This is a genomic window from Adhaeribacter arboris (genome assembly GCF_003023845.1).
Taxonomy (GTDB): domain Bacteria; phylum Bacteroidota; class Bacteroidia; order Cytophagales; family Hymenobacteraceae; genus Adhaeribacter; species Adhaeribacter arboris.
Genome location: NZ_PYFT01000001.1, coordinates 2,016,856 through 2,247,541 on the forward strand (window position 1 = coordinate 2,016,856; position 230,686 = coordinate 2,247,541).

The following is a 230,686-nucleotide window of genomic DNA, read 5'->3' on the forward strand; positions in this document are numbered from 1 at the left end:
GGTTTTCATGGAAAAAACGGGCCGCTCCAATGGTTTGTACTTTGATAAAAAAGGCAATTTACTGGCTTGCGCCGACGAAAATAATCAGTTGTGGTCGATTAGTCCCCAAGGAAAAGTTACGGTGCTGGTGAAAGATTTAAAAGGGCAAAAACTAAATGGCCCGAACGATTTATGGGTACATCCGCAGAGTGGCGGTATTTACTTTACCGATCCGTATTACCAACGCGATTACTGGACCCGCAAAACGCCCGAAATAACCGGTCAAAAAGTTTACTTCCTGCCCAAAGGTAAATCCGAGCCCCTGGTAGCCGACGAAAATCTGGAACAACCCAACGGCATTATTGGCTCGGGTGATGGTAAAACCCTTTACGTAGCGGATATTAAAGCCAACAAAACGTATAAATACCAAATTGCCCCGGATGGCAAATTAACGAACCGCCAATTATTTGTAGAACAAGGCTCCGACGGCATGACGATAGATAACCAAGGCAACGTATACCTGACAGGTAAAGGTGTAACGGTTTACTCTCCTGCCGGCGAAAAAATAACCAACATTCCCGTACCCGCTGGCTGGACGGCCAACGTTACCTTTGGCGGTAAAGACCGCAGCCTGTTATTTATTACGGCTTCTGAGGCAGTTTTTAAATTACCCATGTTGGTAAAAGGAGTGCAGTAAAAAAACAAAATCGCGTAAAACTTATTTCCTTGTAATTTAATTAAAGCCTCCTCTTAAACTTTTTTGTCTGATTAATAGCACTTGGTTTATAAAATAGGGCTTAATAAAAAAGCGGGTTAGCATTTCTGCTAACCCGCTTTTTTATTAAGCCCTCGCGTGTATTTAATCGAGCGGTGAGCGGGAATTTTTTGTTAATTTAGCTTATTTCACCCGCAGCTTTAATTGATTTCCTTTCTTGTCGTTAATAGAAATTAAGATATCATCGCCGTTGCGGGTTATTTTAATATCTTCGGCCGCGAGCGGCAGATTAGGATGATCCCGGATAATAAAGGCTTTAATTTGCTCATCCGTCATGGTTTTAAAATCCGGCGAGGCCGGGTCGTTGCGGAACTTTACCTGCTCTTTTAGGCGGGTGTGGCGTTGCCCATCTTTCAGGGTTAAATCAAAACCGTAATTTCGGCCGGGTTTTTCGGGTAATTTAGTGGTAATCATACGTTGGCCGCTGGCATCACGAATAATATTAATGTCTATGCCGGTAAGACCTTGCTCCTGAAATTTGGCTTCCACCGTTTTCTTCAGGTCGGCATCCGAGATATGGGTAGCGTCCATTTCTATTCGCAGCAAATTTTCTAAGGCAGTTTCGTACAAAGGCTGTGAAGTTTGGTGGGTGATGGGCAAAACGGCCAGGTTCCGAACTCCGGAGATTTGCGCCAGGTTTTGTTGGTAATTTTGTACTACTTCTTTCTTTAAGGCGGGCAGAGTATAGGTATATTCCAGCGCAGGGTGACCATTTTGTTTCATTTTCTTTACTACCAATTGGTCTTCCTGCAACCAAGGCAGTTGATTAATGGCCGTAACTGTTGCTTCGTTCGGATCGTTTACTTCCCAGCGTAATACGGTTCCTATTGGTTCGTTTACTTCTACGGGGTAATTGCAGGCGCCCACCAGGCTTACTAAAAACAGAACGGTATAAGCTACCCGGAAAGTTGAACCAAATAAGAATAGCCTCAAAGCTAACCACCACGGTATGGCAGCTACCTTAGAATAATGCCGCTGACGCACCCAGGCCGCCGTTTGGGGAAAGGAGGCGGTGTAATCTACTTCCTGTAAGGTCTTAAAGTAAGTTTCCAATTCAGAGTTATTATCGGCGGCCGGAGAAAGCGGCGGCCAGCTTTTTGGTTTCATCGGTTAAATCTCCTGTATAATTTTGAGGGTTTACATTATTTTTTTCGGCGGCCAGAATCAATTCCTTTAACTTCTGGCGGGTACGGCTTAGCCGCGATTTAATTGCCGAAAGGCTATTTTCTTCCTGGATTTCGGCAATGTCGGGGATGGAAAAATTACCTAACTCAAACAACAGCAAGGCCGCTCGTTCTTTCGGTTTTAATTGTGCCAAGCCATGTAAAAGGCGGTTTTTTCGTTCGTTCGCGGGTTCGTCATTTTCCGGAAAAACCGGCGGCAGTTCCAATTGGGTTTCCGGCACGGTAGCCGGCAAGGGCAAGAAACGACGCCAAAACTTTTGGCGGCATTGCCGGTAAAAAGTGCGGGTAATAATTTTAAAATACCACGACTTAAACTTAGCCGGCTCGCGCAAGCCCGGCAGTTTTTCCAGAGCCTGCACCAGCGATTGCTGCAGCAAATCCTGGGCTTCGTCGGGATGGTGGCAGAGGGCACGGCAATACTGCAGGGCATCGCAGTAATGCGGCTGCAGCAAGTTTAAGAATTCATCCGGAGTTTGGGGCATAATTCTTTTCTTTTTATTTGCCTATTAGAGCCCGGAGTAATGGAAAAGTCGCAGAAGTTAGGAAGAATTTTTATGCTTGTTAGCGCTATATAAAAAACTTCTTTATTTCTGTATAATGCGTACATTTTGCGAAAGTGGTCTTCACCCCAGCCTAGCTGTTACACTAAGGCAGACTAAAGCAATGCTTTATGAATTCTAATCACGTCAATCCAAAGATTGGCTATCTTGTTAGTCATAAACTAGTAATGCTGCACCTAGCAGAGCTTACAAAATACAGCAACTGCTTTTAAATATTACCGCGTCGGTTGCAATTATTCCTTACCTTAGTCGGAAAGGATAGTTGGCTTTGCATGGAACAACCGAACATTGATTTACAAAATCGTTGGCAGCGTTTTTCTTTAATTTTGGCCGTGCTCACCCTGAGCATTGCTTGTATAGGATTGGCCGGCTGGTTTTTTCATTCACCTACCTTACGTCGGGGTTTTGGCACCAGCGGAACCATGAAATTTAACACCGGTCTTTGCCTTTTTCTGGCAGGGTTAACTTTAATTCTTCTCCATCTTCGGAAATTTACCTTTACCCGCCTGTTTGCTTTAAGCATTCTATTCCTTACCGTTATAACAATCCTGGAATATGCACTTAATCTGAACTTGGGCATAGACGAATTATTTTTACTGGATCCGGACACCGACCCCAAACTAGAGCCACCGGGTCGCATGTCGCTTCTAACAGCGGTAAATTTATTTGGTGTAGCTCTGTCGCTTTTGGCCCTATCTTACCGGAAATTTGGTCTGGCGCAACTAGTAACCGCCTTTTTGTTTATTCTATCTTACGCTACTTTTCTGGGGCATATTTTTGATATTACCCGTTTTTACAGCTTCGGCCGTTTCGCAACTATTGCGGGCCACACGGCGCTGGCTTTACTTTTTATCAACCTGAGTGTTTTACTATACCGTTCCGATTCGGGTTGGATGAAGACGTTTTCGAGCCCCTTTATGGGAGGTAAATTAGCCCGGCTTTCCTATAGTTATTTTATGTTGACAGTACCCGTATTTATGGGCATTTACCTGTACGGGTTAAAACAATGGCAATTTACTCCTGCGTTAGGTATTATTAATTCGTTTTTAATTATTTGCCTGATTACTATTCCTATTGCCTATATTTTCCTGCATCGCCTAAATAATTTAGATGCGGCCTTACAGCAAGCGAACCAAAACCTGCAAAAAACCAACGCTGATTTAGCCGGCCGTAATATTGAATTAAACCAAGCTTTAGAGGAAGTAAAAGCCGGTAACCAGGAACTCGCGACCTTGGCGCAGGAAATAAAGGTAAAAAGTCTGGCTCTGGAGAAGCGTAACCAGGAATTAACCCACCTTAACCAAGGCCTCGACGATGTGGTTTACATGACGAGTCACGACCTAAAAACCCCCATCCATAACCTGCAGGTCATCTTTGAAGAACTGCGGCAAGTAACCGCTAATCATTTACCTCCCGACGATCAGCAATTAATTACTATGGGCATAGATTCCGTGAGCCGACTAAAACGTACCATTAACGATTTAACGCAGATTATTCGGTCGCAGCAAACGAACACGGCGGCGGCCGAACTCGTTCTGATCGACCAGGTACTGCAGGAAATTCACCAGGAGTTAGATCGCGAAATTACGGCTACAAGTGCCCTAATAGAGTGGCAGTTATACACGAAAGAGATTGTATTTTCGCGCATTCATCTGCGCAGTATTTTGTTTAATTTACTCTCGAATGCTATAAAATACCGTTCCCCGGAGCGGGTACCCACCATAAAAATTCGCGTGGAAGCAATACCTGATGGCGTACAAATACAAATAACCGACAATGGATTAGGCCTTACCGAAGACCAGCAAGCTAAATTATTTTCCATTTTTAAACGCTTCCATAGCCACGTAGAAGGCAGCGGCGTGGGCTTGTACATTGTAAAACGGATCCTCGAAAATTACGGCGGAAGCATCCAGGTGAGTAGCAAAGCGGGTGTAGGCACTAGTTTTATCATTTTTATTCCGCAAAATAGTTAAGCTTTAAAATAAATAACCTACTTTTATTTCTTCTGCTTTTTACCAGTGTCTTACCTGTTTTTCCGCAAAAAAAAGCCTCCCTCCTTACCTTATTAAAGCCGGCAAATGGTACGATGCCGAGCAAAACGCCTTTTTATCTAATCAGGAAATTTTAATAAAGGGCAATATAATTCAGGCAGTAGGCCTTCATTTACAAGTACTTAAAAATACCCCAATACCGGAGGCGGGTTAGGCTACTGTAGTACCTGGGTTAATAGATGCCCATGCGCATTTATTAGCTTAGAAAAACTACAGATAAGATATATTAAGCGTTCAATTAAATATAAAACAACGGCTTGCCTTATGGCAGATTAAAAAACTGAATTAACCTTGCTACGCTAATCGGGAGCGCAATGTCGTTAAGTTAAGGAATGGTACTCTTCAGAAATTTTAACCAGCTACCGATTATCATTCCCAATCCCCTTCGAAGCTAACCTTGTAGGGAAAGAATTAAAAGTGTTTTTCAATTAAATGAAACCACTTTTTTCCTGTTTAACCAATTGTCAAAATCGGCTTTATTTTCATCTAATAGCAGATTAGAAACTTTTTCTTACAAGATTACTCCGAAGGGGTAGGGCCGTTAAGTTCTAAAAAATACTACTTCCGCGAGCGTCTACGCTCGTGAAGATTATCTGAAAGGCCGCTGGCCAGGCGAACAGATTGTCTCTTGAACGAGGCCCTGTACCTATTCCCACCGGCCAGAGGCCGGACGATGCGCAACACGAGCGAGGACACTCGCATTATACCAACTTTTACCAGTAGAACTTAACGACTCTACCTTCGAAGGAAACTTTTTTCACCTAATTTGCTTAACTTACTGGCATTGATCCGGAGATTGACTTTCCGGTAAATACATATAGCGCTTTGCTTACTCTACGTACCACAGAAAATAGAAAGAGAATCTAGTCTTATTTCTTCTGAAGTTTAGAATACAGCCAGGGATTGGTTTTTTCGTATTGTTCGGGATAGGTCCAATGGCCGGTTTCTAAGGCCAGGTATAATTCTTTGGGCGCTTTGATTACGTTATAGGCAGCGTACATAGAAGTAGGCGGACAAGTTTCGTCGTTGAAGCCCCAGGAATAACAACCCGGCACTTTCAGTAAGCGGGCAAAGTTTACCACGTCGTAATACTTAGAAGTTTCAATTTTATCTTTTTTACCGTTAAAGGCGTAATTTTCTTTACTGAACAAATGCGGCCAGCCGCCAGCCCGATCGTGTAAGTAACCGGTTAAGTCGCTCAAGGCCGGATAATAGGCTACCAGGTATTTTACGCGGTTATCTAAAGCGGCGGTAACAATGCTTAAAGCGCCTCCCTGGCTGCCGCCGGTTACTCCCAGGTTTTGCCCATCGAACTGCGGTAAAGTAAATATAAAATCATTGGCCCGCACGCAGCCCAAATACACGCGTTTATAATAATACTGATCTTTGTCGTCGAGGCCGTGGGTCCAGTAATTACGAAGGGCGCCCGCCATTAAATTATTGTACACGCTTGCCTCCATGGTAACCGGCACGCCGTGAATGCCAATTTCCAAGGTAATAAAGCCTTTTTCGGCCGCGGCCACATCACCGTTATACGGACGGGCACCCGCTCCCGGAACTTTCAAAATTGCCGGGTATTTTCCTTCTTTTTTTGGTACGCACAAGATGCCGTATACCCGGGTATTAAGCGCAAAATTTTGAATATTTACGTGGTACACATTTACCGTTTCGATGCAACGCTCGGGTAGCAAAGTCATGCGGGCATCCAGCGGAATTGCAGCAGCCTCAGCTTTGGCTTTGTCCCAAAACGCCTGAAAATCGGCGGGCACATTAGTCGTAGGTTCTATTTTCAAAGGGTCAAACCCGGCAGTAGCTAAACCAATGTATTCTTTCCCTTCTACGGTGGCAGTAGCCATACACCTTAGAAAGCCGGGCTTTTTTAAAGTTCCCCCCGCAACTACTTTGCTGCCGTTAGCCAGCGTTAAGGTTTCGGTTTTAGTGGCGGACATTTTTTCCGGCATAACCTCGTATTTTACTTTTACATTAGGCAAAGGATGGCCGTATTGTAACACGGTAATGGTAAATTTTACCGGTTCCCCGGTTTTATATTCCCAATTGGCGTGGTCAGGCGCCACTACTACTTTAACAATTTTTTCGGTAGGCTGCCCGGCGACACGCACGCACCAGAGCAGCAGCAAACAAAAACAGAGGTATTTAGAAAAGAAAGTCGAACGAGGTAATGTTTGGATCATAGATTTTTGAAGGTTAGCCAAATAAATTTCACAAATTAGGGGGCTTAATTTTCGTATTTTTCCCGGAAAGTTTTCCACCGGCATAAGATTACAACTATCGTTTACAATTAAAAGTAATTCCAAAAAATTTTCTTTTTAGCGATTAAGCGGCTATAGTTAAGAGAAACATATAACCGTAAATAGTAAAAATGGGATAAGATGAAGAATTACCCGGTTATGGTATAACTAAATAAAAGATTTGCCATACAATACCTAACTAAGTTAAAATTAGTTTCACTAGCCTCTTTTACCTAATTGGCGCCTGCGTTATTTTATCTATTCTGGCAAAAATTTCAAATTCTAAACTAAAATTATATTATTGCGGGTAAAATTTTAAACTAGCTAACCGGTAATGCTTGGCTGTGTCAACTTAACTGGCTTCTGATAGGATAATTCCCCAAAAGGCTCGTATATTTCCTCCTTTAATTTAAAGCCGGAAAATAAATTAGATAAATAGGAAATCTCCCTGGGTACTATGAACGCCGAATCAGAAAACATTTCTATTTCACCGCCCAAGAACATCTCGCATGAACAGTACCGCTTACTGGTGGATAGTATCACCGATTACGCTATCTTTTTACTAGATCCTACGGGCCGGGTAGTTTCCTGGAACCCAGGAGCGCAGCAAATTAAACAATACCAGCCCGAAGAAATTATCGGGAAACATTTCTCTACTTTTTATACGGCCGAGGCAAAAGCCAGCGATTACCCGGCGATGGAGCTAAGAGAAGCCCAGCGCTTAGGTAAGTTTGAAGACGAAGGTTGGCGCGTCCGAAAAGATGGCTCCGTTTTTTGGGCGAACGTTATTATCACGCCCATTTACAACGAGCAAAAAACCTTAATCGGCTTTTCGAAAATTACCCGCAACTTATCCGAAAGAAAAAAAGCAGAAGATGATTTATTTAAAGCCTACGAAGAATTAAAAAACAGCGAAGAACGCTTTCGGCTTTTAATAGAAGGCGTAACCGATTACGCCATATTTATGCTTGACCCGGCCGGTAACGTAGCCACCTGGAACGAAGGCGCCCGACGGCTGAAAGGTTACGAAGCGGCCGAAATTATCGGTAAGTTTTTTTCTAAATTTTATAGCCAGGAAGCCGTGCAAAGCGGTTATCCGGAGTACGAACTTAGTCGGGCAAAAGCCGAAGGCCGGTTTGAAGACGAAGGCTGGCGATTCCGGAAAGATGGCTCGGCCTTTTGGGCAAATACCGTATTAACCGCCATTTACAACCCGCACCACGAACTAATTGGTTTTTCAAAAATTACCCGCGACTTAACCGAGAAGAAGAGACTCGAACAGCAATTATTCCGGATTAACGAAGAACTAAAAGAAAGTGAAGAAAAAAGCCGCTTATTAATTAACAGCGTGCAGGATTACGCTATTTTAATGTTAAACCCCGAGGGCATAATCGTGAGCTGGAACGCCGGGGCCGAGCGACTGAAAGGGTACAAAGTTCAGGAAATTATAGGCAAACATTTTTCAATTTTTTATCCCCGCGAAGCCATTCAACAAGGATTTCCTAAATTTGAAATAGCCAGAGCCTTAGAATACGGTCATTTCGAGGACGAGGGCTGGCGCATCAAGAAAGACGGCACGGCGTTTTGGGCAAATGTAGTTCTTACGCCTATTTATAATTCGGCTAACCGGTTATTAGGCTTCGCTAAAATTACCCGCGATTTAACCGAACGCCGCCGCAATGAGGATTTAATGCAGAAAAACAAGGAATTAGCGCGAATTAATAACGACCTCGACAATTTTGTTTATACCGCTTCGCACGACCTGAAAACACCGATTACTAACCTGGAAGGTTTACTGGATGCCTTAACGGAAGAAATGGGTCCGGAAAAAGATATACACCAGGAAATATTAACTTTAATGCAAGGTTCTATTGTTAGTCTGAAAAAAGTAATAGACGATTTAGGAGACATTACGAAACTTCAGCAAGAAAAAGAAGCTCCGGAAACGGTAAACTTGGTGGAGCTAATCGAAGAAACCAAAGATAACTTACGTGAAATAATCAACACGAGTAAATCCGAAATAAAAGTTACGGATTTAGCTTTTGAAACCCTGGAATACTCCCGGAAAAATTTGCGGAGTATTTTGTATAATCTGGTGATAAACGCCATTAAATACGCCGACCCGCAAAGAACCCCGGCAATACTAATTCAAACATATTTTTCCAGCACCGGCGAATACGTGCTTTCGGTCGCCGATAATGGATTAGGTATTGCCGACACCCAACTCGATAAAATATTTTCTATTTATAAACGGGCGCATACCCACGTAGAAGGTTCCGGATTGGGCCTTTACTTAGTTAAAAAAATTCTGGATAACTCCGGCGACCGAATTACGGTGGAAAGCGAAGTGGGCAAAGGCTCGGTCTTTCAAGTGTACTTTAAACAAGAAATCTCCTAGTAGTAAAAATACCACTAGCAGGTATATAAGTAGCTTGCAACCATTTAAGGAGCCAAGGGGTCATATTAAAGAAAGGAAGGCGGAGCAGTAAAGTACTTGGCTTTTCCTAAGGAAGTATTAAAACTATACTTATATGAACCTGCATTTAATAAAAGTTTGCTTTTTAGGTGTAGCCGGAGCTATTTGTTTACTTAGCTCCTGCCAAAAAGATATGGTAGCTCCTGACCAAAACAATAATCCTAAAGTACGTCCGCTGGCTACCCAGGAAGTTAAAACTATTAGCAGCTCCAACGATTTTGCCTTCCGGGCCTTCGCTGCTCTTCGCGCGGTCGAAAGCGAGCAGAATTTGTTTATATCGCCCTTAAGTATTTCTTCGGCCCTGACCATGACCTACAATGGGGCCGATGGTACCACGAAAGAAGCCATGCGCCAGACCCTGGGCTTTGAACCCCAAACCGATGTTGAAATCAACCAAGCCTACAAAAGCTTAACGGAACTTTTGATAAACATGGATAAGAAAGTAACGCTTACCACGGCTAATTCTATCTGGTACGCGCAGCAATTTCAGTTGCAGGCTCCTTTTGTTCAAAATAATAAAACTTACTTTAACGCCACCGTACAGGGATTGGACTTTGCTTCGCCCAGCGCTAAAAATACTATTAACAATTGGGTAAAAGACTATACGCAAGGTAAAATCGCAAGCATTGTGCAAGAAATACGGCCGGAACACGTCCTGTTTCTGGTAAATGCGATTTACTTTAAAGGCACCTGGACGTACCCCTTTACTAAAAATTTAACGAAACCCGCTCCTTTCCGGAAAGAAGATGGCAGTACCGTTAATGTGGACTTTATGACCATGGAAAAAGGCCGCTACTTAGTCTACGAAGATGCCCAAAAACAAGTAATTGACCTGCCCTACGGTAACCGCCAGTTTAGCATGACCTTAATTGTTCCGAAAGAGCAAAATACCGTGCGGGATATTGCCGCTAACCTGAGCAGTTCTCAATTGGCTACCTGGTTAAGTAACGCCGACAGCACTAGCCTGGAGCTGCATCTGCCAAAGTTTAAGCTGGAATACAAAAAAGAACTAAGCGAAACCTTAACGCAACTAGGCATGGGCGAAGCCTTTAGCAACCAAGCTAATTTTAGCCGCATGTTAAGCAATTCTAATCAAGGCTTAGCCATTAGCGAAGTAATGCACAAAGCTTTTGTAGAAGTAAACGAAGAAGGTACAGAAGCAGCAGCGGCTACTTCCGTGGGTATTGTGGTTACCTCGCTACCGTCTATTATTCAGGTTAACCGGCCGTTTGTTTTCTTAATCCGCGAAAAATCTACGAATGCTATTCTCTTTATCGGCCAGCTAATGAATCCGCAATAACAGTTACCAATTAACATGTAAAAAAGTATAAACCTTAACATTAAGTGAGGTAGTTTATACAGATTATACTTATAAATATCATTCTCCTAACTATATTTAAATCTATTAGTCAGTCATAATACATTGATTATTGACTGGTAATTGGTAAATGATGTTTTATGAAAAAGTTTTTCGGTTGTTTTGCCGTACTATTATTTTTATCAAATTTAGGTAACCGGTCATTATTCGCCCAGAAGCGCCAAGTGCCGCTGTTTGCCAAACAAAACCTGGTAGCCTGGTGCATTGTACCCTACGACAGCGTTAAACGCACGCCCGAACAACGGGCGCAAATGCTGCAAGAGCTCGGCATTAAAAAGTTTGCCTACGATTGGCGCGACCAGCACTTACCCACCATGGCCCACGAAATTGCCACGATGCGCCAGGCTGGCATTGCGTTAAAATCGATTTGGTTTTGGGTAAACGGCAGCCCGGATCAGGTACTGGACAAAACAAATGAATTTATTTTAGAAACGCTTAAGCAGCAAAATGCCCGTACCGAACTCTGGCTATCTTTCAACGAAAAATACTTTGCCGGTTTAACCAACGAAGCAAAATTAAAAAAAGCCGTAGCTGCCGTAGGTTATATAAACAAAAGGGCGCAAGCCATTGGCTGTACGGTAATGCTGTACAACCACGGCGATTGGTTCGGGGAGCCGGAAAATCAGATTAAAATTATAAAAGCTTTGAGGACCAAAAATTTAGGCATGGTGTATAACTTTCATCACGCGCACGAACAGGTAAAAAACTTTCCTAATCTGCTAAAGCAGATGAAGCCTTACGTAACTACCATTAATATCAATGGCATGCGCACCGGCGGGCCTAAAATTTTACCTCTGGGAAAAGGCGATTTAGAAGAACAAATGCTAAAAGAAGTAAAAGCTTCGGGATTCTCCGGTTCATTGGGTATTATTGGCCACACCGAAAACGAAGACGTGAAACAAGTACTATTGGGGAACCTGGAAGGCTTAAAACAAATTTTACAAAACCTGGGCGAAACGGCTGCTTTACAAACGTATTAAAACCGCTCCGGCATCAATATTACTAAGACAAAATGCAGCATCTGCTGCTTGGCAAAAATTAAATTTTGTTAAGAAAATCTTTGTTTCCAGAATGCTGCTTTCAGAAATAAAGCTATTTATCTGCTGTTTTTCATTCCTCTGGGTGCAGGAAGTATTTTTCATTCATTTTCTTTGCCCTCCAATCTGCTAGTATTCCGGAAGGATAAAAAATTAACTTGGATTAATAAAAATTTAATTATACCTTAGTTTTACCCTAAGTGATTACCTGTATAGTACCAATTCTGCGGGTACTTTACAGGCTATTTTTAGCTTATTGAGCAACAGGCAATAAGATTTTACCAGCTTTTTTAGTATTAAACTGTTACAAACTAACATTCATCTTACTTAAAGCATGACGTAAAATAAACACTTATTTCAACAGCTTTTCCAGGAGGCATAAACCTTATTTCTGCTAAGTTTTACTGCTTTTTGGCGTATTCAAGCTGTTACCTGTTAGACCAAAACTAGCTATTTGTAAGTTACCAGAGCAGCTCTGGCTTACATGCTTTCCGCCCCTTTTACTTGATCTTCTTCCCGTTTCTGTCTGGTGCAGCAAGGCAGGTATTTGTTCGTGTACGGTTACCCAGTTAAACTTCCGGTTTTATATTTTATTGCTTAAGAATGTATTCCCTTTAGGCCGCAACACTGGTTATTTACTTAGTTAACCCCGTGAACAAGCTAAATTATCGGAGAAACACAGGCAGCGCCTAGCCGCTTATCTGAAAAGTATTTTTACTTCTATTTAAAAAAATTTAGTATTCATGAAAAAAGTAATTCAAAAAATTAGCCGTACTCCTCTGGCTGGAGTAGTCATTTTTTTGCTGGCATTTTTTTTAGTAATTTCTGGTTGCGACCGTACTCTGGACGAACTGGATAGTCAAGTTAAAAAACAAGGTTCGGGGTCGGATAAACAATTAGCCGAAGAGCCGGAAGGTTTAAAAGATTTTGCGTTAGTAAACCTAGTTGCCAATACCGATGGCGATGAATACAAAGCCAAACGCGTTGAACCTAAGCTGCAGAATGCCTGGGGCATTGCCTTTGGCGCTACCGGGGTACCTTGGGTAAATGCCACCAATACCGGCTTAAGTTTTATCTTTAATGCCGAAGGCGAGGAATTAAGAGCTCCCGTAGATGTTCCGTCCCCTACAAAATCGACGGGTGGTTTACCTACGGGCATTGTATTTAATGGTACAACTGATTTTAAACTGCCAAATGACGAGTCGGCGCGTTTTATTTTCTGCGGTTTAGACGGCGTGATATCCGGTTGGAACCAAGGAGGATCCGTTGAAGTAGTGGACCGCTCCAAAGAGGCCGGTTATAAAGGTGCCGTTTATACAGGTATTGCCAAAGCGGTGGCAGGAGGGAAAAATTACCTTTACGTGGCTAATTTTAGCATTAATAAAATAGACATATTTAATGCGGCGTTTAAACAAGGAAAAACAATCAATTTTAAAGATCCCAAATTACCGGCGGGTTATGCTCCTTTTAATATCCGGAACTTAGGTAATAAACTGTACGTGACGTACGCCAAAGTGGGAAAAGATGGCCGGTCTGAAAAAGGTAAAGGCAAAGGTTATGTTAGTGTTTACGAACCAAATGGTACCTTTATTAAGCGTTTTGCTTCCGGCGGAACTTTAAATGCTCCCTGGGGAATTGCCCGCGCTCCTAAAGGTTTCTTCGACGATGATCCTAAATACAGCTACCTGAAAGATGCCATTTTAATCGGAAACTTCGGGGATGGTTATATTAACGTGTATACTACCGATGGCACGTATGCCGGCCAATTAATGGACGACGATAAAAAACCAATTTCTATTGATGGATTATGGGAAATAACCTTCCCGCCCCGTACTGCTGCGGCCAATGTGGACCTGACTCGCCTTTACTATGCCGCTGGTCCGGATGAGGAAACGAACGGCGTATTTGGCTACATAACCCGGAAAAAAAGCGATGATATAGTGGCTAAGCGGTAGCCAAGTTTCATTACCTAAAGACTTAGCTGCTCCTGACTTAGAGCAGTATGATTTGATTAGCTGTTATATTTGATTTATTTAAGAGCCGATTCACATAAAATCTACCTTAATTTTACTGTTCCTCTTAATAGCACAAGCAAAAGCTTGTGCTATTTTTTTACCTTAACCTCAAATAAACCGGTAGTTTAACTCTTTGCTTTTTATTTCTCTTTTCAATCTTTTTTCTTCTTGACCTATCTCAAATCCGGACAGTAAACTGTTCGTAACCGCACACTTTTATTTTCTTGTTTAAGCCAAAAAGTGCTTCTAGTAAGTCAAATCAGCCTTTTTGGCAAATGGTAAAGTATTTGCTCAGCAAAAATAGATTTTATTGAAAGCTTACATATAATTGCATGAAACGAACGTACTTAGGCGAGTTTGAAGAAATTGTTCTGTTAACCGTAGTATTACTCGAAGGAAAAGCTTACGGGGTAGCCATTACCCATCAGATTATCGAACAAACCGGTCGTGCGGTGCGGCTGAACCAGGTGCACGCTGCCTTGCACCGTTTAGAAGAAAAAGGTATGGTAATTTCCCGCATGGGCGAAGCTACGGCCGAGCGGGGCGGGCGGCGCAAGCGCTTATTTACCATTACAGCCTACGGCGAACAAACTTTACTCGACATTCAAGCCATCCGCTCCCAATTAATAAGCTTACTGCCCCGGGCCCTTAAACCCAGTATCTCGCTATGAAAAAAAACCTACCTCCCGCTCCCCCGCAACCTCCCCGCTGGGCCGATAAATTACTCGCGTGGTTTTGTGCGCCGCACTTATTAGAAGAGTTACAAGGCGACCTGCACGAAGAATTTTATTTTCAGGCAGAACGCCTGGGTTACCGACGAGCTCGCTGGTTATACGTTCGGGAAGTACTCGGTTTTATGCGTCCGTTCGTGGTTAAACGCCAGCCTAATGCCTATACATCTATTTCTTATTCTTCCACCTCTTTCCTTCCATTGAGCATGATTAAAAACTACTTCACCATTGCCTGGCGCAACCTTTGGCGCAACAAAGGTTACACTACCATTAACGTTGCCGGCCTCTCCGTTGCCTTCTGTATTTGCGTATTTTTATTTCTAACGGCTTATTTGCAACTAACTTTCGATGCTTTTCATCAGGATAAAGACCGCATTTTTCAAACGTATTTCTTTGCCAATAATCCTGATAGAATTACGCGCACCGGTAATATGCCGTTACCACTTGCTCCGGCTTTAAAATCAGAATACGAAGAAGTAGAAGCGGCGACCCGCGTTTTAACGAGCCGGCGAAGTTTAATAACCTACCAAGGCAAGCATTTTGACAAGGACGTAGTTTTTACTGATCCGGATTTTTTAAAAATATTTTCTTTTCCGCTAATCCAGGGTAACCGGCAAAATGCTTTAAATAATAACAGTAGTATTCTGATCAGCCAAAGTGTGGCTCAGGCCATCTTCGGGACCGAAGATCCGATTGGTAAACTTTTACAAATTACCACGGAAGGTAAACAAAAAGGATATTTAGTAAGCGGCATTCTGGCAGATGCTCCTTATAATTCTTCCATCCGGTTCGATGCCCTCGTCCGAATCGAAAATTCTCCCCATTACCTTTCCAACCAAACCAACTGGACAGCAAACTCCCACCAGGTATTTGTAAAATTAATTCCGCAGGTAAATCAGGCCACGTTTGAAAAACGGCTAAAACTATTTACTCAAAAGTACTTAGCGGAATATCTGCAGAGTTTGCAAAAAAAAGGCGCCAAACCCGATAGTAGAGGCGATATTTTTACCGTACGGTTACAACAACTTTCCCAGGTGCATTTTGATACCGCCATCTCCAACGGGCCGCCCATTGCTATTATTTACGCGCTGCTGGGCATGGCTTTTTTCATTTTATTAATTGCCTGCATCAACTTCATTAATTTAAGTATTGCCCGTTCTTTTACCCGGGCCAAAGAAGTAGGCGTACGCAAGTACCTGGGAGCTTTAAAAAGCCAGCTTTTTGTGCAGATATGGAGCGAATCGGCCTTAATTTGTTTCATGGGGTTTGCTATTGGGGGCATTTTGGCTCATTTACTTTTACCGGAATTCAACGCCACCTTCGATACCCGGCTCCAGTTAGCTCATTTGCACCAACCCGGATTTTTAGCTTGGCTGCTGGGCATATTTATTTTAATAACTTTTATAGCGGGTGGGTATCCGGCCTGGTTAATGGCCCGGTTTAACGCTGTAGCCGTTTTAAAAGGAAAAATATCGCTTAAAAAGCCCGGGTTCTTACGTAATTCTTTGCTGGTTTCGCAGTTTGTCATGTCTTGCCTTTTAACCTGCTGTACCATCATCGCGCTGCAACAAGTAAAACACCTCCGGACTAAGCCGCTTGGTTTTGAAAAAGAACAGGTAATTAGCATCCCGGTAGGCACCCTGGCCGATGGCCGGCAAGTTTTGCAGCGGATGCGCAATAAACTGGCAAATGATCCTACTATTCTGGCCGTAACGGGTACGAGCGTAAACCTGGGAAGGGGCAAAGACCACGTTAGTTCCCGTTCCACCATGGGCCTAACCTATAAAGGCAAAGAAATTTCCTCGGACATGCTCCTGATTGATTATGATTATTTAAAAACTTTACAAATTCCGCTTTTAGCTGGCCGGGATTTTAATCGGTCTTATCCCGCCGATTCGCTGGACCGGGTAATTATCACCCAAAGTATGGTTGAAATGCTCGGCGAGAAGCAACCCGTAGGTACTTTTATTAAAGATGATGCCGACACCACGGGCGGCAAAATGCAGGTTATTGGCGTAGTGCCCGATTTTCATTTATATTCTGCCGCCGAAGAAAAAAGACCAATCATGATGCATTTCTCTCAATCAGAACCAATCAATTACCTATTTGTGCGGGTATCGCCGCAAAGTTTAAAGAAAGCCATGAACAAGCTGCAGGAAATATGGCGGGAAGTAGCGCCCGGTTCGGAGTTTACCGGCTCGTTCCTCGACGAAAATATTGATGCCTGGTATCAGAGCGAAGAAAAATTAGCCCAGATCTGCAGTTTAGCTTCGGTTATTGCCATTATTTTATCTTGTTCCGGATTATTTGCCGTGGCCTTGCTGCTAATGGAACAGCGTACCAAAGAAATAGGTATCCGCAAAGTACTGGGCGCCAGCGTAACCGACATTTTATTTATCTTGTCCCGGGATTTTGTAAAAATGGTACTGATAGCCTTAACTATTGCTATACCCTTGGCTTGGTTTGGGATGCACCAATGGTTGAATAATTATACGTACCGAATTGAAATCAGCGCCTGGGTATTTGTAGGCGTTGGTTCGGCCGCAATTATTCTGGCCTTACTTACGGTTAGTTTCCAGAGCATAAAAGCCGCGTTAATGAATCCGGTGAAAAGTTTAAAAACGGAATAATCCAGGTAAATACTTTTCTATCCCGATAGCTACAGCATACTTCCGGAGACCGGCTTTTGGTAAGCCGGTCTCCGTTTATTTTCTAACTATTATCTTCGGTATCCTCGTCGGTATCGTTGGTGATTCCATCTATGGAATCGTCTACTCTATCGCCCCCGGCCACCTGGTCGCTTTCAGGATCAGCGTCGGTTGCAGAGGTGGTATTGCTGTTGCGCAAATCTTCATCATCCCGGTTATAAGTTACATCGGTCTCAGCGGTACTTTGCTTTCGCTGATCAGATTTAGTGTCTTTTTCTTTATTTTCTTCCATAGTTTTATTTAGTTGTTAGTTTGTCTCATTTCGCCGGAGGGCTTATCTCCTTACGATATTAAAAACGGCTGGTTGAAGGAAGAAGGTAATTAAAAGAAAAATGACGGTGAGAGCTGTAGTGCTATTTGTTGCTTTCAATCTAATAAATACGGAAGAAATGAAAAATGGCTGTTGCAGTATCCGGTGGTTACGTAAATAACTTTCCGGTAATCAAAGAATTTCTTGCGTTTCGAGCCAGAATCTACGTAAAGCATCAATCTCTTCAAATTCCAATGATTCTTCCGCCTCCGTTCTGGTTCTTCCGTCGTCCACGTAGGTAAATCGGCGACTGGAGCCCTCCTCTGGTTTTATGTTAAAGTCATAAGTGGTAGAACCCGTTTTAGTCACGGAAACATGACTACCATTTTCTAAGGTAAATTCGAGCGGAAAGTGTTTTGTCATAAAAATTAGAATTTAAAATAGTTTGGATAAACGCAATGAAAATTCAGTGGATTCACTATAACGGTAGTGCCAAAAGGTAGAATTGGACAAGGAAAACAAATTAAATCCATGCTTACCCTTACGTATTATACGTATTTAACCCCGCTTAGATACTTGATTACCCATTCAAAACAACTTGCTTACCCAACCTGACGCATTAAAACAAATGGAATTTACTTGTTTGAGCCGGAACCCGCTAAATTGTTTTACTAAAAACCTCCATTCTGATTTATTAAATTATTAAAAAACCAAACCTTGCTTTCACCTCCAATTTTGCTCAAGTAAAATAAACTTATGCTGAAATTCCGTTCCGGTATTTGCGGCATTCTGGCTACATTTACTTAACCCCGGTACTATACCATATTTGAAGTAATTGAGGTATTATTAGAATACGTTTAACTAAACAACTATTTACAACCGATTAGAGAACATGAAAAACAATTTTTTGCGTTACTGCTGCCTGATTTTATTTTTTATAATTGTAACCCTATTTTCGGCGCAGGCCCAAACATCAGAACCGGGCAAGTACATCCTAGAACACGATGCCCAGGTAGCCAATGAACAACCTGGACCACACGATGGCGGTGGAAAAAGCATTGGTTACAGCTTTTTTGACGATGTAAAAGATTACAAAACTGCTTTTAAGAAAAGAACCTTAAAACCCGGCTCCTCTATAGGTTACCATCTGCAGCAAGAAGACGAAATTTATTATATTCTGAGTGGTACCGGCGAAATGAAAATGAACGAAAAAACTTTTGCGGTGAAACCCGGCGATGCTATTCTAACCCGTCCCGGCAGCTCCCACGGTCTAACGCCTGATAAAAATTCAGAATTGACTCTGATAATTGTTTACCCGAAAAAATAAAATTAACTGGTTCGCCCTTAATTGCTGGTGCTTGAGCTAAAATGTAAGGCGGGTAAATATTAAACGGAAGCTGTAAATAAACCAAATATTATAAAGAATAAGCGAGTGATTTTTTACCCATACTAGGTGAGTAACCAAACTTCTTTTTATAAGCGGCCGAAAAATGGCTAATATGGCTATACCCCACAAAATCGGCTACTTCGGAAATATTCATTATGTTGTTTTGCAATAAATCAGCGGCCGTTTGCATGCGTAAATGGTGAATGGCTTGGTAAACCGGGGTGCCGAATAACTTTTTGTAGCCATTTTTCAACTTAAACTCATTTAAACCAAACTGTTTGGCTAACTCGGCTAAGGTAATAGGCTTTAAATAGTTTTTCTGAATAAAAGCCTGAACCAGCTGCAACTTTTCCCGGTCCGCTTTAGGCAAACCGGCATCGGGTTTTAAATTACTAGTGGCCAAAACCTGTTCTATTTGCCAGGTAAACAGCTCCATAGCTTTCGCCTCCAGGTATAAGTGGCGGGTAGCTCCCTGCAAGGCACAGTGCTGAATATCCCGCAGCACCTGCTGAATACCAGTGGGCAAAGGAAGATCGGCTGGAGCTACTAAAAGCGGTTTTTTCATTTCGATGGCTTCTAATACCGGCCCAAAACGAGGATCTGTTGCATCGAGCAATGATTTAAAAAATCTCATTTCATAGTTCAAGTGCACCGCCCGGAAAACTCCCTGGTTAAAATAATGATTAGAAGAAGCATTGGGCGTGTACAGTAAATTATGCCTTTGGTGCCCAGGAGCCGTATTTTGATAAATCCCGGTAAAATGCGAACTAAAACTGCCTTCCAGCACAAAAACGGAACTAACTTCTTCCTGGGCTGTCTGGTTGGTTATCCGAAGGTCATTTTTAAGTTCAAAAACCATATCCAGTAAAGTAATATGCGGCATCCGGACTTCCTTAAAAGTGCAGGTACCATTATTAACTTCCGAAAAATGCGTTTCCTTAACTACGTACCGCGGCGATTGCTGCCGGTACTGATGGACCGGCTCAGAGAAATGCTCCAGAAAATTATCAATATCGGTTACCGTTACTTTATCCATTTTGCATAAATATGAATCCGTTTATCGTAAACCTTCCCGGGCAGATGCTCTTTAATTTTGTAAACAGTTAAACAGATACAAAATGACAACTCTACCCACTACTTCACTCAACCTAAAAACTACCACCCCCAGCTTCCTGGCGCAGCTAGGTTTACTCGTAATCTGCTATCCGGCAGGAGGTTACCTGTTATGGAAAAGTAATACTAAATTATGGAAAAAAGCAATTGCTTTCACCCTGACCTTACCTATTTTTCTGCTGTTATTCAGTTACTTCGGTATTTTGCTTTTTGCTTCCTTTCTGCCGGACTTAGATACTTCTCCCGTTAACCGGCCTGACCGCACCATTACCAACACCATGGGCGATTACACGGTTACTTTTTTAAAAACCAACCTGGAAACTAAAGGCGCTTACGAATTAGTAAAAGTAAATTTAGCTCCGAAAGGGGGCAACGATTGGCACTACCATAAAGCCTTTGTCGAAAAATTTCACGTGCTAGAGGGTGAACTTAAAATTGGGATGGAAGGAAATGAATTAACCTTACGAGCGGGTCAACGCGCCGAAGCGCCGGCGGAAGCCATGCATAAGTTTTATAACACTTCTAGTAAACCGGTAATTTTTACCGTAGAAATTAACCCGGGTCGTAGTTTCGAAAAAACGTTGCGGATTGGGTATGGCCTGGGCAATACCGGCCAGTCGGATAAAGACGGCATGCCTAACAATCCCTGGCACTTGCTGCTGCTACTGGGTTACAGCGAAAGTTTTTTACCTATTTTACCCGGCTTTATTCAGGAACCTTTATTTCCGGCTCTGGCTAAAATTGCCCAATGGAAAGGGGAAGGTAAAGCCTTGGAAAAATTTTATAAGTAACAGACGTATTTCCACTTAAACCAAAGTTTTTCTTGAGGAGTGAGAACCCTTACGTTCTTTAATATAAAAGCCGGCGCGAGGCTACTATCTGGTAGGCTTCCATCTTGGCAAAGTGGTAAGCTCTTGCTTTTCATGTTCATAAATCAAAGATCCATTTGCTTTGACTTCAAAATTTTCAGCTCTACTTGTTTAATAATCGCTGGCTGTAAATTTTTTTGATTAAACAAGTAATTAACTGATTGTCAGAAATAAAAAGTAAAAATTAAGCAATACTACCTATATAAATGAGTAATAGCCCTTATTCTGGCTCGCTCCTTAACCTGCTACCTTTGTGTTGTTCTAAATGCTAAAAATTATTTCTTAAATCATAAAAAAGAAAACCCTATTCTCCTTCTTCAAAAACTTAAAAACCATGAAAAATAAAAATCTGCAAAATTTAGTAAACAAAGCTATTTTATCGGCTTTATTGGTGGTAGTAACTTTTATGCTGCCTTCTTGTTTTCTTTTCGGTAACGACGACGACGAGGAGGATCCTAAACCGGATACTCCTCGCTCGGAAGTGCCCACCATTCTAGCTAAAAAATGGCTCGCCGGCCAATTCTCCATGACGGAGTTCTGGCAGTACGACGGCACATATTCCGGTAATGCTTTTGAGGCGGGCTTGGCTTTCGACTTTCAACCGAACGGCGATTGCGAGTTTTACCTGGTTGCCGGCGGCACTACGTACGGCTGCCGTACCGAACTTTTGGTGTACAAGAAAGGTACCGTGCAGTTTAACCAGGATAACCAGTCTTTTACTTTTTACCCTACCGAAGGCAGAAGCCGGGGATTTTACCGCGGTTGTGCTTCTTCTTTTAAGAACTACGATCAGAAGACCGAACAGAAAGATCTTAAGCCCGAAATTTATTACTATACTTTACAGAAAGACAGCAACGGCCAGGATCAACTCGTAACGCGTTTTGAGCCGAATAGTACTTCTACCACTACCTTCCGGACGGTTAACTGGTAATAAATTTAATTGTCGGTTATTCTTGCTGGAAGCAACCGGCTTTTTAGAGAAGATATTAGTAAGCCAAACTCTGGCGGGATGAACCAATGAATTAAGTTCCTTCCGCCAGAGTTTGGCTTACTATTTTTTACCTTGTGTTACTACTTGAGCTCTTAAGGTTAGTGCGAACGAAAATTCGTTTTAAGATATAAAATGCGGCAACTTAGTTTTGTCAGGAAAACGGAAAGGTTTATCAAAAGTGATGAAAAAAGCCACTGGCTACGTGTACAGTTTGGTCGAGCGTAAATACGTGTATTTTATTCTAAATGGAAAGGCGCTCTTAAAAATTGTTTTACTATCTAAGCTTTAAACTCTTCTTTTTTAGAAGCGAAGAATTTATGCCGCAGTGTTGGACACATTTTACGGATTATGAATGGCTTTTTTTGGAAAGTAAACTTTAAAGGTCGACCCTTCTCCAACTTTACTTTGTACTTCAATTGTACCTCCGGCATTATCTATGATTTTTTTAACCATGTATAACCCAATACCAGCACCTTCTACGTGATCGTGTAAGCGCATAAACATGGTAAAGAGTTTATGCTCCTGCGCTAAATTAAATCCTAAACCATTATCTTGAACGGTAAGTACTTTAAATTCAGTGGTTTCAGAAAAATCAATCCGTACGCGCGGAGCCCGGTCGGGAGCGTGGTATTTAAGGGCATTAGAAAGTAAATTATAAATAATACTGCGCAGGTTCTTTTCCGAAAATTGAAGGGTAGCCTCAGGAACTACCTCTACTCTAATCTGCGCCTGGGTGGCCTGAATGTCGGGGTAAAGATCTAGTTGCACATCTTTAATCAGGTCCACCAAGTTTATTTGCGAAGCTTCCAGGAGGCTTTCCTTCTGTAGTTTGGTAATATCCGTTAAATGGTGAATGGTGTGTTTAAAGCGCTGAACAGATTCTAAAACCAGATGCACAATTTCCTGGATTAGCTCTGACCAAGAATTTTCCTTGGACAACTGCCGCCGCAAAAGGCCAATTAATCCTTCAATGTTGAGAATAGGAGCTTTCAGATCATGGGAGGCGGTATAAATAAAATTATCTAAATCTACGTTGGTACGCGATAGCTGCCGGTTAATCTTTTGCAAACCTTCGTTCGCCAGCGCTAATTCCTGGGCCAGAGATTTAGCTTGCTGCTCACTTTCCTGCAAGGCTTTCCTAGCCTCTACCTGCGACGTTATATCGGTTACCATGGTATAAAAGCCGGCTACTTTTCCCTCCTGAATATCCGGCACATAATCCACACGAATATGCTTAACAAAATCATCCCGGTAAGGCATTTTGGCTTCAAAGGTTAGCCGCTCGCCCTGTAAAGCGCGTATAATTTTATCTTTCACTGTCTGGTAAGCCTTCTCTCCAACTACTTCGCGCACCGGCCGGCCCAGCAGTTCTTCGGGGTTTTGCAAAAACCAATCTTTGTACGCCTGATTCGCAAACCGGTATTTTTCTTCTTTATCTAAGTATCCCACTAAAACCGGCAAGGCATCGGTTACCAGTCGTAATTGGTGAGCGCTTGCTTCAGCGGCTTTCCGGGATTTGATTTGATCCGTAACATCAAAAGCAAAAATTAAAAGACCATCCACCTGGTTTTGCACGGAGTAACGCGCCTGCACGATGTAGTTAAAGTAATGATTTTCCAGCCTGCCGTCGGGCTCGCGTAATAAAGGAATAAGTAAGCCCCGCTCTTCGTAGGATTGGCCGGTTTCGTATACTTCCCGAATCCGGCGGTAAAGGGGATGTTTTTCCTTTTCGGCAAAATTTCCCATAAAAGGTTTGCCTAATTGCTGAAACCCCATGGCCAATTGCTGGTAAGTAGGATTTATGAACTCATAAACGAGGTCCGGCCCATCCAGAATACAAATGGCAACGGGTGCCTGCCTGAATAAACTTTCCAACCGATGTCTAATCTGCTCGGCTCCGCGGAGAGCCTCCTGTTCCCGTCTTAAACTGTCGCGTAGTTGTTCTTCCACTTGTAGCTTTGGAGTTACATTAATTACCGAGTGGATGAGGTAGCGTACCTGTCCGTTGGTACCGAGTACCGGCGTGTGGCGGATTTGCCAGTAATGGGTTATAAACGCACCTGGCTGATGCGGGTCCGGGGCATCAAAACTTACCCGTTCCATTTCGTGCGGTTGTCCGGTGGCTAGTACTTGTTCCAGAGAGGCTTGCAAATTATTTATCGCATTCACCTCGCGAGTGGCCGGACTGTTAGCCAGAGCTTCCAAAAAGTGATTACCTAGTAAACACTCTTTTTGCGCTTGGGTAGCCGTATAATAATCGTTGCTGATAGCCTCCACCACCAAGTCGGGGGATAGCAATACGTTAGCCCCCGGCAGGGCAATAAAAACGGACTCAAGATCATGGAACAGTCCATCCGTAGACCCTCCCCCCGGCGTAACCGACCCAATAGGTTTTGCGTCCTTGTTCAACATTCCAATAAGTGTAGATTAAAAGCGCGAAGTTAAATATAGGTAGTGGTAACGGATTTTTAGGAATTGCGGCTGATTATTCTGAAATATTTAAGTATTTAACCTCCAAAACCTTATAATGCGAATCTGATACTTTGGGTAAGCCGAAAGTACTCTTCTGAAAAATTTTTTTCATTGTTCACAAGCTGATTTCAGTTTCTACTTTGGATACCAACAGAAGGTCAGGTTTTAATTAAAATATCGGAAATTTTTTTTAAAAACTCAGGATTGCTGGAGTACCGAAACCCGGAATAGTATTTTTTTACCGCTTTTCTAATTACCGTTCTACCGACACAAACCAGCCAGAAATTCCCTTTCCGGTAAGGCAACAGTATAACCAAAATGATCTTTAAGGGAAATAAAAGCGGCTGTATTTGAGCAGTAGTACCTATAAAAATGAGCAGTTGCGCTTATTTTCCTCCGCGCTATTACCCGCTACTTTTGTACCGTTTTAAGACTTAATTACTTAACCAACCAAAAATAGAAACAAATCCATACATCTTATTTTAGAACTGCCTTCTACATTCACCCGACCTTAACCTGCTTACTACTATGAACAGTACCAGAAAACAAATGGTACCCACGAAACAATTATTTATCTTGCTGTTGCTGCTCTGCCTGTTGTTACAAGCAGGCTACAAAGCCCTCCATAATTCTGCCGCCCCCGCCAAAGTACCAAAGTCACTAGCTAAAGTTTGGCGGACAGGGCAATTTCCTCTGACTGAGTTTTGGGAATACCAAGGTAAGTTTCCAGGAAAAGCCTTCACCGCTTTTCAATTCAAGCCGGATGGAGAATGCGAGTTTTACCAGGTTACTGTAAATGATTCTCACGGTTACCGGCTGGAAACATTAGTTTACCAGAAAGGAACCGTACAATTTCACCACAATCATACTTTCACCTTCTATCCTACCGAAGGCAACTTAAGAGAATTTTACCATTTTTGTGATAATACGATTCAGAACTATAGCCAAAAAATCTCACCAAAGGACCTTATCACACAAACGTATAATTATTCAATTGAACCTAATGCTAAAGGCCAGGATGAATTGGTAATTAGAGGAGAGTTAGCGGATGGTAATAGTACTACTTTTCAGGCTTTTGCTTGGTAAGTAATTTGACTTTGGTTAGACCAAAAAGAAACTGTATTTTGACAATACATTATCTTACTGTCATTGATTGAATGCGTTTATATTGGCTTATACTTACAAATACGCATTCTAAAAACAATTTCCAGGGTTAAAATATATAATTAACCAGCCAAAACTTTAAATATAAAAAATAAGTCTCCAACTATTCTTTAGCCACAAACATAATTCTAAACCTTGTTTACCTTATAACTTCTCTACAGGATGAATAACCTTTGTAAAAGGCTTCTCCTCCCCTTCTACGTACCACTCCGCCAAAATACTCGATTGTTCATCCACGGTAAGAGAAAGCCAGTTACGGGTGCCTAGCAGGTGGCGCGAAGTACCGGGGAAATCTAACAAGCGGGCGGTAATGTTAGGGTTAACTTGTTCTATTCTACCGGCTAATAGCTTTTCCATCATGTACAGCACCAAAGTAGGCGGGGGCAGGTTTACCATGGCCGAGGAAGTGAGTTGGTGAATGACATTAGCCTCGGAGGTAGTTGCGGTGCCGGAATCAGATTCTAAATAACCCATAAAAGCTACGTGGGCATCGCCGGAAACAATGGTGACCCGGCAACCGGCTGCCTGGGAAAACCGAAACAAAGAATGAATGAAGCGGAGTCTTTCTTCCTGGTGCGCCAAACTGAGCCATTGGTCTTTTAAATCATCTTCCATCCGCTGTTGCCCTGGTTCCAGATCTAAAGCGGCTTCCAGTAAGGTTAAATCAGCATTTACAATCGGGATTCCGGACATTACCAGCAAGTGTTTGCATTTGGTAATTCCGGGTTGGTTGGGTGCGGACGACTGCTGCAAATTGTCCAGCCAGGCTTGCAATTGCGTCCAGGTTCCGGGACTCATTACTTGATTTTGGGTGCGTTCGGAGCGGAGGTCCAGCGCTACTATGGCCAAATTACCCAACCGATGCGCATACGAATAGCCTTCTGTCCCCATAAAAGTGGCGCCGCTTAGATCCTGATTATCTTTTGCCTGCAACTGAAACAACCGGAAATGTTTGCGGGCTTGCGCAAAAATTCCTTGAAATACCGCGCAGGCCTGCTGCTCCGGCGTGTACGAGCCCCAGCCATCAAAAATATCATGGTCGTCCCACATCATTAAAGTCGGAATCTGACTGAGCATGGCTGCGGGCTGTTTCTGGCTCCACATGTGCAGGTACAAGTGAAAATAAAAATGCTCTACCTGCTGCTGCATTGCTTCGGTAAAAGGAGCCGGCAAGCGTTTTTTTAAGGATTTGCTTAACCATTCCCGCAAGGGTTGAACATGATCCCAGACCTGGTCGGAATAAATCTGGTCGCCGCCGAGAAAAAACAAATGATACGGTTTTATCTGGTGTTGCTGTTGCAGCACTTTCCACATGGCATTCTTTTTCCGGACTTTGTTTAAGTCTTTCAGGTTGTACACCCCAAAACAAGAACCATAACAAATGCGCAACGTGGTATTTTGAGCCGGAATGAAATAGCGGTAAGTCGCGCCATTGTTCACCGTGTAATCAATGGCTTGCTCTATATTTGTTTGTGCTACCCACCAGTCTAAACGCCACACAAAATGATCGGCATAGGTTTTTAATAAAACAGCTTCTGCTTTAATAGAATGGGTGGAACTTGTTATAACCGTGAGTTCTGGCGGGGTGGCTTCGCCCTGAAGTACGAGTAAAGCCGAGGTATCCCAACGTCCTTCTTTTACTCCCCGAAACCCCAATACCGGACCAACAATTATTTTACTGGACATACACTTTGTTTTTCCGGTATAGGCATTTTCCGGCGGTTTGTTTCAAAAGGATAGAAAAAAGTGGAAATTACAAATTAGAAAAATGAGTCGTTACAGGCCAAACAGGGAAATTAAATAATAGCGAGAAAACTAGAAGAACCAGATAAGAATGGCCGGGAATTCATGCTGAAGCAAGCTTTTCCGGCCGCGAGCGTTTTTGCTCGTGGCTAAAATGTGGCAGGCCGCTGACCGGACGAACAAATAAGCTTTTCTGAATAGCAAATCAATCCATTTTCCATCGGCCAGAGGCCGGACAATGGGGCATCACGAGTGAGGACGCTCGCGATAGAGGCTATTTTTCTCTAAAACAAACTTAATGAACTTGCTTAAAGAGGCTTAAAATTAGAGGGAAGGCGTTTACTGATTCTACTATTATCCAGTAGAATCAGTAGGAAAGAGCCAAACGAGGTTCGCCGGCCACGAGGCAATTAGAGAGTGTTCAAACGCATCCGCACCGCCAAATGGAGACGGAGACCGGCTCCACTAAATACCAGGAATAACTTATTCGTTTAGTTCTACAAAAATTCAATCTAAATCAAATGCAAAAAAAAAAGCCGGCTACTTAAAAAGCAGCCGGCTTTTACTTGTTGGATATAAAAAATCAGGAATTCCCTTTTTTGCTGTTCACCCCGAAGGTAGTGGCGCCGCTACCCGGTTGACCATCATCCGAAATACCTTCGGCTAAGACCTGGTAAGTGGTAGTACGGTCGGCGGTGTAGAATGTAACAGTAGCTTTTCCTTGGGCATCGGTTTTTACGCGGGGGTTCCAGTATAAGGTAGTGCGCAGGTCGGGCTCGTTGCTGGCCGGAGTGGCCCCATCGTATTTCGGGCTATAAAATTCCCGTACCTTGCTGTAACCTTTGGCTTGGTGGATAATAATGTAAGTGCCTGGTTTCACCTCGGCTGGCTCGTCGTTGGTGCGGTTGGTAAATAAGGCAATTACGCCACCCGAAGCCCGGCCGCCGTAAATAGCCGAATTGGCCGCACTTTTTAAAATTTCAACCCGGCTCACGTCGAACTGGCTAATGCTGGAAAGAGTACTTTCGGATACAGGCATGCCATCCAGCAGGTACAAAGGCGCATTCATCTGGCCGCGAATACGCGCCCGGAATTGATTTTGACCGGTACGGTACACCTGCAAACCGGCTACCCGACCCTGCAAACTTTCAATAATATTACCCGAAGGCGCAATGGCTAACTCGTTGCGCTTAATCACTACGTCGGCTTTATCGTGCAGTTGAAACGGTTGCACCATGTCCTTCTCCCCTTTTACTTCTACGGCAGAAAGCAAAATGCCCCGCAAGGTATAATTATTTAAGTTTTGATCTACCGAGGCTAATTGATGATTGCTAGCCAGTAAGAAATCTTTACTGGTACTCGCCAGCAAGCCATCGGTCCAGTTTGGTACTGTGAACGTTGGAGTTTGCGGCACAAAGTTTTTCTCGTCCATTTTTACCCGCAAACGGTCGCGACGGCCATCAGCATCGGTACCTTGTACCACTACGTCAATTGTACCCGTAAAATCAAAACCATTGAACGCGAAGGCACCTTGTTGATCGGTTTCGGTGGTAATAAAAGCTTGGTGCTGGTCTTGCAGGTACAACAACGCTTCGCCACCTTCTACGGGCTTGTTTTTATTCGTTACTAACTTACCGGTAATAGATAAGTCCGTTTCGTTCGGATATTTAATGGTCGGGAAAGTACCCGCTATTGTTTCCTGCCAGTTGAACCGCCGCCATCCCTGGGTTAAAAGTAAATAATCCAACGCTTGTTTCCGGGACGGATTACTTTCGGCAAAATAATAACCCGGTTGCTCCACGTACCCGCGTAAATCGGAGGTTAAAAGCAAATGCGCTTTTAAGCTAAGTCCGTTTTTATGGTATTTTACCAGTTCGGTTTCGGTTATGGCCAGGGCAAAATCAGTAGCTACCGGCCGGCCTTTTTTATCTTGCGCTACTAACTGCATGGTTACTTTGTCGCGGCCGGCATAGGTTTTCTTATCGGTGGTAAGCGTTACGTTCAAGTCGTCCTGGTTATCGGCAAAAATTAAACGTTCGGCCAAAGGTTCACCGTTGGCCCGAGCTAAGTTAAAACGAACAATTCCCGTCGGAAACTTTGCTTTGGCTACGGTAAACTTGAATGTATGACCGGGTTGGATTCTAATATTTTCGGAATAGTGCAGGGCGTCGCGGCTAATGCCGGTTACTACTAACGATTCGGGCTGTGTTATTTTACCCGCTACCGAAATTTGCCAGTAAGTATTCTCATTGGTTTCATCTACCCGCAAAGTATAGCCAGCCGGCTTAGCAGCAGGCAGAGCATATTGACCTATTTTACCCTCTTTGGTTCTAACCTGAGCCACGTACCGGCGGCCAGCTTGTGGTTGTAGTTCAAAACCACCCATGCCCAAATGAGCGTCGGCGAAATCTACTACTTTTTGGCCTTTGTCATCGAAAACCGAACCATTAACCGCAACGCCGCCGCTGGAATTTACGGCTTTAAAAGCTACCCGGCTAGTTAATCCTTCCACTAAATCACCGCCCTCCGGGAAAAATTGAAAATCTATTTTACCGGCAACTCCGGTTGTATTGGTAGCAGCGGTATTCGCGCCTAAAATTTTAATTTCTTTGTTAAAAAACGTTTCCTCGCCAAAATTACGCAGCCATTGGGTATAGGCAACCAAACGGTAATTTCCCGCGGACAGGTCAGTAGGCAATTGAATATCGCCGGCAGCTTTTCCTTTTTCCGCTTTTAAAGTAAGTTGTTCTACAGGTTGGTTATCGGCATTCATTAAATCTACGTACAAAACGTTGCTTTTAGCGGAAGGGTGTAGACTGGCCGCATCCAGCACAAAGCCTTTCAGCCAAATGGTTTGGCCCGGGGCATAGTACGGCTTATCAAGAATCAGGTACACTTTTTCCGGGGCGTATTGGGTCCGGTAGGTATCTAAATTTGCTTTTAATTTTTGCAGCCAATCCGCGGGCGGACGGACAAACGCCAGCATTGCCAGGAGTAAAACCGGCAAAATATATTTGATATAATTAAGCTTTCTATTATTCATAAAATCCTGTATTAAGCTACTCTAGTGGCTTCTTTTTCTTCTATTATCTAAACAATAAAACGGGATCTATCATTCCCCAGTACAATTTTTAATGTATTTATTTTTATTCATTTAATCGATTTTTTTACCTTTCTGCAACTGACCAGGAGGTTAAATAAACTCTGGTTAAATACTATTTTGGAAAGGTTGAATGAAAGTAGTTGAGGGAAAAAGAAAAGTCATTTTTGCTGGTCAGATGTGAGGTCTCCTAAACCATATTACCAATTTTATTTAATCTTAAAGAGTCTTTTGTCCGTACAACGTAATCCCTGGCTTAACCGCCGGAGCGATTCTTAAATTTTTATCAAACCATAAAATAGAAAAGCATGTCTGACAAAGTAAATAATCAGGAAGGTGACAGCCAGGCCAAACACGACAGTACCGGTAAAGGAGTAGGCATAAGCGGACAGCAACCGGGCCAACACGAAGGTCCGGTAGCGGGTGGAGCGGATAATACCCGCGGTGAAAATAAACCCAGCCGGGAAGGACACAGCGCCGGCGCAAAAAAAGGCAAGAATAATCCGGAACATAACAGTCCCCAAGGTTCCCACGCTAACCCTTCGGATACCCGCGGCTCTGACAGCACGGAAAAAGAATTCCGGAATAATCAGCCTAACGCGAGTACGCTAAAAGGTTATAAAAATAACGAAGGTTCGTCGGGCAGCGAGCAAAGCGGCCAGGAGTAAGTAGTTATTAATTGCTCGTTGTTCGTTTCTGGATTCTTAAGAATCCAGAAACGAACAACGAGCAATTTGTTTTGCGGAAATTAATTTTTTTGAGGTACAAGCAGCCAAAATTTAAAAAATCAAACTTTTCCACTCCTTTCCTTTCCGAAATGCCTTTCTTCAACAAATCAGCCAACTAACTACCAGCAACGAACAACCATCAACTAAATTGGGTTGATTCTCGCACGATTAATTCACCGGTTAAGTTAATGTCCGCGGCTACGGAGTGTTGGCTGGAAAGTCGGCTAAGCATCATCTCATAACTGCTGGTTACAATTTCAAAAAGTGGTTGCTGATAAGTAGTAAGCGTGGGTTGTAAAACTTTACCATACTTCATATCGTCGTAGCCGGCTACCAAAACCTGCTTGGATACAACGGTACCCGTCTGCTTAAAGCTGGACATAATAACGGCGGCCGTAGAATCATTGGCGCACAATACCCCCGTTTTACCGGGCACAATCTTCATCCGGCCCACCAGGTGGGTATCCGAGGGGTCGCCGACGATAATATGTTGTTTGCTAAAAGGAATGTTGGCATCAAAACAAGCGCTGCTGCAACCGGCAATCCGTTTATAAATGCTGTTGGCCGAATTTTTCCGGTAAAAAAAGAAGATCTTTTCACACCCTGCATCAATTAAATGCTTGGTCATTACGTAACCGGCCTGAAAGTTATCTAAGCCAATTACGGGGTACTTGCTGCGGTTAGGAAAGGAGTATATATCTCTATCAATTAAAATGACCGGAATATTTTCTCTATCCAAAAGTTCGCAAACACTTTTGTTTACCAAACTTGCATTTTCGGTTCTTTCTAAAGGAGCAAAGAAAACGCCGCTTACCTTCTCTTCTAGGTATCTTTCGCATATTTTGGTTATGGTGTTCTGCCTAACCTGAGCATTATTGGCAATGGCTCCATCCCACAAAAATTTCAATTCTTTTTCTTTTTCAATGGCCAGAAAATAATCATGGATTGCCCCGAAAATTTCGGATTCCCCGGCACCCGGCAAAAGTAAGCCAAAGGTGTACCTTTTTCTTTCGCCATTAAAAACCACCGTGGTGCCTTGACCGGGTGTCTTTTTCAGCAAACCTTCTTTCTGTAAAGCATTGTATACTTTCGCTACTGTAGGGCGGGAAACCTGCATTTCTGCCGCCAGTTCCTTTTCTGTGGGGAGCAAACTACCGTATGGTAATTTTCCGTTTAATATATTCTCTCTAAATCTGCTAACAGTGTCACTAATCTTCTTGGCACTCATCCTACAATAGTTTTTATACAAATGTAAAGTAAATGCTAAAACATGCAAATACAAATCTTCTTTACATATCCTTTACATTTAACATAAACCTCTAAAAATAATTTAATTTAACCCTATTAAAAATAATATTTTTTAAGAAATTTAAAAATAAACGATTATATTATTGCTAATGTAAATCAAAATATTACTTTAGAACACCTAAATGTAAGCATCTATCTTTATAAATGTAAACTAAATGTAAAAATATAAATTACTATTAATTATCTACTTCCAAATAAAACATAACCAATATGAAAAGGAAAGTTTTACTTACTCACAGGCCTATGCTCAGAAAGTTATTGGTGGTATACCTGCTTTTTCTGGTACAAGTGAGCCTGGCACAACAAAAAATAATTACCGGTACCATTAAGGACGAACAAGGCAATCCGTTACCAGGAGCAAGCATTGTGGTAAAAGGTACTACTTCCGGAACGATCACGGATGCCAAAGGCGGGTTCTCCCTTCCGGTTTCTTCTGCCCAGGATGTTTTAGTAGCTTCTTTTATTGGGTATCTGGGCAAAGAAGTAGTAGTAGGCAACCAGGTAACGGTGGAAGTGGTACTACCGGCGGATGTACGCGCTTTATCGGAAATAGTAGTTACAGGATACAGCAGAGAAAAAAAATCGGATTTAATTGGGGCGGTAGCCGTAGTTAATTTGGCGCAAGTGCGGGATATACCCCGGGCTAATGTCCTGCAAACCTTACAAGGCCGGGTACCGGGCTTATACGTGGAATCTACCGGGCAACCCAGCGGCCAAACCGGGCAAGTGTTAATCAGAGGATTGAATACGTTGGGCGATAACTCGCCGCTGTACATTATTGATGGGGTTCCGGCTACCGCCAATAATGTTATTTCGGGCCGCGGCGCGGCGAATGGGTCTACAACCAAAAACATATCGCCGCTGCAAAACATCGACCCTAATTCCATCGAATCCATTCAGGTGCTGAAGGATGCCTCCGCGGCTTCTATTTACGGCGCCCGAGCTTCTAATGGCGTTATTATTATTACCACCAAGCAAGGGAAAGGCAAATTGAGAGTACAACTCAGTTCCTCGGGCTCTTTTCAAAAACGGTTCGGAAAAATAGATGCGGCCAATACCTTAGAACGAGGCCGGGCGCTTTGGCAGGCTTCTATCAACGATGGCACCGATCCAGCCATTCACAGTGCCTTATACGCTTTTGATTATACCGGAACCGGCGCTAACGCGGTATTAAATAAAGTGACGCCGGTACAATGGGTGGGCGGCGATCCTGCCTCCTTAACCCCCGCTCAGGTTCCGGGTACCGATTGGCAAGATGTCGTCTACCGCACTGGTTTTGTTACCAACAATAGCCTAACTTTATCCGGGGGCAGTGAGACCACTTCGGCTTTGTTGCAGTTTGGCTATCTGCAAAACCAAGGAGTAAAAAAATATTCCGATTTTTCAAAAATGAACTTGCGGCTGAACACCTCGCACAAAATGTTCAACAACCGGTTCCGGATAGGCCAAAACCTGAACCTTGCCCGGACCCGGGAAACCCCGGAACCCACCGACTTGGGCGGGGCCGGAATTGATTACTTGGCCACGTATCAGAACCCCATTCTGCCGGTATACCGCACCGACGGAGAATGGGCGGGCCCTTTGGGTTCCGGCATGAGCGACCGAAATAATCCGTTGCACATGTTGTACATCAACCGCAATAACAAAGACAAAAATTTAATTTTATTTGGAAATATCTATGCTGAATTGGTGCCTTTCGACAATTTTACTCTCCGGTCGAGTATTGGTTTAGATTATACTTTCTCTAACAACTCCTGGATCCAAGAAAAGTATACCGAAGGCTTTCTGACGCAGAGTGTGAACCGGCTCAGCATTTTTCATGGCGAGCGGACCAACTTAACCTGGACCAATACGGCCGAATACAGCCTGCAAAAAGGAACCAACTTGCTCAATTTTCTGGTAGGGGTAGAAACCGTGAAAGAAGATTATCAAACCATGGTGGCCCGGAAAGAAGATTTTGCCACTCAGGATTTTGACTTTTTTCAATTAGATGCCGGCACCGGTACCGCTAGTTCGGGAGGAGGAAGAACCGGCTACCAATTATTATCCTACTTCGGAAAAGTTAATTACAACTTAGCGGATAAATACCTGGCATCGGTTACGCTCCGGTACGATGGTTCTTCCCGGTTCGGTAAAAACGAACAATTCGGCTTATTCCCGGCGGCTAACTTCGGCTGGCGAATTAGTAACGAGAAGTTCATGCAGTCCATTAATTTCATCTCTAATTTAAAAGTTAGAGTGGGTGTTGGCCGGGTAGGAAATCAGAAAATAGGCAATTTGGCCCGGTTTGGCTTATATGCCCCTAACTACGGCACCATGGACTTCCGAGATTGGTACGGCGCCTGGCGAACCATCGGCACGGCTTATGATATTAACGGGAACAACAGCGGCAATCTGGCTTCGGGCTACGTGGCGCTGCAGCAAGGAAATAATAATTTAAAATGGGAAACGACCGATGAAGCCAATATTGGATTAGACTTTGGCTTTGTGAAAGATCGCTTAACCGGTTCCATCGACTTCTTTAAACGCAATACCAAAGATATTTTAATACAACCGCCGTATGCCGCGGTAATTGGCGAAGGAGGAAACCAATGGGTGAACGGGGCTACCGCCAAAAATAATGGCTTTGAGATATCCCTGGCTTACCAAAATACTACCGGCCCGATTGGCTATACTATTTACGGAAACGCGGCCCACTTCCAGGACAAAATCACCGATTTGCCGGAATCTGTTATCCGGTCTTACCCGGGAAATGTGGAGCAAACCATTTTGGGGCATTCACAGCGGGCAATTTTTGGCTATGTTACCGACGGACTTTTCCAGAATCAGGAAGAAGTAAATACGCACGCGGCTCAGCCCGGTAAAGGTATTGGCCGGATTCGCTACAAAGACCTTAATAACGATGGAAAAGTTGACGCCCTGGACCAAACCTGGCTGGGAACCACTTTACCCGATGTAGAATATGGACTTGGATTTGACATCAGCTACAAAAACTTTACGCTCTCGGCTTTCTTTCAAGGCGTATTAGGGAAACTAACGAACGACGGCATAAAAGGTGATTTTACCCGGGTAAACAACGGGATGAATTTTGGTACGGGCGTTTTTGATGCTTGGTCTCCCCAAAATACCGGTTCCTCTCTGCCGGCTTTGAGTTTGGTAAATGCCAATGATGAGTTCCGGACTTCGGATTATTTGTACGTGAATGGCAGCTACGCAAAACTAAGAACCTTACAATTGTCCTACGCTTTCCCGAAAGGTGTTCTGGAATCATTAAAGGTGGGAACCTTCCGGGTTTTTGCCATGGGTGAAAACTTGTTTGCTATTAAAGACAATAAAGGAGTAAACAAGCTGTATGCTCCCGACCCGGAAAATCCATTCTTAACCTATCCGCTCACCCGGAATTTCACTTTTGGCATCGACCTATCTTTTTAAATTATTTTTAATTTCTGAATCATGAAACGGACTATCGTAGTTTTAGTAACCCTCTTTTTACTAGTGGCCCAATCGTGCAAAGATTACCTGGATTTTGAGCCCAAAGGAGTGTTAAGTACGGACCAACTCAATACTCCCGAGGAAGTGGACAAAATGGTGATTGCGGCTTATGCCTCCTTAAGTAATGATTTCTTCTTATCGCAAATGGCCTCGGTACCCTGGATTTGGGGTAGCGTGCGGAGTGATGATGCCTACAAAGGCGGCGGCGGAACCGGTGATAATTTTGACCAGCACATCATGGAAACCTTTAACCTGCTGGCGCCCACCAACGGGCAAATAAACGATATCTGGATTTACCTGTATGAAAATCTAGGCCGCGCCAATGATGCTCTCCGGCGCATGGAAAGCCTAACCGAAGCCGAATACCCGGCATTAAAAATGCGGCAAGCCGAATGTCGGTTTCTACGGGCCCATTGGCATTTCATCTTAAAAATTTTGTATAAAAATCCGGTTTGGGTAGATGCTTCTTTGCCGAAAACGCAATTAAATACGTTAACCAATGTTACTTTAACCGATGAAGAGTTATGGAATAAAATTGTCGAAGATTTTCAGTTTGTCGTCGATAATCTTCCCTTAACGCAGCAACAAGTGGGCAGAGCGAGCAAAGTGGCCGCTTGGGCTTATCTGGCTAAAACGCGTTTGTACCAGGCCTATGAACAAGACGAGAACAACAATGTAACGAATATTAATCAGGCCCGATTACAAGAGGTAGTTACCTTATGTCAGAACATTATTAATTCGGGTGGTAAAAGTCTGGCCCCTGACTTTGCGGAGAATTTCTTATGTGGGTTCGAAAACGGGCCGGAATCTATCTTCTCCGTCCAATATTCGCAGGACGATGGTACCCAGAACGGCAAAATTCAACTCGCTACCGGTGTGGCTTATAATATGGCGCCTCAGTTTGGCTGCTGCGATTTTCTCAATCCGAGTTATACTATGCTCAACGCCTTTAAAACCGATCCGGCCACTGGTTTGCCCATGATGGAAACCTACAACAATGATTTCTTATTCAAAATTAATACCTGGGCCAACGTAAACGATTTGAGTACGATTGATTTTATGAGTCAGACCGTGGATCCCCGGATGGATCATACCATTGGCATTCCGACCCATCCCTGGAAATACGACCCGGATTTTGTTGCCAACAAGAGCTGGCGAAGGGTACCTGAAGTATACGGGTATTTAACCAGTATGAAAGCTCTGGAGCATTATAACAGCTCTTGTTTTGTGAAACTAGGGCCTTTTATGGGAACCTCCCGCAACGCCGACCTTATTCGCTACGACGATGTATTATTGTGGTTAGCCGAATCTTATATTGAACTGGGTCAACAAAACCTGGCATTACCTTTAATCAACCAAATCCGGGAACGAGCGGCCAATAGTGCGGGCAGATTGGTTCGTAAAAATGGCAGCCCCATCTCTAACTACAAGGTCAGTCCTTATATTAACGGAGTGAACTGCAACTGGACCCAGGATTTTGCCCGGAAAGCCTTACAATGGGAAAGAAGACTGGAATTTTCTACGGAAGGAGTTCGTTTTTTTGATTTGGTTCGCTGGGGCATTGCCGCCGAAACCCTAAACGCCTATTTTGCCAAGGAGAAAACCACCTTCGGATTTTTGAAGGATGCTTTCTTCAAAAAAAATCGGGACGAATATTTTCCCATTCCGCAAGCGCAGATTAACTTTTCCCAGGGATTGTACAAGCAAAACAAAGGCTGGTAATGAACGCCGAACCTTACTGCGTTAGGGTGGAGCTTAGGAATTGGAACTTTCCGGTTCCTAAGATTCCGTTCTTTTCTAAGCAATGCAACTTAACCCGCAATGAGTTTTCATTTTAAGCAAGTGCGTTTAAAATATGGAAAAGACTTACACAAACTATAGGAGAGCAGCTTGGTTGGCGCTATTTATCCTGCTTAGTTGTAGCAAGCTAAATACCGCGTCTATAACAGATGAGAAGATAATAACGCTTTCGGGATTGCTGGACGAAATGGTGTCAGTCGAATCCGGCACGATTTTTCCAAAACCCTACTATTCATCCAAGCAATTGACAAGCTATGATCGAAGGTCAATTCCGGGCCACAACGCCTGGCACAGTAATGACGACTGGTCTGGTTTTATACGCTACGAGGAGAATAATGGCAGGTTGGAAAAAGTGCTTTTCGATGAAGAAGGGCCGGGAGCTATTACGCGCATTATTACTACCGGAGGTGCGGCAAACGCCCGACTTCGCATTTACTTTGATGAGGCCAAGGAAGCACAGATTGTCATACCAAGTTTTGATATTTCAAAAATGCCCATTCAAATACCGCCGGGAATGATCTACCGGCACGAACATTATAAGACGCATCAAGGCTCGTCGTTTTATTATCCCATTCCTTATGCCAAACGATGTAAGATTACGGTTGACAATGTGAGTAAGTGGTACGTGTATCATGTGAATTTTCGCCAATATGACCCGGCCACAAAAGTGGAAACTTTCAGTATCCAGAATGCTTTGGCTTTGCACTCGAAGGCAGATAGTATCGGAAAAATCTTACAGGCTCCTCCCCAGTATGCCGGTAAAGAGTTCGTTTCTAAGTCTCGGCTTTTGCCCGGAAAGACGGTTGAACTCTTCCTGCCCGGTGCGTTCCAAGCTATCCGAAGTTTGAATTTCCACATCACCGATTACAACAAAACTACTTATGGTCAGTTAATGCGCGGTTTGATCGTGTCTATTTCCTTCGATGGCGTAGAGACGGTGCGGGCTCCCTTCAGTGATTTTTCCGGCGCCGGTATGGGCGCTCCTAAAGTTGACAGTTGGTTCTTATGTGCAGACGGTGTTGGTAATGTTACGCTGCGCTTTACCATGCCCTACAAAAAGGAGGCGAAGATACAACTTCTCAATATAACGGAAGTTGAAACGTCCGCTCAAATCAAGGCCCGTATCTCGGACTGGACCTGGAAAGAGAACACCCTCTATTTCCACGCTTCCTGGCGACAGGAAAATGGATTAGAAACCAATAAAGGTTTTGACTATAACATGGCGACTCTTACCGGCCGGGGTATATTCAAAGGGGATGTACTTTCGCTTTATAATCATAGCACTCGCTGGTATGGTGAGGGAGATGAACATATTTGGGTGGACCAGGAAAGTTTCCCGTCGCACTTCGGATGTGGCACCGAAGATTACTATAATACGACATACGCGCCCATCCATGTCTATCACAACGCGTTTGGCGGAGCACCCCGTGAAGATGATGAAGCATCAAGAGGCTTCAACACGTTCGTGCGGACGAGGAACCTGGATGTAATACCCTTCCATGAATCGCTAAAGTTCGAGTTTGAACTTATCAGTTGGGATGGCGGCAAGGTTGACTATTCGTCAACGGTCTATTGGTACGGGGACCTAGATTCAAAATCGACGAATGCCTCACCAGATGCTGCTGCCTTATACGTGCTGCCTACGCCCATATACACTTCCAAAATCGAATAACTATCCGGCTGGCTAGTTCCCGTTTTGAATTAGGGTTAAGGATCACAAATACCTAGAAAAACAATTTCAATGTAAAGACATAAAAAAAGGAAATGAGAAGAATACTAGTAACCGCATTACTTGCCATGTGCTTTAAGACCGTTGTAGGCCAGTTCAAGGTAGATTACAAGCCCAATATTCAGCCCGTAACTAATATGCAGTATTTTGCACCCAAAGGAGATAATCTATTTGTGGGCGATTGCATTCCTTTTAGCCACAACGGCACTTATTATTTGTATTGGTTATTAGACGCCGGTCACCACTCGGCATTAAACGGTTTAGGTGGTCATCAATGGGCCGTAAGTACTACTAAGGATTTAAAAACCTGGAAACATTACCCGGTAGCGCTGGGCATTGATGAAGATTGGGAAAAATCGATTTGTACCGGATCCGTGGTGTACCATAATAACAAGTTCTATGCTTTTTACGCTACCCGGTTGCTCGTAGACGGGAAAGTAAATGAACAACTCAGCTACGCGATTAGTGACGATGGCATCCATTTTAAAAAACAAACACCCAATCCTTTCTACACCTCGGCCCCCGGCTACAGCACCCGGGATTTTAGAGACCCGAAGGTATTTGTAGATAAGCAGGGTATTTTCCACTTGTTTGTTTCCAGCCGATCAAATCAATCGGCCATTAATCATTGGGACGGTAGTTTGGTGCACATGACTTCGAAAGATTTGAAAAAGTGGGACGTAAAAGCCCCCGTATTAACCGGCCAAAGATCCGTACCGGAATGCCCCGACTACTTTAAATGGAATGACTGGTATTATTTAATTTACGGCGATGCGGGAGACACGTATTACGTAAAATCCAAAAATCCGTACGGCCCTTGGGAGCAACCCGATGACCAGGCCTTAATCGAAGAATGGTCGAATGTGGCTAAAACGGCGGAATTTAAAAATAACCGGCGAATTGTGGCGGCCTGGATTCCTTCCCGGAAAGAAAATAAAGACCATACGAATGAAATGTTTGGCGGCAATGCCGTTTTCCGGGAACTGGTACAGCACCCCAATGGAACCTTAGGCACAAAGTTTCCGCCCGAAATGCTGCCGGAAAACAACTCGCTGGTAACCTTAAAACTAGCCAAAGATTCGCTGGTACAATCTAGCTCCGAAAATAGTTTTGTGATTAAAGCGCCCAACGGGGTGGGAACTGCCCACTACGAAAATATCCCGGCCGATTGCCGCATAACCTTCGAAATAGAACCTACCGGCACCAATGAGGAATACGGCTTACTGTTACGCTCCAACGAAAAAGGCGCCGACGGGTATAAGCTTTCCTTTTCCGCCAGCCAGCAGATCGTGCGGCTTCATGATACCGAAATATATTCCGTAGAAGGGTTGGACAAACCTATAAAAGTAGATATTATTATGAAAGATGGAATTATTGATGTGGATGTAAACAACCAAAGATGTTTGGTGAACCGTTTACCGGAGCAAAAAGGCAATGTGCTGTGGTTTTTCGCTAAGCATGGTCAGGTAAAATTTAAGTCCATTAAAGTTTTGCCCCTCGCGCTCAATAATTAGAAATGTTCGACGAAATAGATACAAAATACAGATTTTATAATCCTAATGCTACCAACCACTTATTAGTCGGACAACGAACAGAGAATAACTAACTACTACTACTATGCTACTAGGTTTTGATATTGGCGGAACTAAATGTGCGGTGGTTCTGGGTACAAAAAATGCCGACAACGATCTGCAAATCATCGACAAGCAAGTCTTACCTACCAATCGGCTGGTTTATCCGATGATAGAGCAGTTATTTACTACCGCGGATGATCTATTACTGAAACATGGTATACCCACCGAAAATATTGAAGGGATTGGCATAAGTTGCGGCGGACCTTTAAGCAGTAAAAAGGGATTGATTTTATCGCCGCCTAACTTGCCCGGCTGGGACAACATTCCCATTGTTTCCCTGGCCGAGAAAAAGTTTGGCAGAAAAACCTTCTTGCAGAACGACGCCAACGCCTGCGCGATGGCGGAATGGAAGCATGGCGCCGGTAGAGGCTACAACAATATTATTTTTCTCACCTTTGGGACGGGAATGGGCGCCGGCCTTATTCTGGATGGGAAACTATATTCCGGCACTTCGGATTTGGCCGGGGAAGTAGGTCATATCCGCTTAGCGGACCGAGGACCGGTTGGTTTCGGCAAAGAAGGTTCTTTTGAAGGGTTTTGCAGCGGCGGCGGTATTGCCCAAATTGCCCAGGTAAAAGTGCGGCAAAAATTACAAATGGGGCAACCGGTTTCTTTCTGTAAATCCCTCGAAGAATTGCCTTTTCTAACCGCCAAAATGGTAGCGGAAGCCGCTTATCAACATGATCCGGTGGCGTTAGATATTTACCGAACCTGCGGGCATTATCTAGGGATTGGGCTTTCCCTCTTCATTGATATTCTAAACCCGGAAATTATTATTATGGGCAGTATTTACGGCCGGGCGCAAGAACTTTTGGAACCTTATATGCGAGAAGTAATCCAGGCAGAAGCGATTGAAGAGTCTCGGAAAGCTTGCCGCATTGTGCCGGCTCTGCTTTCCGAAAACATCGGCGACATAGCCGCCCTTTGCCTCGCCGAAACGATTGCCACGGAGTATTCTGATCATACCATACCTACCAGAAATTAAGTTTTACTGGTTAGTAGTTGTTCAATTAATAAATTTTGTTAACCAGTAGTTTACCCCAATTGTAGTCTAAATTCATTTCTTCGGAGTACTAAATCTAGATGCGTTTATGAATAATTCTCTACCTAATAAAGCCTATCAGGTAACCGGACCTTTAATTCGGGCAGCCATTGTTTCTTCCCTGGGTGGTTTACTGTTTGGGTTTGATACGGCGGTAATTGCCGGCACAACTTCCTCGGTAAAAACGCTTTTTCAGCTTTCGGAGTGGGCCATGGGATTTGTGGTTTCGTCGGCTTTAATCGGCACCATTGCGGGCACCTTAATCAGCTCCAAACCCGGTGATATTTGGGGCAGAAAGAATTATTTAAAAGTACTGGCGGCGCTTTTCTTAATTTCAGCTATAGGTTGTGCCTTATCCTGGGATTTCTGGTCCTTATCCATATTCCGGTTTATTGGCGGTATTGCCATTGGCGGCTCGTCGGTTATTATTCCCATGTATTTAGCGGAAATTGCCCCGGCTAAATTACGCGGCCGGCTGGTTATCTTGTTTCAATTTAACGTGTGTCTGGGTATTCTGGTGGCTTATTTTTCCAATGCGATGATAGAGCTAATGAATACGGACGTATTAACGGTACAATGGCGGATTATGTTCGCTACCGGTGGAGTTCCCGCCCTTTTGTTCTTCCTCATGCTATTTACTATTCCGGATAGTCCGCGGTGGCTCATGGCTATTGGCAAGCAGGAAGAAGCCAAACAGGTATTTTTAAAAATGGGGGAATTGCAAGTAAACGAGGCGATGATTGAAATTCAAAATTCTCTCCAAACCACTTCTGGCCACGCCAGTGAAACTCTTTTTCAGCGAAAATACCTGTATCCTATTTTTTTGGGGGTAAGTGTGGCGGCCTTTAACCAGCTTTCTTTTGTCAATGGATTTTTGTATTATCTTAATGATACGCTCCGGGAGATTGGCGCCTCGTTCGGCGGCAAGTTTCAACCTATCTTAATTGGGGCGGCCAACGTTATAGCCGTTACCGTTGCTCTATTAACCATTGATAAAATCGGCCGGAAAAAACTTTTACTCATCGGTTCCTGGGGTTCGGCTATTCCCCTAGGCCTCTGCGCTTATATTGCCTGGACCAGAAATATGACGGAATTATTTCCTTGGGGAGTAGCTTTATTTATTCTGTTTTTCTCTTTCTCGCAGGGGGCCGTTATTTGGGTGTACATCAGCGAAGTATTTCCGAATAAAGTCCGGAGTAAAGGCCAGGCTTTGGGCAGTTTTACCCATTGGGGTTTATGCGCCATAGCGGCCCAGGTATATCCGCCCATTGTAGCGAGTTCCAGCATTGGCTTAGCCATTCCCTTCTTATTTGGCGGCATCATGATGGTTTTGCAATTCTTTGTGGTTTGGTTCTTTTTTGTAGAAACCAAAGGTGTACCGCTCGAACAATTAGAAATTCAGTTAGGCGTTAAGCAGAAAAACGTGGAAGAACTCACGGCTCATAAATAATAATTGGCTCAAAGAGCATACCCGGCAGTTTGAGCCAATGAGCGCGATATTTTTGGGAGCATTAAACCAATTAGGTACTGCTATTAGCCAATATAACTTTAGCTAGCGGTTGAATAAGCTTCGGTTAAAACCTTTACAATTTTATCTGCCTGAGTTTCCCAATCAAGATTATAATTCATAGAAATTGTATTCAGCCCGCTTTGCTTTCCATTACTTGGCCGAAAATCGTATCCGGTACTTTTTACTGAATTAGAATCCGTAAGTAATTTAGATTCATCTAAACAAATAACCTTTTCCGGTGCAAGAGGATAAGCCGCTTCAATGCAGTCGGCAATAATAGCATCAGAAGTAAAAATGTGGTTAGACCGTTCAATAACCATTTTTTCGAGCTCGTACCGCCAACCTTGGTTATTCAAGTCTCTATGGTCGTGGCTCAAAGTATTTATTTGTATGGCTAAAGGTTTCCCGGTTATTAAATGAAGCTCGTTTCCCGCCAGATAAGTTAACCAGTTAGAAGCAAAAATAAAGTCATAGGAACGATTAACCGCATACCGGGTGGCAAAGCGGGCATAATAAATAATTTTAGAATCAACACTTAAATCATTCCAATTTACCTCATTAAAATAGCTACAACTTCGTGAGATTTATTACTCGAACCATTCGACGCTGATTTATCATTATCAGAAATAATAGGGGTTTTACTTCTATCCGAGGAGTAGGATCGTTGATTTTCCGGTACGTTAGGTGCGCCACAAAGAGGTATCTCCGGCCAGATATAATTTACCTCCACTTTTTGACAAATAAAAATAAGTTTAAAGTAGAATCAGGGGTTAAGCGCAAAATCAACTGTCCCTATTTATTTGAGCATCTCAACTTGCGGGGGCAATTAAAATTGAGATTCATTCAAGCGAGAAACCTGTACTCCAGGTAATTATTATGACAAATTTTAAATTTTTATAAAGTTTATAGAACTAAGAATTTACTACAGACAGCTGAACAACCAAAGCTTTTAATGGGCGTACCGTATAACAAAATTTATCCGGTAACAGAAATTAAAAAAATTAGGGTAGCTATTATAACAGGGCATCGGGCGGGCATCGGCCCTGGAGTTTGCCCGGCGAGGAATAAGCGTAGTGGTAGCCGCTCGTTCCGGCGAAGCGCTCGATGATTTAGTAGAAAAATGCACCCAATGGGACCCAGCCGTAAATGCCGCAAAAAACAAGGTATTTAGACTTGCAAATATTTATCTTTGCCGCAATATTTAAATTTTAGCTCTGCTATTTTCGCGCTAAGCTCACTTATATAACCGGCATGCCTCATCACCACTTTATGTTGCACAAACCTTACGGCTATTTAAGTCAGTTTGTAGGAGAAGCCAAAAAGAAAAAACGACTAGGTGAATTGTATCCGTTCCCAACAGGCACCATGGCGATTGGCCGCTTAGACGAAGACAGCGAAGGTTTGCTGTTACTTACAACTAATGGTAAAGTAAGCACCTTTTTCACGAGCAGTAAATTAGAAAAAGAATACTACGCCCAGGTGGATGGTATTATAACTCCGGAGGCAATCGAAAAACTACAACAAGGTGTAGAAATTGGTTTACGGAACGAAAAATACCAGACGAAGCCCTGCCAAGCGCGTAGGTTAGAACCTGGCCCTCCGTTTAAAGAACGCGCACGAAAAATACGCGACGACCGACACGGCCCCACCAGTTGGGTAGCCATCACGATCACCGAAGGCAAAAACCGCCAAGTACGAAAAATGACCGCCGCCGTTGGTTTTCCCACTTTGCGTCTGATACGGGTCCGGATTGGTGCTATTGAGCTGGGTGATTTGGCAATTGGGGAAGTGAAGGAAATAACGGAAGTAGTAAACAACTTGCTTCCTGAAAGTAAGCTAGTATCGTAAATAAAATTCTTTATCTGAATTAAATTCTTTCAAAACAAGCTTTTGGCTATTTCCTTTTAACTTTCAGCTAAATCGTTCGTTCTGAAGATATACTTACGCCTAGTTAGGTACTATGCAGACACTTTACTTTTTTAAAAAATCCAGTAGAATAAAGAATATCTTATTCATAAGCGTTCTTTTGTTAATTGGCAGTTTCGGTAAGCTTCAGGCGCAGGAAGCGCCTTTCCGGAAAGGAATTAATTTAACAAATTGGTTTCAGGCAGCCAGCGTTCGGGAAGTCCAGATTAATAAATATACCCGAAAAGATTTTGAGCAAATTAAAAGCTTAGGCTGCGATGTGATCCGGCTGCCGATTAATCTGCACTACATGACCAGCGGAGCTCCAAATTATACCCTGGAACCACTCTTCTTCCAGTTTTTAGACCAGCCGGTACAATGGGCCGAAGAATTAAACCTGCACCTGATTTTAGATAATCATACCTTCGACCCAATTGCGAACACCCCGCCCGACATTGAGCAAATTCTGAAAAAAGTGTGGCCGCAAGTGGCCCAGCATTACCGAAACCGCTCCAACTTACTCTACTACGAAGTTCTGAATGAGCCGCACGGCATTAGCGCTACTCAATGGAATGCTATTCAGCAAAAAGTTATCAACGCTATTCGGGCCGTGGATACCCAACATACTATAATTGTGGGCGCTACTAATTTTAACAGTTATCAAAGCATGGCCGAAATGCCGGTTTATCCGGATACGAACTTAATTTATACCTTCCATTTTTACGATCCGTTTTTGTTCACCCACCAAGGCGCTAGCTGGGTAGAACCTTCGATGGAGCCATTAGCTCAAATGCCTTTTCCGTACCAAGCTACCAATATGCCCGCTTTACCCGCCACCTTAAAGAATACCTGGCTCGAAAGCGCTTATAACCAATATTCCACTGATGGCACCGTAGCCAAAGTAAAAGAATGGATTGATGTAGCGGCTAATTTTAAAAACACCCACGGAGTAAAAGTGTTTTGCGGCGAGTTTGGGGTGCTGGCTACGAATAGTCCGTCCACCGACCGGGTAAACTGGTATCAAACTGTGCGGAGTTATTTAGAAGAAAAAAATATTGCCTGGACTACCTGGGATTACCACGGCGGCTTTGGTTTATTTAAACCCGGTGGCAATGATTTGTTTCACCACGATTTAAACATTCCGCTATTAACTGCTTTGGGTTTTAACCTGCCGCCACAAACCGATTTTACCATAAAACCCGATACGGTTGGTTTTTTAATTTACGATGATTATCTGGGGGCGGGCTTAAGCAATGAAAGTTACGGCAGCGGCAATGTAAACTTTTACTCACCCGACTTGCCCAACAACGGCAACTATAGCATTTCCTGGGCTAAAGCCGAGCAGTACAACAGTATTAGTTTAAATTTTAAACCAGATAAAGATTTATCAGAATTACGGAAAAAAGCTTACGCGCTGGATTTTTTCGTGCGAGGCACTGCGCCCGGCGTAAACTTCGACCTCCGGTTTATTGATACTAAAACCACAGCTCCCAACGACCATCCCTGGCGGGCGGTTATTACTTTAGATGCGCAAAAAGTATCTTTCGACGGGCGCTGGCATCATCTCCATATCCCGCTGACGGACTTTGCAGAACAAGGAGCCTGGGACAACAACCAATGGTATAACCCGGAAGGTAAATTTGATTGGAGGCGGATTGACCGCCTGGAAATTACCAGTGAACATGCCGCTTTTAACAATAATCAACTGTGGTTCGATAATGTTTACCTGACTGATCAAGATACCGCGCAGGTGCGGCAGCCAGGAACGGTTACGGGCACTAAAAAAAATCAAAATAAATCGGCAGTACATGTTTACCCCAATCCGGCGCGTAACCATTTAACAATTAAAGCGGAAACAAACGGCAAATTAACCTACGAAATACTGGATAATCTGGGTCGGGTTCTTTTAAGAAACAGCTTCCAGAGCCAAACGGAAGTAAATATACTTACCTTCCCCGCCGGAGTTTATTTGGTTAAATTAACGCAAACCGATCATTCGTATACTATCCACCGAATGGTTAAAGTTGATTAATTCGGTAATTAACCAGTCAAGCCGGTTTGTTTACAAGCGCAACGGAATTCTAGATTGTACCCCGAAATTCTAAACTATTAAACCAGCCGAACGTAGGTAAGCGGCCAGGTAAATCGTTCCTGGTTATTTAATTCTGCTATCTTTGCCGCTTATTTTTACCCCATGACTCGTCAGAAATATTTTTCCCTTATCCTGATTTTAGGTACCCTTACCGCGCTTGGCCCTTTTTCCATTGATATGTATTTGCCCGGCTTCCCGGCCATCGCGAAAGATTTACGTACTACAGTGGCCGATGTAGCGCTTTCTTTATCCAGTTTTTTCATTGGCATTTCGGCGGGTCAGTTGTTGTATGGTCCGTTACTAGACCGGTTCGGCCGCAAAAATCCGCTTTACGCCGGCTTAATGGTGTATGTTATTTCTTCGGTGGCTTGTGCTTTTGCTACTTCCATTGAAACTTTGGTGGCGCTGCGCTTTGTGCAGGCCATTGGTAGTTGCGCCGCGGCAGTTGCCTCGGTAGCCATGGTGCGCGACTTGTTCCCGATTGAAGATAACGCTAAAGTATTTTCGCTGCTGATGCTGGTAGTGGGCGTATCGCCGATGGTAGCGCCCACTGTAGGGGGTTACGTTACCGCTGATTTTGGCTGGCAAACCGTGTTTTTAATTTTAGCGGGCATGGGTGCCGCCATTTTAGCGGCCGTTTATTTTGGTTTACCCGAAAGCAGTAAACCCGATCCCTCTTACTCCTTAAAACCTAAACCTATTTTAACCAATTTCTTTGGCGTATTAAGAGTGCCGCAATTTTACACGTATGCCTTTTCGGGAGCTATTTCGTTTGCCGGTTTGCTGGCGTATGTATCGGGTTCGCCTTTGCTCTTTATGGAAATTTTTAAAGTGGGTGAAAAACAGTACGGCTGGATCTTCGCTTTTCTTTCCGTTGGCTTAATCGGCGCTAGTCAGGTAAATAGTATTTTACTTAAGAAATACCGCAGCGAACAAATTATACTCACGGCACTTTTTTGCCAATCGTTCACGGCTCTATTATTTGTAATTGCCACCACGATGGGCTGGCTGGGATTGTTTGCCACCATTGCTTTTATTTTTGTTTACTTGTGCTGCCTGGGTTTAACTTTCCCGAATGCGTCGGCTTTATCCATGCGGCCTTTTTCTAAAAATGCCGGTAGCGCCTCCGCCTTAATGGGAGCATCGCAAATGGGTTTTGGGGCAATGGCTACGGTATTGTTAAGTTTATTTGAAGCCCGTTCGGCCTTGCCCATGACCGCTATTATGCTCGGCTCGGCTTTGTTGGCTTTCATTATATTAGTATGGGGTCGTAAAGCTATTCCGGCTACCGAAGATGAACCCCAGATAGAAGCACCCGCCGGTATGCTGCATTAAAAATTAAGATAACATCCAGTAAAGATTCAAAGTAAATTCTATAGATTAAAACAGGAACTCGCCTCCGTTGAGGAGGTGCTAAGAACAGCTTTAAACACCTAAATTCTACTTTATGATTGTAAAAGCCGGACCCGTACAGGCCCTTTATGATAAAGGTTTTCTGCGGTACATCCAAACTGCGGGGCACGAAGTGGTACGTATGATTTACTTTGCCGTCCGCGATCAGGATTGGGAAACCATTCTCGGCACTTTAACCGATGAACACATTCATACTTCCGAAGATACTTTTTCTATCAGCTATACCTACCACCTAAACCACCAAGATATTAAAATGAAGTGGCAGGCCAAAATAAAAGGTCAGGCGGACGGCACTATTACGTTTGATTTAAAGGGCTTCGCTCAAAGTAATTTTTTAAGAAACCGGGCGGGTTTTTGCGTGCTGCACCCCATAACGGGTATAACTGGGCAATCATGTCGCCTGGAACACCCGGATGGCAGTTTTACCTACGGCACCTTCCCTATTCGTATCAGCCCGCACCAGCCTTTTCTTAATTTAAAAGCCATGGAATGGCCGGTTGCCGAACAAGGAGTAGCCCGCCTGGAATTTAGCGGGGATATTTTTGAATCTGAAGACCAACGCAACTGGTCCGATGCATCTTATAAAACGTACTGTACTCCTTTAAGTAAGCCTATTCCGGCTCAGGTACATTCCGGCGATGAAATACAACAACAGGTAGTTTTCCGGTTGGTAAAGCCGGTACCAGTGGTAACTACTACCCCCACTACTCTCCTTTCGCGCATTCACGTACATCCGCAGCCGATAGCCTTCCCGGAACTAGGGCTAGGAATGAATTCTTTTGGCTCAGATCCTAACGCAAATGAAGTCCATTTTCTGCAAAGTCTCGGTTTAAAACACCTCCGGGCAGATGTTTTCTTAAATCAGGCGCACTGGCGGGAACCGCTAAAAAGGTCCTTACACCAAAGCACCATCCTGACTATTCCTTTAGAACTGGCCTTGTTTTTTGGCGAGGATGCTTCAGAGCAGGTTCATTCGTTCGTAAATTTTATTCAAGCACAAGCTGTACCACTACAAAGTATTTTAATTTTTGATGCCGCTAAGAGTTACACTACCGATGCCTTACTGCAGAAAGTAGTTCCGGCTTTACGCACTACTTTTCCGGGAGTACCATTAGGAGGGGGCAGCGATGCCAACTTTACTGAATTTAACCGGCATCCTTTTACCCTTACCTCCACTGATTTTGTAGTTTATGCCATTAACCCGCAAGTGCACGCCTTTGATGATCTAACGTTAATAGAAAATACCGCTTCCCAGGCCGACACCGTTGAGAGTGCCCGGCATATAGCAGGTAAGCGACCCATTCATCTATCGCCGGTTACTTTAAAACCGCGGTTTAACGCCATTGTTTCTTCCGACCAAAATACTTCTACGATCCCAACCGATCCACGTCAGCCAACCAGTTTTATCTCCGGCTGGACCTTGGCCAGCCTGAAATACTTAACCGAAGCGGGCGCTGCCTCCATTACTTATTTTGAAACCACGGGCCCAAATGGCATTTACCACCAAGATCAACCTTATGCGGTGGGTTACTTGCTGGCCTATATTCTGGCGTTTAAACCAATCCACGTTTTACCTACTAATCACCCGGAACCTTTGAAAATAACTTCTTTTTTGCTGCGTAATGATATCGGTAGCTGTTTATTGATAGCTAATCACACTTCTGAACCGCAGGTAGTAGAGCTGCCGGAAAATTTTATTATTCATACGCACACTATCATCGGAACAGCCACTGGCAAAGCTACCTACCCCAATTACTTACCTGGTTCTCAGCTCACCCTTTCGGCTTTTCAAACTGTTGCCCTGGACGGAGCTTTACTTTAAAATTTATAAAATAAAAAGAACCTTTTGACACAGGTGCGCGGCAAAACACAAGACAAAAATAAAATAATAAAAGGTTATCTATCTGTGTTGCCAACCATTAACAGGGCTTATTTTAAATTTTAAACGGGGATGACCATCCATAACCTGAAACCAAACGAACGCGAGGTAATTAAACTAGCTAACCACTTCGGTAAACGGGCGGAGAAACTAATAAAACTAGGTAAACTTAGTCCGGAGCACCAGCAAGTTTCCGAATCGTGTACAAAATTAACGGAGCAGATTTACGCGCACGCGGCTGCCCGCGAAGTTGTTTTAGAAAGGCGCGAGAAGCTGGGTAAAATTGTGCAAGACCATGCTACCTGCCCACAATGCCACAAAAATTCGCATCTAAAAATAACCGGCATTGCTCGCCACGAGAAAGGTTGGCAATCGAATAAATATAAATGCCGCCGTTGCAACGTGCAGTTTACCTGGAACCGCCCGAACAATCCCTGGGATATGCTGCTTTTTATGCAGGATTACGTGGCAAAATTAAACGCAAATATTGATAACGAGGCTTTAGACCCTGAAGTCCGGCAACATTCCGAAATAGTAGTAGAACAAATAAAGCAAAACATTTTGCAGCTTGAACCGGTTTTAAACCAGTCGGATGAAGAATTTACGCAAATGAACCAGCGCGACGAGGAAATGACCCGGCTCCTGCAAAGCTTCAAGAGCTATCTTCAAATAGAGAAAATAAAAATGGATTCCTGGCAAATAGATTAACTACTTTTACGTATTAGTTTTAATCAAGCCTTCCGTTACGAACGAAGGCTTTTATTTTTTAGAATTAGAGTTTGCTTTTTGTATGATTTTAGAAGCTTTAAAAGCTAAAACTGCCGCCTGCCACCGTAACGTAGAAGCCAGCCCTCTAATGCAGCCCATTGCTACCCGCCAACTTACTCCGGAAAATTACACGCAAATTCTACGCAAATTCTACGGTTTTTTTCAGCCCCTGGAAAGTTCAATTCACCTTGTACCTAGCTTAGAATATTACCTGCCCGACTTACCTACCCGCCGAAAAGCCGCCAGTATTTTGCAGGATTTACGCGCCATTAACCAAGAAAACATTGCACTGGCTACGTTACCCCTTTGCCCAGATTTGCCGCGTATTTCGGAAATAAGCGAAGCCTTGGGGCTTTGTATGTAATGGAAGGATCTACTTTAGGCGGAAAGGTAATTTCGAAGATTGTTTACGAAACTTTAGGGTATACTCCGGAAAACGGCATTGCTTTTTTTAACGGCTATGGTACTCAGACCGGCCCCAAGTGGAAAGCTTTTCAGGAAGCTTTAACGCGATTTGCCTTAACTCCGGCGCAGGAGGAAGCCATTGTTACTACGGCTACCCGTACCTTTCAGAAGTTAGAAGTTTGGTTTAATACTTAAACGCTAATAAGTAGGTAGTACGTTTTACGTCTTTAATGTTTAGTGCGTAAATGCCTTATAATTAATTTAATTCTGTCCGAGCACTTAAAAAATCCGCTATAATTAAAATTTAAGTTAAATCTAGTATAGCATATTCATATACAAAGCTTTGAAAACGTACAACGTAAACCTACTACCTATTTAAATGGATATTCCTACCAATAAAAATTACGATTCGGAGTTTTGCGGCAGTTTGCCCCTGCACTTTATTAATTTAGTACAGCCTCACGGCTTTATCATGGTGGTGCAAAAAGAAACCTTTCTGATCCGGCAAATCAGCGAAAATGTAACGGATTTTCTAGGGGTTACTCCCGCCGATATCCTTAACCGGAATTTAACTGAATTTATATTAGCCGAGCAAATAGAGGTAATCCGACGCAAAACCCAGCAATGGAATATCGAAGACCGCATTCCCGAAAATGTTTCTTTTACCATCAACAGCGTCGAGAAGAATTTTAGTGCGGTTATTCATAGCAAAGAAAACTACATTTTACTGGAACTGGAACCCATTCAGCCGCTGGCGCCTGGCCAACTGGATTTTGTGCACATCTACCAGGAAATCATGTTTATTTTGGCGGCCTTTAAAAAAGCCGATACCATTGAGAAGCTGGGCCAGATTGCCGTTACGGAAATTAAAAAGTTATCTGGTTTTGACCGGGTAATGATTTATAGGTTTGATAAAAACTGGAACGGCAGTGTACTCGCCGAAGCTTTGGAGCCCGACTTGCAGCCTTATTTAAATTTATGTTTCCCGGCTTCGGATGTACCACGCAATGCCCGCGATTTATATTTTAAAAATCCGTACCGTTTCCTTCCGAACCGGGAGTATACGCCCGCCCGGCTCGTACCGGTTTTAAATCCTATTTCTTCCAATTTTACCGATTTATCGGATTGTAATTTACGCAGTGTGGCCAACGTTCACTTGCAATATTTAAAAAATATGGGGGTACAGGCTTCTATGTCGACTCCTATTATTAAAGACAACCTGCTTTGGGGATTAATTTCCTGCCATCATAAAACGGCTAAAAACTTGTCTTTCGAAATGCGTTCGGCCTTTGTTTTATTATCTTCCATTATTTCGGCGCAGGTAGTAGCCAAAGAAAACGAGCAAAGCTTAGGTCAGATTAATAACCTGAACGAAGTTTTCACGAAACTATTGGCCCAAATGTACCAAGAACCGGATTTCAGGCAAGGTTTAATTCAAGGAGCTTATACCCTGAACCATTTATTCACGAGTACGGGTGCCGCCATTGTGCTGGATGGCGAAATCAAAAAAGTGGGTAAAACCCCGACGAACGACGAGATAAAGAGTATTGTGCATTGGTTACAGCGCTCCCGGATAAATAAAATATATATTACCGAAAACCTGACGCAATTTCTGGAACCTGCCATTCATTATAAAGAAGTGGCGAGTGGTTTAATTGCTTTACCTATTGCCCTGGAAAGAGGTGACTATATCTTAGGTTTCCGGGAAGAAAGAGCGCAAACGATTGACTGGGGGGGTAACCCGAATCAAGCTATTACTATAGAACCAGATGGTAAAACCTATCACCCCCGAAATTCCTTTGCTGTTTGGCAAGAACAAGTGAAAAACATGTCCTTACCTTGGTCGGAGCAAGACGTGCAAATGGCGGAACAGTTACGGATTGCGGTATTAGAACGAATAGTAAGAGATAGCCATTAATGCTTCGGAAAGGTTAGAGTTGGATAATGATGCTGGTTTGTTAATTTTAGATAGAAATAGTAAATAGATAATAAATAAGTAGGCGGGTAGTTTATTCTAAATAGTCGTATAATCCGCGTTTAAATGATAATTTTAGGTCATCTTACATCTTCCGCAAGAAAGTAGTGCATTTAGCCACTAAAACAACCGGAAATTATTCCTTGATAAAAGGCAAACCCGATCTTTGCCGCGTTAAGATGGAAAGCTGATGGCTTCGGCAAAATAGAATGGAAACACAATCAACATCCGATAGCTTTTTCACGGAATCGCTTTACCAGCCGCAAAAATTAAGCTCGCGGGTACCGGCAGCTAATTTTTTTGTGGTCGCCATTGGCGCCTCTGCCGGAGGTTTAGAAGCGATTAATGAATTTTTTGACCATTTACCCGCCAACACCGATGCTTCCTTTGTGGTTATTCAGCATCTCTCGCCTACTCATAAAAGTTTAATGCCGGAATTGCTGACTAAGCACACCACCATGACCATTATGGAAGCGCGGGATGGCTTAATGCTACAGCCTAATTGCATTTACCTGATTCCGAATAAAAATACGCTTACCATACAACAAGGCAAGTTGCGGTTAGCCGATAAAAATCAATCTTCGGTTCCTAACATGGCCATTGATACGTTTTTGCACTCTCTGGCCACCGATACGGGTAAAAGAAGTATAGCGGTTATTTTATCGGGAACCGGCAGCGATGGTACCCGCGGCCTGGAAGCAATAAAAGCAGCGGGCGGCGTAGTAGTGGTACAAGATCCGGCTACCGCTCACTTTGATGGAATGCCGAATAGCGCCATTGCCACCGGCTTAGCGGACGCCGTGCTGGCCCCGAAGAAGATTGCCACCTACCTGGTTAATTACATTAATAATTACCATAGCGCGCCGGAAACGGCGGCCGTAGATACTTCGCTGCAAAACAACGCGGTGCTGGAAGAAATTCTGGAATTTGCGAAAGAAACCTGTGAGCTCGATTTTACCTCCTACAAACGCCCTACTCTGGCCCGCCGGGTAGCCAAGCGAATGCTCGAAATTAATTTTGACTCCTACGAAAAGTACTTGCAATTTTTAAAAGAAACGCCCTCCGAAATTAAACATCTGTGCGGCGATTTCCTGATAAATGTTACCCGTTTTTTTCGCGATGAACGCGCTTTTGCTCTTTTAGAAGAAAAAATTATTCCGGAAATCGTCCGCTCGAAGCAGCAGGACGAGAGCATTAAAATTTGGGTAGCAGGCTGTAGCACCGGCGAAGAACCGTATTCCTTAGCCATGTTATTGGACACGTATTTAAACCGCCATCAAATTTACTTGCCGGTAAAAATATTTGCGACCGATGTAGATAAAGAGGCTATTCAGGTGGCATCCCGGGGGGTGTATCCCGAAACTATAACCCAGGTATTGCCGCCACCCATGTTAGCCCGGTATTTTGTCCGGCGGAGCGATGATTATATTGTGTGCGAACCTATCCGGAAAATGATTATTTTTGCGCACCACGATGTGGGCAAAGATGCGCCCTTTAGTAAGGTAGATTTAATTAGTTGCCGCAACATGCTTATTTACATGGACGGCAATTTGCAGCATAAAGTATTACAAGCCTTTCACTTTGCTCTAAATATTGGGGGATTTTTATTTTTAGGTCCTAGTGAAAACCTGGGCGCCTTTAAGCAGTACTTTGCTGAAATCAGCCGGAAATGGAAAATCTACAAAAACCTGGAGGCCTCCCGTAAAACTTTACCTCCTAATTTATTAGTGCGCAAGCTACAAGTTGACGCGCGGGTACCCGCTGAGCCTACCCGGATAAAAAAGAACAAACAAAGCCTGCAACACCAAATAAGTGATATTTTTAATGCCACCCTGGTAGAAGAATTTAACTACGCCGGCGTTTGCATTGACGAAAATTACCGCCTGTTACATGCTATTGGCGATTACAAAAAATACTTAGACCTGCCTGATTGGCAACTACATTTTAGTTTAATTAAAATGGTGCCCGAAGACCTGGCGGTAGCTTTGGGTTCTTCCATTAGAAAAGTAGCCAAAACCAAGCAAAAAACTATTCTGCAAAATGTAAAGCTTACCCGTAATGGTTCTTCCCGGCTAATAAATATTATTATAAAACCGTATTTGTCCGGCGAGTTCAGCGAACGGTTTCTGTTTGTTTTATTTTGTGAAGCTAGCCGGCCTAAAAATCAAAAATTGGAAACGCGGCTTTTATCGGCCAGTAACCAAAATGAACAAATTGCGGCTTTAGAACTAGAATTAAGCGAAACGAAAGAAAATCTCTATTCCACTTTCGAAGAATTGGAAGTATCCAACGAAGAACTCCAGTCCAACAACGAAGAACTTCTCTCGGCCAATGAAGAACTGCAAAGCACCAACGAAGAACTGCAATCGTTAAACGAAGAGCTGCATACGGTTAATACGGAACACCAGCAAAAAATTAAAGAACTTATTGAGTTAAACGAAGACCTGGATAATTATTTTAGAAACGCTGATATCGGTCAGATGTTTGTGGATCAGCAACTAACCATCCGGAAATTTACTCCGGCCATTGTTAACCAAATCAATTTAATTCCGAGCGACATTGGCCGACCCCTGGCTCATTTTTCCAATAACTTATTGTATGATCATCTGCTCGATGATATTCAAACGGTAATCGATACGGGTAAGCCCCTCGAAAAAGAAATTCAAATCAGAAATGGCCGTTACTTTCTGATGCGTTTGGTTCCTTATTTAAAGCAAACAAACAAATTAGATGGGGTAGTGATCACCTTCGTAGATATTACGCTGCTTAAAGATTTGAATAACACCCTCCAAGGTATTTTAAATAGTTCTATCAATGGTATTACCGCTTTAAAAGCCTTACGAGGCTCTAGTAACCAAATTGTAGATTTTGAGTGGACCATGGCCAACGAAGCTATTGGCCGGATATTTAAAAAGGATCCAATGGAGTTACCCGGTAAAAGTTTACTAACTGAGTTGCCGGGCATGAAAACCAGCCGCTTATTTAATCGTTTTGTGCAGGTGGTAAATACCGGCGAATTATTAAACTTAGAACATTATTACGACTACGATGGCCTGCAGAGCTGGTTTCAGACAGTAGCTACTAAAGTAGAAGACGGACTTACCATAACCTTCGCCGACATTACCGAGAAAAAAATTGCCGAGCAAAAATTATTATCGGCCTACCAAGAATTACAATCAGCGGAAGAAAATCTAAAAAAACTGAATAACCAATTAGAAGCACGTATTGCCGAACGTACCCGGGAGTTATCGGCGAGTGAAGAGCGTTTCCGGCTTATTTCTTTAACTACCAACGATGTAATCTGGGATTGGACCATGATGAACAATAAGCTTTGGTGGAACGAAGGTTTTAAAACCATGTTCGATTACACTACCGAACAAATAGAGCCCGGCGTAGAATCATGGTTTGAACGCATTCACCCCGAAGACAAAGACCAGATTATTACTAGTTTAAACCAGGCCATTAATAACAGTCAGGAGCAATGGTCGGCCGAATACCGCTTTCGCAAAGCCGATGGTTCGTACGCGTACGTGTTTAATCGTGCCTACATTATTTTAAACGAAAATCGAATTCCGTACCGGATGCTCGGTTCGCTGATTGATTTAACGGATTTAAAATTAGCCCAAGAAGAACTACGTAAAACTAACGCTAATTTAGTCCGAATAAATAACGACTTAGATAATTTTGTTTATACCGCCTCGCACGACTTAAAATCACCCATTTCTAATATTGAAGGCTTATTGTACCATTTGGAGATGGAATTAGAAAATGCGGACGACCGTATTCTGGAAATTTTAAGTCATATTAAGAAATCCGTCGACCGGTTCCAAACCACTATCAAAGACTTGGCGGAAATTACGAAAGCGGAAAAACAGGAAGAAGATGATATTACCGAAGTAACCATAGAAGATTTACTGGACGACATTAAACTTAGTATTAATAATTTAATGGAAGAATCAGCGGCCGTTATCGAAACCAATTGCCAGGAGTGCCCCGCCATTAAATTTTCTAAAACCAACCTTAAAAGTATTTTGTACAACTTAATTAGTAATTCTATCAAATACCGGGCGGCGGAACGTCCTTTACAGATAAAAGTCTCCACCGAAAAAGTGCCGGGCTACGCTGTTCTTATTGTACAGGATAATGGTTTAGGCATTGAAGAATCGCAGCAATCCAAATTATTCGGTATGTTTAAACGATTTCATAACCACGTCGAAGGCTCGGGAGTGGGCTTGTATATTGTAAACAAGATTGTTCAAAATGCCGGCGGCCGGATTGAGGTAGCCAGTAAACTGAACGAAGGCACTACTTTTAAAATATTCTTGCGCAGTGAGTGAGCTAGGCTCTTAAATAAAAAGGCGCTTGTGTAAGCGCCTTTTTATTTACGTTTTATGTAACTTCTATTTTTATTTAGTTACTTCCCGTTCTTCCAGGTAAGCCCACATGGCATCTTCATCGGCTCCAATAAATAAAGCATAAACCATCATAATGGTATAAACTCCCGCCATAAGAATACTCAACGGAATACTAAAAATAAAGGAAAACAAGGTAGTAACCATTGGGTTTAATTTTGTTTCCATTTTGGTAGAAGCATATAGAAAGAACAGTAAATTGAAAGCAACCGAAACAGCCACAAGATTGATTAATTCCAACATAGATTAAGAATATTTGATATTGAAGTATTCTTTAAGCAATTTTATAATTCTGTAAACCAATAGTAAACTATTACCTTGATTCCTTTCGAAATTTAAAAATAAATTTTAAAAAACAGAAACAAATAAAACCGCTTTACGTAAAGTGCAACTTTTTTATCAAAATAATTACTTCTTCTTACCTTCTCTTTAAAGATTTATGATTTACAAAAAATCCGATTCTATCATCAACTAAGTGGAAGTCTTAGTAAAATTAGTTATAGGTTATTTGTCGTTCATTGCTCAGCTTGTAAACTCCTATAATAGCCCATTTGAATAGAAAAAATACTCTGATTAATTTCGTAGAAGTACTAAAAATTAAATCAGTCGGTCATTTATTCAAACAAGTACTTACAACCGCAACAAAACTAATTTTTATAGCAAACTAAACACTATAAAGCTATTTTAAAGTATTTAGCTAAATACTTTAGCTAAATACTTTAAAAATTAGCCAAAACTAGTATTTTAGCTTTATGGAAGAGCTAGAATACTTAAAAGGTCGGGGAGCCCAGTTAAATCCGGCTAACCGTTTCCGGAAAAACGAGTATGTTACGGAACATTTGGAAGGTTTAGACGAGCCTTTCTGGCAAAATTCAAAAACAGAATTCTTTTCCGAAGCTCCTAAAAAAATTATCAACAAAGTAGAAAGTCCGGACCTGGGACTCTCCTACTCAATGAATCCGTATCAAGGCTGCGAACACGGTTGTATTTATTGTTATGCCCGCAATACCCACGAGTATTGGGGTTACAGCGCCGGATTAGATTTCGAAAGAAAAATTATTATTAAACATAATGCTCCCGAAGCATTAGCGGCGCAACTCGAAAATCCTAAATGGCGGGTACTACCGCTTATGCTAGCCGGCAATACCGACTGCTACCAACCCATAGAACAAAAAATGCAGCTTACTCGCCGGATGCTTCAGGTACTTTTAGAATACCGGCACCCCGTGAGCATTATTACTAAAAACGCGCTTATTCTGCGCGATTTAGATATTTTAACTCAGCTAGACAAGTTAAATCTGCTGCACGTAAATATCTCACTTACTACTTTAAACGAAGAACTCCGGTCGCGCTTGGAGCCTCGTACTGCTGCCGCTACTAAGCGTTTAGCCGTAATAAAAAAGCTAAGCAGTGCCGGAATTTCGGTAAATGTTATGCTGGCTCCCATAATTCCTGGGCTCAATGATCATGAAATACCCGAACTAATGCGGCAAGCCGCTGAACATGGCGCTGTATCGGCGGCATACAATATTGTGCGTTTAAATGGTTCTATTGGGGAAATATTCCGGGATTGGCTCGCGAAAAATTATCCGGACCGGGCAGAGAAAGTACTCAATCAGATTGCTGCCTGCCACGGCGGAAAAATCAACGACAGTACTTTTGGCCGCCGAATGACCGGCGAAGGAAAATGGGCCGAAACCATTGGCAATTTGTTCCGGATGGCAAAACAGAAGTACTTAAAAGATAAGCAAATGAAGCCTTATAATTACCACCTGTTTTGTACGAAAGCGGGCAAGCAACTCGGTTTATTCTAGCTAAAAAAAACCTAATTGCTTGTAAATACTGCACGCAAAATTTAGAACGTAATAATTAGTGGCCTTTTGCTGATTTAAGTTTTACTTAATCTTCTACCCTACTAATGATCAACGTTTATTTACTTACTTATAAAAAGATTTAATCCGGCATTAAACCTTTTCATGAGGCTACCCTCTAAGTAATAAATGAATGTTTTTAATTACTTATTATGAAAAAGTTAGTATTTGTTTTTGCTTTAGGTTTATTTGCTGTTTCTGCTACTTACGCGCAAACAGGTAACCAGACAAACACCGAACAACAATCGTTACGACGGGAACGGGCCACCCCCGAGGAACGGGCAGCACGCCAAACAAAAATGATGGCCAAATCTTTAGGTTTAACGGCCGATCAGGAAACTCAATTGCAAGCTTTAAATTTAAAGCGCATGCAGGAAATGCAGGCCTTACGCGGAAAGTATAAGGACAGCGGCGCTACGCAAAACAACAACATTGGTAAGGAGTCCAAAACTCTGCGCGAGAATTGGGAAACCCAGCTAAAAGCTATTTTAACTCCGGAACAATTTACCAAATACCAAGCGCAGCAAGGAGAAATGCGAGACCGTCGGCATAGAAATACGCCGGACACTAAATAATCGTAATATTTTAGAAACCCGAGTGGTTCTTAAACAAAAAAGCAAGCGCTAATGCTTGCTTTTTTGCTTTTCTTTTGTAATCAAATTCAAGTCCCGTTCGGTTCTATATTCCTTTCACCTTCTTCTAGATTACTAGCTACTATTTAACTTTCAGCAAGCCGTTGCGCTTAAGAAGAGCTAAAGGCGAAGGTTCTTTACCCCGAAAACGTTTGTACAGAATCATGGGAGGTTCGCTGCCTCCCGCCGACAATATGTGTTGCCGGAACAAAGTGGCTGTTTGCTTATTAAATACGCCTTTTTCCTGAAAAAACTCAAAAGCATCCGCATCCAGCACTTCGGCCCATTTATAACTGTAATAACCCGAAGAATAACCGCCTTGAAAAATATGCGAAAAAGAACAACTGGTATTAGCGCCTTTTACAAAAGGTAAAATTTCGGTTTCGGCTAAAATTTTATTTTCAAAAGTAAAAACATCTTCCCACAAATCCGTTTGAGTAGTATGCCAGGCCAAATCCAATCGAGCTAAACCTATTTGCCGCAAAGTAGCATAACCAGCCATAAAATTGGTACTTTCTTTAATGCGCTGAATAAGTTCATCCGGAATGGGCTCACCGGTTTGGTAATGGCGGGCAAATAAATCCAGGCTTTCTTTTTCGGTAGTCCAGTTTTCAAAAACCTGCGAGGGAAGCTCCACAAAATCCCAATACACATGCGTACCCGAAAGGCTGGAATAAGTGCTGTTCGCGAGTAAACCGTGTAAAGCATGGCCAAACTCATGGAATAAAGTACGCACTTCGTTAAAGGTAAGTAAGGCGGGTTTACTGGGAGTAGGTTGGGTAAAATTACATACTATAGCCACGTGCGGCCGATGATCATGGCCATGTTCTTTTTTTTGCGACCGATAAGAAGTCATCCAGGCACCATTGCGTTTACCCGGCCGGGGAAAGAAATCGCAGTAGAAAATACCAATATGCTGCCCTTCTTCATCCTGCACCTCGTAAACTTTTACATCCGGATGGTACGTTTCAATTTCCGTATTTTCTTTATACACCAAACCATATAATTTACCGGAAACCGCAAAGACGCCTTCAATAACCTTTTCCAGTTGAAAATAAGGTTTCAGAATTTCATCGTCAATGGAGTACTTTTCCTTTTTTAATTTTTCGGAGTAAAAAGATAAATCCCAACGCTGTAAATTTTCCGGTCCACTTATTTGCCGGGCATAATTCGTTAGTTCCTGTACTTCGTGTTCCGCTACGGGTTTGGCATGAATTAACAAGTCCTGCAAAAACCGACTAACTTTACCGGGTGTCTCGGCCATTCTTTCTTGCAAAACAAAATGGGCATGTGTCTCAAAACCTAATAACTGCGCCCGTTCCTGCCTTAACTTAACTATATCTAATACCACCGATTCATTATTATAAGCATTATCCTGGCAGCCGCGTGAGGCATAAGCCCGGTAAAGTTGCTGGCGAAGCTCCCGGTTTTCAGCGTACATCATAAAAGGGATATAGCTCGGTAAATGGAGGGTAAACAGCCACGAATTTTCTTTACCCGCTTCCGCGGCTGCCTGAGCGGCGGCTTCCCGCAAGAATTCCGGTAATCCTTTTAAATCTTCGAGATTGGTTATTTCCAGCGAATAACTATTGGTTTCGTGGAGTACATTTTCGCCAAACACCAACGACAAACGGGCTAATTGATTATCTATTTCGCGTAGGCGAGCTTTGCCGCTTTCGGGTAATTGCGCTCCGTTCCGAATAAAGCTTTTATAGGTTTTATCCAACAAGGTTGCTTCTTCCGCATTTAATTGAAGATTCTTTTTTGTTTCATAAACCTGATTAATCCGCTGGAAAAGCGCTTCATCTAATATAATGTCGTTCCCATAGGCCGCCAGTAAAGGTGATATTTCCTTGGCTAGTTGCTGCATTTCAGAGTTGGTTTCAGCCGCATTCAGGTTGAAGAAAATACTGGAAACTCTATCCAGTAATTCACCGCTCCGTTCCAGAGGTACAATAGTATTTTCGAAAGTGGCAGGAGCAGGATTATGGGTTATTTGATTTATTTCTTGTTTACCTAAACGAATAGCCTCTTGAATAGCGGGCAAATAGTGTTCATTTTTTAGGGATGAAAAGGGAGCTGTATCAAAAGGAGTAGCAAAATTGATTAATAACGGGTTCATGAGCTACAATTATATTATTTAATTTAAGTAAAAATAAGGTAAAGCTACAAATTTAACGCACCAATAAGATTGTAAAATCTAGAGTTGCTAGTACGTTCAGGTAAACTTAAGCCCTTATTGCCACCAAATTAATTATATAATTCAGAGAAGTCGCTCAATCGGTAAACTATTATTACTCTAATTTCAATTTAAATAGGCCAATCTAATACTATTATAATTTTGTTTATACTATCATTTGCTTCTGCAAAATTTATTCAAATAACTGCGGTACGTGCAGATCGGCTAAGTACGGGTCCAGGCAAGTTGCTTTGGTGTAGGTTCGAATTAATCCGACATCTTTAAGATTATATAAAAACCAAACTTCCGCGTAAAAACTGCCTAACCAATAAATATTTATTTTACACCAGCCTTTTATTCTATAATGCAAATAATGTCCCTCCGAATGAATATACTGCATCTGTTCGGTTACGGGCAGCGATTCAAAACTTTTTACATTCAGCATATCATTTAGTGGCATTGCTTAACGGCAAGTTGGCAAGCTAGTTTATCAATAGTTAAAATATATGTAGCCTCTAACGAAAATTATTTAATTTCGCTGCTCTTCTAACCTTATAACTTTTTAATTCACTAAAGAACAAAAATCTCCTTTTTAAATTTCTATAATTGAAATAAAAAGTATAAGGCCGTAATGCCAATGAATGTGGTAATTAAACCGGCTAAAAGTTCGGGTTTACTCCGGGATAAAGAGCAATTGGTACAAGTTTCTTGGTTGGAGATATAAGAAAGTCCGCATTTAGCACAAACTCTCCATTCGATTTTGTTAAGTAAAAGTTCTGGTTGCATATAAATTTGTTTACGGTTTAACACAAACTACAAAGCTATTCTTCATTTACTGCATTACTTAAATATACAGCTAATCTTATAACTTTCAAGCGTTTACCTTAATAATTTACTTAAAGGCAGTTTATCAATAGGTTAAGCATAAAACCCTGAATCTATTTGCTTCTTTAACACTTTAATCAATTATAAATTAGAATACTCCAAAAAAATATTAAATAGTAAATATTATGGCAGCAAAATTGCGGATATACGATGAGCAAAATAATAGCATTCTTATTGGAGTTAGATATAACTATTATGAAAAAGGAACGTAATATACCTTTATTATAATATATAAAAGTTGTACTATAAATAAAATTATTTTGATTGTTTTGATTTACCTTATCTTTTTTTAACTTTATATTTATGAGAAAAGTAGTTTTAAGTTTAATAATAGCGGCATTCTTTAGCACTTTTACGCAGGCGCAAAATATTCCTTCTTCTGCCGAAAAAAGAATTACCTTATTAACCCGGGTAATGGCCACTGAACTGCAGTTGAACGAAGCAGAATATATAAAATTAAGAGCCCTTAATCGGGAAAGAATTTTGAAATCGGATGAAATTGCGGCCATGTACAGCGATAACCCCGCTATTTTAGCTTCAAAATTAAAAGAAGTAGAAACTGACTTTGATAAGAAATTTACGGCGCTACTTAACCCAGTGCAATTAGCTGCTTACAAAACTTACCAAGAAACTACTGATTCAAAACTTACCGCTTTACAAGAAGATAAAACAGAAACGAAAAAGCCGAACAGCTCTGCTGCCAGTAAAAAATAAAAATTATTAAAAAAAACCTCCCTACTAAAAAGGCCACTCCTGTGAGAGTGGCCTTTTTAGTATAGGATAATTTGCCTCTAATTACCAGATTTTAATTTGCTCACCGGCAGGTTTTACCATTTTGTCGCCGGGTTGGCAGCCAAAGGCTTCGTAAAACTGAGGCATGTTCATGAGAGGTCCATTCGTGCGGAAGCGGCCCGGCGAGTGCGGATCAGTTTGCACCTGCTGATTAAAGAACTGCTCGGTACCGTTTACCCGCCAGATTTGCGCCCAGGCTAAAAAGAACCGCTGTTCGGGCGTAAAACCGGCAATTTTTTCTTTACTCTTACCCGCTAAGGCTTTCTGCAAAGCTGTGTAGGCAATATTTAAGCCACCAATATCCGCCAGATTTTCGCCTAAGGTAAGATTACCATTTACTTTTACGGATGGTAAAACTTCGTAAGCGCCGTATTGATTCACCACCATGTTAGCGCGTTTGGTAAATTGCTCGGCATCCGCTTTCGTCCACCAATCTTTTAAATTACCTTCGGCATCGTACTGGCGGCCTTGGTCGTCGAAGCCGTGGGTAATTTCGTGGCCTATAACCGCACCCATACCGCCGTAATTTACCGCGTCATCGGCCTTAGGGTCGAAGAAAGGCGGCTGCATAATACCGGCGGGAAATACAATCTCGTTCATGGGAGGATTATAATAGGCGTTTACGGTGGGCGGTGTCATTATCCACTCTGCCCGGTCGATGGGTTTACCGAGTTTATTTACGTTGTAATTAAAATCAAACTCGTTGGCCCGCAGCACATTGGTAACGTAAGATTCCCGGCCTATGGTTAAAGCTGAATAATCTTTCCATTTATCGGGGTAGCCAATTTTTACCGCAAAAGCATCCAGTTTAATTAGCGCCTGCTTTTTGGTAGTTTCGCTCATCCAATCCAGGTTTTGTACGTGCTCCTGAAATGCATCGCGCAAGTTCTTTACCATTTCCAAGGCGCGGGCTTTGGCTTCGGGGGTAAAAGTTTTTTCTACGTACAATTGCCCCATGGCTTCGCCAATAGCAGCATCCGTAGTACGTAACACTCGCTTCCAGCGCGGCTGTAAAGCTTTGGTGCCGCTCAGCACTTTGCCGTAGAAGTTAAAATTTTCCTGCACGTAGGCCTGGTTCAGGTAAGGAGCCGTAGAATGAATCAAATGCCAGCGTAAATACGCCTTCCAATCAGTAACCGACCCGGATTTTACCAAAGTATTTAACTCTTTAAAAAAAGCCGGCTGTCCTAAAATTACTTCATTTACGCCTTTTGCGTCTAATTGCGTTAAAAGCAAATTCCAGTCGATAGCCGGCGTTTGTTTTTGCAATTGATCAATAGTCATTTTATTATAGTTCGCCTGCGGGTCGCGCAACTCTACGCGGGTGCGGGAGGCTTTAGCTAGCCGGGTTTCCAGTTCCATTACTTTTGCCGCATTCTTTTGGGCCGTAGGGGCATTCTCGCCGAGGAGCGTAAACATGTTTTGTACATGCTTCATGTACTCCGCGCGGATGTTTTTGGAACGATCGTCTTCTTTCAGGTAATAATCGCGATCGGGTAAGCCCAAACCACCTTGGTTTAAAGAAATGGCGTATTCGGTACTTTTCTTTTCATCCTGGCCAACGTAAAAACTAAACATACCGCTAATGCCCAATTTTTTTAATTGCGCCACCGTAGTGAGCAGACCTTTTACATCTTTCACGGCAGTTACCTTATCAAAATAAGGCTTTAAAGGAATAATACCCGACTGCTCAATAGCGACCGAATCCATACCGGAACCAAAGAAATCGCCTACTTTCTGGGTGTTACTTCCTTTAGACGCCGCAGAATTGGCCGCGGCTTCCGTTAAAATAGCACGCTGAACCGCATAATTCTTATCGGCCAATTCGTTAAAACTGCCCCAACGGCTCTCCGCGGCTGGCACCGGGTTATTTTTAATCCAGCCACCATTGGCGTATTGAAAAAAATCTTCGCAAGGAGATTGCGTAGTATCCAGGTTAGCTCTATCCAAACCCACTCCCCTATTCATTTTGGGATCGTTGGCAATAGTGGAATTAACCGTTGTTTCGGTAGTAACTTTTTGGGTAGGTGCGGTGCTGCTGCAACTAGCCAGGTAAAATCCGGCCAAGGTTAAGGCACCCAGCCGGGAAAACTGTAACGTCATAAGGTTTTGAAAGTAAGATTAAAAAAATAATTATACAGCAAGATAGGAAGGAAAAATTAATCTACGGAAATCCATGGGGAGTATGGAGAGTGTAAAACAAAGAAAGCTTCATGGGTGCATTTTCTTATTTACATAAATTCTCTGATGGGTAAAATATATTAGAGGGGAATACCCTATTTTATAAATCTTATAATACGTGCGAGGGATGTTGTTTCTTTTACAGCAATTCTTTAGCTGGATCCCAAAATAGCTTATCAAAATCTACCACCCGGTCGTTTTTTACCCTTATACCTTCTTGTTCCAGGCTGGCCTGCATGGCATCCGGCGATTCAAAATGCTGTTTACCAGTAAGCAAACCATTCCGGTTTACTACCCGGTAAGCCGGAATGTTGCTTGTGGCGTGCGAGGCAATAAGAGCCCATCCTACCATCCGGGCCGAGCCTTTACTGCCCAAATAACTGGCAATAGCGCCGTAAGAAGTAACCCTGCCCGCCGGAATGAGTTTTACCACTTCGTATACGTTTTGAAAAAAATTCTCGTCTTTGGATTTAGCCATGTTGCCTGAAGATTAAAATACTTTGCGAATACTGTTTGTTGTTATCCCGATTTAATATTGTTTTTACAAAGTTTAAACTTCAGAATTGAAACAGAATCAAAAGCTAATTTGCGATTATTTTAGAAAACTTCTGCGTGTTCCGTTGGTTAATGCCGTGTTAGCTGGCCGCACCAAACAGTTTTATTAAAATATGGACTTTCTTTGAATCACTAGTTGCTAAAAACAAGTAGTTAAGTTAGCGAAAGCCAGGTTACTGATTAACCTATTAAAATTTATATACCGTAATCCAAGTAGTATTTTCGCTCATTCGCGAGTAACGTTTCTAAAACACCCATGAAAATTAAGTATTTTGTTTATGCTCTATTAGTTATTGGATTTGCTTCGCTGATAGTTTACCGCATCTCGGCAAATAAAAAACAAGCAAGTGCCGGCGGTGGTCCAGGTGGGGCGGGCGGTAATGCCGGCGCTGCTCGGGGACCCGGTGGACCCGGTGGGGCAAGAGGCGGTATGATGCAGGTAGATGGTATAGTGGTACAACCGCGCGAATTTGCCAATAATCTGGCTGTTACCGGTTCCATTGAAGCTAATGAGCAGGTACAAATCCGGGGACAGGTTTCCGGTTTAATCCGGAGTATCAGTTTTAAGGAAGGCAGTAACGTAAAAGCCGGTCAGGTTTTACTAAAAATTGATGATGCGGAATTGCGGGCCCAATTGGCCCAGGCCCAAACCCGACAAAATCTGGCTTCCGAAAATGCAGAACGCGCCGCACAGTTATTTAAAAAAGAAGCAATTAGTAGAGAGGAATTTGATATTGCTACCGCCGACTATAAAACTTTACAAGCGCAAACCCAGTTAATTCAGGCGCAATTAGCTAAAACCACTATTACCGCTCCTTTCTCCGGCCGGATTGGTTTGCGTAATGTATCCGTGGGTGGTTATTTAACTCCCGAAACCATTGTGGCGAACCTTATCAGCACCGACCCGGTTAAAATAGCTTTTTCGGTACCGGAAAAATACGCCAGCCAGGTTAAACTAAATACGAAGTTGCAACTAACCGTAGCCGGCACTACAAAAAAATACACCGGCACCGTATATGCAATTGAACCGGCCATAGAAGCTACTACTCGTACCTTACAATTAAGAGCGCGTGCCGCCAATCCCAACGGCGAATTGCTGCCGGGTTCTTTCGCTAACATAGAATTTCCTTTGGCTTCTATTCCGGATGCTTTATTGGTGCCTACCCAAGCAATTGTACCCATTCAGAACGGCAAAAAAGTGTTTGTGGTTAAAAACGGGAAAGCCCAAGAAGTAAAAGTAAATGCTACTACCCGCACCGAAAAAGAAATTCTGATCACCTCCGGCCTGCAACCAGGCGATACGGTGTTAACTACCGGTATTATGACGTTAAAACAAGATGCCCCCGTTAAAGTAAGAATTACGAGAAGCTAGCCATGATAACTTAAACCCGACCAGCTTTACAACCCAGTCGGGTAAATGAAATATCTAGAATTTATTACCTAAAACTTATTACCTAGTTATATGAGTTTATCGACCACCAGTATTAAAAGACCGGTTTTTACCATTGTAATTAACCTGATTCTGATCTTATTCGGGGTAATTGGTTATACCTTTTTAGGTATCCGGGAATATCCCTCCATCGACCCGGCCATTGTATCGGTAAGTACCAGCTATACGGGAGCCAACGCCGACATTATTGAATCGCAGATAACCGAACCTTTGGAAAAATCTATTAACTCCATTGATGGTATCCGCAATATTTCTTCGTCGAGTAACCAAGGTAGGAGCAACATTAACATTGAGTTTAACCTGGAAAAAAACCTGGAAGAAGCGGCGAACGATGTACGTGATAAAGTTTCGCAGGCTATCCGTTCTTTACCCCAGGATATTGATGCTCCTCCAGTAGTCGCTAAGGCTGATGCCGACTCAGAACCCATTGTAACCATGACAGTGCGGAGTAAGACCCGCAGCCAGTTGGAACTGAGTGATTACGCCGAAAATGTACTCTCTCAGCGCTTACAGACCATTCCGGGCATTAGTAGTGTGCAAATCTGGGGTCAGAAAAGATATGCCATGCGCCTATGGCTCGATCCCAGGAAACTGGCTTCTTATGGTCTGACGGTTGCCGATGTACGGGAAGCCCTTAACCGGCAAAACGTGGAATTACCCTCCGGCAAGGTAACGGGTACCAATACTGAGTTAATGGTAAAAACCTTAGGTAATCTTTCCAACGAAGAACAGTTTAATGATTTAATTGTAAAATCGGAAGGCGACCGCATTATCCGGTTTAGTGATTTAGGGAAAGCAGAATTAGGTCCCGAGAACCTGGAAACCAAAATGACCGAATCCGGTGTACCAATGGTTGGCTTGGCTATTGTACCCCAACCGGGCTCTAATTACCTCGAAATTGCTGGTAACTTTTATGATCAGTTAGACAAACTGAAGAGCGATTTACCTAAAGATTTGCAACTGGATATTGTCATGGACAATACTTTGTTCATTAAAAAATCGGTAATTGAAGTAGCCGAAACCATTCTGATCGCCTTAGTGCTGGTAATTTTAATTATATACCTGTTTTTCCGGGATTGGAGCATTGCTTTCCGGCCCTTGATTGATATTCCGGTTTCGCTGATTGCCACTTTCTTTGTTATGTACCTGGCTGGCTTTTCGGTTAACGTATTAACCTTACTTGCCATTGTACTGGCAACCGGTTTGGTTGTGGATGATGGAATTGTAGTAACAGAAAACATTTTCAAGAAAGTAGAGGAAGGCATGTCGCCGATTGAAGCAGCAATTAAAGGCTCCAATGAGATATTTCTGGCGGTTATTTCTATCTCTATTACCCTAGCAGCCGTATTTTTGCCAGTTATCTTCCTCGAAGGTTTTGTTGGCCGGTTATTCCGGGAATTTGGGGTAGTAATTGGAGCAGCGGTACTTATTTCGGCCTTTGTGTCCTTGACGCTTACTCCTATGCTCAATGCCTACCTCATGAAAAAAGGCGGACACAAAAAAACCCGGTTCTATAATTTTACCGAACCTTATTTCGAGAAGCTCAATTCCGGATATGCCGATTCTCTGAGCCGGTTTATGAAAAGAAAATGGCTGAGTTTTCCCATTATTGGGGTTTGTTTAGGGCTGATTGTATTGTTCTATATAACCTTGCAAAAAGAAACCGCTCCTTACGACGACCGCAGCATGTTAAGGGTACAGGTTTCAGCGCCGGAGGGAGCTTCTTTCGAATACACCGACCGATTTATGGAAGAATTAACGCAGTTGGTTAATGACTCCATTCCGGAAAAGAAAATTGCTTTAGTAATTACCTCTCCGGGCTTTGGCGGTGCTGGTTCCGTTAACAACGGCATGATGCGGATGACTCTAGTGGACCCTAGCCAAAGAGAGCGCTCCCAGAAAGAAGTTGCCGAGAAACTAACGCAACTTACCCGGAAATATCCGGAAGCTCGTACAATCGTATCGCAACAACCTACTATCTCCGTTAACCGCCGGGGCGGTCAGCCCATTCAATACATTATTCAGGCACAAAACTTCCAGAAACTGGAAGAGAAAATACCTCAGTTTATGGAGGAGGCCAGTAAAGACCCTACTCTATCTAACCCTGATGTTAATTTAAAATTTAATAAGCCCGAAATTAATATTACCATCGACCGGGAAAAAGCCCAAAGTTTAGGTGTATCCGTGATTGATGTGGCACAAACACTGCAGTTATCCTTAAGTGGCCAGCGTTTCGGTTATTTTATTATGAATGGTCGTCAGTACCAGGTGATTGGCCAGTTCGACCAGGTAGACCGGGACGATCCTTTAGATTTAACTTCTTTGTTTGTTAGAAGCAGTACCGGTCAATTAATTCAGTTAGATAATTTAGTAACCTTAGAAGAACGCAGCAGCCCACCGCAATTATTCCATAATAACCGTTATATGGCGGCCACTATATCAGCAGGTTTGGCGCCGGGTAAAAGTATCGGCGATGGTATTGAGGCTATGGACCGGATTGCGGCCAAAGTATTAGAACCAACTTTTACTACCGATTTAGGCGGCGAATCACGCGACTTCGTGGAAAGTGGTTCGAATACCGCTTTTGCCTTTGGCTTGGCTCTGCTCCTGATTTATTTAATTCTGGCCGCACAGTTTGAAAGCTTTATTGATCCTTTAATTATTATTATAACGGTACCTTTAGCGGTGGCCGGGGCTATGTTGTCGTTGTGGCTATTTGGCCAAACCTGGAATATTTTCAGCCAGATAGGTACCATTATGCTTATTGGGCTGGTAACGAAAAACGGTATTTTAATTGTGGAATTTGCTAACCAGTTAAAAGAAGAAGGCAAATCAAAAGCCGAGGCCATTCTGGAAGCGGCTGAAGCCCGCTTACGTCCTATTTTAATGACCAGTTTAGCCATTGCCTTGGGAGCTTTACCCATTGCTTTAGCTTTAGGAGCCGCAGCGCAAAGCCGGATGGGCATGGGTATTGTAATTGTGGGCGGTACGCTGTTTTCTTTAGTATTAACTTTATTTGTAATTCCGGCCATCTATGCCATGTGGTCGCGGGAATACAAACCAAATCCCGAACTGCAACGCGCCAAAGAGATAGAAAGAGAAGTGTTAGAAAGCGTTCATTAAATACATTGTTCCGGTTACCTCAGAATGTAAACATCTTCTTTCGAGCAGCTATTTTTTATTCTCCTAGGGTAACCGGAACTTTCCCTGTTCTTGTAAAACAACTAAACTATTTTTCGCTACAGACTAAACATTGCTAGGTAAAACTTATAACCTGCAACCTGTAACTTATAACCATTTACTATGAAGTCAATTTTTGTTTTCCTGGTTACTTTGCTTTTCACTTTTAATTCTATACCAGGAAAGGCGCAGGAAATTTTAACATTAGAAAACGCGGTTCGGATTGCCCTTGAAAAAAATTATGATATTAAATTAGTAACCAACGATTTAGTTATCGACCGGAACAATGTAAGCCGGGCTAATGCCGGTATGCTGCCAACCTTAGGTGCTAATATTACCAATAACAATAATATTCAGACGGGCCGGCAAACCCGCCAAACCGGATTGCAGGAATTTAACAACGTTAAAAGCTCTAATACCAGCTACGGCACCGATTTAAACTGGACTATTTTTGACGGTTTCCGGATGTTTGCCCGCTACGAACAATTAAAAGAATTAGAAAAATTAGGCGATGCGGAATTAAAGCAAACTATTCTTACTACTCTAGGCAATGTTATTAGTACGTTTTATGAGTTAGTAAATCAGCAACAGCAATTACGAGCCTACGATTCGGCGATCATTATTTCGAGGTTGCGGGTACAAACCGCGCAAAACCGGTTTACCATTGGTAAAGCCGCTCGTTTAGAAGTGTTAAATGCCCGCGTGGATTTAAGCACCGACACTACTAACCTGGTGCAGCAACAGGCGCTTTACCGGAACACCCAAATCCGGCTAAATGAAATTTTAGGCCGCGATGTAAATATTGTTTTTAGCGTACCCAATGACTTATTCATCGATAATAAATTAGCCTTAGGTTCTTTATCTGACTTAGCACATCAGCAAAATCCGGCTTTAAAAGTAGCGCTGGTAAATAAAAAAATTGCCGAATTAGATTTAAAACAAGTACGGGCTAACCGCTACCCTACCATTGGCGTAACCAGCGGTTATACTTTCAACCGTTCCCAATCGGCTTTAGGGTTTGCTACGCAGGCGAATAACCGGGGATTTAACTATGGCCTATCGGCGTCGGTAAACATTTTTAATGGTTTTTTGCAACGGCGCAACGAACAAAATGCCGAAACTTTAATTCAGAGCGCCCAACTGCAATTCGAAAAGGCGGATCTGGCCATTAAGTCTCAATTAGCTTCGGCTTACCAAACTTACGTTACCAGTTTAACCTTAGTAACTCTGGAAGAAAACAATCAAAAAATAGCCAAGCAAAATCTTAATATCACTCTCGATAAATACCGCTTAGGCAGTATTGCCCCGGTAGAATTTAGGGATGCGCAGTTAAATTACCTCAATGCCCGGGTTCGTTTTAACAATGCGCAGTACGTGGCTAAACTGGCCGAGATTTCTTTAAAAGAAATCGCCGGCGATTTAAATTTATAAATCTGTAACTGTTTCTGTTTTTTATACATTCCTGTTTAAGAAAAAAGCCTGCTTTGTTAAAGTAGGCTTTTTTAATCTAATTTTACTTTTGTTTCTTTATCCGGTTCCAGAAATAGGCTAACGAATCCGTCATTTGCACTTTATACGGTTGTTCTTTTATCAATTTCTGAATATGATGGATCCGGGAAGTTAGAGGCGGGTGCGTACTTAAAAACTCCTCCGGATTTGTATTGTTGGAAGCTTTCTCCTCTTGCTTTAATCGCTGGAACAACAAAAGCATTCCCTGGGGATTGATGCGGTTTTGCCGGAGTATTTTAAACCCGTATGCATCGGCTTCTTCTTCTAATTTACGACTATACTCCAGGCGTTTCAGCATATCGGCATTTTGAACCACTACGCCAACAATCCCCGATATATCGCCCAAAACAAGAGAAATAAATAAATAACTAGCTAAACCCCGGAATAAGGCACGAGTAGTATGTCGGTTTTGAACGTGGCCCGCTTCGTGGCCCAGTAGGGCCGCCAATTCCTCGGGCTTTTGCATTCGATTTAATAAGCTACTATGCACTACCAAAAAACCACCCGGTAAAGCAAAGGCGTTCGGGTTAGATTCGTCGATTACGGTAACTTGAAACCGGTAGTTACTATTTACACGCAATTGCCGCATAAAGCCCCGTACTTCGCGGGTAAGTTCTGGCTTAGCATTTTCTGTTTGAACTACTTGCTGGTACAACTGCTTACCTAAATACTCATCCGTTGCCTGGGGCATGATACGGGCTACCTTATCTGCTAAGCGGGGTAAGCCCCAAAAATAAAAGCTCAATGCCGAAACCAACAAAATAGCGGCAGTTATCCAGAACCAGGGTCGTATCTTACTGCTTGGTAAAATTACTGGCGCTTGATTGTACGGAATTGGCTGATATTGCTTTTCAAAATTTTCTTTAAACTCGGGATCATTAATTTCTAATCTCTGAACCGGATAGTTGCCGTAACACAGAGAAGTAAATTCCTGGTCCCCCAATATTTCTTTCTGAATCCGGGAGGGTTGCCAGTAAACTATAACCGGTACGGCTTGATCGGGAGCTTGGTACATAATCTGTAACTGCCCCGAACCCAGAGTTATTTGTGCAGAATGAGGCCGGGAAGAGTTGCCATCGAAATAAGTACCGGCAAAAACAGATTTCATACAACAATTATCTAATATCTAAACTAGATTCACATCCAGCCTATCGGCTACATTTTTGTAAGAAGCATTTTAATATTGCTCTTCGGTTTGTATCAGATTATCCGGATCAAAGAAACCAACAAGTTCTATATTTAAAGTAATATAAGTAGTTGTGGGTTATTCGTTGTTCGTTGTTCGACTAATTATTTTATGAGAATGCGTAAGTTACCTCAAATGGTAGTCGAAACTAAGCTCGTTGAAGTACTTAACATAGAATTTGTTTGGATATCAACGAAGCTATAAAACTTGAGATTAAAAAAATTAACCACCTGAAGTACCCAAAATACATTTAAACAGGTGAAAAATTATTTTTTATTCCTTGAATCTAATACTTTTTAAATTTTTATAGAATTGATTAGAATAGGGCAAATACAACAAAAAAGCCACCGTATTTTACCGGTGGCTTTTTTGTTGTATTTGTACCGACTAAACTACATCGCAACAGCTTTAGCTCTTTTTTTGGCTTTACTTTTTTTAGAACCTTTCGCTTTAAACGCGGTTTTCTCTTGAATTATGTTTTGAATAAAAGCTACTTCTTCCGCTTTATACGGTTCACCGTTGGGCCGGTAAATATCATGAAACCAAAGCTCGGGCTCAGCCGGATAAACTTTTTGCCAGGAGTTCCAAGGATAGATGGTGTTAGATTTACCAGCCACAAAACCCCAATTAATCATAGCTACGTTGTATTTGCTGGCTACCGGCAAAGAGCGTTCAAACACACTTTTATTGCCGCGCGACATATATTCGGTGCAGATTAAGGGTTTGCCGTATTGCTGCAGGTACACAATGCGTTTTTCCAGTTCCGGGGCATCGTCGTAATTATGAAAAGAAATAACATCGGAATTTTCGACCTGAATTTTTTCGATCGGTTTTAATTTTTCCGGGGTAGACCAATCGCCCGCCCAGATACCGCAGGTAAGCGGTTGGGAAGGGTTGGCTGAACGTGCCCAGGTAAATACTTGGGGCAGCAGATTAGTTACTAATTCTACTTTGTTTGCTGGTTCCCACCGGCCATAACTGGAATTATTTGTATTATCCGGCTCGTTCCATACATCCCAACCTAAAATGCGGGCATCATCTTTAAACTGACTTACTACTCCCGTCACGTATTTTTGCAGTTGCGGGTATTGTTGCGAATCTTTTAAAACGTCGGCTCCGGGTCCTTGTACCCAACCCGAGTTATGTAAGCCTTGAACCGGTTCGTGTTGCTTGCCCAAATGCGGAAAAGGATCCCAACAAGAATCAAACAAGACGAACAAAGGCCGGATTTTATGTTTGGCGCAAATGTCTAAAAACTGGTTAATGCGCTGAGTAAAACCGGCTTGGTCTGAGTTCCAAAGTTGATCGTGCAAAAAAACCCGCATGGTATTAAAACCTAAGTTTTCGGCCATGCCCATTTCTTTATCCAGCGTAGCCGGGTCAAAAGTTTCGGCCTGCCACATTTCTATTTGGTTAATGGCGTTTACGGGCAGGTAATTAGCTCCGAGCAACCAGGGTTGTTGGGCATACCAGGCATTGGCTTGTTCTTTCGTCCAGACGGCGCGCTGGGCAAACAAGTTAAAGGATACAAAAAGGTAAACGAAAAACAGTAAGTATTTTACGGATCGCATCGGGTAAAAAGTTTAGTTAAAACCAGTTTTGAATAACGAAGCAGACTTTGCTTTTTGCGGATTTAATATTACTAAATTCTGGTTTACCGAAGCAGATTTATTTTAAAAACTATACAACTAAGTTAATTACAATAACGAGTTAGCAAAGCCTAAGCAACGGTATAAATTGTGTTGGAAGTTAATTACCTTTGGTCTGGTTGGTACAACTTATATAACCCGCTGTCCGATTACTAAAGTAAGTTTGGCCGAAAGTATTTTTTGGCCTAAGATTATGAATAGGTATTTACAAGAGAATTTAATTTGCTTCCTGCAAAATTAGACACTCGCACAGAAGTAGATTAGAAATAAATTTATTTTTACAGGCGTGAGAAAGAAATATTTGTAGAGGAATAAACAGTATTTACCTGTTCTCCCGAAAGATTTACCCGCCAATTTCCTAAAACATCTATCTTCTATTTAATTCTATTCGAGTACTTAAATTAATAGATAGAAAAACTTAGATTCGTTATTCAATTATGAAAATTCTTTTTTTTATTCCGCTTTTGTGCTGGATAGTAGATGTTGGCCCTAAGGTAAAACCGGAAACCAATACCCCATTGAATAGTAGCATAAAAGGAAAATGGACCAACGAGCGAACTCACCTACAGTTTATTGTAGATAGCCACTTGGTTCATGAAGAGGAAATTACCGACGAAAAAGGTAAAGAGTATAATTTTGATGGTACAACCGTCCAGGTTATTTATCCGGATGGAACTACCGCGCAGGGTACTTATTCCGTATTTATAGAAGAAGAAAAAAAGAAGCTTTTTATGCAATTACGCGGCACAACCAATACCTATACCCTTATTGCGGTAACGCCAACCAGTATGGCCTGGCAAAAAGATTTGGAAGACACCTACTATTACGAAGGTTTTACCCGCAAATCAGCTGAGCGCGCCATTTATACCGAAGAGTTAAAGCGGAAGCAATAAAATTATTACGCAAAGACAAAATTAATTAGCCTCTTTATTTACCAATTAAAACAAAAGGAGCCCAGTAATAAGGCTGACTGTACTTTTTTTGGCGTACTAATTTACGTTTCGCTATTTGCAAAGCAATGGTTTTACTTTTGCCGGAAAGTAATTCTTTATAAAAATATTTCATTAAGTCGGCGGTAGAAGCATCATTTACCTTCCATAAGGAAACGATTACATTCTTGGCTCCGGCATAAAGTAATGCTCTGGTTAAACCGATTACGCCTTCCCCGTATGCCAGTTTTCCTAAACCAGTTTCACAAGCCGAAAGCGTAACTAATTCCGCCTTTAAACGCAGGTTGTAAATTTCTCCGGTATATAACGATCCGTCCTCTTGATTTACATTCTCTTGGCTAAACAGTAAACCGGATAGTTCCGGGAACTTCTCATTAACAAAACCATGAGTAGCTAAATGGATGTAGTTATAGCCGGAAACTTCCTCGTTTTTAATCTGGCGTTCACTGGCTTTATTATGCAGATATACTTTGGCTACTTCTCCCTTGTCCTGAAACAAGCGAGCAATAGTATTCACTTCCTGCTCCGAAGCAAATAAAGGAGGGATGCCTTGCTCCATAAATATCTGGCTGCTCCGGGTACTTTCTTGTCCATTAGTAGAGCTAGCTTTATGTCTGCCGGATTCAACTTGTAGAATGGGGGGATTGGTTATTTTAGAGAATTCTCGTCTAGCATTGGTAACAGCTCTTGAACTGCTCTCCAGGCTTGATTTAGATGATAAAGAATGCGGCGTATTGGCTGATGCCTTACTATTATTTATGGAATCAACGAATACGGGAGCCATGGCCAGTAAATTTCTGGTTGTTGTTTCTTTTTCTGAATTTAATCGCTGGTAAAGCAGCCAGGCAGAATAGGCATAACTAATGGTGTATTTGTTTAATAAGTAAGAAGACGGTTTTCTCAAGTTCTCACGGGCAGGTTTGGAAAGTAGCGCTTCAAACGGAAAGGCAGTTAACTCGCCGGACGGAATAATAAGTAACGACTTTATAGATTTTGGCAGGTTAAATGGCATTAATACTTTAAAAAGCTGGTAGGCAACCTGTTGGTACAAATCCTGGTCCTGAAGCAGAATTCCTTCTCTGAAAGCGGTTAACTGTCTTCGAAAAAGGTTATCTAACGGAATGGATTCTACCTGAAAAAAATGATGACCAATTATAAATACTTGAAGAAGAGAATCCGTCAGCACGTATTCTAACAGAACGGTTTTCTTATCAAGTTTATCTTGCAGCTGCTTAGGAGTAACAATAGAAGATTGGTATTTAAGAGAATAATACTGCGGATAAAATTCTTCAAATTGCTTTATCAGGCTTTTTTGCTGACGGTGAGCCGTAAATAAGTAATTTTCGTAGCTTTGTATTTTACTGCTGTCTGCCTCCTTTCTTTTTGTAAGTTCTTTGGCTAATCGCTGGGAGTATTGCGCAATTTGCGTTCGGATAGTTTGGTCCTGTTTTAACAATGAATCTGGAATACCGGCAAACATTTTGGCCTTTGATTCGGCCAGTGAAGTTTTAAGAACACTGGCTTTACCTTGTTCGGCAAAGTAGAAGGCTTTATCTAAATAGTTTTGCTCTTTGGTTAAATGAAATAATTTTAGGCATAAAGGCAGCGCTTGTTGATATAACTCCACCGAACTGGAAGTAAATGCCACCTTATCGCTTTCTTTCTCAAAATTCTGCTGAATTTTATTTGCCAAAGAATCCGCTGCACAAGAGGTTTGGTAAGCCAATTGCAAATCCGTAATGTTATGAGATTGGTTAAATAGTATTTCCAAAACTTTAGCTTTAGACCGCAGAGAGGTTAGTAAAGGTTTGGCAAAGAAAAAAGGATTGGTCTGGCCTTTCAATACAGGATTGTAGGCAACCGTTGAATCTTGAAAGTCAGGCAAATTGGCTATAATAGCCTGCTGGTATTGTTGCAAGGATTTCTTATACTCCCTTTTATTTAAATAGACATTACCAATTTGGATATAAGCGTCCGCTACACTAGGATGCGTTTTACCAAAAGCTCCCAGATAACCCTGTAATGCTTTTTGGTGATATTCCAAAGCCTTACCGTATTCGCCTTTACTTTGGTACAGCATTCCTATTTTATTATAAGATTCGGATACGTCCGGGTGCGTTTTGTTTAAAGCCGAAAGTCTAATTTCCAAACCTTTCTGGTAGTATTTCAAGGCATTATCGTACTCGCCTTTCGCCGAGAATACATTCCCTATATCGTTGTACGAATTAGCAACTCTAAGATGGGTTTCGCCTAAAGAGAAACGCCTGATTTGCAATGCTTTTTGATGGTATTCTAAGGCTTTCTCGTATTCTCCTTTTTCGTAGTAAGTATTTCCTATGTTGTTATAAGAAAAAGCAACATTGGGATGGTTTTCCCCCAGAACCACTCGCCGGATGCGCAATGATTGTTGGTGGTATTCTAAGGCTTGATCGTACTCGCCTTTTGTATTGTATATTTTGCCAATTGTTTGATAAGAATTAGCTACCCCTTGGTGAGTTTCTCCAAATATAGTGCGCCGGATCTCTAAAGCTTTCTGGTAGTACTCTAAAGCTTTCTCGTATTCCCCTTTATCAAAGTATACGTTGCCGAGTTGGTTGAAGGTGTCCGCTACACCTCCATTCGCCTCACCGTAAGCTGAACGCCGGATGTGTAAGGCCATTTGGTGGTATTCTAATGCTTTCTCGTACTCGCTTATAGCTTGGTATATAATTCCCATGTAATTATAAGACTCCGCTACATCCGGGTGCGTATTACCATAGGCAGAGCGCCGAATATACAAAGCCTTTTGATGGTATTCTAAACTCTTATCGAACTCGCCTTTTACTTGCAGTACGTTTCCGATATTATTATAAGAGGCGGCTACCCTCGGATGAAAATCGCCGAAGATAGTACGCCGGATATGCAAAGCCTTCAAATGACATTGCAAAGCTTTGTCGTACTGTCCTTTCAGGTGATAAATATTGCCTAAATTATTATACGAATCCGCTACCTCTCTATGCGTATTGCCTAAGTTAGTAAGTCTGATCTGAAGGGACTTATTGAAATATTCCAGGGCTCTATTATACTCACTCTTAAATAAGTATATACCTCCTAAATAGTGGTAAGAAGTAGCAATTTTTAAATTTGTTTCATTAAAAAAGATGCGCTTCATTTTTAATGATTTTAGGTGAAGTTCTAAGGCCTTATCGTACTCACCTTTATCGGAGTAAATATTACCCACTAGATCATACGAATCGGCTACATTTGGGTGTCCTTCGCCTAGTACTTTTCGGCGCATTTGCAAAGCCTTTTCCTGAAATTGCAAAGCTTTCTTGTACTCGCCTCTCATCCGAAGTATTTCGCCGAGGTTAATATAACATCTAATGGCTTTGGTCGAATCTCCTTTAAATTTTTCTAAACCTTCCTGTAACGTTTGGGTAGCCGTTTGCAAAGCTTCCTGGTACCTGCCCATTATAAATAAACTATAGGAAAACTCATTATCACAGTCTAGTTGCTTATCCCATAGCTGATACTTTTTATATAATCCGGCCGCTTTGCCCAAAAGCGCCATGGAGCTGTCATAAACCCCTTTCTGCTGCAAACGCAAAGCCTTATTATACCAGGCGCGGGCCTGAATAGTATCTCTTCTTATCTGCTTAACTTGGGCATGGGCAAACGGTATATTAAAAGAAAACAGAACAAGAGCAATTAACAGGTAAGTCTTCATTTTAATTTATGATACTACACAAAACGGAGGCCTTCTATTTGGACTAATACCCTCAATTAATATTTATTATTGTTATTTTAAATATAAAATAATACTTTAAATTTACTTATATTATATTGAAATTTACCATTACTAAGCTTATTTAAAAGTAAAGTATTTATCATACTTTACCTTTATTTCTGGTTACTTAAAGAAGAGATACGTTAGTACCTAATGAGGTCTTTTTACAAGACAAATTTCTAAGATGGAAACTACATTTAATCTGGCATATCGAGTAAGCTTCCGTTCTAAAAGATATGCTCGTATTTGTATAATAGCTATTCTTCTGTTAGGAAAAATAAATAGCGGTCATGCACAAACTCTTTTACCGGCAACTTCCTACAAATACAAGGTAATGCACCAGATATTCGACCGGTTAACGTATGCGTATGCCAACGGCCGGCCGCAACCTGAATTAGAGATTATTGGGCGCAGTAAAAATAAAACCAAGGTAATAGCCATGTATAAACCTGGTAATCATCCAGTTATTCAATTTGATGAAGAGGTTTATGATTTGTGCGCTAAATTACAGAAGGATTCACTTAACGCCTTAGCCGTTTTACTTAGTCATGAATTAGCTCACCATTACGAAAAACACGATTGGTACTTCACTTTTGGCATTGGCCAGCCGAATACCAGTATGTCCAAGGCAAACATTCAACAATTTGAATCAGCGGCTGACTTTTACGGGTGCTTCTACGGTGAGCTATCCGGCTACGCTACGGGTCGGGTTTTTCCTCGGGTTTTAGATATGATTTATGAATATTTTAATCTATCGGAAAGCTTAAACGGTTATCTAACCAAAGAAGAACGAAAAGCAATTTATGCCAAGCGGCAAAAAGAGGCCATGCAAATGGTGGCGGTATTTAAAGCCGGTTTTTTTCTTTACCTGATTCAGGAATTTGAATCCGCCGCCCAGTGCTTCGATTTTCTGGTAAATAAGTTTCCCAGCAGAGAAATTTATAACAACTTAGCGGCCGCCAGACTGCAGCAGGCCTTAGTGCTTTCTTCGGGCCAGGAAAACACAAAATTTGCCTATCCCGTTGAAATGGATGCACAAAGCCGGTTAGTAACCCGCAACCGGGCTCTCTCGCCTGAGTTTAACGAGCAACCCTATCTGCAATTATTAAGTGAAGCCCGCAAATATTCCGAGCAAGCCCAGAAAGTAGACCCTAATTATGTACCCGCTTATATAAACCTGGCCTGCATTTATTCCCTCCAGGGAAATCAACCTGCCGCTATTGGAATTATTAATGAATTAAGTCCGGCTTTAATTACCGGCAATGCTCATTCTATTAGAGCCATTGCTTATTTTAAAGATAATCAGTTTAATAAAGCTCAGAAAGATTTTGAAATAGCTAACCAGAAAGGGGCTTATATGGGCCGGTATAACCTGGAACTAGCTAATAAAATGAACGAATCGTTAACCGCAAGTTTAGCGATGTGGGTGATGAGTTGGTTTGAGGAAGAAGAATCTTCCGTTATTCCGGACCGACCTGTGAGTATTATACCCGAACTAATTGGCGGAAAAAGGAACAATGCTGCTTTGCTCACACCCTCTCCCCAAATAAAAGTAAGCAAAAACCCTAACCTTACTATTCAATGGAGTGAGTTCCATGACCATCTGCAATTAAGTATTCAAAATAGCACCCGCAACTACTTGGCCCTTTTAACCCTCGATAACTATCCTCAGCAAACCGCCAGAAAAATAAAGCGAGGCACTCATTCCAACATTTTAGTTAAGAACTATGGTAAACCAACTTATACTTTTACAGGAACTTCCGGTGAGTATTGGGTTTATACGAACCAAAAAATAGCCTTTCACCTAGATAAAAACAGTCGCGTTAACAGCTGGGTAATTTATACCCGCACCTTATAAGGCAACAAAATAGTTTCTCCTCTTTATACTGTTACTTTCTATCACTTAATTTTCTGAGGCTAACTTTCATTCTAGTAAAAATTAGGCTGCTTTGATCAATTAGCTATTTGGTTTTATAAAGGATACATCCGAATAACTTTGGTTTGTAGTTTTGCTTCTCTACCTATACAGTAACAAGCAACTGGTTATAAGTTAGCATTTTATTAAAGTTACATTCATTTTTATCCTTCAGCGCTAACTATCTTGATTTAGGAGAAGCCGAAAATGCATTTGGCCCCACTTACATTTTATATTTCTTCCCATGTTCCCACTACTCGACTTCTATGAAGAAATTAAAAAATCATTCATTTCAATAGCCTCTATTTTTTACTTAATAGATATGATAAAACAAATATTTAAGCAAATTTTTTAATTTTTTGCAAAGTAACCGGTAACAATCCCTCAGTAACCTGTATTTAAGAGTGAATATGTTTAATTTAGTTAAAATTCGGTAAACTATTTAAAAATAAATTATGGTGCTAAAGGTTTGTATCCACCCGGCAAAGTAAGTTATGACAAGACTATTAATCAGGCAAAAGTATATCTTTCCGAATAGTGGTACTGGTTAAAACGGTACTATTATTCTTGAGTGACCAATTAAATGAATGGTAATAAGTAATATAAGATCAACTGGCAGGTTATGCCAAATTTAAGTTTCAGATAGCAAGCAGTTAAATAAGGGCAACGATTTTCATTCAATCCAAACCTGATTCTTATCCATTACTTAGCTACTATTTAAAGGCAGTAAATTCTAATTATAACCCAACAGTAACAACACCCACCAACCCAAAGAATAAAGCTATATGGCTACCATTTACACCGAAATTCAGTTTATTAGCCCGCAGCAAATTGTATCCATTCATCTTCCGGAAGAAAGTAATTTTGGTTTATCGAATCATTACCGCATGCACGTGCGCTTTAACATTCGGCCAATATCGGTTTGGGGCATCACTATTCAGCTGCGGGCAATAATTGTTAATAACCGTTTGTTCAGTTTTGAAGACGGAAATAATTTAATGGATTGCCGGTTTGATAATGTGCTGGATGGCGAAGTGCGGATGACGCTGCCTTTCCGGGTGAAAAATATTGCCCCGCTAACGGGCATGCAGTTGGTTTTAGCTACCGAAGCTTACGATGTAGCCGACCCCAAGAACAAAGATTTTGACTCGGAAACGTACGATGTTACTTGCAGTTCCCAGAGCCATATAGCTGCGCGTTTTTTCCTGGCTTCCTGAATTAAGTACCTGTTTAGCACTCCGTTACCGGAAAGAAGTAGCGAGATGATAAACAGGGCCGATTCAAGAACGAACCAGAAAAGTATAAATTTCTTGATTTTCTCAGGAGATAAATTATCTCCAGGTTAAATCAAGAAATAAAAAAAACGACCCAGTTCCATGAAAACTTTACTTTTTTAAAGAGAAAACTTTAATTATTTTGGCCGGAATGAAACATTCTGATCAAAAATATATTGAAGCCTTATTAAACAATAACAGAGTCTTGCTTGATGAGTTATATCGTAAGTTTTCTGGTAAAATTAAAAGAATGATTCTGAGTAATAATGGCACAGAAGCAGATGCTGCCGATATTTTTAATGAGGCCTTGTTAACGTTATATCATAAAGCAAGTACGCAGAATTTTGAATTATCGTGTCCTTTGGATGCTTTTCTCTATATCGTTTGTAAAAACAAATGGTTAAACGAGTTAAACAAAAGAAAAAACAAAAGGGTAATACTAGAGGATGACGAAATTAATTTAGAAGAGGATAGCTTTAAAATGGCAGAAGACCTTATTTTACAAGAGCAACGCTATAAATTACTTACAGAAAAAGTGGCGGAGTTAGGTAATACTTGTCAGCAATTATTACAATTAAGCTGGAGCGGTAACTCGATGGAAGAAGTAGCCCAAATCCTACGGGTAACCTATGGCTATGCCCGAAAGAAAAAGTCAGAATGTATGGCCAGATTAATTACGTTAATTAAACAGTCAACCCAGTTTAACTCCTTAAAATGGTAAAATCATGGATTCTACTTACTACGAGCAAATAGAGGATTACCTCAACGGAGAAATGAGCCATGAAGAAAAAGCGCATTTTGAGGCGGCCTTATCGGCCGATAAAGAATTGGCTGGTACCTTCTCCGTGTACCGGACCATTGAAACAGAAATGCGAGGAACTGCAAAATATAAAATGCAGGAAAAGGATTTACGTAACACTTTACTTGCATTAAATAAGCGTTATTTTGAAAACGAACCACAACCAACCACAAAAATAATCCCGCTTTACTCTGGTAAAATTTTTAAAACAATTTTTGCTATAGCAGCTACTATACTCTTATTGCTGGTTACCTGTTTTTATTTTTTCAAACCGCATAATACTACTCAGCTTCTGGCTGATACTTACTTTAAAGAAAATTTGCTGCATATAAATCAAACCATAAGTGATCCGGAAGATACCCTGGAGTTTGGCATAGCCGGTGATAAATTAAAGCAAAAAAATACTATTCAAGACAGTCTCGAAACGGGTATTACCGCTTATAATAATCAAGAGTATCCTAATGCCTTAATGTATTTTCAAAGCGTCTATAAAAATCACCCGGAATACAGGGAAGCTAAAAAGTATACGGGGCTGGTTTTCCTGGCATCAAAAGAGTACGATAAAGCATTGCAGGTTTTTGATGAACTGGCAAAAGAAAATGTACCGGGTAATTCCGGCCTTTTCCTGAAAGCCCTAACCTACCTGCAACGGAACCAGAAAGGAGATAAAAAAAGAGCCAAGTTGTTATTACAACAAGTTGTGAAAAATAGGACGGAAAACAATAAAGAGGCAGAGGACTTGTTGAAAAAACTTTAAGAGCTAAATTAATTAGAAACTGTTTCTTTTAAATAAAGAAAAAAAATAAATTGAAACATTAAGTATTATGACGTATGACCTAAGATAGTTAAGATTTAATCAAACAGTTTGAATAAATTATATGTGCCGCATTTAACTTACTTAAACCCGATTATACCAGGACTATCTCAATTTATCTTAGCGTTCTCTTTAGTATTTTCTCCTGCTTTACAATATCTTATAAATTTAAACCTGCTCTTATATTACTTACCTACTAAAATAAAAGGAGCCCAGTAAAATGGTTGGTCATACTTCCCTTGTCGGATCAAGCTGCGTTTTGCTAATTGTAAAGCGGTTGACTTGTCTTTTCCCGAAAGAAGCTCCTGGTAAAAATATTCCATTAAATCTGATGTAGACTTATCAGACACCTTCCACATAGAAACCATTATATTCTTAGCTCCGGCATATAATAAAGCTCTGGTAAGGTTAATTACACCTTCACCCTGAACTATTTTACCTAAGCCTGTTTCGCAAGCAGAAAGAGTTACTAAATCAGCGTTTAAATGGAGGTTATATATTTCTCCAAAATACAGAATTCCATCTTCTTGATTAGTCTGGTTTTGGGTAAGTACTAAACCAGAAAGTTCGGGGTAATTTTTATTTACAAAGCCGTGGGTAGCTAAATGAATATAGTTAAACTTAATAAGTTCCGGACGCTTAATCTGATTTTCACTAGCATTTTGATGTAGCAATACCCTGGAGGAGAATCCCTTTGCTTGAAACAGTTTAGAAATTTTTATGACTTCCTGCTCCGAACCAGGCAATGGGGGAAGTTCCTGACCATCTATTGATGAAAGTCGAGTTTTTGTGTAGTCAATTTTTGCATTTAGATTTTCCTTAATTACAAGATCAGAATTATGCAATGGCACGTTCATCAATGGTGGCTGTATACTACTTTCGTCATAGTCCCTTTCATCCTCAACAAAAAGCTCCTGATGGAGTAACGTGTTTTGAAAAGTTACCTCCTGATTGCTACTTTGGATTTCGGTAAATACAGGTGCCATAGCAAGTAGTTTCTTGGTAGGTGTTTCCTGGGGTTGAATTAATCGTTCGTAGAGCAATCTTGCCGAATAGGCATAACTTACATTATATTTGTTTAATAAGTAGGGGTTTCGTTTACCCTTCACAACTTCTGCCGGTTTTGTCAGCAATGCCTCAAATGGCAAAGTAGTTAATTCTCCGGCCGGAATAATAATTAATGATTTAATTGATTTGGAAAGTGACTGAGGTATTAACGTTTTATATAAATTGTAAGCGACTTGCTGATACAAATCCTGGTCTTTCAAAAGAATACCTTCCCTAAAAGCAACTAATCGCCGATGGAAGAGACTATCCAAGAATACAGTTTCAACTTTATAAAATTTATGACTTATAATAAATACCTGAAGGAAATTATCCGTCAGGGTATACTCTAACAGAGCTGTTTTTTTATCTAAGACGTCTTGGAGTTGCTTTGGAGTAACCGATTTTAATTGATATTTGAGGGCGTAAAATTTAGGATAGCTTTTTTCAAATTCATTTACTAGACTATCCTGTTGCAGATGTGCGGTAAACAATTGATTTTGATAATGTATTAGAATACTGCTATCTGCCTTATTTCCCTTGGCCAGTTCTTTAGCCAACCGCTGAGAAAACTGGGCAATCTGATTACGGTAATTTTGTTCTTGTTTTAGCAAGGAATCTGGAATATCGGCAAAAGCCTTGGCCTTTGATTCCGTAAGCGAAGCTGTGAGCACACTTGCTTTTCCCCGTTCGGCAAAATAGAAAGCCTTATCTAAGTAGTGAGAATCTTTTGTTATGCGGTATAACTTTAAACACAAAGACTGAGTCTGCTGATATAATTCCATGACATCGGCAGAGAAAGCTACTTTATCATTCTCTTCGGTGTAATTTTGTTGAATTTTATACGCCAAAGAATCAGCAGAACAAGAGGTTTGCAAAGCCAGAATTAAGTCTTCAGTTGTATTAGACTGGCTATATAACCTCTCCAATATACCTGCTTTGGCTCGCAAGGAGAAAAGTAAATCTTTGGGAGTTAAGTGAGGTTTACCATGTCCGGCGACAATAGGATTATGGGCAATGAGAGTATCCTGAAAAGTAGGCGTATTAGCAATAATAGCCTTTTGGTATTGTTGTAAAGATTTTTTTAATTCACCTGTTAGGCGGTATACATTTCCTAAGTTGTTATAAGTATCCGCAACAGCAGGATGTGATTTACCAAAAGTTTTAAGGTAGCTTTGTAAAGCTTTATAATGGTATTGAGCGGCTTCCTTGTACCCCCCTGTAGCCTGGTAAACATTACCTAAGTAGTTATAAGATTCCGCTGTACCAGGATGCGACTCCCCTAAAGTTTTATGATAATTTTGCAAAGCCATCTGGTGGTATTCTAAAGCCTTGTCATAATCTCCACTACTATAATATACCTTACCTAGGTTGTTGTAAGACTCTGCCACTTTCGAATGAGATACACCAAAAATAATTCGCCTAATTCTTAAAGCTTTTTGATAATACTCCAAAGCCCTTCTGTGCTCTTCTTTTACTTGGTAAATATTTCCTATTTCATTATAAGAATCAGCTACATTATGCTGTGTTTCGCCATGAGCAGCCAACCGGATTTGTAATGATTTATGGAAATACTCTAAAGCTTTATCGTATTCGCCTTTAGCGGAAAAAACTTTACCAATAACGTAATACGAATTAGCCACACTTGTATGAGCTTCGCCTGAAACAGTGCGACGGATTTCTAATGTTTGCTGATAATTTCCTAGAGCTTCCTCATACTCACCTTTTTCAAAATAAGTGTTACCTAATTCTTTATAAGCATCTGCCACACCTGGATGCATTCTACCAAAGGCACTTAGAAAACATTGCAGTGCTTTTTGGTGAAACTGCAAAGCCTTCTCGTAATCTCCCTTTGCTTGATATGTTTTACCTAAATTATTATATAAATCAGCCACTTTCGGATGAGATTTCCCTAAGGTGGTCCGTCGGATTTCTAATGACTTAAATAGGTAAGATAGTGCCTTCTTGTACTCTCCTTTAACTTGAAGAATCTTTCCTAAATTGTTATAAGAATCCGCCACTTTCACATGAGATACACCAAAAACAGACTGTCGGATCAAGAAAGCCCTTTGATGGTATTCAAAAGCTTTTTCATAATTTCCTTTGTTGTAATATACATCACCGAGATTGAAATAAGAATCAGCTACATCGGGGTGAGTTTGACCAAGAGCAGTAAGTTGAATCTTTAATGCCTTTTGTTGGTATTCCAGAGCTTGTTTGGACTCCCTTTTAGCTATATATATATTTACAAAAGCTTGATAAGAATTAGCTATAACAGGATGCGTTTCTTTAAAGAATTTATGACGGATAAACAAAGCTTTTTGATAAAACCCCAATGCTTTAGCGTACTCTGCTTTTTCGAAATATACCTTACCTAGGTTAATGTAAGTGCTTGCTACTTTAGGATGAGTCTCACCAAATTTGGTGCGTTGATATTGTAATACTTTCTGAAAATACGCTAAAGCTTTATCGTATTGGCCTTTTTCGTAATATACATTACCGAGGTTAATATAAGCCCCTGTAGGATCTCCTTTTGCCCTAGATAAGCTTTCCTTAAGGGTTTGGTTGGCCTTATGCAATGCTTCATTGTATCTACCCAGTAAAATTAAATTTTGAATAAATTCATTGTCACAATCTAATTTTTTCGCCCATAGCCGATGCTCTTTGTACTCTTGAGATGCCTTCTTAAACATCATCAAAGAACTATGATACTCGCCTTCTTGCTGTAATCTTAATGCTTGCTGATACAGATTTTGAGCATGCCTGAAATCGACTATTATTTGGGGTTGCCGGGCAAAGGCTATTTTATTAAAACTTGATAACAGGAAAATAGCACCTAGAAGTAAAGATTTCATCATTAAATAAACAAGGTTAGACAGAAATCTTTGTGTTGAGTTAATTATTACCCACCATTAAAATGCAGTTATAATAGCTCCTGCAAGAAATTACATTTAATGTAGCTAAATTATATGTAATAATATATAAACTTAAATAATTACATAAAAAGCTTTTTTAAATATCATTTCTATTATTCACCCTTTTGCAGGTTCATTACCTATTATAAGCAACTTCTTTGTCGTTAATTTCAGTATTTTTTAAAGCAGAAAAGATATTGGAGACAAGGTAGTCACCTAATAAAGCATCATGAAGGATTAAGGTAAAAGATAAAGGTGCTAGACTCTGAAACAAGCAGTTAGTGTCAGTAATAGTATAAGTAACTACTTATGAACTATTTAACAGCAAATACCAGGCACTCGTTGGCAAATCGTTCTGAGTTAAGAGCAAATGGTGATACAATTCAACGCTATCAGAGCTAGCGCAATTTTTAGATAGTGCGTGCTTGAGGGCACGAAGCAGTGGAATAAGCGCTTCGGAAACTTCTTCTACGAAGAAATACTAATAGCTTTACAAACCCTAAAGAGCGGTTACTTTACATCAATTAACAAAGTCAAATGGACTACACTCTCCCAGACAGCATCGAATAATGGCTGGTGAAAGTAGCTCCCGAGACAATGCCGTTAGTAGCAGAATAGTATCTTTGCTTTAAACTTAAGAGTATGTTTAAATTTTTAAGGTTGTGAAATTAAATAACGGATTAGGTTGATTGTCTTGCATAAGCCTTTTTCGCTAGTTTTGCTATCGTATATTTAAAATACTTCAAGAAAGTAGTGGCATCAGAACTTGCTTCAATTTCAGTAAGAAGCCTACTGAACCCGTCTGATCAGAAACAAGAAAGTTTAATAATTTAATAATCATTCCTTTATGTTTTACATTCTTTTTAAAAGCTGCTTTTAAAAAGAATGTAAAACATACTCTAAGATATATCGATTGTTACTTTAGATACATTAAGCATACATAAAATAAAAATGCCTCTTAGAATGATCTAAGAGGCATTTAAGTGGGCCCACCTGGAATCGAACCAGGCACCTACTGATTATGAGTCAGTTGCTCTAACCGAATGAGCTATAGGCCCGGCAAAAAGAGTTTTACTTCTTTTTGATTTTGGGAGTGCAATTTTACATATTTGCACCGCATTTTCCAAATACTATCAAAAAAATTCCTGTGGATTTACAGCAAGTAAAAAATATAATTTTTGATTTAGGTGGCGTCATTATCAATTTAGCTTACCAAAAATCAGTGGATGCTTTGCGCTCGATGAGCAAAAGACAACAACGCATTGACTTTACGCAACAAGCCCAATCCGAGCTTTTTGATTTGTATGAAACCGGCCAGATTACTTCGGAAGTTTTCCGACAAGGTTTACGTGACACCTATGGAATAGAAGGGGAAGACAGCGCTTTGGATGAAGCTTGGAACGCCATGCTGCTCGACATCCCCCCCGAACGGATTCAACTTCTTCAGGCCTTGGGTAAAAAATACCGCTTGTTTCTGCTCAGCAATACCAATGCAATTCACGCCGAACGGTTTAACAGAACGGTACGAGAGGTGTCAGGTTTACCCGGCTTGGATAGTTTATTTGAGAAAACGTATTACTCGCATTTAGTAGGTATGCGCAAACCTAGTGCTGCCATATTCGAGCATATTTTAATTAAAAACGATTTAAAAGCTACCGAAACCTTATTTATTGACGATAGCTTGCAGCACATTGAAGGTGCCCGGAAACTGGGTTTGCAAACGCTGCACTTGCAGCCACCGCTTACCATTAACGAATTTTTTGAACATGCGCGGTAGCTCTACAGTAAAAAATTACACTTTTCATTTGTTTTTATTTTGTCTGGCATTGGTTACAACTACTTTGGCGGGTGCTGAGTGGATGGCTGCTAAACCTTTGCTGGTAGTTACTACCCAATGGCGTATCATTCGCCTGCTCACAGACCAACAAGTGCTAAACGGGCTTTATTACTCACTTCCGTTTTTAGGCGTATTAACGGCGCATGAATTTGGGCATTACTTTACAGCCCGATATTATCGTATTCGAGTAACCCTGCCTTATTACATTCCGTTTTGGTTTCCTTTACTCCCAACCATTGGCACTATGGGGGCCGTTATTAAAATTAAAGACCGCATTTTTTCAAAAAAAGAGTTTTTCGACGTAGGAATTGCTGGCCCTTTAGCTGGCTTTATAGTAGCTATTCCCTTACTCTGGTACGGATTTACGCATTTGCCTGCTCCAGAACATATTTTTACCATTCATCCTGAATATAAAAAGTATGGTCTTGATTACGCTAGTAAAGTCTACCAGGACACAGGCAACTCCACGGCTTTAGGAAAAAATCTATTATTTATATTCTTTGAAAAGTTTGTAGCTCCGGATCCTGTCCTGGTACCCAATCACTATGAACTAATGCATTACCCGTATTTATTCGCTGGTTTTCTTTCTTTATTTTTTACCGCGATGAATTTATTACCTATTGGGCAGTTAGATGGAGGTCATATTTTATATGGCTTAATTGGATTTCGAAACTTTAACCGTATCTCTCCTATTTTCTTTATCATTTTTATTTTTTATGCGGGCCTTGGAATAGTAGGTCCGCATACCCCACCCGACGAAAGATACTGGCAATTTTCGTTGTACGCGGCTTACTTATACGTAGTGTTTGAGAAAATTACACCTAACACCCAATTAGCCTTAATGCTAACAGCTACTATGTTTTGCCTGCATATGGGCTTAGCATTTGTATTCCCCGGTACAAAAGGTTATCCGGGCTGGTTAGTCTTCGGATTACTGTTATCCAGGTTATTAGGTATTTTTCATCCACCCGCTCCCGACGAAGCACCCCTTAGCACGGGCCGTAAAGTATTAGGATGGTTCGCAGTACTTATTTTTCTGCTTAGTTTCAGCCCTGCCCCATTTCTATACGAATAAGAATATTCTATTTAACAATCAGGTGACTAAGTACTAAATAATTAACTTACAAATGATTTACTTAGTTTACTATTCAATCTTCACCTCTAAAAGTTTGTATTCCAGATAAAAGGTTGGGTTAGCTTTCCAACCAGCTGAATTTAATAGTTATAAATTTTTACAAGTTGAACTAAACAGAAGCTACCTTTAATAGTTAAGTACAAACTCCTTAAAAGACAATATAATCTTTCGATTGAACTTTTTGTTTATTTAACGAATTAGGATACATGAAAGAGCAAACCCTACTTTAGCTAATATTAAACAGCTACTCAAACCTTTTTATCGTCCATAACAGGAATTCTAATTAGCAATAAATATAATGTGCGCCAATACTTTTCAACTAAAATCATTATTTTTCTGATATTTATTATAATAATGGTACACTAATTGCGGGCAGTCTGACCTTCAAACACATACATATACAGGTTGCAAAAACACTATATATAATTTCTAATGTATTAAAATTGAAAATACCTTGCCCTATATCTTTTTAAGTAGTACCTTTGAATAAATGAATAAATTATAATAAAAATGCTATTCAATTCATTTGAATTTCTCCTCTTTTTTCCAGTAGTTACTATTCTTTATTTTCTACTGCCTCATCGTTTCCGATGGTTCCTTCTTTTAGCGGCTAGTTGCTTCTTTTACATGTTCTTCAAGCCGATTTATATTTTAATCCTGTTTTTTACTATTGTAATCGACTATTACGCCGGGATTCTTATTGAAAACAGTGAGACCAAAAAGAAGAAGAAATTCTACCTATTATGGAGTTTAGTAGCTAACATTGGTGTGCTTGCTATTTTTAAATACTATAATTTCTTTAACGATAATATTACCTCGCTTAGCGAAGCTTTAGGTTACCAAAACCACATACCCTATTTAACAATACTATTACCAATCGGACTTTCTTTCCATACTTTTCAGGCCATGAGCTATACCATTGAGGTATACCGGGGTCATCAAAAAGCAGAACGGCACTTTGGAATATACGCCTTATACGTAATGTTTTATCCGCAATTGGTAGCCGGACCAATTGAAAGACCGCAGAATGTTTTACATCAATTTCATGAAAAACATTACTTTGACTACGACCGGGTTACTTCCGGTTTAAAACTAATGGCTTGGGGTTTATTTAAAAAAGTAGTAATTGCCGATAGACTAGCCATCATGGTGAATGAAGTTTACAATAATCCTACCCATTATGAAGGCATTCCTTTGATTTTGGCAACCGTATTTTTTGCTATTCAAATTTATTGCGACTTTTCCGGATATTCCGATATCGCTATTGGTTCTGCTCAGGTAATGGGCTTTACTTTAATGAGAAACTTTAATCGTCCTTATTTCTCTAAAAATATTAAAGAATTCTGGGGTCGTTGGCACATCTCCCTTTCTACCTGGTTCAGAGATTACCTGTACATTCCTTTGGGTGGTAACCGGGTTCCCAAATGGCGTTGGTACTACAATATTTTCATAGTATTCTTAGTAAGCGGTTTTTGGCATGGAGCCAGCTGGACCTTTATTATCTGGGGTTCGTTACATGGCTTTTACCAGGTATTTGGTCAGATAACGGGTAAATCACGGGATCGCATTGTAGATGCTATAGGCCTGAAGAAGCTCCCAGGTTTATATAAAATTATTCAAATAGGTACTACTTTTGTTCTGGTATGTCTGGCTTGGGTTTTCTTCCGGGCGAACTCTTTAAGCGATGCTTGGTATATTACCACTCATATGTTTACTGGCTTCTCACAAAGTTTAGATTTAATTGTTCATAATGGCTTTGTTCGGCAACGCTACCTTTTCTTAGATCAAACAAAAGAAATATTCTTATTGTCCTTTGTAGTAATTTCTATACTTATTTTAATTGAATTATTCCAGAGAAACAGAAGCCTTCGCCTGGAAGTTAAAAAATATCCCTTTCCAATGCGATTGGTGTTTTATAACATCATTATTTTATCTATCTTATTACTAGGCAGTTTTTCAGAAGCAGAATTCATTTATTTTCAATTTTAAAAAATGAAAAAATTATTATTTAGAATATCGGCTGTTCTGGTTACGTGTGCCATTGCGTACTTTGTTATTATTTACGTTGCCAGCTTAACGGGTTTTGCCAATTGGCTGCCTAATGGCAAATACACGACAGGGAAAGGGTATTATACTCTCTCCAGATTTAGAGAAATTGACAAATTTTCCAACATTGATGTTTTATTTTTAGGTTCTTCGCAGGTTTACCGGGGTTTTGATACCAGACAATTTGAACAAAAAGGATTAAAGGCCTTTAACCTAGGAACCTCTGCTCAAAGCCCTTATAACTCTTATTTCTTACTGCAAGAGTATTTGCCCAAGTTAAAACCAAAATACATTGTTTTAGACTTGTATTGGCATATGATGACCAAAGAAGATGTTACAGAGTCGACGGTTGATCTAGTATCGAATCATGAATTAACGGATAACATTGTAGATATGGCTTTAACTACTCATGACTACACTATAATTTCCAGTTTAATCTCTAATTTTGTTTCCCGGGTGCATACACCTTTAACCAAAGTACGTGAAAAGAAGCTACCTAAAGAAGTTTATATCTCTGGCGGATTTGTGGAATCTACTGTACCAGAAGCCGAGCTAGCCATGACAAATCCTAAAAAAGCGTATCAGTTCCGGAACTTAGATTCTAAATTAAAAGAACCTTCCGAATTTCAGTTGAACTATTTAGAAAAGATTATTGCTCTGTGCAAGCAAAACAATACCAAACTTGTTCTTGTTTTGTTACCGGTTACCAAAGAGTACAAAAATAATCTGACAAATTATAACGATTATACTAATTACATCTCAACAATATCCAAGAAGAACAATGTTCCTTTTATAGATTATAATACGCGTAAAGGCTTATCTTTGTCTTCATCCGAAGATTTCTTAGATAAAAACCATTTAAGCCCAAGTGGAGCATCCAAGTTAGATCAATTTGTTTACGAAGATTTAACCTCTTTAGGCATTAAAGAAAGCAGCATATCTTCATTATGATAAATTACTAAAAAGAGACGTAATTGAATAAATATTTATAGAAATACAGTATATAAAGCACAAGAGCCTGGAAGTCTTAATTTTCAGGCTCTTGTGCTTTATACAGGTCAAAAAATTCACTCTTTTTTATAACTCACCTTTTAAGCTTATTTTTAGCAAATAAGCTTAAAAGGTGAGTCAGATTATCAGGATAAAATATTCTGATATTTCTTTCAATTAATGCTTCAACGTTTGGCATTACTAGAATTTTATTCTTTATAGAAAGTGATACTTCTACTTGTATAAGGATATTTTATACGCGATTTAAAACAAACTACTCTTTCCTTTATTCTTATCCATTTAAATTATTTTCCTACCATCTAGGTATTTTAGATAATAATTTTTTATCTCTTCTACAATTTTCTAAAATTTCAAGAGTATCAAAAAACAGGACTGATTTTTGAACCTAAAGAATTAATTAATCTTAATATTTGTATACTTAAATAAACCTAAATTAGATAGTTTAACTTTTACTATATGCATAAACGACTACTCTTATTATTGTGTATTATTCCTTTTTTTATAAAAGCTCAAGACCATGGTTTTAAGTTAGGCAACACGAATATTTTAGAGTTGCAAATGACCACTTATAAGCATGACACGACTGCTCATGCTGTTATTCTAAATGAATTTGGGGATAGTTGGATTAGTGACGAAGGTGATTTAGAACTTCAGCATGAATACAAAGTCCGCATAAAAATATTAGATGAACAAGGCTTAAGACAAGCTAATATTTCTATTCCCATCCATAAAGTACCTGGTAAATCGGAACGGGTAAGCCAAATTATAGCTAGTACTTTTAATCTGGAGAATGGAAAAATAACCGAATCAAAATTTAACGGCAAAACCTACCTCGAAAGTAAAAATAAATACTACGATTTAGTAAAGTTTACGCTGCCTAATGTAAAAGTTGGTAGTGTAATAGAGGTAAAATACCTCTTACAATCTCCGTTTAAATACAATTTTAGACGTTGGGAATTTCAGGCTGATATTCCTAAAATTTATACGGAATATTGGGCTAAAATTCCGGGCAACTACGTCTATAATATGACTTTAATAAGCTTTTATCCTTTAGCTAAGCAGGAAAATGAAATCGTAAAAGATTGCTTTATGGTAGGTGGCGGTAAAGCGGATTGTGCCCGGTATAAGTACGCTATGAAAGACGTGCCTGCCTTTATAGAAGAAGAATTTATGACGGCTCGGAGTAACTACTTGGCAGCTCTTAATTTTGAACTATCCGAAGTACAAAGCTTTAATGGTTCCCGGGATCGCTTCACCAAAGAATGGAAAGATGCAGATCAGGAAATGCCTCAGGAACCTAAATTTGGATTACAACTTAAACGCGGTAAAGAAGTATTTAAAGAACACTTAGATCCGCTGTTGGCGACCACTCCCGATTCTTTACAACGAGCTCAACTGGTTTATAATTTTGTAAAGAACTGGTTCAAGTGGAATGAGTATTATGGTTGCTTTAGTGAAATCGGCATTAAAAAAGCGTATGATGCCAAATCAGGTAACGTTGCGGATATTAATCTGGCTTTAATTGCTGCTTTGCAGTACGCTGGTTTGCCTGCTCTTCCGGTTATTCTTTCCACCCGTGAAAATGGCCACCCAATTGAAGTACACCCGGTAATTAGCGATTTTAATTATGTAATTGCTCAGGTAAAAACTAAAGGCATTGTATACCAATTAGATGCTACAGATTCTTACCTACCTTTCGGCATGCTGCCGCTACGTTGTTTAAACGGCAAAGGACGAGCTATTCCGGCCAAAGGTTCTTCTTACTGGTCCGAACTAAAACCAATTGACAAGAAACGTCAAATTGCCCTATTAAATTTAACTCTTCATCCAGACGGGCACTTTTCTGGCAGTATAAATAATACTTCTACCGGATACGCAGCCATTCGCGACCGAAAACAAATTGATTCCTATAATAATCAGGAAGAGTACATAGAAGCCTTAGATGAAAAATGGAACAAAGTAAAAATTAATAAATACGAGATACAGAACCTTCCGGACGTAGATAAATCTCTTACCCGTATTATGCACGTAGCTATAGAAGGATTTGACGGATTAAATAAAAACCGGTTTATGCTCGATCCTTATTTCATTGATCGTTGGGAGAAAAATCCGTTTACTTCAACCGATCGCTTGTATCCCGTAGACTTAGGTACAGCTTTAGAGCAACAACTTACCATAACTATTGATTACCCGCAGGAGTATGAAACTGTTAATTTACCACCTGCCGTAGCTATTGCATTACCCAATGGCGGTGGGAAATATTTGTTCCAGGTAACTGATACCAACAATCGTTTATCGCTTACTAGTCTGGTAGCTCTGAGCAAACCGCTATACAGTCCACAAGAATACCAGTACCTAAAAGCATTCTTCGATAAAATCATTCAATCCTACCAGCAGCAAATCTTCTTTCAAAAGAAAGCAAAAGTCTGATGAGAACTTCTATTATTGTTTTACTTTTAATTGCAAGCACACTTTTTAAGGCCCGGGGGCAAGAAGCTTACCGCTCTGATCTTATTCCAAAAAACCTTCGTTCCTACGCCAACGCTGTTATTCGCTCTAATGAAACCACCGTAGAGGTTAAAGCCCTAGATGAGGTAAGCTACAAGGTAAAACAAGCCATCACTATTCTGAACAATAACGGCGAAGAATACGGATACGTAACTGTATATTATAACAAATCACGGCAAGTAAAATCTTTGAAGGCCTGTATCTACGATGCTCAGGGCAACTTAATTAAAAAAACAAGCAACAACGATTTTCAAGATGTAAGTGCCATTAGTAGCTTCTCGTTATTTGAAGATGAGCGCGTGAAATACTTTAAACCGCAAGTACCGCAGTTGCCTTACACGGTGGTGTATGAATACGAGTTAAAGCTTAAACAAACCTTACATTTGCCCGAATGGCACCCACAACCATCCGGCGATATTGCGGTGGAAAGCAGTTCCTTTACTTTTTTAACTAAACCAGGTTTTAAAATCCGTATTCGTGAGTTAAATCTCACCACCCCTAAGCAGGAAATAAACGAAAAAGAAGGTAAGAGGACCACGTGGACCGTACAAAACCTGGCTGCTCTGAAAATGGAACCGTATAGCCCACCCGCCGATGCCTATTTACCTAGTGTAGAATTAGCCGCCGTCAATTTTAAATATGAAGGTTTAACGGGTCAGATAACCAATTGGCAGGATTATGGGCAATGGGTTTACCAGAACTTGTTGAAAGGTAGAGATATTTTGCCTGCTGCCACCGTAACTAAAGTTAAGGAGTTAATTAAAGATTGCCCAACAACCCGGGATAAAGTTCAGAAAATCTACGAATACGCGCAGCAGAAAAACCGCTACATCAGTATTCAGATTGGAATCGGTGGCTTACAGCCTATGCGGGCGGAAGAAGTGGATCAACTGGCTTACGGCGATTGCAAAGCTTTAACTAATTACACCAAAGCTTTACTGCAAGTAGCGGGCATTCCTGCTATTTACACCGAAGTACACGCAGGAAATTTTAAACGCAGCTACACACCTGATTTTACGAGCTTACAAGGGAACCACGTTATACTTTGTGTGCCCTTACCTCAGCAACCCGATACTATCTGGCTGGAGTGCACGAGTAAAAATGCGCCAGTCGGATTTTTAGGTACCTTCACCGATGATCGCTACGTGTTACTTTGCACCGAAAAGGGCGGGGTTATTACCCGAACCCCACGTTACGAGGCACAGCAAAATCGACAAATACGGCAAGGAAATTTTAACTTAGAAGCAAATGGCACTTTAAGTGGGAAGGTAGAAACCCGTTTTGAAGGTACTCAGTACGATAATCGCGAGCACTTACGCGAAAAATCCCCAAAAGAAAAATTATATGAAATTCGGGAAACATACAACATACCCAATCTGGATATTATTTATTACAATCTTACTCAGCAAAAAAATAATACTCCGGCCACAATCGAGAAAATGGAATTAACTGCTCATCAGGCTGGTACGGTAAATGGCAGCTTGCTCCTGTTAAAATTAAACCAATTAAACCATGAAATAAGTGTACCGAAAGAAGTTCGTCAGCGTAAAAACAAGGTATATATTAACCGGGGATTTATGGATGAAGATGTTATTACTTACCAATTACCGCCTGGATATCAATTAGATTATGTTCCAGCTGCTGTAGATCTGCAAACATTTTTTGGCCATTACCAAGCAAAAGTGGAAGTAAAAAATAACATACTTATTTATACCAGGCAGCTTACATTACAGCAAGGAGAACATAATTCGGAAGTTTACGAGCAATTAGTAAAATTTTTTCAAAAAGTGGTAGATAGTGACCACGAAAAAATAATATTAAAGAAGCAAGAAATCTTAGGTTACAAGTAACTCACCTTTACGTAGTAAAATTTTCTAGCTGTTCTCTAGTTACTAGTATAAAGTTTAAACGAAGCTAAAATTCTTGCATACAGCTTTTCAAAATTTAAATTAAACAGAATTCTCTACCTATTCAAAAAGGATTTTTGGCAGGAAAATTGCTAATATTTAAAGTGTAAATTTTACTTCCTGTTTTTTTTACATCTACCAATTAATGCAAGAGGCGACCTCATATAGGTTGCCTTTTTGTTTTATCGCTAATTAAGTATTTATACCGTTACCAGCTTCATTTCAAAATAAGGCAAACTTAGATAAAAGCTTGAACGGCTCTTTATAACCCTTTAATTAAGTCGTTCTTAATACTATAAACTGCCCATACAGTCTTACACAATTTAATTCTTTTCTTAGCTAAATAGACTTAAATGCAATTAATACCCTCTCGCTAAATCTACTTGAAATAAAATTTCTTCTTCTTTTAAAAAACGGGCAAGATTAACCAGCACTTGTTTAACCTTTCCTTCTTCTTCGCCGCGGTAGCCACCTCCCGTATGTTGGGTAAGCAGGACATTTTTCATTTCCCACAAAGGATTACTTTCCGGTAAGGGTTCTTGCTCTGTAACATCTAATACAGCCCCGATTAATTTACCTGATTGCAAAACCGCAATTAAAGCGGACTCATCAGTGGTAGTGCCCCGTCCTACACTGGCGTACAAACTGCCCGTTTTCATAGCTTGTAAAAAGGTTTGCGAAACGTATTTATCTGCGCCACCCGGTAAAGTATTTATTACAACGTCCGTTTCTGGTAAAACTTCCAGTAAAGCTTCAAAAGAATGAATATCGGCAACCGAATTTTGCCGAGCAGTCAATTTTATCTGGCAGCCGAAACCCAATAACATTTGCTTACAAGTTTGTCCAATAGTGCCGGCCCCCAAAATAACCACTTTCTTATTACCTAATAAATCCAGATGAGGCCGAACGTGGCTGCCTTGCCATTCTTTCTGTTCTTGGAGTTTTACTAATTCCGGAATGCCGCGGTAAAAAGCCAATATACCTCCTACCATAGTTTCGGCGCAGGGGCGAGCAAAGAAATCACCCATATTCGCCACCGAAGCGTTTAACTTTACCGATTGGTATTGTTCAAACCCGGCCGAGTCTAACTGCCAAAAAAGTAATTTGGGCAATGTTGCCTCGAACCAAGATACGGGTGGGTTCCCCATTATTATTTCAGCTGACTGAAAGGCATTTAAAATCTCAATCTCAGGTAATTCATTTCTAAAAACAGGAGTTATAGTAGGCGGTAATTCTTGTCGTAAATAACTTCGATTTGCTTCATTTAAAGAAGTATATACAAATAGCTTCATTTCTTTCTGTTAAAATATATATTGGTCGTGTTTCCTTAAGTCTAATAATTACTTAATACCAGCAAAGAAGAACGTACTACTGCTTTTATCCCGCAAGTATAAAAGTTATCAGCCATTATTATAACAGAAGAAATGAATTATCTTTCATAAATTTTAAAAACCCACCAACCGAAATGAAGAGACTTGATGTTAAAGCTATTAATACGACATAATAACAGTTTAGAACATGGATGCTTAATAACAAAATATAACAGCAGAATACAGGAATTTATAATGGACATAGCCCTAATCTGCTACTAATTAAAATTATTACAACTACCTACCTCACTTTTTGTAGTACCAGTTGTAAAGAATCTCTTCCCATGTAGCCGGCAATAGAAATTTCTTTACCGGAATCAAAGCGGGTAATAATCGCTTGTAAGGTATCGGTTTTGCCGCGGGGCATGTAGTCGCCAACGGGGTCACTTGCAAAGTTAAAGATACTTTTAAAAGTTTTTCGCTGAGAATCATAATCGTAATGGCCAAAGAGCCGGCGTTTGTGGCTATTAAACTGCAAAATGCAAGCGTTACCATCGTCGAAATATACCCGGTTAAGGATGGAATCTTGCGCCAGTACTTTTAAAGACGTTGGCTGATGGTTGATTTGCAAACTTTTTACATCGTAGACGCCGTATAATTCCGATTCGTGGGCAGCTTGGCTTCTCCAATAAAACAAATAAATGTACCCAAAGGCTAACACCATTACGCACAGGCGAATAGCATTTTTTAGTTTACTGCCTCCTAAATGAATAGTGGGTAAAGATTCCTGGGCACTTAAGAAAAACAAAACCAACCGGTGGTATTCTGAAAGAAGTAAATACATCAACCCTAAACTCAGGACGAGAGATTGGTACAGAGGCCCAATGCCTAAGCGGTAAAAATAATTGATACATACAATGTTGATCATTACCGGCAACAGCACCATTATACCTAGCAAGCGGGTTCGCCGGAATAGCAGCAGGAAAGAACCTATAATTTGAGCACTCGCTACAATCATCCCGAATGTGTGCGAGTAGCCATAAAAATGCCACATTAGCCAGGAGGGCACTTGCTCACCCGTTGGAATATCAGCAATAGACAAAGGCACCGGCCGGAACTGCAAGCCGAACACTTTTTTCCACCCAAAACTAACAATATCAAAAGCCAGACAGTAACTAATAACTCCTCGCCAAAAGGCCAATATCCGCGGCGATCTTTCGGGTTGCTGTTTCTCGCTACGCTGCCAGAAAAATACGTACCCTAAAGGTAACACCAAAGGCAGAAGAGTTACCAGGTAAATAATTCTTTCGGCAGGACGCAATAAATTGAGGGTTACCATCATAATAACCGCCGAAATAGAGGCTCCGGCAATTAACAAGGTTACTATTTTGTGCGGAATGGAATAAGACAGTTTCATGGTAGCGAGGGTTTAGAAGTTTATTTTCTAGAAGATGTACCCTCCCGGTAAAATCCATAAAACCAGTTTAAACCAATTAAATAATTGTAATAAAAAATTATGAAAAATCTATCTCTTTACTTAATGGTGTTGTTGTACGTAGGAGCAGGCATTGTCCATTTCCTTCGACCAAAGATGTACCTGACCATAATGCCTCCTTGGTTGCCTTTTCCCCGATTTTTGATTCTTATGAGCGGCATCTGTGAAGTAGTATTTGGTTTATTATTAATTCCGGCTCAAACCCGCCCCTTAGGCGCTTGGCTGATTATTGCCTTATTGATTGCCGTGTTTCCAGCCAATGTTCAAATGACCTTGCAGTATACTGAACTTCATCGCGCTGGTTGGCAGCTGACCTGGTTGCGTTTACCCCTGCAAGCCGTACTCATCTGGTGGGCATATTCATTTACCAGTTATCATTAATAATTATTTATCCACTCATCAACCCTAATTTATAATGGATAAATAGTAAGTTGTAACTAAAAAATGGTAAATAGCAGCTGATTTAACCTTATTGAGGATGAATACGTTATTGTTTATAAATTTAATAATTGCATTGCTCGAATACTGAACTAATACCTTAACCTTTAAACAAAAAGATAAAGTTATGGAATCAATTTTAGGAAAGTACGCTCCCTATTTTTACGCGCTGCTACGAATTGTAGCGGGGCTAATGTTTGCAATGCACGGTAGCCAGAAGTTACTGGGAATACCCGGTGACCAACCCGGCATGCCAATAGCTTCTATGATGGGTTTTGCGGGAATAGTGGAATTAGTTGGCGGCTTACTAATTGCTTTTGGATTATTCACCAGTATTGCCGCCTTTATTGCCAGTGGTGAAATGGCCGTAGCTTTTTTTATGGCTCACTTTCCGAAGGGACCATTACCTATTCTGAACCAAGGCGAGTTAGCTGTTCTGTACTGCTTTTTATTTTTATACATTGCCGCACACGGGGCCGGCATTTGGAGTATCGACGCTATTAGAAAGCCTAGAACGGCCGTAACGTATTAATCTATCTTATATTATTTAAATTAAGTTAGTGTCCGTATCTAGACCTGGAATTAAATGGGTATGCCGTTTAATTCCAGGTCTATTATATAGTCCTAATTTCGGTTATTTTGCAATTAGTGAGTTAAAAACGGGCAATATTCGTTTGGTAGAAAGTTCTTAAGATAATCAGCACATTATGATCCTGTTGCCCGGAAGGTTGCTTCAGGAGAGTTTTGTTGTTTACATTTTGATAACCCGCCAGTTGGGCAAACTCCGGAGCCGATATCGTTCTAAATCCCATGGACCAATCCGGAAAGTTGCGCTGTTCTAATTGTCCTTCGCTTAATTTAATAATGCCCCGATGCCGGGAATCGCGTTCGATTTTTGTATATAGCGCTTTTACCGTTTGCTCCTCACCTTCTATTACCTGAACAATACTGCCTTCATGGTAAAGTAACATACCCGTTACATTTAAAGCTCGGTTATTGGCATTACTCACAACCAAAATCTCTTTCAACTCTTCATCGCTCATTAACTGAGCAGCCGTACTTAAATAAACAATGTAATACATGGCAGGGCTCCTGTCTTAAATGAAAATAAGATAGAATCAATGCCGATTAAAACGTTACTATTTAGAGAAAGTTCAGTAAAAAGAACAATTTGCTACTAACCCGCCAATCAAGCTCTAAATATTCTAGCTTATAAAAGCGCGTATACCATTAAATAATCTCACGAAAGAATATTTTTCAACCTTTAATGTATGAGTCGATAAAAGTCACTCAAATAAAACTTACTTACCTAATGGCTTTTTTTATTTGCTGAATGAAAGCGGATCACACATAAACAGTTGTATATTAAGTAGTCTTGTTAAAAGAGATTATAAGCAAGAGTAAGCAGGATTCAAATTTAAGAAACTGTAAATGCAAATTTATTCTTGCCATATTATTTACTAATCAGTCTACTTTTAAAAAGAAATCATGGTATCAAATACGTTAGGTTATTTAGAGCTAAATTTAGTACAGGTTAATATCAGGCGTTGGTTTTTTCAATTTTCTTAACTTCTTGCCGTGTAAACCACCAGTAGAGGGGTACCCCGGTTAACATCAGTACCAAACCAATTGCAGCTTCGCGGGGCCGGTTAAAGAAAGTATTCATTACCAGTAAGGCACAAAAAATAATCATAATGGCGGGCACTACCGGGTAACCCCATACGCGATAAGGCCGGTGGGCATCCGGCATTTTTTTTCTTAAGATAAATACCCCCAAAGTAGTGGCGCCGTAATAAATAAAAACGGCAAAAATAATCATATCGGTTAATTGATCGAAGGAACCGGAAAGTACCAGTAAACAAGCCCAAAATCCCTGGTACCACAAGGAATTAGCCGGTGTATTTACCTGATTTAACTCGGCAACCGGTTTAAAAAATAATCCTTCGCGGGCCATAGCAAAATACGTGCGGCAACTGGCTAAGATAGTAGCGTTGGTGCAACCCAGCGTGGTAACCAAAATTAAGCCAGAAATAAATACCGCACCTTTACTGCCCCAGAAACTTCGCACGGCCTCTACTGCCGCAATTTGATTACCCGATCGGTGAATTTGCTCCAGTTCCGGAACCGATAACACCGCCAAATAGGTGGCATTTACTAACAGGTAAATAGTAATAATAAGAAGTACCCCAATGGCAATTCCCCGGGGAATCATGCGATTCGCATCTTTAATTTCTCCTCCTACGTAGCCAATGGCTGCCCAACCCTGGTAAGCCCAGAAAGCCGACAACATAGCCGTAAAAATACTGCTCATCGTAATAGCTTTACCCGTCGTAGTACTTATCTGGAATGGCTGTACCAGTTGAGCCGAACTACTACTGATGCCAAAAAGAATAATGGTGAAAATACCCGTAAAAACCAGAATCAAAATACCCGTACTTACGTTCGCCCCGGTTTTAATACCCCGGGTATTCAGCCAGGTAAGTAACAGAATAAGTACAATAGCCAAACACTTCACATTAAAATCGGCGAAAGGGTAAAAGATTCCCCCAATGTTTACTTCGGCTAAACTAGGTAGTAAGGGTGGCAAAGCAATCAAACTGCTGAGCGATTGCGCAAAAACATACGCCAACGACGAAATAGAAGCCGTTTGAATAACGGTAAACAAGGACCAACCGAAAATAAAAGCAAAAAACCGGTTGTATATTTTTTTGTAATAAGAATACTCGCCCCCGGTATCGGCGAGTAAGCCGGCCACTTCGGCGTTACTTAAGGCTCCAAATAAGGTAATAATACCACCTAATAGCCAACACAGCAAAATCCATCCCGAGGAATGTAATTCATCGGCCATAGGCGCCACTTTCTTGTAAACGCCCGACCCAATTATATTGCCGATGACGACTACAATTACTAACCGCAGGCCCAACGACCGCTGGAGTTGTTTGGTGGTACTCATAAAATTTAAAAGGTATACTCCGGAAATATAAGGTATTTCACCAGAAATATATACTCTCGAAAGAAGAAACTCCTAAATTTAAAGGGTGCATGAATCAAAAACATTAAGAAACTAGCTCCAAGCATTCCTTAGGAAACGTACCCAATTGCCCTGCATTACGTTCTGAATATCTTCTTCGGAGTAGCCCCGGTGAGATAATAAATCGGGGATCTTTTGTAAATCGGCAATGGTTTCTAAATCAAAAGGACTTTGTTCTTGGCCAAAAGCGCCATCTAAGTCGGAACCAATGCCGATGTGCCGGGTATTACCGGCCAATTGGCAAATATGATCTAAGTGATCGATTACGGTTTCCAGCGAACAATTCATTTCTTGAGGAGTAGATTCGCCCCGTTTCCAGTTGGGTACCAGCATCCAGGCATCGAAAGCCCCGCCAATAACCGCTCCCCGTTTAATTAGTTCTTTTAATTGTTCATCGCTGAACTGCCGGTTGTGGTTTACCAAACTCCGGCAATTATTATGGCTGGCCCACACCGGCCCGTGAAAACAATCTAAGGCATCCCAGAAGGCATCATCGCATAAATGAGTAGCATCTAAAATAATGTTGAGTCGTTCCATTTCGCGCAGCAGTTCTTTGCCTTGAGAATTTAAATTACCCGTCGCATCAGTGCCGTTGGCGTATCGGCCCGGACCGTAGTGCGCCGGCCCAACGGCTCTTAATCCATTTTGCCAGGCTCTTTCCAGATGCCCAATGGTAACGAGTGAATCGGCGCCTTCCAAACTTAAAATATATCCGATGGGTAGATTTTCTGAGTTTGCTTCTGGGGCTGTCCAGCGTTGTAAATGATTTTCCAAAGAAGCTTTATCGGTAATAGCCGTCAACTCTCCCACTTCTTCCATGCTGCGGTACCAGGCTAATTGGCCCTGCGTTTGGGCCCAAGCTTGTTCCGGCGAATGCCAACCCGGTAAGGGATTACTTGGAGCAACGTATCGGGCAATTTGCGTAGCTACTACTAATCCCACATTCCCCCGTCGAAGTTCCGGAAACGCAACGATTCCTTTTCCCCGGTCCGGCAAATCCGTTTTATGCTTTTCGCGTTCGCGGAGGTTGTGAACGGGTTGACGTAAATCCCGGTTCCACTCCAGGGCATTCATGGCAAGGTCGAGGTGGGCATCTATAGTAAGCATTTTAATATTTTTAATTTCTTCTGTTTTCTGGTATTACTTGAAGTCTTTTCAAGTCTCCATACTGCGGCGCTGATGCGGTTTGATCAGTAACCTGGTTGCCTCATGGCCGACGGGCCTCATTTGGCTCTTCCGGGCCGGTCTGAGCTTCCGTTCCTCGGAATGCTAAAGCACCGGAATCTTCGAAGGCCCTCCACCGCCAAACTGATGTCGTTTATTCTTGGCTCCGGTCTTTCGCTATAGATGGAATTTAATTATACTAAAGTTTATCTACATATTTCAGAAATAACATGAGCGTAAGTTTATAGCTACTGTTTGTACCTAATTACTAACCGAAAGAGGAATTGTCTTACCCAAGCGTAAGCTTAAAACGTATATCTTACAACTTAAAACATACAACTTACGAGGCTCAGACAGTAATAAACCGGTTACGGGAAACTACGGCCCATTGGGTTTTAATGGTATTATCTTCGGCTACGTAGGCTTTATCGTAAAGGGCACACGTAGGGCATATATGGATGGGGATACCGTAAAAAACATCTCCTACCTGGTACGTATTACCAAAGGTTACTTTCACAACCAAATGTTCTTCGCTTTGCGAAATGGGTTGCGCATCAGGGGCATTCAGAAATATTACGCGGGGTAAAGGACTTTCGGCGGCAATGGCTTTATGGCCTAAATCGAGACAAAGCGTTTCGGCATCCATTTTAGAAATAACACGGGTTGCTACTAAAGCCGCAAACTGAAAAGACTGCTCAGACAAAGTGGTGCTGTACCCATAATCCCAAAAGATAAAAGTACCAGGGCTACACTCCACTCCGGGTCGCTGAGCATGAAGGGGGAAAGTAGGCGAACCACCCGCTACAATAATAGGTTTTACATAACCCTTAGCCATTATTTCGGCGGCCATAGCAGCTACCGGTTCAAAGGCGGCATCACAGGCAATTTTTCGTAAATTTATATCCGGGTCACGCAAATGGCCATCGTAGGCGTGTAAACCAATTGGTTGTATTCCGTTTAAGCGGTAACAAGTCTGGTATAGCTCCAAGGCTTCCGGACCAGGCACAATGCCCGTCCGGTTCATGCCTACGTTTAAATCTAAAAAAATAGGTAAGGTTAAATTTGCCGGGGCAAATAGAGCGGCAATGCTTTGTGCTACGGGTAAATTATCTACTAAACAGGAAAAAGTCGTATTCGGGTACTTTTGTACTAATTGCAATAATCGATTTATCTTAGGACCAACCGGTTGATACGCTAAAAGCACGTCGGGCGCTCCCGCCTGAGCCAGCATTTCGGCCTCCGCAATGGTGGCACATTTAAATTTAGTAATACCGGCCTCCAACAAAAGATTGGTTACTTCGGCCATTTTGTGCGTTTTTACGTGCGGCCGCAACCATTCTAACCCCGATACCATAGAGGTAAGCAACTGAATATTTTGTTTTACTCGCTCCGGATAAACAATCAGCGCCGGTGTATCAATGGTATCTATATTGGTGATCGTATACCAGGCAAGAGCATCGGTTTCAATCATACTTTGTACCTACTAGTTGTTAGTTATTTGTTGCTGGTTGTTTGTAAATAAGATAGGCTGTTTTTGATTTTATCTTTTAAGGGGAGAAATCAACTTAAATGAGTTAGGATATAAATTTATTCATTATATCAGCTCAAACAAAGCTTCGATTTCTACCGGAATATTATCGGGCAGCGAACCCATACCTACGGCGCTTCTTACGCCAATGCCGTTTTCTTCTCCCCAAATCTGAGCAAATAATTCGCTGCAGCCATTAATGATAAAGGGATGCTTTTCAAAAGTTGGTACACAATTTACCATACCAAATACTTTAATCACTCTTTTTACGCGGTTTAAGCTGCCTAAATTAGCTTTTAAGGTGGCTAAAATGGCTAACCCTACTTGGCGGGCCGCTATTTTGCCGTCTTCGGGTGTCATATCCTGGCCAATACGGCCAATGATAAGGGAGCCGTCGGATTTTACGGTGCCGTGCCCTGATACGTAACAATATTTGCCATCTAACAATAAGGGTTTGTAAACTCCCAAAGGTGTAGGAGCAGGCGGTAACTCTAAACCTAATTTTTCAAAGTGCGCTTCTGGTGTCATAGCCGGAATGTTGTTTTTGCAAATATAGAAGTTGGTAACGTTGTTCGGCTTTTTTACGAAAGTTAATCTTTAATAAAATAAAACCCGGCCATCTGAAAAAATGCTTTTCGGACTGCCGGGTTGAAATAAAAGTTCTCAGTTATGCTAAAGACCGTTAACTTTTATATGGCTGATTCATACTTTACCGTTTCGGCGGTACGCTGCATTTCAGAGATTAACTGGTACGAGCGAACCCGGGCTGCGTGGTCGTAAATAGGCGAGGAAAGTATAAGCTCATTGGCTTGGGTGCTATCCAAAAAAGCCTGTAAATTTTCTTTTACCTGCTGCGGATTGCCAATAAATGTATAGCGAAGCATATGGTAGACGGAATATTCTTCCGAATCGTTCCAGGAATCTTCCAGGTTTTCTACCGGTGGCTGCAAGGGCTGCGATTTTCCCCGGATAACGTTTAAAAACGAAGCGTACAAACTGGTAGCTAAGAGATGGGCTTCGTCTTCGGTATCGGCTACTATGGCGTTTGCGGCTACCATTACGTAAGGTTCTTTAAGCGATTCGGAAGGCCGGAAACTTTCGCGGTATACTTGTAAAGCGGCGTGCAAATAGGTAGGAGCAAAATGGCTGGCAAATGCATAAGGTAACCCTAAAATACCCGCTAGTTGGGCCCCGAAAGTACTCGAGCCTAAAATCCAGATGGGTATATTCAATCCTTCGCCGGGTATGGCGCGCACCGGGGAAGTAGAATTTTCAATCGAGAAATAAGTCAGCAGTTCTTCTACGTTTTCCGGAAAATCGTTTACTGAACCTTGCAAGCTCCGCCGGAGCGCCATGGCCGTTAATTGGTCGGAACCGGGAGCCCGGCCCAATCCCAGGTCAATCCGGTCGGGGTAAAGCGAGGCCAAAGTTCCAAACTGCTCGGCAATGACTAGGGGCGCGTGATTAGGCAGCATAATTCCCCCAGAACCTACCCGGATAGTAGACGTACCGCCGGCAATATAACCAATTAATACGGCCGTAGCAGAACTGGCAATTCCTACCATATTGTGGTGTTCGGCCATCCAGTAACGTTTATAACCCAGGCGTTCGGCTTGTTGGGCTAAATTTAAGCTGTTATGAAAAGAATCGGCGGGAGTTTTTCCGGCTAAAACGGGTACTAAATCCAAAACGGAAATAGGTATATCAGATAGCTTTCTAGGCTGTATCGTATTCATGTTAGGGCATTAAATGATGAATGACTTTTCTCCTCCAACCGCTATTTAGGCCTCTCCCTTTTTGATATTTAATTTTCTGAAGATTATTAGTTAGCAGCTAAGTGTAGGACTTAAAAATGCTTATACGTTTATTTGTTTAGTAAGTAACAGGTTTTAGAAGGTTGGTTATGCTATCAATCTCCCTAATCACGCGAAAACTAGAAAAATCCAGGGTTCACAAAATCTTAAGCCTGAAACTTATCTCAACGAATAAATTATAACTTATGCAAAACAAAAGAAGGAGCGTAAAGTTTAACTCTCCCGAAACAAGGAAAAGACAGGACCTTGCAGAATTGTTTTCTAGATGAATAAAGGAGAAAGTAAATAGACGAATATTTAATTAATTACCAGGTAAAGTACCCCGGCTGATAACGCGGCAAATAAAGTATTCAGCAAATTAACTGCATCGTTCGATAAATATCCTGGGTTCTCCAAAGCGGCGCCTAAAATAGAATCGAATAAGTTTCCGAGAACACCAGCTATAATTATCACTCCTATGGCCCAGCTCCACCCAAAACCCAGGCCGAATACAAAGCCGATTAATCCACTCCCAATAAAGCCAAAAGCTGTTCCTTCCAGACTAATTACCCCGTTTAAACCGCGAGTACCTTTCCGGAAGGTAAGAACATGATAAAACTGGCGCCCGTACACAATACCTAATTCGGAAGAGAGCGTATCGGAAGTGGCCGAAGCAAAACTAGCGGCCAGCATTACCCGGAATAAATCTGCTTTAACTGGAAAAAAATACGCTAAAAGGCCCAGAATAGCCGCTATTCCCGCGTTAGCAAAGGCCTGACTAGCCGTGCGCCGACCTTTATTTATTTCGGCCAGACCTAAGTCTTGTTTGTATTGAAGTTTCCAGGAAGTGGCCGCAGTTCCTAAAATAAAAAACAAGCCGAGTAAAACCATTCCGGTATATCCTGCTCCCAGGTAAATCGCCATCCCTAGCAAGCCGCCGGTAATAGCACCCGTAACCGTTAACTTACCAGCCGCTACGCTCATAAACATACCCAGCCCAAGTAAGAGCAGAACAAACCAAAAATGAATACCCATCTTTTTAATCAGCTTTACAGTTGCAATGAATAATACCCCAAGAACCTTTTTGCTTTAAGCAACTGGTCGGCGTTAAATTACCCTATTATTTTACTCAACTTGCAAAAATACAACTTACCACCTTTCTGGCCGTTATTAGAAACTCCTGTACTTTTTAATAAGAAACCTTTAGGGTAACTACTAAACGTAATTACTTACCTGACCTTTAAAAATTTAAAAACTTCCCTATGTGGATTCTCTTTGCTTTATTAGCCGCCCTTACTTCTGCCATTGTGGTAACTTTATCTAAAGCCGCCATTAAAGATGTGGATTCTAACTTGGTTTTTGCTATCCAGGCTATCGTTATTTTATTAGTTTCGTGGGGAGTAGTAACCTGGCAAGGCAATGTTTCAGACGTGGGGCAGATTGAGCGGCGCACTTGGATATTTTTGGGTCTGGCTGGCTTTTTAACCTGCGTTTCGTCGTTGCTGGCTTTTTATGCGCTTAAAATGGGCGATGCCTCTCGCGTATCGCCGCTCGAAAGATTATCGCTGGTATTCGCTATTATTTTCGCGGTTATTTTTTTAAAGGAAAAAATAGAATGGCCGGTAGTTTTAGGAGCCGTGCTCATGGCAATCGGAGCTATTATAATTGCCGTTTCCGGTTATTCATCTAAATAATCATTGCCTTTTTTTTTTGATCTAACAAGACGAAATAATTATTGACAGCCACTAATCAAATAACAACGCCTTTTTGATTCTTGTTTTGTGAATTAACCTTCCGGTTAGTTTACTTTTCAATCACTATTGTACCTTTCTCTACTTTATTATTTCTGCAAAAGTTATTTTCTTCTAACAGCAGGGTAAACACTTATAAAATTCTTAAAAAGAATGTGCAACTACTTTAAACCAGGGAATAAAGTCTATTTCTTGAAGTTGCTACATTCAACCAAGAACCTAAGGTTAAGCACTCGTGTCTCTAGTTTATTGCCACCTAGACTGGAACTATCAAAAATTTTTAGTATATTATAGTGTTATTACTAAGATGTAGATAGGTAAATATGCAATACTTATATAGAATTCATCGAAAAGCAAAACCAGCGCTACTTTTACTGGTAGTGGTGGCTATTATATTAGGCAGCAGTTTTATAGAGAAGAGTTTGATCAAGGATATGAATACTTCGGTTTCCTCTATTTATAAAGACCGCTTGATTCCGGCTTCCGAGCTTTTTCACCTCAACGATTTAATGTATAATAAACGGCTCATCCTGGAAAAATATTTAGAGCAGCCTTCCCCCGAAAACACCTTACCTACTGAACAACAACTGGCTATTTATACTTCCCAGATTCATTCTTTAATTCAAAAGTTTGAAACCACCTATTTAGTAGATGAGGAAAACAAAACCTTTCAGGAGTTTAAAGAAAACATGAACCGGTATAATACCTTAGAGAAAAAGCTTTTAACTCATACTGATTTAGCTACTTCTGCTCCAGCCTCAGAAAAGGAAATTGCCGGAGTATTTACGCAAATCCATCAGAAGTTGGTAGCACTCAGCGATATCCAGGTAAAAGTGGGGGAAGAACTAGTTAACAGTTCCGAAGCGGCAAACGGTAGTGCCCGTATTTTAAGTAATCTGCAAATCGCTATCGTTCTTATTATTACTTTGGTTATCCAACAAGCCTTGCTAATGGATTCTAACCCACTCATTCCAAAAAATTTAAAAAACTTTAGACTGAATTAAAACAACCTTGATTTAAATTTTTGAAAATTTAGCAGTTTAACTTAAATAATTACCAACTTATTTATTACTCTAAATAAAACAAAGAGAGTTATTTTGTGCCTTAAAATATAATAACACAAAATAACTCTCTCCGTTAAAAAATAGAAATCTAGTTTTAAGACCTAAGAAATCGATTTAAAAGTTATTGGCAATCATAGCTAAGAGTAGTTGTTTCAGGCGTACTATTTGTTTCGGTGGCGGTTTGTTTAGTCGGATAGCCTTCGGTGTTGTATTCGTAAACAATTGTGGTAGTATTGGTTGTGGTACCTGACTTTTCTTTCTCCACCTTAGTAGTAATATTATTTGCCGAAAGAGTAGAAACATCCTCTATCACAAAATTTATAAAACTTAACGCTTTCAGCGGGTTCTTTTTATCATCGTACTGGTACTCGGTAGTAGACCAAAGTTCCATGTGTTTCATAAATTCGGATTGAGGCGGCAAATTATTCGAATCTAATCCTGCCAACCAATTTTCATCTAGGGTATAATGCGTTGTTTTGGTAATATTACCGGCAGCAACCGTGTAATCGGTATAATCAACCGGGGCAACGGCATCGATACCCATATAATTTAAATTAGCCAGGGTAGTTGATCTGGTTAAAACTTTATTGGTGTATTCAGACGTAATGGAAACCTCATTTTCGAAGGTAGTACCATTTGCATCCTTGTAGAAGTAATTCGTCTTACTTACCAGTCCATCGGTATTGTACTCATACGTTATATATAAATCCGAGCTGTTATCTGAATTCAATACCTGGGTTTTAGTAACTTGCTGATTAGCGTTGTATTCTAAATTATAATTTTCGTTATCGGCCGCATTGATACTAATGGTCTTTATTTGCGTTAATAAATTACTGGTATAAACAAAACTGATCGTCTCGTCCTCTAGCTTCATTTCAGTTACGAGGCAATCCTTGTTGTTGCCACCTCCCGGCGAAGGATCGTCGTTATTATCTTTACAAGCACTCACGAAAAAAAGCAAGGCCAGAAAGGAGAGGGTAAGCTTGTTTAAATTCTTTCGCATCGTTTTATTTTTACTGATTATTCCAATTATTCAGGTACGTCTGGTATTAAACTTATCAGTTGACTACCTCTTTTATTTTAGCAACCGGGTTAAAATTTCATTCTTAACGGCAATTTCGGGCAAGTATTTCTTCCTTAACCGGAAATGTTTTCCCGGGAACCATAAATTTCAGCCTATCGCTCATTTCTGAAAGATTAATGGCAGCTATTTTTAAATCTTAGATTTAATTGATTAAATGGTAGGAGTGCCGTAGGTAGCTGTTTCTACTTTTGCTTTTTTGCCGGGTCGGAGCGTTAGCTTAAAAATATAATCGTACTTCGAATCGGCAATGGCAGGTACCGGTTTAGGTGCTCCAAAAGTTTCAATTATATCCAGCAAAGTATTACTATGCCCGGCTACTACAACAGTTTTACCGGCGTATTTTTGCGTTATCATTTGTTGCAAAGCTTTATAACCGTGGGCTTGGTACGTAACTATTTCGTGACCTGCCGCCGTCGGTTCCAGGGTAAGTCGGGTGCGTTTGTAAGGCGAGGCTAAAAATGCATCTACCGGAATGTTCTGCAAATAACGTTGTAAAGCCTGGGCCCGCGCGTAACCGGCGGGGGTTAAATCGGGGTCTTTATCTTCGGGATTGGCCGTGTTTTTTTCGGCATGCCGTACCAGGTATATCACCGTAGTTTTAGATTTGCTTGCTTGAACCGGGTTAATTGTTTCAGCTTGAGAAAAAAGGTAAAAGCTAAGCAGACTTATTAAAACGGCAAAGGTGAAGGCAATTGTTTTCATAGGGATAAAGATTACGGATTGAATTTACCTTTATTAGGAATCATTTTTTTAATTACCCGCCTGAATAGAAAAGCTTGCGTCCTTAACCAAATAACTATAAAATCAGTAAGAGAAACTAAATCAGGAAGCAATAATAAATCATGTATTTCAAATTTTAACCATTTAAACCTATGGCTAAAAAATCGTTTCAAGAACTAATTAGCGCCCCGGGCATGCCGGTTTTAGTAGATTTTTACGCCGACTGGTGCGGCCCCTGTAAAACCATGGCTCCCGTAATTGAACAAGTGGCCAAAACTCACGCCGGCAAATTAAAAGTAATTAAAATTAATGTAGATAATAACCAGGCCGTATCACAGCAATACAGAATCCAAGGTATTCCCACCCTGATTTTATTTCACCAGGGCCGAATTCTCTGGCGTCAATCGGGAGTAGTGCCGGCGCACCAGCTTAACCAGATTATTGGGCAGCAAGTGGCCAACGTAGTGTAAGGTATTCAAAAATTTAAAAATAAGCGCTATTTCTATTCTATAACTTACTTATGCCAGAAATAAAAATTTTTATTTTACAGTAGCTCTAACCGGTTACACGATTAGCTCAAAGCATTATTTACTGAACACTGACTATTTCCATTAACAAAAATGCAGGAACTTTAGTGATAAATATTATTTTACGTTTTTTAGCATCTGTCCTTTACTTTGGTCAGAATGGATTAGTAATGCCTCATTATAGTTCATAAGGTAGTGAAGCGCTCTTACCCGCTGCTTATATTTTCATCCAACCAGAGTTATCAAATATTTTTACTTATGCTCTTTGTTTGCCCAACTTATTCTTAAATTTCCTTTATCTTATTCCCGCCAATAACTTCAAGCGTATGTTCCAGAGATATTCTTTCGCAAAGATTTTAATAATTCCATTGCTATTGATTTTTTCAACGCTTCCCAGCAAAGCACAGGAAAAAGGAAGTAAAATCTCTTTGTGGCCGAAAGGAGCCCCTGGTTTTGAAAGTCGCCGCAATGAGCCGGAACAAGCCAAAGATTGGTGGGTGAAAAATATACATAATCCATCTATCACCGTTTTTTTGCCGCCGAAAGAAAAAGCTACCGGAGCGGCGGTAATTATTTGTCCGGGTGGCGGTCATCGGGAGCTGGTTTACAATGCGGAAGGAGTAGAACCGGCGGCATTTTTAAATAATTTGGGAGTAGCGGCTATTGTGCTTAAATACCGCTTAGGCCGGGAAGAAAATTCACCTTATAACGTCGAAAAACATCCCCGCCAAGATGCCGAGCGCGCCATGCGTTTGGTTCGCAGCCATGCCACTGAGTGGGACATAGATTCAAAACGCATTGGACTAATGGGATTTTCGGCGGGTGGTGAAGTGGCCAATATGGTGGCCTACGGACCAGGAACCGGCGACCCAAAAGCTTCCGACCCGATTGATCGCTTGAATAGTAAACCCAATTTTCTGGTATTAATCTATCCTGGTCCGGGTTATATACCGGCAACAATCCCGACCGATGCACCACCGGCTTTTTTATTAGCGGCGAACAATGATCCGTGCTGCGGTGGTTCTACAGTTGAACTGTTGCAGAAATATCGCGCCGCTAAAGTCCCCGTGGAAGCGCACATTTTAGCGCAAGGTAGTCATGGTTTTAACATGGGCCAGCGGTCGAAGTTAAACTCGGTTGCTACCTGGCCGCAACGCCTTGCCGATTGGCTTTCGGATAATAATTTTTTACTCCCCGCGGGCAGTACTCAAGTCAAGAAGCCGGAATAATCATTTTTGATAGAAAGTATTGGCAAAATAAAATTAGCCAGCTTGACCTAAAAAGTAGAGCACCAAAATTAAAGCCAGCAGCAGAAAAGTCCATTTAATTATTGCTTTAAAAACGGGTTTAGGCCCCTCGGAAATAATCTTTATTCCTAATGGCACGAGGGCTACGACAAGTCCCGTAGTGGCAATAACCGAAGTAAAGGAACTGCCTTTTAAAACCCCAATCATTAATATGGTCATTAAACTCAAAGCTAATGCTGGCACTAAGCGCAACACTCCCGAAATATAAGCTCCAATAGCCAGTACAATCCACCCCAAAAGAATAAAAGGCGAGAGTCCGGAAACAATATGGTAAGCGCCATAAGAACTGGCTATTGTTTTCGTGGCTTCTTCCAGATTATAAATTTGCACTAATTGAAAAGCTAAATGATCCACTCCCGCGTGAAAAGCCCGGGCAAAAAGCCCCAGTACTACCATAATACCTCCGCCAATCGCCCAGTTAGGTTTTCTAAGACCAATTAACTGAACGAGCGTTAAAACAGCTAAGCTTAACAAGATATTACCCGCCAGAAAAAAACTATACGAAGAAAAAATTAAGGTAGGATGTTCTTTATACGCCGCTAATTGCTGCGGAAAAAAGAAATGATACGGAATCCGAAGCAGCACTCCCGTAAGCAAAAATAAAGGGCTAATAATTAAGGTTATTCCTCCTACCCAACGACCAGGAAACCAAAACCTGCTTTCATTATATTTCCTATTTTCGTTTATTCCTGAAAGATTTTCCATAAAATTTAGTTGTTTTCGTTTATTGCATTCAACCAAATTCCAATAAAGATACCACTTGTTTAAATGTTGCTTTAACTGCTGTAATTGCCGTTCCAGTTAAAAAGAAGTTAAAAGGAGTATTCCATATCGAACAATAAGTGCCTGATTTCGAACACTTGATTTTGATAGTACCAGCTAAGAACTTGCTAATTTTATGGCTTTAAATCCATAAATAAATGGTACTGCTTTAAGTTGTAATATTTACTTTGGTTTAACTATCTCAACTATTAGGATACTAACCTTTCGAAACAACGAGATGTTAAAATGGCAGCATCCAGTCTGAATAGCTTGAGCAAAACACTTCATTCATCTTCCGGACTTTGCTTACAGGTGGATTCACTGTATTTAAGCTCACCGCTACTACCTGTTTCTACCGGATAAATTAATTAAATTTAATGGAAACTTTTCTACAATATTTTACTATTAATTTAGCGCTATTCGAAAGGCTTGCATTTTTATAAATAAGATTTAAATGAGTTATTGGCGGCAATACAGGCAATTCACGGAAAAAAATTTACTAGGCAAGAATAAACCAGAGATAGAAGATTTGGCTTATTGGCGCGATAAAGTTTTTACGAATGCCATTGTATTTTTTTTACCGGTAAGTTTAGTGGCTTTAATCCCGGGCGTATGGGTGTCGTTAAAAGAAGGCTTATTATTTTTAGCTTTCGTTGATATTGTAACCGTTCTTTCTTTTGTTCTGATTGCTTTTCATACCCGTTTAAGTTTAGCTTTCCGGAAAGTTTTAGCTATGGCCATGCTCTATCTGTTGGCCGTGATATTGCTTCTTTTTTTGGGTTCTTTCGGGCCAGGCTTATTATATCTGTTAACCATCACTATTTTTACAGCTCTAATTTTTCCGGTAGCCGTTGCGTACAAAAGTATTGGCCTTAACATAGTTATCTGCGTGGTTATTGCGCTCATTATTCATCTTAAGCTGCTAAACTCGTCTTTAACGCAGTTATATAATGCAGAAGCCTGGATAGCGGTTTCTTCTAATCTTATTTGTTTGAATGTGGTTTGTGTAGCGCTGTTGGATATGCTGGTGAAGGGTTTACAAAAGACGATAACCCAGGAAGCGCACTTACAGATGCAATTAAAGGAAGAAAGCACAAAACTGGAGCACCTAATTGAAACCTTAAAGCTCAAGAATCAAGAATTAGAACAATTTGCCTTTATCACTTCTCACGACCTCCAGGAGCCTTTGCGTACCATTACCACCGTGGTTGATAATCTGGAACAACAAAATAAAGGGGAACTGAACGAAATGACCTCTGTTTACCTCGGCTTTATAGCGCAATCAGCGGTAAGAATGCGCACTTTAATAACGGGTTTACTGGAATACTCCCGGCTGGGAAAAGATAAATTGCTGGAGAAAGTGGATTGTAATAAGGTTCTGCACGAATGTTTAACCGATTTAAGGGCGTACATCCAGGAAAACCAGGCCACTATTACGAGTAGCTCCCTACCTGAACTACAGGCCTACGGATTAGAATTAAAATTATTGTTTCAGAATCTCATTAGTAATGCCATCAAATTTCGTCAGAAAAATATTTCCCCGCAGATTAGAATAACTGCCGTACAAGAGGCTAATTACTGGGTATTTTCGGTAGCCGATAACGGCATTGGGATTGAGGAACGATTCCGGGAAAAGATATTTGTTATTTTTCACCGGTTACATTCCCGAACTGCTTACGAAGGTACGGGTATCGGACTGGCCCATTGCCGGAAAATTGCGGAATTACACCGGGGTAAAATTTGGGTGGAAGCCAACCCGGAAGGAGGCAGTATATTTCGTTTTAAGATACTTATTATTTAGATTCGATAACTATGAGTAGAAGATTAAACGTTTTGTTAATTGATGATGATCCGACAACTAATTTTTTACATAAACGGACGCTGAATAGAACCCAATTAACCCGAACGATCCAGGTGGCCGAAACGGTACAAGAAGCTTTAGACCTTTTACAAAGCCCGGACTGGGCAGAACAGGAAAAACCAGAACTTATTTTTCTGGATTTGAATCTGCCCGGCCTGACTGGCTGGGACTTTATCGATGAGTATAAAAAAATAGAGTCCGATAATCATAATCCCCCCATCATTATTATCCTGTCCGCATCGGTAAATTACGACGACGAAAAAAAAGCAAAAGAAATTGCCGAAGTGGCTGAATTCCGGCGCAAACCTTTAACCGTAGAAATGCTTCATGAAATTATTGACCACTACTTTTCTGCCTAGTCATAGCTAGTAACTATAACAAAACCAGGCGCTCCTTAACAAGCTTTAAAAAGTATTTTACTTGTGTTGAAATAAGGGTCTTACTACTCGTAAACAAATCAGAATAACAACGAGAAAACCGTTTGCTTGCCCGACTGGCTGCTTACCCGCAAAGTGCCGCGGTGCAAACGCATAATTTGCCGCGATAAACTTAAACCAATGCCGGAACCTTCTTTTTTGGTAGTGTAAAACGGAATAAAAATTTTGTCAATAATATCATCCGGAATACCCGGTCCGTTGTCCTTTACATCAATTCGCACCCGGTTATTTTCCATGGGGTCGCAATAAGCAAATACTTCTACCTGCGGATTTTCGCAACCCACGCAGGCCTCCATGGCATTTTTAATCAGGTTTATTAATACTTGGCTAATCAACTCAACGTCGGCGGAAATTTCCATATCATCTTTGGGTACGTACAAAGCAAATTTTACTTTATGATACCCCATTTCGGTGCGCATTAAAGCATCGATTTGCTCAAATAAAGTTTTTAGTTTCACTGACTTCAAGACGGGTTTCGGTACCCGGGCCAATTTGCGGTAATCGTGCACAAAGTGCAGTAAACCTTCGCTCCGTTTTTCAATGGTTAGTAAACCGGTTTGCACATCCGCCATTACGTCTTCGTCTATAGCCACCTGACCGCCAGCCGTTTGAGTAATTAAATCCTGCGCCACCAAATCGTGGATGCTCGACGCCAGCGAAACTACCGGCGTAATGGAATTCATAATTTCGTGCGATAATACCCGAATCAATTTCTGCCAGGCCTCTAGTTCCTGTTCTTCCATTTCCGAGCGAATGTTTTGCAGCGAAATAATTTTTAACTGCTCTCCTTGTAATTGCAATTGCGTGGCCCGCAAAGCCAGCGATAAAGAATCCTCTTCCCGGTTAATGGTCACCATTTTACTGTCGCCAGTTTCCAGACTATATAGAGTAGTCAACAACTCCAGGCTGGTGCGCTCTAAAGCCTGGATGTTTTTTAAATAAGGTAACCGGAGTATTTCTTTAGCTGCTTTATTAAACAATTTGACTTCTCCTTCGGCATCAAAAACTAAAATGCCGATGCTCATGTGTTCCACAATGGTTTGGAGGTACAAATGATTGGCTTCTTTCTCGGCTTTAATCCGCTGAAAAGCTATTATTACTTCGTTAAACTCGTGGTACAACGATTGAAAAGTGGTGTTTTTACCTTCCGGGGCAAAGCGTTGCGTAAAATCGGAGTACCGAATAGCCGAAAAAAATCGGGTAAGTTCCCGGTTGGTTTGCTCTACGTACTCGAGCAGAAAATAAACTTGGGCAATAATAACCAGCAACAAGCAAAAGGCCGATACATACCAATGCTGATAAATCAAGACGAAAGCCAAAAGGCTAATGGTTAATACCAGTTTGAGTATTTTGAGCAGCAGGCGGACGCGAAAATTATTATAGACCATGCTTCTCAATTCGGCGGTAAAGGGCGGTGCGGGTAATGCCTAGTTCGCGGGCGGCGTGGGTAATGTTACCGGCATATTTGGCCAGCATTTTCTGCACCATTAATTTTTCGAGCGCATCCAGCGTTAAATCCGCCTCTAGGTTTGTTTCGTTTTTGTGAGGAGACGGAGCAAAGCCAAAATCAGAAACCCGCAAAGCTTTTTCATCGCTCATAATTACGGCGCGTTCAATGGCGTGGTCGAGTTCGCGAATGTTGCCGGGCCAATGGTATTCGGCTAATTTTTTTAACGTTTCAGTTTCCAGTTCCAGATTCGGTTTCTGATACTTACGCCGGTAATTATTCAGAAAATGTTCGGCTAATAATTTTATATCTTCTTTCCGTTCCCGCAAGGGTGGCAGATGAATTTCTACGGTATTAATCCGGTACAGCAAATCTTGCCGAAAACGCCCTTGACTTACCATTTCGTGCAGCGGCATGTTAGTAGCGCTCACTAACCGAATATTAATCGGAATAGGTTTATTCGTTCCTAAACGAATAATCTGGCGACTTTGTAAAGCAGTGAGTAATTTTGCCTGCAGCGGCAAAGTAAGATTCCCAATTTCGTCGAGGAAAAGGGTTCCGCCCGAAGCAGTTTCAAAACGGCCGGCGCGGTCTTCTTTGGCATCGGTGTAAGCTCCCTTGGCATGCCCGAATAATTCACTTTCGAACAAAGTTTCGCTTACCGCTCCTAAATCCACGTTTATAAAAGCTTCGGCGCTTCGCGGTGATTGCCGGTGCAAAGCGCGCGCGGCTAATTCTTTACCCGTACCATTTTCTCCTAAAATTAAAACGTTCGCATCGGTGGGTCCAACTTTCTCAATGGTTTGGTAAACCTTCTGCATGGCGGGGGAAACCCCAATAAACTCGCCGTAGTTTTTCTCAATGGTTTGCGTAATGTGCTGCTGCCGCGCCATTAAGTGGCGCACCTGCGTTTTAGACTTACTAAGTTGCGTGGCGGAAAGCAAAGTAGCCAGCAGTTTTTCGTTTTGCCAGGGCTTTAGCACGAAATCCGTGGCTCCTTCTTTTAAGGCTTTAACGGCAATTTCTACGTCGCCGTAAGCGGTAATTAAAATAACTACGGCATTGGGGTCGCGTTCCAGAATTTCTTTCAGCCAATCAAAACCTTCCCGACTGGAAGTAGCGCCGATGGAATAATTCATGTCGAGCATTATTACGTCAAAATGCTCATTTTGCATCAGGTACGGTATCCGGTTGGGATTAGACTCCGTGCGGACGTAGGTAAAATGCTGTTTTAAAAAAATCCGGCCCGCTGTCAGGATATCTTCCTGGTCATCCACAATTAAAATTTTCGCGTCGGTTTTAGCCATATGCAGGCGCGTCTGGAAAGAATTAAAATTTGATTATTTGTAAGATACGGTTTTTACCTTATTGCTCTTACCCCTGGGATGCACAACTAAAATGCCATTATAGGTACAAAGCCATCACTCTGCTCGTTATCAAGGCCTTACCTATTGCCTCCTGTCCAAATTTAATAAAATATTCAAGCAAGTGTTCGATTTCAGGCATAATATGTTCGTTATCGTACACTAATCCTTTACAAGCTATTCCGCTATTATTTTAAACCACTGACTTACAACTAATTAACAAACATGGCATTCTTATTGGATTTCCCGATGCCTAAATAATAACAAGTAAATCGTTAAAATTAAGGATAGAAAATACTTTAAATAACGGAATCATTTAAGTTTTTATAAATTGTTGCTAATGAATAAATTGCCTATAGCTGAAGCAAGAAGTTACATTACGGTTCATGATTCAAACCATTAATCTGCAAAAGAAATACACTACCGATGAAGTCGAAACAACGGCTTTGAACCGGGTTAACCTGGAGATTAACGATGGTGAATTTGTCGCTATTATGGGGCCATCGGGTTGCGGAAAATCTACCCTCCTGAATATTTTAGGTTTACTTGATAATCCTACGGCCGGTGAATTTTATTTTCAAGGGCAGAATGTGGCGCAATACAACGAAAGGCAGCGGGCCGATTTACGAAAAACCAGCATTGGATTTGTATTTCAGAGCTTTAATTTAATTGAAGAACTAACGGTGTACGAAAATATTGAATTGCCCCTGATTTACCAGAAGTTATCGTCAACGGAAATTAACTACCGGGTAACAACCGCTTTGGAAAGATTACAGATAGCGCACCGGGGCCAGCATTTTCCGCAGCAACTATCGGGTGGTCAGCAGCAGCGGGTGGCTATTGCCCGATCAATTGTTTGTTCGCCGCAGATAATTTTGGCCGATGAACCCACGGGTAATTTAGATTCTGCTACGGGTCAGGAAGTAATGAACCTGCTCGCCGAATTAAATGAGTCGGGCACCACTATTATTATGGTAACGCATTCTCCCACCGATGCCGAGTACAGCCGCCGGATAATCCGGCTGTTTGATGGAGAAGTAATAACCGAAAATACGAAGAAACCTGCCTATGCTAAAGAACTACTTTAAAATAGCCTGGCGTAATTTATTACGCAACAAAGCATATTCGGCCATTAACATTGCGGGTTTAGCTACCGGTATTTCAGCGTGTATTCTTATATTTTTCTATGTAAAGCACGAGCTTACCTACGAACAGCAATTTGATAAATACGACCGCATTTACCGGGTTGTGACGGACATAAATTTGGAAGGTCAGCAAGATAAATTTGCGCGTTCACCGGCGCCTTTGGCCGCGGCTATGCAAAAAGATTACCCCGCAATAGAAAAAGTTGCCCGCTTATTACCGCTGAACAAACAAACGGTTTGGCTCGAGGATAAGGCTTACAACGAAGAAGGCCTTTTTTTTGCCGACAGTACGTTCTTTGACATATTTTCTTACGAATTCTTGGTGGGCAACCCGCGTACGGCGCTGCAAATAGCCCGAACGGTAGTTATTTCCGACCGATTAGCTGAAAAATACTTTGATTCGGTAGACAATGCCATGGGCCAGGTATTACAATTCAGCAACAATGCCTACGTGGTAACCGGAGTTTTTAAAGACGATCATCATTCGCACATTGAAGCAAACATGTTTCTGTCGGAGCGAACTTTAAAATACTCTTACGCTGATTCGGCAAATTATACCTGGTTCCCGATGGCTTGGTTCACTTATATTTTACTTCCTGAATCGGCCCAGGAGAGTTCCATTCAGCAAGAATTAGATCACTTATATAATCAGAAAGTAGCTCCCTGGTTAGAAAAATACGAGGTAAGTGCCCGGTTAAGATTTTCGCTGCAACCCATTTCGGCCATTCATTTAACTTCCGACCGCACCTATGATATTTCACCGGCCGGCAATAAATCGTACGTGTATATTTTTAGTTTTGTCGCCGTATTTATTCTCCTCATTGCCTGTATCAATTACATGAATTTGGCGACGGCCCGCTCCTCGAAGCGGGCACGCGAAGTAGGTTTACGCAAAGTAGTAGGCGCTCATCGAGCGCAGTTGGTCTGGCAGTTTGTGGGCGAATCAGTCCTGATTACTTTAATGGCCATTCTTTTGGCGGTAGCATCCGTAGAAATAATGCTGCCTTTCTTTAACGCGCTTACCGGTAAAGATTTTACGCACGCATCGTTTACCGAACCTTCCTTTATCGGCACCCTGGCTCTAATTGTGTTGTTTGTAGGTTTAATAGCTGGCAGTTATCCCGCGTTCTTTTTATCGAAATTTAAACCCGCCGAAGTACTGAAGAACGATAAAAATCCGCGTAGCAATGCTTTTTTCCGGAAAGGATTAGTGGTAGTGCAGTTTACTATTTCGCTTATCTTAATCAGCGGTACGCTCATTGTATACCGGCAAATGCAATTTTTAAAAAATTCAGAACTCGGTTTTCAAAAAGAACAATTACTGGTAATTGAAGTCCCGCTCGGCGATTCTAGCTTAACCAACAGCCTGCCCAAAATAAAAGCGAAAATGTTACAGCAACCCAACGTGGAGAAAGTGTCCACGAGTGTTCAGATTCCGGGTGAACGTACGGTACGAGTATTAGTGCAGACCCAAGTTAAAGAGCAGGTGGTAGAAAAAACCATGGCCGCTATGTTCGTCGACCACGATTTCATTGATTTAATGGGTATTAAACTTTTAAAAGGAAGAAATTTTTCGAAAAATGATCCCACTGATTTAAAAGGAGCTTATTTAATAAACGAAGCAGCGGCACGAGACCTAGGCTGGAAAGATCCGCTCGGCAAGAAATTAGCCATGGGCGACTATGATTCCAGTACGGTAGTAGGAGTGATTAAAGACTTCCATTATACTTCGTTACATCATAAAATAGAACCTTTAGTAATAGCCTTATCCCCTACTCCGCCGGCTTATTTATTAGTTCGATTAAAACCAAATCATTTGCCGTTAACCCTTCGTAAGGTTGAAGCTATCTGGAAAACTTTTGATCCTAAGCACCCAATGGAGTACTTCTTTCTGGACGCTAATTTTGCCAAGCAATACCGTTCCGAAGAAAAAATGCTCACTGTTTTCGGGTACTTTGCCGGACTTACTATATTGATTGCGTGTTTGGGATTATTTGGGCTAACTTCTTTCACGGCCGAGCAACGCACCAAAGAAATTGGCATTCGTAAAGTTTTAGGCAGTTCCGTTACCGATATTGTTATTCTGCTATCGAAAGATTTTGCCTTACTCGTTTTAATCTCCATTATACTGGCTTGCCCGGTGGCCTGGTACAGCATGCATTATTGGCTCAAAGATTTCGCTTATCAATTACCGATTCAGTGGTGGGTATTTGTGGTAGCGGGTGTAGCAGCCTTATTTATTGCCATGTTAACGGTTAGTTTTCAGGCCGCAAAAGCTGCCTGGTTAAATCCGGTAAAAGCTTTGCGATCGGAATAAATTATTTGATTTGATTCCCTGGTTTTCACCTAAAACCAGGGTTATACATAAAGATTGTTTGTTTTTGTTAAGAACCCCACTGATTTGCACAAGCCTTCTGGGCTTGTGTAATCACCGGGAAAAATGTAGACACCCTCTCCAAGAGGGCTTTTTTTTGCCTAAAAATTAAATTTTGCTACTTTTTTTCATCCCAAAGAAAATTTATTTATTAGCTAACACCTTGCTTTTTTGTTACTAATTAAGCTTTTGTAACTATTTTTAAACCAAAAAAACTGATCTATACTTAATTTGAGGGATTTTTCAATATTTTCCTGCGTTCAAAATTCATGTTACTTTTTAAGCGTTATTTTCCTTTTTTTCGGGGCCTTGTCCTGTTAAGTTTATAACGTCAAAATAAATAATACCGGAAACAACCACAAGGTAATGCGGGAAGTGATAGAAAAATCTTTAGTTGGACTATACAACAAACACAAGGGAAATCATACCGAGATGGCAGATATAACCCAGTTTGTTAAGTCCTTAGGTTTGTCTACTCCCAACCCGCCTTCTGAGTTGGAATCAACGAATAGTAACAACTGGGCTACCCAATCAAACTTTCGGAAGAGCACCAAGTTATCCGTTAACCGTCCACAAGCAAGCGTTGCGGGCGAAGTAATGAGTTTAGCTGTAAAAGTATTAGCATTTTTGAAAATTTCAAAAAATGAGTTTTCTGATTTAGAACCTATTCCTGCTTTACAAACCAAGGATTGGCAGCAGTTAGGGAACTTAATAAAATATTTACTAGATAAAAAGTTTGTGATAATTAGAGGGATAGACACAAAAGTTTATGCCCAAATTACACCGTTTGGTTTGCAGTATTTGCATGCCTGCGAAGCGACCGCCTGTTAGGCAGCATTTTAAGCTCAAGAAGCATTAAAATAGCTTCTTTTAAAATATGCCTGAGTAGTTAATGTGTTAGGATGTGCATGGGTTTATTAGGAAAAAAATGATCAAAAATGAACATGCCCTTTCCGAAAATTCGCTTTTTACTACTAGCGTTTATGCTTTTGTCTAATGTTAATGGATTGAAAAACAGTTTTAATCCGGATGTTGAAAGCCAGCCCATTTTACGAGAGCAGGATATAATAACACCAGGTTTAGTTGCTGATAGTTCCCAGAAACAAACTCCGGAACAGGAAGTTAAAATTAAAACTTTGGCGAAAGCACTGGCTCAGGTGAATCAAACAACGACAGAATAACTGTTTAAAAAGAGATGGTAACTGCTTAACCGCAGAAATAAATAGAATAAAAATTTACTCTTCTGTTTATGGAAGTAAGTTTTAGAAAGATTTTAGTAAGTATACTTTATTAGTTGGTTGGTGTTTATCGTAAGGTCGTGTTTTGCACGACCTTACTTTTTCAGAAAATTATGAGTAAGTAAAAATAAATGACCCGGAGGTAAATGTAAGAACCTCAAAAACACAAGTAGGAACAGATGTAAAAAAGAAAGCACTGCTAAAAACAGTGCTTTTTTGTTATATATAGTTATTTTTTCAATCCTTACTGTTTTAAACCCAAATAAATTTTCTAAATTCAGAATTATCAAGTAACGGGACAAAATTACTTAGATCTAATTGATATCGAGATTGTGGTAATTAGGACTTGCTAATGAATAGACTAATTCCTAAAAAGTCTACCATCTACTATCTGGATACTTGTATCTTATTAATTACCACTTACTTTTTGAGGCTTGTAAAGCAACTTGGAAGTAAAGTAAAATTTATTTATTATTTAATTGATTAATAAAATCATCGAGTATTTCCCGGCTATAACCTATCCGGCGGGCATAATCCAGACATAAATTATATTCTCTTTCTTCAATTCTACCATCCTGTACTACCATCATTACCAGGGTCTGCAACTCCATGGTTTTTTGTAAGCCATCTTCCGGTATAATAAAACTTAATAGAGGCAGGTTATCGGCAATAGGTCGGGTATCTTCTTCCGATAAATTTAAACGCTGGCCGATAGTTACCAGAAAATCGCTTTCTTGCTTATCTAAGTGCCGGTCGGCCACTGCTACTAACACTAGATTTTGAAAAAAGGCAAGCTTTTTTTGCTTGGTATTTAATAATTCGTCGAACGAAGTGCTGGTTGTCATATTTAGTAAAAATAGAGTGGTTTGAAATTTATTTTACCTTGTTTGGCGCGATAAAGTTTTACATAATTCAACTGCTTACTAGTTCTTAAAATAAAAGGCTGGCAGATTAAAGGTAATCCACCCGCCTTCTGAAAACAACTATTGATAACTTAATTCTAAATTTAATCTTTGAACCTCTTGAACCAGCCCCCGGATTTTTCTTCTTCTTTATCTTTTTTCCGAAACCAGCCCCTCGAATTTTCGTCTTTATCTTTCCGCCGCTTGCGGTTACGGCGGTTATCTTCCTTCCGGTTAAAAATTCCGAAGAGTTTTTTCTTTTCCTTTTTCTCTTTAATTAAAATATACCGGATAGATAAAGCCCCATTTACGGTACCCCATTCTTCGTGGTTAACATGAAAAGCTGGTTTTAAATCCAGCGACAACACAATAGGAACAATAGGCAACTTTAACTCGGCTCCGCCCAATAAATCGCCCCCGTAAAATCCGCCGTGATCTTTTAAATGCCCGATGTGGGCGCCAGCTCCCAAATAAACATTAAAACCTTGGCCCAGCACCGGAAAATGCTGCTCTACTAAACCAGTCGCGCTTACTTCCCGTCCGCTCACCAACCCAATGGCTTCAAGGGTAGTTTGTTTATAAATTTTCTGTTGACCAGTTATGCCAAAATCGTTACGCCCGATCCGGACGCCTAAGGTAGTCTTGTATTTTTGAGCGTTCGCCGAAAAATTTAAAATGAAAAGTAAAAAAAGCAGTGCAAGGCAAAACTTATTCATAAATCTAATTTTTATAACCACTTTAAACAGACAAAATCCCGGCCAAGTCTAAAGCGCTAATTCTCACAAAATCGTATCTTTATACTTTGCCGTTGCGTTGTATTTGTATCCGGTTTTCTACCTTGTTCTTTCAAATAAAACTTACTGTTGTATCTGAAACAAAATAAATTCTGGCTTTACCTGTACGTTCAACCTTTGAGAAAGTAAACTCTTTATTGTATAACTTATTATTTTATTGGATGAAGAAATTTTGTGTCGTAATTGCTTTTACTCTTTTTACTGTAACTTCCCTCTTCGCTGCTGCTCCCACCTATCGCTTCACGTTGGATTTACAAAACATACAGAACGACAAAGTTCAGGTAACTTTGCAAACACCACCTATTACCACGCTCGAAACGGTCTATAATATTCCCAAAATGGTACCTGGCACGTATTCAGTCGATAATTTTGGACGCTACCTTTCTGATTTTAAAGCTTACGCCAAAAATGGCCAATTACTGGAAACTGAAAAACTGGATGATAATCGCTGGAGAATAAAAAATGCTTCTTCTTTAGCCAAAATCACTTATTGGATCGACGATACTTTCCAGGACACAGCAGCCACCCACCCTATTTTTGAACCTTCGGGCACCAACATTGAGGCAAACCAAAACTTTCTGCTCAATACCCACGGTTTTATGGGTTATTTTGATAACCTGAAACGCTTACCTTATGAGTTTACCGTATTGAAACCGCAAAATTTTTACGGTTCCACCGCTTTAAAAGCAGTTAAAACCACTCCCACCTCTGACATCTATGTTGTACCCACTTACATGGAATTGGTAGATTCGCCGGTAATGTACAGCGTACCCGATACTACTGTTTTACATATTGGCGGAGCAGATGTTCTGGTATCTATTTATTCGCCGGGCAAAAAAGTAAAAGCTAATTACGTTGGTGCTATTATTCGTTCGACGCTGGAAGCCCAAAAAAACTACTTAGGAGGCAAATTACCCGTACCCCGCTACGCTTTTTTAATTTATCTCTCGGATAAGCCCAACAAAACCGGGGCTTACGGGGCTTTAGAACATTCCTATTCTTCGGTTTACTACATGCCCGAGGCCGATCCGGAACGAATTGCCCAGCAGATTGTGAGCATTGCGGCTCACGAATTTTTTCATATTGTAACGCCTCTCAGCATTCACGCCGAGCAAATCCACGATTTTGATTATAACAACCCCAAAATGTCGGAGCATTTGTGGCTTTACGAAGGAGTTACGGAATACGCGGCCACCCACGTACAGGTAAATCAGAAAATACTTACCCCAGAGGCTTATTTAGGTAAATTACGCAACTACATTATTGGAGCCAGTCGGTACAACGATACGCTACCTTTTACGGCGATGAGCAAAGGAGCCTTAGATAAACACGCTAACCAATACGGCAATGTGTACCAGAAAGGAGCTTTAATTGGTTTAGGCTTGGATATAAAGTTGCGCGAATTATCGAATGGAAACTATGGTATTCGGCGGCTGATGCAGGATTTGGCCTTAACTTACGGTAAAAATAAAGCTTTTAAAGACGAAGAACTTTTTGACAAAATCACGGCCTTAACTTTTCCAGAGATTCGCGATTTTTTCCGGAAACACGTAGAAGGTAATCAACCATTGCCGTACACCGATATTTTTAAAACGGTAGGAGTTATTTACCAACCCGTTAGTACCGAAGAAAAAGTTTCCCTGGGCCGTTTAGAATTGGGGTATGATGCTAAAGCGCAAAAGTTAACCTTAGAAAACCTTACGGAGACCAACGCTTTTAATAAAAAGAATGGCTTACGAGTCGGGGATCAATTATGGGCTTTAAACAACAAAACACTTACTCCGGAGTCGCTTTCAACTGTTTTTAAGAATGAAGTCTATACGCGTACTCCCGGCGATGAAATTACGGTAGTAGTGGGCCGGGAGAACAAACGAGGAAAAATCAAACTAAAAAAATTAAAAGGACATCTTATTAAGATCACCGAAGAGAAGCAGTACGTTTTACAAATAGATTCAGCGGCTAGCCCTCAACAAAAAATAATACGCGATTCCTGGTTGTATAACAATTAAAGTAGCGTAGACTTTAAAATTATAGATCAAGTTATTCTTTCGCATCCTATTTCATATTTTTAAATTTTGCCCTGATTTCGTCCTGTTCTTTAAACATCTTGCTTTCGAAAGCGTTATGTTTAAAGCAATATTCTTTTAAAAGGTGTTGCCACCACCACGAGCCTCCTTAGACTTGCCCCTCATGCGCTTCATTCTACACTGTACGGTAATATTTAGTTTATTTCTTGGTTGCAGCTTATCGGTTGTTGCTCAAAATCAGTATACCATAAGCGGCACCATTCGGGCCGACGATACCAGTGAAAATTTAATTGGCGCGGCAGCTTTTATTACCGGCACTACCATTGGGGCTACTACCAATAACTATGGCTTTTACACGTTTCGGGTAGCTCCGGGCACGTATACCCTGCAATTCTCTTATGTAGGTTACGAAACCATTACCCGCCAGATTACTGTTTCGCGGAATGTTCGATTAAACCTGACATTGCCCTTAGCCGGCAACCAGTTGAAAGAAGTAGTAATTGAGGGCGGTAGTTTACAAGAAAAATTTGCGGGCGCCCAAATGAGCATCGAACAATTAACTACCCGCGAAGCTAAATTACTGCCTGCTTTATTTGGAGAAGTAGATATTCTAAAAACATTGCAATTAAAACCGGGCGTACAATCCGGGGGCGAAGGCACTTCCGGGTTATACGTGCGGGGCGGTGGCCCGGATCAGAACTTGTTTTTGCTCGACGATGCTACCGTTTACAATGCTTCTCATTTATTCGGCTTTTTTAGCGTGTTTAATTCGGATGCGATTCGGAGCGTAGATTTATACAAAGGTGGCTTTCCGGCCCAATTTGGCGGGCGTTTATCGTCGGTAGTGGATGTAAAACTGCGGGAAGGCGATAATCAGAAATTTTCCGCTACCGGGGGCATTGGTCTTATTGCCTCCCGGCTGACCTTAGAAGGCCCGATAAAAAAAGGAAAATCTTCGTTTATTATTTCGGGAAGGCGCACTTATGTGGATGTTTTTACCCGCTTAGCTAATCGCGCCAACGAAGACAAGGAAGATTATAATCCTATTCCGGATTATTACTTTTACGATTTAAACGCGAAAGCCACCTTTAATCTTACCCCGAAAGATAACGTATACCTCAGCGGTTATTTAGGTAACGATATATTTGGTTTCCGGAACAGCGGTTTTAAGTTTGATTTTGGCTGGGGCAACAAAGTAGCTTCTCTCCGCTGGAATCACGCTTTTAGTTCACGTTTATTCGCCAACACTACGCTCAGTACGTCCAGTTACAAATATACTATCACCAATAAATTGGATATTTTCAGTTTTAATTTACGCTCCGACATTCAGGATTATACCGTAAAAACTGATTTAGATTACTTACCGGGTAATGCACATAAAATAAAAATGGGCGTGCATTATACTTACCATAAATTTCTGGTGGGCCGTTTTCAAGCGGGAGCCGAGGATAATAGTTTTAGTTTTGGGGCTGGTTCGCGGTACCGGGGCAGTGAATACGGCGTGTATTTAGCCGATGATTGGCAGCCTACCCCCGCCTGGTCTTTTCAATATGGTTTGCGGCTATCTGGTTTCTTTAACCAGGGTGCTGGTTTTAACGCTTTAGAACCCCGGGCTGCCGTCCGGTACAGCCTTTCCGAAAACACCGCGCTTAAAGCCAGTTTCACCAGCATGCGGCAATACATTCATTTAGTTAGTAATTCCGGCGCTTCCCTGCCCACCGATATTTGGTACCCTTCTAATAAAACCGTTAAACCCCAACGTTCTACGCAGGTAGCCTTAGGTTGGAGTCATTTGTTTAAAGGCGGTCAGTATTTATTTACCCACGAGATTTATTACAAGTGGATGAAAAACCAGGTAGATTTTCGGGATGGGGCGCAACTGTTTGTGAACGATAACCTGGACGAAGAATTTCTTTTTGGGCGCGGCGATAGTTACGGTAGCGAATTTTACCTGGAGAAAAAGTCGGGTCGTACTACGGGCTGGTTGGGTTATACCTTATCCTGGTCGAACCGGAAATTTGCCGGGATAAATAATGGCCGGCGTTTTCCTACCCGCGCCGATCGCCGCCACGATATTACCGCGGTACTAATGCACCAGTTAGCTAAACGCTGGCAAGTTACGGGTACTTGGGTTTATGGCACCGGTAATGCTTATTCTATTCCCGTTGGTCGGTTTGGCTTACAAGGCCCACCCGGCGAGGATGTGTCGGTGGTGCCGGTATACTTAGACCGTAACCAATTCCGGCTGGCTTCTTACCACCGTATGGATTTGGGAGCAGTGTATAAGCTTCGTCCCCGCCGCGGGGAATCTGACTTAACGTTTAGCGTTTACAATGCCTATAACCGACGCAATCCGTATTTCGTGTATTTTGATGAGGTAAAAAATGCGGAGACCGATCAAACTCAGGAATACAAAGCCAAACAAGTTTCTTTGTTTCCGGTAATACCTTCCGTGACGTATAATTTTAAATTTTAGTATTTATGCTGACATCCGGCAGAAGTTATTTATTGTTTTTAGGGAACTTGCTATTTTTTACGGGTTGTAACCTGGAAAAAGATATAGACATAAATTTACCTCCTTACCAAAGCCAAATGGTAGTAGAATGTTACCTGGAACCAGGCAAACCCGTACGGCTTTCCTTAATTGAAAGTAGTTCCTATTTGGCTAAACCGGATATTACCATTATTCAAGATGCGGCGGTAACTATTTCGCGTAACGGAGTTCCTGAAACCTTAACGTATGGCGTAGGTATGGATGAAGTTACCCAAAAATTTTATACTTATACTACGAATGGGGTATTACAAGCCAATCCCGGGGATGTATTTACCTTAACAATTACCGACCCCAGAGGACGTCAACTGGTTGGCACCACTACTATTCTGCCGCTCGTAAAAATTGATACAGTAGAATTTAATTTTAATGACAAAGGGCAAGCTTTGGTATTAACCAAATTTAAGGACGATGGCAACACCGAAGATTATTACCAGTATTCAATTCATAGAGACAGTTTGCTTCACGAAGCAGAAATAGAATACACCTCCCCGGATGAGTTAAATAACGGCAAACCCTTTGTTTTTGGTACCGGTTATGATTTTGATCCGGGCGATTCGGTAATTGTAACTTTACATCATTTAGACAAAGCTTTCTTCGATTTCAAAGAATCCGTGGATGAAGCTAAAAACGCTAATGGCAATCCGTTTGCACAACCCGGCCGGGTAAAATCTACGGTACAAGGCGGGCTAGGGGTTTTTACAAATTTGGTTTATGATCGAAAGAAACTGGTAGTGCCGCCCAAAAAATAAGTTATTCATCCTGCCTTTTTCTCTTTCTTCTACTAAGCAAGAATAAAATATTTTATCTTAAGTGCAGTTTTTCATTTAAACAATCACCTTGTCTTATCAGAATAGCCCGCTAGATTAAATCGGTTTTAACTACTCGACAAAGTAAAAAACAAGTAAACAAATAAGCGGCAAAGGAGTACACGTATGCAAATTATTAAACGTAGCTCCGGAAATGCCAGCCTCTAAAGTTCCTTTATATAGTGCATTAGCTGCTAATTTAGCCATTGCCATTACTAAATTTATTGCCGCCAGCATTACAGGCAGTTCGGCAATGGTTTCGGAGGGCATCCACTCTGTAGTAGATACCACCAACGAAGTATTACTACTTTTCGGGATTGCTAAAAGCAAAAAGCCACCGAGTGCCAAGCGACCTTTTGGGTACGGTAAAGAACTTTATTTTTGGGCCTTCATTGTTTCAATTTTAATATTCGGCATTGGCGGCGGCATTTCTTTTTACGAAGGCGTGCAACACCTGCTGCACCCGGTGCAAATAGAAGATCCTAAATGGAACTACATTGTATTAGGAGCGGCCTTTGTGTTTGATGGTATTTCATTTATAACCGCCGTAAAAGAGTTTAACCGCCAACGTGGCTCGATCCGGTTCTGGAAAGCCGTACGGCATAGTAAAGACCCTTCTACTTTCGTGGTTTTGTTTGAAGATGCTGCCGATTTATTGGGTTTAACTGTGGCTTTCCTGGGCGTATTTTTAGGTCATTATTATAATAATCCCTACTTCGACGGTATTGCCTCCATGATTATTGGTTTGATTCTGACAGCTATATCGGGAATATTAGCGAAAGAAAGCCGAAGTTTGTTAATGGGCGAAAGCGCCGATGCCGAAGTTTTAGACGAAGTAACCCATTTAACGGAATCGCATCCAACTGTGCAAAAAGTTTTACGGCCACTTTCCATGTACCTGGCCCCCGAGGAAATTATTTTAATTTTAATTGTAGCTTTCCGGGAAGAAGTAAATAGCGCTGAAGTAACGAATGCAATTGTTACCATCCGGCAAACTATTCAGGAACGATTCCCGTCTATTAAACAAATATTTATTGAACCGGAAATGTTAAGCATTTAATGCATTTAACGGATTCAAACCCAACAAAAAAAGCTTCTTTCACTTAAATTAGTGAAAGAAGCTTTCCGGTAGGTACCTAAATTAATTTTATTCTCTTTTATTTAATTCGTCGCGGATTTTAGCGGCTCGTTCGTAATCTTCTTTATCCAGCGCTTCAATCAACATTTTGTTTAGCTCTTCTACGGATACTTCCTTAATATTTTCTTTGCTTTCGTAAACCGGTTCGGCTTTACTGGTAGTTGGCAGGTCGCTTTCTTCCTCCTCCTCATCTTCTTCTAAATCGCTCAGAATAATGCCGGCTTCGGATAAAACACTTTCGACGGTATAAATATTAACCCCAAAACGTAAACCAATGGCAATAGCATCGGAAGGGCGGGAATCCAATTCAAATTCACGAAGGCCGTCGGAACAAATGATTTTCGAATAAAAAACGCCTTCTTTCAAGTCGGATATTAAAACTTCTTTAACATTTATCCGGACCTGCTGCGCAAATGATTTAAATAAATCGTGCGTAAGCGGCCGGTTAGGATTAATTTTTTCTATCTGGATCGCGATGGATTGGGCCTCGAACATGCCAATAATGATGGGTAAACGACGATTTCCATCTTTCTCCCCTAAAACCAGCGCAAATGATCCGGATTGTGACTGGCTGGATGATAATCCTAATATTTCTAACTGAATTTTTTTCACAGTTTTTCGTCTAGTGTGGTGTGTTCTGCTAATTATTTTGCCAGAGCTTTCGCCTCTTCGATAAGTTTGGGTACAACCTCAAATACATCTCCTACTATTCCGTAATCCGCCGCTTTAAAAAAAGGCGCCTCCGGATCTTTGTTAATAACGACAATTACTTTAGAAGAGTTTACACCCGCTAAATGCTGAATAGCACCTGAAATACCAACGGCAATATACAAATTAGGGCTAATAGTTATTCCCGTTTGGCCTACGTGTTCGTGGTGCGGACGCCAACCCACGTCGGCTACTGGCTTAGAACAGGCAGTAGCCGCTCCTAAGGCTTTTGCCAAATCTTCAATCAAATGCCAGTTTTCCGGACCGCGTAACCCACGTCCACCCGATACTACAATATCGGCTTCGGTTAATAATACGTCGCCGGTGGCCCGGATGGTTTCCTGGGGAGCACCCGTTAAATCCGAATCCGTTAAAGCAGTGCTAAAAGATTCAATTGCGGCTTCGCCGGAAACGGGTTCTTTCACTTCCAGACTATTTTTTTTGACCGCTATTATTTTAATGGCAGCCGTTAAGGTTTCTTCGGCAAAAGCTTTCCCGGAAAAAACACTTTTCTTTACTTTTAAGCTATTCCCCGAAACTTCCGGCAACGCTACTACATTAGCCGCGTAGCTGGCCTGCAACCGTGCCGCTAACCGGGCGCCAATGCCTGCCCCAATATTGGTATTAGATAACACAATTACCGTAGCATTTTCTTTTTCGGTAGCGGCGGCGACTACTTTAGTATAAGCCTGACTCACGTAATCTTTCAGGCGGGGCTCCTCGTCTACTAATACTCTACTGATTCCGTACCCGCCTAAGCTTTTTAATTCTTCGGTAGCAACCTCCCCTACGGCGACCGCTACTGCATGTGTACCTAAGCTGGCCGCCACTTGCTGGCCGTAAAAAGCCGCTTCGAACGAAGATTTTTTAACTTTACCATCCGCACATTCAATAAATACTAAAACCGACATATTAAATTACTTTAGCTTCGTTTCTTAACAACGTAATTAGTTCGCCGGCATTGGCCGGATCGATTAACTTTACTCCTGATTTTTTCTCCGGCAGCGAATACGCCTCTGTTTTAGTTTTCACCTCTACGCTTATAGGTTCTACTACTTTTAAAGGTTTGGTCCGGGCCGTCATAATGCCCCGCATATTAGGTATCCGAGGCTCGCTCATGGGCTGCTGCGCACTGGCTACCAAAGGTAAATTTACCGGTACAATTTCTTTTCCGCCTTCAATTTCCCGCTCCAGCGTAGCCGTAGTGCCCGATACGTCCAGTTTAATAGCTGGTACTATGGCCGGCCAGCCTAATAATTCGGCTACCATTCCGTGCACCTGAAATCCATTATAATCCACCGACTCTTTTCCCATCAAAATTAAATCATAAGCACCTTCTTTTGCGTAATAAGCAATTTGTTGTGCTACAAAAAAAGCATCCGTAGGTTTCGCGTTTACCCGAATAGCATCGTCGGCGCCAATAGCTAAGGCTTTCCGGATATTAGCTTCTGTATCCGGTAATCCTACATTTAGAACTGTTACCGTGCCTCCCTGGTTTTCCTTTAACTCAATCGCCCGGGTAAGTGCATATTCGTCGTATGGATTTATTACGAATTGTACGCCAGCAGTGTTAAGTTCTTTATTATCAGGAGAAAAAGAAATTTTAGTAGTGGTATCGGGAACGTTACTTATACAAACTAAAATCTTCATCGACGAATTGTTTACGTAGAAAAATTAAATTTGCGCAAAGTTATAAAAATAAGCCATAATGGAAAGGAACAGCACCAGATTAGACCAACTTTTCGAGTTTTACCGCGAAGATCCCAATGATGCTTTTACGCTCTATGCTATTGCTACGGAATATTTAAAAATTGATCCATCTAAAGCAATGGAATATTACCAAAAACTATTGCAGGACCACGAAAATTACACGGGCACCTATTACCACGCCGGGAAATTACACGAATCTTTCGGGGAAAAAGAAAAGGCCGAGCAAATCTACAAAAAAGGCATGCTGATAAGTCAACGAGAAGGAAATCGCCACGCTTATTCGGAGTTGCAGCAAGCTTTTAACCGATTAATGGACCTGGATTACGAGGAGGACGAGTAGATAGAAAGTATAACTCGCATTTGCTGACAGATAAGCAAACAGTTAAAATAATGCTTTTAAAAAAGTAATACAAAAACCTGTTTATCTGAAAACAAATAAGTATTTCGCTTCTTAAACGCTGGATATTAAAACTCTTTTATACAAAGAGTTGAGTTCAATTTTTAAAATTGATAAAACTAATTGGACTTATATTTAGCTATAAAACTATTATTGTTAATCCGATTGATCTGCTCAATCAGAACCAAATCACCGAAGGCCTGATCCGCTAGAGAATTAATAGGTTCAGCGTTGTTTTTTTGATTTTTATCGGTAGGTATAATCAACGCTGGATCTACTTCTTCTACAGAGGCAGTCAGGACGATGTGTTCGTGCATGCTGGTGCCCGAAAAGGCAAAGTTTAAAGTAGTATCTCCTAAAACCAGGCTAATATACCAATCAGTGGTGCTGCCTTGCGCACGCAATTCACTAACCAGTTGTAAAACTGCATCAAAAGATTGCTCATCGGCTAAGGATATAAGAGAACGGTGTAAAATTTCCTGCGGCTCAAACCGCAAATTAGTATATAATATTTTTTCTACGAAGTAGCCGTTATTACATAATAAAACTAATTCTCCTTTAGGTAAACTATTGTTCATAATCAGAAATTTACTGTTTATGCGTATTATACTGTCTCAAATTAATTTAAGTATTATTTACTACTTGCTTACGGGTATTTGTTACCTTCTACTGCTAAGTACTAATTCTGGCCTTACGTAAAATATTAACAAAAAGTTAATATAGATTATAAAAATTCTGCTAAGTGCTTAAAAACTTATAACTTAAAAAATCAAAATACCGTCCTTTGCCATCCATTCGCTTAGTTTAATTTAGCAGGCAATTTCAAATCTGAGAATAGCTTTGAGCAATTACTTTACCTCACAATTCCTTTTCTCTTGAAGCTGTCTGGTTCCAATCTACTTTTTTCTATTCTCCAAAAATTGCTAGAAATAAGCTTTGCCTTCCTCAACTTAAATTTCTATTCAATTTTATTAATTATTGCAATTCTAATCCTATTCTAATGTGCTTCTAATCCGGCTCTAATACCACCCATTTACCTTTGCTTCGTCTTAATACCACTTTACGTATGCAAAGGCTTATCTTATTTATAGTATTTCTTTTCGCTTGTGGTAGTCAGGCAAGAGCGCAAACGGCTACTTTAACTGCTGCCCGCACAGATACACTCCGGTTATCTATCAACGAGGCCGAAAAATTATTTACGCAAAATAACCTCTCGCTGCTTTCGCAAAAATTGCAGGTGAATGCGGCCGCCGCAGCCGTTATACAAGCGCGATTATTTTCAAACCCTACTATTAGCGTAGAGCAAAATATTTACAATCCGCAGAACAATCGGGAATTTGATGTAAGCAAATCGGGGCAGCTAATTGTGCAGGTACAACAATTATTTCAGTTAGCCGGCAAACGGAACAAGCGCGTAGCGGTAGAGCAACTAAATGCCCGTATGACCGAGTACCAGTATTTTGATTTGCTGCGCAGCCTACGTTTTGAACTGCGGACCTCCCTGTTGGAACTATCGTATCTGCTGCAAAATTTAAAAACCTATTCCGACCGGATTGAACCGGTTCGTAAATTAGTAGGCGCCTTCGAAACTCAATACAGCAAAGGCAATGTGGCTTTAAAAGAAGTTACCCGGCTGAAGGCTTTAATATTCTCTCTCGAAAACCAACGACTAGATTTACTCAATCAAATAAACCAACACCAAGCTGATTTAGGAATTTTGCTGCATGTTGAACCAAATGTTTTTGTTCTGCCGGTTATTGACCAAAATCAACTTAACCAAGTTACTGCCCAGCTTAACTTGCCGGAACTGCTGCAAACGGCCACACAAAACCGTTATGATTTAAAAATTTACCAGACCGGCATAGCGCAACAGGAAGCCAATTTAGTTTATCAAAAATCTTTGTCGGTACCAGACCTCACATTAGGCGGCGTGTACGACCGGCAAGGTTCCTTTGTACGCGATTATACCGGGTTGCAGGCGCAGATAAGTCTGCCGGTCATTAATCGGAACCAAGGCGGCATTAAAATCGCGCAACAACTACTTGAGAAAAGTAAACTCGACTACGAACAATACCAAAATCAGGTAGAACAAGACGTAGTTACTGCCTTCAGCCACGTTCTTACTACAAATAAACTTTACTCTGATTTTGATGCGAAGTTCTCCCAGGATTTTGACAAACTGATAACCGGTGTTACTTCCAGTTTCAGTAAACGCAATATCAGCCTCATCGAATTTATAGATTACTACGAAACCTACACCGAAAGCATCACCCAGATGCTGCAATTGCAAAGCAATCGCGCACGCGCATTAGAAGAAATAAATTTTGCCGTTGGCGCTCCCATTATAAAATATCAGTAAACCCAATTAAATCATGAAAAATCTTTTAATAAGCGGCTGCATGGTGGTAGCTGCTACCTTTCTGTTCAGCGGTTGCCAGCAAAGTCACGGAGAAATTGAAAAGGCAGACCTGGGTTTTTGCCTCTCCGACACTATCAGCAGCATGATAAAACTCGATACCGCGCGGGTACAGGAAGTACAAAATGAACTGAAGCTTTCGGGCAAGGTCGCCTTCGACGAGCAGAAAGTATTTAAAATTTACCCCTTGGTTGGCGGCAATGTGGTAGATGTAAAAGCTGAGTTAGGCGACCAGGTAAAGCAAGGACAAGTGTTAGCCGTTATTCACAGCAGCGAAATAGCCGATTTTGAACAACAATTAACCAATGCCCAATCTAATTTGCTCCTGGCCGATAAAAACCTGAGTACCGCCGAAGATATGTATAAATCCGGCCTAATGTCGGAGCGGGACTACGTTACGGCCCAAAAAGAAAAAAGTAAAGCCCAGGCTGAAGTAAAGCGAATAAACGAAATTTTTAAAATTTATAACATCGGCAAAGCCTCGGATTACGTGGTAAAAGCGCCTGCTTCGGGATTTTTGGTGGAGAAAAAGGTGAACCGCGATATGCAAATCCGCCCGGACAATACCGATAATATATTTACCATTTCTAACCTCAACGATATTTGGATACTAGCCAATGTGTACGAAACGGATATCGCCAAAGTACAAGAAGGCTACCAGGCCACCGTATCCGTTTTAAGTTACCCCGACAAAGTATTTACCGGCAAAGTAGATAAAATTTTTAATGTGCTCGACCCGGACACGCGAGTAATGAAAGTGCGAATTAAGTTAGATAACCCGGATTTTGCCCTGAAACCGGAAATGTTCGCCAATGTTACCATTCATTATCCCGAAGATAAGCAACTAATTGCCGTACCGGCCATATCCGTCATTTTTGATAAGAACCGCAATTTTATTATGGTGTACCGCAAACGCTGCGACATCGATACACGCCCCGTGGAGTTGTACAAAACGGTAAACCAAACAGCCTACATACAAACCGGCCTCAAACCCGGCGAAAAAGTTATAACCGATTACCAATTACTCGTTTACGACGCTTTAAACGACTAAATTTTATGAATAAATTTATTTCCGGGCTGGTAGCATTTTCTTTAAAAAACCGGCCTTTCATATTTTTTGCCACTGCTGTTTTAGCGATTGCCGGCTTTTACTCTTTCCAGAAAACTCCCATCGAAGCTTTCCCGGATGTAACCAACACGCAAATAATTGTAGTTACCGAATGGAATGGCCGCAGCGCCGAAGAAATAGAGCGCTTTGTAACTACTCCCATCGAAATTGCCATGAACTCAGTGCAGCGCAAAACGAATGTGCGGTCAATTTCTATGTTCGGGTTATCGGTCATGAAAATTATCTTCGACGATGATGTGGATGATTTCTTTGCCCGGCAGCAAGTGAATAATCTATTAGCCAACGTAGCGCTGCCCGAGGGAGTAGACCCGGTGGTACAACCGCCGTATGGCCCAACCGGCGAAATTTTCCGATATACATTGGAAAGTAAACAACGCACTTCACGCGATTTATTAACCTATCAGAACTGGGTAGTAGACCGCCAGTTGCGCAGCTTGCCCGGCGTGGCTGATATCGTAACTTTTGGCGGGGAGGAAAAAACCTACGAAGTAAGCGTTAATCCTTCTTTACTGGCTAAATACGACATTACGCCTCTTGATGTATTTAACGCGGTATCTAAAAGTAATATTAACGTGGGCGGTGATGTGATTGAAAAAAACGGTCAAGCATATGTGGTTCGCGGCGTAGGCTTACTCAACAGCATTACTGATATCGAAAACATTATCGTGGAGAACATAAATGGTACGCCCATAATGGTGAAAAACGTGGCTGATGTGCAGGAAGCTGCCGCTCCGCGGGTGGGTCAGGCGGGTAAAGGCACCAACAACGACGTAGTGGAAGGCATCGTGGTTATGCGGAAAGGTGAAAACCCTTCCGAAGTATTGGCGCGGGTAAAAGATAAAATTAAACAGCTTAACTCCGATGTTTTACCGGCTGATGTGAAAATTGTAACCTTCTACGACCGCGATAACCTAATGGCTTTTTGCACCGAAACCGTGATGCATAACTTAGCCGAAGGTATTATTCTGGTAACGGTGGTAGTTTTTCTATTTATGGCCGATTGGCGCACTACCCTTATTGTTTCCATCATTATTCCTTTAGCCCTTTTATTTGCCTTCATGTGCATGCGCCTGAAAGGCATGTCGGCGAACTTACTTTCACTGGGTGCCGTGGATTTCGGGATAATCATTGACGGTGCCGTAGTAATGGTGGAAGGTTTGTTTGTGGTTCTCGACCATAAGGCGCACGAAGTAGGCATGGATAAATTTAATCGTTTGTCTAAGCTCGGATTAATCAAAAAAACCGGTTCTGAAATGGCCAAAGCCATCTTCTTTTCCAAGTTAATCATTATCACAGCCTTGTTGCCTATATTCTCCTTCGAGAAAGTAGAAGGAAAAATGTTCTCGCCTTTGGCCTTTACGCTGGGGTTTGCCTTGTTGGGCGCTTTGCTGTTTACTCTAACCCTGGTGCCCGTTTTAGCTAGTATACTGTTAAATAAAAATGTACGCGAAAAACACAATCCCTTAGTTTTGTACCTGGAACGTGGCGTTACCAATTGCTTTAACTTTACCTACCGGCATAAAAAAGCCAGCATTGGGGTAGCCCTGGTAATTCTGGCACTTTCTATGTTCTCGTTTAAGTTTTTAGGTTCCGAGTTTTTACCGCAACTTAACGAAGGCTCGTTGTGGGTAGAAGCCAAACTCCCCATGAGCAACTCGCTCACCGAAACAGTAGCTATGGTAAGCAAAATCCGGAGTAAAATCCGGACGTTTCCGGAAGTACAGGATGTTCTTTCGCAAACTGGCCGCTCTAACGATGGTACCGACCCTTCCGGATTTTATTACGTGCAATGCCAGGTGAACCTCTATCCGAAAAAAGAATGGAAACGCCACATTACCCAAGACCAGTTAATTGAGCAAATAGATGAACAACTGCGGCAATATCCCGGCATTGTGTATAATTACTCGCAACCAATAATAGATAACGTAGCCGAAGCAGTAGCCGGCATAAACGCCTCGCTGGCCGTAAAAATATTTGGTTCAGATTTAGAAGAATTAGACCACAAGGCCGACGAAGTATTAAAAGTATTGCAAAAAGTACCGGGCGTAAAAGATCTGGGAATATTGCGCAACATTGGGCAACCCGAACTTGCCATTATCTTGAACGAAGAGAAAATGGCTACTTACGGCGTACAAAAAGCCGATGCGCAGGCTGTAATAGAAATGGCCATAGGTGGTAAAGCGGCTACCCAACTTTTCGAGAACGAGAAGAAATTCGACGTGCGCATTCGTTATCCCAAACAATACCGCACCAACGAATCCGATATTGGTGATTTAAAAGTACCCACCATCCATGGCAGCAAAATACCCTTGCGCGAAATAGCGGATATTAAAAGCAATACCGGTGCGGCTTTTATTTACCGCGACAATAACCAGCGCTTTGTAGCCATAAAATTTTCTATTCGGGAGCGCGATTTAGGTAGCACCATTAAAGAAGCGCAGCAGAAAGTACAAAACGCCGTGAAACTACCTAAAGGTTATTCCATACAGTGGAGCGGCGAGTTTGAAAACCAGGTGCGCGCCACCCACCGCTTAACGCAGGTGGTACCCATAAGCTTGCTCATTATTTTTGTGATTTTGTTTATCATGTTTAGCAATATGCTGGATGCCGCCCTGGTGCTCCTTAACGTACCTTTTGCGCTGATTGGCGGAATACTGGCGCTACACGCTACGGGTACGGTATTTAGTATTTCGGCCGGGATTGGTTTTATTGCGCTCTTTGGACTGTGCGTGCAAAATGGGGTAATTTTAATATCGGTATTCAAGAAAAACATAAAAGAGAAACTACCGTTGGGTCAGGCTATTTACGAAGGTGTTCGCGCCCGTACTCGCCCAGTAGTGATGACGGCTCTCATGGCGATGATTGGTTTAATGCCGGCCGCTCTTTCTACGGGCATTGGCTCCGAAACGCAAAAACCCTTGGCTATCGTGGTAATTGGCGGCTTAATTAGCGGCACCATCTTAACCTTACTCATTTTCCCGTTAATTTTTGATTTAGTTTATCACCGCAAACAACAACGGCTGGAGAAAAAACAGAGACGGTTAGCGACGGCTTAAAAAATTGACTTTTTATTTTGATTTGGTTTATAAAGGTAAAGGAGGAAGCTACTGGCTTCCTTTTTTCTTTACAGCCATACAGGTTTTGACCCTAATTATCTGATATTCTTTAAACCCTACCGGCTGGTAAAATTATGTGGACCTGAGTACCATGATTTACTTCGGAAGCTATCTGGATTTGCCCGTGATGCAAGTGAATAATTTTTTGGGTGAGCGCCAAACCGACACCTGTACCTTTAATCCCCCGGGCGTTTGCGGCCCGATAAAATGGCTCAAATATATTGTTTAAATCAGCCGGCGGGATACCCATACCTTGGTCCAGTACGTGAACATGTAACTGGTTATTCTGATAAATTAGTTGTAATTGAACCGCTTTTCCGTTCGAAAATTTATGCGCGTTTTCCAACACATTTAGAAGTGCTGCCTTAAGTAAATCGCGGATACCGGTTACTTCTAAAATAATTGCTTCCTCGGGCATATTCTTAAAAGATACTGCCAGATTATTATCCGGATACAAGCGGTCCATCTCCGCTTTTAATTCCAGCAATAAATCATCCAACGGAAACTTTTCTGTTTTCTGACTACTGTTTTCGGAATCTGTTTGCGCCAGGTTAAGCAAATCTTTGATTAATCTTTCTAACCGTTCGGCTTCGTTTTGTAAGGTTACTAAAGATACTTTGTATTCGGGAGGTTCCCGGTCGCGGCTTAAGGTTACTTCAATTTCCCCACTAATAGCCGTGAGCGGATTGCGAAGTTCGTGGGAAGCATTGGAAATAAAATTCTTCTGCATGTCGAAAGCGGTTTCTAAGCGGTCCAGCATCTGGTTAAAAGTTTTGGCCAAAAGCCCGAATTCATCCTGTCCGTTACCTTCTTTTAGCCGCCGGTGCAAATTCGTAACCCGAATTTCGTTTACTTCGGCTACCATTTCTGACACCGGGTTTAAAACTAACGAAGTAAAGAATCTACCAATCAGAAATACTACTAAACTTCCCGCCAGAAAACTAATAATTAGTACTCGGCGGAGATTATCCATTTTCCGGTGCCCGGTTATATCTACCGCCGAAACAAATATGTAAAATTGGCCTTGATTATCCTGGTACAAAAATCCTATTCCTTGCCGGGAACCACGAGCAAATTGGATATACTTTTTTTTGGCAATCTGGTCGAAAGCCCGGGAGGGGGCAATAAAAGGATATTGGTTCCGGATAAAACGAGGCTTTTTATTCTGGTCAAAAATATCAATGGATTCCTGGTGTAAGTTTTGAAAAAACTTGCGGCGTACTTTCTCGAAGGTCTGAAAACTAATTTCGTCTTGTTCCAGGTATAATTGCGCAATGATATAACCTCGTTCGTGCAGCCGGTCAAAAAACTCTACTCGCCGGTACTGCTCCGAAGAATAATAAATAATCAAGAAGGAAATCATCAAAATCCCGGCAATCAGGAGCGTAAACGTAAGAGTAAGGCGCGTGCGGATACTCATAAATCACCGGTATCTTTCAGCATATATCCCATCCCGATAACCGTATGAATAAGTTTAGCCGAAAAATCTTTATCAATTTTATTACGCAAATAATTTACGTATACATCTACCACGTTAGAGCTTAAATCAAAATTAACTTCCCAAACATTTTCGAGTAAACTTAGCCGCGACAGTACCTTGCCTTTATTCCGGAGAAAGTATTCCAATAAAGTAAATTCGCGGGCGGTAAGCGTAATGAGTTTATTGCTGCGGGTAACGGATTTGGTTTCCAGGTTTAGTTGTAAATCGGCAATTGTAAGTAGTTCGGATTCCTCGCTAACGTAGTGCCGGCGGTGCAAGGCCCGCACCCGGGCTAATAGCTCCCTGAATTTAAATGGCTTCGTTAAATAATCATCCGCCCCAGCATCCAGGCCAGTTACTACATCGTCGGTAGTTCCTAAAGCGGTAAGCATAAGTACCGGTGTTTTTTTATCCTGCACCCGAATGTGCTTACAAACTTCAATTCCGTTCAGGTTAGGTAAAATTACATCCAGTATAATAAGATCGTAAGAATTTTGGGTAGCCAAGCTTTTACCCGTAAATCCATCGTAGGCCACTTCTACTTCGTAAGCCTGTTCCTGCAAGCCTTTCTTAATAAAAGCCGCCACGTTAGGCTCATCTTCTACAACTAGAATATGCATTAGCTATTAAGTAAATGTTTTTACGCTACCTAAGTATCAATCAACCTGCTGGTATATTCTCCTTTGATTGAATGAAGAAATTCCGTAAGAACGTTTTGGTCTTATTTACTATTTTTCAGATTGAATACGAGTAGGCGTGTCCTGACCGGCAATAATGCTACGGGCAGCTTGGGCAATTGCTTTTATAATATTGGTCATGTTCGCAATATCCAGGCTGGCAAATTCATCATCTACCGAGTGGTATAATTTATCTGTATCAATTTTATCGGTCGATAAAGAATGTGCGGGCACGCCTAACCGCGCGAGAGTGGCATTATCGGATCGGTAAAATAAATTTTCTTTGATGTAAGGATCGGGTTGGAAAGAATAGTTGGACCCCGCCAGGTTTTTTTGAAGTATTTTCCCAAAATCTGATTTATCAAACCCCGTAATAAAGCCGGCATTTTTACCAAACTGCGATTCTTTGCCAATCATTTCGATGTTAAACATGGCAGTAACTTGCTCAGGAATTAATTGTTTCGAAAAATATTGGGCGCCATAACCACCAATCTCTTCGGCGGTAAAAGCGACAAAGATCAAACTGCGGGCATTATTTTTCTGTTTTTTAAAATAATTTGCCAACGTTATAACCGCAGTAGTACCCGTAGCATCGTCGTCGGCCCCATTGGCGATGGAATCGCCGTTTACCGGATCTAGGATTCCAATATGATCGTAGTGAGCAGAAAAAATAACGTACTCGTTTTTTCGGGAAGTACCGGGCAAATAGCCGACAATATTTTTTAATGCTTTCTCGGTTATTGAGTTTTGCGCACTTACCTGAACGGTCTGAGGATTTTTAATGGAGGTAAGAGCAAAAACCAGAGTGGTACTATCTAAGCCTAATTGTATGTTATTGCGGCTCATGTAATTTTTATAACGCTTAAATAATTCAGCGTGGGCAGTATCAATTAAAATTAAGCCGCTTTTTCTGCTGGTAAGCGTTTCCTGAAACTTCTGGATTAAATTATCACTAGCCTCAATGCTGGTAGTATTTTTTACTTGACTGCTATTTTGGTTCCACTCTACTTTTTTGGCTCCAGTTCTGATAAATACAGCTTGTTCCGGCAAAGTTTTCCCATCGAGTAGTACCGTGCTACTTCCGGAGTTAACTTCGTAAGCGGCAAAAGGTTGTTCAAACGATTTCAGGCCGGGGAAGATTTGTAAACCAGCTTTTTTAAATTCGGTGCTAATAAAGGCTGCCGCTTTATCAATATCAGGAGTTAAGGCTTTCCGGCCTCGCATATTATCAGCCGATAAGGTTTTAACTATCCTGGTAACCTCAGAGGCATTTATTGGAGTCTGGGCAAATAATTGCCCCATTAAAGTAATAGTAATAGTACAAGTCAGGATGAAATGTTTCGTGCGAAAGATCATAAAATAATTAACTAAGGAGGTACCGCAATATATTTAAAAAATTGGTTTGGTTATGCATGATTACTGAGTCTTCCATATAACTACTTCTGGTCGCATAAAGAAGTGAGTTTATTGTTTATTTTTAATTTTTTACTTCTTAAACCGGTAATGTTTATTCTTAAATAACTGACGGACTACATTTAAATAAAAGAGGCAATTCTTATTTCTTCTGAAACAATACAGCCTTTTACCAGTTTTGCTTCCGTTCACTCCTTTGAATCCTAGCATATAAGTTTCCGGGTGAATGAGTTTAATTTACTTTATTGTGTATGGCGGACAAAAATATTCTGGTAATTGGCGGCAGTTCTGGTATTGGAGCGGCTTTGATTCAGCAGTTATTAAATGAGTATTATCAGGTTATTGCTATAAGCCGGCACCAACCAGCTGTTTTACCAATCGGTAATTTGACTTATATTTCCTGGGATGCGCGCCAAATTCCTACCTCTAAAATAATGGAACAAATACCCGAGAGCTTGCATGGTCTGGTATACTGTCCGGGCACGATAAACTTAAAACCATTCAACCGGCTTACTCCAAAAGACTTTCAAGAAGAATGGGAAATTAACGTATTAGGGGCTGTTACGATGCTCCAGGCTTTTTTACCTCACCTGAAACGAGCCGGCGAAGCAGGAGTGGTATTATTTAGTTCGGTAGCGGCTCAAACCGGAATGAGTTTTCACGCTTCCACAGCTTCGGCCAAAGCGGCGGTGGAAGGTTTAGGAAAAGCGCTTGCGGCGGAGTGGGCGGCCTTAAAAATCCGGGTAAATGTAATTGCTCCTTCGCTTACCAATACTCCTCTGGCAGGTAATTTACTCGCTACTCCCGAAAAACGCGAAGCCGCCGGTAAGCGCCACCCACTTGCCCGCACCGGTACACCGGACGAAGTTGCCGCTTTAGCTTTGTTTTTACTTTCCGATCAAGCTGGCTGGATTACAGGTCAGGTAGTAACCATAGATGGAGGTTTATCGGCACTACGTTAATTTAAGATGGACACGCCAATTGTTTCTATTTTTTGGTTCCGGCGCGATTTACGCCTCACCGATAATGCAGGTTTATACCATGCCTTAAAAGTTGGCATTCCGGTAATACCTCTTTTTATTTACGATTCTGATATTTTAGAACAACTCTCGGATCGGGAAGACCGGCGTGTCCAGTTTATCCACCAAGCTATTGAGAGTTTAGCCGAAAGTTTACAATTATTGGGATCTTACCTACTAGTAAAGCACGGTAAGCCTTTAGAAATATTTTCGCAGTTAATTCAGGAAAAAAAAATTGCAGCAGTATACACTAATCACGATTACGAACCTTACGCTCAGCAGCGTGATGCCGCAGTAGAACACTATTTAAATAAACACGCAATTCCTTTTCATACGTATAAAGACCAGGTAATCTTTGAAAAAAGCGAGATTACTAAACCCGACGGTAAGCCTTACACGGTTTTTACCCCTTATAAGAAACGCTGGCTAAACACGGTGAATTCTTTTTACGTAAAATCCTATCCAACCGAAAAATACACCTCTCAGTTTGTAACTATGCCACCTGAACCCCTCCCAACTTTAAAGGATTTAGGTTTCCGGGAAACAGACTTACGAACGCCCGGCAAAAGCGTTACCGAAAAAATTATTGCCCATTACGATAAAACCCGGGATTACCCGGCTTTGGCAGGAACTTCCCGTTTAAGTGTGCATTTGCGGTTTGGCACCATTAGTATTCGGCAAACAGTACAACTCGCTCAAAAATTAAACGTTACCTGGTTAAACGAACTAATTTGGCGCGACTTTTACCACATGATATTGTATCATTTTCCGCACGTAGAATCCGGCGCCTTTAAGCCAGCGTATGACTACATTCCCTGGCAAAATAACGAAAACCATTTTGCTCATTGGTGTGCGGGAAATACGGGTTACCCCCTGGTAGATGCTGGTATGCGCGAATTAAATGTCACAGGCTTTATGCACAACCGGGTTCGTATGGTAGTGGCCAGTTTTCTTTGCAAACACTTACTAATTGATTGGCGTTGGGGAGAAGCTTATTTTGCTGCAAAATTATTGGATTATGACCTGGCAGCTAACAACGGAGGCTGGCAATGGGCAGCCGGATCCGGCTGTGATGCCGCACCTTACTTCCGGGTATTTAGCCCGTTGGCTCAATTACAAAAGTTTGACAAGCAATATTTGTACGTAAAAAAATGGGTGCCCGAATGGGAAAGTTCCAATTATAGCAAGCCTTTGGTTGACCATGAATTTGCCCGAAAACGGGCCATAAACACCTACAAAGCGGCATTAACGGAATATAAAAATAACAAGTAATAATAAATAACGTTATAAAAATTTTAATATTGCATTTTCAAATTTTCTCAATGTTTTGCTTACATTTATCAAATTTACAATTAGATTAAGGCGAGTTATAACTTTACCCTCGATGCAGCATACCATACGCTTCTTATACTTATTCTTTGTTATTGTACTTTTTTCTGTTACTTCTTACGCACAAAATTTATGTACTGCTACTATTTCTCCTTCTGGAACGGCCTTTATTTGTAACGGTACCCCCGTAACCCTTACGGCAAACCCAGGAGTTGTGGATAGTGATCTAAAATTTAGGTGGTTTAAAGATGGGCAACCAATACCAGGGGCCACCAACCAAACGTATAATGCGGCGAGTATAGGTACCTATGCTGTAGAAGTTAGCAGTATTTCTAATGCTTGCAGCCCAAATACTACTGACCCAGGTACCCGGATAGAGCTTGGTCCCAACCTTACCAGACCTGATTTTACTATTTCTCCTACGGGGGTGCAATGCTCCGGAATACCCTACACTTTTAAAATTGTTGGCTCTAATGATACCAACGTGGAATATCTCTGGGATTTTGGCGATGGCACCATTGGCCGTGGCTACGAAGTAAATCATGCCTTTAATTACTTTGGTACCGGTACCAAACCCTTTACCGTCACCGTGGTTACTGCTTCCCGTGGTTGCCGTTCACAAACTTCTGCCCCTCAAAATGTAACGGTTAGTGGCGGCCCTAATTTTACCGAAGCAGATGTAACCGATAGTGCTGATTTTGAGGTATGTATTCCAAAAGATTCCGCTATCAGCGTAAAAGCCAAATTATTTAACAACATAGTTGCGGCTAATGCAGCGGGAATTACCGAGTATCTGGTTCGATGGACTCCGGGTGGAACCGAAGAAAGGTATACCCCCGACCAGTTCGACATTGACACTCCCATTCGGAATGCTACCCCGTTTGATACCATTGGTACTTTTCCGATTAGTATAACTGCGGTTGGCGCCACATGTAATACCACAATTACCTTACTTTATGAAGTAAGCCAGAAACCAACCGCCAATTTTCAGGTCAGTCCACCCGACGGGAAGAAGCGATTAGACCCTAATCAATGTGTTCCGGTGATTGTAACTCCTGTTGATAGTGCAAAAGGTGGAAATTTAACCTATAAATGGTCCGTGCTCAATAATCAAGGGCAACCCGCCGGTGGCGTTTCGTTTATCAATAATACTACCGATACTTCAGCTACTCCTGTTTTTCAATTTAATGAACAAGGCCGTTTTCAAATACAGCAAATTGTAACGAACCAATGCGGCAGCGATACTACTTCTCAAAGTGTATTAATTGCTTATCCGGAGATACAGTTAAATGCCGATGGACCCTTCTGTGGACCAACTACTATTAAGTTCTCGGATCAAAATGTATTTTATGATACTAACCTTGGAACGGAAGTGCCCGGATCTTTCCGGTGGGTTATTACAGGTACCAGCGGGGCTACCTTCGTGAATGGCACTTCGGCTAACTCAAAGTATCCGGAAATAAGTTTCCCGAATGTAGGAGAATATAAAGTTTCCGTTAGTTTTGCAAATGAATGCGGTAACTCCGCCGATGTAGCGCAACAGGGAGCCGGAGAAATAACTATTACCGTAAACGAGGTTCCACAACCGCCTACAATTACCGCAGCTGGTGTTTCTATTTGTTCCGGCGAAAGTACCGTTATAAGACCAACTGGTCCGGCGGGTAATACTTTTCTCTTTTATGGTTCAGCTACCGGTGGTACCCCACTAGACACAGCCGCTACCTACACTACTGGTCCTTTAACCGCCAGTACCACTTTTTACATAACTACTCTTAGCCCTAATGGCTGCGAAAGCGCTGGCGCCCGTACTCCCTTTGCTGTATCCGTGTTACCTCCTATTGCTAACAACAACATTTCCCAGGATCAGGAAGTATGCCAGGGTTCGGCACCTCAGTTATTATCCGGAACTCAACCAACTGGCGGTGATACAAATGGCTACAAATACGAGTGGCAACTTAGTACTACGGGACCTAATGGTACTTTTGCCACTGCTCCCGGAATAAATAATAGCCGCGATTACACGCCACCTGTTTTACAGCAAAATGCCTGGTTCCGACGTTTAGTATCTTCTGCATCCTGCACCGGTGATACCAGTAACGCTGTAGCTATCACGGTTACTCCCCGGATTACAGGTGGTAATATTACCGGCGATCAGCAAGTTTGTGCCAATGAACCCGTATTACCTTTAATTGGTAGCCCATTAGCAGGCGGCACCATCCAATGGCGCAGCAGCACTGTTAGCGCTACAGCAGGCTTTACCCCGGCTTCCAACATCAACAACGAAGAAAATTATGAACCCGGCACGCTTAGTCAAACTACCTGGTTCCGGCGTTATGTTACTTCCGGCGGCTGTATTGACTCCTCCAATGTGGTAGTAGTTACAGTTGATCAACCTGTAACTAATAATACAATTCTAGCGGATCAATCGCTTTGCGGGGGCGAACAACCTGCCCCTTTAACTGGCTCTGATCCGCAGGGTGGCACTCTACCACTCCGCTATATTTGGGAAAGTAGCACCACTGGTTCTAATACCGGCTTTACCACTGCAGCTGGTACCAATAATACAGCTAATTATAATCCAGCCGTATTAACTGTGACTACCTGGTTCCGACGTGGAGTAATCTCTGGTTCCTGCGATCCGAATTACAGTAACGTGGTACAAATAACTGTTCTGCCTTTGATTACGAATAATACCATTAGTGGTACTGAGACGGCGGTTTGTGAAAATACAGTTCCTAAAACTATTACTGGCTCTGCTCCATCCGGCGGTAATGGTACTTATACCTATCTCTGGGAAAGCAGTATTACCAGCGCCACCGCAGCTTTTGCGCCGGCTGCTGGCACCAATAATACTCAAAACTATACACCACCGGTAATCAGCCGTACCACCTGGTTCCGTCGGACGGTAATTTCTGACAATTGCACCAGTATTTCTCAAACAATACAAATCAACGTGAGTCCGTTACCACCTGTACCTGTAGTAGAAGCCAATAGCGTTACTACTTGCCAGGATAGTACCGCCACTTTAGTTGCAACAGGAACAGGATTAACTTACCAATGGTTCGAAACTCCTACTGGTGGCAATATCTTATTTGAGGGCGCTACTTTTGTTACTAACCCTATTTCTCAAACTACCACTTTTTACGTTCAGGCTGTTAATCAAAATCAATGTGTAAGTCCTGCCCGTACTCCAGTTACGGTAAATGTAACTAGTATTACAGCTAGCGCCGGGCGTGATACTACCATTATTGAGGGCAATACAATGGAATTAATTGGCCGAGGTGGCGTACGTTACAAATGGGAGCCTGCTACTGGTTTAAACGACTCGAATGTTGAACGGCCCGTAGCTAGCCCAACTAAAACTACTACCTATAAAGTAACTGCTTTCTCCGAGGAAGGCTGCGTTGCTACCGACGAAGTAACTATTACCGTTATCCCACGGGTTATTATAGTAAACACCTTTAGTCCGAACCACGATGGTATTAATGAAACCTGGGAAATTCAACGAATCGAGAATTATCCGGAGGCAACGGTTGAAATTTTTAATCGTTGGGGAACTAAGGTATTTACATCTAATACAGGTTATACAAAGGCTTGGGATGGTACTTATAATGGTCAGGATTTACCTTTGGCTACCTATTACTATATTATTCGCCTGGATAAAATATCCAAACCTATTTCCGGTAACGTAACATTAGTCCGCTAAGCTTACATCTTATTTTATGAAAAGAATTTTAATAATTGTCACTTTATTAATTTGTTTTATTCCTAGAATTCAGGCACAGCAACGACCACAATTCAGCCAGTATATGCTGAATCCGTATCTATACAATCCCGCTCTTTCTGGTATAGAGGACTATACCGATGTAAGATTAGGTACCCGTTATCAATGGGTTGGCTTGGATGGTGCTCCGGTTACCTATTATGTTAGTGCGCATACTCCCTTGAATAAAGAAGCTACCAGTGTCCGGAATCGTTATAATAACCGGACCCATACAGTTAGACGCAATCGTTTTCAACGCGCGCGTCCTCACCACGGAGTGGGAGTTATGGCTCACGTAGATAAAACCGGCGTTCTTCGCCGTACCAACTTAACTGGTAGCTACGCGTTTCATTTACCGGTTAGTCAAAAAATCAATGTATCGGTTGGTGTTTCAGCCGGAATGATCCGTAATAGTTTAAATACGGCAGAAGCTACCTATATTAATCCCGCCGATCCGGCTATTACCAGCGATTACGTTAATCGTACTTACTTAGATTTAAACGTAGGTACTTGGATTTACTCACAAGATTTCTTTGTGGGTTTTGCCGGTGCTCAATTAGCCCGTGGCCGCCGTGATTTAAATAATTCTCCGGAGCAAAAAACTCCAGGAGTTATCCAGCGGCACTTTTTCGCTACTGCAGGTTACAAATTCCGGTTCGGTAATGATTTAGCACTTATTCCTTCGGTTATGATGAAAATGGCTGGTCCTAGTCCATTTTCGGTGGATGCTAATTTACGTGCCGTTTACGCCGACCGGGTATGGGTAGGGGTTTCTTACCGCAATCAAGATTCTTTTGCCGGATTAATTGGCTTAAATATCAGTTATCTGATGGACATTGGCTATTCTTATGACTACAATAATTCAGAATTAAATGTTGCTAATTCTGGTTCCCAGGAAATTGTACTTGGTATAAAACTATTTAATAAAGGCAAGGTTATTTGTCCTCAATGGATGCAATAAAATCTAAACATTTAGATAAATAAACTAATCGACGAAGAAAGTTTACATTTGTATTATATGTGGATTCAAATGCAAGAACTACTAAACAACTAACCATAGTCCTTAATCTTTTGCTCCCTTTTTGTTGTTGCAAGTTCAAGTATTAATCTTGTATTTCCCTTGAATATAGTTAACATAATCTTTGGATTCGAGTGACTTCTTTATATGCTTGATCTTGAGGAGCAATATTCTTTTTTCAGGTACATATTGTTCAAAACTTCTGCCTTTGGTTCAAATGTACTAACTCGAAGGTTTGCATGAACCAACAAGTTCATCAAGTTGTGGTAAGCGTTGTAAAATTTAGGGATCCTTGTTAAAGCAATATAGCAACTTATTTTCCGTTCCTATCCTTTTCAGATCAAGCGGAGAAGTTGTGGGGAGAGGAAAATATTTAATTTTTTGTTTCAACAAGAGCACCTAGATTCTGATAGAAGCAACCCTCATTCGTCTGCTCCTTCCGACCGACATTTTATCGTATTTCGATAAGAATATGTAAAACAGTTGCTTGAGGCTAAAAGCTTTTTGCCCAAGTTTACATCCAAGACTTTCCAATCCGCAGGCTGAAGAAGTCCTACAGCTAATGCAAGATCTCAAAAGCCAGCACATGGTAGTGATCGGTAATTTGGCTTTAGGAAAACTGCGCTTAATAGCTAGTTGCGTGTTGGCGACCATATCTAAGTTCATTTCCTTTACTGGATAGCGCAGGCTTTCTGGCAGGCAGTTTGAAACAGTCAGTCATATATATTCCATATGTGCCCTTGATCATGGCCAGGATAATTCCTCTGCGTCCTTTAGAGGTTTATTAAACACAATAATATAAAGTTCACCATTGGAAAAGAAAATTAATTTTATCAATTCTTAATGAATTAGTAAAATTTTGGAGGAACAATGTCCAATTGGAAGCATGCTCTTTTTTGCTCCCACTAGAGAAGGCAGAGATGTGATCTTTGTATTACTAGTGGAGGTGTTTAGTGTTTAGTTGAAAGAAATGTGAGACTAGGAAATATTTTTACCAAATGTAAAAACAAAGAATAGTCCTTTAAGCAGTTCAAGAACTTTGTGGTATAATTAGGTGGAAGAAGCCAGCATGAACTCGTATAGGACACCTTGGCACTAGAATCAAAATTATTTGAGCTTCTATAGAGGAATTAGGAACACTACCTTTTCTTTTCCGATTAGCTGGGTCGATCTACTTAAGCTTTTTGATCCCGTTTACCTGCCAGAACAGGGGATAGAATAGCAAAGCGGTTAAGTTGTTACATGGAAGTAAACAAAAGCAAAAAAGCCCTTCTTGAGGGAAGGGCTGGGTAAAAAGGGGTTGGCGGTTACCTACTCTCCCGCATGTGATTGCAGTACCATTGGCGCTACGGGGCTTAACTTCTCTGTTCGGAAAGGGAAGAGGTGAACACCCGCGCTATAACCACCATTATCTTACTGCTCGGCTTTCCCGAGCGGGACTACTGAAGTAGTTCCAATATCTTTAAAGTTACTGTAACATAATTGGGCAAGAGAAAATGCTAGTCGTAAGCTTAGACGTAAAGTAAATTTGTTTTCAGAAAGTTTACGGGTAATTAGTACGGCTCAGCTGTGGTATTTCTACCTCTACACCTGCCGCCTATCAACGTGATCATCTTTCACGACCCTTCAAAGAAATCTCATCTTGAGGTGAGTTTCGCACTTAGATGCTTTCAGCGCTTATCTCATCCAAGCGTAGCTACCCGGCGCTGCAGCTGGCGCCACAACCGGTGCACTAGAGGCTTGTCCAACCCGGTCCTCTCGTACTAAGGTCAGGTCCTCGCAAATTTCTTACGCCCACAACAGATAGGGACCGAACTGTCTCACGACGTTCTGAACCCAGCTCGCGTGCCACTTTAATCGGCGAACAGCCGAACCCTTGGGACCTTCTCCAGCCCCAGGACGTGACGAGCCGACATCGAGGTGCCAAACCTCCCCGTCGATATGAGCTCTTGGGGGAGATCAGCCTGTTATCCCCGGCGTACCTTTTATCCTTTGAGCGATGGCCCTTCCATGCGGAACCACCGGATCACTATATCCTACTTTCGTACCTGCTCGGCTTGTCGGCCTCACAGTCAAGCACCCTTCTGCTATTGCACTCTACGCACGGTTACCAAGCGTGCTGAGGGTACCTTTGAAAGCCTCCGTTACTCTTTTGGAGGCGACCACCCCAGTCAAACTACCCACCAAACACTGTTTCCCTTTCGAGATTAGGCTCCAAATAATTCAAGGGTGGTATTTCAACGTTGTCTCCACGATGCCTAGCGACACCGCTTCTTAGACTCCCACCTATCCTACACATGAATTATCCAGAGTCAATGTTAAGCTATAGTAAAGGTGCACGGGGTCTTTCCGTCCCGTTGCGGGTACTCGGCATCTTCACCGAGACTACAATTTCACCGAGCTCACGGCTGAGACAGCGCCCAGATCGTTACACCATTCGTGCAGGTCGGAACTTACCCGACAAGGAATTTCGCTACCTTAGGACCGTTATAGTTACGGCCGCCGTTTACTGGGGCTTCGATTCAGAGCTTCGCCTTGCGGCTAACCCCCCCTCTTAACCTTCCAGCACCGGGCAGGTGTCAGGCCTTATACTTCATCTTTCGATTTCGCAAAGCCATGTGTTTTTGTTAAACAGTCGCCTGGGCCTTTTCACTGCGGCTTCTTGCATTGCTGCAAGGAAGCGCCCCTTCTCCCGAAGTTACAGGGCCATTTTGCCGAGTTCCTTGGCCGTGATTCACTCGAGCGCCTGAGGATGCTCTCCTCGACTACCTGTGTCGGTTTACGGTACGGGTAGCTTCATAGTAAACGCTTAGCGGGTTTTCTTGGAAGTCGGATTAGGGTCATATCGCCGCCCCCGAAGGGTTGGCGTACTATCAGCTTTCAGCTAATTCGGCGGATTTACCTACCAAACCAATACCTACGGCCTTCAACGTACTATTCCGTCAGTACGCAGACCTTTCACTCCTCCGTCACCACATCACTCTATGAAGCTAGTACGGGAATATTAACCCGTTGTCCATCGACTTAACCTTTCGGTGTTGCCTTAGGACCCGACTAACCCTGAACCGATTAGCGTTGTTCAGGAAACCTTAGTCTTACGGCGTGCAGGTTTCTCACCTGCATTATCGTTACTTATGCCTACATTTGCTTTTCTCATCGCTCCAGCACCCATTACCAGGCACCTTCTTCGCCGATGAGAATGCTCCCCTACCACAGAATTACTTCTATCCATAGCTTCGGTACTATACTTGATGCCCGATTATTATCGATGCCCTGTCGCTCGACCAGTGAGCTGTTACGCACTCTTTAAATGAATGGCTGCTTCCAAGCCAACATCCTGGCTGTTAAAGCAACTGGACCTCCTTTGTTCAACTTAGTATAGATTTAGGGACCTTAGCTGATGGTCTGGGTTGTTTCCCTCTCGGCGTGGGACCTTAGCACCCCACGCCTCACTGCCGTGTATATTTTATAGCATTCGGAGTTCGTCTGGATTCGGTAGGATGTGACTCCCCCTAGTCCAATCGGTAGCTCTACCTCTATAAAACTCTAACCACGACGCTGTTCCTAAAAACATTTCGGGGAGTACGAGCTATTTCTCAGTTTGATTGGCCTTTCACCCCTACCCTCAACTCATCCAAATCCTTTTCAACGGAAACTGGTTCGGTCCTCCATGTGGTGTTACCCACACTTCAACCTGGTCAAGGGTAGATCACAAAGTTTCGCGTCTACCCCCTCTGACTATGCGCCCTATTCAGACTCGCTTTCGCTGCGGCTCCGATTGTCTACAATCTTAACCTTGCCAGAGAGGAGTAACTCGTAGGCTCATTATGCAAAAGGCACGCCATCAGTCCACAAAAGACCTCTGACCGCTTGTAAGCGTATGGTTTCAGGTTCTATTTCACTCCTTTATTCAAGGTTCTTTTCACCTTTCCCTCACGGTACTGGTTCACTATCGGTCTCTCAAAAGTATTTAGCCTTACCGGATGGTACCGGTGGATTCAGACGGGATTTCTCTGGTCCCGCCCTACTCAGGATCCCACTAGGGCTAAAAAGCTTACGCTGACGGGGCTATCACCCTCTCTGGCTTACCTTTCCAGGTAATTTAGCTTCCTTTTTTAGTCCCATCTCGTGGTCCTACAACCCCGTAGTTGCCGTAACAACTATGGTTTGGGCTCTTCCGTGTTCGCTCGCCACTACTTACGGAATCATTATTATTTTCTCTTCCTCCGGGTACTTAGATGTTTCAGTTCTCCGGGTTTGCTCACTTTGCAGTGTGACTAGTCTTCAACTAGCCGGGTTGCCCCATTCAGAAATCTCGGGATCACTTCGTATGTGCCAATCCCCCGAGCTTATCGCAGCTTATCACGTCTTTCCTCGCCTTTGAGAGCCTAGGCATCCCCCATACGCCCTTAGTAACTTTCTAAAAAATTTACTCTTTACTCGTATCTAGTCTACTCTAGTTTTTCTCTTGCCATTATGTCAAAGAACTTTACTTTAAGCTGCAGGTTATAAGTTACAGGTTGCAAGTTACCAATCACTGGATACTCGCTTCTAGCTGCCTTTAAACTGTTTCTTAAATTAAGAAGTAAAGACCTATTGTCCTTACTAGGTATAATCATTTCAATTAAGTGTGGAGAATAACGGAGTCGAACCGTTGACCTCCTGCGTGCAAAGCAGGCGCTCTAGCCAGCTGAGCTAATCCCCCTTTTTAAGTTAAGTTTTCAGGTATAAGGTAAACGTTTTGCAACTGGACACCTCTAACCGGCAATCTGTAACTTCTAAGTGTGGGCCTGCCTGGACTCGAACCAGGGACCTCTACATTATCAGTGTAGCGCTCTAACCACCTGAGCTACAAGCCCTCTTCTTTTCGTTGAGTTGCAAGCTCCGGCTTTCTTTGCGTTTAGTCCTGCTCTGTTTCCTCTGCTGCTCGCTTCGCTTACACGCGGCATTACTGCCACTTCTTACTTTTACCTACTAACCTGTTGTTAGTAGAAATACTTTTTGAATAAGGGATAGAGAATAGTAAACCTAATCAAGAGGTAACCATCAGCTCCAGAAAGGAGGTGATCCAGCCGCACCTTCCGGTACGGCTACCTTGTTACGACTTAGCCCCAGTTACCAGTTTTACCCTAAACGGCTCCTCATTGGTTACCGTCTTCAGGTCTCCCTGACTTCCATGGCTTGACGGGCGGTGTGTACAAGGCCCGGGAACGTATTCACCGCGTCATTGCTGATACGCGATTACTAGCGATTCCAGCTTCATGAGGTCGAGTTGCAGACCTCAATCCGAACTGAGAACGGTTTTTTGAGATTGGCATCTTATTACTAAGTAGCGACCCTCTGTACCGCCCATTGTAGCACGTGTGTAGCCCTAGGCGTAAGGGCCATGATGACTTGACGTCGTCCCCACCTTCCTCACTGCTTGCGCAGGCAGTCTCTCTAGAGTCCCCACCATGATGTGCTGGCAACTAAAGATAGGGGTTGCGCTCGTTGCGGGACTTAACCCAACACCTCACGGCACGAGCTGACGACAGCCATGCAGCACCTTGCTTTGTGCCCCGAAGGGAAGCCTCATCTCTGAAGCAGTCACGCGCATTCTAGCCTAGGTAAGGTTCCTCGCGTATCATCGAATTAAACCACATGCTCCACCGCTTGTGCGGGCCCCCGTCAATTCCTTTGAGTTTCACCCTTGCGGGCGTACTCCCCAGGTGGATAACTTAACGCTTTCGCTAAGACGCTGGCCGTGTATCGCCAACATCGAGTTATCATCGTTTACGGCGTGGACTACCAGGGTATCTAATCCTGTTCGCTCCCCACGCTTTCGTGCCTCAGCGTCAGTTACAGTCTAGTAAGCTGCCTTCGCAATCGGTGTTCTGGATAGTATCTATGCATTTCACCGCTACACTATCCATTCCGCCTACCTCGTCTGTACTCAAGCCTAGCAGTATCCATGGCAGTTCAACAGTTGAGCTGTTGGCTTTCACCACGGACTTACTTGGCCGCCTACGCACCCTTTAAACCCAATAAATCCGGACAACGCTTGCACCCTCCGTATTACCGCGGCTGCTGGCACGGAGTTAGCCGGTGCTTATTCACCAGGTACCGTCAGTTCCCTTCGCAAAGGTATTTTCTTCCCTGGTAAAAGCCGTTTACAACCCAGAAGGCCTTCATCCGGCACGCGGCATGGCTGGGTCAGCCTTGCGGCCATTGCCCAATATTCCCTACTGCTGCCTCCCGTAGGAGTCTGGTCCGTATCTCAGTACCAGTGTGGGGGATCATCCTCTCAGAACCCCTAGTCATCGTTGCCTTGGTGAGCCGTTACCTCACCAACTAGCTAATGACACGCATGCCCATCTTTTATCGCCGTAGCTTTAACTGTCTTCAGATGCCCTCAAACAGTGTTATGCGGTATTAATCCGAATTTCTTCGGGCTATCCCCCAATAAAAGGTAGGTTGCATACGCGTTACGCACCCGTGCGCCACTAATCTAGGTATTGCTACCTAGACCCGTTCGACTTGCATGTATTAGGCCTGCCGCTAGCGTTCATCCTGAGCCAGGATCAAACTCTCCATTGTAGAATATAATTGTAGAGTATCGCTACTCAATTTGTCTCGCTGGATGGTTGCCTGCTCTTTCTTTTAACATAAGACCCTCTCTCCTATTGAAGAAGAGATTAAGCACTTATGCGGTTTGCTATTCTCTATTCTCACTCATTCAAAGAACTTCTGTTAACCACTTTCTGGTTAACGCTAGCACCTTCTGGCAAATTAATACCCGGAAGATGTTTTACTTGTTTTATTTAGCTTAATTCTCGGTTAAAGTAGCTTCTTTTTATTTGGGAGCACAAAGGTCGAAATCTCTTTTCTTCTTTCCAAATCTAAAGCAAAATATTTTTTAATCTTTTTTCGCTCCTCCTTGCTGGCCGAACACTAAACCTAAACTACTTGCTAAGGTTATTCGTTCCCACCCCTACTCTTTTTGCACTCTCTTTTTCCCTTCGACCTGTTATCGATTTGGGAGCACAAAGGTCTGAATCCTTTTCCTTCTTTCCAAATGTAAAGCAAAATATTTTTACCTTTTTCTTGAGCGCCTAAGGCCTATTCACAACCTTTTTCAATAGTGCTTTGGTTCTTACTGCCCACTCTTCTTTGTCTTGCTTCTTCCGACCGACTGTCGAATGGGGAGGCAAAGGTAAGAAGCACTTTCTACTTCTCCAAAAAAAGAATAAGTTTTTTACCCCTTTTTTCTTGGCCTGGCTTTTTTACCGGAACAGAAGACAAAGGTACGGCTCGGGGGCTTACTTTCCAAACCGCAACCCAACTTTTTTTCTACCTTTCTCTTTCTGCCGCCCTAGCTGGCGGCTGGTAAGACCCCCTGCCTTCCCCGGTGTTCTGGTTCGCCTCCCTCCCCTGCTTTTAGCCGGTGCAGCTTTGGCGTTGAATCCCCTTTTCGGCTTCGCTGCCCAAAGATACGCGCCCCCTTTTTACTTTTCCTAATCCTACAACCCCTTTTCCCCTCCCCCATCCACTAATCCCCTGAAAACCTGTAAGAAAATTTTTACCCCCCCGTTTGAAAAACTATTTGCGCAAAGTACTTATTCTGTCTGGACCAACACTAACAATAGTAATTGGTACTTGTAGTTGATCTTCCAAAAAGCTTATATATTTATGAAATGCTTCTGGTAGTTCGCCAAAACTTGTTATGTTACTAGTATTAACTTTCCACCCTGGCAAAGTAGTGTAATAGGGCGTTAGTTCACCTTCAACAAATTGGTGAGGCACTATGTCGGTTAGTTCGCCTGAAGGTAATTTATAATGTGTACACACCTTTATTTCTTCGAAAGCATCTAATACATCGGCCTTCATCATGTTAAGTTGAGTTACTCCATTTAACATAATTGAATATTTTAGGGTGGGTAAGTCTATCCAACCACATCGGCGGGGTCTACCCGTAGTAGAACCAAATTCATGACCTGATTGGCGAATATTATCCCCAATTTCATCTAATAATTCAGTCGGAAAAGGACCACTACCTACTCGGGTACAATATGCTTTAAAAATACCATACACTTCGCCAATATGTCTGGGTGCAACACCTAAACCAGTACAAGCACCTGCAACTAAAGTAGTAGAAGAAGTAACAAAGGGATAAGTTCCAAAATCTATATCCAACAAAGAACCTTGGGCACCTTCCGCTAAAATACGTTTACCTGCTTTGAGTGCTTGATTAATCATGTACTCGCTATCTACTAAGCGAAAAGTTTTAAGGTATTCAATTGCCTGAAAAAATTCTTTTTCTTGTTCTGCAATATCTAAATCCCGTTGGTAAAAACTAACCGTTTTCTGATGACGCTCAATTATACGCTTGTAACGTTCGTTAAAATCGCCCAATAAAATATCACCCACCCGCAAACCAGATCGACCTATTTTATCCTGATAGGTCGGCCCGATCCCTTTTAAAGTAGATCCGATTTTATTTTCACCTAGTGCTTCTTCGGATACACGATCAATGAATTTATGTGAAGGTAGAATAAGAGCAGCTTTCTTAGATATATAAAGGTTTTTGCCAGCATCGACCTCACGAGCAGCCAACTTCTCCATTTCTGCTTTAAAAATTATTGGATCAAGTACTACACCATTACCAATAATATTAATAATGTGCGGATGAAAAATACCAGAAGGTATTTGATGTAAAACATGCTTGGTACCATCGAATTCGAGCGTATGGCCAGCATTAGGACCACCTTGAAACCGTGCTACAATGTCGTAAGTAGGAGCTAGAACGTCTACAATTTTACCTTTGCCTTCGTCGCCCCACTGAAGACCAATTAAAATATCTACTGCCATTTATAAGGAGTGATTGGTGAAAAGAAGTTTGTTAATGAAAAGTTCAACCTGAATAAATGAGGAATTTCAAGATCGACTTAAAAAGTTGGCGGCTGCCTGATCAGTATCAGTTACAGTAAAAATGTTATTAAGTTTAGTAATTATTAACAGCTTACGGATTTGTTCTGATGGGTTTATTAATACCATTTCACCACCCCGATTCCGAAACTTAGTTAATAAAGAAACCAATACTCCAATACCACTACTGTTTATAAAGCGTACTTCCGATAAATCTACGGCACAAAGCAATTTGGTTTCGTTGATGCTGCTATTTACTAATTCTACTAATTGTTGTGAATCTGGGTTTCCAATTAAATCACCTTGTAACCGAACGTAAACAATATCTTCTGTAACAGTACTTTCCAGTTTCATGAATTTTGCGCGTTGTTTTTGGCCCGGCAATCAGCACAAATGCCGTACAAATTTAATGAGTGGTGCAAGATATGAAAATTTAATAGTTCCCCTACCATGGTCTGAATATTATGAATCCGAGGGTCACAGAACTCCACTACTTTATGACACTCTGTGCAAATTACGTGGTCGTGCTGCCGGTAACCATACGATTTTTCGTATTGAGCCAGATTCCGGCCAAATTGATGTTTACTGACCAAATCGTTTTCTACCAATAAATCCAGTGTATTATACACGGTTGCCCGACTTACCTGATAGTTTTTATTCTTCATGCTTATGTACAACGATTCTACATCGAAGTGGCCATTACGAGAATATATTTCTTCCAGGATAGCGTAGCGCTCTGGCGTTTTTCGCAAACCTTTACTTTCCAGGTATGCCGTAAATATTTTTTTTACTTCGTTAAATTTTACAAGATCTAACACGTTTATTGCCTTTCTTTAAAATAAACTTATTATTAAATAATCCCTGAACATTCCCTGATTTGAACTGATTTAATATAGTTAAGAATCGAAACGTTCCACTAAAATAACTCCGTTTACCCGGTTGAGCCGTTGAATTAATTTCTCTAAATGACTAGTATCATTAACAAACACCATAATCTTACCGTCGAAAATACCATCGTGTGAATCTAAGGTAATGGAACGCATGTTTACTTTTAAGCTGTTGGAAATAACTTTAGTCAAATCATTTACCATTCCTACGCGGTCAGTACCCTTAATTCGGATACCAGCCAGGAACACTAATTCGTATTGATCGGTCCATTTAGCTTTTACAATGCGATTGCCGTAATTCGACATTAATTCTACTGCTTTCGGGCAAGAAGTACGATGGATAATAATGCCTTCATTTTCCGTTTCAAAACCAAAAACATCATCGCCAGGAATCGGATTACAACAAGTAGCTATACTATAAGCTATCTTCGCCGTATTTTCTCCAATTACCAACATGTCAGAGGTTACTCCTCTTATTTTTTGTACTTCTTTATCAAAACTTTTTTGATCGAAATTCTCCATTTTAGCCCGCTCTAAAACTAAATTATGATCAAAAATTTCTTCCTTAATATCTTTTACATCCAATTTATTTATAGCAATCCGGTAATAGAACTCCTGCGGATGTGGAACATGAAAGAACGTAAAAAGACGATTTAAATTAGAAGACGAAAATTCTATTCCTAGCTGCTGCAAACGTTTCCCAACTAAAATTTTACCTTCCTCTGCCTTAATTTTTCGATCTTCTCGCAGGTACTCTTTAATTTTGGCCCTTGCCCGGGAGGTAGTAGCAAATTTAAGCCATTCTTCCGAAGGTCGTTGTTTTTGGGAAGTTAATACTTCTACTTGGTCACCGTTATGAAGCCGATAACTTAAAGGAACAAGCTTTTGATTTACCTTTGCTCCAATGCACTGAATTCCGATTTGAGTGTGAATTTCAAACGCAAAATCCAGCGCAGTAGCTTTATCTGGTAAAATTATCAACTGACCTTTTGGCGTAAACACAAAAACCTCTTCTACAAATAAGTTTTTCCGGAAGTCGTCCATAAACTCTAAAGCATTAGAATTGTTCGTCTCGAGCATATCCCGTACTTTATTAATCCATTGCTCTAATCCGGATTCGTGGCCGGCAGCGCTGCCTTCGCTTTTATATTTCCAATGAGCAGCATAGCCTTTTTCGGCAATATCGTTCATTCGTTGGCTGCGGATTTGGACTTCTACCCATTGCCCCGTACGACTCATTACTGTAGTGTGCAGAGATTCGTAGCCATTGGCTCTTGGAGTACTTACCCAATCCCGTAACCGATCGGGGTTAGGTTGATAAAAATCCGTAACGATTGAATAAACCGACCAACATGCCGCTTTCTCTATTTCTAAAGGCACATTTAATATAATGCGAATGGCAAATAAATCGTACACTTCATCGAAGGTGATATTCTGCTTGCGAATTTTCTTTAGAATAGAATAAATAGATTTAGGACGACCTTTGATTTCAAAATCAAACCCTTGCCGCTTTAATTCTTCTTCTAGGGGAGTAACAAAATCTTTGATAAACTTATTACGGGCTATCTTCGTCTGCCTGATTTTATTCGTTATCTCTTTATAGGTTTCGGTATCGGTATATTTTAAGTATAAATCTTCGAGTTCTGATTTAATAGCGTACAAGCCTAAACGATGCGCCAAAGGTGCATATAAATACATTGTCTCCGAAGCAATCTTTAATTGCTTGTCCCGGGCCATGCTGTCCAGGGTACGCATATTATGTAAGCGATCGGCTAACTTTATTAATATGACGCGTACGTCATCGGAAAGAGTAAGTAGCATTTTCCGGAAATTTTCGGCTTGCTGCGAAGTACCGTAATCAAAAACGCCGGAAATTTTGGTAAGTCCTTCAATAATTCGTGCTACGCTGTGCCCAAACTCCCGTTCAATGTCCTGAATTTCAAGTTCGGTATCTTCTACTACATCGTGCAAAAGAGCGGCTACTATAGATGTAGTGCCTAAGCCAATTTCTTCAACGGCAATTTGCGCTACCGCTAAGGGGTGCAAAATGTAAGGCTCCCCCGATTTACGGCGCATATTTTTATGTGCCTCCAGAGATGTATTAAATGCTTTCTTAATAATTTTAGCATCATTATCCTTTAAAAAAGGCTTGGCATATTTTAACAACCGGCGATAATGACGTAATATTTCCTTTCGCTCTTCTTCCGGATCAATCATTTTTGTATAAGGTGCGTTTCGTCGCATTTTACTTAAAGGCAATGGCTTAATACTAAGCTTCTTTTTATTGAAATCAAATGTACTTATCCTATAAACATAATCTACTACTATATCGTGCCTATTTTAGATAGCAACAACTCTATACCACTTCCAATTATTAAAGTAACAAAAGTTAACCTTTTAATTCCCAATTGTAATAACACTATTGTACGCATAGTCTAAGGAAAAATATTTTATAAAAAAATACAAAGCATTTTGCATTTACCTTCCGCTTTTGTACCTTTGCAGCACAATTGGAAAGCCTTGCGGATGTGGCGAAATTGGTAGACGCACTAGACTTAGGATCTAGCGCTTCACGGCATGGGGGTTCGAGTCCCTTCATCCGCACTTCAGCACCCTCAACATTTCTATGTTGAGGGTTTATTTTTAATGCAGTATCCAATAACCTAAATTTGTAAGCCTTGAACATTACCTTAAACCAAAACGACACAACCAATGCTAACCTGAAGGTGGTATTGCAGGAAGCGGATTATGCTCCTAAAGTTGACGAAAAAATAAAAGAATATACCAAAAAGGCACAGATCAAAGGATTTCGTCCGGGTAAAGTTCCGGCTGGCCTTATCCGTAAAATGTACGGCAAAAGCATTTTAGCCGAAGAAATTAATGGCTTGCTTTCTAAATCGGTTAACGACTATATCAAAGAAAATAATCTTAAAATTTTAGGCGAGCCATTGCCAGATGAAACTAAGCAAAACTCCATTGATTGGGACAACCAAAAAGAGTTTGAATTTGATTTCGAGTTAGGTATTCTCCCGGATTTTGAGCTAGACCTTACTGCTGGTGAAACTTTAGATGCTTATAAAATAGAGCTTGACGAAGAAACTATTAACCAGGTACATGAGCATTTGCAACGCCAGTACGGCGAAACTGCTAACCCGGAAACTTCAGAAGCAAACGATTACCTTTCGGGCGAGTTGCGGCAAGTGGAAGGAGATTTTAAAACTACTACCCTCCTGCCCATAAATAAAATCAAGAAAAACCAAGAGCAATTTATTGGGATTAAACCAGGTGATGTTATCACGTTTAACCTTCAGGAAGTATTTGATCAGGATGCTGGTGCTATTTCGCACGTTACTGGTCTTAAAAAATCAGAAGCAGCCGAGTTAAAGGGCTCATTTGAGTTTGCCGTTGAAAAAATAAACCGCACTACAGCTGCTGAATTAAATCAGGAATTATTCGATAAAATTTTCGGGAAAGATACCGTTACAACCGAAGAAGAGTTTAATAATAAGCTTCGGGAAACCCTAACGGAGAATTACCAGCAGGAAGCCGATAAAGTTTTAAAAAATAAAATAGTGGAAAAACTGGTAAAAGAAACCAATATTACTTTACCGGAAGAATTTTTCAAAAAATGGTTGGCCGTTTCTAATCAAGGTAAGTTAACTCCCGAGCAAATTGAGCAAAACTTTGAGCAATACAAAGATGAGCTTAAATGGTCCATGATTCGCAACAAAGTAGTAGAAGAAAACGACATAAAAGTTTCGAATCAGGAAGTGGTAGATGCTACTAAAGCTAAAATGTTCGCCCAGTTTAATATGCCAGAAATTTCAGAAGAACTAGCTGAAACAATGAATGGTTATATTGATAATTACCTGAAACAAAATAATGGCCGTAATTACATTAACGAATACGAAGCCATTTTGGCAGAAAAAGTGCTAGATGTACTAAAAGATAAAGTTACAGTAGTCGAAAAGTCAGTAACTGCCGATGAGTTCCGTAATTTACCGTTTTAAAATACTAGTTTTATAAAACAAAAAGCTTAAAAAGTCCTTATAATAAGGACTTTTTTACTTTCGCATGATTTCTGTTATTTGCTTACCCTATTACCTGTTTTATATTTTACTTAAATCCTTTAAGACCCTACTTTATGTACAATAAAGATGAATTTAGAAAATTTGCCGTGAAAGGCCAAGGTTTAAGCGGTTTAGGCGTAGATCAGTATTTAAGCCACGTTGAGAATACTACTAATCTGCACCGCATCGAAAGCATGACTCGCTCGGTAATTGAAGAACGTCCAACTAACTTCCGGGAGATTGATGTATTCTCGCGTTTAATTATGGATCGTATTATATTCCTGGGTACGCAGGTAGATGATTTTATTGCCAATATTATCACCGCGCAACTGCTCTTCCTGGAATCTTCCGACTCGAAGAAAGATATTTTATTATATATTAATAGTCCGGGTGGCTCCGTGTACGCTGGCTTAGGTATTTACGACACCATGCAGTACGTAAAACCGGATGTAGCTACTATCTGTACGGGTTTAGCCGCTTCGATGGGTGCGGTGTTATTGTGCGGGGGTGCCAAAAACAAGCGTTCTGCTTTACCGCATGCCCGCGTTATGATTCACCAACCAATGGGAGGTACCCAAGGCCAGGCTTCCGATATCGAAATTACCGCCCGGGAGATTCTGAAACTGAAAAAAGAATTGTACGAAATTATTGCTTCGCACAGCGGTAAAAGCTACCAGGAAGTACACGATAACTCTGACCGAGACTATTGGATGCGCGCCGACGAAGCCAAAGAATACGGCTTAATCGACGAAGTTTTAATTCGTCCGACCGTTTAAGTTATTTCGGACACTAATTTTTAGAAAGGCTTACCTTAACTTAAATAGTGGGGTAAGCTTTTTTGTGATCAAAATTTTCATTTAGCACCTATTTACGAAAGAACAAAGTACAACTTTAACAAAGCTAAGATGCTAAACAAAGTAACTTTACTAAGCAAGTAACTCTAATAAATCTTGTTTAATAGTAAGCCAAGGCTGGTTTAAGTTGATGGTACAAATCCTTACCTTTTTACCACTTAAAGTATATTCAAGATTTAATTCTTTGTTTACGGCTGGGTAAAGCAATATTCCTTCTATAATCTGTTCCGGGTGCCTCACTAGTGAGTTTTGCAAATAGGCAAACAATTGATATAAATGTTTAGAATGCAGCTTTTCTTTTTGATGATGAGGTAAAAAGGCTTTTTTATAATATTTGGTATCAATAATTATTTTACGCTCCTCCGATTGTAACGAAATATCGGTAAACATAGCAGGCAGAAAATCTTGCGCTTCCTTTGTAGCTTTTGGTCCTTGCCAGTCTATTCTCTCTGATTTTACCTGAAAAATATTTTGCTCTCGCCGATAAAAATTCCGAACAAAAGCTTCGAAAATTGTCGCCATCTGCTTTTTATTGGTTAAAAAAGCTTTAAAAGTGTATTCCTGTCCTCCATTTACCGGCAATAAGTTTTGCCGAATAAAAGCGCAGCAATGCAGGACAAATTGATAACGAGCTGTTTGAAAACGGGGTAATATAAGTTCTCTCTTTGGAATAGCAGGCGAAAATGCTCTTATTGAAGCGAAGGCTGGTAAAAGGTCTTTTATTTGTTTGTGAAAAACAGGTGCTAAATCATTCGTTTGTTGTAGCTGTACAAACGTACTTTTTATAATTTGATTAGGCAAAATGTCCGAACTAAGCTCTTCTATGGCACATATTGTTCGACCTGATGTGAGTTTCGAATCTTGTCTGAAGGTTTCGGTTAATAACAACTTGCCTTTAATTCCTTTAACTGAGCGCGTTTGAGTTATGTAATCGGTAGCTAAACCTTGAGCGACTAAAAGCTGTACTTCCGGCAGGAGCATGTCTGTCAACAAATTTGTTAAATTGTCGCTAATTTCGCTTCCAACCAACTGCGGTTTCAATAATAAATGCGTCTTATCCCAAGCGTAACTGAGCAGGTAATAAATATTTTGAATGGGAATAACCATAACTTACCTAACTTGCAGTTTTTGAAGTTGCGTTGTTACTTGTTTCGGATTATCAAACCAGTATTCTTCGAGCAAGGGTGTAATTTCATTTTCGATAATGCCTTTAAACCAATCTATGCCAGCTGCAACGGGTGGATTGCTAAAATAACTATGCCCAATCCGAAAACCTGGCCCGAGTGCCGGATCATCACTAATTACCTGATTTAATTTATTAATACTCTCTATAATATGATTTATTAAACCCAAAGCTAAATTCTTACTTAAAAGATGTTCCCGAAAGCGCTCGCCTAGCTGGGGTTCCATCTTTAAAAAAGCAAAACGCCGCCTTAACGCATAATCTAATAAAGTTAAAGACCGATCGGCGGTATTCATCGTACCAATTACAAATACATTTCCCGGAATATAAAATTTCTCGTTTTCGGATTGCCCATAAGTAAGAGAAGTAGCAAACGCTGGTCCGCGTTTATCCGCCTCTAGCAGAAACAACATTTCGCCAAAAATACTACCTACATTACCGCGGTTAATTTCTTCAATAATGAAGTAATAAGAATTTTCAGTATCAGCTAAAGCCCGCCGGCAAAAGTTAAAAAATACCCCATTCGTCAGTTTAAATTTACCTTCGCTATCCGGCCGGTAACCCTGAATAAAATCATCGTAGGCATAATTAGTATGAAATTGAACCGTTTCTATCCGATTCTGGTCTTTGTTCTCCTGTTCTAAAAAGGCCAAACGTTTAGCCAAAAATGATTTTCCGGAACCTGGTGGCCCTTGCAAAATGATATTCTTTTTACGGCGCAAGGCAGTTAGTAAACTCAATAGTTGATGTTCTTCCAGAAAAATTTCCTTTAATGCTTGCGCCAAAGAATATGATTCTACTTTCTTGGGAGTGTAAACAACTGCTGGTTCGGCGGCTAATTCCGAAGAAGGTACCGGATTACTAAGAGCCAAGGCAATTTCGGCGGGAGCAGCTAAGTCTGTAATAACTTTATCGTCGTCCGGCGGCAGTAAAAATAAGGGCCGCTTGTTTACCACCGAAAAACCTAATTTTTCTAAATAGGTATTAGCCGCTACACCGGCCGAAGTTACCCATTCTGCTGCCGTACCACTTGCCACTTGGTGCGCCATCCGCAGCAATTCCCGGGGCGGGTAGCGTTTTCCTTTGTAAATAACATCGTATACCGTAGAAGCTCTTAAATTAAGATGTTGACGATCTATGTGGTTTATCGCCTGTAAAATATGCTCCCGGGTAATACTTTTAAGTCGAAATGTGGCCATAAACTACTCTTACCCTAACAACGTACAAATTAATTGGTTAGGTTCAGAAAAAATAATAGCATTTAAACAAGTTTTTTTACTTTTTAAATATAAACTTAAAAGACCCAAACTTAAAAAAATTCAAAAAAAGGTTTTTAGCTTACTACTTTCAGCTAAATATCTAACATACAATATTTTAAATGTTAAGAATGTGTGAATAAAAATATTTAACCGTAAAAATTCTATTTAGTACCTTTGTAATAGATTACATTAAAAATACCTTTTACTACTAATAATTATATGGCCGATGTAACGTGCTCTTTCTGCGGAAAAACAAAAAAAGAAGTATCTATAATGATTTCGGGCATTAATGCTCATATCTGCGAGAGGTGTATCGGCCAGGCGCAGCAAATTTTGAACGAAGAAAATAAAATTCGTTCGAGCAGTCGATCTCCCAAATTTAATTTGGTTAAACCAAAAGAAATGAAGGAGTATTTAGACCAATTTGTTGTGGGGCAGGATGAGGCGAAGAAAGTAATGTCGGTGGCAGTTTACAATCATTATAAACGGTTAATGCAAACTATTAAGACCGATGATGTGGTGATTGAGAAATCAAACATTATTATGGTGGGCGAAACAGGTACCGGAAAAACTTTTCTGGCTCGTATGTTAGCCGGCATTTTACAAGTTCCTTTCTGTATTGCCGATGCTACCGTATTAACCGAAGCGGGCTATGTGGGGGAAGACGTAGAAAGTATTTTAACCCGGTTATTGCAAGCCGCAGATTACAACGTAGAAGCAGCCGAACGTGGAATTGTATACATTGATGAAATTGATAAGATTGCCCGTAAAAGTGATAATCCTTCTATTACCCGCGATGTGAGCGGCGAAGGTGTACAGCAAGCTTTATTGAAATTACTGGAAGGTACTTCGGTAAATGTTCCCCCGCAAGGTGGTCGGAAACATCCGGAACAAAAAATGATATCGGTGAATACCGAGAATATTCTGTTTATCTGCGGCGGCGCTTTTGTGGGAATTGACCGGCTCATTAAAAACCGGATGAATGCCAAACCAATTGGCTTTTCGAAATCGGCAGCGGATAATGCCGAAAACACAGATAATTACTTACGGTATATCTCTGCCCAAGACTTAAAAACTTTTGGCCTTATTCCGGAACTCATTGGCCGTTTACCCGTTTTAACCCATCTTAATCCGCTGGATAAATCTACTTTGCGTTTAATTCTAACTGAGCCTAAAAACTCCATTATTAAACAATATAAGCGCTTGTTCGAAATGGAAAACATTAATCTTTCCTTTGCTGAAGAAGCCTTAGATTATATTGTAGACAAAGCGGCGGAGTACAAATTGGGTGCCCGTGGTTTGCGTTCCATCTGTGAAGGTATCATGACGGAAGCCATGTTTGAACTTCCTTCGCAACAAGGTACTTCTGACTTGATTATTGATTTAGAATATGCCCGTCAGCAGTTCGAAAAATCGTCTTTAAAGCAATTAAAGGTAGCTTAGTGTTAGATTTTAGATATTGGATGTTGAATATTAGATCAAAGTAATTTTATAAAAATTATTATCAAACAAAAGCGGCTCCTGAATACTTAGGAGCCGCTTTTGTTTTCACTATAAAATGTTCTTATCAATGCTTTAGTCTAAAATCGAGAATCTAATGTTTAATATCTAGTGTTTAATGTCAAGTATTTCACCATTAGTTGAGCGGCTTTAGTCGCCGATTTGGCTTCGCCTAATAAAGTACGAATAGCTTGGTAATCTTTCTTTTGCTGGTGAATAAAAGCGTCGTCTTCCGTTATTTTTTTTAGTTCCGCAATAATGTTTCTACTGGTCAATTCGGCTTGAATAAGCTCTTTTACTACTGCTTTACCAGCAATTAAATTTACTAAGGAAATATACGGCACTTTAATAACGGCTCGCGCTATCCAGTAAGAAATGGTACTGGTACTATAACAAACTATTTGAGGCACATTAAATAAAGCCGTTTCGAGGGTAGCTGTACCTGAAGTAACCAAAGCCGCCTGAGCATTGGCTAATAAATCATAAGTCTGGTTAGTTACTACACTAACATTTACCTTTTGCCCAATATTACGATAATACTCCGGATTTAAGTTAGATACGGCGGCTACTACAAATTGGTATTCCGGAAAATCTGGAATTACACTCAGCATAACCGACAATATAGATTCAATTTCCTGTTTGCGGCTACCTGGCAGTATGGCAATAATGGGTTTGTCGGGTAAATTGTTCTGGTGCCGGAATAAGGTATTGGGTTGATGCGCACTTACCATATCGGCAATTGGGTTGCCGATGTAATCCACTTTATAATCAAAGCGCTGGTAAAACGCAGCTTCAAAAGGCATAATTACAAACATGCGGTCTACCAACTTTTTAATAGTATGCACCCGCCCTTGGTTCCAAGCCCAGATTTTAGGAGAGATATAATAGAAAACTTTAAAGTTGTTTGCTTTGGCAAATTTGGCAATCCGCAGATTGAATCCGGCATAATCTACTAAAATAACTACATCCGGATTATAAGCCTGGATATCGGAGGTACACTCCCGCAGGAAACGCAATATTTTAAATAAATTAGTGATTGCTTCTTTAAAGCCCATAAAAGCTAGTTCCCGATAATGACGCACCAGGTAACCGCCCGTTGCTTGCATCATATCGCCTCCCCAATAACGGAACTCAGCGTTAGCATCTTGCTTCTGCAGCTCCTGCATTAACTTAGCTGCGTGTAAATCGCCGGAGCGCTCGCCTGCAATCAGATAATATTTCAAAATTTAAATGGTTGAAGTGCTGGATGGTTGAATTGTTACTTTACTAAAGAATTTTATTGTTGAATGGCTTCCTTTAATGGTAATCAAATAATTTCGATAATGCTTAATCAGCTATTCAACAATTTAGCAAACCAACAATATAATTATTCGCCAAAATATTCCACAAAATTGCGGGGCGTTTCGTACAGTTTTAAGCTGTGTAATTGAGCTGAACTGGAAATTTTAGAAATTAGCGGTTTTAAGATATTCCAGAACTCAATAACTAGATTTTCGGTACTGGCCAGCTTGCCTTCCATAAAAGCCACATCCAAGTTAAGATTTTTATGATCTACTTTTTGAATAATATGCTCCCGGATTAGTACACTGAGTTTTTTCAGGTCAATTACAAAACCAGTGTCCGGATCCGGATTACCCTTAACCGTTACGATCAATTCGTAATTATGACCGTGCCAGTTAGCATTAGCGCACGGACCGAACACTTCTTTGTTCTTCGCCAGCGACCAATTTGGGTTGAACAGCTTATGCGCTGCATTAAAATGTTCTAATCTGCTTATATAAACCATCAGCTGAATTGATATTGCTTTTTCAGCAGCAAATATACGAAAAAAGGTACCCCGAAAAACGAAGTAATAATTCCAATTGGTAAACCAGCCGGTGGGTATATAAAGCGGGACAATATATCACAGCCTATCATAAACACGCCGCCTAACCAGGCACACACCAGAAGGTTGTTTTTAGAGGTAATACCCATTAAAGCCCGGGTAACATGCGGAATAATAATCCCCACAAATCCTACGGAACCTGCTAAGGAAACTGAAAATCCACAAAGTACGGCTACGGTAATTAAGATAAGCCACCGAGTACGTACTACATGTACGCCCAAGGCATGTGCCCGATCGGAGCCTAATAATAAGGCATTTAGTTCTTTCACCTGAAACCGGAACAGCAACAAAGCTAAACTTAAAGCTGTGGCAGGATATAGTAAAAAATTCCAGTTAGCCCGCCCAAAATCTCCCATCGACCAAAATAAAATAGATTTAATGTTACTCTCGGAACCAGAAAGAAATGTAAATAAACTTACCAAGGCAGTAAGTAATGAGCTAACAGCAATGCCCGCTAACAGCAACTGAGCAGGAATAATCTGGCCTTTGCGGTAGCCTAAGGCAATTACTAAAACCGTTACGCCAAAAGCTCCTGCTAAAGCGAAAAATGGCGGTAAATAAATTACTCCCCAGGTAGTAGCCAATATACCGGAAATACTCAAAGAAGCCCCTAGCGAAGCGCCGGAAGCCGTACCTAAAATATAAGGATCGGCCAACGGATTGTTTACCATAGCTTGCATTAAATAACCGCAAAAGGAAAGGGAGCTACCGACTAACAGGGCTAATATTAATCGAGGCAGCCGTAATTGCACAATAGCAAAATGAGTGGCATTTGTTGGTTCATATGCTAAAATAGCTTCTTGCACATCGGTTAGCGAAGTTTCAAAGCTGCCCACTAACAAGCCCAATCCTAATATTAATAAGAGTAGTACCAGTAGTAAAAAATAAATAATTAAGTTCTTCGTCAAAGCTTAAGGAGAGATTGCAGTTCGTGGACGGACTCTACTACCCGCGGACTAGGTCGGGACATTAAGTCGTCAGTGGCGGCAAATATACGGCGGTTTTGATACGCATTGATTTGTTTCAGTTCCGGGTACTGCTGAAAAAAGGTACTATCCATTTTCCCGAAGGTGCCGCCAATGATGACATCCGGATTTATTTTTAAAATATATTCCCGGGTTAAAGCCGGATAAGGTTGGGACATTACTTCAGTAACCGCGTTTTCGGCGCCAAGTAAACGCAGTTTATCTGTAAAAATAGTATTACGACCATACACGTAAATAGGGTCGTTCCAGGTAATAGCTAAAACTTTCGGTTTAAAACTAATTTTTGCGTTTCGGGCAGCTATATTTTTGAGTTCGCGCCGTAACGAATCAGCATAATACATGGCATACGCATCGCGGTGCATTATTTTGCCAATATCCACTAAGCGGTCAAAAACATCGTTTAATTTCTCGAAAGTTTGAAAATAAACCGGAATACCCAGTTCCTGAATGCGGGCGGCTACTTCGGGCGGAGTAATCCCGTGTACCGTAAAAATTAAATCGGGTTTTACCTTTATCAAGGTTTCATAATCCATCGGATAGTTATTCACCACGGGCTTATTTTTGACTTTAGCTGGATAATCGCAATTCTGGGTTCGGGCAATAATCTGATTTTCGTCGCACACGGCATACAGCATTTCCGTAGCCGAAGGCGCCAAAGCCATGATGCGTTTAGGATAATGCGGAATTTTTAATTTTCGCCCTAAGTCGTCGGTAACCGTAATGTACTCTTTTACGGGTAAATGCTTTTTTACATTCTCATTTCCAGACTGGCACCCAAATCCGGCATAGAGCAAAAACCATAGGGAGTGCCTTAAACCTATTGAAAGTATTTTTACTCGGAATTGTTTTCGCGGCATTTTATAATTATGTCGTAATTTATTATTGAAGGCGCTTTTATTAAAGAAACAAACCCCATCGCCTATCAGAGTTAGCCGTACGAGCTATTGTTTTTTTCGTAAATTTAGCGCTTAAGTTTAAAACCGTTTGTAAATAAAATTTAAATATGATAGTAGTAACCGGGGCCGCAGGTTTTATTGGTTCGTGTTTAGTAAGTCGGCTGAACGCTGATAATTTTAACGATATAATTGTTGTCGACAACTTTTCGATAGCAAAAAAAGAAAATAACCTGCAGGGTAAAAAAATTAAACGGTACGTAGACCGCAACGATTTTTTTGATTGGCTAACCAGTAACTACGAAGAAGTAGAATTTATTTTTCATTTAGGCGCTCGCACCGATACCACCGAAATTAGTAAAGATATTTTTGATTTACTTAATCTGAATTACTCTAAAAAAGTCTGGGAAGCTTGCTGTGAGTATCAAATTCCGTTGGTTTATGCTTCTTCCGCCGCTACCTACGGGGCGGGTAAGCTTGGCTACGACGATGATGAGGCTATTTTACCTTTGCTCAATCCTTTAAACCCCTACGGCGATTCCAAGCACGAATTTGATAAGTGGGTATTGCAGCAAACGGCAAAACCATTTTTCTGGGCGGGATTAAAGTTTTTTAACGTGTATGGCCCTAACGAATACCATAAAGGCCGAATGGCATCGGTTATTTTTCATGCTTTTAATCAAATAAATGATAATGGCCGTTTAAAACTTTATAAATCGCACCACCCCGATTTTAAAGACGGAGAACAAATGCGGGATTTTGTGTATGTAAAAGATGTGGTAGAAGTTTGTTATTTTCTGATGCATTTGCGACAGCACTCCGGCATTTATAATTTGGGTAGTGGCCGAGCTCGTACGTTTTTAGATTTAGGATTCAACACCTTTTCGGCGATGAATAAAGAAATAAATATTGATTTTGTGGATACCCCATTGGTTATCCGGGATAATTATCAATATTTCACCGAAGCCAATATGCAGAAATTAAAAAATATCGGCTTTACCCGCCCTTTTTACACGCTGGAAGAAGGCATTACGGATTATGTGCAGCAATATTTAATTCCGAATAGATATTTATAATAAAAAAACACCTCCAATTCATAATGGAGGTGTTTTCAAAAAATAGTTAGCAAGAGTTCTTTTAATACAAATTTCTACTAACAATTTGAGGATTTCTAATCGGTCTTCCAGATTAATGCGCATCAACGGGTAATTTCACGTTTTTCTTAAACTTCTGCAGATAAAGTAAGGGAATCGAGCATAGCATAATCATACCAGATATCCAGTAAGCATCCGTATAAGATAAAAGCATAGTTTGTTTCATTACCGTGCCTTCAATGGCGCGATAAGCCGCCGTTTTTGCATCCAGCATGCTATAGCCTTTAGAAATGAAATTTTGCATTAAGCCTTGGAATCGCTGCAAAAAAGCCGGGTTATATTCATTTATATTTACCAGCAAATCATTGCGGTGCATGCCCGAGCGCACGTGAATTAAGGTAGTAAGCAAAGCAATACCAAACGAACCGCCCAATTGCCGCATCATATTATTTAAACCAGTACCTTGCCCTAATTCCTTACCTTTTAAATCCTGAATGGCTAAGGTGGTGAGTGGCACAAATAACAAGGCCATTCCTACTCCCCGAATAGCTAAAGGCCAGAAAAAATCATGCGTGCCGGAAACCAGGGTGGATTTAATAAGCATTTGCGAGAAGATAAAAAACAATAACATACCCACTGTTGCCATAAACTGGGCCGGTACTCCGCGCTGCAGCATTTTTCCCACAAATGGCATCATGAAAATAGTAAATAAACCACCGGGCAATAACAATTCACCCGTTTGCTGGGCCGTAAATCCTAATAAACTCTGACAAAAAACCGGGAACACGAACATCGACCCATATAAACCTAAGCCTAGCACAAACGAAGTAAACATACCCACGCTAAAACTCCGGTGCCGCATAATTTTAAAATTTACGATGGGGTGCTTCGTAACTTTCTCGCGCCAAACGAATAATATGCCACCAATTACCGAGGTAACGGTTAAAACAATAATATAAGGTGCCGCAAACCAGTCTTCCGATTCCCCTTTTTCGAGAACAGTTTGTAAACTACCCACTGCCAGCGCTAGTAAAGCAATACCCCACCAATCAATTGGGTTTCCTTTGCCTTCGCGCGGAGTTTCGCGCACAAAGGTATACGTGGCAAAAGCGGCAATAGCTCCTACAGGTATATTCACGTAAAAAATCCAGGGCCAGGAAAAATTATCGGTAATATATCCTCCTATCGTAGGACCAACGGTTGGACCTACTACGGCTCCCAAACCGAATAAGGCAGTAGCGGTACCAACTTGTTCAGGAGGCCAGGTTTCGAGTAATATGGCTTGGGCCGTAGAAATTAAACCACCGCCCGCTAAACCTTGCAAAATACGAAAGGCAATTAACTCTTCGAGGGTAGTAGCATTGCCGCACAGAAAAGAGGCAATAGTAAAAAGAATTATAGAACCTAAAAAATAATTTTTGCGCCCAAAATAACCTCCTAACCAGCCCGACATAGGCAAAATAATTACGTTGGCTACCCCGTAACCCGTAGTAATCCAGGCAATATCTTCCAGGGTAGCGCCTAAATTACCTTGCATTTGCGGAATGGATACGTTTACAATAGTGGTATCAATCAGCTCCAGTAAAGAGGCAGTAATAACCGTGATGGTAATAACCCATTTTTTTAATCCTGTTTCAGCCATAGTCTATTTTTGGGTAATAACCGAAACTCGTACGCTCATTCCTGGCCGTAAACGCTCCATAATCTCTTTACGAACATTCAGTTTGATTTTTACGGGTACCCGTTGCACCACCTTCACAAAGTTACCGGTGGCATTATCCGGCGGCAATAACGAGAACTTAGCCCCTGTAGCCGGCGAAAAATTGTAAATTTCACCTACTACTTTTTCCTCGGGAAAAGCATCTACTTCGATATTTACTTTTTGGCCGGACCGTAATTTCTCTAATTGCGTTTCTTTAAAATTAGCCGTAACGTACAAACTATTTTCGTTTACAATGGAGAATAAGCTTTGACCGGGCTGGACTAATTGACCTTTTTGCACATTCTTTTTAGAAGCAATGCCACTAGCCGGAGCCGTAATCTGAGCATACGATAATTGCAGTTTTGCAAAATCAATATCCGCCTGACGCTGTTCAATTCCAGTGGAAGTAGCTGCGAGCTGCGAACGAGTGGTACCAACCTGTTGGTTTGCTGCCCGGTACTGGCCTTTTGCTGCATCTAAGTTTGCTTCGGCGGCATCGCGTTCTGCCTTCGCCTGGTCAAACTGTTGTTGCGTAATAGAACCATCCTGAATTAAATTAGCGTATCGCTTATAATCCTGAGTAGCTTTCCAGAGTCGGGCTTGAGCTGCTTCAATATTGGCTCTAGCGGTAGATAAATTAGCGGCTGTCGCAGTAATTTGGGCCTGTGATACATTTACGTTCGCAGTAGTTCCCCGGCGGGCAGCCTCGGCTTGTTCTAATCGGATACGTAAATCGCGGTCATCCAATTTCACTACCACTTGGCCTTGTTTAACCGGCTGGTTTTCTTCAAAGTTAATTTCCTCTACGTACCCTCCTACCCGGGCCACCACCGGACTAATATCCCCATCAATTTGAGCATCGTCGGTATCCACGTGTTTACTGAAATAAATATATTCCCTAATACCGAATATAGCTCCACCTAGTAAAACAAGTCCCAGAATTATAGGAATTACTTTTTTCGATTTCTTTTTTTTCTTTTTTTCGACTACTATTTCTGTCTCCATGACACTATAAAATTATTTTTGCGAGATTTTTCCGGTTGATTTTAATAAAGTATAATAAGCAATTTGGGCATCGGCGCGGGCCAGCTCTAAGTTTATTTGCGCCTGAAACAGCTCCGATTGCGCATCTACCCGTTCGGTGGCAGTGGCTACTTTGTTTTGGTACTGCGAAGCGGTGGTACGGTCATTTTCCCGGGCCTGTACAATAGAAGTTTCCAGAATTTTAATGCGTTCCAGTGCTTTCACATAGTTTTGGTAATTTTGATTTACTTCGGTTTTAACCTGATCAGTGGTCAGGTCACGGGTAATATCTAATTGCGTTTTCTGAATCCGGGCTTCGCTAATTTTATTTTTATTTTGCCAGATCCGGTCAAAATTCCAGGCTACCGTGGCGGCGGCTGTCACGGGAGCAATAAATCCGTTCGTCTGTGGTAAAAAAGGACCTTTTAAATTAACATAATAAGCATTTGTCCCTACCAGAACTGTTGGCATAGCATCGGCCTTAATAGATTTAATGTTTAAATCCGCTACCTGGCTATTTAAGCTTAGAGATTTTAACTCTTGCCGGTTAGCAAAAGCGGTTTCCATAAAAGAGGTTAAGGCTGGTGCTTCACTGACTGGATTATGTAATTCTTCCGTCTGCAAATCAGTATTATCAGGCAAACCCAACAAAATACCTAAATTGTATACTACAATTTTTCGGTTGGTTTCTAAATCTACCCCCGATAACTCCACATTGCTGCGCTGTAACTGAAATCGCAAAACATCATTTTTAGTAACAATACCTTGTTCAAAGAACCGCTGCGCCTGTTTTATTTGCCGGTCAATGGCTTGCAGGTTTTGGTCAACTACTTTTTTACTTTGCTGCAGCTTATACAAGTTGTAATAAGCGTTAGTGATGTTGTAAATAATTTCTTCCTGGTCTTTATCGGCGTCTAAACGCGCTATATCGGTAAGCAATTGGGTACTTTCGCGAGCATAACGCAATTTATTACCGGCAAATAGCACTTCTTGCAGACCAGCAATTCCTATAGCGGCATCAGCATGTTTTGGCAAAATTACTGGCTGCTGTTCGGGGGTTAACTGTACTTTGTTGGCCAGTATTTCGGCGTGGTTGTAAGTATAACTAACACTACCTGTAGGCAAGCGGCTATCCAAAGCCTGATGGTACCGCACAATTGCTTGGTCAATTTTGGATTGAGCTAGTTTTAAATTTTTACTATTGCGTACACCTAAATCTACGGCTTCGCTTAACGCGAGTACCTTTACATTCTGCGCCGAGGCAGTAAAGGAATGTACACCTAAAATAATGACTAGAATTGGTTTGTAAAGCTGACTTAAGTAGCTCCATTCTACCTGACGGAAAAGATTCCGAAGTTTCGATTTCATTTTTTTAATAAATATGCTTGTAAATAATCCAGTATAAAATGTTTAATGCGGGGTCTTAGTTGCGCTTCCAGTACATCCGGATCATTTAAATCCATGTGCAACAATCGGGATGAAATATGTGTGGAATTAGAGATGTAATATTTGGTGCCCAGAATGCTGGCAATGGTCATCTCAACGTCAACCGGCCGGAAAGTGCCATTATCGATGCCTTCCTGGATAATAGCTCTTATGGCATCAATATTATTCAAAACCTGTTCAGTAATGGTACTAATAATTTCCGGACGTTGATTTAAAGAAAGTTCGCGTTGAATAAGCCGGTGAAAACAATTATTTGCCAGTACGCGATCCAGGTAAATATCGATTGCTTGGGTTAATTTCTCCCAGGATGAGATGGGCTTTTCTTTTATGGCTAATAAGGCTTGCCGCAGGGTATTTATTCGCCTTTCTAAAACGGCTTTAAGCAGGCCATCTTTCGAACCAAAGTAGTAGTTTAACATGGCGATATTAACTCCAGCCTCAGTTGCTAAATAACGCGTAGAAGCTCCTTCGTAACCAACCTCACCGAAAACTCTCTCGGCTATTTCTATAATATGTTCTTTCTTATCAAGCCTCATGATTTCTCTTGAACATCAAACTATATGCAAGATTAATCAATCGATTGATTAAATACAAAAATAATCTTAAATATTTATTAATCGACTTTTAGTAGTGATGTTTTAGGCGTTTAGTTGCTCCAAAACGAGATATCAAGAAAAAGGATGCAGAATTAGTACTAACTCGCTGAACTTACAGTAAAACAGCTAGTAAAAGTAAGTATGTATAACCAAGCAACCTCCCTTTATACTTTGCGTTTTTTAAGGTGAAGTAGTTTTATTGCCAGAATGCTTAATATTACATTTTCAACCGCACCTACGTGCGCAAACCCTATAAAGATGAACTTTAAGAGTAACAAAGAAAAAATCAGTTATATCATTGGCCGCGATATGGCCACTAATTTCCGGAAACAAGGTCTGGAAGTAGATCCCGAAATATTTTTACAAGGTTTTAAAGAAGCAACCGCGGGTCAGAAATCGCAGCTTAGCCCGGATGATGTACAAGCGGCCATGATGGAACTTCAGCAATTAATGGCAAGTCGCCAGAATACGACAGATAATCGGCAGGGAGAAATCAATCAACAAGAAGGCGAAGCTTTCCTGGCAGAAAACAGAAACCGTCCGGACGTAGTTACTTTGCCAAGTGGTCTGCAATATCAGGTTCTTAACCAAGGTTCCGGTAAATCTCCTTCTAAAACCGATTCCGTTACTACCCATTATCACGGCACTTTATTAGATGGAACTGTATTTGATTCGTCGTACGAACGGGGCGAACCTGCTACTTTCCCGGTAAACGGGGTAATTGCCGGTTGGACAGAGGCCTTGCAAAAAATGAAAGAAGGCGATAAGTGGCGTTTATTTATTCCGGCGAATTTAGCTTACGGAACGCGGGGTGCCGGCGGCGATATTGGCCCCAATGCCACCCTCATCTTTGATGTAGAATTGTTAACAGTAAATTAATTATTATAAACCCGAAAGCAGAACTAATTTTAGGAGGGAAGTTTCTTGGAACATTCCTTCTAAAATTAGTTCTGCTTTCGGGTAAAAAACAGGCAAAACGGAGACAATGCTGGTGGAGTTAATAGAAGAATATTACCCGGAAAAAGGTTACTCCAGCGATTATCTCCTTTTAACGGCGGAAACGCTGGAAATTAAGCATCATTCTCACCGGTATATTTTGCCCTTAGATCAAATTGAATCTATTGATTTACGACATATCCGGTTATTGTTTTATTATTTAGCCGGCGGGTTTACGGTTACTCTTTCCTTAATCGCTATTCTAAGCTATTTTATTTCTCCCTTGCCTGGTTTATTACTGGTTTTACTTGGTATTATCGGGCTTTATTTCGGTTTGAAAGGAAAAATAAGTTTGCAGATAAGTACCACTACCGACGATTATGTTTTTTGGTTTTCGGGTAAGTACCCTCCCTTTCTAAAATTTATTAATGCGGTCCGTCATCGTATCATCATGCAAAGTGCCCTAAACTCCGAAAATTTAAATTTAACGGAAGAGTAATTATTTGCACTCAGGTTCTTCGAAACATCATACAATTATTTAGTATCAACGCTTCTTTCCAACAATTCTTCATCTACTTACAACTTTCTGAAAGCTAACCAACCTAAATTTTACATCTGGTTTTTATTAGCCATTCGTCCATTTATTTAAAATAGCAGCTTGCTCTTTACCAGCCTTCTCGTTGGGGGTGATTTCGAAGCGGCGCGTTTCAGTAGCTACTAAAGGAAATTCCAAGGTAAGCATTTGTCCATCTCGGTTTATAAGCAAACTAATTGGCTGACCAGCCCGCGCCCCTGATAAGGATAGATTCACGCCGTCGGTTATACGGTAACCATTTAAAGCGATAATTTCGTCGTTTACATTTAACCCACCTTGCCAGGCGCTACCATCCCGGAGTACAGTAGTAACTATTTGTTTCCCGGTAGTTAAAGAGACCTTTGCTCCTAAACTAGCTTCCGGTTTGTTGGTATTTAAGTTCACAAAGTGCAATCCGGCATAATTAAAATAGGCGACGTAGTCGGGAGTTTTAGTACCATAAATATAATCATTAAAAAAAGCATCCAACTTTCCGCCTGCTACACTCTCAGCTGCTTGTTTAAATTCCGCGTCCGTAAAACCACGGTCCAGTTTTTTATAATATTGCTGATACAATTGACGCATTAAATCGTCTAAATTTTTTCGACCTTTCGTGCGCTGCAAAATTTCCAGGTTTAATAATGTGCCAATAACGGAGCCTTTAGAATAATAAGAAGTTCCGGCATTTATGGAGTTTTCGTTGGGCCGGTAATATTTAATCCAGGCATCAAAACTCGACTCAGCCGCCGATTGTACCCGGACACCCGGAGTATTTTCGAGGTCGCTTATTTCTTTCGCAATAGTATTTAAATATTGTTCGTTCGACTGAAATCCACTGCGGCGCACAATTAAATTAGCGTAGTAACTAGTAAAACCCTCCGAAACCCACAGTAAATTAGTATATGTTTCGGCATCGTAATTAAATGGACCTAAACCAGCCGGCCGCAAACGTTTTATGTTCCAAAGGTGAAAGTACTCGTGGGCAGCCAAACTTAGAATGCTATTATAACCGGCGGCGCTAGCATAATTCCATTTTTTCACCTGCAAGGTTGTAGAATATTTATGCTCCAATCCTCCTCCCCCATTTGAGGTATTATGAATAATAAATAAGTACCGATTAATAGGCTGATCACCCATGATTTGGGTAGCCGTAGTGGTTATTTTTTTCAGGTCGGCTAAGAACTTATCTTTGTTCACGTTCGATTCCCCGAACATAGCTACCTGGTGCGGTACGCCATTTACCTCAAACTGCCACACATTATGGTTGCCAATTTCAATCGGCGAATCTACTACTTCATCGTAGTCAGCGGCCTGAAATGTAAAGGGCTGACTTTCGGATGCCGGCGCCAGAGCCGTTGAAACCACTTTCCAGTCTTTAAAGGGTACTACTTTTATTTCGGATTTTTCCTTTTGCAAACCATCCGGATACATAAACACACTCGCGCCGTTGGCATAACCATGTTCGGCATCCAGAAAACTGGTACGTACAGTTAATTCAAAAGCATATACTTTATAATTTATTTTAACTTGCGGTACTTTTTGTGAATAGATACGCCAGGTATTTTTATTAATTTTTTCGAAACGCACAGGTTGATTATTGGCACTGGCGGTAAATCCTTCCACATTTTTGGCGTATTCGCGAACCAGGTAAGAGCCGGGAGTCCAAACTGGCATTTTTACATCTACATAATCTTTCTGAGGACTCGCAAATGTCATTTCAACCTCAAAATAATGCGTTTGGGGTTGCGGCATAGCTAAGGTATAAGTTATGTTAGCGGCTGCCCAAATTTTAATAGGAAGAAAAATAATTGAGAAAGTAAAAAGTAAAATTCGTTTATTATTGGATAAAGACATAGGTAACGCTTGGTAAAAACTAAGTTAGAAGAGCAAATAAAAACTATTTGGTATATTTAGAAAGGCTTTTGAGTTTTAGTTAAATTAAAAATCAAGAAATGAGTAAGTTGTTTTTTTGAAGTATAATACAATACGAATTTTAAAAATTTTTATCCGGCAAAAGTACTGGATAAAAAGATAGAAAATAGAGTATTCCTCATCAAAAAATTAATGCTAACCGAAGCTGGAAAAATGGAAGTACCCTACATTTAAATCAGTGGGCAAAAAAAAACCTGCCTGTTTCATGCAACATGAAACAGGCAGGCTATAAATCCTTTAAAATCTTACCAAGTTACCGATTGTATTTCAAACCAGTGATCCTTTCAGATCTTAAAAATAATGTTAATCTGTTTTAACCGGTAAAGCCAGCTTAGAACAGACCTTCATTGAAGGATACAACATTATTTGAACCTGATAAAATTTGTTTGGGACTAGACATTTGTACCTCCTTTCTTTAAATCCGACATATCTTACGGGGTTTGCCAAGCACCTTATGGCGCGGCCAGTAAGCCGTAGCACTCACTACTATGTTATAAAGATATATTTTATCCATTAGGTTCAAAAACATTCTACTATTTTTTTATGAATATTTTTGGAATGATAACACTATCAGCAACTTAAATTATTACATTTTAAACAGCAAAATACAGTAGATACGCTATTTCAAACAACTACTTATCTATTAATCATTCACTTACTTATTTACTTAAAATTGCATATTTCTATTAATTAACTTTATCACAATCAAGCATTTAAAATCACATACCTAAAACTGAAATACTAATTACTGGTATAAGAACTTGTCGTTACCTCGACCAATTACTGCTTAATAAATTTAAAAAACTGTATTCCTTGGTCGGTTTGCAAATGCAATAGGTAAACGCCAGGCTTTAAATCTTGAATATTTAATTCTAATTGATTGTTCTTTATTGATTGTTGCTGTATTAGCCTCACTTCCGCTCCCGTTAAATCGGTAATAGACGTGGATATTTGGGCATCAGGCTTATCTAGTACAAGCGTTAATTTATTTGTTGCCGGATTCGGATAAATTTTGGTTGTTATAACAGTTCTGTTTAAAGGAAAGGTTTGCGTTGCGAGTCGATTTGGATTGGCTACTGAAATTACCTCAATGGCCGATACGCAGGCCTTATCTGTTACCGAGATAAAAGATATGTTTAATGTCCCATCCGTAACAGTTAAGTTTTTAGTAGCTATTACGGCTTTTCTGGCCGCACCGGCCGCCGTAATAATATCGTAGTTCGTTAACCAGTTTACTCCTTCGGCACTTACATTAAATTTACGTTTGCCGCTCGCCGTAAAGGCAATTTCGGCAAAGTGCAGCTTAACTGTATAATTACCATTAGCAACCGGAATAGAATAGTTAAAACTACCCCCTACCGTTTCTGCTCGCCGGGTATTTTGATATAGCACGTCATCGTTGGTACCTAAAATTTCGGCGGTAGTAGTGGTAGTGATAGTAAGGCCATTGAAATAGGCATCGGCACTAAAGTTACCCAAGGAAGTAGTAGCAGCGGTTCCACCACTGTTAATTCGTAGAGCTTTAGCCGTATTTTCTCCCACGGTAATAGAAACTGTTTTAACTGTCGAAGTTTGACAACCCCAGGTTACGGTAAAAGTAAAAGAATCTGAACCGGTGAAACCGGGTTTAGGAATATACAAGTGATTTGATCCTGAACCCGTTAAAGTTCCGTTTTTAGGTTGGGCAACAATGGTATAAACCAATGGGCTACCACCCGTACCCGAAAGAGTAATAGCTTTAGGAGTACTTGCAGCCGTTACTACTTCTTGCGCTTTCGCTACGGGCGCTGCTTTTTGAATAATTAAACTACCTAATGGATTGCCTCCGTCCGTAGATTTGTTTAGATGACGCAGAACTGTAAAATTACCAGATGGTGTAAATCTAAAAATGGTTCCGCCCTCGTAAAGGCCTCCTTCGCTATTTAATCCGTATAAATTTCCTTTTTCGTCCCGCACTAAACTGCCTCTGCATTTACTGCCGTCCGTGATTTTATCAAAATTATGAAGTATCGTTAAAGCACCCGAAGGTGTCAGCTTAAATATAGTACCGTACCCCTTAGTGCCGCCTACTTCCGTTGTACCATAAAAAGTACCATCCACATCCTGCATCAGGCTTCCTTGCGAGAATCCACCGCTGGCGTTAGTAAAGTTGTAAATAACTGTATACGCACCACTGGGCGTAATTTTAAAGATGGTACCACCTACGTTCGCACCACCCGTACGCGTTAGGCCATATAGATTACCATCTTTCCCTTTTATAAGGGTGCTTTTGGAATCAACTCCATCATCGAAGCTAAGATCCCGAATAAAAGTTATAGTACCTTGGGGAGTAATTTTATAAATAGTTCCACCGCCAATTTTTCCTCCTTGGTAAGTAATGCCGTAAAAATCACCATCGTTGCCCTGTATTAAACCGCCATAAGGAGCTCGCCCGTTAGAACTAAAATCAAAAGAATGCAAAACTTTAAAAGTACCACCTGGCGTAATCCTAAATATTGTACCGTACCCTTTACTGCCACCCGAAGGAGCCGTACCGTATAAGTTTCCATCGGTAGCCTGAATTAAATTACCCTCGGGGTAGGCGCCGTCGGTGTTAATGTTTAAAGAATGCAGGGTAGTAAAGGTACCGTCGGTACACATTTTAAAGATGGTGCCATTCCCGTATTTACCTCCCTGAGAAGTTGTACCATAATAATAGCCGTCTTTGCCTTGCACTAAACTACCATAAGGTGCATTTCCCTGATTATTATCGGGCAAAGATACCAGCAAAGTAAAAGTACCACCGGGCGTAATCTTAAAAATAGTACCGTAACTGCTGGGGCCATAACTCCCTGCCATGCCGTAAAAACTGCCGTCCTTGCCCTGCACTAAACTCCCTCGCGGGTTTGCCCCGGTGGTTGCAAAATCAAGGTGCTTTAAAACAGTAAAAGTACCGCCCGGAGTTAGCTTAAAAATAGTACCATTATAATTTTTACCCCCATCGGAAGCCATACCGTAGAAATTACCATCCGAGCCTCTAACTAAGGTACCGTATGCATGACCGCCATCTTCAGAGCTTAAATGGTGTATAACCGTGAAGGCTCCTTTAGAAGAAATTTTAAAAATTGTTCCGTAATATTGTTCACCTCCGGCGTACGTCATACCATAAAAATTACCATCGGTAGCTTGAATTAAACTACCGCCCGGAATACTTCCATCTGTAGTACCATTTAATGCTCGTAAAACGGTATAAGTACCAGTCGGCGTAACCTTAAATATAGTACCGTAACCGTGGGTACCTCCAGCGGAAGTCATGCCGTAGAAATTACCGTCTTTTCCCTGTACTAAATTTCCGTAAGGAGATCCGCCGTTGGTAGTTCCGTTAAAAGAGCGTAAAACAGTATATACCCCTTTGGGCGTCATTTTAAATATAGTTCCATAATTGTACTTGCCGCCCAGCAAGGTCATCCCATAAAAATTACCATCCGTACCTTGCACTAAGCTGCCCCAAGGGTTTCCGCCATCATTTGTGTAATCGAAAGATTTTAAAACCGTAAATACTCCATTTGGAGTAATTTTAAAAATGGTACCTTTCCTATACTCGCCGTTAACATAGGTCATTCCATAAAAATTACCGTCTGCCCCTTGCACCAAATTTCCGGCAGGACCAGTGCCATCGGGATGATTGAAATGGTGCAGTATAGAAACTTTACCTGCCGGACTCATTTTAAAAATAGTACCATAACCGTAATTTCCTCTATTAGCAGTCATACCATAGAAATTGCCATCTTTCCCAAGGGTTAAATCGCCAAAAGGAGAAATGCCCAGTTTATAAAAGCCTTTTCGAACCTTAAAATTAGTTCCAGAACGGTTAATTGTAAAGGCTGCTCCGCCACCTTGCGGGCCCTCACTGGAAGTTAGTCCAATTAAAACTTCTTGCGCCATTGTGCTATTTGCTGAAAGCAAAACAAAAACCAGAGCGATAGCAAAAGTTATGAGGAGGTTTAACCTTAAATTATAATAAAATTGCCGAAAAGAGCCTTGAGACTGTGATTTTGGGCGGAACCAGGCCAGTAGAAAGAAAGAGTGTAAATTTAATTTCATAATTAATTGGTTTAGGTGGGGAAATGGATTATAGAAAAGGCAAAAACATTTATAATCAGCTTTTTACAGCCTTTATCGAACTCAATAAATCAAGCAAAATTTATATAAATTAAGGCTTTAAAGCTAAATATAAACTCTATATTTTTTATAAATATTTAATCGGTAATTGAGGTACTTTTAAATGTGCCAACCTGAACAAACTTTAAATAAAGAAAAACGGGAAGAACTTAAATTCACCTGGGATTTAGCTGGATTAACAACTATCTTACCCGACCTAGATCATTCTATAGGTTCCTTGAAAATTTTAAACTATCTGGCAAACTTATAATTCAATGACTTGCTTTTCAGGTTACAATGGTGCGGAAGGTTAGGTTAACCCGGGGTTCGTTAACTTTTTTAGTTTTGGGTAACGAATGCAGCCAATTCGATTGAGTAGTGCCTTTCATTACCAGCACACTACCGTGTTCCAGCATTAGCCAGGTTGTTTGCTTGGTTTTTTTGTGTTTAAATCCAAATTTTCGTTCCGCTCCCAAACTTAAAGAAGCAATAGAGGTATTTCGACCTAAGGATTTTTCATCGTCGCTGTGCCAGGCCATACCTTCCTCTCCGTTATGGTATAAATTCAGCAAACAAGAATTAAACGTATTGCCGGTGAGTTGCTCTACCAAATGCTTTAAAGCTAATAATTCTTTGGTCCAGCGGAAAGCCTGCTTCGTAATGTTGGAGTACGTGTACTGATATTCCGCATCACCGTACCAGGCAACTTTTCGTTTGGTAATGATGTGTTTCCCGAAAATGATGGCCTCATCGTTTTTCCAGGCTATAGTAGCGAGTAGACAATTCAGGTAGAAGTTTGCCTCCTTTGGAGAAAGTACGGGGCCAAAATAATGTACTATTCCGTCGGAAGGTAATACATTAACCACCCGTATATCAGGATTAAATAAGTCCATTTTTCCAGTTTCTAAATTCAGCAGCCATACAATGTCCGCATGGACGAAATCCTTGATTTTGCGCTTCAGCTTCAGATACGAAAAATACCCGGTTTTCTTTCTTCATTCGTTTACCCGAAGCACAATTTAAATGCCCGTAGATTTTAAGTTTCTGATTTCCTCCCAGAACTATTTGCTTTAAACGAATTTGTTTTTGCAACTCCTTGTGGCTGATTTCTATATGCAGGGTCATTCTTTAGCTTAAAATCCTGATTTTACAAAATAAAAATTGTTTGGTCCTGTGGCTACATTATTGATTTTGGCGATAAATATTATATCTCAAAACTATTTAGTGAAAACTTGTAAGTTTTAAATTAATGGTTTTAACCTTAATGGCAGTTTGTTATTAAGTAAGAGCATCGTGAAAAATAATGCCTAGCGTATGACGTTCACCAGTATGAACCTCACTTACGCCATGCTTCATATTTACTCGGTAAAAACCTTTACTGCCTTTTATTGGCCGGAAATTGGTGGTAAATAAAAGCATGTCTCCCTTTTTTGGCCGCAAAACAATAGCTTTGGATTGAGCTCTTGGAGTTTGTTGAGTTAATACAAACTCACCGCCGGTATACTCTTCCTCGGGCTGATTTAAAAATAATACCACTTGAATAGGAAAAAAGAGATTGCCGTATAAATCCTGGTGCAAAGTATTGTGTCCGCCCGCTCCGTATTTTAAAATCAATACGGTTGGTTGCGTTTGATTATTTTCGCGACAAAGAACTTGTAATTCTTCCAGCGTATCCGGAAAATGATAGTTTAATTTTAATTCCTGCATCCAGGTATTGGCAACAGGAACCAACTTCGAGTAAAACAGGCGCCGGATAGTTTGAATTAAGTTGGGCAAAGGATAACGAAAATATTTGTATTCCCCCAAACCAAACCGGTATCTTTCCATGGTAATGGTTTTACGATACAAACTTGACTCGTAATAATTTGCTATTAATGTTGCGCATTCTTCTGCCGTTACTATTTGAGAAACCCGAGAGTAACCTTTTTGGTGGAGATTGCTGGTAACCAGTTGCCAATCAATTGCCGAGATTTTAGCTTCTAGCGTTTCCATCCGCTTAATTCTGCTTGGTTACTTCACGAGAAGCTGCTTCCCAGCCAATTATTGCTGATTTACGAACAGTGCCCCAGTGGTAGCCTCCTAAAACCCCGGTAGATTGAATAATCCGGTGACACGGAATTAAAAACGCTACGGGGTTGTCGCCGATAGCCGTACCTACTGCCCTGGAAGCATTCGGCAGATTAATTTGCCGGGCTATTTTACCATAAGTCGTTAATTGACCGGTTGGTATCTTTAAAAGCGCTTCCCATACTTTCAATTGAAAATCGGTAGCTTTCAGGTGCAGTTTAATTTGATTTAATTTGCTCCAGTCGTGGGTAAAAATATATAAGGCATTTTGCTGCGCTAAATCCACTATTTGGGTGTAAGTAGCTTTCGGAAATTTAGCCTGCAACTTAGTAAATGCTACTTGTTCTTCGTCGGCAAAGGCCAGGTAGCAAATACCTTTAGGAGTAGAGGCAACCAGAACATTGCCAAACGGGCTTTCGGCAAAACTGTAATGAATGGTTAAATTTTCGCCCCCATTTTTGTATTCGCCGGGAGTCATGCCTTCAACGGCTACAAACAAATCGTGCAGTCGGCTTGTACCAGAAAGCCCGGCTTCGTAGGCGGTTTCAAATAAAGTGGCTTGCTGGTCCTGCAACATTTTTTTGGCGTATTGCACCGTAAGGTATTGCAGGAACTTCTTAGGACTTACGCCCGCCCATTCGGTAAATAACCGCTGAAAGTGGAAAGGACTTAAATTTATTCTTTCGGCTACTTCTTCTAAACTGGGTTGCGTTTTAAAATTGGTGTTGATGTAGCTGATAGCGGCCGCTATGCGGCTGTAATTGGTTTCGGCTTGCGCTTCCATGTTTTTCCTTTATTTATTTTGAACAATACAAAGGTAAACAGCCCATCACCAGCCAAACACCCGAAACTTGCTAAATTAAAAGAACTATTTAACCGCTTGCATTAGAAAGGATATCTATAAATATTAAGTAAATGCTTGTACTATTATCCTTAATTAAATTAGGAAAGCACCCAATATTTAATGGCTTTAATCTTCCTTTATAATTTGCAAATGCTGCACCTCGTGATCCGTTATTAACCTGACAACATAAATGCCATTGTTTAGATGATCTGACTGCCAAGTTACTTCTATTAATTCACCGGCGGGAGCAGTATCCGTTTTCAGGCGATTTACCAAAGTGCCGTTTAAATCATAAATTTCCAAGGTATATTCTTGCTCTTCTGGGAAAGAAAACTGGAAAGTAGTTTGGTTTTGAAAAGGATTTGGGAAATTAGTAAGTCTTACTTCTTCCGTGGCGGGTGCTTCACCCGAGTAGGGGTCTTCCGCAGATTCTTCTACGGCTAAGGAATCAGTACCAGGTACATAGTTAATTTCTACTGGGCTGCCACCCGCTACATTTACTATCTTAAAATTGATAGTAAGTGGTGTACCCGCCGTACCAGCACCTTTAGCTAAAGTATAAGGAGTTGTTTTAAGAGTATAATCGCCGATAGGAGGCACCCAGGCGCTGTAATCTCCGGAAACATCGCCAAAAACGGCATAAGGAGCCGCGGTTTCCGTTTTCGTAAGCGAACCCCGGCCGCCTAAAACCATGATGACACTACCTACAATTTCCGGATTGGTATTCACCCGAATGTTTAAATTTTTAGTAGGTAAAGCAGCTAAATTTAGTACCCCTCCGTTCGCAATCGTCTGAATTTCTTTGTTGGTATCCGCATTCATTAAAGTATAGCTAACTACTTTTTGCCCAGCCGGGGAGCTGTTGCTTACCGTAATAGTTACCTGGGCCGGACTGCTAGCTGCATTATCATTATCTTTTACCGTTAAGCTAAACACATAAGTACCGGCCACCAAACTGCTCACGGTAGGTTTAGCGATTGTTTTACTGCTAAAAGTAGCGGTGTTGGGTCCGCTGTTTTGGACCCATAGGTAACTATTTACGCTGCCATCGGCATCGGAGCCCGATCCATTTAAGGTAGTACTACTGGTGGGCAGATAAATGGTGCTGTTTTCTCCCGCGAAAGCCAGGGGCGCCTGATTTCCGGTGGACTCATCTACCACTTTAAAATTAATTACGAGAGAAGTGCCTACTGTATTACCGGTGGTCTTGGAGTAAGGGGTAGCCTCTAAAGTATAATTACCTACGGTGGGTGTCCAGGCACTATAATCCGTACCTGATGCCCCAAATACAATATAGGGAGCAGTAGCTTCTGACCGGTTCAAGGTTTCCGCTCCTTTTAAAGCAAAGGCTACGCCTATCGAATTTGTACTTGTATTGACCCGGACATTCAGTCTTTTAGTAGGTAAGCTACTCAAATTTAAAGTAGCACCGTTATTGATAGTTTGAATGTCAGTATCCGCATCCGCGTTCAGTAAAGTAAAACTAAGTATCTGCTGATCAGGACTATCACTATTGTTTACCGTAATAGTTACCTGGGCCGGATTACTGCTAGCATTGTTGTTGTCTTTTACGGTTAAGCTAAATACATACGTACCGGCCACTAAATTGCTTATGGTAGGTTTTGCTACGGTTTTACTACTGAAAATTGCCGTAGTGGGCCCCGTGCTTTGCACCCAAAGGTAACTCTCAATGCTGCCATCGGCATCGGAACCCGACCCGTTCAAAGTTGTACTAGTAGTAGGCAGAGAAATCGTGAAGTTAGAACCCGCCGAAGCTATTGGTTTTTGATTACCGGTAGATTGGTTAATTACTTGAAAATTTATCGAAAGAGCCGTGCCAGCAGAACCACCACCTCCGGCTTGGGTGTAAGGAGTTGTTTTAAGAGTATAATCACCTACAGCTGGTATCCAGGGACCATAATCACCTTTCACATCGCCAAAAACGGCATAAGGGGCGGCGGTTTCCGTTTTCGTAAGCGAACCCCGGCCGCCTAAAACCATGACGACACTACCTACAATTTCCGGATTGGTATTCACCCGAATGTTCAGGTTTTTGGTTGGGAAGCTGGTTAGATTTAGAATCGCGCCATTTTCAATTGTTTGTATTTCCGTATCGGTATCGGCATTCATTAAGGTATAACTAACCACTTGCTGGCTATTAGAGTTAGTTACCGTAACAGTTACTTGAGCGGGGTTACTAGCTGCATTATCATTATCTTTTACCGTTAAGCTAAACACATAAGTACCGGCCACCAAACTGCTCACGGTAGGTTTAGCGATTGTTTTACTGCTAAAAGTAGCGGTGTTGGGTCCGCTGTTTTGAACCCATAGGTAACTATTTACGCTGCCATCGGCATCGGAGCCCGACCCATTTAAGGTAGTACTACTGGTGGGCAGATAAATGGTGCTGTTTTCTCCCGCGAAAGCCAGGGGCGCCTGATTTCCGGTGGACGACTCATCTACCACTTTAAAATTAATTGTGAGAGGAGTGCCTACCTGGGCATCAACGGAAGGAGTAGCTTTTAAAGTATAATTGCCTGTGGCAGGCACCCAGGCGTTGTAATCATTACCCGTTGAGCCGAATACTGTATAAGGAGCACCTGATTCGGTTCTAATTAAATCTTGGGCTCCGCTCAGATTAAAAGCTACGGAGCTAATAGTACTCGTATTGGTATTGGCCCGGATATTTAAGTTCTTAGTGGTTAAAGCGGCTAAATCTATGGTAGCTCCATTCGTCAGCGTTTGAATATCGGTATCCGTATCGGCATTTAATAAGGTGAAACTTTCTATTTCCGGATTTGTTGGCGGCGGATTATCCGGTCCTCCCAGGTCTAGGTTAATGAACCAATAATCGGTGTCTCCCCGGGAACTACTGTTTTTATCACCGCTGGCATTGGAGTTAGAGGTTCCGGTTAATAAACAACCACCGGTACTCGTTACTTGCAAGGCTTGCAAGTTATCGTAGCCTTCGCCGCCATACGTTCTATTCCATTGTTTATCCCCATTGGCATTTACTTTTACAATCCAAAAATCCGATTCCCCTTTCGAGTCGGTGGATTTATCGCCACTAACCGGCGAATCTGAAGTTCCCCCGAGCAGGAAGCCGTTATCATAGGTTTGAATAATGGCTTGGAGGTAGTCGTTATTATTTCCGCCGAATGTTTTGTCCCACTTCTTGTTACCAGCTCCATCAATTTTTATAAGCCAATAATCACTGAGTCCGTTAGAACCTTCCGATTTATCATTACTACTAGGGCTATTAGAAATGCCCCCTAATAAGTAGCCACCATCCGGTGTTAACAAGCACGATTCAAGATTTTCTTCCAGGTTACCTCCGTACGTTTTATCCCATTGCTTATTCCCGTTGGCATCTACTTTTACCAACCAAAAATCAGCAAATCCATTGCTGCTTTCTGATTTATCGCCATTTGCTGCAGAATAAGAATGACCTCCAAATACGTACCCGTTATCGTTGGTTAATTGAATGGTTTGCAGATAATCGTAATTGCTGCCGCCAAAAGTTTTATCCCATTGCTTGGTACCGGCAGCATCAATTTTAATAATCCAGTAATCTTGCAATCCTTTAGAACCGGCAGTTTTGTTGTAGCCGGTTTTACCGCTCACCGGCGAGTCGGAGGTGCCTCCTAAAATGTAGCCGCCATCGCGGGTTTGTACCACGGCTTTCAGGTAATCATTACCGGAGCCGCCATAACTTTTGTCCCATTGTTTGTTACCGTCTGCATCCAGTTTTATAATCCAGTAATCATACTGTCCGGAAGCGGTGAAAGACCTATCGCCACTAACCGGCGAATTAGAGCTTCCACCTAAAATATAACCACCATCGGCGGTTTGCCATGCCGTTTGCAAGTAATCCGAACCCGACCCGCCATAAGTCTTATCCCACTCCTTATTGCCATCGCCATTGGTTTTTACAATCCAATAATCCTGAAGTCCTTTGTTACCCGTAGATTTAGTACCACTCACACCAGAAGTAGAAGTACCTCCTAAAAGAAAACCATTATCTTTGGTAGCAACATTCGTTATTAGAATATCCGAATCACTTCCGCCCAATGATTTATCCCAAATCTTACTTGCTTGACTAAAAGTAAGCTGGTTAAAAATCAGGCAAAGCAATAACGTAAAAAATACTTTCGTAAATTTTATTTTCATAATTGGATTTGATCAGGTTGTTTAAAAGCTGGGATTAAATCAAAAAGCAGCTAAGTTAAAGTGTCGTATTTGAAAGCTTACTTCATCTTGCTGCTTAGCCCTTAAAGTTTATTTTACATATTAGTTAAGATTAGAAATTGTATTTTACAACAGATTCACGCTGGAAAATATAATCACCAAATAGCTACTGCCTCATAGAAAACTAACAGCAAGTCTTCTTACAAGTGTAATTTAATTTTCTAAAAACGAATATTGTTATCAAGAAGCAACAAACAAGAAAACCTTACTTTTTATCAGAAAACCATAAATATTTAGGTTAAAAGTTAAATTTTAATCTTAATCAGATAGTAATTCTACTTGTTTATTATAAAACATAATTAAAAATCATTAGTACAAAGAAAAGTAAAATTATAATATAAACAAGTAAAAATTTTGTCTGTTCCTATATGCTAATGCTTAATATTAGAAATGTTATAAAATTAAAAATTTCCTGAGGTGAGCAAATTTGATTTAATCAAAATAGTATTTAGGAATTAATTTTAATTACGGAGCTGTTAAGATTGTATATTAGCAAGGGGTTAATTGCAGAACGTATTAAAAAAATCAAATTTTTCAAAATATTATTTTAATGGGTAGATTTTAGGTAAACTTAGTTTTCCTTATTTCTTCTTTTTAGATTTCTTTTTTTTAGCTCCCTTTTTACGGGAAGTTTCTTTACCTATTATCCTTTCAGTAATTTCTGTTATTAAAGTTGTTATTATACTGGTAACTATTGCAATGGCTATTTCTGATCCGGTTTTGACAACTACCTTGCGTAGTTGTTTTATAAGTTGTTTTAGCGTTTTCTTTTTTAATTTAAGTAAAGTCATAGCTTTAAATTCTAATGAAATTTACCTAATTTGTTTAAACCTTATGCGAACGGCCCATCCGTTTTTGTTTGATTTAGGAAACTTAACCGATAGTAACTACTTAATCATCAATATTTAAACTATATTAACTATCTATAGCCGTTATTTGCATCTTCCATAGTAAGTTGTTTGATTCTGTCGATTAAATGCTTAATTTTCAGGTTTATAAAGTGCTAAAACATAGATTTCAGGATTATTTATTTGAATAGCTTTTATGAGACTTCTTAAACTATTGCTGGTTCCGTTGGTAGCCTTAGTTGGCGGATGGTTTCTGTGGCACAGTTTGAAACAAGAAGAAACAATAGATTTTAACGCCGATATCCGGCCAATTATAAATACAAAATGTATTTCTTGTCATGGCGGAGTAAAAGAAAGCTCCGGGTTTAGTTTGTTTTCGCGGGCTGATGCACTGCGCAAAACTAAATCCGGTAAACCCGCTATTGTTCCCGGTGAAGCAGATAAAAGTGAACTTATTCGACGGCTATTAGCCAAAGACGAAGACGAACGCATGCCTTACCATGGTACTCCATTGAGTCCGGAAGAAATTGCTAAAATGAAACAATGGATTAATCAGGGTGCGCCGTGGGCCGACCATTGGGCCTATATAAAACCACAAAAACCCGCTATTCCCGACGCAACGGAGTGGTCCAACCATCCGGTAGACAAGTTTATTCAGGCCCGGTGGCAACCAGATTCGCTTAGTCCGGCCGTTCCGGCCGATAAAGTTACTTTGCTTCGCCGCCTGAGTCTGGATTTAATTGGCTTACCGCCTACCCTCTCCGAAGTACGTGCTTTTGTGGCCGACACCTCTGCGGATGCCTACGAAAAGCAGGTAGACCGCTTGCTGGCCTCGCCGCATTTTGGCGAACGCTGGGCGGCTATGTGGCTTGATTTAGCGCGCTACTCCGATACGAAAGGTTACGAAAAAGACCAGTACCGCAATATCTGGCGGTACCGCGATTACGTCATCCGGTCTTTTAACCAGGATAAACCTTTTAACCAATTTACCATTGAGCAATTAGCCGGCGATTTACTAGCAAAACCCACCGAAGAACAACTTATTGCCACTGCTTACCACCGGAATACCGCCAATAACGACGAAGGTGGTACCGACGATGAAGAATTTCGCACCACGGCCATTCTGGACCGGGTAAGTAATACCTGGGAAGTATGGCAGGGAACTACCATGGGCTGCGTGCAATGCCACAGTCATCCTTACGATCCTATCCGGCACGAGGAGTTCTACGAATCCATGGCTTTCTTTAATAATACGCACGACGAAGACGTACCCGGTGAATACCCAAATTTAAATAAATATACGCCCGAAAACGAATTACAAATAAAACAAGTAAAGGCTTGGTTACAGCAGCAGTTACCCGCCGAAGTTGCCGCTAGTAAAATAAAAACCTTAGATAATCTTCTTAATTTTACCGAGCCTAAGATTCATCCGCACTCTTTCGACCAGCTCACTAATGCCGCTCTGGCCGATGGCAAATTTTTAGGTGGCGGGCACAGAGGTTATGCCCGTTTAAAAAACGTTAATTTAACTGGTAAAGCTAATTTAATACTAAGCATTGGCTCCTCACAAAATACGGGCACTCTAACCATCCGGAAAAATAAAGTAGACGGGGAAATAATTGGTACTTACAAAAATAAATTTACCGGGGGCGGTGGCTCCACCCAGCGGGAAATTATTCCTTTAAAACCTACTAGTGGTTTTCACGATTTGTATTTTGTTTTTGAGAACGCTGCTCAATCTAACCCGGAAGATTATGTGTGCCAATTAGATTGGATTTTATTTTTAGAATCATTACCGGGTATAGACAAATCTGATTATCCGGAAGTAGAAAAAAAATTAGTCTCGTTACTGAACTCCGAGACGGAGCAAATACCAGTGTTCTACGAAAACCCGGCTGATTTCCGGCGTAAAAATGTTGTTTTTATCAGAGGTAATTGGCTAACCAAAGGCAAGGAAGTGCATCCTACTACGCCGCGGTTTTTACCTAACTTTAATAAATATCCTAAAAATCGCTTAGGATTAGCTCAATGGCTAGTAAGTGAAGAAAATCCGCTCACTGCCCGAGTAACCGTTAACCGTTTTTGGGAACAATTATTCGGGACAGGCCTGGTAGAAAGTTTAGAAGACTTTGGCTCCCAAGGCAGCAAACCCTCCCACCCCGAACTGCTCGACTGGCTGGCCCTTCATTTTCAGCACGAACAAGGCTGGCAAGTAAAAAAATTATTAAAGTTGTTGGTGCTCTCTAAAACTTACCAGCAAAGCTCAAAAACAAATAAAACACTTTTAAGTAAAGATCCCGTTAATCGATTGTTGGCCCGCGGCCCACGGGTGCGGCTTACCGCGGAACAAATACGGGATCAAGCCTTGGCTACCGGTGGTTTACTTAGCCGGAAAATGTACGGTAAAAGCGTAATGCCGCCTCAGCCCGAAGGCGTTTGGCAAGTAGTTTATAGTGGCATGGAATGGAAAACCAGTCCTGAGGAAGATGCTTACCGGCGGGCTATTTACACCTTCTGGCGGCGTTCCAGCCCCTATCCTTCTTTACTTACTTTTGATGCCGCCGGTCGGGAAGTTTGCGTTTCCCGGCGTATTCGGACGAACACCCCCTTACAAGCCTTAGTTACTTTAAACGACACGGTTTACTTAACTGCTGCCCGCGGCTTAGCCAGTCAAATGCAGCAAGCCGGAGCTACTCCTACGGATAAGATTAAAGCCGGATACTATCGGGCTTTGTTCAAATATCCTGATACCCGAACCTTAAAAATATTAACGAATTTATATCAGCAAACCGAACAGCATTATGCGCAACGCCCAAAAGAGTTAACTAAATTTTTAGGAAAGAAGAATGTAGCTACTCTCCCTAATGCCCAAAGTTTAGCCGCCTTAACGGTGGTAAGTAATGCCATTCTTAATCTGGATGAATATATAACGAAGGAATGAAGTTCGAGGTAATTGTGTCGGTATTATCAGTTCAAAATGCATATTTTGACATAATTAACCTTGATCTGTTAATATAAAGGAGTAAAAATTAATAAAAGCTTTTTGCCTTCTGCTTCCTGCTTCAATCGGAAAAATGAAAGGTAAAAATTAAAATAAAGCAGCTATGAATCTTTTTGAAGAAGCTCTTTTCCGGCAAACCGAGTACTTTACTCGCCGGCACTTTCTGCGGCAATGCACTACCGGATTGGGCGCCATGGCTTTATCGTCGTTGTTGGGTTGCTCGGATCGGGATAGTAATACTAGTACTGCCAACACGAGTGGCATTCTCCGCGATTTATCTAAGCCCTTTGCGCCCTTAGCTCCTCATTTTGCACCTAAGGCAAAAGCGGTAATTTTTCTGCATATGGCAGGAGCTCCTTCGCAATTAGAGCTGTTTGATTACAAACCGGTGCTGCATAAGCTAGATGGTCAGGATTGTCCGCCTTCGTTGCTTGAAGGTAAAAAGTTTGCTTTTATTAAAGGTGTTCCTAAAATGCTGGGGCCGCAGGCTCAGTTTAAACAGCACGGACAATCGGGCGCGTGGGTTTCCCAGCATTTACCGCATTTCTCTAAAATGGTCGACAAAGTTTCCTTCCTGAAAGCCATGCACACCGATCAATTTAACCATGCTCCAGCCCAATTATTAATGCAAACGGGCAATGCTCGTTTAGGCCGCCCCAGCATGGGTGCATGGGTAACCTATGGTTTAGGCTCGGAAAATGAAAACTTACCCGGATTTATGGTGCTGCTTTCAGGGGGTAAAGCGCCGGATGCCGGCAAGGCTGGTTTTGGCAGTGGTTTCTTACCCACTGTTTATCAAGGAGTAGAATGTCGCCAGAAAGGGGAACCAGTCTTATATGTTTCAGATCCGGAAGGTATGAGCCGGGATTTACGCAAACAATCCATTTCGGCCATTAATGAGATAAACAAACTACACTACGAAGAAACAAAAGATCCGGAAATTATTTCCCGGATTTCTCAATACGAAATGGCTTTTAAGATGCAGGTATCGGTACCCGATGTAATGGATATTTCCCGGGAGCCGGCCAGTGTACACGCCATGTACGGGACCGAACCTGGAAAAGCTTCTTTTGCGAATAACTGTTTGCTAGCCCGGCGGCTGGTAGAGCGAGGAGTTAGGTTTGTTCAGTTATTCGACTGGGGCTGGGATTCACACGGCAATGATCCTACCAATGCTCTCGACAAAGGTTTCGGTAATTTGTGTCATACTATTGATAAACCGGTTTCTGCCTTATTGCAGGATTTAAAAATGCGGGGTTTACTGGAGGAAACCTTAGTGGTTTGGGGAGCCGAGTTTGGCCGAACCCCCATGCAGGAAAACCGCGAAGGCAAACAAATGGAATTTAAAGGCCGTGACCACCACACCGAAGCTTTTACCGTTTGGCTGGCCGGGGGCGGCATTAAACAAGGATATACCCACGGCGAAACCGACGAAATTGGTTACTACGGCATCAAAGGTCGGACGGATATTTTCGATTTACAAGCTACTATTTTGCATCAGTTGGGCATGGACCACGAAAAACTTACTTATGCTTTCCAAGGACGTAATTTCCGGTTGACCGATGTACACGGAAAGGTAATTACTCCCATAATTGCTTAAACTTATTGTAGTAAAACAATTAGCATGAATATTTCAGCTTCCATCAAAAATAGTTACCAAGCCAACAAGGTAAGTGTTGTTACCAATGGCAACGTAAAAGAAATTCAAATACCAGGTAAAACAGAAGGCTATGGTTCATCGGTTAACGGCGGTGAATTGCTTTTTTTATCCTTGGCAACTTGTTTTTGCAATGATGTATACCGGGAAGCTGCTCGTAAAAAAATAACTATTGAATCGGTGGAAGTAACTGTTGCGGGCGAGTTTGGTAAAGAGGGAGAGCCGGCTGCTACTATCACCTACGAAGTAAAAGTACAGTCAACCTCCCATTCTTCCCAAGAAATTACAACTCTTATTCAAGAGGTAGACCAAGTAGCCGAAGTTCATAATACCTTAAGAAAAGGCGTGCGAGTAACTTTGATAGAGTAAGGCCGGCAAAATATTTCTCTTATATCTGAGTTAGTTTAATTACTTATTTAATCCTCAGCCGAAATTTACTACTCCAAGAGTAATAGGTATTCAAAGAAAATCACAGGTAAATTTTTCGATGATTTAGCTTAATTTTATCTATTTTTCTGCTGCAACTGAGTTTGTATTTGCTGTCGTAATTCTTCAGATTTATTTTGAGCTTCATTCAGAGGCAAACCAAGTGGCAAACCTGGCCGTTTATGCTTGGTTTCAGTGAGCCAGGCATCCCGCATTAAATTCTGGCGTTCGGTAACTAATTTCAAATATTGAGATGCATCCGGCACGTGCTTTAAATTTGGTAATATTCCTGGTGAGTTAGCCACTTCCTTATAGCCCAGATACACTAAAACTTGGCGAGCCATAATCCAGTGCCCGGTTTCACTGGGATGGATGCCATCTTGGCCTAAAGCGAAACCATCTAACCCAAACGTAGCATCTACAGCGCGGTGAGCCCGCAAGTACTTTTGCATGGGATAATGAATATCAATCACCTCCCATTTTGAAGTAGATCTTTGCCTTAATAACCAATCGGCGTACTTATCCAGAACGGCGGTGTAACCCAAGCTTTTTCCTTTTTGTTCATCGTAATCTGGTGGGGTTAGATGAATAATTTTTGCTCCGGTTTTTACTACTTCCTGATGCAGCCAGTTAATCCCTTCTTTAAATTTGGCAAAACGGTTTTCGTCGAAAGGTAAGTAAATTCCATCATTCATACCGTAGCAGGCAAATACCAGTTCGGGTTTAGTTTTGGCCAAAACTCGTTCTAGTCTTTCGTGCAAATCGGGTCGCGGAAAACTACCTCCCGCGTGGCCTTCTTCCGAAAGTCCCGAAACCGTTTCGCTGGACAAGCCAGCATTAATAAATTCTATTTGCCGATTAGGATCCTGCGCCGTAATATAAGCTTCTATATCGTTCACATAAATGCCTGCCCAAGTAATGCTATTACCTAAAAACAAAATACGTTTAACATTAGGAGCAATCTTTTGCGCAAAAACAGTAATCGATAGAAGCTGAATAACTAGTATTAAAAAACCATAACGCAGGCTCTTGTTCATGCTAGTAGATTTAAGCTTTCGATGTTAATAGGGGATATAAAAATTAATAAGAAGGTTAATACTTTATAGAAAAGGAATTTAACAAAGTCAGCAGGTAAGAAATAAGCTTGAAACCAGCCTTATCCCTAAAACTAAAACTTCTAAAATATTTAGAAAAAGAAAGGCAACTAACAGTAACTGCTTACATCTTCGTCGTCTAAATCGATATTTAAATTATCCTCACTATTATAAGTATTTAGGTATAAATAAGCAGCTGTACCTAACAGTAATAAGGTAATAAAAAGAGCAGTGGCTGATTTATTCATATTTATATAATTTTAAACAGTACTACAAAACAAAACCTTAGAACTACAAGACCTAGTTTCTATCACCAACAAAGGTAGTCAAAGTTTAGTTATACCATAAACATATAATATATCTGGAAATTACCTAACTATAACCCGTATTGTTATTTATGTTTTCATCTTTTGGTAGGTTGTAAATGCATAAAAAAAGCTCTGTAACTAATCAGTTACAGAGCTTTCATAACGTTGTGGAGCTGCAGGGATTCGAACCCTGGTCCAGACAAGGAAACCGTCGAGCTTTCTACATGCTTAGTTGCCGTTGGTTTTTCGAGTACGTTTAGGTCGGCACCAGACCTGTGAACGTACCTTAGATACTTTAGCTTCGCTTGGGTGCCGTACCTTCACCCTTGCTATCCATTCATTTCGATGCCCCGTACTCAACCGCGGAACGGAGAAGCAGTTGCGGGACAATGGCTATCGCTTAATACCTAGATTAAGCAGCCATGGCGTAGTTAGTCTCGCCGATTATTGTTTGAACGCTTTTTTAACAGGAGACTCGCTCAACTCCCGACATGCTTACCCGCAGCCTGCACAAGCTGTCAATTCCAGTCAGCCCCAATTTGCGGATTCAAAATAATAAACAGTTTTAACTTTTAAAAAATTCCTTTCTAAACCGCTCTGCAAACATACAAATTAAATGAATAAAGCCAGTGGGCAGATAAATAATTTACGGAAAGAAAACACGGCCATGCGCCATTTTATAAAAACCGAATTCTAATTAAACCGGAAGGTAGTTTTCAAGAAAACCATAAAAAAAGCTCTTCTAAAAGTAGAAGAGCTTTCAAAAGTTAAGATTAAATTTTAATTATTCCTCATCATAACTGGTATGGCGCGCCCGGCCTTCGTAGCCGCCCCGGTTACCCTGATAAGAAGAATTATACTGTTCATCATCCCATTGGTTTCTTGGTCCTCTGCCAGAAGAAGCACCGTACCCGCTTTGTCCTTGGTAGCGGCTGCGTTGTTCGTATGTATCATTATTGCGGTAGTTTCCGCCTTGAGATGAATTTCCGTAATTACCGCGGCCATAATCTTCGTCTCGGTCGTACTGCGATGAACCACCATAACCCGATCCACTGCCATAGCCTCTATTCTGATCTCGGTACGATTCCCGGGAACGGTTCTCATCCTGGTTTCCTTGTCCGCTGCCATAACTCGGCGAACCATAACCGGTTCCGTAAGAGCCGCCTCTTTCATTGCGCGGTGAGCGGTATTCGTCGTTGTAGGAACCACCTTGCGAACCGTAACCTCCTTGCTGGTTATAACCACCTTGCCGCTCCTGCTGGTTGCCATAGCCTCTTTGGTTACCATAATCGTTATTAGAACTATAAGAAGAACCTAACCGATCAGAAGACCCATGTTGCCAGGATTGATTGTTTGGCTGATTACGGTGTTGCTGGTCGTTATAGTTGCCGTAGTGTCTGTTTTGCTGATCCCACTGCGAGGAATTATCGTAACCTCCCTGGCCACGATAATCATCTTGCGAACGGAAACGTGATTGCTGATTCCAATCTGGCTGATTACCTTGCTGGCTTCGTTGCTGATTATACGGTTGCTGCTGATTGTAGCCACTATTCCGCATATCATGTCCGCCGTAACTACCTTGATAGCCCCCATGCGAATGATTATTATACTCGCCACCTTCCTGCAAACCATAGCCACCTCTTGTAGCAGACGGATAGCCGCTATTATTATCGTCGTGGGAGCGCTGATTGCCGTAGCCACCCTGGAAACCACCCTGCTGACCATAACCCGCGTATCCTTGATTGGCTGGCTGGCTGTATTGATCTCTTAATCCTTGCTGACCATAGTCATTACCACCGCCGCTAAAGTCCTGTTGGTGGCCGTAGCTGCCGCCCTGATTTCCCCAACTGCCTCTTTGTTGAGTGCCGTAATTATCAAAATCCGATTCCCTGTGACCACCCCAGTTTTGCTGGCGTACCTGGTTATTATTGTTAAAATCTTGATTGTTCTGATTATTATTCTGGTCCCCAAACTGATTTTGCTGGGTTTCGGATTGCGTTTTATTTTGGTCAGTAGCGCTGGATTTATCTCCGGCTGAATGTAAATCATTTTTAACATCTTTATTTCCGGAAGCTACTGCACTGCTAGTTTTATTCGTATTTTTAGTCGCAGCTTTATTCTTATTGTCGGTACTTGCATCTGTTTTAGCCGCAACCGGATTAGTTTTAACACTCGATTTTTTTGTAGCATCTCCCAGCTCGGATTTACTTTCTACTCTTTTACCAAAAAGACCTTCTGATTCCTTTTTATCTTCTTTGCCTTTATTTTCCTGGTTATTGGGAGCACTAGCTCCTAATCCACCAGCAATATTATCCGATTTGTTCTGGTTAGTAGTACCACTTGCATTAATAGACGCATTTGTTGCACCAGCACTAAGATTATTTTTTTGATCTTCCGTCTGATTTTTTTGTTCGTTTTCCATTTTCATTCTGGTTTTAGTTGAAAGAAAAATTCAGGCAAACAGCTATTTTACCGGTTAAAAAAAGTTTTAAAAATTTCTTTCTTTACCATTACTGTTGGCTATAGTATTCTATCCGTGACACTTCTGCTATACGAAGTCTTTTTTAGGTATGTTTTGATTAATCAATAGCCAGACAAAGAGATAAATAATTAACCATACAAAATCTTTAGCTTTTAGAAACCAGTTCGTTACATATCTATTACTTCTGTTAGGAGATATAAATAGAAATAGCCGATTTATTAAATAAATATTAATTCAAGGGTTCAAAAAAGATAAAGGATTTTGATACTTACTTTTTAAATCCTTCTATAGAAATTAATTTAATAAAGTATCAATTCGTGCTTTTTAATTCTATAAGCCCGGTATTATTATCAAAATTGGGTATTGGAAATGCGAAAAGATTTAAAATGGTCTTTTTACAATTTTTTTAAAATTTTGGTGCTAGATTATAATAAATTAGTATTTTAGTGCCATAAAATATACCGAGGAATTATTTTTTATTGAAGATTCCGAAAAAAATGGAGTGTACTATTCTAAATAGATTAAATATTAAATTAAATTTCTATCTTTGTATTAATTATTAATTTCACATTTTTTATGAAAACAGGTAAAGTAAAATTTTTTAATGAATCTAAAGGATTCGGTTTCATTGTTTCAGATGATAATAGCCAAGACATTTTCGTTCATCAGAGCGGTCTGGTTCATGAGATTCGGGAAAATGACCGGGTTTCTTTTGAAGTAACCGAAGGAAAAAAAGGTTTGAATGCAGTTAATGTAGAGAGAATCTAACTAAAAAAATATATTGCCATTAGGCATCGTATTATTTTGATTATCCCGTTCAGAAAACTGAACGGGATTTTTTGTTTTTAGTACTCTCTTTAAACATTATCACTTTCCGGTTCCATTACTTTATCAATCATCTCCTGCGCTTCTTCTATTTCTTCTGGTTCCGCTACCGGTATTTCCTGTTCTTCGGCTTCTAGTGGTTCATAATTTAAGCGTAAAAACATTGGGAAATGATCCGAACCAAACTTCGACAACCGCTTAATGCGAATAAGCCGAAATGCCGGATCATAAAAAATATGATCTAATGAATAGCGGAAAAACGGAATTAAAGCGTTGTACGTGTTAAAAAAACCCCGGCCAATCCGCGGATCTAGTAAACCGCTAATCTTGCGAAACAAATTTGTGGTGTACGACCAGGCAACATCGTTCAGATCACCGGCCACAATAGTAGCTAATGGGGTAAGTTTGGCTAATTGAGCTACTTGCAATAATTCCGCTTCGCGGGTATCGGTATTTTTATCAAAATGGGGTGGTCGCGGATGTACCATAAAAATATCAAAATGTTTGCCACTGGGCAGTTCCAGAATGGCGTAAAAAGACGGAATATCTTCTTCAACTATAAACTGAATGCGGCGCGAAACAATTTTAAACTTGCTGAAAAACATCATACCGTAGGTATTTTCCAAGGGCATTTTAATAGAATATGTATAAGTTGTATCTAAGTCTTTCAGAGCCTTGGCCCATCGCTGATTAGGTTCATTTATCAGCAATATATCTGGATCATTTTCGCGGACTATTTTCAAAAATTTCTCGTATCTCCGGTTCGACATCCGAACATTCGACACCATTATACTAAACGAATTTTTAGGTGCTTTTATCTTGCTCCGCAAAGCTTCGGTTTTACTAAGAGGAGTAAACCGGTAAATGTGTTTAAGTTCAATGGCTAAAGCCAGAACTAACAGAAGAGTAAATATTATTTCTGAGGTGGTTTGAAAAGAAGTAAAGAAAGGATAGAGTACCAGGGTAACAGTAGTAAAAAAAGCTACCTGTACCCGAGGGAAATCTAAAACCCGGACCCACCAGTAATGGGTTTTCACAAGCGGAAGTAAGGAAAAAACAATGAGTAAGGCGCCAAATACTTCGAGGGTAATTTTCATGCATAATAATTTTTAAAGATATTATAGCATTATACCCGTATTTATTACATAAAGTTTTACGTATTTACAACAATTTAAATTGTATTTATTACACCCTTAATTAAGCGCTAAAATCGAACATTTAAGGACTTACTTTTTCTACTCGAAGCCCTACTGCCATAATGCCTGGTAAAGGATCTTTTCGCATATATTGTTTCAAACGTATCTTATACGTTCCCGCTTGTGGAAATTTTAAATTTTTTATTGCCAGAAATTGATGATCAAATATATCGCCCGCACCGTTGCCCAAAGGTCGGCCGGTAGTTTTATCCATTAAGTACATTTCGTGCAATTTTAAATGTAAGGGCTTCTTATCTGGTCCGGTTAATTCCGCGCGCACGTATAAGTTATAAAACTCATAAAAAATGGCATTCCGGACATTAAAATAAATATTATAAGGAGTTTGAGGATCTTCAATGGTAAATGAAAATTGAGGTACATTTTTTATCTGCCAATTATTATCCGGGATATCCTGATTTTCTTCAAAAACCCGGTTTTTATCGCAGCCTGTTAAAGCTGCGATAAAAATTACCAGGTAGAAGTACCAACGAACCTGTATCATCATAAGGACGCTGGATTATCCGGACGAGGCCCTCTAGGCTTATGAGGCGGCCGACGATGCCGGTGGCGTTGGTGCCCTTCAGGGTTGCCCTCTAACTTAATTTTCTCGGTGGCAACCGCAGAAATAGCCAATATGGATGTTTGACTTTCTGTTGCTACAGTAACCGGACGGGGTTTATTCTTTTTATTTTTAAATTTATTTTTAGGCCGTGCTGTTGGTCCTTGGCCAGGTATAACCGCATCATTCACTACTTCGGGCGTTTTGGCATCTACGCGTACAGCAACGGAACTTTGCGTTACTGCCTGGTCGCCTTTAGACTCCGGGTGCTTTTTCTTCTTCTTTTTCTTCTTTTTCGGCTTATCAAACTTTTCGTCCAACCGCTCCAAGCTTCCCTCTAATTGCGTTGCTTGCCCAGCTTCTTTTTTCGGATCTTCTACCGTTACTACTAAGGTTTCGGCCTGAACTCCTTGCGCATTTAATTCCAGAATTTCTTTTACCCGTTCTACTGTTACCGGATACCAGTTGTTATCATCCTTAAAACCAAACCACATTAAACGCTTGAAAATATCTGTTTTTTGCAGGACGGCTTCTCCTTTTACAGTTAATAAAGGGCGGGTAACGTTCGGAATATCCTTTAAAGCATCCATATACGTTTCGAGCTCATAATTAAGGCAGCATTTTAAACGCCCACATTGCCCCGACAACTTACTTGGATTTAGAGATAGATTTTGATAACGTGCTGCCGTAGTAGAAACACTTTTAAAATCGGTAAGCCAGGTAGCACAACAAAGCTCCCGTCCGCAAGAACCAATACCACCTAAGCGACCAGCTTCGTGACGTAAGCTAATCTGACGCATTTCTACCCGAATTTTAAATTCATCGGCTAGTTTTTTTATTAAATCCCGAAAATCGACCCGATCTTCGGCGGAATAATAAAAAGTAGCTTTAGAACGATCTGCTTGGTACTCCACATCCGATAATTTCATTTTGAGTTTGCAGTCCTGAATAATAGTACGAGCCCGGTACATGGTGTCCATTTCCAAGTCCTGCACCGCCTGCAATTTTTCTAAATCTTTTTCGGTAGCAATACGGTAAATACTCCGGATTTCTTCGTTATTATCTACCTTCTTTTTCAGCATTTGCAACCGAACCAGTTCTCCCTTCAACGAAACATATCCAATATGATGACCATTGGGAACATCTACAACCACTGCATCGCCGGTAATTAACGGTAAACTATTTACATTACGGTAAAAATCTTTGCGCCCGCCTTTAAATCGTACTTCAACTATATCAAACTCTTCGAAAGAGGTTGGCAAATCCATATCGCTCAGCCAATCAAATACGTTTAGGCGGTTACAACCACCCGTACTGCAGCCACCATTGCTGTTACAGCCCTTCGGACCGCAACCGCCGCTAGAACATGAACCACATCCCACATTAAATTCTCCTTATATCTTAAATTCCTGTTTTCTTAATTTATATCGTATTTAACACGATAAGAACAAATATACACAAAAACCGAAATTCGACTAATTTAATTAAAGAGAGCTAATAATGCTTTCCATCTATTTGTAAAATAAAAATTTACCAGATAAATGCGAATCCCGTTTGGTATACTTGTTTTAAGACAGAATTAGACCTTAAAAAATTCGATTAAACCTAGCAAAAAAAAGCAGGCTGCTAAAACCTGCTTTCTCCTTTTAAGCTTTCTTCCTTTTGGGCAACTAAGGTTTTAAAACTACTTTTACGCAGTTGTCTTCTTTCTTCTTGAAAATATCGTAACCATGAGGAGCTTCCGATAAGGGTAGAGTATGGGTAATGATATCGTTAAGTACTACTTTTCCTTCTTGTACTAAACTCATCAGGTGGTCAATGTAAATCTGTACCGGAGCCTGGGTTCCCATTAAGGTTATACCTTTATCAAACCAGCGGCCAATTGGGAAGTTATCCACGGGCATCCCATAAACTCCTACTACGCTCACCACCCCGGCCCGGCGAACCGCTCTTAAACAAGTTTCCAGTACTTTAGTGGTGCCTTTTTCAAAATTTAAAACCGCTTTTGCTTTTTCCAGAAAATTGCGGTCTGCCTCCATCCCAACGGCATCTATGCACACGTCGGCTCCGCGGCCCTCCGTCATACTCCGAATAATTTCCACTACTTGATCTTCACTTTCCCAGAGAATGGTTTCGGAATTAGCCGCTTTTTTGGCCATATCTAACCGGTATTGCTGAATATCAATATTAATAACGCGGGCTGCTCCCATTATCCACGCCGATTTTGCGGCCATTATACCAACTGGGCCGGCCCCAAAAATAGCCACGGTTTCACCACCTCTAATTCTACCCCAGTCGGCGGCAGCCCAGCCAGTCGGAAATATATCCGTCAGAAAAAGTACTTGTTCATCGGTTAATCCTTCGGGTACCAGGCGCGGACCATAATCGGCGTACGGCACTCGAACGTATTCCGCCTGACCGCCGTTTATACCGCCGTATAAATCGGTATAGCCAAACAAAGCAGAAGCTTTCTCTGTCAATAACCCACCATCCGGACCGTAATTTTTGTTGGAGTTTTCGCATTGGGTCGGCCATTTATGGGTGCAGAAAAAACAATGTCCGCAGGCAATTGGGAAAGGTACCACTACCCGGTCGCCCTTTTTTAAATTACTTACTCCCGATCCTACCTCTTCTACAATGCCCATAAATTCGTGCCCTAGCACCATATTCCGCATTTGGGGCACAAAACCGTCCAGGATGTGCAAATCGGAACCGCAAATAGCGGTAGAGGTAACCCGAATAATGGCATCGCGAGTATCTTCTATTATCGGATCATCTACCGTCTCAACTCGTACATCATTAATTTTGTGAAACACAAGCGCTTTCATAGTCTTATTTTAGATGGTGGAACAAAAGCAATACCCACTAAGGGTACAGCAACAATTCCTTCTCTAACGAATAAGGTCAAAGCTGGTTGTAGCCCAGATAAGTATTTATCAGCTAGTTGATGGAAGCATCATGGAATTACGTACCATATAAATATACAAGCCTTATAAGGATAATGCTTAGAATTATCAGGAAAGAAGCACATGATGGGAAATACTCATTATTTGAACGGTAGTACTTGTATACCTGAATCGGAGATTAAATAAAACTTAGATTCCCCAACTAAAACCTGTTTAAAGGTACTAGAATTCAGAGCAGATGGTAAATCAATCGTCCGTTCTTGTAAAGTATACAAATGAAAAAAATGGACTTGATTGTTAGCGAAGTAGTAAAGTTCGTCTCCGCGAAATCCAATGTAAGTAAGCCCGGTAAAAGGCAGCCTTTTTTGATAATTACCTAAATCATCGAACACATAAACTCCGGAAAGTTTATCGAGTAAAAATACTTTGTTCTGGTATTCACGCAGAAACCGAATATCGTATTGTTGTTTCGGAAGCACTAAATCTAGGGGAATGGTACGGGTAGCTTCCGGAAATTGCAGATCAATCTTATAAAGGTTAAATTTACTTTCGTTAAAAGCCCAAATTTTATTATCTGAGGCTAAAGAAGTCATTTTGATAATGCCATCTACTTGATCGCTTAACCGAACGGCACTGATTGGCGCCAGAAAACGGTCGAGAAAAGTTAATGTTTGCTGGTCGTCGTAAAAAAGCAGGATTTTAGCTGTACTCCACGCTTCAACTAAAGCAATATGACCAGTTACCGAGGGCGAAAAAGTAGTTACTAATTTACCTGAAGTATCATATCTATGCAAGTTATTCTTTTGGTCAATAAGATATATATTGTCGAGCCGATCTAAAGAAACTACTCCTGAAAAAGTAACTTTATCTGTCAGAGGGTCATGTTGATTCACACTGGTTTGAGCCTTACTGCTACCTAATACAGCAAGCCATAAACCGAATGCAAAAAACCAATTAACCGACCCTAATTTTTTATTCTTTTTCAAAGTAATGTAGGGTAAGTTGATGGCCGTCAAAAACGGCATAAGAATAAAAATTTACCCATTCGCCTAAGTTTACGTACCGGGCCTGGTTATTTATTTGAATGTCGATAGGAAGATGACGGTGCCCAAAAATATAATAATCATGATGCGTGCGTTGCTCCATATTTCGGCAAAAAGTAATTAACCATTCCTTTTCGCCTTTAAATACTTCGTCTTTCACAGTGTTGCTGATACGGCTGCGCTGCGACCACTTTGTTGCCAGGCCAATGCCAAAGTTTGGATGTACCCGGGCAAATAACCATTGACACATTTTATTTGCAAAAATGCGTTTGAGCACTTTATAGGTATAATCTTTTGGACCCAATCCATCACCATGACCAATAAAAAATGTTTTATCATTAAATTGCGTGGAAATAGGCTTACGAATAATAGGAATATTTAATTCTTTGGTAAAGTAATCAAACATCCACATATCGTGATTGCCGGTAAAAAAATAAACGGCTATGCCGTTATCCGTAAGTTCGGCCAGTTTACCTTGTAACCGAATAAAGCCCCGTGGAATGGCATGTTTGTATTCAAACCAAAAATCAAAAATATCACCCACCAGAATTATTAATTCCGCATCTTTCTTTATTTGATCGAGCCAACGGACAATTTTCTTTTCGCGGGCTAAGCTGCTGGCGGCATCGGGTACACCCAGGTGAAAATCAGAGGCAAAGTAAATTTTTTTACCAGGAGATAAGTGCTTAATGGGGAATATCATCAATCAGAAATAGAACCAATTCGCGCGGACCATGCGCACCCATTACCAGTGTTTTTTCAATATCGGCAGTTCTGCTGGGGCCACTTACCAGCGAAATCATAGAAGGTATCTTACTGCCGTATTTTTGTTTGATTAATTGTAACCCATCTTTAATATCCGGAACCAACTGGGTCATTTTGGCTACCACTAAATGTTGCTCGGGGTAAATACTTAAGCGACGCCCACTTTCGGTGGCACCACTAACAAAAATACTACCAGTACGAGCAATTAAAGCTTCGCAGGTGGTTAAACCTGCATCACCTTGTTTTAAAAAGTTTGTTTCATCTTCGAGATAATGAATACCGGCTGCATACAATTTGGTTTGCCATTCCTGCTCCCATACATACAAGTTTTCAATTCCTTTTTCTTTTTTGTAGGCAAACAATTGGTCGAAGAAGTCTTCTTCTGACTCGCAGTAAATAAAAGTACCACTATTTTTTAAAAAATTAGTGGCAAAGGTAACCGATAAATCATCTTCTGCCGGCGGGTACAAATCGGCATTAAAATCAGGAGTGGGCGGTAGCACGGGCGCTGACTTTGCCAGCGCCTCGCGTACTTTCCGTAAAACTATATCTCTTGATCGGGCCTCGTACATGCCAGTTTAGAAACCAAATTAATTATTATACTTCAAACGAATAACTCTGACCTGGCGAAGCACCTTCGCGTTCCGGTTCCTGCTTTTTCGTTTCCGAGCCATTATCCGAAGCCGCCGTATTTTTATTATCGGTAGACTGGCCGTTTTGACTGCTATTATCATGCAAATGCCCCCCTACTTGCTGCTCTACTTCACTTAAGGTTTGACTCCGATCAGTACCCGACATGTGTGCCTGCAGAGTAGTTAAACCAGCAAATGGCCGTTTACCAACTAATCGCTCCAAATCACTTTGAAATAGAATTTCTTTGGCTAATAATTCCTGAGCCACTACTTCCAACTCTTTCATCTTACTGGTAAGCAACTGCTTGGTGCGACCGTAAGCATCCTGAATTATACGACGTACTTCATCATCGATGGTTTGCGCCGTAGCATCCGAATAAGGTTTGTTGAACGTGTAATCGGACTGTTTAGAATCGTAAAACGATACGTTTCCTATTTTATCATTCATACCATACATGGTTACAATACTGTAAGCCATTTTGGTAATCCGTTCTAAATCGCTTAAAGCACCGGTGGAGATTTTACCGAAAACCAACTCTTCAGCGGCCCGGCCACCTAGCGCCATGCACATTTCATCAATTAATTGCTCAGTCGTATACAAAAACTGTTCTTTCGGCAAATACTGGGCGTAGCCTAAGGCTGCAATACCCCGTGGTACAATACTTACTTTTACCAACGGATCGCAATGTTCCAGGAACCAACCGGCAATAGCATGACCCGCTTCGTGGTAGGCTACAATCTTTTTCTCTTCCGGCGAAATAATTTTGTTCTTCTTCTCTAAACCACCAATTACCCGGTCGATAGCATCGTTAAAATCCTGCAGTTCTACTTTTTTCTTGTCACGGCGAGCGGCAATTAAAGCCGCTTCGTTACACACGTTCGCAATTTCCGCTCCGGCAAAACCGGGAGTTTGAGCGGCTAATTTCTTCGGATCTACATCTTCGGATAAAGCTAATGGCGTTAAATGAACCCGGAATATTTCGGTACGACCTACAATATCTGGTTTATCAATACTGATTTGCCGGTCAAAACGTCCTGGACGTAATAAAGCTGAGTCTAGAGTATCAGGCCGGTTAGTAGCAGCTAGAATAATAACCCCCGAATCCGTCCCAAAACCATCCATCTCTACCAATAACGAGTTTAGGGTATTTTCCCGTTCATCGTTACCGCCAGGTACTTGTCCGCGGCTCCGGGAACGACCAATAGCATCAATCTCGTCGATGAAAATGATACAAGGGGCTTTGGCTTTCGCCTGCTTAAATAAGTCCCGCACCCGGGCCGCTCCTACTCCTACAAACATTTCCACAAAGTCGGAACCTGATAAGGAGAAGAATGGCACATCGGCTTCGCCGGCAACAGCTTTGGCTAGTAAAGTTTTACCCGTACCCGGAGGGCCAACCAGCAAGGCGCCTTTCGGAATTTTACCACCCAGAATAGTAAACTTGGCCGGGTTCTTCAAAAACTCTACAATTTCCTGAATTTCTTCTTTGGCTTCTTCCAAGCCAGCTACATCTTTAAAGGTAACTTTTACTTTATTTTCGGCATCAAACAAAGCCGCCCGCGACTTGCCAATGTTAAAAATCTGACCGCCGCCCGCACCATTGGTAACGCGGCGCATCAGGAACCAGAAACCAAACAATAAAATAATAATGAAACCCCAATTCACGAACATATCCGTAAAGCCGGTACGGTTTTCAATTTCAAAACCGATACGCTCTTCTTTGGGAACATTTTCCTGAATTTTATCAAAATCTTCTTTAAAAACCTCGGGAGAAATAATGGGTAAGTGGTACTGCGGACCTTGTTCCAAAGCAAAAGCACCCCGTCCGGTAAGTTCTTGGCGATACTTATCGTTCTGCAGTGCTTCTTCTTTCAGTGATACCTCAACCAAACGCCCATTAACCATTACTAAACTTTTCACATCTCGGCTCAGCATCATTTCTTCGAAGCGTTGCTGGTTAATGGCAATAGTAGAATTGCTACGGTTAAAGTAAGCAATTCCAAATATTAAAAATACCAAAGCAGCCAATACCCACATCTGCATGGTGGGGCGAGGCGGATTGTTTGGTATGTTTATTTTCTTTTTTTTATTAGAATTCTTTTCAGCCATGAATCTTAAAATTACAAGTAAATAAAGAACACTTCTTTACGCGAAATGTTCGGATTGTGATTAAACAACTTTTACAGCTTCCGTTTCTACATAACGGATTGGAGCATCTCCCCAGAGTTCTTCCAACGCGTAAAATTCACGCTTTTCTTTCAGAAAAATATGAACAACTACATCCACGTAGTCTAAAAGTATCCACTCTTTATTAATGCGACCTTCACTTTGCCAAGGATTTTGCTGAATAGTTTTAAAAACCTCTTCTTCTACCGACCGGGCAATAGCATCTAATTGAGTATCGGAATTAGCCGAACATATTATGAAATAATCCGACACGGCATTTTTCATGGATTTAAGGTCAATCACAACAATGTCAGAAGCTTTCTTTTCTTGCATTCCTTTTATCACAACTTCTGTCAATATGTCTGACTCTTCCTTAATTCTCTTTTTTATCATTTTATATTTTTACTTTTGAAAAATCAATTATACAAAAAAAATTTGCCTAACTACCTACCTAATACTTTGTTTATTGGCAAACAGCTCGTATATCTACCCAGCTGTACCTCTACCAACACGGTAGCTTACGAAATGCTTCTCAAAAATGAAGCCATCGAAGGTTGTGTCGTAATTACCGATCACCAAACGGCCGGCCGGGGACAACGCGGTAATACCTGGGAAGCCGAGCCGGACAAAAATATTACTTTATCCTTAATTTTAAAGCCCAATTTTCTTACTATCCAACAACAATTTTATTTGACCATGAGCGTGTCACTTGCTGTCCTAGATACATTGCAGGGTGTGGCACCGGATATTATAAAAATTAAATGGCCAAACGATATAGTTGCCGGAGATGAAAAATTAGCGGGTATATTAATTCAAAATAGCATTAGCGGCGCTTATTTACAACATTCGGTTGTAGGAATTGGTTTAAACGTCAATCAGAAAAAATTCACCTATCCTCAAGCTACTTCACTGGCCAACCTTTGTAACCGAGAATTTAATCGTACTGCCATTACCGAAAAATTATTAGAACAAATTGAAAAAAGATATCTGGAATTAAAAAGTAACCAATTAGAAAAAATAAAATTTGCGTATTTACAAGTGCTTTATCGTTATCAATCTTCTTTTCAGTATGAAGTAGATGGACAAGTAGTGGAAGGCATTATAGTTGGAATTGATGCAATAGGGCGACTAGCAGTACAAATAAAGGAAGATCTGCGTTACTTTAATTTTAAAGAAATCGTTTTTGTATAAACAGTAGTTAATTGTAAAAAATCATAAAAGTAAATCAGGCATTTACTTTTATGAAACAAAGCAGAATTATTTTATAAATATCTATAAAATAATCATTTACAATGTTGTTTATTATTGATACCTTTGTTGTAAATTCACGATTACGGATTACCAAAAACGATTTTTATTCAGGCACAATCCTTGTAATAAGATAAAAGGTCTTTTTACAGCCTATTTCGGGTTATTTTGTCCGAAGTGAAGCTAAAAGCATTTGGATTTTTTTATATAAAATGTACATTTGCTTTTTATCTAAAAGCAAATACGCAAAGAAAAATATATGATATGAATACTTTTACTAAAATAGGGTTCTTTTTTTACTGGTAGGGTCCTGTCTGGCAGGGCATGCTAATAAAAGATTGAATATAACGGATGTACCTAAAAACGGCTATACTCCTGCCCATATTGCAGCTTGGCAACCAAATATAGAAGAATCAACTATTACGGCAATTTACAACAGTTGGCCTTCTTTTAGTTTAGCTAATTTTTCTTCAGATTTACTAAAGCCGTTTGCCAGCAAAAAATTCGTGCACTATACCGCTACAACTGCTAGCAGCCACATGTTAGGGGTTGGACCCGTGCAAAATGGTATTGGTTCTGAAGGAGGTAAAGTTAAGTCAATTCCTACCTTAACTGCTTTTCCTAATCCGTCTAAGGGTCGATTTACCATTTCGTTAACTCAGACTTCGGGTGATGCTTATAAAATAAGAATCTCCAATACCATTGGTAAGGTTATTCAAACCATAACTTTAGGAGATAATGCCAATGCCGCCGATATTTCTATCGACTTATCGGACCGGCCAGCTGGAGTTTATTTCTACAGTTTGTTAGTTAACGATAAAATGGTAGAAACAAAACGCCTTATTCTACAACAATAATTTTATAAGATATTAGTTAATGAAGATAGCCGGCCCTAAAGCCGGCTATTTTTTTGAAAATTAAATTCGTACCACTTTTTATAAAACTTAATTTATTACTTTCGGGGATTCTTTCAAACACACTTTATGATTCAGTTTAGTAGAATTAATAACCTTGTTGGTTGGCTGGTTTTTGTAGTAGCTACTTTTGTTTACGGTCTAACTATCGAACCTACTGCCAGTTTCTGGGATGCCGGAGAATTTATTGCCTGTTCTTACAAACTATTAGTTCCCCATCCTCCAGGTGCTCCTTTTTTCTTATTAATCGGTCGGATTTTCTCTTTATTCGCCGGCAATGATGTATTAAAAGTGGCTCCTCTGATTAACTTTTTATCTGGTTTAATGAGTAGTAGCACCGTATTGTTCTTATTTTGGAGTATTACTATTCTGGCCCGGAAATTAATTGTTAAATCAGAAGATGGCCAACCTACTACTGGACAAGCTTTATTAATTTTAGGGAGTGGGGTAGTCGGAGCTTTGGCATTTGCTTTTTCGGATTCATTTTGGTTTTCGGCGGTGGAAGCGGAAGTATACGCCATGTCGTCGTTTTTTACGGCTTTTGTATTTTGGGCCATGTTGAAATGGGAAGGCAAAACCGATCGGGCTACCGGCGATAAATGGCTTATTTTAATCGCTTACATGATGGGCTTATCCATCGGGGTACATTTGCTTAATTTACTAGCGGTACCGGCTCTTGCCTTTATTTATTATTATAAACATAATCGTGGCAATACCTCCACGAAAGGAATGGTATTTACTTTTGTAACCAGTGCTTTAATTATTGGAATTATTTTATGGGGTATCATTCCAGGTTTACCTTCGTTAGCCGGACGATTCGAAGTATTTTTTGTAAATAGTATTAAGTTGCCATTTGGCAGCGGTATAATTATTTTTTTACTATTGTTTCTGGCAGCTATTATTTATGGCTTGTATTATTCCCACCAACGCGGAAAACAAGTACTCAATACGGCACTGCTTTGCTTTATCTTTATTTTAATAGGTTATTCTTCTTACCTGATTATTCCTATTCGGTCTACTTACGATCCTACCATTGATGAAAATGATCCGGAAAATATTGTAAGTTTTGTATCTTATTTAAAGCGCGAGCAATACGGTGATCGTCCTTTGTTGTACGGACCACAATTTAACGGGGAAGTTATTGACCAAAAAGAAGGCGAGCCGCGCTACATAAAAGGTAAGGATAAATACGAAATTGTTGATTATAAAATTGAGCCGGTTTATGATCCGAAAGATATGGCTTTGCTGCCGCGGATTTACAGCCCTCAACCGCAACACATTCAAGAATATAAAAAATGGGTAGACATTCAGGAAGGTCAGAAACCTACTATGGGACAAAACTTGTCTTTTCTGTTTAATTACCAACTAGGACACATGTACTGGCGCTACTTTTTGTGGAATTTTGTGGGGCGCGACAGTGATGTGCAGCAATCGGGAGTTCTTTGGCCCGTAGAACGTACCGATAACTTGCCGGCCCGGGTAGCCGACAGCAAGGCGCGCAACAATTTTTACATGCTACCTTTAGTTTTGGGCTTGATTGGTTTATTTTTTCAGGCGCGAAAAGATGAGAAAAACGCTTTCATTATCGGGCTGCTATTTTTCTTTACGGGTATTGCTATTGCCCTCTATCTTAATCAGCCGCCTATAGAACCACGCGAACGCGACTATACTTTTGCTGGTTCTTTCTATGCTTTCTGTATCTGGATAGGATTAGGTGTAATTGGCGTGGCTGCCTTGCTGGAAAAAATACTGCAAAATTATACTGTCCGGGCAGGCGTAACAACGGTACTTTGCTTGGCGGTGCCAATTATTATGGCGGTTCAAGGCTGGGATGATCATGACCGCTCCGATAAATATAATACGGTAGACTCGGCTAAAAATTTACTGAGTTCCTGCGCTCCAAACGCTATTTTGTTCACTAACGGCGATAACGATACTTTCCCGCTTTGGTACGCCCAGGAAGTAGAAGGTTTCCGGACGGATGTACGAGTAGCGGTATTGAGTTACCTAAATACGGATTGGTATTTGGATCAGATGAAACGCCGATCGTATAAATCGGAACCTTTGCCTATTTCGCTCGAAAACGAAAATTATCGCCAGGGCACCAACGATTATCTGCCGTATATGGAAAAGCCGCAGGTAAAAGCGGGTATGGATTTAAAGCAGTTTATTTCCCTGGTTAAGCAGAATCATCCTGTTTTGCAAGTGGCGGCCCAAACTGGTAAGCCTTTTATGTCTTTCCCGACGAAAAACTTTTTCCTGAATGTAAACAAAGAAGCGGTTATAAAAAGTGGAATTGTGCCGAAAGAGCGGGAAAACCAGATTGTAGATCAGATGACCTGGAACGTAGGTAAATCGGCGTTAGAGAAAAAACACTTGGCCATATTAGATATTCTGGCTACAAATGATTGGAAAAGACCGGTATATTTTTCTACTACTGTATCGAGTTCCGATTTTATGAACCTACAGCCGTATTTTCAATTAGAAGGGCTGGCCTACCGTATATTACCGGTTAAGAATTCAGATAAGGAAGCGGAAGGCTACGTAGCCAAAGATTTGATGTATAATAACATGATAAAAAAATTCCATTGGCGGAATTTAGATAATCCCCGTATTTTTTACGACGAAAGTTTCATCAGCCAGTTACCACCTAATACCCGGGATAAATTTTACCGCTTAGCATCAGCCTACCTGGCAAGCAACAATACCGCTAAAGCGAAAGAAGTAATGGATTATTGCTTTAAAGTAATGCCGGATAAATCTATTCCGTATGATTATTATACGCCGCAGTTTATTGAGCCCTTAAACAAAGTAGGCGAGAAACAAAAGGCTTTAGACATTATGAATAAATTGGAACAACGCACCACCAAAGCCTTAGCTTATTATTCCGAACAAGGAAGTTTGTTCGACCGCGAAATGCAAACCAATTTTATTACTCTTCAACAACTTATTTTTGCGGCTCGGGCACTGGGGTTAAATGACCGCGCCGGTAAAATGGAACAAACTTTTATGCGGTATTATGGGGGTAATCAATAAAGCTTACCGTACCAAATAAGTTGCTTAAACAGCAAAGCCGGTCTATTCACCGGCTTTGCTGTTTAAGCGTAAAATAAATAACAGGGCAAAATTGTTTTCTTAATAAGAACAGCAAAATAGTAAACGGAAGACAAGTAAGAAGGCTGTGGTACAACACTGCTAAATTTACAACTTGCTTTACTCCAAGTAGTTCTTACAATAGAACTTATTTCTTCTGGAAGAGCAATTACTTTTTCTGCTACTAACTTTAATTATTTATTACTTTTAACCAGATAAAATTAAAGAAAAAGTGTCGGTACATCCTTTATTCAACTTCCGGCAAAGATTAATAAAACCTAAATACGATTTACTTATCGGATATATATTAGGGTGGTTTTGTATTGGATTAAGTGCTTGTTCACCGCAGCTACTATCTAAACAATCTGGGCTCCATTTTTATTTTGGCCCTAATTCTGGCTTGCACTATGATTTACAAACAGAAGCCGATAGCCTGCGGATTTTTTTAAAAATAACGGATAAAACTACAATTGGTAATCTGCAAAAACCGGGTAGTGCTCTTCCGTACTTTCTTAGCCGGGATTACAGTCGTACTACCATTTATTTGCGCGATTCGGTTTTTGCCGTTAATAAAAAAATAAAGGAATTACCCGATAAGGCAGCTATGCTAACTTTTGTTTTGCCAGTTAGTAAAATCACCTTTCCTTCGGTGCTGGTGGTACAAATTCCCCAACTATCTGCTACGCAGGAAGAAATGCTTTTAGATATTCCGCTAAGTAGTGCGGCTAAAAGTCATTCGGTTATTTTGTTGGATTCAACCGGCCAATTTCCTTTATTTGGCTCGTATATTAACAACAGGCAAAGTTTTAAAATTTTATCCGCCGAGAATGATACCATAGTAACGGCCCGGCGATTTCCATTATCCTTTACACCCGCTATTCCGCCGATGTCGCGCAAAACAACAGCGCCCTCTCCTACTCTTAAGGTTCAGAATAAACTAACCTTTTCCATAAACAACTTTATTCAACTCCCAGAACCGGGAATTTACTTATTAGAAAGCAGCACCAGCCGCCAATCTTTATTGGTGGAAGAAGAAAATTTTCCGGCTTTAACCTCCGCGGCGGAGTTAATTGAACCTTTAATTTACCTGACGAGCTCCGTTGAACGTAAGAATTTATATGATTCGGATCAGCCAAAATTAGCAGTAGACGCTTTTTGGCTAAGTATTGCCCGGCAAGATAAAAATTTGGGGAAAAGTTTAATCCGGGAATATTACGGGCGAGTAGAAAAAGCGAATCGTTATTTTTCATCGCACAAAGCCGGTTGGCTCACCGATCGGGGAATGATTTACTTGGTTTTTGGCTCACCTGATTTTCTTAACCGAACCTGGGACCGGGAAGAATGGATATACCGAAGGAATAATGGTCCGAGCGGAGAAGTAAAATTTATTTTCATTAAAAAACCCAATACCTTTACTCAAAACTATTACGAACTGGTGCGCGATGCGGCCTACGAATTTGTCTGGTATAATCAAGTAGATCAATGGAGAAAAGGAAATATCGGGATTCCAGCCCCCGACCCCGGACTTTCCGGAAGGAGAAATCGGAGAAGATAGAAATGATTTTTGGCCTTCGGCCAATTCTGGAGGCATTACACGCGGGGAAAGTGCTCGAACGAATTTTCCTGCAAAAAGGCCAGCGAAATAGTGTTACTACCGATATTACCGAATTAGCGCAGCAAGCCAATGTGCCCATTGCTACCGTTCCGGTAGAAAAACTGGATACCCTTACCCGTAAAAACCACCAGGGGGCAGTGGCTTTTTTATCGGCGATTACTTATATGCCTTTGGATAATATTGTGGTCAATATTTATGAACGAGGTAAAACCCCGCTCCTGCTTATTTTAGACCGTATTACCGACGTGCGTAATTTTGGTTCTATCGCCCGTAACGCCGAATGCATGGGCGTGGATGCTATTATCATCCCGAGCCGGGGAGCCGCTCAGATCAATGGTGATGCTTTAAAAACATCGGCAGGAGCTTTAAATATTATTCCGGTTTGCCGGGAGCCAAATTTAAAGGATACGTTAAACTATTTGCAGCAATCGGGCATGCAAATAGTAGCCTGTACCGAAAAAGCCGAACACAGCCTGACGGAAAACATTGACTTTACCGGACCCACTGCTATTATCATGGGCAGCGAAGAAGACGGAATTTCGCCGGAGTATTTAAAAAAAGCCGATGTGCGCTTAAAAATTCCAATGGCTGGTCAGATTGGCTCCTTAAATGTTTCGGTTGCTAGTGGTATTGTTTTATTTGAGGTATTGCGGCAAAGATTAGCCGTGGAAAAATCTTCGTGATAAATTATGGAATAAAGTTTTTCTTTGGCAGTCTAATGATCATTTAAGAGGATCTTATTAACTATTCTTCAACCTGAAACACTTGTAAACTATTCCCTTCGTTCTAAAAATAAAAAAGCGTGGGCAACAAATGGTTGCCCACGCTTTTTTTAAAAATATGGCTTAAGCATTAATACCCGAAAAGCTCTTTCAAGGTAAGTTGTTTTACTTTTCCGTATTTGCTTAATTCCTTAAAGTTCAATTTGTCTTTCGAGCCAATTACCAAAACTACCTGGTTCTGGCCTTTTACAAACTGCTGCTGAAATTTCTTCATATCCTCAAAAGTCATGGCATTTACGTTTTGGTAAACATCTTGCCGGATGTCGTAATCAATACCTAATCGTTTAGCCCTCTCGTAATCAAATAAAATATCGGATTTGGTAATTCGCTCAGTAGCAATACTGTTCCGGATGCTTTCTTTGGCATTGGCAAAATTAGCTTCGGCCTGCGGCATGTCGTTCAGTAAGGTTTGCATACCTTCCATGGCTTCCGGCAACTTATCCGATTGAGTTCCAATGTAGGATAAAATGTAATTTGCCCGATCTTTTCGGTTAGCGTTGGCATATCGTGAACTGGCGGAATAAGCCAAAGCCTTTGACTCCCGTAATTCCTGGAAAACAATCGACCCCATGTTGCCGCCAAAATACTCGTTGTATAAAGTAATGGTAGGCACTTGCTTCGCATCAAAATTAAAAGATTTAGTCATAAAAATCAGTTCCGCTTGTACCATGTTGTAGTCGGTCCAATACACTTGCCGATCGGTTATATCGCGTTCCTGAAATACTTTTAAGGGTGGCACTGGCTTCAGAGTAGCTGGAACAATATGGTTGGTGTTAAGCACGGTGGTCAAACTTTCGGCCGGACGCGGTCCGTAATACAAGACGTGGTGCTCGTAAGTAGGAATAGTTTTTATTAAATCAACTAGCTCCTGCGGCGTAACTTTTTTAAGCTGGCTCTCTGGTAAAATATTCGTGAAAGGATTTTTAGGTCCATACTTGGCGTAGTTAACCATTGCCACGCTGTGAATAGTATTTTTATTCCGCTTGGCATCCGCCCGTTCTTTTACTATTCCGGCTATAAGATCCGATAAAGCTTGTTTATCCGGTTTAGGATTTTGCAAGACACTTTCGAACAAGGTTAATCCTTTCTCAAAATTGGCATCCAGTCCGGATAAGCTTACATAAACCTGCTCCTGCGAAGTAAAAACATCAAAAGAACAACCTAACTTATAAAATTCTTTCTGCAAACCCTCGGCGCTGTATTGCGCGTTACCTAAGTATTTCAGGTAATTAACGGCCAGCCCTAACTTTGGATTATTATTGGTACCCGTTTCCAGAATATAATAAAGGCTAAATAAGCCATTCTCTTTGTTACGGGTGTAATACAAAGGAATATTTTGTTTTAATTTTACCTCATTAATATCTTTTTTATAATCCACAAAAACGGGTTGTAGCTCCGAGGTTTTGCCGGCCATTACCTCTTTATAAAAAGGCGATTGAGCTTCGCGGTTTACCGAAACAGGCGTAATGGAAGGTTTCTCTACTTTCTGCAGGTTCGGGTCTTGGCCGATACGCTTATATACCACCACGTAATTGTTACCGTAGAATTTGTTAGCCACCTGTATTACATCTTCCTTGGTAATACCGGCAAACTCGTTATCGCGTTGAATGTAATCTTTCCAGTCCTGGTGGGCAATATAAGCGCTCACAAACGCATCCGCCCGGGCTTCATTACTTTCGTATGATTTCATTAAGGCCATTTTATTATTATTTACTATAGCGGGTATCAGCCAATCTTCGAATTTACCTTGCTTTACTAATTCAATTTGGCTTAACAGTAAATCTTTTACCTGCTCTAAAGTCTGACCTTGGCGCGGAGTACCCGACAGCAGGTGGGCCGAATAATCGTTCATGGTATAATCAAAGGACGAAGCTTCTAACACCACTTGCTTTTGATTTAAATTTAAGTCGATAAGACCGGCCTGACCATTAGCGAGTAGCTGGCTAATCATTTTCAGCACCAAAGCTTCGCGGGTAGTTACTCCCGGAAAACGGAAGCCCAGCATCACGCTTTCGGCACTTGGGCCTAAGACTTCTTTTACCACTGGTTTAGAGATAGGCGTTTCAGTGGGCGGTGTATAAGTAGGTACAGGTTTTGATTTTAATTTACCAAAGTATTTATCAATAATCCGGATAGTTTGGTCAGGGTCTAAGTCGCCGCTCATGGCTATGGCCATGTTATTAGGTACATAATAGGTATCGAAATATTTTTTTATTTCGGTGATGGACGGATTTTTTAAATGCTCTACGGTACCAATAGTAGTTTGCGTGCCATATTGGTGAGTAGGAAATAAGCCTTCCAGCATGGTGGTAAACACTTTTCGACTATCACTGTCGAGGGTCCGGTTCTTTTCTTCGTAAACAGCTTCCAGTTCGGTGTGGAACAAGCGCGGCACCAGCTCTCCAAAACGTTCGGACTCTACCATGGCCCATTTTTCCAGTTGGTTGGCGGGAATATCGCCGGTATACACGGTTTGCTCGACCGAGGTATACGCATTAGAACCGCTGCCGCCAATAGCACCCAATATTTTATCGTATTCATTCGCAATAGCATATTTAGCAGCCACTCCGGAAATACTATCAATCTGGTGATAAATTTTCTTGCGCTCTAAGGCGTCCTTTTTGGTGCGATAGAGTTCGTAAAGCTGTTCAATTTTATCGAGTTCCGGCTTTTCTTTGGCATAATCTAAAGAACCTAATTTAGAAGTTCCTTTAAATACCATATGCTCCAGGTAATGGGCTAAACCGGTAGCCGTAGCCGGGTCGTTTTTACTGCCGGCCCTTACGGCAATGTACGTCTGAATCCGGGGCGCATCTTTATAATCAGTTAAATACACCGTTAATCCGTTTTCCAGCTTATATATCCGGGCTTTCAAGGAATCGCCGGGAGCAGTGGTAAAGGTATAGGTTTTCTCTTTTGGTGGGGCGACCGGGGAAGTAGTACCTGTAGTAGGAGTAGTTGTTTGCTGACTCGAAGTTTTACACTGAAAAAGCAACGCGGCGGCCAATAGCCAAGGATAAAATTTTATTTTCATTTTAGGCAATAAATGAGGTAACTAGAAAAAATCTAAGTTTATTAATGAAAAGGAGTTTACTCGTTAGTACTATAACGATTAAAACTTAAGAAAATTGATTTTAGAAAAGATTGGTAATTTCTTCACCCCCTTAGAATACACTTTCCAGTTTGTGAAGAGTCCTAAAGGTGGTGAGGTTAAAAAGAAGTATCTAATCCTAAACGTTTTTTTATTTCCGGCAGAATAGGATAACGCTCCGCCAGGTAATTGTATTTATCAATGGAAGTATACAGTTTTAATCCTTCTTCCTGCGTTTTAACTTCAATTTTTACATTCAGGCGATTATTACGCAAACGATTACGCAGAGCGGCCAGGAAGTCGGCCCGGAAAGCATTAAATTGCTCAATTTGCACGTGGTTTTCGACCGCTAAAAGTATTTCATTATTGGCGGTTAACTGTACGGGGCGGTTCAAGATCATGAATTCTGACATTTTACCTTCTGCTTTTTTCTGCTCGGTAAGTTGTTTCCATACGGTTTC

The 230,686-nt window shown here is 41.2% G+C and carries 164 protein-coding genes, 4 tRNA genes, 3 rRNA genes and 1 other RNA gene (2 of these 172 running past the window's edge); 85 read left to right on the forward strand and 87 right to left on the reverse strand.

All coding sequences use genetic code 11. The annotated features are described in order from the left end of the window. On the forward strand, nt 1–676 hold the 3' portion of the coding sequence (locus AHMF7605_RS08275; protein WP_106928225.1) for an SMP-30/gluconolactonase/LRE family protein. 290 nt of this gene lie to the left of the window's left edge; 676 of the gene's 966 nt are visible here — the last part of the coding sequence; its start codon lies beyond the left edge, outside the window; its stop codon occupies nt 674–676. Nucleotides 677–877: 201 nt separating this feature from the next. On the opposite strand, the gene AHMF7605_RS08280 is transcribed toward AHMF7605_RS08275, so the two are convergent. Then, nucleotides 878–1,861, reverse strand: coding sequence for a hypothetical protein (locus AHMF7605_RS08280; protein ID WP_106928227.1), 984 nt, complete (start codon nt 1,859–1,861; stop codon nt 878–880). Continuing rightward, nucleotides 1,818–2,420 (reverse strand): RNA polymerase sigma factor, encoded by a 603-nt coding sequence (locus tag AHMF7605_RS08285; RefSeq protein WP_106928229.1) that lies wholly within the window; start codon nt 2,418–2,420, stop codon nt 1,818–1,820. The genes AHMF7605_RS08280 and AHMF7605_RS08285 overlap by 44 nt, the downstream gene beginning before the upstream one ends. A 350-nt stretch (nt 2,421–2,770) precedes the next feature. On the opposite strand from AHMF7605_RS08285, the gene AHMF7605_RS08290 reads away from it, so the two are divergent. Further along, a complete protein-coding gene (locus AHMF7605_RS08290; protein WP_106928231.1) occupies nt 2,771–4,471 on the forward strand; it encodes a sensor histidine kinase in 1,701 nt (566 codons plus the stop codon). Nucleotides 4,472–5,418: 947 nt separating this feature from the next. Here AHMF7605_RS08290 and AHMF7605_RS08295 read toward each other — a convergent pair. Continuing rightward, nucleotides 5,419–6,741 (reverse strand): acetylxylan esterase, encoded by a 1,323-nt coding sequence (locus AHMF7605_RS08295; RefSeq protein ID WP_106933398.1) that lies wholly within the window; start codon nt 6,739–6,741, stop codon nt 5,419–5,421. Nucleotides 6,742–7,255: 514 nt separating this feature from the next. Between AHMF7605_RS08295 and AHMF7605_RS08300 the strand changes: the two genes are divergently transcribed. The 3 genes from AHMF7605_RS08300 (at nt 7,256) to AHMF7605_RS08310 (ending at nt 11,632) form a co-directional block, all read left to right on the forward strand. After that, nucleotides 7,256–9,196, forward strand: a complete 1,941-nt coding sequence (locus AHMF7605_RS08300) for a PAS domain-containing sensor histidine kinase (RefSeq protein ID WP_106928233.1) — start codon at nt 7,256–7,258, stop codon at nt 9,194–9,196. 133 nt (nt 9,197–9,329) lie between these two features. Next, nucleotides 9,330–10,574 carry a serpin family protein gene (locus AHMF7605_RS08305; RefSeq protein ID WP_106928235.1) on the forward strand — a complete coding sequence of 415 codons (1,245 nt, stop codon included), beginning with the start codon at nt 9,330–9,332 and terminating at the stop codon, nt 10,572–10,574. 158 nt (nt 10,575–10,732) lie between these two features. Continuing rightward, on the forward strand, nt 10,733–11,632 hold the full coding sequence (locus tag AHMF7605_RS08310) for a sugar phosphate isomerase/epimerase family protein (RefSeq protein ID WP_106928237.1): 900 nt from the start codon (nt 10,733–10,735) through the stop codon (nt 11,630–11,632). Here AHMF7605_RS08310 and AHMF7605_RS29665 read toward each other — a convergent pair. Further along, complete coding sequence (locus AHMF7605_RS29665; RefSeq protein ID WP_158267478.1) at nt 11,618–11,794, reverse strand: hypothetical protein; 177 nt, start codon at nt 11,792–11,794, stop codon at nt 11,618–11,620. The genes AHMF7605_RS08310 and AHMF7605_RS29665 overlap by 15 nt on opposite strands. 638 nt (nt 11,795–12,432) lie before the next feature. Between AHMF7605_RS29665 and AHMF7605_RS08315 the strand changes: the two genes are divergently transcribed. From AHMF7605_RS08315 to AHMF7605_RS08325, 3 genes are all read left to right on the forward strand, one after another. Beyond that, nucleotides 12,433–13,644: a TIGR03118 family protein gene (locus AHMF7605_RS08315; protein WP_106928239.1), complete on the forward strand. Its 1,212-nt coding sequence runs from the start codon at nt 12,433–12,435 to the stop codon at nt 13,642–13,644. 392 nt (nt 13,645–14,036) lie between these two features. Next, complete coding sequence (locus tag AHMF7605_RS08320; RefSeq protein ID WP_106928241.1) at nt 14,037–14,375, forward strand: PadR family transcriptional regulator; 339 nt, start codon at nt 14,037–14,039, stop codon at nt 14,373–14,375. Continuing rightward, nucleotides 14,372–17,065, forward strand: coding sequence for a permease prefix domain 2-containing transporter (locus tag AHMF7605_RS08325; RefSeq protein ID WP_233218982.1), 2,694 nt, complete (start codon nt 14,372–14,374; stop codon nt 17,063–17,065). The genes AHMF7605_RS08320 and AHMF7605_RS08325 overlap by 4 nt, the downstream gene beginning before the upstream one ends. A gap of 82 nt (nt 17,066–17,147) precedes the next feature. Here the strand turns inward: AHMF7605_RS08325 and AHMF7605_RS08330 are convergent, their stop codons facing one another. Together AHMF7605_RS08330 and AHMF7605_RS08335 are read right to left on the reverse strand one after the other, a co-directional pair. Beyond that, nucleotides 17,148–17,375 carry a hypothetical protein gene (locus AHMF7605_RS08330; RefSeq protein WP_106928243.1) on the reverse strand — a complete coding sequence of 76 codons (228 nt, stop codon included), beginning with the start codon at nt 17,373–17,375 and terminating at the stop codon, nt 17,148–17,150. Nucleotides 17,376–17,585: 210 nt separating this feature from the next. Beyond that, nucleotides 17,586–17,816 (reverse strand): hypothetical protein, encoded by a 231-nt coding sequence (locus tag AHMF7605_RS08335; RefSeq protein WP_106928245.1) that lies wholly within the window; start codon nt 17,814–17,816, stop codon nt 17,586–17,588. 469 nt (nt 17,817–18,285) lie between these two features. Between AHMF7605_RS08335 and AHMF7605_RS08340 the strand changes: the two genes are divergently transcribed. After that, the gene (locus AHMF7605_RS08340; protein ID WP_106928247.1) at nt 18,286–18,720 is read left to right on the forward strand and encodes a cupin domain-containing protein; all 435 of its coding nucleotides are present in this window, start codon (nt 18,286–18,288) and stop codon (nt 18,718–18,720) included. Nucleotides 18,721–18,808: 88 nt separating this feature from the next. Here AHMF7605_RS08340 and AHMF7605_RS08345 read toward each other — a convergent pair whose 3' ends face one another. Next, complete coding sequence (locus AHMF7605_RS08345) at nt 18,809–19,816, reverse strand: helix-turn-helix transcriptional regulator (RefSeq protein ID WP_106928249.1); 1,008 nt, start codon at nt 19,814–19,816, stop codon at nt 18,809–18,811. Between the two features lie 82 nt (nt 19,817–19,898). Here AHMF7605_RS08345 and AHMF7605_RS08350 point away from each other — a divergent pair, with 82 nt between their 5' ends. Both AHMF7605_RS08350 and AHMF7605_RS08355 read left to right on the forward strand, forming a co-directional pair. After that, nucleotides 19,899–20,684, forward strand: a complete 786-nt coding sequence (locus AHMF7605_RS08350; protein WP_106928250.1) for a cupin domain-containing protein — start codon at nt 19,899–19,901, stop codon at nt 20,682–20,684. Between the two features lie 412 nt (nt 20,685–21,096). Continuing rightward, entirely contained in the window at nt 21,097–21,693 is a 597-nt protein-coding gene (locus tag AHMF7605_RS08355; RefSeq protein WP_106928252.1) for a hypothetical protein, read from the forward strand. Between the two features lie 399 nt (nt 21,694–22,092). Here the strand turns inward: AHMF7605_RS08355 and AHMF7605_RS08360 are convergent, their stop codons facing one another. After that, a complete protein-coding gene (locus AHMF7605_RS08360; RefSeq protein ID WP_106928254.1) occupies nt 22,093–24,165 on the reverse strand; it encodes a PAS domain-containing sensor histidine kinase in 2,073 nt (690 codons plus the stop codon). Between the two features lie 588 nt (nt 24,166–24,753). Here AHMF7605_RS08360 and AHMF7605_RS08365 point away from each other — a divergent pair. Further along, a complete protein-coding gene (locus AHMF7605_RS08365) occupies nt 24,754–25,311 on the forward strand; it encodes a hypothetical protein (RefSeq protein WP_106928256.1) in 558 nt (185 codons plus the stop codon). 222 nt (nt 25,312–25,533) lie between these two features. Here AHMF7605_RS08365 and AHMF7605_RS08370 read toward each other — a convergent pair whose 3' ends face one another. Both AHMF7605_RS08370 and AHMF7605_RS08375 read right to left on the reverse strand, forming a co-directional pair. Next, nucleotides 25,534–27,075 carry an alkaline phosphatase D family protein gene (locus AHMF7605_RS08370; RefSeq protein WP_106928258.1) on the reverse strand — a complete coding sequence of 514 codons (1,542 nt, stop codon included), beginning with the start codon at nt 27,073–27,075 and terminating at the stop codon, nt 25,534–25,536. A gap of 640 nt (nt 27,076–27,715) precedes the next feature. Next, complete coding sequence (locus AHMF7605_RS08375; protein WP_106928260.1) at nt 27,716–30,175, reverse strand: TonB-dependent receptor plug domain-containing protein; 2,460 nt, start codon at nt 30,173–30,175, stop codon at nt 27,716–27,718. Nucleotides 30,176–30,540: 365 nt separating this feature from the next. On the opposite strand from AHMF7605_RS08375, the gene AHMF7605_RS08380 reads away from it, so the two are divergent. Beyond that, a complete protein-coding gene (locus AHMF7605_RS08380) occupies nt 30,541–30,900 on the forward strand; it encodes a hypothetical protein (RefSeq protein WP_106928262.1) in 360 nt (119 codons plus the stop codon). A gap of 199 nt (nt 30,901–31,099) precedes the next feature. Here the strand turns inward: AHMF7605_RS08380 and AHMF7605_RS08385 are convergent, their stop codons facing one another. After that, nucleotides 31,100–32,188, reverse strand: coding sequence for a GntR family transcriptional regulator (locus tag AHMF7605_RS08385; protein WP_106928264.1), 1,089 nt, complete (start codon nt 32,186–32,188; stop codon nt 31,100–31,102). 323 nt (nt 32,189–32,511) lie between these two features. Here AHMF7605_RS08385 and AHMF7605_RS08390 point away from each other — a divergent pair, with 323 nt between their 5' ends. From AHMF7605_RS08390 to AHMF7605_RS08415, 6 genes are all read left to right on the forward strand, one after another. Then, on the forward strand, nt 32,512–35,700 hold the full coding sequence (locus AHMF7605_RS08390; protein ID WP_106928266.1) for a SusC/RagA family TonB-linked outer membrane protein: 3,189 nt from the start codon (nt 32,512–32,514) through the stop codon (nt 35,698–35,700). 21 nt (nt 35,701–35,721) lie between these two features. Next, nucleotides 35,722–37,482 (forward strand): RagB/SusD family nutrient uptake outer membrane protein, encoded by a 1,761-nt coding sequence (locus AHMF7605_RS08395; protein ID WP_106928268.1) that lies wholly within the window; start codon nt 35,722–35,724, stop codon nt 37,480–37,482. Nucleotides 37,483–37,615: 133 nt separating this feature from the next. Further along, a complete protein-coding gene (locus AHMF7605_RS08400; RefSeq protein WP_199200212.1) occupies nt 37,616–39,232 on the forward strand; it encodes a glycoside hydrolase family 172 protein in 1,617 nt (538 codons plus the stop codon). A gap of 92 nt (nt 39,233–39,324) precedes the next feature. Further along, nucleotides 39,325–40,803 (forward strand): family 43 glycosylhydrolase, encoded by a 1,479-nt coding sequence (locus AHMF7605_RS08405; RefSeq protein WP_106928270.1) that lies wholly within the window; start codon nt 39,325–39,327, stop codon nt 40,801–40,803. 103 nt (nt 40,804–40,906) lie between these two features. Beyond that, on the forward strand, nt 40,907–41,908 hold the full coding sequence (locus AHMF7605_RS08410) for an ROK family protein (RefSeq protein WP_106928273.1): 1,002 nt from the start codon (nt 40,907–40,909) through the stop codon (nt 41,906–41,908). 106 nt (nt 41,909–42,014) lie between these two features. Further along, nucleotides 42,015–43,415, forward strand: a complete 1,401-nt coding sequence (locus AHMF7605_RS08415) for a sugar porter family MFS transporter (RefSeq protein WP_106928275.1) — start codon at nt 42,015–42,017, stop codon at nt 43,413–43,415. A 98-nt stretch (nt 43,416–43,513) separates the two neighbouring features. Here AHMF7605_RS08415 and AHMF7605_RS08420 read toward each other — a convergent pair whose 3' ends face one another. Then, entirely contained in the window at nt 43,514–43,852 is a 339-nt protein-coding gene (locus AHMF7605_RS08420) for a hypothetical protein (RefSeq protein ID WP_146153547.1), read from the reverse strand. Nucleotides 43,853–44,726: 874 nt separating this feature from the next. On the opposite strand from AHMF7605_RS08420, the gene AHMF7605_RS08430 reads away from it, so the two are divergent. The 9 genes from AHMF7605_RS08430 (at nt 44,727) to AHMF7605_RS08470 (ending at nt 58,249) form a co-directional block, all read left to right on the forward strand. Further along, complete coding sequence (locus tag AHMF7605_RS08430) at nt 44,727–45,323, forward strand: pseudouridine synthase (protein WP_106928282.1); 597 nt, start codon at nt 44,727–44,729, stop codon at nt 45,321–45,323. 112 nt (nt 45,324–45,435) lie between these two features. Beyond that, nucleotides 45,436–47,412, forward strand: coding sequence for a cellulase family glycosylhydrolase (locus AHMF7605_RS08435; RefSeq protein ID WP_106928284.1), 1,977 nt, complete (start codon nt 45,436–45,438; stop codon nt 47,410–47,412). A 162-nt stretch (nt 47,413–47,574) separates the two neighbouring features. Beyond that, nucleotides 47,575–48,807, forward strand: a complete 1,233-nt coding sequence (locus AHMF7605_RS08440) for a multidrug effflux MFS transporter (protein WP_106928286.1) — start codon at nt 47,575–47,577, stop codon at nt 48,805–48,807. A 112-nt stretch (nt 48,808–48,919) separates the two neighbouring features. Next, on the forward strand, nt 48,920–50,707 hold the full coding sequence (locus AHMF7605_RS08445) for a hypothetical protein (RefSeq protein ID WP_106928288.1): 1,788 nt from the start codon (nt 48,920–48,922) through the stop codon (nt 50,705–50,707). A gap of 129 nt (nt 50,708–50,836) precedes the next feature. After that, the gene (locus tag AHMF7605_RS08450; RefSeq protein ID WP_106928290.1) at nt 50,837–51,472 is read left to right on the forward strand and encodes a hypothetical protein; all 636 of its coding nucleotides are present in this window, start codon (nt 50,837–50,839) and stop codon (nt 51,470–51,472) included. Nucleotides 51,473–51,554: 82 nt separating this feature from the next. Next, nucleotides 51,555–51,896 (forward strand): biliverdin-producing heme oxygenase, encoded by a 342-nt coding sequence (locus AHMF7605_RS30785; RefSeq protein ID WP_106928292.1) that lies wholly within the window; start codon nt 51,555–51,557, stop codon nt 51,894–51,896. Continuing rightward, nucleotides 51,896–52,132, forward strand: a complete 237-nt coding sequence (locus AHMF7605_RS30790; protein WP_394336193.1) for a biliverdin-producing heme oxygenase — start codon at nt 51,896–51,898, stop codon at nt 52,130–52,132. Before AHMF7605_RS30785 ends, AHMF7605_RS30790 begins: the two co-directional genes overlap by 1 nt. 184 nt (nt 52,133–52,316) lie before the next feature. After that, nucleotides 52,317–53,855, forward strand: a complete 1,539-nt coding sequence (locus AHMF7605_RS08465) for a GAF domain-containing protein (protein WP_106928296.1) — start codon at nt 52,317–52,319, stop codon at nt 53,853–53,855. Between the two features lie 266 nt (nt 53,856–54,121). Further along, a complete protein-coding gene (locus AHMF7605_RS08470) occupies nt 54,122–58,249 on the forward strand; it encodes a chemotaxis protein CheB (RefSeq protein ID WP_106928298.1) in 4,128 nt (1,375 codons plus the stop codon). Between the two features lie 69 nt (nt 58,250–58,318). On the opposite strand, the gene AHMF7605_RS08475 is transcribed toward AHMF7605_RS08470, so the two are convergent. Beyond that, complete coding sequence (locus AHMF7605_RS08475; RefSeq protein ID WP_233218984.1) at nt 58,319–58,492, reverse strand: hypothetical protein; 174 nt, start codon at nt 58,490–58,492, stop codon at nt 58,319–58,321. 584 nt (nt 58,493–59,076) lie between these two features. On the opposite strand from AHMF7605_RS08475, the gene AHMF7605_RS08480 reads away from it, so the two are divergent. Next, nucleotides 59,077–60,138, forward strand: coding sequence for a PA0069 family radical SAM protein (locus AHMF7605_RS08480; protein WP_106928302.1), 1,062 nt, complete (start codon nt 59,077–59,079; stop codon nt 60,136–60,138). A gap of 209 nt (nt 60,139–60,347) precedes the next feature. Next, the gene (locus tag AHMF7605_RS08485; RefSeq protein WP_106928304.1) at nt 60,348–60,770 is read left to right on the forward strand and encodes a DUF4890 domain-containing protein; all 423 of its coding nucleotides are present in this window, start codon (nt 60,348–60,350) and stop codon (nt 60,768–60,770) included. A 139-nt stretch (nt 60,771–60,909) separates the two neighbouring features. On the opposite strand, the gene AHMF7605_RS08490 is transcribed toward AHMF7605_RS08485, so the two are convergent. Together AHMF7605_RS08490 and AHMF7605_RS08495 are read right to left on the reverse strand one after the other, a co-directional pair. Then, entirely contained in the window at nt 60,910–62,949 is a 2,040-nt protein-coding gene (locus AHMF7605_RS08490) for a M3 family metallopeptidase (RefSeq protein WP_106928306.1), read from the reverse strand. 250 nt (nt 62,950–63,199) lie between these two features. Beyond that, entirely contained in the window at nt 63,200–63,466 is a 267-nt protein-coding gene (locus AHMF7605_RS08495; RefSeq protein WP_233218985.1) for a hypothetical protein, read from the reverse strand. A 728-nt stretch (nt 63,467–64,194) separates the two neighbouring features. On the opposite strand from AHMF7605_RS08495, the gene AHMF7605_RS08505 reads away from it, so the two are divergent. Continuing rightward, entirely contained in the window at nt 64,195–64,605 is a 411-nt protein-coding gene (locus tag AHMF7605_RS08505; protein ID WP_106928312.1) for a hypothetical protein, read from the forward strand. A gap of 81 nt (nt 64,606–64,686) precedes the next feature. Here AHMF7605_RS08505 and AHMF7605_RS08510 read toward each other — a convergent pair whose 3' ends face one another. Together AHMF7605_RS08510 and AHMF7605_RS08515 are read right to left on the reverse strand one after the other, a co-directional pair. After that, nucleotides 64,687–66,786, reverse strand: a complete 2,100-nt coding sequence (locus AHMF7605_RS08510; RefSeq protein ID WP_106928314.1) for a M13 family metallopeptidase — start codon at nt 66,784–66,786, stop codon at nt 64,687–64,689. A gap of 217 nt (nt 66,787–67,003) precedes the next feature. Next, nucleotides 67,004–67,342, reverse strand: a complete 339-nt coding sequence (locus AHMF7605_RS08515; protein WP_106928316.1) for an MGMT family protein — start codon at nt 67,340–67,342, stop codon at nt 67,004–67,006. A gap of 333 nt (nt 67,343–67,675) precedes the next feature. On the opposite strand from AHMF7605_RS08515, the gene AHMF7605_RS08520 reads away from it, so the two are divergent. The 3 genes from AHMF7605_RS08520 to AHMF7605_RS08530 all read left to right on the forward strand — a co-directional run bounded on the left by AHMF7605_RS08520 (nt 67,676) and on the right by AHMF7605_RS08530 (nt 73,480). After that, nucleotides 67,676–68,791, forward strand: coding sequence for an efflux RND transporter periplasmic adaptor subunit (locus tag AHMF7605_RS08520; protein WP_106928318.1), 1,116 nt, complete (start codon nt 67,676–67,678; stop codon nt 68,789–68,791). Nucleotides 68,792–68,881: 90 nt separating this feature from the next. Next, nucleotides 68,882–71,992, forward strand: a complete 3,111-nt coding sequence (locus AHMF7605_RS08525; protein ID WP_106928320.1) for an efflux RND transporter permease subunit — start codon at nt 68,882–68,884, stop codon at nt 71,990–71,992. Between the two features lie 180 nt (nt 71,993–72,172). Continuing rightward, nucleotides 72,173–73,480, forward strand: coding sequence for a TolC family protein (locus AHMF7605_RS08530; protein ID WP_106928322.1), 1,308 nt, complete (start codon nt 72,173–72,175; stop codon nt 73,478–73,480). An 82-nt stretch (nt 73,481–73,562) separates the two neighbouring features. Here the strand turns inward: AHMF7605_RS08530 and AHMF7605_RS08535 are convergent, their stop codons facing one another. Then, nucleotides 73,563–74,666 carry a M48 family metallopeptidase gene (locus tag AHMF7605_RS08535; RefSeq protein WP_106928324.1) on the reverse strand — a complete coding sequence of 368 codons (1,104 nt, stop codon included), beginning with the start codon at nt 74,664–74,666 and terminating at the stop codon, nt 73,563–73,565. A gap of 470 nt (nt 74,667–75,136) precedes the next feature. Continuing rightward, on the reverse strand, nt 75,137–76,315 hold the full coding sequence (locus AHMF7605_RS08540; RefSeq protein WP_106928326.1) for a glycoside hydrolase 5 family protein: 1,179 nt from the start codon (nt 76,313–76,315) through the stop codon (nt 75,137–75,139). Between the two features lie 515 nt (nt 76,316–76,830). Here AHMF7605_RS08540 and AHMF7605_RS08545 point away from each other — a divergent pair. Further along, a complete protein-coding gene (locus AHMF7605_RS08545; RefSeq protein WP_106928328.1) occupies nt 76,831–77,286 on the forward strand; it encodes a hypothetical protein in 456 nt (151 codons plus the stop codon). A gap of 34 nt (nt 77,287–77,320) precedes the next feature. On the opposite strand, the gene AHMF7605_RS08550 is transcribed toward AHMF7605_RS08545, so the two are convergent. Further along, nucleotides 77,321–81,049 carry a CHAT domain-containing tetratricopeptide repeat protein gene (locus tag AHMF7605_RS08550; RefSeq protein WP_106928330.1) on the reverse strand — a complete coding sequence of 1,243 codons (3,729 nt, stop codon included), beginning with the start codon at nt 81,047–81,049 and terminating at the stop codon, nt 77,321–77,323. Between the two features lie 244 nt (nt 81,050–81,293). On the opposite strand from AHMF7605_RS08550, the gene AHMF7605_RS08555 reads away from it, so the two are divergent. The 4 genes from AHMF7605_RS08555 (at nt 81,294) to AHMF7605_RS08570 (ending at nt 85,854) form a co-directional block, all read left to right on the forward strand. Beyond that, nucleotides 81,294–82,967, forward strand: a complete 1,674-nt coding sequence (locus AHMF7605_RS08555) for a hypothetical protein (RefSeq protein WP_146153548.1) — start codon at nt 81,294–81,296, stop codon at nt 82,965–82,967. A gap of 842 nt (nt 82,968–83,809) precedes the next feature. After that, nucleotides 83,810–84,241 (forward strand): hypothetical protein, encoded by a 432-nt coding sequence (locus tag AHMF7605_RS08560; RefSeq protein WP_106928333.1) that lies wholly within the window; start codon nt 83,810–83,812, stop codon nt 84,239–84,241. Nucleotides 84,242–84,449: 208 nt separating this feature from the next. Next, complete coding sequence (locus tag AHMF7605_RS08565; RefSeq protein ID WP_106928335.1) at nt 84,450–85,019, forward strand: RNA polymerase sigma factor; 570 nt, start codon at nt 84,450–84,452, stop codon at nt 85,017–85,019. Nucleotides 85,020–85,023: 4 nt separating this feature from the next. Further along, nucleotides 85,024–85,854, forward strand: a complete 831-nt coding sequence (locus tag AHMF7605_RS08570; RefSeq protein ID WP_106928337.1) for a tetratricopeptide repeat protein — start codon at nt 85,024–85,026, stop codon at nt 85,852–85,854. A gap of 242 nt (nt 85,855–86,096) precedes the next feature. Here AHMF7605_RS08570 and AHMF7605_RS08575 read toward each other — a convergent pair whose 3' ends face one another. Beyond that, nucleotides 86,097–89,813 (reverse strand): CHAT domain-containing protein, encoded by a 3,717-nt coding sequence (locus AHMF7605_RS08575; protein WP_106928339.1) that lies wholly within the window; start codon nt 89,811–89,813, stop codon nt 86,097–86,099. Nucleotides 89,814–90,854: 1,041 nt separating this feature from the next. Further along, nucleotides 90,855–90,928 (reverse strand) — tRNA-Ile (locus tag AHMF7605_RS08580). Between the two features lie 89 nt (nt 90,929–91,017). On the opposite strand from AHMF7605_RS08580, the gene AHMF7605_RS08585 reads away from it, so the two are divergent. The 6 genes from AHMF7605_RS08585 to AHMF7605_RS08610 all read left to right on the forward strand — a co-directional run bounded on the left by AHMF7605_RS08585 (nt 91,018) and on the right by AHMF7605_RS08610 (nt 100,257). Continuing rightward, nucleotides 91,018–91,647, forward strand: coding sequence for an HAD family hydrolase (locus AHMF7605_RS08585; protein ID WP_106933401.1), 630 nt, complete (start codon nt 91,018–91,020; stop codon nt 91,645–91,647). Continuing rightward, complete coding sequence (locus AHMF7605_RS08590) at nt 91,637–92,782, forward strand: site-2 protease family protein (protein ID WP_106928341.1); 1,146 nt, start codon at nt 91,637–91,639, stop codon at nt 92,780–92,782. The genes AHMF7605_RS08585 and AHMF7605_RS08590 overlap by 11 nt, the downstream gene beginning before the upstream one ends. A gap of 570 nt (nt 92,783–93,352) precedes the next feature. Beyond that, nucleotides 93,353–94,831, forward strand: coding sequence for an MBOAT family O-acyltransferase (locus tag AHMF7605_RS08595; RefSeq protein WP_106928343.1), 1,479 nt, complete (start codon nt 93,353–93,355; stop codon nt 94,829–94,831). A gap of 3 nt (nt 94,832–94,834) precedes the next feature. Beyond that, on the forward strand, nt 94,835–95,839 hold the full coding sequence (locus AHMF7605_RS08600; protein WP_106928345.1) for a DUF1574 family protein: 1,005 nt from the start codon (nt 94,835–94,837) through the stop codon (nt 95,837–95,839). A gap of 516 nt (nt 95,840–96,355) precedes the next feature. Further along, a complete protein-coding gene (locus tag AHMF7605_RS08605; RefSeq protein ID WP_106928347.1) occupies nt 96,356–98,329 on the forward strand; it encodes a DUF3857 domain-containing protein in 1,974 nt (657 codons plus the stop codon). Then, complete coding sequence (locus AHMF7605_RS08610; protein ID WP_106928349.1) at nt 98,329–100,257, forward strand: DUF3857 domain-containing protein; 1,929 nt, start codon at nt 98,329–98,331, stop codon at nt 100,255–100,257. Before AHMF7605_RS08605 ends, AHMF7605_RS08610 begins: the two co-directional genes overlap by 1 nt. A 416-nt stretch (nt 100,258–100,673) precedes the next feature. Here AHMF7605_RS08610 and AHMF7605_RS08615 read toward each other — a convergent pair whose 3' ends face one another. Continuing rightward, the gene (locus AHMF7605_RS08615) at nt 100,674–101,606 is read right to left on the reverse strand and encodes a D-2-hydroxyacid dehydrogenase (RefSeq protein ID WP_106928351.1); all 933 of its coding nucleotides are present in this window, start codon (nt 101,604–101,606) and stop codon (nt 100,674–100,676) included. 319 nt (nt 101,607–101,925) lie between these two features. Beyond that, nucleotides 101,926–103,041 (reverse strand): hypothetical protein, encoded by a 1,116-nt coding sequence (locus AHMF7605_RS08620; RefSeq protein WP_106928353.1) that lies wholly within the window; start codon nt 103,039–103,041, stop codon nt 101,926–101,928. A gap of 99 nt (nt 103,042–103,140) precedes the next feature. Between AHMF7605_RS08620 and AHMF7605_RS08625 the strand changes: the two genes are divergently transcribed. Together AHMF7605_RS08625 and AHMF7605_RS08630 are read left to right on the forward strand one after the other, a co-directional pair. Then, the gene (locus AHMF7605_RS08625; protein WP_106928355.1) at nt 103,141–103,500 is read left to right on the forward strand and encodes a DoxX family protein; all 360 of its coding nucleotides are present in this window, start codon (nt 103,141–103,143) and stop codon (nt 103,498–103,500) included. Nucleotides 103,501–103,684: 184 nt separating this feature from the next. Continuing rightward, entirely contained in the window at nt 103,685–104,089 is a 405-nt protein-coding gene (locus AHMF7605_RS08630) for a DoxX family protein (protein ID WP_106928357.1), read from the forward strand. A 121-nt stretch (nt 104,090–104,210) separates the two neighbouring features. Here AHMF7605_RS08630 and AHMF7605_RS08635 read toward each other — a convergent pair whose 3' ends face one another. The 7 genes from AHMF7605_RS08635 to AHMF7605_RS08665 all read right to left on the reverse strand — a co-directional run bounded on the left by AHMF7605_RS08635 (nt 104,211) and on the right by AHMF7605_RS08665 (nt 112,108). Beyond that, nucleotides 104,211–104,639 (reverse strand): BLUF domain-containing protein, encoded by a 429-nt coding sequence (locus AHMF7605_RS08635; RefSeq protein ID WP_106928359.1) that lies wholly within the window; start codon nt 104,637–104,639, stop codon nt 104,211–104,213. Between the two features lie 458 nt (nt 104,640–105,097). Continuing rightward, complete coding sequence (locus AHMF7605_RS08640; RefSeq protein ID WP_106928361.1) at nt 105,098–106,510, reverse strand: APC family permease; 1,413 nt, start codon at nt 106,508–106,510, stop codon at nt 105,098–105,100. Between the two features lie 111 nt (nt 106,511–106,621). Next, a complete protein-coding gene (locus AHMF7605_RS08645; RefSeq protein WP_106928363.1) occupies nt 106,622–107,695 on the reverse strand; it encodes a dipeptidase in 1,074 nt (357 codons plus the stop codon). A 406-nt stretch (nt 107,696–108,101) separates the two neighbouring features. Continuing rightward, nucleotides 108,102–109,223, reverse strand: coding sequence for a D-TA family PLP-dependent enzyme (locus AHMF7605_RS08650; protein WP_106928365.1), 1,122 nt, complete (start codon nt 109,221–109,223; stop codon nt 108,102–108,104). A 123-nt stretch (nt 109,224–109,346) separates the two neighbouring features. Further along, on the reverse strand, nt 109,347–109,808 hold the full coding sequence (locus tag AHMF7605_RS08655; RefSeq protein ID WP_106928368.1) for a RidA family protein: 462 nt from the start codon (nt 109,806–109,808) through the stop codon (nt 109,347–109,349). Between the two features lie 161 nt (nt 109,809–109,969). Next, nucleotides 109,970–111,016: an LLM class flavin-dependent oxidoreductase gene (locus AHMF7605_RS08660; protein ID WP_106928370.1), complete on the reverse strand. Its 1,047-nt coding sequence runs from the start codon at nt 111,014–111,016 to the stop codon at nt 109,970–109,972. Nucleotides 111,017–111,391: 375 nt separating this feature from the next. Further along, entirely contained in the window at nt 111,392–112,108 is a 717-nt protein-coding gene (locus tag AHMF7605_RS08665; RefSeq protein ID WP_106928372.1) for a DUF92 domain-containing protein, read from the reverse strand. A gap of 227 nt (nt 112,109–112,335) precedes the next feature. Here AHMF7605_RS08665 and AHMF7605_RS08670 point away from each other — a divergent pair, with 227 nt between their 5' ends. Continuing rightward, the gene (locus AHMF7605_RS08670; protein WP_106928374.1) at nt 112,336–112,767 is read left to right on the forward strand and encodes an EamA family transporter; all 432 of its coding nucleotides are present in this window, start codon (nt 112,336–112,338) and stop codon (nt 112,765–112,767) included. 380 nt (nt 112,768–113,147) lie between these two features. Next, the gene (locus AHMF7605_RS08675) at nt 113,148–113,828 is read left to right on the forward strand and encodes an MCP four helix bundle domain-containing protein (protein WP_106928376.1); all 681 of its coding nucleotides are present in this window, start codon (nt 113,148–113,150) and stop codon (nt 113,826–113,828) included. Nucleotides 113,829–114,009: 181 nt separating this feature from the next. On the opposite strand, the gene AHMF7605_RS08680 is transcribed toward AHMF7605_RS08675, so the two are convergent. Together AHMF7605_RS08680 and AHMF7605_RS08690 are read right to left on the reverse strand one after the other, a co-directional pair. Beyond that, entirely contained in the window at nt 114,010–114,891 is an 882-nt protein-coding gene (locus AHMF7605_RS08680; protein ID WP_106928378.1) for a hypothetical protein, read from the reverse strand. Between the two features lie 231 nt (nt 114,892–115,122). Beyond that, a complete protein-coding gene (locus tag AHMF7605_RS08690) occupies nt 115,123–115,674 on the reverse strand; it encodes a phosphoglycerate mutase family protein (RefSeq protein WP_106928383.1) in 552 nt (183 codons plus the stop codon). A 170-nt stretch (nt 115,675–115,844) separates the two neighbouring features. Between AHMF7605_RS08690 and trxA the strand changes: the two genes are divergently transcribed. Continuing rightward, a complete protein-coding gene (gene trxA, locus AHMF7605_RS08695) occupies nt 115,845–116,162 on the forward strand; it encodes a thioredoxin (protein WP_106928385.1) in 318 nt (105 codons plus the stop codon). Nucleotides 116,163–116,593: 431 nt separating this feature from the next. After that, entirely contained in the window at nt 116,594–117,448 is an 855-nt protein-coding gene (locus AHMF7605_RS08700) for an alpha/beta hydrolase (protein WP_199200213.1), read from the forward strand. A 33-nt stretch (nt 117,449–117,481) separates the two neighbouring features. On the opposite strand, the gene AHMF7605_RS08705 is transcribed toward AHMF7605_RS08700, so the two are convergent. Then, nucleotides 117,482–118,231, reverse strand: a complete 750-nt coding sequence (locus tag AHMF7605_RS08705) for a hypothetical protein (RefSeq protein ID WP_199200214.1) — start codon at nt 118,229–118,231, stop codon at nt 117,482–117,484. A gap of 511 nt (nt 118,232–118,742) precedes the next feature. Between AHMF7605_RS08705 and AHMF7605_RS30135 the strand changes: the two genes are divergently transcribed. Then, nucleotides 118,743–120,089 (forward strand): sensor histidine kinase, encoded by a 1,347-nt coding sequence (locus AHMF7605_RS30135; RefSeq protein ID WP_199200215.1) that lies wholly within the window; start codon nt 118,743–118,745, stop codon nt 120,087–120,089. Nucleotides 120,090–120,100: 11 nt separating this feature from the next. After that, nucleotides 120,101–120,508 (forward strand): response regulator, encoded by a 408-nt coding sequence (locus AHMF7605_RS08715; RefSeq protein ID WP_106928389.1) that lies wholly within the window; start codon nt 120,101–120,103, stop codon nt 120,506–120,508. A gap of 98 nt (nt 120,509–120,606) precedes the next feature. Here AHMF7605_RS08715 and AHMF7605_RS08720 read toward each other — a convergent pair whose 3' ends face one another. Together AHMF7605_RS08720 and AHMF7605_RS08725 are read right to left on the reverse strand one after the other, a co-directional pair. Beyond that, entirely contained in the window at nt 120,607–121,974 is a 1,368-nt protein-coding gene (locus AHMF7605_RS08720; protein ID WP_233218986.1) for a sensor histidine kinase, read from the reverse strand. Further along, nucleotides 121,964–123,340: a sigma-54-dependent transcriptional regulator gene (locus AHMF7605_RS08725; protein ID WP_106928391.1), complete on the reverse strand. Its 1,377-nt coding sequence runs from the start codon at nt 123,338–123,340 to the stop codon at nt 121,964–121,966. The genes AHMF7605_RS08720 and AHMF7605_RS08725 overlap by 11 nt, the downstream gene beginning before the upstream one ends. 443 nt (nt 123,341–123,783) lie before the next feature. On the opposite strand from AHMF7605_RS08725, the gene AHMF7605_RS08730 reads away from it, so the two are divergent. From AHMF7605_RS08730 to AHMF7605_RS08745, 4 genes are all read left to right on the forward strand, one after another. After that, nucleotides 123,784–124,485, forward strand: coding sequence for an ABC transporter ATP-binding protein (locus AHMF7605_RS08730; protein WP_106928393.1), 702 nt, complete (start codon nt 123,784–123,786; stop codon nt 124,483–124,485). Then, the gene (locus AHMF7605_RS08735; RefSeq protein WP_106928395.1) at nt 124,466–126,859 is read left to right on the forward strand and encodes an ABC transporter permease; all 2,394 of its coding nucleotides are present in this window, start codon (nt 124,466–124,468) and stop codon (nt 126,857–126,859) included. Before AHMF7605_RS08730 ends, AHMF7605_RS08735 begins: the two co-directional genes overlap by 20 nt. A 423-nt stretch (nt 126,860–127,282) precedes the next feature. Then, nucleotides 127,283–127,747, forward strand: coding sequence for a hypothetical protein (locus AHMF7605_RS08740; RefSeq protein WP_106928397.1), 465 nt, complete (start codon nt 127,283–127,285; stop codon nt 127,745–127,747). 152 nt (nt 127,748–127,899) lie between these two features. Next, nucleotides 127,900–128,097: a hypothetical protein gene (locus AHMF7605_RS08745; protein WP_146153549.1), complete on the forward strand. Its 198-nt coding sequence runs from the start codon at nt 127,900–127,902 to the stop codon at nt 128,095–128,097. Between the two features lie 521 nt (nt 128,098–128,618). On the opposite strand, the gene AHMF7605_RS08750 is transcribed toward AHMF7605_RS08745, so the two are convergent. Beyond that, entirely contained in the window at nt 128,619–128,999 is a 381-nt protein-coding gene (locus tag AHMF7605_RS08750) for a hypothetical protein (protein ID WP_106928401.1), read from the reverse strand. Nucleotides 129,000–129,160: 161 nt separating this feature from the next. Beyond that, the gene (locus AHMF7605_RS08755; protein WP_106928403.1) at nt 129,161–129,772 is read right to left on the reverse strand and encodes a hypothetical protein; all 612 of its coding nucleotides are present in this window, start codon (nt 129,770–129,772) and stop codon (nt 129,161–129,163) included. Nucleotides 129,773–130,011: 239 nt separating this feature from the next. Here AHMF7605_RS08755 and AHMF7605_RS08760 point away from each other — a divergent pair, with 239 nt between their 5' ends. From AHMF7605_RS08760 to AHMF7605_RS08775, 4 genes are all read left to right on the forward strand, one after another. Beyond that, entirely contained in the window at nt 130,012–131,859 is a 1,848-nt protein-coding gene (locus AHMF7605_RS08760) for a M61 family metallopeptidase (RefSeq protein ID WP_158267479.1), read from the forward strand. 181 nt (nt 131,860–132,040) lie between these two features. Further along, nucleotides 132,041–134,353, forward strand: a complete 2,313-nt coding sequence (locus AHMF7605_RS08765) for a TonB-dependent receptor (RefSeq protein WP_106928405.1) — start codon at nt 132,041–132,043, stop codon at nt 134,351–134,353. Between the two features lie 5 nt (nt 134,354–134,358). After that, nucleotides 134,359–135,180: a DUF4249 domain-containing protein gene (locus AHMF7605_RS08770; protein WP_106928407.1), complete on the forward strand. Its 822-nt coding sequence runs from the start codon at nt 134,359–134,361 to the stop codon at nt 135,178–135,180. A 211-nt stretch (nt 135,181–135,391) separates the two neighbouring features. Next, complete coding sequence (locus AHMF7605_RS08775; protein WP_106928409.1) at nt 135,392–136,297, forward strand: cation diffusion facilitator family transporter; 906 nt, start codon at nt 135,392–135,394, stop codon at nt 136,295–136,297. Nucleotides 136,298–136,384: 87 nt separating this feature from the next. Here AHMF7605_RS08775 and AHMF7605_RS08780 read toward each other — a convergent pair whose 3' ends face one another. Genes AHMF7605_RS08780 through AHMF7605_RS08790 form a run of 3 tightly spaced genes read right to left on the reverse strand, consistent with a single transcriptional unit; the run spans nt 136,385 to nt 138,733 of the window. Further along, nucleotides 136,385–136,987, reverse strand: a complete 603-nt coding sequence (locus AHMF7605_RS08780) for a bifunctional nuclease family protein (RefSeq protein WP_106928411.1) — start codon at nt 136,985–136,987, stop codon at nt 136,385–136,387. A 32-nt stretch (nt 136,988–137,019) separates the two neighbouring features. Next, nucleotides 137,020–137,994 carry an electron transfer flavoprotein subunit alpha/FixB family protein gene (locus AHMF7605_RS08785; protein WP_106928413.1) on the reverse strand — a complete coding sequence of 325 codons (975 nt, stop codon included), beginning with the start codon at nt 137,992–137,994 and terminating at the stop codon, nt 137,020–137,022. Nucleotide 137,995: 1 nt separating this feature from the next. Beyond that, the gene (locus AHMF7605_RS08790) at nt 137,996–138,733 is read right to left on the reverse strand and encodes an electron transfer flavoprotein subunit beta/FixA family protein (RefSeq protein ID WP_106928415.1); all 738 of its coding nucleotides are present in this window, start codon (nt 138,731–138,733) and stop codon (nt 137,996–137,998) included. A gap of 58 nt (nt 138,734–138,791) precedes the next feature. On the opposite strand from AHMF7605_RS08790, the gene AHMF7605_RS08795 reads away from it, so the two are divergent. Beyond that, complete coding sequence (locus tag AHMF7605_RS08795) at nt 138,792–139,133, forward strand: tetratricopeptide repeat protein (RefSeq protein ID WP_106928417.1); 342 nt, start codon at nt 138,792–138,794, stop codon at nt 139,131–139,133. A 176-nt stretch (nt 139,134–139,309) separates the two neighbouring features. Here AHMF7605_RS08795 and AHMF7605_RS08800 read toward each other — a convergent pair whose 3' ends face one another. Then, nucleotides 139,310–139,768 (reverse strand): hypothetical protein, encoded by a 459-nt coding sequence (locus AHMF7605_RS08800; RefSeq protein ID WP_106928419.1) that lies wholly within the window; start codon nt 139,766–139,768, stop codon nt 139,310–139,312. Nucleotides 139,769–140,256: 488 nt separating this feature from the next. Here AHMF7605_RS08800 and AHMF7605_RS08805 point away from each other — a divergent pair, with 488 nt between their 5' ends. The 3 genes from AHMF7605_RS08805 to AHMF7605_RS08815 are packed head-to-tail and all read left to right on the forward strand — an operon-like array spanning nt 140,257 to nt 145,791. Beyond that, nucleotides 140,257–141,549, forward strand: coding sequence for a TolC family protein (locus AHMF7605_RS08805; RefSeq protein ID WP_106928421.1), 1,293 nt, complete (start codon nt 140,257–140,259; stop codon nt 141,547–141,549). Between the two features lie 13 nt (nt 141,550–141,562). After that, complete coding sequence (locus tag AHMF7605_RS08810; protein WP_106928423.1) at nt 141,563–142,657, forward strand: efflux RND transporter periplasmic adaptor subunit; 1,095 nt, start codon at nt 141,563–141,565, stop codon at nt 142,655–142,657. A 5-nt stretch (nt 142,658–142,662) separates the two neighbouring features. After that, on the forward strand, nt 142,663–145,791 hold the full coding sequence (locus AHMF7605_RS08815; protein WP_106928425.1) for an efflux RND transporter permease subunit: 3,129 nt from the start codon (nt 142,663–142,665) through the stop codon (nt 145,789–145,791). 109 nt (nt 145,792–145,900) lie between these two features. Here the strand turns inward: AHMF7605_RS08815 and AHMF7605_RS08820 are convergent, their stop codons facing one another. The 3 genes from AHMF7605_RS08820 to AHMF7605_RS08830 all read right to left on the reverse strand — a co-directional run bounded on the left by AHMF7605_RS08820 (nt 145,901) and on the right by AHMF7605_RS08830 (nt 149,364). Further along, nucleotides 145,901–147,271 carry a sensor histidine kinase gene (locus AHMF7605_RS08820; RefSeq protein WP_106928427.1) on the reverse strand — a complete coding sequence of 457 codons (1,371 nt, stop codon included), beginning with the start codon at nt 147,269–147,271 and terminating at the stop codon, nt 145,901–145,903. Then, nucleotides 147,268–147,951 (reverse strand): response regulator transcription factor, encoded by a 684-nt coding sequence (locus AHMF7605_RS08825; protein ID WP_106928429.1) that lies wholly within the window; start codon nt 147,949–147,951, stop codon nt 147,268–147,270. Before AHMF7605_RS08825 ends, AHMF7605_RS08820 begins: the two co-directional genes overlap by 4 nt. A gap of 108 nt (nt 147,952–148,059) precedes the next feature. After that, nucleotides 148,060–149,364, reverse strand: coding sequence for a M20/M25/M40 family metallo-hydrolase (locus tag AHMF7605_RS08830; protein ID WP_106928431.1), 1,305 nt, complete (start codon nt 149,362–149,364; stop codon nt 148,060–148,062). 308 nt (nt 149,365–149,672) lie between these two features. Between AHMF7605_RS08830 and AHMF7605_RS08835 the strand changes: the two genes are divergently transcribed. The 4 genes from AHMF7605_RS08835 (at nt 149,673) to AHMF7605_RS08850 (ending at nt 156,493) form a co-directional block, all read left to right on the forward strand. Continuing rightward, nucleotides 149,673–150,383, forward strand: coding sequence for an SDR family NAD(P)-dependent oxidoreductase (locus AHMF7605_RS08835; protein ID WP_106928433.1), 711 nt, complete (start codon nt 149,673–149,675; stop codon nt 150,381–150,383). Between the two features lie 6 nt (nt 150,384–150,389). Continuing rightward, entirely contained in the window at nt 150,390–151,712 is a 1,323-nt protein-coding gene (locus AHMF7605_RS08840) for a cryptochrome/photolyase family protein (RefSeq protein WP_106928435.1), read from the forward strand. A 112-nt stretch (nt 151,713–151,824) separates the two neighbouring features. Beyond that, nucleotides 151,825–155,475: a gliding motility-associated C-terminal domain-containing protein gene (locus AHMF7605_RS08845; protein ID WP_106928437.1), complete on the forward strand. Its 3,651-nt coding sequence runs from the start codon at nt 151,825–151,827 to the stop codon at nt 155,473–155,475. A 16-nt stretch (nt 155,476–155,491) separates the two neighbouring features. Beyond that, on the forward strand, nt 155,492–156,493 hold the full coding sequence (locus AHMF7605_RS08850) for a PorP/SprF family type IX secretion system membrane protein (protein WP_106928439.1): 1,002 nt from the start codon (nt 155,492–155,494) through the stop codon (nt 156,491–156,493). 1,355 nt (nt 156,494–157,848) lie between these two features. On the opposite strand, the gene rrf is transcribed toward AHMF7605_RS08850, so the two are convergent. The 9 genes from rrf to AHMF7605_RS08895 all read right to left on the reverse strand — a co-directional run bounded on the left by rrf (nt 157,849) and on the right by AHMF7605_RS08895 (nt 168,585). Continuing rightward, nucleotides 157,849–157,960 (reverse strand): 5S ribosomal RNA (rrf, locus tag AHMF7605_RS08855). Between the two features lie 123 nt (nt 157,961–158,083). Beyond that, a 23S ribosomal RNA gene (locus AHMF7605_RS08860) occupies nt 158,084–160,973 on the reverse strand. 208 nt (nt 160,974–161,181) lie between these two features. Continuing rightward, nucleotides 161,182–161,255, reverse strand: a tRNA-Ala gene (locus AHMF7605_RS08865). Nucleotides 161,256–161,335: 80 nt separating this feature from the next. Beyond that, nucleotides 161,336–161,409, reverse strand: a tRNA-Ile gene (locus AHMF7605_RS08870). A 197-nt stretch (nt 161,410–161,606) separates the two neighbouring features. Beyond that, nucleotides 161,607–163,126 (reverse strand): 16S ribosomal RNA (locus AHMF7605_RS08875). The 16S, 23S and 5S rRNA genes sit together here with 2 tRNA genes alongside, the layout of an rRNA operon. A 1,002-nt stretch (nt 163,127–164,128) precedes the next feature. Continuing rightward, entirely contained in the window at nt 164,129–165,397 is a 1,269-nt protein-coding gene (locus AHMF7605_RS08880) for an adenylosuccinate synthase (protein WP_106928441.1), read from the reverse strand. A gap of 66 nt (nt 165,398–165,463) precedes the next feature. Beyond that, complete coding sequence (locus AHMF7605_RS08885) at nt 165,464–165,808, reverse strand: STAS domain-containing protein (RefSeq protein ID WP_106928443.1); 345 nt, start codon at nt 165,806–165,808, stop codon at nt 165,464–165,466. Further along, nucleotides 165,805–166,272 (reverse strand): Fur family transcriptional regulator, encoded by a 468-nt coding sequence (locus AHMF7605_RS08890; protein WP_394336195.1) that lies wholly within the window; start codon nt 166,270–166,272, stop codon nt 165,805–165,807. The genes AHMF7605_RS08885 and AHMF7605_RS08890 overlap by 4 nt, the downstream gene beginning before the upstream one ends. Before the next feature lie 78 nt (nt 166,273–166,350). Beyond that, entirely contained in the window at nt 166,351–168,585 is a 2,235-nt protein-coding gene (locus AHMF7605_RS08895; RefSeq protein WP_233218987.1) for a RelA/SpoT family protein, read from the reverse strand. Between the two features lie 278 nt (nt 168,586–168,863). Between AHMF7605_RS08895 and AHMF7605_RS08900 the strand changes: the two genes are divergently transcribed. From AHMF7605_RS08900 to AHMF7605_RS08910, 3 genes are all read left to right on the forward strand, one after another. Further along, nucleotides 168,864–168,945 (forward strand) — tRNA-Leu (locus AHMF7605_RS08900). Between the two features lie 74 nt (nt 168,946–169,019). Then, a complete protein-coding gene (tig, locus tag AHMF7605_RS08905; protein ID WP_106928449.1) occupies nt 169,020–170,351 on the forward strand; it encodes a trigger factor in 1,332 nt (443 codons plus the stop codon). A 134-nt stretch (nt 170,352–170,485) separates the two neighbouring features. Then, nucleotides 170,486–171,187, forward strand: coding sequence for a ClpP family protease (locus tag AHMF7605_RS08910; RefSeq protein ID WP_106928450.1), 702 nt, complete (start codon nt 170,486–170,488; stop codon nt 171,185–171,187). A 150-nt stretch (nt 171,188–171,337) separates the two neighbouring features. Here the strand turns inward: AHMF7605_RS08910 and AHMF7605_RS08915 are convergent, their stop codons facing one another. Both AHMF7605_RS08915 and AHMF7605_RS08920 read right to left on the reverse strand, forming a co-directional pair. Beyond that, complete coding sequence (locus AHMF7605_RS08915) at nt 171,338–172,372, reverse strand: 5-methylcytosine restriction system specificity protein McrC (protein ID WP_106928452.1); 1,035 nt, start codon at nt 172,370–172,372, stop codon at nt 171,338–171,340. A gap of 3 nt (nt 172,373–172,375) precedes the next feature. Further along, complete coding sequence (locus AHMF7605_RS08920) at nt 172,376–173,647, reverse strand: AAA family ATPase (protein WP_106928453.1); 1,272 nt, start codon at nt 173,645–173,647, stop codon at nt 172,376–172,378. A gap of 279 nt (nt 173,648–173,926) precedes the next feature. Here AHMF7605_RS08920 and clpX point away from each other — a divergent pair, with 279 nt between their 5' ends. After that, on the forward strand, nt 173,927–175,150 hold the full coding sequence (gene clpX / locus AHMF7605_RS08930; RefSeq protein WP_106928457.1) for an ATP-dependent Clp protease ATP-binding subunit ClpX: 1,224 nt from the start codon (nt 173,927–173,929) through the stop codon (nt 175,148–175,150). 158 nt (nt 175,151–175,308) lie between these two features. On the opposite strand, the gene lpxB is transcribed toward clpX, so the two are convergent. The 4 genes from lpxB to AHMF7605_RS08950 all read right to left on the reverse strand — a co-directional run bounded on the left by lpxB (nt 175,309) and on the right by AHMF7605_RS08950 (nt 178,935). Then, on the reverse strand, nt 175,309–176,430 hold the full coding sequence (lpxB, locus tag AHMF7605_RS08935; protein WP_106928459.1) for a lipid-A-disaccharide synthase: 1,122 nt from the start codon (nt 176,428–176,430) through the stop codon (nt 175,309–175,311). A gap of 143 nt (nt 176,431–176,573) precedes the next feature. After that, the gene (locus AHMF7605_RS08940) at nt 176,574–176,993 is read right to left on the reverse strand and encodes a 6-pyruvoyl trahydropterin synthase family protein (protein WP_106928461.1); all 420 of its coding nucleotides are present in this window, start codon (nt 176,991–176,993) and stop codon (nt 176,574–176,576) included. Beyond that, on the reverse strand, nt 176,993–178,000 hold the full coding sequence (locus AHMF7605_RS08945; RefSeq protein ID WP_106928463.1) for a FecCD family ABC transporter permease: 1,008 nt from the start codon (nt 177,998–178,000) through the stop codon (nt 176,993–176,995). Before AHMF7605_RS08945 ends, AHMF7605_RS08940 begins: the two co-directional genes overlap by 1 nt. Further along, nucleotides 177,997–178,935 carry an ABC transporter substrate-binding protein gene (locus tag AHMF7605_RS08950; protein ID WP_106928465.1) on the reverse strand — a complete coding sequence of 313 codons (939 nt, stop codon included), beginning with the start codon at nt 178,933–178,935 and terminating at the stop codon, nt 177,997–177,999. The genes AHMF7605_RS08945 and AHMF7605_RS08950 overlap by 4 nt, the downstream gene beginning before the upstream one ends. Nucleotides 178,936–179,081: 146 nt before the next feature. Here AHMF7605_RS08950 and rfaD point away from each other — a divergent pair, with 146 nt between their 5' ends. Beyond that, nucleotides 179,082–180,047 (forward strand): ADP-glyceromanno-heptose 6-epimerase, encoded by a 966-nt coding sequence (rfaD, locus tag AHMF7605_RS08955; RefSeq protein ID WP_106928467.1) that lies wholly within the window; start codon nt 179,082–179,084, stop codon nt 180,045–180,047. 112 nt (nt 180,048–180,159) lie between these two features. On the opposite strand, the gene AHMF7605_RS08960 is transcribed toward rfaD, so the two are convergent. The 4 genes from AHMF7605_RS08960 to AHMF7605_RS08975 are packed head-to-tail and all read right to left on the reverse strand — an operon-like array spanning nt 180,160 to nt 184,772. Next, on the reverse strand, nt 180,160–181,707 hold the full coding sequence (locus tag AHMF7605_RS08960; RefSeq protein ID WP_106928469.1) for a DHA2 family efflux MFS transporter permease subunit: 1,548 nt from the start codon (nt 181,705–181,707) through the stop codon (nt 180,160–180,162). Between the two features lie 3 nt (nt 181,708–181,710). Then, entirely contained in the window at nt 181,711–182,772 is a 1,062-nt protein-coding gene (locus AHMF7605_RS08965) for an HlyD family secretion protein (protein ID WP_106928471.1), read from the reverse strand. Nucleotides 182,773–182,784: 12 nt separating this feature from the next. After that, nucleotides 182,785–184,158 (reverse strand): TolC family protein, encoded by a 1,374-nt coding sequence (locus tag AHMF7605_RS08970; RefSeq protein ID WP_106928473.1) that lies wholly within the window; start codon nt 184,156–184,158, stop codon nt 182,785–182,787. Continuing rightward, nucleotides 184,155–184,772 (reverse strand): TetR/AcrR family transcriptional regulator, encoded by a 618-nt coding sequence (locus AHMF7605_RS08975; RefSeq protein WP_106928475.1) that lies wholly within the window; start codon nt 184,770–184,772, stop codon nt 184,155–184,157. Before AHMF7605_RS08975 ends, AHMF7605_RS08970 begins: the two co-directional genes overlap by 4 nt. A gap of 318 nt (nt 184,773–185,090) precedes the next feature. On the opposite strand from AHMF7605_RS08975, the gene AHMF7605_RS08980 reads away from it, so the two are divergent. Both AHMF7605_RS08980 and AHMF7605_RS08985 read left to right on the forward strand, forming a co-directional pair. After that, nucleotides 185,091–185,711, forward strand: a complete 621-nt coding sequence (locus tag AHMF7605_RS08980; RefSeq protein WP_106928477.1) for an FKBP-type peptidyl-prolyl cis-trans isomerase — start codon at nt 185,091–185,093, stop codon at nt 185,709–185,711. 106 nt (nt 185,712–185,817) lie between these two features. After that, nucleotides 185,818–186,267 (forward strand): hypothetical protein, encoded by a 450-nt coding sequence (locus tag AHMF7605_RS08985; protein WP_106928479.1) that lies wholly within the window; start codon nt 185,818–185,820, stop codon nt 186,265–186,267. 126 nt (nt 186,268–186,393) lie between these two features. On the opposite strand, the gene AHMF7605_RS08990 is transcribed toward AHMF7605_RS08985, so the two are convergent. The 8 genes from AHMF7605_RS08990 to AHMF7605_RS09025 form a co-directional block, all read right to left on the reverse strand. Beyond that, nucleotides 186,394–188,196, reverse strand: coding sequence for a M61 family metallopeptidase (locus AHMF7605_RS08990; protein ID WP_106928481.1), 1,803 nt, complete (start codon nt 188,194–188,196; stop codon nt 186,394–186,396). Nucleotides 188,197–189,054: 858 nt separating this feature from the next. Then, entirely contained in the window at nt 189,055–192,198 is a 3,144-nt protein-coding gene (locus AHMF7605_RS08995; RefSeq protein WP_158267480.1) for a choice-of-anchor tandem repeat GloVer-containing protein, read from the reverse strand. Nucleotides 192,199–192,701: 503 nt separating this feature from the next. Then, nucleotides 192,702–193,307, reverse strand: coding sequence for an alpha-ketoglutarate-dependent dioxygenase AlkB family protein (locus AHMF7605_RS09000; RefSeq protein ID WP_106928485.1), 606 nt, complete (start codon nt 193,305–193,307; stop codon nt 192,702–192,704). Continuing rightward, nucleotides 193,294–193,539, reverse strand: a complete 246-nt coding sequence (locus AHMF7605_RS09005; RefSeq protein ID WP_106928487.1) for an Ada metal-binding domain-containing protein — start codon at nt 193,537–193,539, stop codon at nt 193,294–193,296. The genes AHMF7605_RS09000 and AHMF7605_RS09005 overlap by 14 nt, the downstream gene beginning before the upstream one ends. Before the next feature lie 153 nt (nt 193,540–193,692). Beyond that, the gene (locus AHMF7605_RS09010; RefSeq protein WP_106928489.1) at nt 193,693–194,406 is read right to left on the reverse strand and encodes a 2OG-Fe(II) oxygenase; all 714 of its coding nucleotides are present in this window, start codon (nt 194,404–194,406) and stop codon (nt 193,693–193,695) included. Nucleotides 194,407–194,410: 4 nt separating this feature from the next. After that, a complete protein-coding gene (locus AHMF7605_RS09015; RefSeq protein WP_106928491.1) occupies nt 194,411–195,265 on the reverse strand; it encodes a bifunctional transcriptional activator/DNA repair enzyme AdaA in 855 nt (284 codons plus the stop codon). A gap of 186 nt (nt 195,266–195,451) precedes the next feature. Next, entirely contained in the window at nt 195,452–199,495 is a 4,044-nt protein-coding gene (locus AHMF7605_RS09020) for a PKD domain-containing protein (RefSeq protein ID WP_106928493.1), read from the reverse strand. Nucleotides 199,496–200,154: 659 nt separating this feature from the next. Next, nucleotides 200,155–200,364: a hypothetical protein gene (locus tag AHMF7605_RS09025; RefSeq protein ID WP_106928495.1), complete on the reverse strand. Its 210-nt coding sequence runs from the start codon at nt 200,362–200,364 to the stop codon at nt 200,155–200,157. 253 nt (nt 200,365–200,617) lie between these two features. Between AHMF7605_RS09025 and AHMF7605_RS09030 the strand changes: the two genes are divergently transcribed. The 3 genes from AHMF7605_RS09030 to AHMF7605_RS09040 all read left to right on the forward strand — a co-directional run bounded on the left by AHMF7605_RS09030 (nt 200,618) and on the right by AHMF7605_RS09040 (nt 205,448). Next, nucleotides 200,618–203,362 (forward strand): DUF1553 domain-containing protein, encoded by a 2,745-nt coding sequence (locus tag AHMF7605_RS09030; RefSeq protein WP_106928497.1) that lies wholly within the window; start codon nt 200,618–200,620, stop codon nt 203,360–203,362. 163 nt (nt 203,363–203,525) lie between these two features. Further along, nucleotides 203,526–205,022 carry a DUF1501 domain-containing protein gene (locus AHMF7605_RS09035; protein WP_106928499.1) on the forward strand — a complete coding sequence of 499 codons (1,497 nt, stop codon included), beginning with the start codon at nt 203,526–203,528 and terminating at the stop codon, nt 205,020–205,022. A 24-nt stretch (nt 205,023–205,046) separates the two neighbouring features. Then, the gene (locus AHMF7605_RS09040) at nt 205,047–205,448 is read left to right on the forward strand and encodes an OsmC family protein (RefSeq protein ID WP_106928501.1); all 402 of its coding nucleotides are present in this window, start codon (nt 205,047–205,049) and stop codon (nt 205,446–205,448) included. Between the two features lie 134 nt (nt 205,449–205,582). Here AHMF7605_RS09040 and AHMF7605_RS09045 read toward each other — a convergent pair whose 3' ends face one another. The 4 genes from AHMF7605_RS09045 to AHMF7605_RS09055 all read right to left on the reverse strand — a co-directional run bounded on the left by AHMF7605_RS09045 (nt 205,583) and on the right by AHMF7605_RS09055 (nt 209,329). Next, nucleotides 205,583–206,542, reverse strand: coding sequence for an SGNH/GDSL hydrolase family protein (locus AHMF7605_RS09045; protein ID WP_106928503.1), 960 nt, complete (start codon nt 206,540–206,542; stop codon nt 205,583–205,585). A gap of 167 nt (nt 206,543–206,709) precedes the next feature. Further along, on the reverse strand, nt 206,710–206,847 hold the full coding sequence (locus tag AHMF7605_RS29670; protein WP_158267481.1) for a hypothetical protein: 138 nt from the start codon (nt 206,845–206,847) through the stop codon (nt 206,710–206,712). Between the two features lie 225 nt (nt 206,848–207,072). After that, nucleotides 207,073–207,443: a transfer-messenger RNA gene (gene ssrA / locus AHMF7605_RS09050) on the reverse strand. Nucleotides 207,444–207,691: 248 nt separating this feature from the next. Next, nucleotides 207,692–209,329 (reverse strand): hypothetical protein, encoded by a 1,638-nt coding sequence (locus tag AHMF7605_RS09055; RefSeq protein ID WP_146153550.1) that lies wholly within the window; start codon nt 209,327–209,329, stop codon nt 207,692–207,694. Between the two features lie 636 nt (nt 209,330–209,965). Here AHMF7605_RS09055 and AHMF7605_RS09060 point away from each other — a divergent pair. After that, on the forward strand, nt 209,966–210,157 hold the full coding sequence (locus AHMF7605_RS09060) for a cold-shock protein (protein ID WP_106928507.1): 192 nt from the start codon (nt 209,966–209,968) through the stop codon (nt 210,155–210,157). An 89-nt stretch (nt 210,158–210,246) separates the two neighbouring features. On the opposite strand, the gene AHMF7605_RS09065 is transcribed toward AHMF7605_RS09060, so the two are convergent. The 9 genes from AHMF7605_RS09065 to rsfS form a co-directional block, all read right to left on the reverse strand. Continuing rightward, the gene (locus AHMF7605_RS09065) at nt 210,247–211,311 is read right to left on the reverse strand and encodes an endonuclease/exonuclease/phosphatase family protein (RefSeq protein WP_106928509.1); all 1,065 of its coding nucleotides are present in this window, start codon (nt 211,309–211,311) and stop codon (nt 210,247–210,249) included. A gap of 121 nt (nt 211,312–211,432) precedes the next feature. Next, on the reverse strand, nt 211,433–211,915 hold the full coding sequence (locus tag AHMF7605_RS09070; protein WP_233218988.1) for a gliding motility lipoprotein GldH: 483 nt from the start codon (nt 211,913–211,915) through the stop codon (nt 211,433–211,435). Beyond that, nucleotides 211,912–213,237 (reverse strand): PSP1 domain-containing protein, encoded by a 1,326-nt coding sequence (locus AHMF7605_RS09075; protein ID WP_199200346.1) that lies wholly within the window; start codon nt 213,235–213,237, stop codon nt 211,912–211,914. Before AHMF7605_RS09075 ends, AHMF7605_RS09070 begins: the two co-directional genes overlap by 4 nt. Nucleotides 213,238–213,639: 402 nt before the next feature. Beyond that, complete coding sequence (locus AHMF7605_RS09080; RefSeq protein WP_106928515.1) at nt 213,640–214,797, reverse strand: zinc-dependent alcohol dehydrogenase; 1,158 nt, start codon at nt 214,795–214,797, stop codon at nt 213,640–213,642. 218 nt (nt 214,798–215,015) lie between these two features. Next, nucleotides 215,016–215,861: a hypothetical protein gene (locus AHMF7605_RS09085; RefSeq protein ID WP_146153551.1), complete on the reverse strand. Its 846-nt coding sequence runs from the start codon at nt 215,859–215,861 to the stop codon at nt 215,016–215,018. Beyond that, a complete protein-coding gene (locus tag AHMF7605_RS09090) occupies nt 215,848–216,621 on the reverse strand; it encodes a UDP-2,3-diacylglucosamine diphosphatase (RefSeq protein WP_106928519.1) in 774 nt (257 codons plus the stop codon). The genes AHMF7605_RS09085 and AHMF7605_RS09090 overlap by 14 nt, the downstream gene beginning before the upstream one ends. After that, nucleotides 216,605–217,255, reverse strand: a complete 651-nt coding sequence (locus tag AHMF7605_RS09095; protein WP_106928521.1) for a LutC/YkgG family protein — start codon at nt 217,253–217,255, stop codon at nt 216,605–216,607. Before AHMF7605_RS09095 ends, AHMF7605_RS09090 begins: the two co-directional genes overlap by 17 nt. Nucleotides 217,256–217,280: 25 nt before the next feature. Further along, nucleotides 217,281–219,425: an ATP-dependent zinc metalloprotease FtsH gene (gene ftsH / locus AHMF7605_RS09100; RefSeq protein WP_106928523.1), complete on the reverse strand. Its 2,145-nt coding sequence runs from the start codon at nt 219,423–219,425 to the stop codon at nt 217,281–217,283. 60 nt (nt 219,426–219,485) lie between these two features. After that, a complete protein-coding gene (rsfS, locus tag AHMF7605_RS09105; protein ID WP_106928526.1) occupies nt 219,486–219,875 on the reverse strand; it encodes a ribosome silencing factor in 390 nt (129 codons plus the stop codon). A gap of 15 nt (nt 219,876–219,890) precedes the next feature. Between rsfS and AHMF7605_RS09110 the strand changes: the two genes are divergently transcribed. From AHMF7605_RS09110 to rlmB, 5 genes are all read left to right on the forward strand, one after another. Next, nucleotides 219,891–220,673, forward strand: coding sequence for a biotin--[acetyl-CoA-carboxylase] ligase (locus AHMF7605_RS09110; protein WP_233218990.1), 783 nt, complete (start codon nt 219,891–219,893; stop codon nt 220,671–220,673). A 395-nt stretch (nt 220,674–221,068) separates the two neighbouring features. Further along, nucleotides 221,069–221,587, forward strand: a complete 519-nt coding sequence (locus AHMF7605_RS09115; RefSeq protein ID WP_106928528.1) for a T9SS type A sorting domain-containing protein — start codon at nt 221,069–221,071, stop codon at nt 221,585–221,587. 126 nt (nt 221,588–221,713) lie between these two features. Further along, on the forward strand, nt 221,714–224,680 hold the full coding sequence (locus AHMF7605_RS09120) for a protein O-mannosyl-transferase family (RefSeq protein ID WP_106928530.1): 2,967 nt from the start codon (nt 221,714–221,716) through the stop codon (nt 224,678–224,680). A gap of 457 nt (nt 224,681–225,137) precedes the next feature. Next, on the forward strand, nt 225,138–226,292 hold the full coding sequence (locus AHMF7605_RS09125) for a GWxTD domain-containing protein (protein ID WP_146153552.1): 1,155 nt from the start codon (nt 225,138–225,140) through the stop codon (nt 226,290–226,292). Beyond that, a complete protein-coding gene (rlmB, locus tag AHMF7605_RS09130; protein ID WP_106928534.1) occupies nt 226,220–227,035 on the forward strand; it encodes a 23S rRNA (guanosine(2251)-2'-O)-methyltransferase RlmB in 816 nt (271 codons plus the stop codon). Before AHMF7605_RS09125 ends, rlmB begins: the two co-directional genes overlap by 73 nt. Before the next feature lie 169 nt (nt 227,036–227,204). On the opposite strand, the gene AHMF7605_RS09135 is transcribed toward rlmB, so the two are convergent. Further along, nucleotides 227,205–230,168, reverse strand: a complete 2,964-nt coding sequence (locus tag AHMF7605_RS09135; RefSeq protein WP_106928536.1) for a M16 family metallopeptidase — start codon at nt 230,166–230,168, stop codon at nt 227,205–227,207. Between the two features lie 176 nt (nt 230,169–230,344). Next, nucleotides 230,345–230,686, reverse strand: the end of a protein-coding gene (locus AHMF7605_RS09140; protein ID WP_106928538.1) for a DNA polymerase III subunit gamma/tau. The gene runs 1,587 nt beyond the window's last position; only the last 342 of its 1,929 coding nucleotides appear in the window; its start codon lies off the right edge, out of view; the stop codon is at nt 230,345–230,347.

Excerpts from the sequence above, each read along its gene's own strand:
- AHMF7605_RS08280 (WP_106928227.1), bottom strand. The coding sequence starts at position 1,861 with ATGAAACCAAAAAGCTGGCCGCCGCTTTCTCCGGCCGCCGATAATAAC.
- AHMF7605_RS08285 (WP_106928229.1), bottom strand. The coding sequence starts at position 2,420 with ATGCCCCAAACTCCGGATGAATTCTTAAACTTGCTGCAGCCGCATTAC.
- AHMF7605_RS08290 (WP_106928231.1), top strand. The coding sequence starts at position 2,771 with ATGGAACAACCGAACATTGATTTACAAAATCGTTGGCAGCGTTTTTCT.
- AHMF7605_RS08295 (WP_106933398.1), bottom strand. The coding sequence starts at position 6,741 with ATGATCCAAACATTACCTCGTTCGACTTTCTTTTCTAAATACCTCTGT.
- AHMF7605_RS08300 (WP_106928233.1), top strand. The coding sequence starts at position 7,256 with ATGAACGCCGAATCAGAAAACATTTCTATTTCACCGCCCAAGAACATC.
- AHMF7605_RS08305 (WP_106928235.1), top strand. The coding sequence starts at position 9,330 with ATGAACCTGCATTTAATAAAAGTTTGCTTTTTAGGTGTAGCCGGAGCT.
- AHMF7605_RS08310 (WP_106928237.1), top strand. The coding sequence starts at position 10,733 with ATGAAAAAGTTTTTCGGTTGTTTTGCCGTACTATTATTTTTATCAAAT.
- AHMF7605_RS29665 (WP_158267478.1), bottom strand. The coding sequence starts at position 11,794 with ATGAAAAATACTTCCTGCACCCAGAGGAATGAAAAACAGCAGATAAAT.
- AHMF7605_RS08315 (WP_106928239.1), top strand. The coding sequence starts at position 12,433 with ATGAAAAAAGTAATTCAAAAAATTAGCCGTACTCCTCTGGCTGGAGTA.
- AHMF7605_RS08320 (WP_106928241.1), top strand. The coding sequence starts at position 14,037 with ATGAAACGAACGTACTTAGGCGAGTTTGAAGAAATTGTTCTGTTAACC.
- AHMF7605_RS08325 (WP_233218982.1), top strand. The coding sequence starts at position 14,372 with ATGAAAAAAAACCTACCTCCCGCTCCCCCGCAACCTCCCCGCTGGGCC.
- AHMF7605_RS08330 (WP_106928243.1), bottom strand. The coding sequence starts at position 17,375 with ATGGAAGAAAATAAAGAAAAAGACACTAAATCTGATCAGCGAAAGCAA.
- AHMF7605_RS08335 (WP_106928245.1), bottom strand. The coding sequence starts at position 17,816 with ATGACAAAACACTTTCCGCTCGAATTTACCTTAGAAAATGGTAGTCAT.
- AHMF7605_RS08340 (WP_106928247.1), top strand. The coding sequence starts at position 18,286 with ATGAAAAACAATTTTTTGCGTTACTGCTGCCTGATTTTATTTTTTATA.
- AHMF7605_RS08345 (WP_106928249.1), bottom strand. The coding sequence starts at position 19,816 with ATGGATAAAGTAACGGTAACCGATATTGATAATTTTCTGGAGCATTTC.
- AHMF7605_RS08350 (WP_106928250.1), top strand. The coding sequence starts at position 19,899 with ATGACAACTCTACCCACTACTTCACTCAACCTAAAAACTACCACCCCC.
- AHMF7605_RS08355 (WP_106928252.1), top strand. The coding sequence starts at position 21,097 with ATGAAAAATAAAAATCTGCAAAATTTAGTAAACAAAGCTATTTTATCG.
- AHMF7605_RS08360 (WP_106928254.1), bottom strand. The coding sequence starts at position 24,165 with ATGTTGAACAAGGACGCAAAACCTATTGGGTCGGTTACGCCGGGGGGA.
- AHMF7605_RS08365 (WP_106928256.1), top strand. The coding sequence starts at position 24,754 with ATGAACAGTACCAGAAAACAAATGGTACCCACGAAACAATTATTTATC.
- AHMF7605_RS08370 (WP_106928258.1), bottom strand. The coding sequence starts at position 27,075 with ATGTCCAGTAAAATAATTGTTGGTCCGGTATTGGGGTTTCGGGGAGTA.
- AHMF7605_RS08375 (WP_106928260.1), bottom strand. The coding sequence starts at position 30,175 with ATGAATAATAGAAAGCTTAATTATATCAAATATATTTTGCCGGTTTTA.
- AHMF7605_RS08380 (WP_106928262.1), top strand. The coding sequence starts at position 30,541 with ATGTCTGACAAAGTAAATAATCAGGAAGGTGACAGCCAGGCCAAACAC.
- AHMF7605_RS08385 (WP_106928264.1), bottom strand. The coding sequence starts at position 32,188 with ATGAGTGCCAAGAAGATTAGTGACACTGTTAGCAGATTTAGAGAGAAT.
- AHMF7605_RS08390 (WP_106928266.1), top strand. The coding sequence starts at position 32,512 with ATGCTCAGAAAGTTATTGGTGGTATACCTGCTTTTTCTGGTACAAGTG.
- AHMF7605_RS08395 (WP_106928268.1), top strand. The coding sequence starts at position 35,722 with ATGAAACGGACTATCGTAGTTTTAGTAACCCTCTTTTTACTAGTGGCC.
- AHMF7605_RS08400 (WP_199200212.1), top strand. The coding sequence starts at position 37,616 with ATGGAAAAGACTTACACAAACTATAGGAGAGCAGCTTGGTTGGCGCTA.
- AHMF7605_RS08405 (WP_106928270.1), top strand. The coding sequence starts at position 39,325 with ATGAGAAGAATACTAGTAACCGCATTACTTGCCATGTGCTTTAAGACC.
- AHMF7605_RS08410 (WP_106928273.1), top strand. The coding sequence starts at position 40,907 with ATGCTACTAGGTTTTGATATTGGCGGAACTAAATGTGCGGTGGTTCTG.
- AHMF7605_RS08415 (WP_106928275.1), top strand. The coding sequence starts at position 42,015 with ATGAATAATTCTCTACCTAATAAAGCCTATCAGGTAACCGGACCTTTA.
- AHMF7605_RS08430 (WP_106928282.1), top strand. The coding sequence starts at position 44,727 with ATGCCTCATCACCACTTTATGTTGCACAAACCTTACGGCTATTTAAGT.
- AHMF7605_RS08435 (WP_106928284.1), top strand. The coding sequence starts at position 45,436 with ATGCAGACACTTTACTTTTTTAAAAAATCCAGTAGAATAAAGAATATC.
- AHMF7605_RS08440 (WP_106928286.1), top strand. The coding sequence starts at position 47,575 with ATGACTCGTCAGAAATATTTTTCCCTTATCCTGATTTTAGGTACCCTT.
- AHMF7605_RS08445 (WP_106928288.1), top strand. The coding sequence starts at position 48,920 with ATGATTGTAAAAGCCGGACCCGTACAGGCCCTTTATGATAAAGGTTTT.
- AHMF7605_RS08450 (WP_106928290.1), top strand. The coding sequence starts at position 50,837 with ATGACCATCCATAACCTGAAACCAAACGAACGCGAGGTAATTAAACTA.
- AHMF7605_RS30785 (WP_106928292.1), top strand. The coding sequence starts at position 51,555 with ATGATTTTAGAAGCTTTAAAAGCTAAAACTGCCGCCTGCCACCGTAAC.
- AHMF7605_RS30790 (WP_394336193.1), top strand. The coding sequence starts at position 51,896 with ATGGAAGGATCTACTTTAGGCGGAAAGGTAATTTCGAAGATTGTTTAC.
- AHMF7605_RS08465 (WP_106928296.1), top strand. The coding sequence starts at position 52,317 with ATGGATATTCCTACCAATAAAAATTACGATTCGGAGTTTTGCGGCAGT.
- AHMF7605_RS08470 (WP_106928298.1), top strand. The coding sequence starts at position 54,122 with ATGGAAACACAATCAACATCCGATAGCTTTTTCACGGAATCGCTTTAC.
- AHMF7605_RS08475 (WP_233218984.1), bottom strand. The coding sequence starts at position 58,492 with ATGGAAACAAAATTAAACCCAATGGTTACTACCTTGTTTTCCTTTATT.
- AHMF7605_RS08480 (WP_106928302.1), top strand. The coding sequence starts at position 59,077 with ATGGAAGAGCTAGAATACTTAAAAGGTCGGGGAGCCCAGTTAAATCCG.
- AHMF7605_RS08485 (WP_106928304.1), top strand. The coding sequence starts at position 60,348 with ATGAAAAAGTTAGTATTTGTTTTTGCTTTAGGTTTATTTGCTGTTTCT.
- AHMF7605_RS08490 (WP_106928306.1), bottom strand. The coding sequence starts at position 62,949 with ATGAACCCGTTATTAATCAATTTTGCTACTCCTTTTGATACAGCTCCC.
- AHMF7605_RS08495 (WP_233218985.1), bottom strand. The coding sequence starts at position 63,466 with ATGCCACTAAATGATATGCTGAATGTAAAAAGTTTTGAATCGCTGCCC.
- AHMF7605_RS08505 (WP_106928312.1), top strand. The coding sequence starts at position 64,195 with ATGAGAAAAGTAGTTTTAAGTTTAATAATAGCGGCATTCTTTAGCACT.
- AHMF7605_RS08510 (WP_106928314.1), bottom strand. The coding sequence starts at position 66,786 with ATGACGTTACAGTTTTCCCGGCTGGGTGCCTTAACCTTGGCCGGATTT.
- AHMF7605_RS08515 (WP_106928316.1), bottom strand. The coding sequence starts at position 67,342 with ATGGCTAAATCCAAAGACGAGAATTTTTTTCAAAACGTATACGAAGTG.
- AHMF7605_RS08520 (WP_106928318.1), top strand. The coding sequence starts at position 67,676 with ATGAAAATTAAGTATTTTGTTTATGCTCTATTAGTTATTGGATTTGCT.
- AHMF7605_RS08525 (WP_106928320.1), top strand. The coding sequence starts at position 68,882 with ATGAGTTTATCGACCACCAGTATTAAAAGACCGGTTTTTACCATTGTA.
- AHMF7605_RS08530 (WP_106928322.1), top strand. The coding sequence starts at position 72,173 with ATGAAGTCAATTTTTGTTTTCCTGGTTACTTTGCTTTTCACTTTTAAT.
- AHMF7605_RS08535 (WP_106928324.1), bottom strand. The coding sequence starts at position 74,666 with ATGAAATCTGTTTTTGCCGGTACTTATTTCGATGGCAACTCTTCCCGG.
- AHMF7605_RS08540 (WP_106928326.1), bottom strand. The coding sequence starts at position 76,315 with ATGCGATCCGTAAAATACTTACTGTTTTTCGTTTACCTTTTTGTATCC.
- AHMF7605_RS08545 (WP_106928328.1), top strand. The coding sequence starts at position 76,831 with ATGAAAATTCTTTTTTTTATTCCGCTTTTGTGCTGGATAGTAGATGTT.
- AHMF7605_RS08550 (WP_106928330.1), bottom strand. The coding sequence starts at position 81,049 with ATGAAGACTTACCTGTTAATTGCTCTTGTTCTGTTTTCTTTTAATATA.
- AHMF7605_RS08555 (WP_146153548.1), top strand. The coding sequence starts at position 81,294 with ATGGAAACTACATTTAATCTGGCATATCGAGTAAGCTTCCGTTCTAAA.
- AHMF7605_RS08560 (WP_106928333.1), top strand. The coding sequence starts at position 83,810 with ATGGCTACCATTTACACCGAAATTCAGTTTATTAGCCCGCAGCAAATT.
- AHMF7605_RS08565 (WP_106928335.1), top strand. The coding sequence starts at position 84,450 with ATGAAACATTCTGATCAAAAATATATTGAAGCCTTATTAAACAATAAC.
- AHMF7605_RS08570 (WP_106928337.1), top strand. The coding sequence starts at position 85,024 with ATGGATTCTACTTACTACGAGCAAATAGAGGATTACCTCAACGGAGAA.
- AHMF7605_RS08575 (WP_106928339.1), bottom strand. The coding sequence starts at position 89,813 with ATGATGAAATCTTTACTTCTAGGTGCTATTTTCCTGTTATCAAGTTTT.
- AHMF7605_RS08590 (WP_106928341.1), top strand. The coding sequence starts at position 91,637 with ATGCGCGGTAGCTCTACAGTAAAAAATTACACTTTTCATTTGTTTTTA.
- AHMF7605_RS08595 (WP_106928343.1), top strand. The coding sequence starts at position 93,353 with ATGCTATTCAATTCATTTGAATTTCTCCTCTTTTTTCCAGTAGTTACT.
- AHMF7605_RS08600 (WP_106928345.1), top strand. The coding sequence starts at position 94,835 with ATGAAAAAATTATTATTTAGAATATCGGCTGTTCTGGTTACGTGTGCC.
- AHMF7605_RS08605 (WP_106928347.1), top strand. The coding sequence starts at position 96,356 with ATGCATAAACGACTACTCTTATTATTGTGTATTATTCCTTTTTTTATA.
- AHMF7605_RS08610 (WP_106928349.1), top strand. The coding sequence starts at position 98,329 with ATGAGAACTTCTATTATTGTTTTACTTTTAATTGCAAGCACACTTTTT.
- AHMF7605_RS08615 (WP_106928351.1), bottom strand. The coding sequence starts at position 101,606 with ATGAAGCTATTTGTATATACTTCTTTAAATGAAGCAAATCGAAGTTAT.
- AHMF7605_RS08620 (WP_106928353.1), bottom strand. The coding sequence starts at position 103,041 with ATGAAACTGTCTTATTCCATTCCGCACAAAATAGTAACCTTGTTAATT.
- AHMF7605_RS08625 (WP_106928355.1), top strand. The coding sequence starts at position 103,141 with ATGAAAAATCTATCTCTTTACTTAATGGTGTTGTTGTACGTAGGAGCA.
- AHMF7605_RS08630 (WP_106928357.1), top strand. The coding sequence starts at position 103,685 with ATGGAATCAATTTTAGGAAAGTACGCTCCCTATTTTTACGCGCTGCTA.
- AHMF7605_RS08635 (WP_106928359.1), bottom strand. The coding sequence starts at position 104,639 with ATGTATTACATTGTTTATTTAAGTACGGCTGCTCAGTTAATGAGCGAT.
- AHMF7605_RS08640 (WP_106928361.1), bottom strand. The coding sequence starts at position 106,510 with ATGAGTACCACCAAACAACTCCAGCGGTCGTTGGGCCTGCGGTTAGTA.
- AHMF7605_RS08645 (WP_106928363.1), bottom strand. The coding sequence starts at position 107,695 with ATGCTTACTATAGATGCCCACCTCGACCTTGCCATGAATGCCCTGGAG.
- AHMF7605_RS08650 (WP_106928365.1), bottom strand. The coding sequence starts at position 109,223 with ATGATTGAAACCGATGCTCTTGCCTGGTATACGATCACCAATATAGAT.
- AHMF7605_RS08655 (WP_106928368.1), bottom strand. The coding sequence starts at position 109,808 with ATGACACCAGAAGCGCACTTTGAAAAATTAGGTTTAGAGTTACCGCCT.
- AHMF7605_RS08660 (WP_106928370.1), bottom strand. The coding sequence starts at position 111,016 with ATGAATACGATACAGCCTAGAAAGCTATCTGATATACCTATTTCCGTT.
- AHMF7605_RS08665 (WP_106928372.1), bottom strand. The coding sequence starts at position 112,108 with ATGGGTATTCATTTTTGGTTTGTTCTGCTCTTACTTGGGCTGGGTATG.
- AHMF7605_RS08670 (WP_106928374.1), top strand. The coding sequence starts at position 112,336 with ATGTGGATTCTCTTTGCTTTATTAGCCGCCCTTACTTCTGCCATTGTG.
- AHMF7605_RS08675 (WP_106928376.1), top strand. The coding sequence starts at position 113,148 with ATGCAATACTTATATAGAATTCATCGAAAAGCAAAACCAGCGCTACTT.
- AHMF7605_RS08680 (WP_106928378.1), bottom strand. The coding sequence starts at position 114,891 with ATGCGAAAGAATTTAAACAAGCTTACCCTCTCCTTTCTGGCCTTGCTT.
- AHMF7605_RS08690 (WP_106928383.1), bottom strand. The coding sequence starts at position 115,674 with ATGAAAACAATTGCCTTCACCTTTGCCGTTTTAATAAGTCTGCTTAGC.
- trxA (WP_106928385.1), top strand. The coding sequence starts at position 115,845 with ATGGCTAAAAAATCGTTTCAAGAACTAATTAGCGCCCCGGGCATGCCG.
- AHMF7605_RS08705 (WP_199200214.1), bottom strand. The coding sequence starts at position 118,231 with ATGGAAAATCTTTCAGGAATAAACGAAAATAGGAAATATAATGAAAGC.
- AHMF7605_RS30135 (WP_199200215.1), top strand. The coding sequence starts at position 118,743 with ATGAGTTATTGGCGGCAATACAGGCAATTCACGGAAAAAAATTTACTA.
- AHMF7605_RS08715 (WP_106928389.1), top strand. The coding sequence starts at position 120,101 with ATGAGTAGAAGATTAAACGTTTTGTTAATTGATGATGATCCGACAACT.
- AHMF7605_RS08720 (WP_233218986.1), bottom strand. The coding sequence starts at position 121,974 with ATGGTCTATAATAATTTTCGCGTCCGCCTGCTGCTCAAAATACTCAAA.
- AHMF7605_RS08725 (WP_106928391.1), bottom strand. The coding sequence starts at position 123,340 with ATGGCTAAAACCGACGCGAAAATTTTAATTGTGGATGACCAGGAAGAT.
- AHMF7605_RS08730 (WP_106928393.1), top strand. The coding sequence starts at position 123,784 with ATGATTCAAACCATTAATCTGCAAAAGAAATACACTACCGATGAAGTC.
- AHMF7605_RS08735 (WP_106928395.1), top strand. The coding sequence starts at position 124,466 with ATGCTAAAGAACTACTTTAAAATAGCCTGGCGTAATTTATTACGCAAC.
- AHMF7605_RS08740 (WP_106928397.1), top strand. The coding sequence starts at position 127,283 with ATGCGGGAAGTGATAGAAAAATCTTTAGTTGGACTATACAACAAACAC.
- AHMF7605_RS08745 (WP_146153549.1), top strand. The coding sequence starts at position 127,900 with ATGCTTTTGTCTAATGTTAATGGATTGAAAAACAGTTTTAATCCGGAT.
- AHMF7605_RS08750 (WP_106928401.1), bottom strand. The coding sequence starts at position 128,999 with ATGACAACCAGCACTTCGTTCGACGAATTATTAAATACCAAGCAAAAA.
- AHMF7605_RS08755 (WP_106928403.1), bottom strand. The coding sequence starts at position 129,772 with ATGAATAAGTTTTGCCTTGCACTGCTTTTTTTACTTTTCATTTTAAAT.
- AHMF7605_RS08760 (WP_158267479.1), top strand. The coding sequence starts at position 130,012 with ATGAAGAAATTTTGTGTCGTAATTGCTTTTACTCTTTTTACTGTAACT.
- AHMF7605_RS08765 (WP_106928405.1), top strand. The coding sequence starts at position 132,041 with ATGCGCTTCATTCTACACTGTACGGTAATATTTAGTTTATTTCTTGGT.
- AHMF7605_RS08770 (WP_106928407.1), top strand. The coding sequence starts at position 134,359 with ATGCTGACATCCGGCAGAAGTTATTTATTGTTTTTAGGGAACTTGCTA.
- AHMF7605_RS08775 (WP_106928409.1), top strand. The coding sequence starts at position 135,392 with ATGCCAGCCTCTAAAGTTCCTTTATATAGTGCATTAGCTGCTAATTTA.
- AHMF7605_RS08785 (WP_106928413.1), bottom strand. The coding sequence starts at position 137,994 with ATGTCGGTTTTAGTATTTATTGAATGTGCGGATGGTAAAGTTAAAAAA.
- AHMF7605_RS08790 (WP_106928415.1), bottom strand. The coding sequence starts at position 138,733 with ATGAAGATTTTAGTTTGTATAAGTAACGTTCCCGATACCACTACTAAA.
- AHMF7605_RS08795 (WP_106928417.1), top strand. The coding sequence starts at position 138,792 with ATGGAAAGGAACAGCACCAGATTAGACCAACTTTTCGAGTTTTACCGC.
- AHMF7605_RS08800 (WP_106928419.1), bottom strand. The coding sequence starts at position 139,768 with ATGAACAATAGTTTACCTAAAGGAGAATTAGTTTTATTATGTAATAAC.
- AHMF7605_RS08805 (WP_106928421.1), top strand. The coding sequence starts at position 140,257 with ATGCAAAGGCTTATCTTATTTATAGTATTTCTTTTCGCTTGTGGTAGT.
- AHMF7605_RS08810 (WP_106928423.1), top strand. The coding sequence starts at position 141,563 with ATGAAAAATCTTTTAATAAGCGGCTGCATGGTGGTAGCTGCTACCTTT.
- AHMF7605_RS08815 (WP_106928425.1), top strand. The coding sequence starts at position 142,663 with ATGAATAAATTTATTTCCGGGCTGGTAGCATTTTCTTTAAAAAACCGG.
- AHMF7605_RS08820 (WP_106928427.1), bottom strand. The coding sequence starts at position 147,271 with ATGAGTATCCGCACGCGCCTTACTCTTACGTTTACGCTCCTGATTGCC.
- AHMF7605_RS08825 (WP_106928429.1), bottom strand. The coding sequence starts at position 147,951 with ATGCATATTCTAGTTGTAGAAGATGAGCCTAACGTGGCGGCTTTTATT.
- AHMF7605_RS08830 (WP_106928431.1), bottom strand. The coding sequence starts at position 149,364 with ATGATCTTTCGCACGAAACATTTCATCCTGACTTGTACTATTACTATT.
- AHMF7605_RS08835 (WP_106928433.1), top strand. The coding sequence starts at position 149,673 with ATGGCGGACAAAAATATTCTGGTAATTGGCGGCAGTTCTGGTATTGGA.
- AHMF7605_RS08840 (WP_106928435.1), top strand. The coding sequence starts at position 150,390 with ATGGACACGCCAATTGTTTCTATTTTTTGGTTCCGGCGCGATTTACGC.
- AHMF7605_RS08845 (WP_106928437.1), top strand. The coding sequence starts at position 151,825 with ATGCAGCATACCATACGCTTCTTATACTTATTCTTTGTTATTGTACTT.
- AHMF7605_RS08850 (WP_106928439.1), top strand. The coding sequence starts at position 155,492 with ATGAAAAGAATTTTAATAATTGTCACTTTATTAATTTGTTTTATTCCT.
- AHMF7605_RS08880 (WP_106928441.1), bottom strand. The coding sequence starts at position 165,397 with ATGGCAGTAGATATTTTAATTGGTCTTCAGTGGGGCGACGAAGGCAAA.
- AHMF7605_RS08885 (WP_106928443.1), bottom strand. The coding sequence starts at position 165,808 with ATGAAACTGGAAAGTACTGTTACAGAAGATATTGTTTACGTTCGGTTA.
- AHMF7605_RS08895 (WP_233218987.1), bottom strand. The coding sequence starts at position 168,585 with ATGCGACGAAACGCACCTTATACAAAAATGATTGATCCGGAAGAAGAG.
- AHMF7605_RS08910 (WP_106928450.1), top strand. The coding sequence starts at position 170,486 with ATGTACAATAAAGATGAATTTAGAAAATTTGCCGTGAAAGGCCAAGGT.
- AHMF7605_RS08915 (WP_106928452.1), bottom strand. The coding sequence starts at position 172,372 with ATGGTTATTCCCATTCAAAATATTTATTACCTGCTCAGTTACGCTTGG.
- AHMF7605_RS08920 (WP_106928453.1), bottom strand. The coding sequence starts at position 173,647 with ATGGCCACATTTCGACTTAAAAGTATTACCCGGGAGCATATTTTACAG.
- clpX (WP_106928457.1), top strand. The coding sequence starts at position 173,927 with ATGGCCGATGTAACGTGCTCTTTCTGCGGAAAAACAAAAAAAGAAGTA.
- AHMF7605_RS08940 (WP_106928461.1), bottom strand. The coding sequence starts at position 176,993 with ATGGTTTATATAAGCAGATTAGAACATTTTAATGCAGCGCATAAGCTG.
- AHMF7605_RS08950 (WP_106928465.1), bottom strand. The coding sequence starts at position 178,935 with ATGCCGCGAAAACAATTCCGAGTAAAAATACTTTCAATAGGTTTAAGG.
- rfaD (WP_106928467.1), top strand. The coding sequence starts at position 179,082 with ATGATAGTAGTAACCGGGGCCGCAGGTTTTATTGGTTCGTGTTTAGTA.
- AHMF7605_RS08960 (WP_106928469.1), bottom strand. The coding sequence starts at position 181,707 with ATGGCTGAAACAGGATTAAAAAAATGGGTTATTACCATCACGGTTATT.
- AHMF7605_RS08965 (WP_106928471.1), bottom strand. The coding sequence starts at position 182,772 with ATGGAGACAGAAATAGTAGTCGAAAAAAAGAAAAAAAAGAAATCGAAA.
- AHMF7605_RS08970 (WP_106928473.1), bottom strand. The coding sequence starts at position 184,158 with ATGAAATCGAAACTTCGGAATCTTTTCCGTCAGGTAGAATGGAGCTAC.
- AHMF7605_RS08975 (WP_106928475.1), bottom strand. The coding sequence starts at position 184,772 with ATGAGGCTTGATAAGAAAGAACATATTATAGAAATAGCCGAGAGAGTT.
- AHMF7605_RS08980 (WP_106928477.1), top strand. The coding sequence starts at position 185,091 with ATGAACTTTAAGAGTAACAAAGAAAAAATCAGTTATATCATTGGCCGC.
- AHMF7605_RS08985 (WP_106928479.1), top strand. The coding sequence starts at position 185,818 with ATGCTGGTGGAGTTAATAGAAGAATATTACCCGGAAAAAGGTTACTCC.
- AHMF7605_RS08990 (WP_106928481.1), bottom strand. The coding sequence starts at position 188,196 with ATGTCTTTATCCAATAATAAACGAATTTTACTTTTTACTTTCTCAATT.
- AHMF7605_RS08995 (WP_158267480.1), bottom strand. The coding sequence starts at position 192,198 with ATGGCGCAAGAAGTTTTAATTGGACTAACTTCCAGTGAGGGCCCGCAA.
- AHMF7605_RS09000 (WP_106928485.1), bottom strand. The coding sequence starts at position 193,307 with ATGGACTTATTTAATCCTGATATACGGGTGGTTAATGTATTACCTTCC.
- AHMF7605_RS09005 (WP_106928487.1), bottom strand. The coding sequence starts at position 193,539 with ATGACCCTGCATATAGAAATCAGCCACAAGGAGTTGCAAAAACAAATT.
- AHMF7605_RS09010 (WP_106928489.1), bottom strand. The coding sequence starts at position 194,406 with ATGGAAACGCTAGAAGCTAAAATCTCGGCAATTGATTGGCAACTGGTT.
- AHMF7605_RS09015 (WP_106928491.1), bottom strand. The coding sequence starts at position 195,265 with ATGGAAGCGCAAGCCGAAACCAATTACAGCCGCATAGCGGCCGCTATC.
- AHMF7605_RS09020 (WP_106928493.1), bottom strand. The coding sequence starts at position 199,495 with ATGAAAATAAAATTTACGAAAGTATTTTTTACGTTATTGCTTTGCCTG.
- AHMF7605_RS09025 (WP_106928495.1), bottom strand. The coding sequence starts at position 200,364 with ATGACTTTACTTAAATTAAAAAAGAAAACGCTAAAACAACTTATAAAA.
- AHMF7605_RS09030 (WP_106928497.1), top strand. The coding sequence starts at position 200,618 with ATGAGACTTCTTAAACTATTGCTGGTTCCGTTGGTAGCCTTAGTTGGC.
- AHMF7605_RS09035 (WP_106928499.1), top strand. The coding sequence starts at position 203,526 with ATGAATCTTTTTGAAGAAGCTCTTTTCCGGCAAACCGAGTACTTTACT.
- AHMF7605_RS09040 (WP_106928501.1), top strand. The coding sequence starts at position 205,047 with ATGAATATTTCAGCTTCCATCAAAAATAGTTACCAAGCCAACAAGGTA.
- AHMF7605_RS09045 (WP_106928503.1), bottom strand. The coding sequence starts at position 206,542 with ATGAACAAGAGCCTGCGTTATGGTTTTTTAATACTAGTTATTCAGCTT.
- AHMF7605_RS29670 (WP_158267481.1), bottom strand. The coding sequence starts at position 206,847 with ATGAATAAATCAGCCACTGCTCTTTTTATTACCTTATTACTGTTAGGT.
- AHMF7605_RS09055 (WP_146153550.1), bottom strand. The coding sequence starts at position 209,329 with ATGGAAAACGAACAAAAAAATCAGACGGAAGATCAAAAAAATAATCTT.
- AHMF7605_RS09060 (WP_106928507.1), top strand. The coding sequence starts at position 209,966 with ATGAAAACAGGTAAAGTAAAATTTTTTAATGAATCTAAAGGATTCGGT.
- AHMF7605_RS09065 (WP_106928509.1), bottom strand. The coding sequence starts at position 211,311 with ATGAAAATTACCCTCGAAGTATTTGGCGCCTTACTCATTGTTTTTTCC.
- AHMF7605_RS09070 (WP_233218988.1), bottom strand. The coding sequence starts at position 211,915 with ATGATGATACAGGTTCGTTGGTACTTCTACCTGGTAATTTTTATCGCA.
- AHMF7605_RS09075 (WP_199200346.1), bottom strand. The coding sequence starts at position 213,237 with ATGGATTTGCCAACCTCTTTCGAAGAGTTTGATATAGTTGAAGTACGA.
- AHMF7605_RS09080 (WP_106928515.1), bottom strand. The coding sequence starts at position 214,797 with ATGAAAGCGCTTGTGTTTCACAAAATTAATGATGTACGAGTTGAGACG.
- AHMF7605_RS09090 (WP_106928519.1), bottom strand. The coding sequence starts at position 216,621 with ATGATATTCCCCATTAAGCACTTATCTCCTGGTAAAAAAATTTACTTT.
- AHMF7605_RS09095 (WP_106928521.1), bottom strand. The coding sequence starts at position 217,255 with ATGTACGAGGCCCGATCAAGAGATATAGTTTTACGGAAAGTACGCGAG.
- ftsH (WP_106928523.1), bottom strand. The coding sequence starts at position 219,425 with ATGGCTGAAAAGAATTCTAATAAAAAAAAGAAAATAAACATACCAAAC.
- rsfS (WP_106928526.1), bottom strand. The coding sequence starts at position 219,875 with ATGATAAAAAAGAGAATTAAGGAAGAGTCAGACATATTGACAGAAGTT.
- AHMF7605_RS09120 (WP_106928530.1), top strand. The coding sequence starts at position 221,714 with ATGATTCAGTTTAGTAGAATTAATAACCTTGTTGGTTGGCTGGTTTTT.
- rlmB (WP_106928534.1), top strand. The coding sequence starts at position 226,220 with ATGGAGAAAAGGAAATATCGGGATTCCAGCCCCCGACCCCGGACTTTC.
- AHMF7605_RS09135 (WP_106928536.1), bottom strand. The coding sequence starts at position 230,168 with ATGAAAATAAAATTTTATCCTTGGCTATTGGCCGCCGCGTTGCTTTTT.